The 227,970-nt window shown below is 72.1% G+C and carries 210 protein-coding genes, 1 tRNA gene, 2 pseudogenes and 1 riboswitch (2 of these 214 cut by a window edge); of the genes and pseudogenes, 120 read left to right on the top strand and 93 right to left on the bottom strand.

The features are described from left to right. Positions 1 to 549 carry the 3' portion of a thioesterase II family protein gene (locus M8542_RS11125; protein WP_257919992.1) on the top strand. 159 nt of this gene lie to the left of the window's left edge, so the window shows 549 of its 708 coding nt (coding positions 160-708); its start codon lies off the left edge, out of view; its stop codon occupies positions 547 to 549. A 17-nt stretch (positions 550 to 566) separates the two neighbouring features. After that, positions 567 to 1,703, top strand: coding sequence for an SDR family oxidoreductase (locus M8542_RS11120; RefSeq protein ID WP_257919991.1), 1,137 nt, complete (start codon positions 567 to 569; stop codon positions 1,701 to 1,703). On the opposite strand, the gene M8542_RS11115 is transcribed toward M8542_RS11120, so the two are convergent. From M8542_RS11115 to M8542_RS11095, 5 genes are all read right to left on the bottom strand, one after another. After that, entirely contained in the window at positions 1,694 to 4,000 is a 2,307-nt protein-coding gene (locus M8542_RS11115; RefSeq protein ID WP_257919990.1) for an FdhF/YdeP family oxidoreductase, read from the bottom strand. The two genes, M8542_RS11120 and M8542_RS11115, sit on opposite strands and share 10 nt — an antisense overlap. Positions 4,001 to 4,104: 104 nt before the next feature. Next, positions 4,105 to 5,406: an MFS transporter gene (locus M8542_RS11110; RefSeq protein ID WP_257919989.1), complete on the bottom strand. Its 1,302-nt coding sequence runs from the start codon at positions 5,404 to 5,406 to the stop codon at positions 4,105 to 4,107. A gap of 67 nt (positions 5,407 to 5,473) precedes the next feature. Continuing rightward, positions 5,474 to 5,911: a MarR family winged helix-turn-helix transcriptional regulator gene (locus tag M8542_RS11105; protein WP_257919988.1), complete on the bottom strand. Its 438-nt coding sequence runs from the start codon at positions 5,909 to 5,911 to the stop codon at positions 5,474 to 5,476. Between the two features lie 64 nt (positions 5,912 to 5,975). After that, complete coding sequence (locus tag M8542_RS11100; RefSeq protein ID WP_257919987.1) at positions 5,976 to 6,920, bottom strand: hypothetical protein; 945 nt, start codon at positions 6,918 to 6,920, stop codon at positions 5,976 to 5,978. Between the two features lie 36 nt (positions 6,921 to 6,956). Continuing rightward, entirely contained in the window at positions 6,957 to 7,250 is a 294-nt protein-coding gene (locus M8542_RS11095) for a hypothetical protein (protein ID WP_257919986.1), read from the bottom strand. Positions 7,251 to 7,306: 56 nt separating this feature from the next. Here M8542_RS11095 and M8542_RS11090 point away from each other — a divergent pair, with 56 nt between their 5' ends. Then, complete coding sequence (locus M8542_RS11090; protein WP_257919985.1) at positions 7,307 to 9,928, top strand: valine--tRNA ligase; 2,622 nt, start codon at positions 7,307 to 7,309, stop codon at positions 9,926 to 9,928. 88 nt (positions 9,929 to 10,016) lie between these two features. On the opposite strand, the gene M8542_RS11085 is transcribed toward M8542_RS11090, so the two are convergent. Further along, on the bottom strand, positions 10,017 to 10,238 hold the full coding sequence (locus M8542_RS11085; protein ID WP_257919984.1) for a hypothetical protein: 222 nt from the start codon (positions 10,236 to 10,238) through the stop codon (positions 10,017 to 10,019). A gap of 53 nt (positions 10,239 to 10,291) precedes the next feature. After that, complete coding sequence (locus tag M8542_RS11080) at positions 10,292 to 11,188, bottom strand: LysR family transcriptional regulator (RefSeq protein ID WP_257919983.1); 897 nt, start codon at positions 11,186 to 11,188, stop codon at positions 10,292 to 10,294. Positions 11,189 to 11,262: 74 nt separating this feature from the next. Here M8542_RS11080 and M8542_RS11075 point away from each other — a divergent pair, with 74 nt between their 5' ends. Continuing rightward, on the top strand, positions 11,263 to 12,033 hold the full coding sequence (locus tag M8542_RS11075) for an alpha/beta fold hydrolase (protein WP_257919982.1): 771 nt from the start codon (positions 11,263 to 11,265) through the stop codon (positions 12,031 to 12,033). Positions 12,034 to 12,044: 11 nt separating this feature from the next. Beyond that, positions 12,045 to 12,821 (top strand): alpha/beta fold hydrolase, encoded by a 777-nt coding sequence (locus M8542_RS11070; RefSeq protein WP_257919981.1) that lies wholly within the window; start codon positions 12,045 to 12,047, stop codon positions 12,819 to 12,821. Here the strand turns inward: M8542_RS11070 and M8542_RS11065 are convergent. Then, positions 12,805 to 13,665, bottom strand: coding sequence for an SGNH/GDSL hydrolase family protein (locus tag M8542_RS11065; RefSeq protein ID WP_257919980.1), 861 nt, complete (start codon positions 13,663 to 13,665; stop codon positions 12,805 to 12,807). The genes M8542_RS11070 and M8542_RS11065 overlap by 17 nt on opposite strands. A gap of 72 nt (positions 13,666 to 13,737) precedes the next feature. Then, entirely contained in the window at positions 13,738 to 14,373 is a 636-nt protein-coding gene (locus tag M8542_RS11060) for a class I SAM-dependent methyltransferase (protein WP_257919979.1), read from the bottom strand. 74 nt (positions 14,374 to 14,447) lie between these two features. Here M8542_RS11060 and folC point away from each other — a divergent pair, with 74 nt between their 5' ends. Continuing rightward, positions 14,448 to 16,103 (top strand): bifunctional tetrahydrofolate synthase/dihydrofolate synthase, encoded by a 1,656-nt coding sequence (gene folC / locus M8542_RS11055; protein ID WP_308210251.1) that lies wholly within the window; start codon positions 14,448 to 14,450, stop codon positions 16,101 to 16,103. Between the two features lie 32 nt (positions 16,104 to 16,135). Beyond that, complete coding sequence (locus tag M8542_RS11050; protein ID WP_276586340.1) at positions 16,136 to 16,504, top strand: DUF4233 domain-containing protein; 369 nt, start codon at positions 16,136 to 16,138, stop codon at positions 16,502 to 16,504. Here M8542_RS11050 and M8542_RS11045 read toward each other — a convergent pair. Then, entirely contained in the window at positions 16,492 to 17,388 is an 897-nt protein-coding gene (locus M8542_RS11045) for an SDR family oxidoreductase (RefSeq protein ID WP_257919977.1), read from the bottom strand. The genes M8542_RS11050 and M8542_RS11045 overlap by 13 nt on opposite strands. Before the next feature lie 86 nt (positions 17,389 to 17,474). On the opposite strand from M8542_RS11045, the gene M8542_RS11040 reads away from it, so the two are divergent. Beyond that, positions 17,475 to 18,035 (top strand): TetR/AcrR family transcriptional regulator, encoded by a 561-nt coding sequence (locus M8542_RS11040; RefSeq protein WP_257919976.1) that lies wholly within the window; start codon positions 17,475 to 17,477, stop codon positions 18,033 to 18,035. A gap of 205 nt (positions 18,036 to 18,240) precedes the next feature. Here the strand turns inward: M8542_RS11040 and M8542_RS11035 are convergent, their stop codons facing one another. After that, on the bottom strand, positions 18,241 to 20,595 hold the full coding sequence (locus tag M8542_RS11035) for a penicillin acylase family protein (protein ID WP_257919975.1): 2,355 nt from the start codon (positions 20,593 to 20,595) through the stop codon (positions 18,241 to 18,243). A 123-nt stretch (positions 20,596 to 20,718) separates the two neighbouring features. Here M8542_RS11035 and M8542_RS11030 point away from each other — a divergent pair, with 123 nt between their 5' ends. The 7 genes from M8542_RS11030 to M8542_RS11000 all read left to right on the top strand — a co-directional run bounded on the left by M8542_RS11030 (position 20,719) and on the right by M8542_RS11000 (position 30,077). Beyond that, complete coding sequence (locus M8542_RS11030; RefSeq protein ID WP_257919974.1) at positions 20,719 to 22,266, top strand: alkaline phosphatase D family protein; 1,548 nt, start codon at positions 20,719 to 20,721, stop codon at positions 22,264 to 22,266. Positions 22,267 to 22,325: 59 nt separating this feature from the next. Next, positions 22,326 to 22,736: a nucleoside-diphosphate kinase gene (gene ndk, locus M8542_RS11025; RefSeq protein WP_257919973.1), complete on the top strand. Its 411-nt coding sequence runs from the start codon at positions 22,326 to 22,328 to the stop codon at positions 22,734 to 22,736. Positions 22,737 to 22,760: 24 nt separating this feature from the next. Continuing rightward, positions 22,761 to 23,486, top strand: a complete 726-nt coding sequence (locus M8542_RS11020) for a maleylpyruvate isomerase family mycothiol-dependent enzyme (protein WP_257919972.1) — start codon at positions 22,761 to 22,763, stop codon at positions 23,484 to 23,486. Between the two features lie 94 nt (positions 23,487 to 23,580). Further along, positions 23,581 to 26,886: a phosphodiester glycosidase family protein gene (locus M8542_RS11015; protein WP_257919971.1), complete on the top strand. Its 3,306-nt coding sequence runs from the start codon at positions 23,581 to 23,583 to the stop codon at positions 26,884 to 26,886. A gap of 41 nt (positions 26,887 to 26,927) precedes the next feature. Continuing rightward, positions 26,928 to 27,872 carry an ABC transporter ATP-binding protein gene (locus M8542_RS11010; RefSeq protein WP_257919970.1) on the top strand — a complete coding sequence of 315 codons (945 nt, stop codon included), beginning with the start codon at positions 26,928 to 26,930 and terminating at the stop codon, positions 27,870 to 27,872. Positions 27,873 to 28,440: 568 nt separating this feature from the next. Further along, positions 28,441 to 29,247, top strand: a complete 807-nt coding sequence (locus tag M8542_RS11005) for an ABC transporter permease (RefSeq protein WP_257919969.1) — start codon at positions 28,441 to 28,443, stop codon at positions 29,245 to 29,247. Continuing rightward, the gene (locus M8542_RS11000) at positions 29,247 to 30,077 is read left to right on the top strand and encodes an ABC transporter permease (RefSeq protein ID WP_257919968.1); all 831 of its coding nucleotides are present in this window, start codon (positions 29,247 to 29,249) and stop codon (positions 30,075 to 30,077) included. The genes M8542_RS11005 and M8542_RS11000 overlap by 1 nt, the downstream gene beginning before the upstream one ends. A 138-nt stretch (positions 30,078 to 30,215) precedes the next feature. Here the strand turns inward: M8542_RS11000 and M8542_RS10995 are convergent, their stop codons facing one another. Next, the gene (locus M8542_RS10995; protein ID WP_257919967.1) at positions 30,216 to 31,640 is read right to left on the bottom strand and encodes a S8 family peptidase; all 1,425 of its coding nucleotides are present in this window, start codon (positions 31,638 to 31,640) and stop codon (positions 30,216 to 30,218) included. Between the two features lie 534 nt (positions 31,641 to 32,174). On the opposite strand from M8542_RS10995, the gene M8542_RS10990 reads away from it, so the two are divergent. The 5 genes from M8542_RS10990 to proB all read left to right on the top strand — a co-directional run bounded on the left by M8542_RS10990 (position 32,175) and on the right by proB (position 38,966). Further along, positions 32,175 to 35,516: a translation initiation factor IF-2 N-terminal domain-containing protein gene (locus M8542_RS10990; RefSeq protein ID WP_257919966.1), complete on the top strand. Its 3,342-nt coding sequence runs from the start codon at positions 32,175 to 32,177 to the stop codon at positions 35,514 to 35,516. 178 nt (positions 35,517 to 35,694) lie between these two features. After that, a complete protein-coding gene (rplU, locus tag M8542_RS10985) occupies positions 35,695 to 36,009 on the top strand; it encodes a 50S ribosomal protein L21 (RefSeq protein WP_257920186.1) in 315 nt (104 codons plus the stop codon). 37 nt (positions 36,010 to 36,046) lie between these two features. Further along, positions 36,047 to 36,304 (top strand): 50S ribosomal protein L27, encoded by a 258-nt coding sequence (gene rpmA, locus M8542_RS10980; RefSeq protein ID WP_257919965.1) that lies wholly within the window; start codon positions 36,047 to 36,049, stop codon positions 36,302 to 36,304. Positions 36,305 to 36,408: 104 nt separating this feature from the next. Continuing rightward, positions 36,409 to 37,860, top strand: coding sequence for a GTPase ObgE (gene obgE / locus M8542_RS10975; protein WP_257919964.1), 1,452 nt, complete (start codon positions 36,409 to 36,411; stop codon positions 37,858 to 37,860). Beyond that, positions 37,857 to 38,966: a glutamate 5-kinase gene (gene proB, locus M8542_RS10970; RefSeq protein WP_257919963.1), complete on the top strand. Its 1,110-nt coding sequence runs from the start codon at positions 37,857 to 37,859 to the stop codon at positions 38,964 to 38,966. Before obgE ends, proB begins: the two co-directional genes overlap by 4 nt. A 195-nt stretch (positions 38,967 to 39,161) precedes the next feature. Here proB and M8542_RS10965 read toward each other — a convergent pair whose 3' ends face one another. Next, on the bottom strand, positions 39,162 to 39,875 hold the full coding sequence (locus tag M8542_RS10965; protein ID WP_257919962.1) for an SDR family oxidoreductase: 714 nt from the start codon (positions 39,873 to 39,875) through the stop codon (positions 39,162 to 39,164). 60 nt (positions 39,876 to 39,935) lie between these two features. On the opposite strand from M8542_RS10965, the gene M8542_RS10960 reads away from it, so the two are divergent. After that, positions 39,936 to 40,535 (top strand): TetR/AcrR family transcriptional regulator, encoded by a 600-nt coding sequence (locus M8542_RS10960; RefSeq protein WP_257919961.1) that lies wholly within the window; start codon positions 39,936 to 39,938, stop codon positions 40,533 to 40,535. On the opposite strand, the gene M8542_RS10955 is transcribed toward M8542_RS10960, so the two are convergent. From M8542_RS10955 to M8542_RS10935, 5 genes are all read right to left on the bottom strand, one after another. Further along, positions 40,505 to 40,789 (bottom strand): putative quinol monooxygenase, encoded by a 285-nt coding sequence (locus M8542_RS10955; protein ID WP_257919960.1) that lies wholly within the window; start codon positions 40,787 to 40,789, stop codon positions 40,505 to 40,507. The genes M8542_RS10960 and M8542_RS10955 overlap by 31 nt on opposite strands. Beyond that, entirely contained in the window at positions 40,786 to 41,172 is a 387-nt protein-coding gene (locus M8542_RS10950) for a PPOX class F420-dependent oxidoreductase (protein WP_257919959.1), read from the bottom strand. Before M8542_RS10950 ends, M8542_RS10955 begins: the two co-directional genes overlap by 4 nt. 11 nt (positions 41,173 to 41,183) lie before the next feature. Next, entirely contained in the window at positions 41,184 to 42,908 is a 1,725-nt protein-coding gene (gene argS, locus M8542_RS10945; RefSeq protein WP_257919958.1) for an arginine--tRNA ligase, read from the bottom strand. 69 nt (positions 42,909 to 42,977) lie between these two features. Continuing rightward, positions 42,978 to 44,264, bottom strand: coding sequence for an MFS transporter (locus tag M8542_RS10940; protein ID WP_257919957.1), 1,287 nt, complete (start codon positions 44,262 to 44,264; stop codon positions 42,978 to 42,980). An 85-nt stretch (positions 44,265 to 44,349) separates the two neighbouring features. Next, positions 44,350 to 46,461: a RecQ family ATP-dependent DNA helicase gene (locus M8542_RS10935; RefSeq protein WP_257919956.1), complete on the bottom strand. Its 2,112-nt coding sequence runs from the start codon at positions 46,459 to 46,461 to the stop codon at positions 44,350 to 44,352. A 173-nt stretch (positions 46,462 to 46,634) separates the two neighbouring features. On the opposite strand from M8542_RS10935, the gene nadD reads away from it, so the two are divergent. From nadD to M8542_RS10900, 7 genes are all read left to right on the top strand, one after another. Continuing rightward, positions 46,635 to 47,228, top strand: coding sequence for a nicotinate-nucleotide adenylyltransferase (gene nadD, locus M8542_RS10930; RefSeq protein ID WP_257919955.1), 594 nt, complete (start codon positions 46,635 to 46,637; stop codon positions 47,226 to 47,228). Between the two features lie 59 nt (positions 47,229 to 47,287). Beyond that, positions 47,288 to 47,680 (top strand): ribosome silencing factor, encoded by a 393-nt coding sequence (gene rsfS, locus M8542_RS10925; protein ID WP_257919954.1) that lies wholly within the window; start codon positions 47,288 to 47,290, stop codon positions 47,678 to 47,680. After that, positions 47,677 to 48,291, top strand: a complete 615-nt coding sequence (locus tag M8542_RS10920; protein WP_257919953.1) for a histidine phosphatase family protein — start codon at positions 47,677 to 47,679, stop codon at positions 48,289 to 48,291. Before rsfS ends, M8542_RS10920 begins: the two co-directional genes overlap by 4 nt. A gap of 3 nt (positions 48,292 to 48,294) precedes the next feature. Then, positions 48,295 to 49,023, top strand: a complete 729-nt coding sequence (gene octT, locus M8542_RS10915; RefSeq protein ID WP_257919952.1) for a diglucosylglycerate octanoyltransferase — start codon at positions 48,295 to 48,297, stop codon at positions 49,021 to 49,023. A 4-nt stretch (positions 49,024 to 49,027) separates the two neighbouring features. After that, on the top strand, positions 49,028 to 49,885 hold the full coding sequence (locus M8542_RS10910; RefSeq protein WP_257919951.1) for a DegV family protein: 858 nt from the start codon (positions 49,028 to 49,030) through the stop codon (positions 49,883 to 49,885). A 153-nt stretch (positions 49,886 to 50,038) separates the two neighbouring features. Beyond that, on the top strand, positions 50,039 to 50,755 hold the full coding sequence (locus M8542_RS10905) for a ComEA family DNA-binding protein (protein ID WP_257919950.1): 717 nt from the start codon (positions 50,039 to 50,041) through the stop codon (positions 50,753 to 50,755). Continuing rightward, positions 50,752 to 53,133 (top strand): ComEC/Rec2 family competence protein, encoded by a 2,382-nt coding sequence (locus M8542_RS10900; RefSeq protein ID WP_257919949.1) that lies wholly within the window; start codon positions 50,752 to 50,754, stop codon positions 53,131 to 53,133. The genes M8542_RS10905 and M8542_RS10900 overlap by 4 nt, the downstream gene beginning before the upstream one ends. 338 nt (positions 53,134 to 53,471) lie before the next feature. Here M8542_RS10900 and thrC read toward each other — a convergent pair whose 3' ends face one another. Continuing rightward, the gene (gene thrC, locus M8542_RS10895) at positions 53,472 to 54,737 is read right to left on the bottom strand and encodes a threonine synthase (RefSeq protein ID WP_257919948.1); all 1,266 of its coding nucleotides are present in this window, start codon (positions 54,735 to 54,737) and stop codon (positions 53,472 to 53,474) included. Between the two features lie 13 nt (positions 54,738 to 54,750). After that, positions 54,751 to 54,884: riboswitch (SAM riboswitch) on the bottom strand. A gap of 137 nt (positions 54,885 to 55,021) precedes the next feature. Between thrC and holA the strand changes: the two genes are divergently transcribed. Next, on the top strand, positions 55,022 to 56,002 hold the full coding sequence (gene holA / locus M8542_RS10890) for a DNA polymerase III subunit delta (RefSeq protein ID WP_257919947.1): 981 nt from the start codon (positions 55,022 to 55,024) through the stop codon (positions 56,000 to 56,002). Between the two features lie 58 nt (positions 56,003 to 56,060). On the opposite strand, the gene rpsT is transcribed toward holA, so the two are convergent. Beyond that, positions 56,061 to 56,321: a 30S ribosomal protein S20 gene (rpsT, locus tag M8542_RS10885; RefSeq protein WP_257919946.1), complete on the bottom strand. Its 261-nt coding sequence runs from the start codon at positions 56,319 to 56,321 to the stop codon at positions 56,061 to 56,063. A gap of 342 nt (positions 56,322 to 56,663) precedes the next feature. Between rpsT and M8542_RS10880 the strand changes: the two genes are divergently transcribed. Continuing rightward, positions 56,664 to 57,527 (top strand): EamA family transporter, encoded by an 864-nt coding sequence (locus M8542_RS10880; RefSeq protein WP_257919945.1) that lies wholly within the window; start codon positions 56,664 to 56,666, stop codon positions 57,525 to 57,527. Positions 57,528 to 57,550: 23 nt separating this feature from the next. Continuing rightward, positions 57,551 to 57,925, top strand: a complete 375-nt coding sequence (locus tag M8542_RS10875; RefSeq protein WP_257919944.1) for a VOC family protein — start codon at positions 57,551 to 57,553, stop codon at positions 57,923 to 57,925. On the opposite strand, the gene M8542_RS10870 is transcribed toward M8542_RS10875, so the two are convergent. After that, positions 57,922 to 58,542, bottom strand: coding sequence for a class I SAM-dependent methyltransferase (locus M8542_RS10870; RefSeq protein ID WP_257919943.1), 621 nt, complete (start codon positions 58,540 to 58,542; stop codon positions 57,922 to 57,924). The genes M8542_RS10875 and M8542_RS10870 overlap by 4 nt on opposite strands. A 115-nt stretch (positions 58,543 to 58,657) precedes the next feature. Here M8542_RS10870 and lepA point away from each other — a divergent pair, with 115 nt between their 5' ends. Together lepA and M8542_RS10860 are read left to right on the top strand one after the other, a co-directional pair. Further along, positions 58,658 to 60,508, top strand: a complete 1,851-nt coding sequence (lepA, locus tag M8542_RS10865; protein WP_257919942.1) for a translation elongation factor 4 — start codon at positions 58,658 to 58,660, stop codon at positions 60,506 to 60,508. 132 nt (positions 60,509 to 60,640) lie between these two features. Beyond that, on the top strand, positions 60,641 to 61,210 hold the full coding sequence (locus M8542_RS10860; protein WP_257919941.1) for a Uma2 family endonuclease: 570 nt from the start codon (positions 60,641 to 60,643) through the stop codon (positions 61,208 to 61,210). A gap of 9 nt (positions 61,211 to 61,219) precedes the next feature. On the opposite strand, the gene M8542_RS10855 is transcribed toward M8542_RS10860, so the two are convergent. Then, complete coding sequence (locus tag M8542_RS10855; protein ID WP_257919940.1) at positions 61,220 to 61,795, bottom strand: PH domain-containing protein; 576 nt, start codon at positions 61,793 to 61,795, stop codon at positions 61,220 to 61,222. A gap of 28 nt (positions 61,796 to 61,823) precedes the next feature. After that, on the bottom strand, positions 61,824 to 62,270 hold the full coding sequence (locus M8542_RS10850; protein WP_257919939.1) for a pyridoxamine 5'-phosphate oxidase family protein: 447 nt from the start codon (positions 62,268 to 62,270) through the stop codon (positions 61,824 to 61,826). Between the two features lie 253 nt (positions 62,271 to 62,523). Between M8542_RS10850 and M8542_RS10845 the strand changes: the two genes are divergently transcribed. Then, entirely contained in the window at positions 62,524 to 63,600 is a 1,077-nt protein-coding gene (locus M8542_RS10845; protein ID WP_257919938.1) for a CHAP domain-containing protein, read from the top strand. Positions 63,601 to 63,642: 42 nt separating this feature from the next. Here the strand turns inward: M8542_RS10845 and M8542_RS10840 are convergent, their stop codons facing one another. Continuing rightward, complete coding sequence (locus M8542_RS10840; RefSeq protein WP_257919937.1) at positions 63,643 to 65,415, bottom strand: beta-N-acetylhexosaminidase; 1,773 nt, start codon at positions 65,413 to 65,415, stop codon at positions 63,643 to 63,645. A 107-nt stretch (positions 65,416 to 65,522) separates the two neighbouring features. Here M8542_RS10840 and M8542_RS10835 point away from each other — a divergent pair, with 107 nt between their 5' ends. Genes M8542_RS10835 through M8542_RS10825 form a run of 3 tightly spaced genes read left to right on the top strand, consistent with a single transcriptional unit; the run spans position 65,523 to position 67,513 of the window. After that, positions 65,523 to 66,032, top strand: a complete 510-nt coding sequence (locus M8542_RS10835; RefSeq protein WP_257919936.1) for a MarR family winged helix-turn-helix transcriptional regulator — start codon at positions 65,523 to 65,525, stop codon at positions 66,030 to 66,032. 56 nt (positions 66,033 to 66,088) lie between these two features. Further along, positions 66,089 to 66,445: a nuclear transport factor 2 family protein gene (locus M8542_RS10830; RefSeq protein ID WP_257919935.1), complete on the top strand. Its 357-nt coding sequence runs from the start codon at positions 66,089 to 66,091 to the stop codon at positions 66,443 to 66,445. Positions 66,446 to 66,463: 18 nt separating this feature from the next. Beyond that, positions 66,464 to 67,513: an NAD(P)H-dependent flavin oxidoreductase gene (locus M8542_RS10825; protein WP_257919934.1), complete on the top strand. Its 1,050-nt coding sequence runs from the start codon at positions 66,464 to 66,466 to the stop codon at positions 67,511 to 67,513. Here M8542_RS10825 and M8542_RS10820 read toward each other — a convergent pair. The 3 genes from M8542_RS10820 to M8542_RS10810 all read right to left on the bottom strand — a co-directional run bounded on the left by M8542_RS10820 (position 67,510) and on the right by M8542_RS10810 (position 71,223). Beyond that, a complete protein-coding gene (locus M8542_RS10820) occupies positions 67,510 to 68,946 on the bottom strand; it encodes an amino acid permease (RefSeq protein ID WP_257919933.1) in 1,437 nt (478 codons plus the stop codon). The two genes, M8542_RS10825 and M8542_RS10820, sit on opposite strands and share 4 nt — an antisense overlap. Before the next feature lie 93 nt (positions 68,947 to 69,039). Continuing rightward, complete coding sequence (locus tag M8542_RS10815) at positions 69,040 to 70,122, bottom strand: alpha/beta fold hydrolase (protein ID WP_257919932.1); 1,083 nt, start codon at positions 70,120 to 70,122, stop codon at positions 69,040 to 69,042. Between the two features lie 135 nt (positions 70,123 to 70,257). Then, a complete protein-coding gene (locus M8542_RS10810) occupies positions 70,258 to 71,223 on the bottom strand; it encodes a quinone oxidoreductase family protein (protein ID WP_257919931.1) in 966 nt (321 codons plus the stop codon). Between the two features lie 59 nt (positions 71,224 to 71,282). On the opposite strand from M8542_RS10810, the gene M8542_RS10805 reads away from it, so the two are divergent. Genes M8542_RS10805 through M8542_RS10795 form a run of 3 tightly spaced genes read left to right on the top strand, consistent with a single transcriptional unit; the run spans position 71,283 to position 72,315 of the window. Beyond that, positions 71,283 to 71,486, top strand: a complete 204-nt coding sequence (locus M8542_RS10805) for a hypothetical protein (protein WP_257919930.1) — start codon at positions 71,283 to 71,285, stop codon at positions 71,484 to 71,486. A gap of 11 nt (positions 71,487 to 71,497) precedes the next feature. After that, positions 71,498 to 71,950 carry a guanyl-specific ribonuclease gene (locus M8542_RS10800; protein ID WP_257919929.1) on the top strand — a complete coding sequence of 151 codons (453 nt, stop codon included), beginning with the start codon at positions 71,498 to 71,500 and terminating at the stop codon, positions 71,948 to 71,950. Then, complete coding sequence (locus tag M8542_RS10795; protein ID WP_257919928.1) at positions 71,947 to 72,315, top strand: barstar family protein; 369 nt, start codon at positions 71,947 to 71,949, stop codon at positions 72,313 to 72,315. The genes M8542_RS10800 and M8542_RS10795 overlap by 4 nt, the downstream gene beginning before the upstream one ends. Here the strand turns inward: M8542_RS10795 and M8542_RS10790 are convergent. Next, positions 72,290 to 73,255, bottom strand: coding sequence for an Lrp/AsnC family transcriptional regulator (locus M8542_RS10790; RefSeq protein WP_257919927.1), 966 nt, complete (start codon positions 73,253 to 73,255; stop codon positions 72,290 to 72,292). The two genes, M8542_RS10795 and M8542_RS10790, sit on opposite strands and share 26 nt — an antisense overlap. A 103-nt stretch (positions 73,256 to 73,358) precedes the next feature. Between M8542_RS10790 and M8542_RS10785 the strand changes: the two genes are divergently transcribed. Next, positions 73,359 to 74,633, top strand: a complete 1,275-nt coding sequence (locus M8542_RS10785) for an MFS transporter (RefSeq protein WP_257919926.1) — start codon at positions 73,359 to 73,361, stop codon at positions 74,631 to 74,633. A 91-nt stretch (positions 74,634 to 74,724) separates the two neighbouring features. On the opposite strand, the gene M8542_RS10780 is transcribed toward M8542_RS10785, so the two are convergent. The 11 genes from M8542_RS10780 to M8542_RS10735 all read right to left on the bottom strand — a co-directional run bounded on the left by M8542_RS10780 (position 74,725) and on the right by M8542_RS10735 (position 83,162). Next, a complete protein-coding gene (locus tag M8542_RS10780) occupies positions 74,725 to 75,492 on the bottom strand; it encodes an enoyl-CoA hydratase family protein (RefSeq protein WP_257919925.1) in 768 nt (255 codons plus the stop codon). 37 nt (positions 75,493 to 75,529) lie between these two features. After that, positions 75,530 to 76,033, bottom strand: a complete 504-nt coding sequence (locus M8542_RS10775) for a DUF3291 domain-containing protein (protein WP_257919924.1) — start codon at positions 76,031 to 76,033, stop codon at positions 75,530 to 75,532. 45 nt (positions 76,034 to 76,078) lie between these two features. Continuing rightward, complete coding sequence (locus M8542_RS10770) at positions 76,079 to 76,708, bottom strand: cyclase (RefSeq protein ID WP_257919923.1); 630 nt, start codon at positions 76,706 to 76,708, stop codon at positions 76,079 to 76,081. Between the two features lie 163 nt (positions 76,709 to 76,871). Beyond that, complete coding sequence (locus M8542_RS10765; protein ID WP_257919922.1) at positions 76,872 to 77,609, bottom strand: sirohydrochlorin chelatase; 738 nt, start codon at positions 77,607 to 77,609, stop codon at positions 76,872 to 76,874. Continuing rightward, entirely contained in the window at positions 77,606 to 78,868 is a 1,263-nt protein-coding gene (locus tag M8542_RS10760) for a sulfate adenylyltransferase subunit 1 (RefSeq protein ID WP_257919921.1), read from the bottom strand. Before M8542_RS10760 ends, M8542_RS10765 begins: the two co-directional genes overlap by 4 nt. Then, a complete protein-coding gene (gene cysD, locus M8542_RS10755; RefSeq protein WP_257919920.1) occupies positions 78,868 to 79,788 on the bottom strand; it encodes a sulfate adenylyltransferase subunit CysD in 921 nt (306 codons plus the stop codon). The genes M8542_RS10760 and cysD overlap by 1 nt, the downstream gene beginning before the upstream one ends. Before the next feature lie 12 nt (positions 79,789 to 79,800). Beyond that, a complete protein-coding gene (locus M8542_RS10750; RefSeq protein WP_257919919.1) occupies positions 79,801 to 80,496 on the bottom strand; it encodes a phosphoadenylyl-sulfate reductase in 696 nt (231 codons plus the stop codon). Continuing rightward, positions 80,493 to 80,642 carry an Insertion element protein gene (locus tag M8542_RS10745; protein WP_103348823.1) on the bottom strand — a complete coding sequence of 50 codons (150 nt, stop codon included), beginning with the start codon at positions 80,640 to 80,642 and terminating at the stop codon, positions 80,493 to 80,495. The genes M8542_RS10750 and M8542_RS10745 overlap by 4 nt, the downstream gene beginning before the upstream one ends. Continuing rightward, a complete protein-coding gene (locus tag M8542_RS10740; protein WP_257919918.1) occupies positions 80,639 to 82,333 on the bottom strand; it encodes a nitrite/sulfite reductase in 1,695 nt (564 codons plus the stop codon). The genes M8542_RS10745 and M8542_RS10740 overlap by 4 nt, the downstream gene beginning before the upstream one ends. A 105-nt stretch (positions 82,334 to 82,438) precedes the next feature. Next, positions 82,439 to 82,525: a putative leader peptide gene (locus M8542_RS50620; protein WP_350310667.1), complete on the bottom strand. Its 87-nt coding sequence runs from the start codon at positions 82,523 to 82,525 to the stop codon at positions 82,439 to 82,441. Between the two features lie 61 nt (positions 82,526 to 82,586). Continuing rightward, entirely contained in the window at positions 82,587 to 83,162 is a 576-nt protein-coding gene (locus M8542_RS10735; protein WP_257919917.1) for a TetR/AcrR family transcriptional regulator, read from the bottom strand. A gap of 76 nt (positions 83,163 to 83,238) precedes the next feature. Between M8542_RS10735 and M8542_RS10730 the strand changes: the two genes are divergently transcribed. From M8542_RS10730 to M8542_RS10720, 3 genes are all read left to right on the top strand, one after another. Continuing rightward, on the top strand, positions 83,239 to 83,655 hold the full coding sequence (locus M8542_RS10730) for a VOC family protein (protein ID WP_257919916.1): 417 nt from the start codon (positions 83,239 to 83,241) through the stop codon (positions 83,653 to 83,655). 14 nt (positions 83,656 to 83,669) lie between these two features. Then, positions 83,670 to 84,869, top strand: coding sequence for a radical SAM family heme chaperone HemW (hemW, locus tag M8542_RS10725; protein WP_257919915.1), 1,200 nt, complete (start codon positions 83,670 to 83,672; stop codon positions 84,867 to 84,869). Positions 84,870 to 84,931: 62 nt separating this feature from the next. After that, the gene (locus M8542_RS10720; protein ID WP_257919914.1) at positions 84,932 to 85,852 is read left to right on the top strand and encodes an NADP-dependent oxidoreductase; all 921 of its coding nucleotides are present in this window, start codon (positions 84,932 to 84,934) and stop codon (positions 85,850 to 85,852) included. On the opposite strand, the gene M8542_RS10715 is transcribed toward M8542_RS10720, so the two are convergent. Continuing rightward, positions 85,849 to 86,553 (bottom strand): TetR/AcrR family transcriptional regulator, encoded by a 705-nt coding sequence (locus tag M8542_RS10715; RefSeq protein WP_257919913.1) that lies wholly within the window; start codon positions 86,551 to 86,553, stop codon positions 85,849 to 85,851. The genes M8542_RS10720 and M8542_RS10715 overlap by 4 nt on opposite strands. 82 nt (positions 86,554 to 86,635) lie before the next feature. Here M8542_RS10715 and M8542_RS10710 point away from each other — a divergent pair, with 82 nt between their 5' ends. The 4 genes from M8542_RS10710 to M8542_RS10695 are packed head-to-tail and all read left to right on the top strand — an operon-like array spanning position 86,636 to position 89,502. After that, positions 86,636 to 87,052 (top strand): SgcJ/EcaC family oxidoreductase, encoded by a 417-nt coding sequence (locus M8542_RS10710; RefSeq protein ID WP_257919912.1) that lies wholly within the window; start codon positions 86,636 to 86,638, stop codon positions 87,050 to 87,052. After that, positions 87,049 to 87,408 carry a hypothetical protein gene (locus M8542_RS10705; protein ID WP_257919911.1) on the top strand — a complete coding sequence of 120 codons (360 nt, stop codon included), beginning with the start codon at positions 87,049 to 87,051 and terminating at the stop codon, positions 87,406 to 87,408. Before M8542_RS10710 ends, M8542_RS10705 begins: the two co-directional genes overlap by 4 nt. Before the next feature lie 48 nt (positions 87,409 to 87,456). Then, positions 87,457 to 88,269, top strand: a complete 813-nt coding sequence (locus M8542_RS10700) for a siderophore-interacting protein (RefSeq protein ID WP_257919910.1) — start codon at positions 87,457 to 87,459, stop codon at positions 88,267 to 88,269. A gap of 9 nt (positions 88,270 to 88,278) precedes the next feature. Continuing rightward, positions 88,279 to 89,502, top strand: a complete 1,224-nt coding sequence (locus M8542_RS10695; RefSeq protein WP_257919909.1) for a serine hydrolase domain-containing protein — start codon at positions 88,279 to 88,281, stop codon at positions 89,500 to 89,502. Here M8542_RS10695 and M8542_RS10690 read toward each other — a convergent pair. Then, positions 89,481 to 90,392: a restriction endonuclease gene (locus M8542_RS10690; RefSeq protein WP_257919908.1), complete on the bottom strand. Its 912-nt coding sequence runs from the start codon at positions 90,390 to 90,392 to the stop codon at positions 89,481 to 89,483. The two genes, M8542_RS10695 and M8542_RS10690, sit on opposite strands and share 22 nt — an antisense overlap. A 267-nt stretch (positions 90,393 to 90,659) precedes the next feature. Next, complete coding sequence (locus M8542_RS10685; RefSeq protein WP_257919907.1) at positions 90,660 to 91,235, bottom strand: GNAT family N-acetyltransferase; 576 nt, start codon at positions 91,233 to 91,235, stop codon at positions 90,660 to 90,662. 92 nt (positions 91,236 to 91,327) lie between these two features. Between M8542_RS10685 and M8542_RS10680 the strand changes: the two genes are divergently transcribed. Then, on the top strand, positions 91,328 to 92,590 hold the full coding sequence (locus M8542_RS10680) for a styrene monooxygenase/indole monooxygenase family protein (protein ID WP_257919906.1): 1,263 nt from the start codon (positions 91,328 to 91,330) through the stop codon (positions 92,588 to 92,590). On the opposite strand, the gene M8542_RS10675 is transcribed toward M8542_RS10680, so the two are convergent. The 5 genes from M8542_RS10675 to M8542_RS10655 form a co-directional block, all read right to left on the bottom strand. After that, positions 92,521 to 93,966 (bottom strand): alpha/beta hydrolase, encoded by a 1,446-nt coding sequence (locus tag M8542_RS10675; RefSeq protein ID WP_257919905.1) that lies wholly within the window; start codon positions 93,964 to 93,966, stop codon positions 92,521 to 92,523. The genes M8542_RS10680 and M8542_RS10675 overlap by 70 nt on opposite strands. A 261-nt stretch (positions 93,967 to 94,227) precedes the next feature. After that, positions 94,228 to 95,226, bottom strand: coding sequence for a TIGR03842 family LLM class F420-dependent oxidoreductase (locus M8542_RS10670; RefSeq protein WP_257919904.1), 999 nt, complete (start codon positions 95,224 to 95,226; stop codon positions 94,228 to 94,230). Between the two features lie 7 nt (positions 95,227 to 95,233). Further along, positions 95,234 to 96,616 (bottom strand): dihydropyrimidinase, encoded by a 1,383-nt coding sequence (gene hydA / locus M8542_RS10665; protein ID WP_257919903.1) that lies wholly within the window; start codon positions 96,614 to 96,616, stop codon positions 95,234 to 95,236. After that, positions 96,616 to 97,398, bottom strand: a complete 783-nt coding sequence (locus M8542_RS10660) for a nitrilase-related carbon-nitrogen hydrolase (RefSeq protein WP_257920185.1) — start codon at positions 97,396 to 97,398, stop codon at positions 96,616 to 96,618. Before M8542_RS10660 ends, hydA begins: the two co-directional genes overlap by 1 nt. Before the next feature lie 10 nt (positions 97,399 to 97,408). Beyond that, the gene (locus M8542_RS10655; protein ID WP_257919902.1) at positions 97,409 to 98,962 is read right to left on the bottom strand and encodes an NCS1 family nucleobase:cation symporter-1; all 1,554 of its coding nucleotides are present in this window, start codon (positions 98,960 to 98,962) and stop codon (positions 97,409 to 97,411) included. A 220-nt stretch (positions 98,963 to 99,182) separates the two neighbouring features. Between M8542_RS10655 and M8542_RS10650 the strand changes: the two genes are divergently transcribed. The 3 genes from M8542_RS10650 (at position 99,183) to M8542_RS10640 (ending at position 103,019) form a co-directional block, all read left to right on the top strand. After that, complete coding sequence (locus M8542_RS10650; RefSeq protein WP_257919901.1) at positions 99,183 to 99,878, top strand: response regulator transcription factor; 696 nt, start codon at positions 99,183 to 99,185, stop codon at positions 99,876 to 99,878. Then, positions 99,875 to 100,861, top strand: coding sequence for a HAMP domain-containing sensor histidine kinase (locus M8542_RS10645; protein WP_257919900.1), 987 nt, complete (start codon positions 99,875 to 99,877; stop codon positions 100,859 to 100,861). The genes M8542_RS10650 and M8542_RS10645 overlap by 4 nt, the downstream gene beginning before the upstream one ends. A gap of 772 nt (positions 100,862 to 101,633) precedes the next feature. Beyond that, a complete protein-coding gene (locus M8542_RS10640; protein ID WP_257919899.1) occupies positions 101,634 to 103,019 on the top strand; it encodes a DUF4153 domain-containing protein in 1,386 nt (461 codons plus the stop codon). 93 nt (positions 103,020 to 103,112) lie between these two features. On the opposite strand, the gene M8542_RS10635 is transcribed toward M8542_RS10640, so the two are convergent. Then, the gene (locus M8542_RS10635) at positions 103,113 to 103,475 is read right to left on the bottom strand and encodes an SSI family serine proteinase inhibitor (protein WP_257919898.1); all 363 of its coding nucleotides are present in this window, start codon (positions 103,473 to 103,475) and stop codon (positions 103,113 to 103,115) included. Positions 103,476 to 103,503: 28 nt separating this feature from the next. Beyond that, entirely contained in the window at positions 103,504 to 105,138 is a 1,635-nt protein-coding gene (locus M8542_RS10630; RefSeq protein ID WP_257919897.1) for a PucR family transcriptional regulator, read from the bottom strand. Between the two features lie 141 nt (positions 105,139 to 105,279). Between M8542_RS10630 and M8542_RS10625 the strand changes: the two genes are divergently transcribed. Further along, entirely contained in the window at positions 105,280 to 106,770 is a 1,491-nt protein-coding gene (locus M8542_RS10625; protein ID WP_257919896.1) for a CoA-acylating methylmalonate-semialdehyde dehydrogenase, read from the top strand. Here the strand turns inward: M8542_RS10625 and M8542_RS10620 are convergent. The 4 genes from M8542_RS10620 to M8542_RS10605 are packed head-to-tail and all read right to left on the bottom strand — an operon-like array spanning position 106,767 to position 109,310. Beyond that, positions 106,767 to 107,249 carry a hypothetical protein gene (locus tag M8542_RS10620; protein WP_257919895.1) on the bottom strand — a complete coding sequence of 161 codons (483 nt, stop codon included), beginning with the start codon at positions 107,247 to 107,249 and terminating at the stop codon, positions 106,767 to 106,769. The two genes, M8542_RS10625 and M8542_RS10620, sit on opposite strands and share 4 nt — an antisense overlap. Beyond that, positions 107,246 to 108,430, bottom strand: coding sequence for a hypothetical protein (locus M8542_RS10615; protein ID WP_257919894.1), 1,185 nt, complete (start codon positions 108,428 to 108,430; stop codon positions 107,246 to 107,248). Before M8542_RS10615 ends, M8542_RS10620 begins: the two co-directional genes overlap by 4 nt. Further along, positions 108,427 to 108,753, bottom strand: coding sequence for a type VII secretion target (locus M8542_RS10610; RefSeq protein WP_257919893.1), 327 nt, complete (start codon positions 108,751 to 108,753; stop codon positions 108,427 to 108,429). The genes M8542_RS10615 and M8542_RS10610 overlap by 4 nt, the downstream gene beginning before the upstream one ends. Then, positions 108,753 to 109,310: a YbaB/EbfC family nucleoid-associated protein gene (locus M8542_RS10605; protein ID WP_257919892.1), complete on the bottom strand. Its 558-nt coding sequence runs from the start codon at positions 109,308 to 109,310 to the stop codon at positions 108,753 to 108,755. The genes M8542_RS10610 and M8542_RS10605 overlap by 1 nt, the downstream gene beginning before the upstream one ends. A 140-nt stretch (positions 109,311 to 109,450) precedes the next feature. Between M8542_RS10605 and hrcA the strand changes: the two genes are divergently transcribed. The 19 genes from hrcA to M8542_RS10510 all read left to right on the top strand — a co-directional run bounded on the left by hrcA (position 109,451) and on the right by M8542_RS10510 (position 124,710). Continuing rightward, positions 109,451 to 110,473 carry a heat-inducible transcriptional repressor HrcA gene (gene hrcA, locus M8542_RS10600; RefSeq protein ID WP_257919891.1) on the top strand — a complete coding sequence of 341 codons (1,023 nt, stop codon included), beginning with the start codon at positions 109,451 to 109,453 and terminating at the stop codon, positions 110,471 to 110,473. 31 nt (positions 110,474 to 110,504) lie between these two features. After that, positions 110,505 to 111,668, top strand: a complete 1,164-nt coding sequence (dnaJ, locus tag M8542_RS10595; protein ID WP_257919890.1) for a molecular chaperone DnaJ — start codon at positions 110,505 to 110,507, stop codon at positions 111,666 to 111,668. 2 nt (positions 111,669 to 111,670) lie between these two features. Further along, on the top strand, positions 111,671 to 112,423 hold the full coding sequence (locus M8542_RS10590) for a 16S rRNA (uracil(1498)-N(3))-methyltransferase (RefSeq protein ID WP_257919889.1): 753 nt from the start codon (positions 111,671 to 111,673) through the stop codon (positions 112,421 to 112,423). 358 nt (positions 112,424 to 112,781) lie between these two features. Further along, positions 112,782 to 113,165 (top strand): histidine triad nucleotide-binding protein, encoded by a 384-nt coding sequence (locus tag M8542_RS10585; protein ID WP_257919888.1) that lies wholly within the window; start codon positions 112,782 to 112,784, stop codon positions 113,163 to 113,165. Between the two features lie 86 nt (positions 113,166 to 113,251). Next, positions 113,252 to 114,328, top strand: a complete 1,077-nt coding sequence (locus tag M8542_RS10580) for a PhoH family protein (RefSeq protein ID WP_257919887.1) — start codon at positions 113,252 to 113,254, stop codon at positions 114,326 to 114,328. Then, positions 114,325 to 114,894, top strand: coding sequence for an rRNA maturation RNase YbeY (gene ybeY, locus M8542_RS10575; RefSeq protein WP_257919886.1), 570 nt, complete (start codon positions 114,325 to 114,327; stop codon positions 114,892 to 114,894). Before M8542_RS10580 ends, ybeY begins: the two co-directional genes overlap by 4 nt. A 146-nt stretch (positions 114,895 to 115,040) precedes the next feature. After that, positions 115,041 to 116,387, top strand: a complete 1,347-nt coding sequence (locus M8542_RS10570) for a hemolysin family protein (protein ID WP_257919885.1) — start codon at positions 115,041 to 115,043, stop codon at positions 116,385 to 116,387. Continuing rightward, positions 116,380 to 116,718 (top strand): cytidine deaminase-like protein, encoded by a 339-nt coding sequence (locus M8542_RS10565; RefSeq protein ID WP_257919884.1) that lies wholly within the window; start codon positions 116,380 to 116,382, stop codon positions 116,716 to 116,718. The genes M8542_RS10570 and M8542_RS10565 overlap by 8 nt, the downstream gene beginning before the upstream one ends. Continuing rightward, positions 116,715 to 117,611, top strand: coding sequence for a GTPase Era (gene era, locus M8542_RS10560; RefSeq protein WP_257919883.1), 897 nt, complete (start codon positions 116,715 to 116,717; stop codon positions 117,609 to 117,611). Before M8542_RS10565 ends, era begins: the two co-directional genes overlap by 4 nt. A 189-nt stretch (positions 117,612 to 117,800) precedes the next feature. Then, entirely contained in the window at positions 117,801 to 118,169 is a 369-nt protein-coding gene (locus tag M8542_RS10555) for a CD225/dispanin family protein (RefSeq protein WP_257919882.1), read from the top strand. Between the two features lie 26 nt (positions 118,170 to 118,195). Then, a complete protein-coding gene (locus tag M8542_RS10550) occupies positions 118,196 to 118,549 on the top strand; it encodes a CD225/dispanin family protein (RefSeq protein ID WP_257919881.1) in 354 nt (117 codons plus the stop codon). Then, entirely contained in the window at positions 118,546 to 119,001 is a 456-nt protein-coding gene (locus tag M8542_RS10545) for a DUF2752 domain-containing protein (RefSeq protein WP_257919880.1), read from the top strand. The genes M8542_RS10550 and M8542_RS10545 overlap by 4 nt, the downstream gene beginning before the upstream one ends. Before the next feature lie 199 nt (positions 119,002 to 119,200). Further along, positions 119,201 to 120,259, top strand: a complete 1,059-nt coding sequence (locus M8542_RS10540; protein WP_257919879.1) for an RDD family protein — start codon at positions 119,201 to 119,203, stop codon at positions 120,257 to 120,259. 68 nt (positions 120,260 to 120,327) lie between these two features. Further along, positions 120,328 to 120,780 (top strand): CD225/dispanin family protein, encoded by a 453-nt coding sequence (locus M8542_RS10535; RefSeq protein WP_257919878.1) that lies wholly within the window; start codon positions 120,328 to 120,330, stop codon positions 120,778 to 120,780. 49 nt (positions 120,781 to 120,829) lie between these two features. Beyond that, the gene (gene recO, locus M8542_RS10530; RefSeq protein ID WP_257919877.1) at positions 120,830 to 121,591 is read left to right on the top strand and encodes a DNA repair protein RecO; all 762 of its coding nucleotides are present in this window, start codon (positions 120,830 to 120,832) and stop codon (positions 121,589 to 121,591) included. A gap of 41 nt (positions 121,592 to 121,632) precedes the next feature. Then, positions 121,633 to 122,448 (top strand): isoprenyl transferase, encoded by an 816-nt coding sequence (locus M8542_RS10525; protein ID WP_086858941.1) that lies wholly within the window; start codon positions 121,633 to 121,635, stop codon positions 122,446 to 122,448. After that, on the top strand, positions 122,445 to 122,870 hold the full coding sequence (locus tag M8542_RS10520) for a YbjN domain-containing protein (protein ID WP_257919876.1): 426 nt from the start codon (positions 122,445 to 122,447) through the stop codon (positions 122,868 to 122,870). Before M8542_RS10525 ends, M8542_RS10520 begins: the two co-directional genes overlap by 4 nt. Positions 122,871 to 122,989: 119 nt before the next feature. Then, positions 122,990 to 123,991 carry a permease gene (locus M8542_RS10515; protein ID WP_257919875.1) on the top strand — a complete coding sequence of 334 codons (1,002 nt, stop codon included), beginning with the start codon at positions 122,990 to 122,992 and terminating at the stop codon, positions 123,989 to 123,991. Further along, positions 123,988 to 124,710 carry a TIGR03943 family putative permease subunit gene (locus M8542_RS10510; protein WP_257919874.1) on the top strand — a complete coding sequence of 241 codons (723 nt, stop codon included), beginning with the start codon at positions 123,988 to 123,990 and terminating at the stop codon, positions 124,708 to 124,710. The genes M8542_RS10515 and M8542_RS10510 overlap by 4 nt, the downstream gene beginning before the upstream one ends. 199 nt (positions 124,711 to 124,909) lie before the next feature. Here M8542_RS10510 and M8542_RS10505 read toward each other — a convergent pair whose 3' ends face one another. Together M8542_RS10505 and M8542_RS10500 are read right to left on the bottom strand one after the other, a co-directional pair. After that, on the bottom strand, positions 124,910 to 125,323 hold the full coding sequence (locus tag M8542_RS10505; protein ID WP_257919873.1) for a Fur family transcriptional regulator: 414 nt from the start codon (positions 125,321 to 125,323) through the stop codon (positions 124,910 to 124,912). Continuing rightward, a complete protein-coding gene (locus M8542_RS10500) occupies positions 125,323 to 125,685 on the bottom strand; it encodes an ArsR/SmtB family transcription factor (RefSeq protein WP_257919872.1) in 363 nt (120 codons plus the stop codon). Before M8542_RS10500 ends, M8542_RS10505 begins: the two co-directional genes overlap by 1 nt. A 273-nt stretch (positions 125,686 to 125,958) precedes the next feature. On the opposite strand from M8542_RS10500, the gene M8542_RS10495 reads away from it, so the two are divergent. The 12 genes from M8542_RS10495 to M8542_RS10440 all read left to right on the top strand — a co-directional run bounded on the left by M8542_RS10495 (position 125,959) and on the right by M8542_RS10440 (position 138,658). Continuing rightward, a complete protein-coding gene (locus tag M8542_RS10495; RefSeq protein WP_257919871.1) occupies positions 125,959 to 127,041 on the top strand; it encodes an LPXTG cell wall anchor domain-containing protein in 1,083 nt (360 codons plus the stop codon). Then, entirely contained in the window at positions 127,042 to 127,680 is a 639-nt protein-coding gene (locus M8542_RS10490) for a class F sortase (protein ID WP_257919870.1), read from the top strand. A gap of 79 nt (positions 127,681 to 127,759) precedes the next feature. Further along, positions 127,760 to 128,404, top strand: coding sequence for a class F sortase (locus M8542_RS10485; protein WP_257919869.1), 645 nt, complete (start codon positions 127,760 to 127,762; stop codon positions 128,402 to 128,404). Between the two features lie 83 nt (positions 128,405 to 128,487). Next, complete coding sequence (locus M8542_RS10480) at positions 128,488 to 129,876, top strand: glycine--tRNA ligase (protein ID WP_257919868.1); 1,389 nt, start codon at positions 128,488 to 128,490, stop codon at positions 129,874 to 129,876. A gap of 95 nt (positions 129,877 to 129,971) precedes the next feature. Then, the gene (locus tag M8542_RS10475) at positions 129,972 to 130,904 is read left to right on the top strand and encodes an ABC transporter ATP-binding protein (RefSeq protein ID WP_257919867.1); all 933 of its coding nucleotides are present in this window, start codon (positions 129,972 to 129,974) and stop codon (positions 130,902 to 130,904) included. After that, positions 130,901 to 131,641 carry an ABC transporter permease gene (locus M8542_RS10470; protein WP_257919866.1) on the top strand — a complete coding sequence of 247 codons (741 nt, stop codon included), beginning with the start codon at positions 130,901 to 130,903 and terminating at the stop codon, positions 131,639 to 131,641. Before M8542_RS10475 ends, M8542_RS10470 begins: the two co-directional genes overlap by 4 nt. 24 nt (positions 131,642 to 131,665) lie before the next feature. Then, a complete protein-coding gene (locus M8542_RS10465; protein WP_257919865.1) occupies positions 131,666 to 132,868 on the top strand; it encodes a sensor histidine kinase in 1,203 nt (400 codons plus the stop codon). Then, positions 132,865 to 133,470, top strand: coding sequence for a response regulator transcription factor (locus tag M8542_RS10460; RefSeq protein WP_257919864.1), 606 nt, complete (start codon positions 132,865 to 132,867; stop codon positions 133,468 to 133,470). The genes M8542_RS10465 and M8542_RS10460 overlap by 4 nt, the downstream gene beginning before the upstream one ends. 24 nt (positions 133,471 to 133,494) lie before the next feature. Further along, positions 133,495 to 134,148, top strand: coding sequence for a YdcF family protein (locus M8542_RS10455; protein WP_257919863.1), 654 nt, complete (start codon positions 133,495 to 133,497; stop codon positions 134,146 to 134,148). Between the two features lie 33 nt (positions 134,149 to 134,181). Next, entirely contained in the window at positions 134,182 to 135,459 is a 1,278-nt protein-coding gene (locus tag M8542_RS10450; protein ID WP_257919862.1) for a deoxyguanosinetriphosphate triphosphohydrolase, read from the top strand. A 281-nt stretch (positions 135,460 to 135,740) separates the two neighbouring features. Beyond that, entirely contained in the window at positions 135,741 to 136,835 is a 1,095-nt protein-coding gene (locus M8542_RS10445; protein WP_257919861.1) for a serpin family protein, read from the top strand. Then, entirely contained in the window at positions 136,832 to 138,658 is a 1,827-nt protein-coding gene (locus tag M8542_RS10440; protein ID WP_257919860.1) for a glycosyl transferase, read from the top strand. Before M8542_RS10445 ends, M8542_RS10440 begins: the two co-directional genes overlap by 4 nt. 105 nt (positions 138,659 to 138,763) lie before the next feature. Here the strand turns inward: M8542_RS10440 and M8542_RS10435 are convergent, their stop codons facing one another. After that, complete coding sequence (locus tag M8542_RS10435) at positions 138,764 to 139,444, bottom strand: alpha/beta fold hydrolase (RefSeq protein WP_257919859.1); 681 nt, start codon at positions 139,442 to 139,444, stop codon at positions 138,764 to 138,766. A gap of 50 nt (positions 139,445 to 139,494) precedes the next feature. Between M8542_RS10435 and M8542_RS10430 the strand changes: the two genes are divergently transcribed. Next, positions 139,495 to 140,052 carry a DinB family protein gene (locus M8542_RS10430; protein ID WP_257919858.1) on the top strand — a complete coding sequence of 186 codons (558 nt, stop codon included), beginning with the start codon at positions 139,495 to 139,497 and terminating at the stop codon, positions 140,050 to 140,052. Position 140,053: 1 nt separating this feature from the next. Here M8542_RS10430 and M8542_RS10425 read toward each other — a convergent pair whose 3' ends face one another. The 4 genes from M8542_RS10425 to M8542_RS10410 all read right to left on the bottom strand — a co-directional run bounded on the left by M8542_RS10425 (position 140,054) and on the right by M8542_RS10410 (position 142,890). Further along, positions 140,054 to 141,460, bottom strand: a complete 1,407-nt coding sequence (locus M8542_RS10425; protein WP_257919857.1) for a serine/threonine-protein kinase — start codon at positions 141,458 to 141,460, stop codon at positions 140,054 to 140,056. 72 nt (positions 141,461 to 141,532) lie between these two features. Continuing rightward, positions 141,533 to 141,922, bottom strand: coding sequence for a VOC family protein (locus M8542_RS10420; protein ID WP_257919856.1), 390 nt, complete (start codon positions 141,920 to 141,922; stop codon positions 141,533 to 141,535). Then, entirely contained in the window at positions 141,915 to 142,259 is a 345-nt protein-coding gene (locus M8542_RS10415; protein WP_257919855.1) for a VOC family protein, read from the bottom strand. The genes M8542_RS10420 and M8542_RS10415 overlap by 8 nt, the downstream gene beginning before the upstream one ends. Before the next feature lie 31 nt (positions 142,260 to 142,290). Further along, positions 142,291 to 142,890, bottom strand: a complete 600-nt coding sequence (locus M8542_RS10410) for a TetR/AcrR family transcriptional regulator (RefSeq protein WP_257919854.1) — start codon at positions 142,888 to 142,890, stop codon at positions 142,291 to 142,293. Between the two features lie 101 nt (positions 142,891 to 142,991). Here M8542_RS10410 and M8542_RS10405 point away from each other — a divergent pair, with 101 nt between their 5' ends. Then, positions 142,992 to 143,675, top strand: coding sequence for a carboxymuconolactone decarboxylase family protein (locus M8542_RS10405; RefSeq protein ID WP_257919853.1), 684 nt, complete (start codon positions 142,992 to 142,994; stop codon positions 143,673 to 143,675). On the opposite strand, the gene M8542_RS10400 is transcribed toward M8542_RS10405, so the two are convergent. After that, positions 143,672 to 144,121 (bottom strand): MarR family winged helix-turn-helix transcriptional regulator, encoded by a 450-nt coding sequence (locus M8542_RS10400; protein WP_257919852.1) that lies wholly within the window; start codon positions 144,119 to 144,121, stop codon positions 143,672 to 143,674. The two genes, M8542_RS10405 and M8542_RS10400, sit on opposite strands and share 4 nt — an antisense overlap. Before the next feature lie 24 nt (positions 144,122 to 144,145). Here M8542_RS10400 and M8542_RS10395 point away from each other — a divergent pair, with 24 nt between their 5' ends. The 3 genes from M8542_RS10395 to M8542_RS10385 all read left to right on the top strand — a co-directional run bounded on the left by M8542_RS10395 (position 144,146) and on the right by M8542_RS10385 (position 146,926). Continuing rightward, the gene (locus M8542_RS10395; RefSeq protein ID WP_257919851.1) at positions 144,146 to 145,504 is read left to right on the top strand and encodes an MFS transporter; all 1,359 of its coding nucleotides are present in this window, start codon (positions 144,146 to 144,148) and stop codon (positions 145,502 to 145,504) included. 21 nt (positions 145,505 to 145,525) lie between these two features. Then, the gene (locus M8542_RS10390; protein WP_257919850.1) at positions 145,526 to 146,092 is read left to right on the top strand and encodes a carboxymuconolactone decarboxylase family protein; all 567 of its coding nucleotides are present in this window, start codon (positions 145,526 to 145,528) and stop codon (positions 146,090 to 146,092) included. A 63-nt stretch (positions 146,093 to 146,155) separates the two neighbouring features. Further along, a complete protein-coding gene (locus M8542_RS10385; RefSeq protein WP_257919849.1) occupies positions 146,156 to 146,926 on the top strand; it encodes a hypothetical protein in 771 nt (256 codons plus the stop codon). Here M8542_RS10385 and M8542_RS10380 read toward each other — a convergent pair. After that, the gene (locus M8542_RS10380) at positions 146,898 to 147,851 is read right to left on the bottom strand and encodes a sigma-70 family RNA polymerase sigma factor (protein WP_257919848.1); all 954 of its coding nucleotides are present in this window, start codon (positions 147,849 to 147,851) and stop codon (positions 146,898 to 146,900) included. The genes M8542_RS10385 and M8542_RS10380 overlap by 29 nt on opposite strands. Positions 147,852 to 147,892: 41 nt before the next feature. Between M8542_RS10380 and dnaG the strand changes: the two genes are divergently transcribed. The 3 genes from dnaG to M8542_RS10365 are packed head-to-tail and all read left to right on the top strand — an operon-like array spanning position 147,893 to position 151,133. Further along, on the top strand, positions 147,893 to 149,800 hold the full coding sequence (dnaG, locus tag M8542_RS10375) for a DNA primase (RefSeq protein ID WP_504970525.1): 1,908 nt from the start codon (positions 147,893 to 147,895) through the stop codon (positions 149,798 to 149,800). Position 149,801: 1 nt separating this feature from the next. Then, positions 149,802 to 150,323 carry a hypothetical protein gene (locus M8542_RS10370; RefSeq protein ID WP_257919846.1) on the top strand — a complete coding sequence of 174 codons (522 nt, stop codon included), beginning with the start codon at positions 149,802 to 149,804 and terminating at the stop codon, positions 150,321 to 150,323. Positions 150,324 to 150,371: 48 nt separating this feature from the next. Beyond that, positions 150,372 to 151,133, top strand: a complete 762-nt coding sequence (locus tag M8542_RS10365; RefSeq protein ID WP_257919845.1) for a trans-aconitate 2-methyltransferase — start codon at positions 150,372 to 150,374, stop codon at positions 151,131 to 151,133. Here M8542_RS10365 and M8542_RS10360 read toward each other — a convergent pair. Next, entirely contained in the window at positions 151,123 to 151,293 is a 171-nt protein-coding gene (locus M8542_RS10360; protein ID WP_257919844.1) for a hypothetical protein, read from the bottom strand. The two genes, M8542_RS10365 and M8542_RS10360, sit on opposite strands and share 11 nt — an antisense overlap. A 167-nt stretch (positions 151,294 to 151,460) precedes the next feature. Between M8542_RS10360 and M8542_RS10355 the strand changes: the two genes are divergently transcribed. Then, positions 151,461 to 151,533: transfer RNA gene (locus M8542_RS10355), tRNA-Asn, on the top strand. A gap of 153 nt (positions 151,534 to 151,686) precedes the next feature. Here the strand turns inward: M8542_RS10355 and M8542_RS10350 are convergent. The 4 genes and pseudogenes from M8542_RS10350 to M8542_RS50615 form a co-directional block, all read right to left on the bottom strand. Then, positions 151,687 to 154,251 (bottom strand): tetratricopeptide repeat protein, encoded by a 2,565-nt coding sequence (locus M8542_RS10350; protein WP_257919843.1) that lies wholly within the window; start codon positions 154,249 to 154,251, stop codon positions 151,687 to 151,689. Positions 154,252 to 154,439: 188 nt separating this feature from the next. Then, the gene (locus tag M8542_RS10345; protein WP_257919842.1) at positions 154,440 to 154,985 is read right to left on the bottom strand and encodes a hypothetical protein; all 546 of its coding nucleotides are present in this window, start codon (positions 154,983 to 154,985) and stop codon (positions 154,440 to 154,442) included. Between the two features lie 214 nt (positions 154,986 to 155,199). After that, positions 155,200 to 155,646, bottom strand: coding sequence for a hypothetical protein (locus M8542_RS50320; protein ID WP_257919841.1), 447 nt, complete (start codon positions 155,644 to 155,646; stop codon positions 155,200 to 155,202). A gap of 362 nt (positions 155,647 to 156,008) precedes the next feature. Continuing rightward, positions 156,009 to 156,992: pseudogene (locus M8542_RS50615) on the bottom strand (trypsin-like serine protease); the annotation flags it as partial. Positions 156,993 to 157,830: 838 nt separating this feature from the next. On the opposite strand from M8542_RS50615, the gene M8542_RS10330 reads away from it, so the two are divergent. The 7 genes from M8542_RS10330 (at position 157,831) to M8542_RS10305 (ending at position 165,025) form a co-directional block, all read left to right on the top strand. Beyond that, positions 157,831 to 161,979: a polymorphic toxin-type HINT domain-containing protein gene (locus tag M8542_RS10330; RefSeq protein ID WP_257920184.1), complete on the top strand. Its 4,149-nt coding sequence runs from the start codon at positions 157,831 to 157,833 to the stop codon at positions 161,977 to 161,979. Between the two features lie 13 nt (positions 161,980 to 161,992). After that, positions 161,993 to 162,349, top strand: a complete 357-nt coding sequence (locus M8542_RS10325) for a hypothetical protein (RefSeq protein WP_257919840.1) — start codon at positions 161,993 to 161,995, stop codon at positions 162,347 to 162,349. Between the two features lie 78 nt (positions 162,350 to 162,427). Next, on the top strand, positions 162,428 to 163,048 hold the full coding sequence (locus M8542_RS10320) for a hypothetical protein (protein ID WP_257919839.1): 621 nt from the start codon (positions 162,428 to 162,430) through the stop codon (positions 163,046 to 163,048). 408 nt (positions 163,049 to 163,456) lie between these two features. Next, positions 163,457 to 163,687 (top strand): hypothetical protein, encoded by a 231-nt coding sequence (locus tag M8542_RS10315; RefSeq protein WP_257919838.1) that lies wholly within the window; start codon positions 163,457 to 163,459, stop codon positions 163,685 to 163,687. A 48-nt stretch (positions 163,688 to 163,735) separates the two neighbouring features. Next, positions 163,736 to 164,029: a hypothetical protein gene (locus tag M8542_RS50610; protein WP_372508515.1), complete on the top strand. Its 294-nt coding sequence runs from the start codon at positions 163,736 to 163,738 to the stop codon at positions 164,027 to 164,029. 53 nt (positions 164,030 to 164,082) lie between these two features. After that, complete coding sequence (locus tag M8542_RS10310) at positions 164,083 to 164,559, top strand: hypothetical protein (protein ID WP_257919837.1); 477 nt, start codon at positions 164,083 to 164,085, stop codon at positions 164,557 to 164,559. Positions 164,560 to 164,647: 88 nt separating this feature from the next. Next, positions 164,648 to 165,025 carry a hypothetical protein gene (locus M8542_RS10305; RefSeq protein ID WP_257919836.1) on the top strand — a complete coding sequence of 126 codons (378 nt, stop codon included), beginning with the start codon at positions 164,648 to 164,650 and terminating at the stop codon, positions 165,023 to 165,025. Here M8542_RS10305 and M8542_RS10300 read toward each other — a convergent pair. After that, entirely contained in the window at positions 165,011 to 166,228 is a 1,218-nt protein-coding gene (locus M8542_RS10300; protein WP_257919835.1) for an amidohydrolase family protein, read from the bottom strand. The genes M8542_RS10305 and M8542_RS10300 overlap by 15 nt on opposite strands. Positions 166,229 to 166,317: 89 nt before the next feature. Between M8542_RS10300 and M8542_RS10295 the strand changes: the two genes are divergently transcribed. After that, complete coding sequence (locus M8542_RS10295; protein WP_257919834.1) at positions 166,318 to 166,767, top strand: MarR family winged helix-turn-helix transcriptional regulator; 450 nt, start codon at positions 166,318 to 166,320, stop codon at positions 166,765 to 166,767. A gap of 22 nt (positions 166,768 to 166,789) precedes the next feature. Here the strand turns inward: M8542_RS10295 and M8542_RS10290 are convergent, their stop codons facing one another. The 4 genes from M8542_RS10290 to M8542_RS10275 are packed head-to-tail and all read right to left on the bottom strand — an operon-like array spanning position 166,790 to position 190,759. Beyond that, positions 166,790 to 179,287, bottom strand: a complete 12,498-nt coding sequence (locus tag M8542_RS10290) for a type I polyketide synthase (protein WP_257919833.1) — start codon at positions 179,285 to 179,287, stop codon at positions 166,790 to 166,792. Further along, entirely contained in the window at positions 179,287 to 183,162 is a 3,876-nt protein-coding gene (locus M8542_RS10285) for a type I polyketide synthase (protein WP_257919832.1), read from the bottom strand. The genes M8542_RS10290 and M8542_RS10285 overlap by 1 nt, the downstream gene beginning before the upstream one ends. A gap of 5 nt (positions 183,163 to 183,167) precedes the next feature. Continuing rightward, positions 183,168 to 189,509 (bottom strand): type I polyketide synthase, encoded by a 6,342-nt coding sequence (locus tag M8542_RS10280; protein ID WP_257919831.1) that lies wholly within the window; start codon positions 189,507 to 189,509, stop codon positions 183,168 to 183,170. Positions 189,510 to 189,523: 14 nt separating this feature from the next. Next, complete coding sequence (locus tag M8542_RS10275) at positions 189,524 to 190,759, bottom strand: cytochrome P450 (RefSeq protein ID WP_257919830.1); 1,236 nt, start codon at positions 190,757 to 190,759, stop codon at positions 189,524 to 189,526. Between the two features lie 238 nt (positions 190,760 to 190,997). Between M8542_RS10275 and M8542_RS10270 the strand changes: the two genes are divergently transcribed. The 3 genes from M8542_RS10270 to M8542_RS10260 all read left to right on the top strand — a co-directional run bounded on the left by M8542_RS10270 (position 190,998) and on the right by M8542_RS10260 (position 194,211). Further along, complete coding sequence (locus M8542_RS10270; protein ID WP_257919829.1) at positions 190,998 to 192,575, top strand: ANL family adenylate-forming protein; 1,578 nt, start codon at positions 190,998 to 191,000, stop codon at positions 192,573 to 192,575. Positions 192,576 to 192,728: 153 nt separating this feature from the next. Beyond that, positions 192,729 to 193,550, top strand: coding sequence for a helix-turn-helix domain-containing protein (locus M8542_RS10265; RefSeq protein WP_257920183.1), 822 nt, complete (start codon positions 192,729 to 192,731; stop codon positions 193,548 to 193,550). Between the two features lie 64 nt (positions 193,551 to 193,614). Continuing rightward, positions 193,615 to 194,211: a dihydrofolate reductase family protein gene (locus tag M8542_RS10260; RefSeq protein ID WP_257919828.1), complete on the top strand. Its 597-nt coding sequence runs from the start codon at positions 193,615 to 193,617 to the stop codon at positions 194,209 to 194,211. On the opposite strand, the gene M8542_RS10255 is transcribed toward M8542_RS10260, so the two are convergent. After that, positions 194,189 to 195,043, bottom strand: coding sequence for an alpha/beta hydrolase (locus M8542_RS10255; RefSeq protein WP_257919827.1), 855 nt, complete (start codon positions 195,041 to 195,043; stop codon positions 194,189 to 194,191). The two genes, M8542_RS10260 and M8542_RS10255, sit on opposite strands and share 23 nt — an antisense overlap. 83 nt (positions 195,044 to 195,126) lie before the next feature. On the opposite strand from M8542_RS10255, the gene M8542_RS10250 reads away from it, so the two are divergent. Next, entirely contained in the window at positions 195,127 to 195,708 is a 582-nt protein-coding gene (locus M8542_RS10250) for a TetR/AcrR family transcriptional regulator (RefSeq protein ID WP_257919826.1), read from the top strand. Positions 195,709 to 195,745: 37 nt separating this feature from the next. Here M8542_RS10250 and M8542_RS10245 read toward each other — a convergent pair whose 3' ends face one another. The 3 genes from M8542_RS10245 to M8542_RS10235 are packed head-to-tail and all read right to left on the bottom strand — an operon-like array spanning position 195,746 to position 197,188. Beyond that, positions 195,746 to 196,060, bottom strand: coding sequence for an ANTAR domain-containing protein (locus M8542_RS10245; protein ID WP_308210250.1), 315 nt, complete (start codon positions 196,058 to 196,060; stop codon positions 195,746 to 195,748). Beyond that, the gene (locus M8542_RS10240) at positions 196,039 to 196,449 is read right to left on the bottom strand and encodes a hypothetical protein (protein WP_257919825.1); all 411 of its coding nucleotides are present in this window, start codon (positions 196,447 to 196,449) and stop codon (positions 196,039 to 196,041) included. Before M8542_RS10240 ends, M8542_RS10245 begins: the two co-directional genes overlap by 22 nt. Beyond that, positions 196,439 to 197,188: an ATP-binding protein gene (locus M8542_RS10235; RefSeq protein WP_257919824.1), complete on the bottom strand. Its 750-nt coding sequence runs from the start codon at positions 197,186 to 197,188 to the stop codon at positions 196,439 to 196,441. The genes M8542_RS10240 and M8542_RS10235 overlap by 11 nt, the downstream gene beginning before the upstream one ends. A 289-nt stretch (positions 197,189 to 197,477) precedes the next feature. Between M8542_RS10235 and M8542_RS50605 the strand changes: the two are divergent. The 5 genes and pseudogenes from M8542_RS50605 to M8542_RS10215 form a co-directional block, all read left to right on the top strand. After that, a pseudogene (locus M8542_RS50605) lies at positions 197,478 to 197,690 on the top strand (STAS domain-containing protein); the annotation flags it as partial. A gap of 84 nt (positions 197,691 to 197,774) precedes the next feature. After that, positions 197,775 to 198,155, top strand: coding sequence for an ANTAR domain-containing protein (locus M8542_RS10230; protein WP_372508519.1), 381 nt, complete (start codon positions 197,775 to 197,777; stop codon positions 198,153 to 198,155). Beyond that, entirely contained in the window at positions 198,115 to 198,441 is a 327-nt protein-coding gene (locus M8542_RS10225; protein ID WP_257919822.1) for a hypothetical protein, read from the top strand. Before M8542_RS10230 ends, M8542_RS10225 begins: the two co-directional genes overlap by 41 nt. A gap of 172 nt (positions 198,442 to 198,613) precedes the next feature. Continuing rightward, positions 198,614 to 198,850, top strand: a complete 237-nt coding sequence (locus M8542_RS10220) for a hypothetical protein (RefSeq protein WP_257919821.1) — start codon at positions 198,614 to 198,616, stop codon at positions 198,848 to 198,850. A 15-nt stretch (positions 198,851 to 198,865) separates the two neighbouring features. Further along, positions 198,866 to 199,246 carry an STAS domain-containing protein gene (locus tag M8542_RS10215; RefSeq protein ID WP_257919820.1) on the top strand — a complete coding sequence of 127 codons (381 nt, stop codon included), beginning with the start codon at positions 198,866 to 198,868 and terminating at the stop codon, positions 199,244 to 199,246. Between the two features lie 12 nt (positions 199,247 to 199,258). Here the strand turns inward: M8542_RS10215 and M8542_RS10210 are convergent, their stop codons facing one another. Genes M8542_RS10210 through M8542_RS10185 form a run of 6 tightly spaced genes read right to left on the bottom strand, consistent with a single transcriptional unit; the run spans position 199,259 to position 205,233 of the window. Beyond that, positions 199,259 to 200,827 (bottom strand): fused response regulator/phosphatase, encoded by a 1,569-nt coding sequence (locus tag M8542_RS10210; RefSeq protein WP_257919819.1) that lies wholly within the window; start codon positions 200,825 to 200,827, stop codon positions 199,259 to 199,261. Then, positions 200,828 to 202,576, bottom strand: a complete 1,749-nt coding sequence (locus M8542_RS10205; protein ID WP_257919818.1) for an ATP-binding response regulator — start codon at positions 202,574 to 202,576, stop codon at positions 200,828 to 200,830. After that, on the bottom strand, positions 202,573 to 203,616 hold the full coding sequence (locus tag M8542_RS10200) for an ATP-binding SpoIIE family protein phosphatase (protein WP_257919817.1): 1,044 nt from the start codon (positions 203,614 to 203,616) through the stop codon (positions 202,573 to 202,575). The genes M8542_RS10205 and M8542_RS10200 overlap by 4 nt, the downstream gene beginning before the upstream one ends. Continuing rightward, positions 203,604 to 204,014 carry an anti-sigma regulatory factor gene (locus M8542_RS10195; RefSeq protein ID WP_257919816.1) on the bottom strand — a complete coding sequence of 137 codons (411 nt, stop codon included), beginning with the start codon at positions 204,012 to 204,014 and terminating at the stop codon, positions 203,604 to 203,606. Before M8542_RS10195 ends, M8542_RS10200 begins: the two co-directional genes overlap by 13 nt. Next, positions 204,011 to 204,376 carry an STAS domain-containing protein gene (locus M8542_RS10190; RefSeq protein ID WP_257919815.1) on the bottom strand — a complete coding sequence of 122 codons (366 nt, stop codon included), beginning with the start codon at positions 204,374 to 204,376 and terminating at the stop codon, positions 204,011 to 204,013. Before M8542_RS10190 ends, M8542_RS10195 begins: the two co-directional genes overlap by 4 nt. After that, positions 204,376 to 205,233 (bottom strand): STAS domain-containing protein, encoded by an 858-nt coding sequence (locus tag M8542_RS10185; RefSeq protein WP_257919814.1) that lies wholly within the window; start codon positions 205,231 to 205,233, stop codon positions 204,376 to 204,378. Before M8542_RS10185 ends, M8542_RS10190 begins: the two co-directional genes overlap by 1 nt. Positions 205,234 to 205,346: 113 nt before the next feature. Between M8542_RS10185 and M8542_RS10180 the strand changes: the two genes are divergently transcribed. Both M8542_RS10180 and M8542_RS10175 read left to right on the top strand, forming a co-directional pair. Then, positions 205,347 to 205,718, top strand: a complete 372-nt coding sequence (locus tag M8542_RS10180; protein ID WP_257919813.1) for an STAS domain-containing protein — start codon at positions 205,347 to 205,349, stop codon at positions 205,716 to 205,718. Positions 205,719 to 205,746: 28 nt separating this feature from the next. After that, complete coding sequence (locus M8542_RS10175) at positions 205,747 to 206,175, top strand: ATP-binding protein (protein WP_257919812.1); 429 nt, start codon at positions 205,747 to 205,749, stop codon at positions 206,173 to 206,175. A gap of 3 nt (positions 206,176 to 206,178) precedes the next feature. Here the strand turns inward: M8542_RS10175 and M8542_RS10170 are convergent, their stop codons facing one another. Beyond that, positions 206,179 to 206,763, bottom strand: coding sequence for a TetR/AcrR family transcriptional regulator (locus tag M8542_RS10170; RefSeq protein ID WP_257919811.1), 585 nt, complete (start codon positions 206,761 to 206,763; stop codon positions 206,179 to 206,181). Positions 206,764 to 206,849: 86 nt separating this feature from the next. On the opposite strand from M8542_RS10170, the gene M8542_RS10165 reads away from it, so the two are divergent. Both M8542_RS10165 and M8542_RS10160 read left to right on the top strand, forming a co-directional pair. Continuing rightward, positions 206,850 to 207,731 (top strand): SDR family oxidoreductase, encoded by an 882-nt coding sequence (locus M8542_RS10165; RefSeq protein ID WP_257919810.1) that lies wholly within the window; start codon positions 206,850 to 206,852, stop codon positions 207,729 to 207,731. Positions 207,732 to 207,844: 113 nt separating this feature from the next. Next, complete coding sequence (locus M8542_RS10160; protein WP_257919809.1) at positions 207,845 to 208,165, top strand: STAS domain-containing protein; 321 nt, start codon at positions 207,845 to 207,847, stop codon at positions 208,163 to 208,165. A 69-nt stretch (positions 208,166 to 208,234) separates the two neighbouring features. Here M8542_RS10160 and M8542_RS10155 read toward each other — a convergent pair whose 3' ends face one another. Further along, positions 208,235 to 209,128, bottom strand: a complete 894-nt coding sequence (locus tag M8542_RS10155) for a TIGR03619 family F420-dependent LLM class oxidoreductase (protein WP_257919808.1) — start codon at positions 209,126 to 209,128, stop codon at positions 208,235 to 208,237. Positions 209,129 to 209,244: 116 nt separating this feature from the next. On the opposite strand from M8542_RS10155, the gene M8542_RS10150 reads away from it, so the two are divergent. From M8542_RS10150 to M8542_RS10125, 6 genes are all read left to right on the top strand, one after another. Then, positions 209,245 to 215,592 (top strand): type I polyketide synthase, encoded by a 6,348-nt coding sequence (locus M8542_RS10150; protein WP_257919807.1) that lies wholly within the window; start codon positions 209,245 to 209,247, stop codon positions 215,590 to 215,592. 28 nt (positions 215,593 to 215,620) lie between these two features. Next, positions 215,621 to 216,076, top strand: a complete 456-nt coding sequence (locus tag M8542_RS10145) for a carboxymuconolactone decarboxylase family protein (RefSeq protein ID WP_257919806.1) — start codon at positions 215,621 to 215,623, stop codon at positions 216,074 to 216,076. Between the two features lie 197 nt (positions 216,077 to 216,273). Continuing rightward, complete coding sequence (locus M8542_RS10140) at positions 216,274 to 216,651, top strand: DoxX family protein (protein WP_257919805.1); 378 nt, start codon at positions 216,274 to 216,276, stop codon at positions 216,649 to 216,651. An 18-nt stretch (positions 216,652 to 216,669) separates the two neighbouring features. Continuing rightward, positions 216,670 to 217,554, top strand: a complete 885-nt coding sequence (locus tag M8542_RS10135; protein ID WP_257919804.1) for an RNA polymerase sigma-70 factor — start codon at positions 216,670 to 216,672, stop codon at positions 217,552 to 217,554. A 99-nt stretch (positions 217,555 to 217,653) separates the two neighbouring features. Next, positions 217,654 to 218,106 carry a hypothetical protein gene (locus M8542_RS10130; RefSeq protein ID WP_257919803.1) on the top strand — a complete coding sequence of 151 codons (453 nt, stop codon included), beginning with the start codon at positions 217,654 to 217,656 and terminating at the stop codon, positions 218,104 to 218,106. Positions 218,107 to 218,175: 69 nt separating this feature from the next. Further along, on the top strand, positions 218,176 to 220,470 hold the full coding sequence (locus tag M8542_RS10125) for an ATP-binding protein (protein ID WP_257919802.1): 2,295 nt from the start codon (positions 218,176 to 218,178) through the stop codon (positions 220,468 to 220,470). 24 nt (positions 220,471 to 220,494) lie between these two features. Here the strand turns inward: M8542_RS10125 and M8542_RS10120 are convergent, their stop codons facing one another. The 9 genes from M8542_RS10120 to M8542_RS10080 form a co-directional block, all read right to left on the bottom strand. After that, the gene (locus tag M8542_RS10120; protein ID WP_257919801.1) at positions 220,495 to 221,001 is read right to left on the bottom strand and encodes a hypothetical protein; all 507 of its coding nucleotides are present in this window, start codon (positions 220,999 to 221,001) and stop codon (positions 220,495 to 220,497) included. Between the two features lie 36 nt (positions 221,002 to 221,037). Continuing rightward, positions 221,038 to 222,699: a hypothetical protein gene (locus tag M8542_RS10115; RefSeq protein WP_257919800.1), complete on the bottom strand. Its 1,662-nt coding sequence runs from the start codon at positions 222,697 to 222,699 to the stop codon at positions 221,038 to 221,040. A gap of 142 nt (positions 222,700 to 222,841) precedes the next feature. Then, complete coding sequence (locus M8542_RS10110) at positions 222,842 to 223,663, bottom strand: hypothetical protein (RefSeq protein WP_257919799.1); 822 nt, start codon at positions 223,661 to 223,663, stop codon at positions 222,842 to 222,844. Further along, positions 223,660 to 224,289 (bottom strand): hypothetical protein, encoded by a 630-nt coding sequence (locus tag M8542_RS10105; RefSeq protein ID WP_257919798.1) that lies wholly within the window; start codon positions 224,287 to 224,289, stop codon positions 223,660 to 223,662. The genes M8542_RS10110 and M8542_RS10105 overlap by 4 nt, the downstream gene beginning before the upstream one ends. Before the next feature lie 49 nt (positions 224,290 to 224,338). Further along, positions 224,339 to 225,289 carry a hypothetical protein gene (locus M8542_RS10100; protein ID WP_257919797.1) on the bottom strand — a complete coding sequence of 317 codons (951 nt, stop codon included), beginning with the start codon at positions 225,287 to 225,289 and terminating at the stop codon, positions 224,339 to 224,341. A gap of 297 nt (positions 225,290 to 225,586) precedes the next feature. After that, positions 225,587 to 226,177, bottom strand: coding sequence for a GTP-binding protein (locus M8542_RS10095; protein ID WP_257919796.1), 591 nt, complete (start codon positions 226,175 to 226,177; stop codon positions 225,587 to 225,589). Next, on the bottom strand, positions 226,158 to 226,529 hold the full coding sequence (locus M8542_RS10090) for a DUF742 domain-containing protein (RefSeq protein WP_257919795.1): 372 nt from the start codon (positions 226,527 to 226,529) through the stop codon (positions 226,158 to 226,160). The genes M8542_RS10095 and M8542_RS10090 overlap by 20 nt, the downstream gene beginning before the upstream one ends. Beyond that, positions 226,526 to 226,951, bottom strand: coding sequence for a roadblock/LC7 domain-containing protein (locus M8542_RS10085; protein ID WP_257919794.1), 426 nt, complete (start codon positions 226,949 to 226,951; stop codon positions 226,526 to 226,528). The genes M8542_RS10090 and M8542_RS10085 overlap by 4 nt, the downstream gene beginning before the upstream one ends. Before the next feature lie 52 nt (positions 226,952 to 227,003). Next, positions 227,004 to 227,970, bottom strand: the 3' portion of a protein-coding gene (locus M8542_RS10080) for a sensor histidine kinase (protein WP_257919793.1). The gene runs 1,463 nt beyond the window's last position; only the last 967 of its 2,430 coding nucleotides appear in the window; its start codon lies beyond the right edge, outside the window; the stop codon is at positions 227,004 to 227,006.

Here is a 227,970-nt window from a genome sequence, read left to right as displayed (position 1 = left end):
AACCGCGTCGGCGAAGACCCGGCGACCGACCTGCACGCGCTCGTCGACAGCTTGGTGGACGTCGTCGCGGGGTACGAGCCCTTCGCGCTCTTCGGGCACAGCATGGGCGCGCTCATCGCGTACGAGCTGGCCGGCCGGACCGCGCCCGAGCGGCTGTTCGTCTCCGGGTCCGTCGCGCCGGGCACGCTCACCGGCACCGGGACGACGTACCGGTGGCCCCGGCACGAGGTGATCGCCGAACTGCGGCGCCTCAACGGCACCCCCGCGGCGGTGCTGGACGACGACGACCTGCTGAACCTGTTGCTGCCGCGGCTGCGCGCCGACTGGCAGGTCGCCGACACGTACCGCCCGTCGACCGCGCGGGTGGCGGCGCCGATCAGCGCGTTCGGCGGCACCAGTGATCCGGACGTGCCCTTGGCGGGCCTGCTGGCTTGGCGAAAGCACGCGGAAGACGTGAGGACGCGGGTGCTGCCGGGCGACCACTTCTTCGTCGACCGGCATACGCGGACCTTGGTCGATCTGGTGCGCGCTGACCTGGGTATGTCGTGACACCGCACGAGGATGCGGTGCCGGACGAGTCCGTGACAGCTGCCCGCAGCGCACCCGCCCGACCCGGCCCGCCGGAGCGGATCCTGCTCACCGGCGCCACCGGGTTCCTGGGCGCGTTCCTGCTGCGCGAGCTCCTGGACCGCACCGGCGCCACGGTGTTCTGCCTCGTCCGCGGCGAAGCCGAGCGCGTGCACCGGAACCTGGCGCGCTACGGGCTTGCCCGTGAGGGCGACGAGGGCCGCGTCGCGGTGGTCGGCGGCGCCCTCGACCGGCCCGCGCTGGGCCTGGACCCGCTGACGTCCGGGCTGCTCGCCGAAAGCGTCGACGCGATCGTCCACAATGGATCGCGGGTCAACCTCGCGGAGGGGTACGGGCCGCTGAAAGCCGCGAACGTCGACGGGACCCACGAGATCCTCCGGCTCGCCGCGCGGCACCGCGTCACGCCCGTGCACTACGTGTCGTCGGCGGGTGTCGCGATTCCGCCCCGGCCGGTGCCGGCCATCCGCGAAGACCGGGTGGTGGCGCTGGACGACGTCGCCCCGATCGGGTACCTGCGCACGAAGTGGGTTGCCGAGGCACTGGTGCGCACCGCGGCGGCGCGCGGCATCCCGGCGTCGGTTTACCGCCCGGGCCGGATCGCCGGGCACTCCCGGACCGGCGCCGGCACGGCCGACGACGCGTTCTGGCAGCTCCTGCGCGCTCTGGTCCTCGTCGGCGCCGTCCCGGACACCACCGGCGACGTCCTGATCGACCTCGTTCCCGCCGACCACGTCGCCGCGTCGCTGGTCCGGCTGGTCGGGCAGCCGTCGTCGCTGGGCCGGACCTACCACCTGGCGAACTCCGCCCGGGTCCCGTTCGCCACGGTGCTGGCGGCGTTGCGGAGTGACGGCTACCCGCTGCGGGAGGTGTCCGCGAGCGCGTTCACCGACCTGGTGCGGGCGTCCGCCGACCCGGGTGTGCAGCGGGTCGCGCTCGTCAACGCCCTGGTGCCGAGCGTCCTGGACACCAGCGACCCGGTGTTCGACCAGCGCAACGTCCAGCAGGCGCTGCCGTCGGCCGGGTGCCCGCCGGTCGACGAGGAGCTGATCCTCCGCTACCTGCGGTACCTGGCCGGGACCGGCGGATTCCCGGCCCCGGCGCGGGTTCAGGCCTGAGGTTCCAGCCGCACGACGATCGCCTTCGACACCGGAGTGTTCGACTTCTCGGCCACCGAATCCAGCGGCACCAGGGCGTTGGCCTCGGGGAAGTACGCGGCCGCGCAGCCACGCGCGGTCGGGTAGGCGACGACGCGGAACGCCGGCGCGCGGCGGTCGCCGTCACGCCATTCGGAAACCAGGTCGACCATCGCGCCGTCGGCCAGGCCCAGCCCCGCGAGGTCGTCCGGGTTCACCAGCACCACCCGGCGGGCGTTCTCGATGCCGCGGTAGCGGTCCGAGAGCCCGTAGATCGTGGTGTTGTACTGGTCGTGGCTGCGCATCGTCTGCAGCAGCAGCCGGCCCTCGGGCACCTTCGGGTACTCCAGTTCGGACACCGTGAAGTTGCCCTTGCCGTTGGCGGTCCCGGTGAACTCGCGGGAGTCGCGCGGCGCGTGCGGCAGCACGAACCCGTCCGGCTCGCGGACCCGCCGGTTGTAGTCCTGGCAACCCGGCACGACCCGGGAGATGCGCTCGCGGACCAGGTCGTAGTCGGTCTCGAAGGTCCGCCACGGCACGGCGTGCCCGGCGCCGAACAGCTTTTCCGCCAGCCGGGCGACGATCGCGACCTCCGAGAGCAGGTGCTCGCTCGCCGGCTTGAGCCGGCCGCGGGAGGTGTGCACCTGCGACATCGAGTCCTCGACGGTGACGAACTGCTCGCCGCTCGCCTGGACGTCGCGTTCGGTGCGTCCGAGTGTCGGCAGGATGAGCGCGGTGCGGCCGTGCACGACGTGCGAGCGGTTCAGCTTCGTCGAGACGTGCACGGTGAGCGAGCACGACTCGAGGGCCTTCCCGGTGGCTTCGGTGTCCGGTGTCGCGGAGGCGAAGTTGCCGCCCACGGCGAAGAACACCTTGCCGCGGCCCTCGCGCATCGCGCGGATCGAGTCGACGGTGTCGAGGCCGTGCTCGCGCGGGACGTCGATGCCGAACTCGGCGGCGAGGGCGTCCATGAAGGACTGCGGCATCTTCTCCCAGATGCCCATGGTCCGGTCGCCCTGGACGTTCGAGTGCCCGCGCACCGGGCACAGGCCGGCGCCCGGCTTGCCGATCATGCCGCGCATCAGGGCCAGGTTGGCGATCTCCGAGATCGTCGGCACGGCGTGCTTGTGCTGCGTCAGGCCCATCGCCCAGCAGTAGATGGTGCGTTCCGACGCCGCGATCATCCGCGCGAGCTTTTCGATCTGCTCGCGCGGCAGCCCGGTGGCGTGCTCGACCTCGGGCCAGTCGATCTCCCGCAGGTGCTTCGCGTAGTCGTCGAAGCCTTCGGTGACCCGCTCGACGAAGTCGCGGTCGACGATCGCGCCCGGCGCCTCTTCGTCCCAGGCCAGCAGCAGGTGCCCGACCGCCTGGAACAACGCGAGGTCCCCGCCGAGGCGGATCTGGGCGAACTCGTCGGCCAGCGGCGTCCCCTTGCCGACGACCCCGCGGACGTTCTGCGGGTTCTTGAACCGCATCAGCCCGGCCTCGGGCAGCGGGTTCACGGCGATCACCCGCGCGCCGTTGCCCTTGGCGACCTCGAGCGCCGAGAGCATCCGCGGGTGGTTGGTGCCCGGGTTCTGCCCGACGACGACGATCAGGTCGGCCTGGTGGATGTCGGCGAGGCTGACCGACCCCTTGCCGACGCCGGTGGTGGCCGAGAGGGCCGCGCCGGAGGACTCGTGGCACATGTTCGAGCAGTCCGGCAGGTTGTTGGTGCCGAAGGACCGCACCATCAGCTGGTAGAGGAACGCGGCCTCGTTGCTGGTGCGGCCGGAGGTGTAGAAGAACGCTTCGTTCGGGTCGGTCAGCGCGGTCAGCTCACCGGCGACGAGCTCGAACGCGTCGTCCCAGGAGATCGGCTCGTAATGCGTCGCGCCTTCGCGGAGCACGAACGGCTCGGTGATCCGGCCCTGCTGGCCGAGCCAGTAGTCGGTCTTGCTCCGGAGGTCCTCGATCGGGTGCCGCGCGAAGAACTCGCGGTCCACCCGCCGTTTCGTGGCTTCCTCGGCGACGGCCTTGGCGCCGTTCTCGCAGAACTCGGCCAGCTTCCGCTTCTCGCCGTCGACTTCCCGCGGCTCGGGCCACGCGCAGCCGGGGCAGTCGAAGCCCTCGCGCTGGTTCAGCAGCCGCAGGGCCTTGATCGTCCGCCCGGTGCCCATCTGCTCGACGCTGCGCGCGAGCGACACGGCCACCCCGGGTATCCCGGCCGCCCAGCCCTTCGGCTTGCCCACCTCGAGGCGGGTTTCGTCCACGTCCTGCGCCGGCGCTTCACGGGTCATGTGTTCATCGTGCGCCTCGATGACCATCGACGCGAACAGGGGGTAGGTCACACTTCGGCGGCACGAGGCACGTGACGAGTCCTGGTCCCAGGCGGAACTCGGGCTCACACTTCGGCGGCGCGCAGTCCCCGGTCGGCCAGCGTGACGACGAGCAGCAGTCCGCTGATCACCACCAACGCGATCGCCAGCCGGTGCAGGCCCGCCGAATCCGCGTGCGGGCCGTAGCACAGCGCGATGAGCGTCGAGGCCACGATGGCGCCCAGGTACTGGGCCGTCCGGAACAACCCGCTCGCGGTGCCCATCTGCTCGGCCGGCGCCTCGCGGTAGAGCGTCGTCTGGTTCGCGACGCTCGTCAGGCCCTGCGCCAGGCCGAACAACCCGGCCAGCGCCAGCAGTTCACCGACCGCCGTGCCGTCGTGGACGAGCAGCAGCAGCGCCGACCCGCCGACCAGGGCCACCGCCACCGTGATCAGCCGCGCCCGGATCCCGGACGCGCGCCCCGAAAACGCCGCCGCGCAGACCGCCGTGCCCGACATCGGCAGCAGCATCAGCCCGGCCGCCTCCTCGGACAGCTGCCGCGTGGTCTCCAGCCACTGGACGTAGCCGAACATGATCGCGTAGATGGCCATGAAGCTCAGCGCCTGCCGCAGGTACGTGCGCAGGATCGCGCCGTTGGCCGCGAGCATCCGCAGGTCCAGGAACGGCGCGTCCCGCCGCAGCTCGACCAGGGTGAACGCGACGCCGAACGCGGCGACCACCGCGAGCAGCCAGGCTTCGGCGCCCGGATCCATCAGGAAGAGCAGCAGCGCCAGCAGGGTCGCCGAGAACAGCGCGATGCCCAGGACGTCGATGCGGGTCCGGGTGCGTGCGCCGCGGTCGTCCTTCGGCACCCACAGCAGCGCCAGCACCAGCGACAGCCCGGCCAGCGGGATGTTCACGGCGAAGATCGCGGGCCAGCCGAACAGCCCGATCAGCAGCCCGCCGAGCGTCGGGCCGATCACCATCACCGTCTGCGCGGACATCGACAGCAGCGACAGCACGCGGGCGGGCACGCCCCGGCCGCTCGCCTCGGCGTGGTGGCGCAGCACGGCCATCGCGGCCGGGAACCCGGCACACGTGCCCAGGCCCAGCACCACCCGCACGCCGGTCAGCCACTCCACCGAGATCGGGATCATGCCCGCGATCCCGGCGACGATCACCAGCGCCGCCCCGCCGAGCAGCACGCGCCGGGCGCCGTAGCGGTCCACCAGCAGCCCGACCACCGGCTGCCCGACCGCGGTGGCCAGGTACAACGCCGAAATCAGCCACGCCGTCTGGCCGGGGCCGGCGCCGAAGCTGCGGCCGATCGGCACCAGCGCGACCGCGATGAGCGTCGAGTTGATCGGGTTGAGCACCGCGCCGGCCACCAGGGGGGTGACCAGGCGGGCGCCGAACTTGGCAGGGGCGGTGAGGGTGCTCGTGAGAACTCTCCTTCTAGTGCTCGGCGACGCGCTGCAGCAAGGGCAACGCACGGGTGACGGTCTCGAGCTCGGCGGGGGACAGCGCGTCCGCCAGCGCCTGGGCGAGCCACTCGTCGCGGTGCTGGAGGATGCCGCGCACCGTGTCGGAGCCGGTCTCGGACAGGCCGATGACGACGCGGCGCCGGTCGGCCGGGTCGGGGGTGCGGGTGAGGTAACCCAGCTCGTCGAGGACGCCGAGCGTCGAGGCCATCGACTGCTGCCGGACGTGCTCGGCGGCGGCCAGTTCGCCCTGGGTGGCGGGGCCTTCGCGGTGCAGCCGGTTGAGCACGGCGGACTGCGACGGCGTCAGGATCCCGGCGTTGTCGACGTGCCGCAGCCGCCGGTGCAGCTGCGCGACGACGGCGCGGATCCAGCCGGCGCTTTCGGCCACGTGTGCGGGTACTTCGCCCATACACACAGTCTAACTGTACAGTCCAGGCTGTGCATCTGGCTGTTGTGCGTCTTACTGTGACGTGTCAGGCGGGGCAGCCGTCCAGGGTCGGCACCGGGTACTTCGGGTCGTAGTAGCCGGGCGCGTCCTGGTCGCCGCCGGTGCCCGCGACGGACGGCGGGTTCGCGTAGCCGGGCGCCAGGTAGCCCTCCCTCGCGGCGGCGCAGCCGACCGCCGAGAACGCGCTCGAGCCACCGTCGAGCCAGAGTCCCTGGCTGCCCTTCGTGAAGTTCTTGCCGCTGCGGAGCACGTACGTCTCGTCCACGCGCAGGAAGCTGACGATCTCCGACGGGCTGGTCAGCCCCTCCGGGTGGACGTTGTCGAAGGCGTAGGCGATGACGTACTTCGCGTCGACCGCCAGCTCGCCGGCCTTGGCGCCGGGGTGCGCGGTCAGCGTGCCGAAACTGCGAGGCCCGGCGTCGAGCAGGTGGTAGCCGTCGGCGAGCTCGGTCAGGTACGAGTCCCAGCTCGCCGTGCCCTTCGCGGGCTTGCGGGCGAACACCCCGGTCAGCTGGTCGCGGAAGTCCGGCGCGAGGAGGCCGAGGAACCCTTTCGCGTCGTGCCCGGTCAGCACCGCCGGCTCGAGCCGGGCCGCGGCGATCGCCTGCTTGACCTTGGCGTAGGCGGCGGCCTCGGCGGTTCCGGCCGATGGCGTGGTGATGCCGTCCAGCCCCTTGGGCCAGGCGTCGGCGGGGGTGTTCAGGTAGGGCCGGGCGAGGTCGACGTGGGCGTAGCGCGGCACCGACGTCGGGTTCGGCGGCGCGGCCTCCTTCGCGGGACGGCGGCCGACCAGCACGATCGCCGCCGTCGTCACGCCGAGTATCGCCACGAACACGGCGAAGACCCACCAGCGGCGGCCGGGTTTCCGGGCGCGGCGCTTCTGCTGCTTGCGGAACTGCTTGCGGTCCTGCTTCGAGCCCAGCCAGGCGTGTCGAGCAGGTTTTCGTCGTCCACGTGCTGCTTCCCCCAAGGTCGATGCCTGATCATCGACAGCGGGGGTCGGGCGTTACGACCCGAAGAACAGGAACGGGTCCTCGTTGACGCCGACGCCCTGGATCTGGTGCACGACGACGGCCGCGGCGACCAGGACGACGACCACCAGCAGGGCGAGCACGCCCGGCCAGCGGCTGTGCCCGGGCTGCTGCACCCGGCCCTCGCGCTTGCGGCGCTTTTTGAGGTCCTTCTTCGCGCCCAGCCAGGCGTCCCGCTCGGCGTAGCGCTGCCAGTCGGGGTTCATCAGGTCAGGGTGAGTTTCCAGGCGCCGGTCGTCCGGATCCTGCGGCTGGTGAGGCTGTGCCATCCCGAGTGCCTTCCCCCTGGGTGACCCGCCGTGACGGGTTCGTAGACTTGTCCATTGTGACCGAGAACGCTCCGCAGCAGACCACCGACCTTCCGGGTGCCTGGGACCCGGCCGCCGAGGAAGCACCGATGTACGACCGCTGGGTAGCGGCCGGGTACTTCACGGCCGACGCCTCGTCGGAGAAGCCGCCGTTCTCGATCGTACTGCCGCCGCCGAACGTGACCGGTTCGCTGCACATGGGCCACGCGCTCAACCACACCCTGATGGACGCGATGAGCCGCCGCCGTCGCATGCAGGGCTACGAGGTGCTGTGGCTGCCGGGCATGGACCACGCGGGCATCGCGACGCAGAACGTCGTCGAGCGGCAGCTGGCCGGCGAGGGCCTTTCGCGCCACGACCTGGGCCGCGAGAAGTTCGTCGAGCGCGTCTGGGAGTGGAAGGCCGAGTACGGCGGCAAGATCCTCGACCAGATGAAGCGCCTCGGCGACGGCGTCGACTGGTCGCGTGAGCGCTTCACCATGGACGAGAACCTGTCGAAGGCCGTCCAGACGGTGTTCAAGAACTTCTTCGACGAGGGCCTGATCTACCGGGCCGAGCGGATCATCAACTGGTGCCCGCGCTGCCGGACCGCGCTCTCGGACATCGAGGTCGACCACAGCGACGACGACGGCGAGCTCGTCTCGATCCGCTACGGCGACGGTGCCGACGCGATCGTGGTGGCCACCACCCGCGCGGAGACGATGCTGGGCGACACCGCGGTCGCCGTCCACCCGGACGACGAGCGGTACGCGCACCTGGTCGGCACCACCGTCGAGCTGCCGCTGACCGGCCGCCGCATCCCGATCGTGGCCGACAAGCACGTCGACCCCGAGTTCGGCACCGGCGCGGTCAAGGTGACCCCGGCGCACGACCCGAACGACTTCGAGATCGGCCGCCGGCACGACCTGCCGATGCTCACGGTGATGAACGAGAAGGCCGAGATCACGGTGCCCGGGCCGTTCGAGGGCCTGGACCGGTTCGAGGCGCGGCCCGCGGTGGTCGCGGCGCTGCGCGAGCTGGGCCGGATCGTCGCGGAGAAGCGGCCGTACGTGCACGCGGTCGGGCACTGCTCGCGCTGCGACACGGTGGTCGAGCCGCGGCTGTCGCTGCAGTGGTGGGTCAAGGTCGAGGAGCTGGCCAAGCTGGCGGGCGACGCGGTCCGCGACGGCCGGACGAAGATCCACCCGGCCGAGCTGGGCAAGCGGTACTTCGACTGGGTCGACAACATGCACGACTGGACGATCTCGCGCCAGCTGTGGTGGGGCCACCGCATCCCGGTGTACTACGGCCCGGACGGCGAAGTGGTGTGCGTCGGCCCGGACGAGCAGCCGCCGTCCGGGGAAGGCTGGACGCAGGACCCGGACGTGCTGGACACGTGGTTCTCGTCGGGCCTGTGGCCGATGTCGACGCTGGGCTGGCCTTCTTCCTCCTCGGATTTGGAGAAGTTCTACCCGACCAGCGTTCTTTCGACGGGTTACGACATCCTGTTCTTCTGGGTCGTCCGGATGATGATGTTCGGCGTGCACCAGATGGCCGGGAAGCAGCCGTTCGACCACGTGTACCTGCACGGCCTGATCCGCGACGCGAACGGCAAGAAGATGTCGAAGTCGCGCGGCAACGTGATCGACCCGCTGGAGTGGATGGACGCGTACGGCGCGGACGCCACCCGCTTCACCCTGGCCCGCGGCGCGAACCCGGGCGCGGACATGGCCCTGGCCGACGAGTGGGCGGCGGGCTCCCGCAACTTCTGCACGAAGCTGTGGAACGCGACGAAGTTCGCGATGATGAACGGGGCGTCGGTCGCTGCGCCGCTGCCTTCTGCTTCTTCTTTGACGGAAGCGGATCGGTGGATCCTGGGGCGGCTGAGCGCGCTGGTGTCCGAAGTGGACGGTCTGTTCGAGGACTTCCAGTTCGCGAAGGTGGCGGGCGCGCTCTACCAGTTCACGTGGAACGAGCTGTGCGACTGGTACCTGGAGCTGGCGAAGGTCCAGCTGTACCAAGGGGATGACGCCCGGGTCGCGTCGACTCGCGCGGTGCTCGGGCACGTGCTGGACACGGTGCTGCGGTTGCTGCACCCGTTCATCCCGTTCATCACGGAGAAGCTCTGGACGGCGCTGACCGGCGGCTCGTCGTTGGTGATCGCGGCGTGGCCCGCACCTTTCGACGGCTACGCGGACGCTTCGGCCGACGCCCGGATCGCGGACGTCCAGAAGCTGGTGACGGAGATCCGCCGCTTCCGCGCGGACCAGGGCCTGAAGCCGGGCCAGAAGGTGGCGGCCAGGCTCGCCGGGTACGCGGGCGGCCACGAGGAGGCAATCCGGTCCCTGGTCCGGTTGACCCCGGCCGCCGAAGACTTCGCGGCGAGCGCCTCGCTGGAGGTGGCCCTGGGCGACGGCGTGGTGACGGTGGAGCTGGACCTGTCGGGCACGGTCGACGTGGCGGCGGAGCGCAAGCGCCTGGAGAAGGACCTGGCGGCGGCGCAGAAGGAGCTGACCCAGACGGAGGCGAAGCTCGGCAACGAGGCTTTCATCGCCAAGGCTCCGGAGCACGTGGTGGACAAGATCAAGGTCCGCAAGAAGACGGCGGTGTCGGACATCGAGCGTATTACCGCGCGGCTGGCGGCGCTGCCGGCTTCCTGAGGTTGCTGACCGAGCCGGCACTTTCACGTGAAAGTGCCGCCGGGACCGAGCCCGGCTCCTTCGTGAGGGGCCGGGCTTGGTCATGCGGTCAGGCGGAGCGGGCCGCGTCGTAGCAGCGCCCGCGTTCCTTCTCCCACACGTCCTTGTCGCCGAGATCCGCATACTCCTCGCGCAGCCTCCGCGCGAGGACGTAGAACCCGCTACTCGGCTCGCCGCTGCCCTTCGACACGACGAGCGCGCTCCACAGTGGCTCGTCGCGATCCGCCGCACGGGTCGACACCTGCTCGAGGAAGTGACCCACGCGGTCCATTTCAAAGGTCTCGGGCACGCGCTCTGAGTCGTCCGGCAGGGGCCGGCTGTTACTCAGCCGGCGTCGATGGTGCGTGCTGCTTCGATCAGTGCGGCCAGCTCCGGCGTCAGCCGCCGGTTCGCCGGGGTCGCCAAGTACGTCTGCATCTTCGGCGAAGGATCCAGCGGTCGGAACACCACCCCCGGCACCGGCAGCAAGTTCGCGTGCGCCCGGTAGAACACCGTCCAATGCGGACGCCCGAACCCCAGCGTCCCCAACGTGTCCTGCGCCGTCGTGAAGTCCGGTCCCAGCACCGGCTCGAACCCCGCCGACCGGCAGCACGACACGACCAGCTCGAACAACGGCCGGTTCCGGGACGGCGGGCTCAGCCGCGCGGGAAGCGAAGCCAGCGACGCGAAGGAAACCACGGCGGAAGAAGCCAGCGGATGCGACGAAGGCAGCGCCACGAGCACCTCGTCCATCCACAAAGGAGTGAGGTCCAGGTCGGACGAGGGCCAGGAACCTCGGACGATGGTCGCGTCCAAAGAACCGTCCCGGACCCGCTCGAGACGCTGAGCCGTCGGCGCGTGCACCAGCTCCAAAGCAGCTGAAGGCGCCAGCCGGGCAAAGGCGCCCAGCAGTGAGTCCAGCCGATCACCCAACCCCTCACTCGTCCCCAGCCGCACCAACGAACCCGAAGCCCGGAACTCCGAGACCGAGTCGGCCGCCCGATCCGCCGCCGACAACACCGCCCGCGCGTGCGGCAGGAACCGCTGACCCGCCTCGGTGAGCACCACCGACCGCGTCGTCCGGTCGAACAAACCGACCCCGAGCGATCGCTCCAGCCGCCGCACCTGCTGGCTCACCGCCGGCTGGACGATGTGCAGCCGCTCCGCCGCCCGGCCGAAGTGCAGCTCCTCGGCCACCGTCACGAAGTAGCGCAGCTGACGAAGCTCCACGAAAGACCCCATTCATCATCGATCGTGATCAGTGTACGAGCGACTTGGCCATCGATCACCGGCCGCCGGCGCGGAACGCTCAACGCATGCCTCGGATGACCGTCGAAAACACCGAACTCCACTACGACGACGAAGGAGACGAAGGACAAGGCCCCGCCCTGCTGTTCGTGCACGGCTGGGGGACCAGCGGCCGCGTCTGGCAGTCGTGCCTGCCCGACCTCGTGCGTGACCACCGCGTCGTCACCCTCGACTGGCGCGGCTGCGGCCGCTCGGACCACCCCGCCCGCGGCAACACCATCGCCCGCGTCACCGCCGACCTCGCCGCCGTGATCGAGACGCTGGAGATCAAGCCCACCGTCATCGGGTCCAGCATCGGCGGTGTCTTCGCCACCGAACTCGCCCTGGCCCGGCCCGACCTGGTCGAAGCGGTCGTCGCCGTCGACAGCCCGGGGTACTGGCCGGCCACCGGCATGCTCGACAAGGTGCACGACCTGCGCAAACGGCTGGTCGACGACCGCGTCGGGACCTTCGAGGACTGGGTGCCCAACTGGGTCGCGGGCGCCCGGCCCGGGCTCGTCGCCTGGACGATCCGGCAGCTGCTCGACTCCGGCGCCTACATCGACGAGCTGTTCACCGAATGCACCACCTACGACCCGCGGCCCCGCCTGAAGGACCTTGCCGTCCCGATCACCTACCTGCACGGCGAGCTCGACGCCGAAATCCCGCTCGAAGTGCCGCGCACCTGCGCCGCGGAAACGCCCGGCGCCCGGGTGCACGTCCTCGCCGGCTGCGGCCACGTGCCGCACCAGGAAGACCCCCGCGCCTTCACCGCCGCCCTCCGCACGATCCTCGCCTGAAGGACCGCACCATGCCGAAAGTGACCCTCGGAACCACCGCCGTCCACTACGACCGGACCGGCGACGGCCCCGCGCTGCTCCTGCTGCACGGCACCGCCGCCTCCCGCGCGCAGTGGGGGCCGTTGACCGCACGGGCGGCCGGCTTCACCGTGCTGGCCCCCGACTTCCCCGGCTCCGGCCTGACCACCGACGACGGCGGCCCGATCACCGTCGAAGCCCTCGCCGCCCAGGCCGAAGCCGTCCTCGACCACGCCGGCGTGCACGAAGCCCACGTCGTCGGGCACTCGCTCGGCGCCGTCGTCGCGGCGCAGCTGGCCGGCACCCGCCCGGACCGCGTCCGGACGGCGGTCCTGCACGCCGCCTGGCCCGTCACCGACACGCGCCAGGACGCCGAGTTCCGCTACTGGCTCGACCTGCTCGAAACCGGGACCTTCGCCCGCATGCTCCCGCTGATGGCGTTCGGCCCGCGCTACTGGGCACAGGCCACCGCCGAAAGCAACGAACAGCTGGTCAAGACGCTCGAAACGATGCTCGAGCCCGGCACGGACCGGCAGGTCGAGACCGACCGGAGCGTCGACATCCGGCCGGTCCTCGCCGGGATCACCGCGCCCGTGCTCGTGCTCGGCAGCACGCACGACCGCCTGATCACGGCGGACCAGCAACGAGAGCTGGCCGCCGCGATCGCGGACGCGCGGGCCGCCGAGATCGACGCGGGGCACGGCGCCCCGGTCGAGCTGCCGGACGAGTTCGCCCGGATCGTGCTGGAGTTCGTCAGCGCAGCGCCTTGAGCACGACCGCGGCCACGCCGGCCATCCCCGCCTTGAGCGGGTGGTAGGCGGCCGCCTCGAAGACGTTCTGGTCCTTGCCGTTGATCCACGCCGAGCCGCCGCGCGCGCACGCGTCGTGGCCGCGCGACGGGCCGAACGTGTCGACGAACTCCGCCCGGCCGTCGGCGTCCGCCGCGTCGGACAGCGTCGAGTTCAGCTTTTCCTCGACGCTGTTCAGCCACGCGTAGTCGCCGTCGGCGAAGGGCAGGATGTCCGGGCAGTAGCCCCGGTCCGGCGCGATCCGCGGGTAGCCGACCACCAGCACCCGCGCCCGCGGCGAGCGCTCGTGGATCGCCGCGAGCACCGTCTCGACCCGTGGCCCGATGTTGTCGATCGACGTCGTGACGGAGTCACCGAAGTGGTCCTCGCACGGGCTGCCCGTCGGGTCGCTCGCGCGCAGGCCCGGGCACGTCGAGGTCAGGCTGCCGAACACGCCGTAGTCGTTGCCGCCGATGCCGAGCGTCACCAGGTCGGTGTCGATCCGCAGCGCGCCGAGCTGCGGCGGGTTGGTGCCGTTGAACGGCACGCCCTGCGGCCGGGTCATGTTCGTGGTGTCCGCGCCGGCGCAGCTGACGTCGGTGAACCGCCCGGCGTGCAGTGCCGCGGCCAGCACCGACGGGTAGTTCGCCGTCGACCGGCCGCAGCCGAGCGGGTCGAGCCGCTGGACCGGGATGAAGGGCCCGGACGTGTAGGAGTCGCCGAGGGCGACGTAGCTGCCGATGCTCGCCGCGGATGCGGCGGTGGCCGACGCCGGCAGCAGGATGGCTGCCGAGACGACGGCGGTGAGCAGCCGGGTGATGCGCATGAAGACCCCGTTCTGGTTCGGCGGATCGCTCCTTCCACATCTAGCGAGGCCGCCGCGCCGAGGGGACGGACTTCACCCCGCAGTCGGGTCACCGTCGCCGAGCTCACGGTAAGTGATCAGGGTGCGCCAGAACAGCAACGGCCGGACTGTGCTCCCGGGCAGCTGCCGCACCGCCTCGCGCCGCACTTCGGCGAGCGTCGGGTAGTCGTCGGCGACCGGGGCCCGAGGGCCGTCCTCGACGCCGCCGTTGAGCCGTTCACCCGCGTAGACGACCAGCCGCGCAAGCGCGTTCACCGGCACCGCGGCGGCCGCGCGGGCCCAGTCCGCCGGTGTGCTGGGGCGAGCCAGGCCGAGCACGACGAGCACGCCGCCGGGCACCAGCGCGCGGCGCAGCTTGGTGAGCGTGCCGACCGGCAGGTGGTGCAGGGACGCGAGGCAGGAGATGTAGTCGTAGTGCGCCTCGGGCAGCGGATCGGTGCCGACGTCGGCCTGCCGGTAGACGATCTCGCCCGGCCCGGGCGACCCGAGACCCGCCGCCGCCTCGACCATCGCCGCCGAGACGTCGACCGCCTCCACCGCCATCCCGGTCGCGGCCAGCCGCCGCGCGAACCGGCCGGTGCCGCAGCCGACGTCCAGCGCGATCCCGGGGCCGGGCGGGAGCAGGTCCAGCAGCAGCGGGTGGTAGTGGTCGTTGTGGTTGAACGGCATGCGTCGAGAGTGCCACCTCCGCGCGCACGTAGACTCGGGAAGCAAGTGCGAAACCCCAGGCCGGAGGAGATTCAGTGCCGCAGGATGAGACAGGTCGCAAGCCGGACCTGTCGGATCTGGACAGCTTCGCGGGCATCGACGAGCTGGGGTCGTCGGGCTACGAAGAGTCCGACGACCACGACCCCGAACTCGACGTCCGCGACACCGCGTTCGAGGCCGGCGGTGGCGCGCGCGGCGGGATCGGCGGGGTCGGCCAGCTGGGGGACAACCTGGCCACCGGCCCGGTGCCCGACCTGACCGTGCCCGAGGACGCCGAGCTGCACGAGCTCGACGACCAGGGGGTGGCGGCCGAGTACGGCGACCCGAACGGCGCCGAGGCGCGCCGCGAGCTGATGGCCGTCGAGGCCGAGCTGAACCAGCGCTGGCCGGAGACGAAGATCGAGCCGTCGCTCACCCGCATCTCGGCGCTGACGCAGCTGCTCGGCGAGCCGAACCGCGGCTACCCGGTGCTGCACGTGGCGGGCACCAACGGCAAGGGGTCCACGGCCCGGATGATCGACGCGCTGCTGACCCGGATGGGCCTGCGCGTCGGCCGCTACACGAGCCCGCACCTGCAGCTGGTCACCGAGCGGATCGCGCTCGACGGCGCGCCGATCTCCGCCGCCCGCTACGCCGAACTGTGGCACGACATCGCGCCGTACGTGGCCATGGTGGACGGTGCGAGCGCCGACGGCGTCGCGATGAGCAAGTTCGAGATCCTCACCGGGATGGCGTTCGCGGCGTTCGCCGACGCCCCGGTGGAGGCCGCGGTGCTCGAAGCCGGCCTGGGCGGCGCGTGGGACGCCACGAACGTCGCGGACGCCGACGTCGCGGTGATCACGCCGATCGGCATCGACCACGTCGAGTACCTGGGCCCGGACATCCTCGGCGCGGCCCGCGAAAAGGCCGGCATCATCAAGCCCGGCTCGGTCGCGGTCATCGCGGAGCAGGACCCCGAAGTGCAGAAGGTGCTGCTGGAGCGCGCCGTCGAGGTCGACGCCGCGGTCGCCCGCGCGGGCAGCGAGTTCGGCGTGCTGGAGCGCGAGGTCGCCGTCGGCGGGCAGCTGCTGAAGCTGCAGGGCCTCGGCGGGGTCTACGACGAGGTCTTCCTGCCGCTGCACGGCGCCCACCAGGCCGCGAACGCCGCGCTCGCGCTGGCCGCGGTCGAGGCGTTCTTCGGCGCGGGCAAGGACAAGCAGCTGGTGATCGAGGCCGTGCGCGAAGCGTTCGCCGAGGTCGAGACGCCCGGCCGGCTCGAGCGCGTCCGCGCGGCCCCCGCGGTGATGATCGACGCGGCCCACAACCCGCACGGCGCCCGCGCCCTGGCCGCGACCGTGGCCGAGGAGTTCGCGTTCCGCCGCCTGGTCGCGGTGGTCGGCGTGATGGCCGAGAAGGACGCGCACGGCATCCTCGACGCGCTGGAGCCGGTGGTGTCGGACATCGTCGTCACGCGCAACTCCTCGCCGCGGTCGATGCCGCTCGACGAGCTGAACCAGCTGGCCATCTCGGTCTTCGGCGAAGAGCGCGTGGTCGCCGAAACCGACCTGGAGACGGCGATCGAGACGGCGATCGCGCTGGTGGAGACCAGCGACGACCCGGAGGAGCCCCTGGCGGGCGGTGGCGTTCTGGTCACCGGTTCGGTGGTCACGGTCGGCGAGACCCGGACGCTGTTCGGGAAGGAGCCGGCGTGACCTCGAACGAGACACCCAAGCCCAAGGACCCGATGAAGGGCTTCCGCGGCGTGATGTCGGGGACGCTGATCATGGAGGCGATCACGGTCGCCCTCGCGCTGCCGGTGGTCAACAAGCTCGGCGGCGGGATCAGCACCGGCACCGGCTGGACGGTCATCGCGGTGGCCGCCGTGCTCATCGTGACCTGCGGGTTCGTCAAGCGGCCGTGGGCCGTGCCGCTGATCCTCGGTCTGCAGGTCGTGCTGATCGCGCTGGTGTTCTGGCTGCCGGCGATCGCGGTGCTGGGGGTGCTGTTCCTGGCGGTGTGGCTGTGGCTGCTGTGGCTGCGCAAGGACGTCGCCCGCCGGATGGCGGCCGGCACCCTCGCGAGCCAGCAGCCGGGCGCCGGTCAGCCCAGGTAGTCCCCGTTCGCGACGTCGTCGAGCAGGCCCGGCCCGCTCGGTGCCCAGCCGAGCAGTTCGCGGGTGAACGCGCTGGTCACGGGCGCGTCGAAGCCATAGGCCAGCGCCATGAACGGGCTCACGAAGTGCGTCGCGGCCGCCTCCGGGGTCAGTGAGACCGCCGGCAGGCCGAGGCCCTCGGCGATCGTCTCCGCGATGCGCTTGAAAGCGACGTTCTCGGCCGCGCCGTGCAGCACGCTGCCCGCCGGCGCCTGCTCCAGCGCGAGCCGGAACAGCACCGCCGCGTCGAGCCGGTGCACGGCCGGCCACCGGTTGGCGCCGTCGCCGACGTAGGCGGAGACGCCAGTCTGCCGCGCGGTCGCGACCAGCATGGTGATGAAGCCGTGGTCCTCGGGGCCGTGGACGGTCGGCGCGAGCCGGACGACGCTCGCGCGCACACCCCGGGCGGCGAACGCCAGGCAGGCCCGCTCGCCCGCGATCCGGAAGGTGGCGAGCCCGGCCGCGTCCGGCTCGTCCTTCTCGCTGCTCTCGCGCCCGGCGGGCATGACCAGCGTGCCCGAGGTGCTGACGAGCGGCTTGCCGGTGTTCTCCAGGGCCGTGCCGAGCGTCTCGATCGCGGTCCGGTCGCGTCGCATCATGGCGTCGGGATCGGCGAAGTCGCCGCCGAAGGCCATGTGCAGGACGCCGTCGGCGGCCTCGGCCCCGCGACGCAGGCCGTCGAGGTCGTCCAGTGAACCGCGAAGCGGGGTGGCGCCGAGTGCCGTGAGCCGGGTGGCGGCCGCGTCCGAGCGGGCCAGCCCGGTGACGGTGTGGCCGGCCTCGATCAGCTCGGTGACGACGGTGGGGCCGGTCTGGCCCGAACCGCCGGTGACGAAGACGTGCATGGGACTCTCCGAGGTAGTGACAGTGACTGACGCTAAAAACTCTACCTCTAGGTGTCAGTCACTGTCACTACGGGTAGGCTGACGGCGTGCCACGCAGCGGAGAAGAAGCGCGTCGCCGCCTCCAGCAGGCGGCGTTGGAGCTGTACGTCGAACGCGGTTTCGACCGGACGACGACGGCCGAGATCGCCGCCCGGGCGGGTGTCACCGAGCGCACGTTCTTCCGGCACTTCCCGGACAAGCGCGAAGTGCTCTTCGACGGCGAAGCCGCCCTGCGCGCGGAGCTGACCGAGTCGGTGGCCGACGCCCCCGACGGCCTCCCGCCGCTGGCAGTCCTGGTGCGCGCCTTCCGGAAGTCCGGCCGGATCCTCGAAGGCAACCGGTCGTTCGCCGAACCGCGGCTGGCGGTCATCGCCGCGACCCCGGCACTGCGTGAGCGCGACCTCGCCAAAGCCGCGGCGATGACCGACGCCTTGGCTGCGGCGTTGCGCGGGCGAGGGGTCCCCGACCGGCTCGCCGCGCTAGCCGCCCGCATCGGCTGGGACACCTTCCACCTCGCCGCCGGCGCCTGGATCGAGGAGTCCGCGCGTGGCCTGGACGAGCACGTGACCGAAGCCTTCGCCGACCTGCGCACGCTGACGGCGGGCTAGGCAGGTGGCCGGGTTGTGGGGGTTGTTTTTTGGGGGTTTAAACCCCCCAAAAAAAAAACACAAAAACCGCCCCGAGCCCGTGCCCGACGCCGCCGCCCCCCGGCGCCCGCTGCCGGCGGGCTCGGCTGGTGGCCGGGTTGTCGTGAGTGTTTAGGGCGGTTAGACCCGCCCTAAACACTCACGACAACTGCGGCAGGGCTGGAACTCAGCGCAGGACGACGATCCGCAGCGCCGGCGAGCGCACGATGTCCGCCTCGCAGAAGCGTTCCTTCACCCACTCACCGCGGCTGTAGAGCTTCGTCTGGTCGCTGAAGTACGGCGACTTCGGGTTGGCCGACTGCGAGTAGGTCAGCAGCGTCGAGGAGTCCGGGCACGCGCTGCCGCGGAACCCGACCACCTGGATGTAGCTCGACCCGTGCGCGACCTCGACGTTGCCGCGGGCCGGGTCCCACACCGGCGTCATCACGTTGAGCACGCCGAGGAAGCCCTGGCCGCCGTGGATCGGGATGCGCTCGCCGTTGCGGGTGACCGCCTGGCCGTCCCTGAGGCGAGCGTCCGGGGCGAGCCCGGCCGTGCGCAGCTCCACCAGCGCGTCCCCGAACGCCTTCTGGACGTCCGCGTTGCCGACGTTGAGGGTGTTCGGCGTGGTCAGCGGCGCCTTCGGGTCGAAGGGCACCGAGAAGCGGGCCACGTCGCCCAGCCGCGCGGCGAACCGCTGGAACAGCAGCGATCCCCGCGTGTCGAGCGTGTAGGTGTGGTCCCAGTTCGCCAGCACCCGGCACGCGTTCCCGACCGGCACCGGGCCGGACGAGGACGGCGCCTGCCCACCCGGGAAGGACGCGCACAGCTTGGCCAGGTCCGCCGCCGTCAGGTCGGCGAACAGGCTGTGGTCGGCGAAGAGCATCTTCTTCATCGAGTCCGTCGTGAACCCGCCCTTTTCGGCGGTGAGCAGCGCTTCCCGCGTCCGTGGCGACCGCTCGGTGCCGATGTCCCCGACGATGTGCGGGTACCCGGTGATCGGCGTCTTCGCGTTGGCCAGCCAGGCGCTGTCGTTGGTGTTCAGCTCGTAGTCGCGGCTCTGCTGCCGCGGCAGCCGCGACGGCGCGAAGATGCCCGGTTCGAGCGCGCCGGGGTCGGAACCCCACTGGCACGACGACTTCGATCCGTCCAAAATGGCCAGTCCGACCGCGGGGAAGGTCTGCTGTCCCAGTGCGGTGCTGCACACCTTCGCCTGCTCGTCGGTGATGTGCGGGACGACCTGGATGTCGGCGTAGAGCGCGTTGCCCGCCCGGTCGGTGGCGATCGTGTTGACCCACGGCACACCTTGGGTGCGGCTCAGCGCACCGACGACGTCGGCTGTGCTGCGGGCCTGGTCGAGCTCGAACCACGTGTTGAGCCCGCGCATGTTCGTGCCGTTGGCGTCGCGCACGGTGTAGGCCGACTTCGTCGTCCACGGCAGCGGAATGCCCTGGAAGTCACCCATCACCGGCCCGTACCGGGTCGACCAGAACGTCTGGCGGACCGGCTTCAGCGAGCCGTCGGCCTGGCGCACCTGGACGGTGACTGCGCGGGAGGTCATCTTCTCCGGCTTGCCGTCGACCAGGTACGTCGTCGGGTCGCCCGCCTGCAACGGCACCTCGAACAGGCCGAACGTGACCGGCGTCGACACCGTGTGCGTCCAGGCCGCGTCCGCGGTGTGCCCGATCTGGACGAACGGCATGCCGAGCAGGCTCGCGCCCGCGACGTCGAGCCGGCCCGGGATGGTCAGCTGGCTCTGCCAGAACCGGCGCCCGGCCTGCCACGGGTAGTGCGGGTTGCCGAGCAGCACGCTGCCCTTGCCGGCCGCGGTGGAGTCCGAGCCGATCGCGATGCCGTTGCTGCCCAGCCCGCTGCCGTTCAGCGCCTGTGCCACCTTCGCCGACAGCTGCCCGCCGGTGCCCGCGGCCGGCGTCGGGCCGGCCGGCGGCGCGGTGAACAGGCCTTCGGTGACGACGCCCTGGCCGCCGGTGATCGCGATGGCGTAGTAGTGCCGGTAGAAGTCCTGCTCGGTGATCGGCCGGACCCAGTCCGCGCCGCGGCAGGCCGGGTCGGAGATGCCGGCGCGGCCGGTGCGCGCGAGGTAGGCGTTGAACCCCTTGACGTAGCCCGAAACGACCTCGCGCACTTCGCGGCGCGGACCCAGCGGGGCCGGCTGCGCGACCAGCTTGTCGACGACGTGCGAGTCGTTGATCTGCTGGAAGAACAGGTCGCTGTGCAGGTTGCTCTCCGCCTCGGACAGCGACGGGTAGCCGCCGCCCTCCGGGCCGAAGTACTTCGACCGCTGCCCGCTCACCGTGAGGTAGATGTTCGCGAGCTCGCAGACGTTGTCGGTGGCCGCCGCGAAGCCGTACCCGTAGCCGAGTCCGGCGTAGTCCTTGGCGACGATGTGCGGGATGCCGTGTTCGGTGTAGCGGAGGACGGCTTTCGCGCTGTCTTCGCCCGCTTCCGCGACGGCGGTGAAGAGTGTGGTGAAGGTGAGTGCCGCTGTCAGAACCGCCAGGCTTTTCCTGAATGGTTTCATCTGACCCCCTTGTCGTGATCGCCACGCTACCGAGGGGGATAGGGCCCGGACATGGGGGAAAACCCGGGGATTCGTTCATCCGCGCGCAAACCGGCGTTGGCCGGGGCGGGATAGAAACCGCGCATGACCGAACCGACCCACCACTCCCGCCGCACCCTGTTCAAGGCCGGTCTCACCGGCGCCGCCGCCGCTCTCGTGCTGCCTTCGACGGCGTTCGCCGCGACCCCGCTGGTGCGTCGCGACCGCCCGGTGCTCACCCACGGCGTCCAGTCCGGGGACGTCACGCCCGGCTCGGCGATCGTCTGGTCGCGCGCGGACCGGCCGTCGCGGCTGTGCGTCGAGGTCGCGCGCGACCCGTCGTTCCGGCACGCTCGCCGGGTCCCCGGCCCGCTCGCCGGCCCGGCCACCGGCGGCACCGGGCAGGTGCGCGTCGCCGGCCTTGCCCCCGGCACCGAGTACCACTACCGCGTCACCGCGGAGTCGCTGGACGGGCGCGCCACGAGCGAGCCGCTGACCGGCCGCTTCGCCACCGCGCCGGTGGGCCGCCGCGACACCCGGATCCTGTGGTCGGGCGACGTCGTCGGCCAGAACTGGGGCATCAACCCGGACCTGGGCGGCATGACGATCTTCTCGGCGATGGCCGCCCGCCGCCCGGACCTGTTCCTGCACAGCGGCGACACGGTGTACTCCGACGGCCCGCTGACGGAGACGGTGACGCTGCCCGGCGGCCGCACGTGGCGCAACGTCGTCACGGCGGAGAAGTCGAAGGTCGCCGAGACCCTCGACGAGTACCGCGGCCAGCACGCGTACAACCGCCTCGACGCGAACTTCAAGCGCTTCGCCGCGCAGGTGCCGGTCTACGCCCAGTGGGACGACCACGAGGTCCTGAACAACTGGTACCCGGGCGAGATCCTCGACCTCCCGGCGTACACGGAGAAGCGGCTGGACGTCCTCGCGCCGCGCGCCTACCAGGCGTTCCACGAGTGGCACCCGATCGACTCGCGCCGCGCCGTCGACGGCCGCGTCTACCGCAGCTTCACCTACGGCTCCCGCGTCGAGGTGTTCGTGCTCGACATGCGGACCTACCGCAACGCCAACACCGCGGACCAGACGAAGCCGGGCTACATCCTCGGCGACAAGCAGGCCCGCTGGCTCGCCGACGCTCTCGGCCGCAGCACGGCGACCTGGAAGATCGTCCAGGCGGACATGCCGCTGGGCCTGGTCGTCCCGGACGGCACGGACATCGAAGCGGTGGCGAACGGCCTGCCCGGCGCACCCGGCGGCCGGGAGACGGAGCTGGCCTGGGTGCTGCGGGAGATTCAGCGCCGCCGCGTCCGCAACGTCGTCTGGCTGACCGCGGACGTCCACTACACGGCGGCGCACCACTATTCGCCCGACCGCGCGGCCTTCCAGGACTTCGACCCGTTCTGGGAGTTCGTGTCCGGGCCGCTGAACGCGGGCGCGTTCGGACCCAACGCGCTGGACCCGACGTTCGGCCCGGAAGCGGTGTTCGTGCACGCGCCGCCGGTCGCGAACACGGCCCCGATCGACGGCTTCCAGCACTTCGGGGAGCTGAACGTCGACGGCTTCACCGGCGACCTGACGGTGGACCTGCGGGACGCGACCGGGGCGTCGCTGTGGTCGAAGAAGCTGCACCCGCAGGGCCGCTGAACACGGTCGGCTACGCTCACGCGCACCGACCCCTCACCGCACCAAGGAGAAACACCGTCGTGACTGAACGCACGCTGGTCCTCGTCAAGCCCGATGGCGTCGCGCGCGGCCTCGTCGGCGAGGTCGTCTCGCGCATCGAGCGCAAGGGCCTGAAGCTCGTCGCCCTCGAGCTGCGGACCGTGCCGCAGGCCCTGGCCGAGGAGCACTACGCCGAGCACAAGGAGCGTTCGTTCTTCGGCGACCTGCTCGAGTTCATCACGTCGGGCCCGCTGGTCGCGCTCGCCGTCGAGGGGCCGCGCGCCATCGCCGCGTTCCGCCAGCTCGCCGGCGGCACCGACCCGGTCGAGAAGGCCACCCCGGGCACCATCCGCGGTGACTTCGCGCTGGAGACGCAGTACAACCTGGTGCACGGCTCGGACTCCCCGGAGTCGGCCGAGCGCGAGCTGAAGCTCTGGTTCCCCGACCTGTGACCGGCGCCGGGGCCACGCCCGCGCGTGGCCCCGGTCCTCTTCAGGAGCACCCGTGACGACGATGCCGTTCCCGGCCCGCGACTACCTGCCGGTGCTGCGCGAGCTCACCGGCGCGTTCGCCGAGCGGCTGCGCGCCGCCGACCCGGCCGCGCCGGTGCCCGACTGCGCCGGCTGGCGTGTGAGCGACCTCGGCGCGCACCTCGGGAACGTGCACCGCTGGGCCGCGACCGTCGTCACGACCGGGGAGCCCCAGCGCAGGGGCCCGGCGCCGACCTCGCGTCCTGGTACGCCGAGAGCGCCGAGCTGCTCCTCGACGCCCTCGATGCGGCGGGCCCCGAAGACCGGTGCTGGCACTTCGGCGGCACCGAGAAGACCAAGGCGTTCTGGTACCGCCGCCAGGTGCACGAGACGGCTGTCCACCTCGCCGACTCCGGCAGCGCCCACGTGCTCGACCCGGCCGTCGCCGCGGACGGCGTCGACGAGGTCCTCGGCGCGTTGCTCCCGCGGGTGACGCGCTGGCACGCCGTCCCCGAACTGCCCGGTCCGGTCACCCTGCGCGCCACCGACACCGGCGACGTCTGGACCGTCCACCCCGGCGAGCCGCCCGTGCTGGGTCCGGCCGCCGGCAGCGCGTCCGTCGAAGCTCCCGCCCGCGATCTCCTGCTGCGGCTGTGGAAGCGCACCGGCCCCGACCCGCGCGTCGACGGTGCCGCCGCGACCGCACTGCTCGAAGCGCCCCTCACGCCGTAGACCATTCAGGCGGCGTTCACCGGGAAGTCTTCCCACGGCCGTGCCACTGCGCTGTGCTGGTCCGGTCCACTCTCACTGGCTCCTGGGGTACCTGGTGAAGAAGTCACGACTTGTCCTGCCCGGCGCGCTCATCCCGCTGCTGGCCTCGGTTCTCGTCGCACCCGCCCACGCCGACCCCCTCGAAGCGCCGCTCGGCACCCCGCCGGTCGAGGCCGCGCCCGCCGCGTCGTCGGACGGCCGGGCGCCGACGGCCTTCGCCGCGGCGGACCCCGACGACGGGCTCGTCACCGGCAGCGCGACCACCGAAGTCGCGCCCGGCCTCGACCTCACCCAGTTCGACCGGTTCGACCCGGCCGGCTGGATCCGCGGCGACACCCTCGCCGTCGACCTCGGCAGCAAGGTCCTGAAGCCCACGTACCTGAGCCCGGGCACGGTTTCCGCGCGCACGCCGCTTTCGCAGCAGGTCGCGCGCACCGGCGCGGTGGCCGGGGTGAACGGCGACTTCTTCGACATCAACGCCACCGGCGCGCCGATCGGCGTCGGCATCGACGCCGGGCAGCTGCAGACCGCGCCCGCCGCCGGCCACAACTACACCGCGTCGATCACCGACGAAGGCAAGGCGCGGCTGGCTTCGGTCTTCCTCGAAGCCACCGTGACGCTCCCCGGCGGCACGGTGGAAGCGACCAACTTCAACAGCCCGGTCCTCGGCAAGGACGCGATCGGCGTCTACACGCCGTTGTGGGGCGCCTCCGGGCGCGCGACGTCGGTGGCGGGGGCGTCGCGCGTGCGCGAGGTCGAGCTGCGCGACGGCGTGGTCACTGCCGTGCGCGAGCAGCCCACGGCCGGCCCGATCGCGGCCGGCACCACCTTGCTGCTGGCCCGGGAAGCCGGCGCGGACGCGCTCGCGGCGCTCAAACCGGGCGACGCCGTCGGCGTCGGCTACGCGCCGCGTTCGGACGCCGGGAAGATCGCGGTCGCGGTGGGCGGCAACGAAGTCCTGCTCCGCGACGGCGTCGTCCAGCCGGTCGACGACGTGGCGCTGGCGCCGCGGACCGCGGTCGGCTTCTCCGCCGACGGCAAGCGGCTGTGGCTGGCCACAGTGGACGGTCGTCAGGCCGACAGCCGCGGCCTGACCGAGCTGGAGCTGGCCCGGCACATGAAGAGCCTCGGCGCCGACGACGCCATCAACCTCGACGGCGGCGGCTCCTCGACGCTCCTGGCGCGCAACGAGGGCGAGGCCGCGCCGAGCGTCCGCAACGCGCCGTCCGACGGCGGGGAACGCCTGGTGCCCAACGGCATCGGCTTCACGACCGTGCCGGGCAGCGGCAAGCTCACCGGCTTCGCGCCGGCGCCGGCTGTGGCGACCGACGACGCGAACCGCGTGCTGACCGGCCTGACCCGGCACCTGGTCGCCGACGGCCACGACGAGACCGGCGCCGCGGTGGCCGCCGACCCGCGCTGGAGCACCTCCGCGCCCTGGCGGGCGACCGTGACGCGCGGCGTCGTCACCGGGCACGGCGCGGGCAGCGTCGACGTCGTCGCCCGCGCCGGCCACGCGTCCGGCAAGACGACGCTTTCCGTGCTGGGCAAGGCGGTCCGGCTCGGCACGAGCACCGAGCAGGTCGCACTGTCCGGCGCGGGCGCGAAGAGCACGTTCAAGGTCTACGGCTACGACGCCGACGGCTACGGCACCTGGCTCGAGCCCGACGACGTCAAGCTCGACTACGACCACTCGGTCGTGCGGATCGAACCGTCGGGTGACGGCTACACGGTGACCGCGCTGACCGCGTCCGGCGCTTCGGCGATCACCGCCTCGGCCGCGGGCCTGACCACGCACCTGGCCGCTTCGGTCGGCACGGTGCCGCAGGTGGCGGCGCCGCTGGACGGCCCGGCGGGCTGGACGGCGACGGTGTTCCCGGCGGTCGTCGGGGCGGCGCTGTCGGCGGCGCCCGGCCGGGACGGCGGCGCGGGGCTCGCGCTGGACTACCGCCTCACCGGCACGACGGCCACGCGGGCCGCGTACGTGACGCCCGCGTCGCCACTCGCGGTTCCTTCGGGCACGCAGAAGATCGGGCTGTGGGTCGACGGCGACGGCAAGGGCGCGTGGCTGCGGGCGGAGCTGCGGGACGCCGCGAACGTCGCGTCCATTGTGGACTTGTCGCTGAGCGTGGACTGGACGGGCTGGCGGTACGTCACCGCGGCGGTGCCGGCCGGGCTGCCCGACGGCCAGCGCCTGGCGCGCTTCTACGCCGTCGAGAACGTGCCGGACCAGCAGTACGAAGGTCACCTGGTGTTCGACGACCTCACGTACGAGGTGGCGCCGACCACGGCCGTCCCGGCGGACCCGGCGCCGCACGACCCCGCGCTGGTCACCGACGGCACGCTGGCGGGCGGCCTGCGCGTCGCGGTCGTCAGCGACGCCCAGTTCACCGCGGACGACCCGGCCGGCCCGCTGGTCGCCCAGGCCCGGCGCGCCCTGCGCGAAGCCGTCGCGGCGAAACCGGACCTGGTCCTGATCAACGGCGACTTCGTCGACCGCGGCACCGCGCCCGACTTCGTGCTGGCCCGCCGGGTGATCACCGAGGAGCTGGACGGCAAGGTGCCCTGGTACTACGTGCCGGGCAACCACGAAGCCGAAGGCGGCAACGGGCTCGCCAACTTCCAGGCGGCTTTCGGGGTGACGCACCAGGTCGTCGACGTGCACGGCATCCGGCTGGTGCTGATGGACTCCTCGCGCGGATCGCTGCGCGCGGGCGGGTTCGACCAGGTGCGGATGCTGCGCTCGGCACTCGACTCCGCCGCCACCGACCGGTCGATCCGCGGCGTCGTCGTCGCGATGCACCACCCGGTGAAGGACCCGAGCCCGACCGGGAACTCCCAGCTCGGCGACCGGAAGGAAGCCACCCTGCTGACCCGGTGGCTGACCGGGTTCGAGCAGGCGTCGGGCAAGCCGGCCGCTTCGGTGGCTTCGCACGCGGGCGTGTTCTCGCTGTCCCGGGTGGACGGCGTGCCGTACCTGGTCAACGGCAACTCGGGCAAGGCGCCGGCGGCCGCGCCGGGTGACGGCGGGTTCGTCGGCTGGACGCTGCTGCGCGTCGACCCGGCCGACCGCGCCCAGCCGGTGCGCTTCGAAACGCGGCCCAACGTGGACGCCCTTTCCCTCACGGGCCCGTCGTCGATGGTCCGCGGTGAACGAGCGGTCGTCCGCGCTTCCCTGCGGCAGGGGACGCGCGACGTGCCGGTGTCGTACCCGGTGAGCGCGGACTGGACGGCCTCCTGGGGTGTCGTCGCGTTCGACCCCGCCTCCGGTGTCCTGACGGCGCTGCGGCCGGGTGTCGCGCGGCTGGCGGTGACGGTCAACGGGGTGACGCAGTCGCTGGTCGTGACCGTGCGCGGCTAAACCGTTCGGTTTTTGTCGGTGCCCGCTCGTATGGTCGGGGGGTGGACGATGCGGAGGACCGGGAACCGGCGCTGGTGCAGGCTAAGGCACTGGTGAAGCGCTTCGGCGAGTTCGAGGCCGTGCGCGGGATCGATGTCGAGGTGCGGCGCGGGGAGGCGTTCGGCTTCCTCGGCCCGAACGGCGCGGGCAAGTCGTCGACGATGCGCATGATCGCGTGCGTGTCGCCGCGCACCGACGGTGATCTGCGCGTGCTGGGGCTGGATCCGGAGGTCGCCGGCCCGCGGATCCGCGCGCGCCTGGGGGTGGTGCCGCAGCAGGACAACCTGGACGTCGAGCTGACGGTCCGGGAGAACCTGCTGATCTACGGCCGCTACTTCGGGCTGTCCCGCGCGGCGGCCCGGCGCAAGGCCGACGAGCTGCTGGAGTTCGCGCAGCTGACCGACCGCGCCGACGACAAGGTGGACCCGCTGTCGGGCGGCATGAAACGCCGGCTGACGATCGCCCGTTCCCTGGTCAACGACCCGGAGCTGCTGCTGCTCGACGAGCCGACGACGGGCCTGGACCCGCAGGCGAGGCACCTGCTGTGGGATCGCCTGTTCCGGCTGAAGGCCCAGGGCACGACGCTGATCGTCACCACGCACTACATGGACGAAGCCGAGCAGCTGTGCGACAGGCTGGTGGTGATGGACCACGGCCGCATCGCGGCGGAGGGCTCACCGGCGGACCTGATCAAGCGCTACTCGACGCGCGAAGTGGTGGAGCTGCGCTTCCCGGCGGGCGAGCAGGTGTCGGCGGCCCAGCAGGTGGAGGGGCTGGCGGAGCGGGTCGAGGTCCTGCCGGACCGGGTACTTCTGTACAGCGACAACGGCGAGGACGCGTTGGAGCACGCGCACGCCCGAGGCGTGCGGCCGCTGTCGAGCTTGGTGCGCCGCAGTTCGCTGGAGGACGTGTTCTTGCGGTTGACCGGCCGGACACTGGTGGACTGATGGCCATGTCACTCGCCGGCGGCTCTGGCCGGCTTGATGCGCGGGGTTTGTTGCTGCGGTGCGCGGAGGGCGGTTCCGCCGCGCGTGGGGGCTGCTGGAGCCTCGCGGCGGCTGCTCGCCCTGGGGGCTCGCGGTTCGTTGTGGCGGCTGCCTGCTCTGGCGCCCCGCGCCCCTCTGCGCCGGCTGCTCGCCTTGGCGGCCCGCGGTCTGTCGTGGCGGCTGCCCGTTCTCGTGTCCCGCGCTCCGGCGCGCCGGCTGCTCGCCTTGGCGGCCCGCGGTCTGTCGTGGCGGCTGCCCGCCCTGGCGCCCCGCGCCCCGGCGCGCTGGCTGCCTGCCTTGGCGGCTCGCGGTCCGTCGTGGCGGCTGCCTGCTCTGGCGCCCCGCGCCCCGCTGCGCCGACTCCCCGCCTTAGTGGCTCGCGGTCCGTCGTGGCGGCTACCCGTTCTCGTGTCCCGCGCCCCGTCGCGCCGGCTGCCCGCCCTGCCATCCCGCGCTCCGCCGCGCCCGCCGATCCCAGCGGCCGCGCCGCACCACCTTCGGCCCCCGCCGAGCCCAACCGGAGGCTGCCATGACCACCATCGCCTCCACCGGCCGCGTGGTCGGCAAGTGGCACGGTGCCTGGCTGCAGGTCGAGGGCCGCTGGACCTGGTACCGCCGCCATTGGGTGTCCACTTTGTACTCCACCGGCCTCCAGCCGGTGCTCTTCCTCGCGGCCATGGGGCTCGGCTTCGGCTCGCAGGTCCGGCCGGGCGCGGTCACCGGCGGGCTGTCCTACCTGCAGTACATCGCGCCCGCCATGCTCGCCGCCGGGGCCGCGCAGCAGGCGGTCGGCGAGTCGAGCTACCCCGTGCTCTCCGGCTTCAAGTGGCAGAAGGAGTACCTGGCCGTCACGGCCACCCCGGTGTCGCCGGGCCAGGTGTTCGGCGGCCACCTGATCTGGTCCGCGCTGCGGCTGACCCTCGCGGGCGCGATCTACGCGTTCGTCGCGGTGTTCTTCGGCGCCTGGACCGGGCCCGGCGTGCTGCTGGTCATCCTCGCCGGCACGGTCACCGGCCTCGCCTGCACCGCCCCGATGGCCGCGCTCGCGGCGCACACCTTCGACGAGGGCCAGCGGTTCGGCCTGATCTTCCGCTTCGTCGTGATGCCGATGACGTTGTTCTCCGGCACGTTCTTCCCGATCACCCAGCTGCCGGCCGCGATCCGGTGGCTGGCCTGGCTCTCCCCGCTCTGGCACGGCACGCAGCTGGCCCGCGGCGTGAGCGTCGGCGGGGTCGGCGGCTGGGCGATGCTCGGCCACTTCGCGGTGCTCGCGGCGTTGTTCGCGGCCGGGTGGGCGGTCGCGCACCGGGCCTTCTACCGGAGGCTGGTGGTCTGATGGTGAGCGTCCAGGCACCCCCGGCCCGGGTCGGGCTGCTGCTGCGGATCCTGCCGCCGGGGCTGTACGCGGGCCGCGCCCGCACGCTCGTCGAGCGTTCGGCGATGGTGTACCGCAATAGCTGGCTGATCTTCCTGTCCGGCGCGGCCGAGCCGTTCCTCTACCTGCTCGCGTTCCAGCTCGGGTTCGGCAAGCTGGTCACCGAGGTCGCGGGCCCGGACGGCCGCCCGATGAGCTACGTCGCGTTCGTGGCCCCGGCGCTGCTGGCGACGTCGGCGATGAACGGCGCCATCTACGAGTCGACGTACAACCTCTTCTTCAAGCTGCGCTACGCAAAGCTGTACGACGCGATGCTGGCGACCCCGATCGGCCCGCTCGACGTGGCCCTGGGCGAGATCGGCTGGGCGATGACCCGCGGCGGCGTCTACGCGGTGGCGTTCCTCGCGATCGCGGCGGCGATGGGGCTGCTGGCGTCCTGGTGGGCGCTGCTGATGGTCCCGGCGGCGCTGCTGATCGGGCTGGCCTTCTCGGCGATCGGCATGGCGATGGTGACGTTCGTCCGCTCGACGGCCCAGTTCGACTACATCCAGCTGGTCCTGACCCCGATGTTCCTCTTCGCGACGACGTTCTTCCCGCTGTCGGTCTACCCGGAGCCGCTGCAGTGGGTGGTCCGCTGCCTCCCGCTCTACCACGGCATCGAGCTGATGCGCGGCCTCGCCACCGGCCTGCTGTCCCCGTCGATGCTCGGCAACCTGGCCTACCTCCTGGCCCTGGGCGCCCTCGGCCTCTGGGCCTCGACCCGCCGCATAGCCAAACTTTTGCTGACCTGACCCGTGATGCCCCGCCAATCACACGTGATGCCCCGCCAATCACACGTGATGCCCCGCCAATCACGCGAGATGCCCCGCCAATCACGCGAATGACGCGCTCATCACGCGAGATCCGGCTCCACACACGCGAGCGACGGCTCACCGCGCCGGATCGGGCCGTCCCCGCGGCGCGACGGCCGCCAGCGCGTCCACCATCCCGTGCCCGTAGAAGCCGTTGAACCCCTCGTACCCCGCGCAGTAGGCGTCCTGGGTGCCGTCGCCGGTGAGGTCGTAGTCGGCCGGGCACGCCATCGGCATCGCCTGGTTGTCCAGCGTCCGCCGCAGCTGCCGCGGCCCGGCCTCCTCGTGCGTCGACGCCAGCAGCGCCAGCACCCCGGTCACGTGCGGTGCGGCCATCGACGTCCCGCACAGCGGCGCGTACCCGCCCGGCACCGTCGAGAGCACGCACTCACCCGTCTCGCCACCCGGGGCCGTGACGTCGATCACGCCCAGCCCGTACGAGCTGTACCCGGCCTTCACCCGGTCCGAGCCGACGGCCGACACCGCGACGACGTCCCGCAGCCCGGCCGGCAGCGCCTCGCACCCCGAGCCGGCGCCGGGGGAGCCCGAGCGCGCCGACGGCGTCAGGTCGACGGCCTCGTTGGTCGCCGCGGCGACGTTCAAGGTCCCGGCCGAAGTGCTGTACTCCACCGCGCGCGCCAGCGCTTCGTGCACGACGCCGCGGTCGTTGCCGCGGATGCAGGACAACGTCCACGGGTTGACGAAGAAGCTGCTGTTCGTCAGCCGCATGTGCCGCGAAGCCGCCCACATCAGCCCGCAGACCGCGGCCTCCGGGTCGGCGTACCCGCGGTCGTCGATCACCTTCACCGACGCCACACGCACCCCGGGCGCCACACCCGTCACACCGCGGCCGTCGTCGGCAGCCGCGATGATCCCCGCCACGTGCGTGCCGTGCACCGACGTCGTGGGCGCCCACGACGCCGGTGAGCGGTCGGGCGCGCCGGTGAGGCAGCCCGCCGAGTCTTCGCGGTCGAGCGCGCCGGTCAGGTCCGGGTGGTCCGGGTCGATCCCCGAGTCGAGCACGCCGACGACGACGTCGCGGCTGCCATCCGACCGGCCCGGCACGCGGCCCGCGTTGATCATCCGCATGTCCCACTGCCGCCCGCTCAGATCGGCGGCCGGGACGCGCGCCGGGTCGGTCGCGGGCAGCGTCGCCCGCGCGGGCTGCGGCTTGACGTCGGTGGCGCGCTGCGCGGCCAGCCGCTCGGCCTGGGCGCTGAACGCCCGGTCGAGCCCGAGCCGCCCGCCGAAGCCGGAGTCACCCGAGGTCGCGACCGCGACGGCGATCTGCGGGTAGTAGACGGTGGTGGCGCCGCACGCGCCGGTGACCTGCGCGCGAGCCGAGGACTCGCTGGTGCCGCGGTCGAAGGTGACGACGTAACGGAGGTTCCGGCCGTGCGCGCACGCGGGCTCGTCAGCCGCCGCCGGACCGGCGGTGACGCATCCCGAAAGCACCAGGACGGTGCACACGGCCGCCCGCAGGGGCCGCGCCAGCAGGGACACCGGACCTCCCACCGGATGCAGGAACCGCGGGTGCCGGCGCACGAGATCCCGGTCACCCCGAGCCGCACGGTAGCCACCCGGTGCCCGGTGGACAAGCGCTACGGCCAAGTTCCCCCGGCCGGTGGGGCCCGCGGCGCGCCCGGCGGCGTGGGCGGAGGTACCGAGTACACGTGCGCGGTCACCCGGTGTGGGATACTCGGGGAGGCCACCGGGCCGCGGGGCGCACGTGAGAGGTGCTGCCTGCGGTGTTGTGGCCCGGTGATGTGCACGAAGAGCACGACGCGCGTCGCCGCCCGCGAGCCGGGCGGCTGGACGACGTGGCGGGCGGCCCGGGGGCCGCGAGTGCCGACGCACAACGCCGAGCAGACCTTTGACCGGGTCGCGTCACCGGGTTGCGGTGGTGCGGCGCCCGGTCGTCGGGCAAGGATTCCCGCCGCTGGTGACCACCACGGCGGAACGAACAGAAAGGGGCCCCTGCGCGGCCGCGTCCCTGCCGGTGCAACCGGCAGACGCGCCCGGGGGCGGAGGAGACACATGTCGAACGCGGAAACACCCGCCGAGCACACCGGCGGGAATCCCGCCACACCCCCGAGCGGCCCGCTGGCCGACCTGCCGGCCCGGATCCGGGTGCACGCGCTGGCCAAGCTGCTCGAGTCGCACAGCCGGGACGTCCTCGCCAAGCTCGCCGAGCTGGGCGAAAGCGTGCGGAGCGCCCAGTCGAGCGTGACCAGGGAAGTGGCGCTCAAGGTGGCCGAGGCCTTCGCGCCCGGCAACGCGGCCGAGGCCGCACCCCAGGACGAGGCCCAGGCCGTCGAACAGCCCGCCGCCGGCCAGGGTGGCGCCGCTCAGAGCAGTGCCGGCCAAAGCGCTGCCGGCCAAGGCCGCGCCGCTCAGGGCAGCGCCGGCCAGGACAGTGCCGCTCAGGACATCGCAGGCCGGAGCAGTGCCGACCGCGCCAATGCTGCTCAAGGCAGCGCTGGCCAGCGCAACCCCGGCCAGGGCAGCGTCGGCCAGGACAGCGCCGCTCAGGACAACGCCACCCAGGACAACGCCGACCGCGCCAGTGCTGGCCAAGCCAGCGCTGACCAGCGCAACCCCGGCCAGAGCGGTGCCACCCCGGACACCGCCCGCCAGGACCAGCCCGCCGGCCGCGGCAAGGCCGGCCAGCCCTTCGCCCAGCAGCCCGCGACCGGCGCCGCCGACCAGGGCCAGGCCACCGGCCGCACCGCGAAGCAGGCCCCGCCGGTGCCGGAGGTCCCCGTCGCCGAGGCCGAGAAGCCGCGCCCGCGGCAGAAGACCCGCGCCCACCTGCCGGTGTTCGCCGCGCCGTCGCCGGTCTTCCTGCCGCCGGAGCCCGCCGCGAAGCCGGCCCGCAAGCCCGCCGACCCGTTCGCGGAGCCGGAGGCCCGGCCCGAGCCCCGTCGCGAGCCCGAGGCGGCCGAAGAAGAGACCGAAGACACCACCGCGGCCACCGAGACCGACGAAGACGGTGACGACGCCGGCAGCCGCCGCCGTCGCCGCCGCGGGCGTCGGGGCCGTGGCCGTGGCAAGGGCGCCGACGGCAGCGACGACACCGCCGAGAACGACGACCAGGCCGAGGAGCAGCCGCGCCGGAAGTCCCGCAACGGGGACGAAAAGCCCGAAGCGGACGCCGAAGAGGCCGAGGAAGCCACCACGGAAGCGGACGCCGACTCCGACAGCGACGAAGGCGAGGGCGAGGGCGGCAGCAAGCGCCGTCGCCGCCGTCGTCGCCGCAAGGGCTCCGACGGTGACGACGCCGAGGGCACCGACGACCCGCCCAACACCGTCACCCACGTCCGCCAGGCCAAGGCCGAGCAGGCCGAGCGCCCGGCGCGCGACGAGGTCCGCAGCGTCCGCGGCTCGACCCGCCTGGAGGCCAAGCGCCAGCGCCGCCGCGACGGCCGCGAGGCCGGCCGCCGCCGCGCCCCGATCCTGTCCGAGGCCGAGTTCCTCGCCCGCCGCGAGTCGGTCGAGCGCACGATGGTCGTCGCCGAGAAGGGCGACTCGACGCAGATCGGCGTGCTCGAGGACGGCGTGCTGGTCGAGCACTTCGTGACGCAGTCGGGCTCCGGCTCGATCGTCGGCAACGTCTACCTCGGCCGCGTCCAGAACGTGCTGCCCTCCATGGAGGCCGCGTTCATCGACATCGGCCGCGGCCGCAACGCGGTGCTCTACGCCGGTGAGGTCGACTGGGACGCCGCCGGCCTGGAGGGCAAGGCCCGCAAGATCGAGCAGGCGCTCTCCACCGGTGACTCCGTGCTGGTCCAGGTGACCAAGGACCCGGTCGGGCACAAGGGCGCCCGGCTGACCACGCAGATCTCGCTGCCCGGCCGCTTCCTGGTGTACGTCCCCGCGGGCGGCGCCACCGGCATCTCCCGCAAGCTGCCGGAGAACGAGCGCCGTCGCCTGAAGGACATCCTCAAGCGGATCGTCCCGGAGGACGCGGGTGTCATCATCCGCACCGCCTCCGAGGGCATCGGCGAGGAGGAGCTGGGCCGCGACGTCGACCGCCTGAAGGCGCAGTGGGACGTCATCAAGGAGAAGGCCGCCGCCGGTTCCGGCAAGAAGGGCGGCGCGCCGACCATGCTCTACGAAGAGCCGGACCTGCTGGTCAAGGTCGTGCGTGACCTCTTCACCGAGGACTTCGCCAAGCTGGAGATCCAGGGCAACCGCTCCTGGGAGACCATCAACGGCTACGTCAGCCACGTCGCGCCGGAGCTCACCGAGCGCCTCAAGCGCTACACCGGCACGGGCGACGCGTTCGCCGACCACCGGATCGACGAGCAGATCACCAAGGCGCTCGACCGCAAGGTCTGGCTGCCCAGCGGTGGTTACCTGGTCATCGACCGCACCGAGGCGATGACGGTCATCGACGTCAACACCGGCAAGTTCACCGGTTCGGGTGGCAACCTCGAGGAGACGGTGACCCGCAACAACCTGGAGTCGGCGGAGGAGATCGTCCGCCAGCTCCGGCTGCGGGACATCGGCGGCATCATCGTCATCGACTTCATCGACATGGTGCTCGAGTCCAACCGCGAGCTGGTGCTGCGCCGCCTGACCGAGTGCCTCGGCCGCGACCGCACGCGCCACCAGGTCGCCGAGGTCACCTCGCTCGGCCTGGTGCAGATGACCCGCAAGAAGATCGGCACCGGGCTGCTGGAGGCGTTCTCGACGCCGTGTGAGCACTGCAAGGGCCGGGGCGTGGTCGTCTCGACCGAGCCGCAGCGCTCGGGCGGCGGCGGTGGCTCGCACAGCCACGGCGGCAACGGCAACGGCGGCGGTGGTGGCAACGGCGGCAACGGCGGCGGGGAGAAGAGCTCCCGCCGGTCGCGGGGCCGGGGCAAGGGCGAGGAGGCCGCCAAGGAGCAGCCGGCCGAGCCGGCCAAGGCCGAGGTGCACGCCGTCCCGACGCCGGAGCAGCGCGAGTCGATCGCGTCGGCGGTGGCGGCGATGGCGAACGCCTCGAAGGCCGCCAAGGAGCACGAGCCGGGCGCGCTGAACGGCAACGGGCACGTCCCGGAGCCCGCCACGGAGGTCGCGGACGTGCCGGCCACCACGGAGGCCGACGAGACGCCGGTGGCGGCCGAGCCGGCCGCCGAGCCCGCCCAGGAGGTCGCCGGCACCCCGGTGACCACCGAGGCGGACGAGACGCCGGTGCCGCAGGCCGAGGAGCCCGAGGTCGAGCGGTCGCCGGCGCCGGAGCCGGTCGAAGAGCCGGTCTCGGAGTCTTCGGAGACCGCCGAACCCGAGGTCAGCGTGCCCGAACCGGCCGTGCGCTCCACCCGGCGCCGTCCGCGCCGGGCCGCGTCGCGCCCGGCGGGGCCGCCGGTGCACGCGTCCGACCAGAGCCAGTGAACACAGAGCTGTTGAACAACTAGGGGACCCCGGTGGTAGCGCACCGGGGCACCCCACGTAACCTGTAGTACGGCCTGCCACCAGAGCAGGTCGCCTGCGCGAGTCCAGGACCGCCTTCCCGGAGGTGGGCCGATCGCGCGGAGCCCCCACCCATTGTCGAGTAATGCAGGAGACTTCCGTGTCGGCGTACGCGATCGTCAAGACCGGCGGCAAGCAGTACAAGGTGGCCGTCGGCGACGTCGTCGAGGTCGAGAAGCTCGAGGGCGAGCCGGGCACCGAGCACATTCTCCCCGCCGTGCTGTTCGTGGACGGTGGCGAGATCACCACGGACGCCGACGCGTTGGCGAAGGTCTCGGTCACCGGCAAGGTCGTCGAGCAGACCAAGGGTCCGAAGATCCGGATCCACAAGTTCAAGAACAAGACGGGCTACCACAAGCGCCAGGGTCACCGGCAGAAGCTGACCCGCGTCGAGGTCACCGCCATCTCCAAGTAAGAACTTCCGGATCTTCAGTTAGAAAGAGGATTGGGCTATGGCTCACAAGAAGGGTGCTTCCAGCTCCCGCAACGGTCGTGACTCGAACGCGCAGCGCCTCGGCGTCAAGCGCTTCGGTGGCCAGGAAGTCAACGCCGGCGAGATCCTGATCCGCCAGCGCGGCACCAAGTTCCACCCCGGCGTGAACGTCGGCCGTGGCGGCGACGACACGCTGTTCGCCCTGGCCGCCGGCGCGGTCAAGTTCGGCGAGAAGCGTGGCCGCAAGACGGTCAACATCGTGCCGTCGGAAGCCTGATTCGGCTTCTGTCTAGACCTCTGACGAGGGGTGGGGCCGGAATATCCGGTGCCACCCCTCGTTTCTTTTTGTGTCCGATCTTCCGCAGGTGAAAGAGGCAAGTCATGGCGTCCCGGTTCGTGGACCGTGCGGTGATCCACCTGACCGCAGGTGACGGGGGGAACGGCTGCGCCTCGGTGCACCGCGAGAAGTTCAAGCCGCTCGGCGGCCCGGACGGCGGCAACGGCGGCAACGGCGGCGACGTCCTGCTGGTCGTCGACCCCAACGTGCACACCCTGCTCGACTTCCACTTCCGCCCGCACGCCAAGGCGGGCAGCGGCAAGATGGGCCAGGGCGGCAACCGCGCGGGCGCGGCGGGGGAGACCCTCGTGATGAAGGTGCCCTCGGGCACCGTCGTGTTCACCGAAGACGGCGAGCTGGTCGCCGACCTGATCGGCCCGGGCACCACGTTCGTCGCCGCGCAGGGCGGCCGCGGTGGCCTCGGCAACGCCGCGCTGTCGTCGAAGGCCCGCAAGGCCCCCGGGTTCGCGCTGCTGGGCGAGCCGGGGGAGAGCCGCGACCTGACGCTGGAGCTGCGCTCGGTCGCCGACGTCGGCCTGCTGGGCTTCCCGTCCGCCGGCAAGTCGTCGCTGATCTCGGTGCTGTCCGCGGCCAAGCCGAAGATCGCCGACTACCCGTTCACCACGCTGGTGCCGAACCTCGGCGTCATCACCGGCGGCGAGACGGTGTTCACCATGGCCGACGTGCCCGGCCTGATCCCCGGCGCGTCCGAGGGCAAGGGCCTGGGCCTGGACTTCCTGCGCCACATCGAGCGGTGCGCGGTGCTGGTGCACGTCGTCGACTGCGCCACGCTGGAGCCGGGGCGCGATCCGCTGTCCGATGTGGACGCGCTGGAGGAAGAGCTCGCGAAGTACACGCCGAGCCTGGGCGGGAAGCTCGAGGAGCGGCCGCGCGTGGTCGTCCTCAACAAGATCGACGTCCCCGAGGCCGCCGAGCTCGCCGAGTTCGTCCGGCCGGAGCTGGAGGCCCGCGGCCTGCGGGTCTTCGAGGTCTCCACGGCGTCGCGCAAGGGGCTGCGGGAGCTGACGTTCGCGCTGGCCGCGGTCGTCGAGGAGTACCGCGAGGCGCAGCCGGTGCTGGAGCCGGAGAAGATCGTGCTGCGGCCGATGGCCGTCGACGACTCGGGCTTCACCGTCGAGGTCGACCCCGAGGAAGAGGGCGCGTTCATCGTGCGCGGCACCCGCCCGGAGCGGTGGATCCGCCAGACGAACTTCGCGAACGACGAAGCCGTCGGCTACCTGGCCGACCGGCTCGACCGGCTCGGCGTCGAGGAGAAGCTGGCGAAGCTCGGCGCGGTGCCGGGCAGCCCGGTCACGATCGGCGACGTCCAGTTCGAGTGGGAGCCCTCGACACCTCAGGTGGCGATGCACCTGTCCGGCCGCGGCACGGACGTCCGGCTGGAGCGCAACGACCGCGTCGGCGCGGCCGAGCGCAAGGAAGCCCGCCGGATCCGGCGCGACGGCCCCGACGGGGACGAGCTGGACGACGACGCGTGAGCGGCACCCGGGAGGCCATCGCCGCCGGCCGGCGGCTGGTCGTCAAGGTCGGCTCGTCGGCCCTGACCACCGCGGGCAGCGGGCTCGACGTCGCGCGCCTGGACGCCCTGGTCGACGCGATCGCCGAGCGCGTCGCCCGGGACACGCAGATCGTGCTGGTGTCCTCGGGTGCGATCGGCGCCGGCCTCGCCCCGCTTTCGCTGGGCAAGCGCCCGAAGGACCTCGCGACGCAGCAGGCGGCGGCGAGCGTGGGACAGCTGCAGCTGGCGCACGCGTACGCGGAGTCGTTCGGCCGGTTTTCGCTGACGGTCGGCCAGGTGCTGCTGACCTCCGACGACGTCGTCCGCCGGTCGCACTACCGCAACGCGCAGCGGACGTTCTCGCGGCTGCTGGCGCTCGGCGCGGTGCCGGTGGTCAACGAGAACGACACGGTGGCCACGGAAGAGATCCGCTTCGGCGACAACGACCGCCTGGCGGCGTTGGTGGCTCACCTGATCGGCGCGGACGCGTTGATCCTGCTGTCCGATGTGGACGGCCTGTACGACGGAGACCCCCGCGACGGCGCCACCCGCAAGCTCACCGAAGTCCTCTCGGAGTCCGATGTGGACGGCATCTCGGTCGGCATGTCCAGCTCCGGCCTCGGCACGGGCGGCATGGTGTCGAAGCTGGCGGCCGCCCGCACGGCGGCGGGCGCGGGCATCCCGGTCCTCCTGGCGGCGGCTTCGGAAGCGGCCGCGGCCCTGACCACCGCGTCCCCCGGCACCGCGTTCGCCCCGGCGGACACCCGCCTGTCGGCCCGCCGCTTCTGGCTCGGCTACGCGGCGGACACGACCGGCAAGCTCCGCCTGGACGACGGAGCGGTGACCGCGGTGGTCCGCCGCCGCAGGTCCCTGCTGGCCGCGGGCATCACGGGCGTGGAGGGCGAGTTCCAGGCGGGCGACGTGGTCGACCTGGTGGACACGAAGGACCGCCCGGTGGCCCGCGGAGTGGTGGCCTTCGACGCGACGGAGCTCCCGGACCTGATCGGCCGCTCAACCCCCGAACTCCCGGCCGAACAACGCCGAGAGGTGGTCCACGCCGACGACCTGGTCCCCCTCCGCCGCTGACCCAGCCCGTGCGCAAAGAGGCATCACGCGTGCGGGGAGGGGCATCACGCGTGATTGCCCGGGCGTCTCGCGTGATCAGCCGGGCATCAGCGTGTCGTCCGCCTGATCACGAGTGATGCCCCTCCCATCACACGTGATGCCTCTCCAGACACAGGAGATGCCCCCGCAAGCACGCGTGATGCCCCTTCGCGCACGTCAGCCCAGCGAGACCAGGCGGGCGCCGCCGTCGGCTTCGAGGACTGTGCCGCTCAGGTTGCGGTTCGTTGCCGCCAACGCGACCACCTCCGCCACGTCGTCCGCCGTCGCCACGCGGCGGGACGGGATCGAAGCCGCCGTCTGGGCGAAGAAGCCCTCCCGCATCTCCTCCGGGAAGCCGCTCCACCACGCCGTGTCCACCACGCCCGGCGAAACCGCGTTCACCCGCCGCGGCGCCAGCTCCACCGCGAGTGGCTTGACCAGCGCCTCGACCGCCGCGTTGAGCGCGGCGATGCCCGCCGTCCCCGGCATGGCGGCCCGCGCGCTGATCGCGCCGAGCAGCGTGATCGACCCGTCGGCCGCCAGGTGCGGCAGCACCGCCTGGATCGTCGTCAGGTGCGCCCAGAACTTCGCGTCGAACGCCCGCCGCAGCATCGCGAAGTCCAGCGAATCGATCGGTCCCATGCCTTCGGCCCCGGACAGGCTCACCACCAGCACGTCGACCGTCCCCAACGACGACGCGAGCGCGGCCATCGCCGCGGCGTCACCGCCGTCGGCCTGGTGACCCGTCAGCGAAGGGTCGCTCGACGCGACGTCGTCGAGGCGCTCCTTGCCGCGCCCGGTGACGTGGACGTCGTAGCCCTGCGCGTGCAGCCGCCGCGCGGTCGCCAGGCCGATGCCCGACGTGCCGCCGGCGACGAGAGCGATGCTCATCTTGTTCCCCATTTCGAACCGGTACGTCTCGTTTCGAAATTGACGCTACCATCGGATCCCATGACCGACCAGTCCCGTCCCGGCCGCAAGCGCAGTGAGCAGAGCCGGCTGGCGATCCTCACCGCCACCGTCGAACTGGTCGGGGAGGCGGGGTACGGCGCGCTGACCGTCGAAGGCATCGCCGCGCGCTCGGGCGTCGGCAAGCAGACGATCTACCGCTGGTGGTCGTCGAAGGCGGACGTCCTGCTCGACGCGCTCGCGACGAAGGCGGACCTCTACGTCCCGATCCCCGACGAGGGGTCCTTCCGCGCGGACCTCGCGCACTTCCTGGGCAGCACGTTCGAGCTGGGGGAACAGTCGCAGGTCGCGGACCCGCTGCGCGCGCTGATGGCGCAGGCGCAGATCGACCCGGAGTTCGGCCGCCGCTTCCGCGAAGACTTCCTCAACCGCCGCCGCGAAGCGCTCGGCGTCATCGTCGACCGCGCCCGCGAACGCGGCGAACTGCCCGCGGGCGTCCGGCCCGGCACGGTGATCGACGTCGTGTTCGGCACGCTCTGGTACCGGCTGCTCGCCACGCGAGAGCCGGTCAACCGCGGCCTGGCCGGCGAACTGGTGGAGCTGCTAGCGGGTCACGGCGCCTCGACCGCCGAAATCCGGTAGCGCGCGACCGACGCGTCGAGGATCTGCACCGCCTGCTCGTCCGACGGCCCGGACCCGCGGAAGCGCTCGAGGTCCTCATCGGACTCCCAGCGCTCGTACACGGTGATCCGGCCGGGGTCGAGAAGGTCGGCGCCCAGCGCGTACTCGAGGCAGCCGGGCGCCTCGCGCGCGAGCCGGACGGCCTCGGAGCACCCCGCGAGATACGCGTCGCGCCCTTCCGGAGCGACGGCGAGCCAGCCGGCGATGATGATCACGACGCGATCCGATCCGCTTTGATCGTGAGCAGCAGCCGCGTCTGGTCGCGACCGCCCCACCAGGGGTAGGGCCCGCCGAGGTAGCGCTGCGCCAGCTTCTCGATGTGCTCGACGGCGCCGTCCTCGGTCGCGTCGATGACCTGCCCGCGGATCGCGTAGTAGCGCGAAGGCCGCTCGCGGTCGGCGACGTTGAGCGCCACCCGCGGGTCACGCTCGAGGTTGCGCTGCTTCTGGTGCCCCACCACGGTGTTGACGAGGATGTGCGTGCCGTCGGTGTCCACCCAGGTCTGGGTGAGCTGCGGCGAGCCGTCCGGCATGAGGGTGGACAGGAAGCAGAGGCTGGGCTCGCGCAGCAGCGTGAGCAGGTCGCCGGGTAGTTCCAAGGTGATCTCCGCTAGAGCTGGTCGGGCGCTGCGATGCCGAGCAGCGAGAGCCCGAGCGCGAGCGTGTGCGACGTCAGCGTAGTCAACCTCAGCCGCGACGCGCGCAACGCCGGTGAAGACGCTTTCAGGACCGGACACTCCTCGAAGAACCGGGAAAACGCGACCGCCGTCTCGTACAGGTACGTACAGAGCTTGTGCGGCGCGTACGCGGCCGTCGCGGCCTTCAGCGCTTCGCCGAACCTCAGCAGCTTCAGCGCCAACGCCCGTTCGGCCGGCGCTTCCAACGTGATCTCGGTGCCGTCGGGCAGCCCACCCGCCTTGCGCAGGATCGACTGCGTCCGCGCGTGCGCGTACTGGAGGTACACCGAGGTGTTGCCCTCCTTCGCGAGCATCCGGTCCCACGCGAAGACGTAGTCGCGTTCGCGGTCGCCGGACAGGTCGGCGTACTTGACCGCGCCGATGCCCACGGCCCGGGCGACCTCCGCCTGCCCCGCCGCGTCGAGCTCACTGCGTTCGGCGACGACCGCGGCGGCCTGCGTCACGGCCTCGGTGAGCAGGTCGACCAGCTTCACCGTCGCGCCGGCCCGGGTCCGCATGGTCTTGCCGTCGGCGCCCAGCACCGTGCCGAAGCCGACGTGCTCGGCGTGCGCGCTCAGCCAGCCCGCTTCGCGGCACGCGGCGAACAGCATCGCGAAGTGCTGCGCCTGCGGCGTCCCGACGACGTAGAGCAGGTCGGTGGCGCCGCGCTCGGCGGTCCAGTACCGGACGGTCGCCAGGTCGGTCGCTGCGTACCCGTAACCACCGTCGCGCTTGCGGACGATCAGCGGCAGCCGGTCGCCCTCGCGGTTGCGGAACCCTTCGGGGAACACGCAGACGGCGCCGTCGCTGACCTCGGTGAGGCCCGCCTTTTCGAGCTCGTCGACGACGTCGGCGAGGTATGGGTTGTAGAAGCTTTCGCCGTAGATGTCCTTGTCGGTCAACGAGATCCCGAGGAGCGCGTAGACCTCGTCGAAGTGCCGGGTCGACTCGTCGACGAGCTCCTGCCAGACGGCGAGCGTCGCGGCGTCCCCGCTCTGCAGCAGCACGACGCGCTCGCGTGCGCGAGTCGCGAACGCTTCGTCGCTGTCGAACTTGCGGCGGGCTTCACGGTAGAAGGCGTCGAGGTCGGCGATCGCGCGGTGCCCGGCCGGGAGATCGGCGAGCTGCTCGATGAGCATCCCGAACGGCGTACCCCAGTCGCCGAGGTGGTTGTGCGGCAGCACTTCGTGCCCGGCGAAGCGCAGCAGCCGGACGAGCGCGTCGCCGATCACCGACGAGCGCAGGTGCCCGACGTGCATTTCCTTCGCCACGTTCGGGCTGCTGTAGTCGAGCGCGATCCGCCGCGGCTCGACGGCTTCCGGCACGCCCAGCCGCGGATCGCCGAGCAGCGCGCCGGCGCGCGTCTGGAGCCATTCCTTGCGCAGCGCGAAGTTGAGGAACCCCGGCCCGGCGACTTCGGGAGGATCGGCGATGCCGTCGAGTGCCAGCGCCTCGGCGATGGCCGCGGCGACTTCACGCGGTGGGCGGCCGAGCCGCTTGCCCAGGCTCATCGCGAGATTGCCCTGGTAGTCGACACCTTCGCGGGGCGACGCCTGGATCAGCGCCTGCTCCGGCGTCAGTTCGACGCCCAATGCCGTGCCGGCGGCGGCGACCACGCGGCGCGCCAGCTCCTCGGTAACGTCGGCGGCTTGCTGCACGGTGTCCCTCCTTCGACTCGGTCTCGGAGCACGCAGCGTAGCGAGCGTGACCGGCCGGCGACGAAGGGTTTACCGCAGCTCGCTGCCCTTGGTCTCCGGGAGCGTGAGGATCACGAAGAACGCGATCGCCGCACCCGCGGCGACGTACCAGAAGTAGAGCGTCGGCGAGACCGCGCCGAAGACGGTGATGAGCAGCGGCGCGGTCCCGCCGAACACCGCGACGGTCAGGTTGTACCAGGCCCCGATCCCGAGCCCGCGCAGTTCGGTGGGGAACAGCTCGCTCATGATCGCCGGCGCGATCGACGTCATCGCGGTGTACAACCCGAGCCCGACGCAGAACACCACGAGCAGGCCGCCGAGGTTCGGCCCGATCAAAGTGGACAGTGGCACCACGACCACGGCGGTCGCCCCGGACCAGACGAGCAGCTGCGGCTTCCGCCCGGCTTTGTCCGCCAGCGCGCCCATCGGGTACTGCAGCGCGATGAACAACGCCGTGCCGACCGACAGCGCGAGGAACACGGCGTCCGCGTCGGCGTGCCGGTTCTTCACCGCGAAGGACGTCAGCGCGCTGAAGAACGTGTAGTAGCAAAGGGTCGAGAGCATCGTGAAGCCGACGAGCCTGCCGACGGCCTTGGGGTGGTGGGTCAGCGTCGTCAGCAACGGCCGCTCGAGCTTGCGTGCCTTCGCCTTCGTCTGCTCGAACAGCTCGGTCTCGGCCAGGCTGCGGCGCAGCCACAACCCGACCAGGCCGAACACCCCGCCCAGCAGGAACGGCAGCCGCCAGCCCCACGACGCGAGCTGGGCCTTGTCGAGCGTCCGCGCCAGCACGAAACCGAGGACGGTCGCGACCAGCACGGCCGACCCGGTCGAGATGTAGAAGAACGCCGAGTACCGGCCGCGGCGCTCGCGCGGCGCGATCTCGCCCAGGTACGCCGACGCGTTCGACACCTCGCCGCCGAGTGACAGCCCCTGCGCGACGCGGGCGAGCAGCAGCAGGATCGGGGCCAGCCAGCCGACCTGCGCGAACGTCGGCAGCAGTCCGATCGCGACCGAGCCGCCGGCCATGAGCAGGATGGTGAGGATCATGGCGGGCTTGCGGCCCCGCGTGTCGGCGAAGCGCCCGAGCAGGACGCCGCCGAGCGGCCGGAAGAAGAACGCGAGCGCGTACGTGGCGAAGGTGTTGATCAGTGCGAGGGTGTCGTTCCCCGAGGGGAAGAACGCGCCGGCGAAGTAGATGCTGAACGTCGCGTAGATCGTCCAGTCGAACCACTCCAGCGCATTGCCCGCGCTCGCCGCGAACAGCTTGCGCACCGGCAGCCGGTGCCGCTGGGATGCCTGAACGGTGGACTCGGTCATGGCGGCCTCCACGTCACCCGAAGGTGGAACGGGACTTTGCCACATTCGTTCGCAGTCCGAAAGGTTCTGACCGTCCTCCGTTTCGCTAAGCCGTGCTCGCCAGCGCGAACGGCAGCACCGCGGGCGCGCCGGCCCGCCGCAGCAGCCGCGCGGCCAGCGTCATCGTCCAGCCCGTGTCGATGACGTCGTCGACCAGCAGGATCGGCCCGCCCGGCAGGGTTTCGGCCAGGTCCGCGGGCATGCTCATCCGCCGCCACAGATCGGCCAGCCGTTGCGCGCTGTTCGCCTGCCGCGGAGGCGGCCCCTCGGCGTCGAGCGCGCCGAGGAAGTCCAGCTTGCCGATCTCGGCCAGCCGGGTCGCGAGGCTGTACACGAGCTGTGGCCGCGTCTCCGACGGGACGGCGATCACCGCGACCGGCCGTTGCGCCCACTGCCACCCGGCGAGCACCTGGACGCACGCCTTGAACACCGAGTCCGGCACCTCGACGTCCTTGGCCTGCGGGCCGACGAGCTCGCGCAGCCGGTTGCCCCAGCCGACGTCGGTCAGCCGGCCGAGGACCTGGCCCGGCTCGGCCTGGTCGTCGGCCGAGATCCGGCCCGAGACCGGAACGTCCAAAGAGGACATGCCCGTCGGCCACTGCTTGCGTGGCGCGACCTCGACACCCGGTCGCTGCAACCGCTCCCGGGTCGCTTCGGCGACGTCGTCGGCGATCGTCGTGTCCCAGTGCTGACCGGTGCAGTTGTCACACCGCCCGCACGGCGCCGCCTCGGGATCGTCGAGCTGGCGCCGCAGGTACTCCATCCGGCAGCCGTCGGTCGCGAGGTAGCCGAGCATCGCGTCCTGCTCGCGCTCACGGGCTTCCGCGACCCGCTTGTACCGCCCGCGGTCGTACTCCCACTCCTCGCCCGTGCTCGTCCAGCCGCCCTTGACGCGCCGCACCGCGCCGTCGACGTCCAGCACCTTGAGCACCATTTCCAGCCGTGACCGGGAAAGCTCGACCGACGGCTCGAGCGCGGCCGTCGAAAGGGGACGGTCGGCGTAGGCGAGCGTGTTCAGCACCTGCGTCACCCGCAGCTCGTCGGGGAAGGCGAGCGAGCCGAAGTACGCCCAGATCGCGCGGTCCTCCTCGCCGGGCAGCAGCACGACGTCGGCGCGCTCCACACCACGCCCGGCGCGGCCGACCTGCTGGTAGTAGGCGATCGGGGACGACGGCGCGCCGAGGTGCACGACGAACCCGAGGTCCGGCTTGTCGAACCCCATGCCCAGCGCGGACGTCGCGACCAGGGCCTTGACGCGGTTGCCGAGCAGGTCGTCCTCGGCCGCCTGCCGGTCGGCCGGGTCGGTCTTGCCGGTGTAGGCCGCCACCGGGTAACCGCGGTCCTTCAGCAGCGAAGCGACGTCGTGCGCCGCCGCGACGGTGAGGCAGTAGATGATCCCGGACCCGGGCAGCTCCGCGAGGTGCTCGGCGAGCCAGGCCAGCCGCGCCTGCGACGTCGGCAGCCGGCACACCGACAACCGCAGGCTCTCCCGGTCGAGGGTGCCGCGCAGCACGAGCGTGTCGGTGCCCGTGCCGAGGCCCAGCTGCTCGGCGACGTCGGTGACGACGCGGTCGTTCGCCGTCGCGGTGGTCGCCAGCACCGGCACGCCGTCGGGCAGGTCGCCCAGCAGCGTGCGCAGCCGCCGGTAGTCCGGCCGGAAGTCGTGCCCCCAGTCGGAGATGCAGTGCGCTTCGTCGACCACCAGCAGCCCGGTGCTCGCGGTCAGCTTCGGCAGCACGTTGTCGCGGAAGTCCGGGTTGTTCAGCCGTTCGGGGCTGACCAGCAGGACGTCGACCTCGCCGGCCGCCACGGCGGCCTGGACCTGCTCCCACTCCTGCGGGTTCGCGGAGTTCATGGTGGCCGCGTGGATCCCGGCGCGCGCCGCCGCCGAGATCTGGTTGCGCATCAACGCGAGCAGGGGCGAGACGATGACCGTCGGCCCGCTTCCTTGTTCCCGCAGCAGCGCCGTGGCCAGGAAGTACACCGCCGACTTGCCCCAGCCGGTGCGCTGCACGACGAGCGCGCGACGCCGCTGCGCGACCAGGGCCTCGATGGCGGTCCATTGGTCTTCGCGCAGCTTCGCCGAGTCGCCGGCCAGTGCTCGCAGGAGCGTTTCGGCGCGATCGCGGAGGGCTGAGGTGGTGCCGGTGGTGTCCACGTCCCCACGTCTACCCCATGGCACCGACGATCCGGGAATCGGCGGCGTCGCGAACGGACCGTTCGCGACGAATACGGGCCGTTATGTGACCTAGATCACAAGACTTGCCCGGTCGGGCGAGGTGTCCGGCAGCACAGGACGTCCCGCGCTTCCGATGTATAGGCTCCTTGCTCATGTCACCACGGCGGATCGGGGTCATGGGCGGCACGTTCGACCCCGTGCACCACGGCCACCTCGTCGCGGCCAGCGAGGTCCAGTCCCGGTTCGGGCTCGACGAAGTGATCTTCGTCCCGACCGGCCAGCCCTGGCAGAAGACCAGCCGCCAGGTGACCAAGGCCGAGGACCGCTACCTGATGACGGTCATCGCGACCGCGTCCAACCCGGTCTTCTCGGTCAGCCGCGTCGACATCGACCGCGCGGGCCAGACCTACACCGTCGACACCCTGCGCGACCTGCACGCGGAGTACCCCGAAGACCAGCTCTTCTTCATCACCGGCGCCGACGCCCTCGAGCAGATCCTGACCTGGCACAAGGCCGACGAGCTGTTCGACTTCGCCCACTTCATCGGCGTCACGCGGCCCGGCTACCGGCTCAACTCCCACCACCTGCCCAGCGGCAAGGTGAGCTTGGTCGAGGTCACCGCGATGGCCATTTCGTCCACCGGCTGCCGGGACCGCGTCGAACGCGGGGAGCCGGTCTGGTACCTCGTGCCCGACGGCGTCGTCCGCTACATCGCCAAGAAGGATCTCTACCGGAAGAGCGACTGAAGCGCCGCTGGTCCCGGCGGGTACCCTTCTCCAGCGAACCCGATCTGAGAAGGAGCACCGTGGCAGCCACGTCCGAGGCACGAGAGCTGGCCGTAGCGGCCGCACACGCGGCGGCGGACAAGAAGGCCAGCGACGTAGTCGTGCTGGACGTGTCCGAGCAGCTCGTCATCACCGACGCCTTCGTCATCGCCTCCGCGTCCAACGAGCGCCTGGTCGGCGCGATCGTCGACAACGTCGAGGAGAAACTGCGCGAGAGCGGGCACAAGCCGGTCCGCCGCGAAGGAGCCCGCGAGGGGCGCTGGGTGCTGCTCGACTACGTCGACGTCGTCGTGCACGTCCAGCACGTCGAAGAGCGCTCCTTCTACGGTCTCGAGCGGCTCTGGAAGGACTGCCCGCGCATCGAGGTGGCCGGTCTCGAGGAGTCGCCCGCCGAGGACCCGGACGTCCCGTGAGCCCGCGGCGGCTCGTGCTCTGGCGCCACGGCGAGACGGACTACAACGCCGCCGGGCGGATGCAGGGACACCTGGACTCGGCGCTGACCCCGGTCGGCTGGAACCAGGCCCGCTTCGCGGTGCCGGCGCTGGCCCGGTTCTCACCGGACCTCGTCATCGCCTCCGACCTGCGCCGCGCCACCGACACGGCCACCGTGCTCACCGACGCGATCGGCGTCCCGCTGCGGATCGACAAGCGCCTGCGCGAGACGCACCTCGGCGAATGGCAGGGGCTCACCGGCGCCGAGGTCGACGAGGCCTACCCGGGTGAACGCCGGCGCTGGCGCACCGACGCCACGTGGGCGCCGCCGGGCGGCGAGAACCGCCTCGACGTCGCCGAGCGCGCGGGCGAGGTCGTCACCGACCTGCTGCAGGCCAACTCCGAGGTCGGGGACACCGTGCTGCTGGCCGCGCACGGCGGGCTGATCACCGCGCTCACCGCGCACCTGCTGAGCCTGCCGGTGGAGACCTGGCCGTCGCTGGGCGGGATCTCGAACTGCCACTGGGTCGAGCTGGGCCGGCGTGACGACCGGTGGCGGCTGCACGCCTACAACGCGGGGATGCACGGCTAGCCCATGGGGCCACGCCTGCTGGTGTTCGGCGACTCGCTGAGCTTTCACGGTCCGGAAGGGCCCTGCGCCGCCGACGAACCGCGGCTGTGGCCGAACATCGCGGCCGCCGCGCTCGGCGGCACCGCCGACCTGGTCGCCGGGATCGGCTGGACCGCGCGGGACGTCTGGTGGTCGCTGACCGGCGATCCGCGCGTGTGGGCCGACCTGCACCACGTCGACGCCGTCGTCCTCGCGATCGGCAGCATGGACACGCTGCCTTCGCCATTGCCGACCTACCTGCGCACGGGGCTGAAGTACCTGCGTCCCGACCCGCTGCGGCGGGTGGTGCGCAAGGCTTATCAGGCCGCGCAGCCGCGGCTTTCCGTCGCGTTCCGGGGGCGTCCCGCGGTGCTGCCGGCCAAGCTCACCGTGCAGTACCTCGACACGGCCGTCGGTGCCTTGCACGTCCTGCGGCCCGAGCTGCCGATCTTCGGGTGGCTGCCGTCGGTGCACCGGGCCGCGGCCTACGGCGGCGTCCACACGGCACGTCCCGCCGCGGCGGCCGCGATGGCGGCGTGGGGCGCGCGGGCGCGGGTTCCGTTGCTGGACCTGGAAGCCGTCGTCGGGGCGCACGTGCTCGGCGGCGAGGGCAACCCGGACGGCATGCACTGGGGCTGGAAGGGACACGCCGTCGTCGGCGACGCGATGTCCGTGTTGATGGCGCCGACCTGGGCCCCCGGCCACGTAGGCTGACGGCGTGTCGGTCGCCGTAGTCACGGATTCCACCGCCCACCTGCCGGAGGGCTTCGCCGAACGGCACTCGGTCCGGGTGGTGCCGCTGCACGTCCTGGTCGACGGCGTGGTTTCCCTCGACGGTGTCGAGACCGGCCCCGCCGCCGTCGCCGAGGCGATGAGCCAGCGCAAGATCGTCACGACGTCCCGGCCGACGCCCACCGAGTTCGTCGCGGAGTACCGGGCCGCGCTCGCCGACGGCGCGGACTCGATCGTTTCGGTGCACCTCTCGCGCGAGCTGTCGGGCACCTGGGAAGCAGCGGTGCTGGCCGCGCAGGAAGTCGGGCCGGACCGGGTCCGTGTGGTCGACTCGCGCACCACCGCGATGGGTCTCGGGTTCGCCGCGCTGCACGCCGCTTCGGCCGCTTCCGCCGGGGCCGGCGCGGCCGAAGTCGAAACCGCGGCGGTGACGGCCGCGGGCTGCTCGTCGACGTTGTTCGTCGTGGAAACCCTGGACCACCTGCGCCGCGGCGGCCGGATCGGGCCGGCGGCGGCGCTGCTCGGCACGGCGCTGGCGGTGAAGCCGGTGCTGCACATGTCCGACGGCCGGATCCTGCCGCTGGAGAAGGTCCGCACCATGAACCGGGCGCTCGCGCGGCTGGTCGAGCTCGCCGCGCAGGCCGCGCGCGACGACGACGTCGAGCTGGCCGTCCACCACCTCGCCTCGCCGGAACGGGCGGTCGAGCTGGCGAACCGGCTGGAGGAAGCGGTGCCGCGCTCGGCCGGCTGCGTGGTCTCCGAGCTGGGCGCGGTGATCGGGGCGCACACCGGGCCCGGCGTGCTCGGGGTGGTCGTCCAGCGCACCGTGCCGTCCTCCGGCTAGCGGCGCGCCGAACCCTCGAGCATGCCACCCGGGTACGACGGAAACGGTCGTTCCCGGGCTGGGCCGAGGGCAGCTGTCCACATCACCCCGGTTGTCCACAGGACGCGGCGGCACCCCTGTCGGACACTCCCCGCGGGCCCTAACGTCGATCGTGTGTTCGAGCAGCCCGCCCGGGATCCGGGCCTCCCCGTCAACGACCGGCTCTCCTGGCTGGCCGACCAGCTCTCGCCCGACGAGAGCACGGTCGGGCCGGGCGGCCGGCTGGTCCGGCGCTGGCTGCCGGGCGGTCCGGCCGGTGCCGGCCGCCGCCGGTGGGCGTTCGCCGGTGTCTTCGCGGCGGTCGTGGTGATCGTCCTCGGCTCGGTCGCGCTCCTCGGCGGCCGTCCGGCGGCCGAGTCGCCACCCGCGTTGCCGAGCGCCAAACCGGCGGGTGAGGCGCCGGCCCGGGCCTCACCCCAGACCGGTCTCGTCGTCAGCGTGATCGGGCGGGTCCGCGCGCCCGGCCTGGTCACCGTGCCCCAGGGCGCCCGGGTCGCGGACGTGCTGCGGGCGGCCGGCGGGCCCGAACCCGGCGCGGACCTCGGCGCGCTGAACCTCGCCCGCCGGGTGGCCGACGGCGAGCAGCTCGCGGTCGGCATCCCCGCGCCCGCGGCGGCTCCCGGCGCGCCGGCGGGCGGCAAGGTCGACCTCAACGCGGCGAGCGCCGACCAGCTGGACACGCTGCCCGGCGTCGGCGAGGTGATGGCCAAGCGGATCGTCCAGTGGCGCACGGATCACGGCGGCTTCACGAAGATCGAGCAGCTGCGCGACGTTTCGGGTATCGGCGAGAGCAAGTTCGAGTCGCTGAGGGATCAGGTGTCGGTCGGATGAGCGCCCTTCCCCCGACCGACACCCGGCAGGACATGCGGCTGGTCCCGGCCGCGGTGGCGTGCTGGCTCGCCGCGTTGGCGGGCTTGCTGCTCGGCTGGTGGACGGCGCTGGCCGTCGGCCTGGCCTCGGCGATGCTGGCCGGGCTGGTGCTGTGGCGAGCCCGCGGTCGTCCCTGGGCGCTCGGTGCGGCGGCGGCCCTGCTCGTGCTGGGGCTCGTCGCGGCCGGTCCGGTCGCCTGGCGGATCCGCGACGCGGAGCGCGACGACCTCCGCGCGGCGGCGGCCCAAGGGCTGCCCGCGGCGCTGCGGGTCGAAGTCGCCGAACGGCCGAAGCCGGTGCGCGGCGCCGGGTATGCCGACCAGCAGGCCGGTGCCCGGTCGGTGGTGCTGATGGCGGACGTCCGCGCGGCTTCGGTCGACGGCCGGCCGGTGTCGTCGACCGGGCGGGTCTTGTTGCTGGCGCCCGTCGCGCAGTGGGCGTCGCTGCTGCCGGGCCAGGAGCTCACGGTGACGGGACGGCTGATGCCACCGCGCGGCACGGACCTGACGGTCGCGGTGCTCTCGGTCCGCGGTCCGCCCGGCGAGCCCGGTCCCGCGCCCTGGTGGCAGCGGACCGCCGCGGTGTTGCGGGCGGGGCTGCACGACCTGTGCCAGGACCTGCCGGACGAGCCGGCCGGCCTGCTGCCGGGCCTGGTCCTGGGCGACACGAGCGCGTTGTCGCCGCGGGTCGAGCAGGAGTTCGTCACCGCTGGGCTGGCGCACCTGACGGCGGTCAGCGGCGGAAACCTCGCCGTGGCCTGCGGTGCGGTGTTGCTCCTGCTGCGCGTGATGCGGCTCGGGCCCCGGCTGTCGGCGGCGGCCGCGGGGTCGTGCCTCGGTGGGTTCCTCGTCCTGGTCGGCCCGGAGCCGAGCGTGCTGCGGGCCGGGCTGATGGCGGCGGTCGCGCTGCTGGCCCTGGCCCTCGGCCGGCGGGGTTCGGCGCTGCCGGCGCTGGCGTTCGCGGTGTGCGTGCTGATCGTCGCGGATCCGGCGATGGCCACGGACTTCGGGTTCGCGCTGTCGGTGTTCGCGACGGCCGGGCTGGTCCTGCTGGCGCCCCGCTGGGCGGCGGCGCTGGTGCGCCGCGGCGTCCCGCCGGGGTTCGCCGAAGGGCTGGCGGTTCCGTTGGCGGCGTTCCTGGTGACGGCGCCGGTGCTGGCGGGCATGGCGGGTTCGGTGAGCCTGGTTTCGGTGCTGACCAACGTCCTCGCGGCGCCGGTGGTGGCCCCGGCGACAGTGCTCGGCGTGCTGGCGACGGTCACCGGCCCGTGGTGGCCGGGCGCGGGGAAGGTCCTGGTGCACCTGGCCGACCCGGAGGCTCGCTGGCTGATCACGGTGGCCCGCCACGGCGCGCGAACGCCGGGCGCGGTCATCGCCTGGCCGGGCGGCTGGCTGGGCGGCCTGCTGGCGGCCGCGGTCCTGGGCGCGCTGGTGCTGGCCTTCCGGCACCGGCGGGTGCGGCTGGTCCTGGCGGTGCTGGTGGTCGGCGCGTTGCTCGTGTTCGTGCCGGTCCGGGTGATCGCGCCGGCGTGGCCACCCCGGAACTGGGCGATGGTCGAGTGCGACGTCGGCCAGGGCGACGCGGTGGTGCTGGCGACGGCGGACCCCGGACGCGCGGTGGTGGTGGACACCGGCCCCGAGCCGGGCCCGGTCGACGAGTGCCTGCACCGGCTGGCGGTCGACCGGATCCCGCTGCTGGTGCTGAGCCACCTGCACGCCGACCACATCGGCGGCCTCGCCTCGGTCTTCGACGGCCGAGCGGTGGGCGCGGTGGCGGTCGGCGCCGGCCGGGCGCCGGAGTGGGCATGGCGCCAGGTGGCGGCGGAGACCGCCCGGCAGGCGGTGCCGCTGGTGGAGCTGAACCCGGGGGAGCACCTGGAGTGGCCAGGCCTCTCGCTGGACGTGCTCGGCCCGCGCTACGTCCCGGCCCGCGCGGCGGCCACCCAAGACGGCACGACGATCAACAACAGTTCAGTGGTCCTCCGAGCCCGCACACCGGTGGGCCGGGTGTTGCTGACCGGAGACGTGGAGCTGGCAGCCCAGGCGGATCTGCTGGCCGACATCGGTGATCTGAGAGCGGAGGTGCTGAAGGTCCCCCACCACGGCTCGCGCTACTCGCTGCCGACGTTCCTCGCGGCGGTGGCGCCCCGGGTGGCGTTGGTCAGCGTGGGCGCGGGCAACACGTACGGCCACCCCAGCAAGTCCACAGTGGACACGCTGAAGGCGCTGGGAGCACTGGTGACCCGAACGGACATGGACGGAGACACGGCAGTGGTGGGCGACGGATCAGGCCCGGCAATAGCACGCCGGGGCGAGCCCCGGGGCCCGCCCCGCCGCTGAGTCCGGAGGGGCCGGGAGCTGGGCGAGGGAAGCGAGATGTTGCCGGGCGCTTGGCGGCGCGGCGGGAAGCCTTGCGGCTACTGGGATGCGGCCCGCCTCGCGTGCGCCGAGGATTGGCGTGTAGGCCGCGGCGAACCAGTGGCCCTTCGCCGAGTTGGGCGGGCCACCCCGGCCCACCCCGCCGAGCCGGGCTTGGGGGTGCGGGCCGCATCGCGTGGGTGCGCCGAGGATCGGCGTGGTGGCCCGGGGCCAACCCGCGGCTCACCACCGAACCAGGCGCACCGCCCCCACCGAACCGGGGCGGGCGAAAGCGTCGCCCGCCCCGGGGCCGGCGAACCTCAGTAGCCGAGCGCCTCGTTCACCGCGGCAGCCGACGGCGGCACGATCGCCTTGGGGCCCACGTGGTTCTCCACCGCGTCCAGGGTCTTGAGGCCGTCGCCCGTGATCAGGAGGACCGTCTCCGCGTCCGGGTCCAGCTTGCCCGTCTCCACCAGCTTCTTCGCCGTTGCCACGGTGACCCCGCCCGCTGTCTCGGTGAAGACGCCTTCGGTGCGGGCCAGCAGGCGGATGCCTTCGACGACCTCTTCGTCCGTCACGTCCTCGATCGCGCCGCCCGTGCGGTTGACGATGTCGAGCACGTACGGGCCGTCGGCCGGGTTGCCGATCGCCAGGGAGCGGGCGATCGTGTCCGGCTTCACCGGCTGGACCACGTCCTGGCCCGCGCGGAACGCCGCCGACACCGGGGAGCAGCCCGTCGCCTGCGCGCCGAACACCTTGTACGGGCTGGCTTCCACCAGGCCGAGCTGGCCCAGCTCGCGGAAACCCTTGTCCACCTTCGTCAACTGGGAACCGGAGGCGATCGGCACCACGATCTGCGGCGGGATGCGCCAGCCGAGCTGCTCGGCGACCTCGAAGGCCAGCGTCTTCGAACCCTCCGAGTAGTACGGCCGGACGTTCACGTTCACGAACGCCCACTTCGGGTGCTCGCCGGCCAGCTCGGTGGCGAGGCGGTTGACGTCGTCGTAGTTGCCGTCCACGGCGATCAGGTCGCCGTCGTACACCGCCGTCGTGAGGATCTTGGCGCGTTCGAGGGTCTTCGGGATCAGCACGACCGACCGCCAGCCCGCGCGGGCCGCGGCGGCGGCCGTCGCGTTGGCCAGGTTGCCGGTCGACGGACACGCGAGCACCTCGAACCCGAACTCGCGGGCCGCGGCCAGCGCGACGGCGACGACGCGGTCCTTGAACGAGTGCGTCGGGTTGCCGGTGTCGTCCTTGATCCAGACGCTCTTGAGGCCGAGCTCCTTGGCCAGCCGGTCGGCGCGGATCAACCGGGTCGCACCCGGCTCGGTGTTCGGGATCTCTTCGATGTTCGACGGAACCGGGAGGAGCTTCTTGTAGCGCCAGATGTTCTTGGGGCCCGCCTCGATGTCCTCGCGGCGCACACGCCCGAAGTCGTAGGCGACCTCGAGCGGCGAAAAGTCTTCGGCGGAGACGAACTCGGGAGCGAGCGGCTGCCGGTGGCCCTCTTCCTTCGACACCAGCTCGACGGCGGGACCGAGGTCCGGGGTCTTGGTGGTGGAGGTCGTGCCGAGGGTTGCGGTCATCGCGAGGTTCCTTTCCTCATCTGCCCCGCCGAAGCGGGCCGGAATTGGCACCGTGGTCGTCAGCTACCCCGCGATCGCGGGATGACAGGCTGTACGCCGGTTGCCGGGGCTTCGTCGGGCCGTTCCCTCTGCCCCTCTGGATGAGCGGTATTCGATTGTCGGTGCGCGCGGCGAAGGCGCGCTGCCTCGATGACACCGTACGACATGGTGCTCACGCCGTGCCATGCCGGCCGCCCGACGTCACCGGAGAGGGCGCACGCCGGAAGAAGTGAGAGGATCGTCGCGTGACCGCGCAAGCCACCGCCCCGGCCCCGCTGCTCCTGGTGCTCGGGGAGGAAGAACTGCTGATCGAACGGGCCGTCCGCGAGACGCTCGCCGCGGCCCGCGCGCTCGACGCCACGGCCGAGCTCACCCGGGTCCGGGTGTCCGATCTCACAGCGCCCGAGCTGGCCGAACTCGTCAGCCCGTCGCTGTTCAGCGAGGGCCGGGTGATCGTCCTCGAGTCGGCGCAGGACATCTCGCAGGAGCTGGCCGACGCCGTGGCGGCGTACCTGAAGGACCCGGCGGACGGCGTCGTGCTGGTCGTCGTGCACACCGGCGGCGGCCGCAGCAAGGCGGGCAAGTCGCTGCCGGCCGCGCTGAAGAAGGCGGGCGCCGAGATCACCGAGTGCCCGAAGCTGACCAAGCTGGCCGAGCGGGAGCAGTTCGTCCGGCACGAGGTGCGGCGGGCCGGCGGCAAGATCGACCCGGGCGGCGTGGCCGCGCTGATCGACGCCGTCGGCTCCGACCTGCGTGAACTCTCTTCGGCGGCGAGCCAGCTGGTGGCCGACACGGGCGGGACGGTCGACGCCGACGCCGTCCGCCGCTACCACCGCGGCCGCGCCGACGTGACGGGCTTCGCCGTCGCCGAGAAGGCGGTCAGCGGCGACCGGTCGGCGGCCCTGGAGTCACTTCGCTGGGCGATGCAGCTGGGCGTCCCGCACGTCCTGGTGGCCGACGCGCTGGCCGACGCGGTCCGCACGATCGCGCGGGTTTCCGGTGCGGGGCGCGGCAACCCGAACCAGCTGGCCGGCGAGCTGGGCATGCCGCCGTGGAAGATCCGCAAGGCGCAGGGCCAGGTGCGGGGCTGGAACCAGGACGGCCTGGCCGCGGCCATGCGGGTGGTGGCGCGGCTGAACGCCGAGGTCAAGGGCGTGGCGGCCGATCCGGGCTATGCCCTGGAGCGCGCGGTCCTCGAGGTGGCGGCCGCCAAGGGCGACCGCTGAGGTCCGGGCATGAAGAAAGCCCCGGCCGAAGCCGGGGCTCTCCCAGAAATCAACCAGCTCAGAGCGCGTTGACGCGCTTGGCGAGCGCCGACTTCTTGTTGGCGGCCTGGTTGGCGTGGATGACGCCCTTCGCGACGGCCTTGTCCAGCTTCTGGGCGGCGTCGCGCTGCAGCTCGACGGCCTTGGCCTTCTCGCCGGCCTCGGCGGCTTCGCGGACCTTGCGGATCGCGGTCTTCACCGAGGACCGGATCGCCTGGTTGCGCTGACGCGCCTTCTCGTTCGTGGTGATGCGCTTGATCTGCGACTTGATGTTGGCCATAGGGCAACTCCTGCTTCACTCGGTGAGATTCGCCGCCGCGCTGATGTGGCCCCGCGATGCGCGGGTTTCCTCCATGACGGAACGCCGCACGACAACGAGCGTCCACTTTAACAGCCCAGCTCGCGGCCGCTTCCGGCGGGACCTGATCACCAGGAGTACGGTGGAGGCAGGTCAGTGCCTAGGGTTCCGTCGCCGGTCCGCGCAGCTCGTACACGACAACCAGGATCGGCGGGTCTGGTCCGAGCGGCACCATCGGCGGGCCCGGACGGCACGTCGTTCATCTGACGGGGCAAAAGCCTGGAGGACCCGGTTTTCGCGCGCGCGAAAACCCGAAGGGGTCCCGTGAACACCACCGCACTGTCCTTCGTCCTCGTCGCCGCGGTCGTGCACGCCGCGTGGAACCTCGCCGCCAAGCGGATCTCCTCCGGGGGCACCCAGTTCGTCTGGCTCTACTACACGGTTTCCGCGGTCGTGCTGCTGCCGGTCACGGTCGTGCTGCTGGTCGTCGAGACCGACCGTCCACAGTGGAGCTGGCTGCTCGCCGCGGTCGTCACCGCGATCCTGCACATCGCCTACGGCATCGTGCTGCAGCACGGGTACCGCGTCGGCGACCTGTCCGTCGTCTACCCCGTCGCGCGGGGCACCGGGCCGTTGCTGTCGGTGCTGGCGGCCGTCCTGCTGCTCGGCGAACGGCCAGGGTGGCTCGGCCTGCTCGGCGCGTTCCTCGTGGTCGCCGGCGTGCTGGTGATCAGCACCGGCCGCCAGGGCGGCGACCCGGCGAAGGTGAAGGCCGGCATCGGCTACGGCCTGCTGACCGGCGCCACCATCGCCGGCTACACGCTCTGGGACGCGCACTCGGTGACCGGGCTCGGCGTGCCGCCGCTGGTCTACTTCGGCCTCGGCTCGGTGCTGCAGAGCGTCATGCTCGGACCCGGCGCGCTGGCCGGGCGCGCCGAGGTGGCCCGGGTCTGGCGGGAACACCGCCGCGAGGTGCTGCTGGTCGCCGTGCTCTCGCCGATCGCCTACATCCTCGTGCTCTACGCCCTCACCATGGCGCCGGTCAGCCTGGTCGCCCCCGCCCGCGAGCTGAGCATCGTGCTCGGCGGCCTGGCCGCCTGGCTGGTGCTGGGCGAGAGCAACGCGATGCGGCGGCTGGCCGGGTCGGTGGTCGTGCTGGCCGGCATCGCCGCGATTGCGGCCGCCTGAGCGCGTCCGGTAGGGATGGTCGGATGGAAGTCCTGAAGAGCAGGCTGATCGTCCGCCCGCGTGACGCCGTCGCGACGACGGCGTTCTACCGCGACACCCTGGGCCTGGCGGTGGAGCGCGAGTTCCCCGGCGGCACCGTGTTCTTCCTCGGCCACGGCGCCCTGGAGGTCTCCGGCCGGGGCGAGGCGGGCTCGTCGCCCGATCTGGTGCTCTGGCTGCAGGTCAGGGACCTGGCCGGCACCTTGGCCGAGTTGAAGGCGAAAGGGCTCGAGCCGGTGCGGGACGCCCAGCGCGAGCCCTGGGGCCTCGACGAGGCCTGGATCGCCGACCCGGACGGCACGCGGATCGTGCTGGTCGAGGTGCCCGAGGGCCACCCGATCCGCACCGACACCCGCTAGGCGGGCCTGACGGCGCGCAGCTGCGCCGCGAGCGCGGTGAAGCCGGGCGGCTCCCACGTCCAGGTCTGCAGGTCGGCGAAGCCCGCCGCGGCGGCCTCGTCGGCCAGGACGTGCCTGCTCACGGGCAGCCACTTCTCGTGCGCGGACAGCAGCAGCCGCCCGCCGGGCCGCAGCACCCGGCACAGCTCGGCGAACCCGGCCGCGCGGTCGTCCCAGAGCATGACGTTGTTCACCGTCAGCACGACGTCGACGGACTCGCCGGGCTCGCCGGTGTGCGCGGCCGACCCCTCGCGCAGCTCCACCGCGTCGCCGCAGCGCTCGTGGCACAGCGCGAGCATCTCGGGGGAGGGGTCGACGCCGATCGCGCGCCCGGCCAGCCGGGCGGCGGCGGCCAGGCCGACACCGGGCCCGGGACCGACGACGAGGACGGTCTCGTCCGGTTCGATCTTGGCCAGGTCGACGATCCGGTGTTCGGTGGCGGCGTTGCCCCGGGCCATCAGCCGGCCGCCGAGGCGGCCGAGCGGTCCGGAGGGGTGACCGAACGCACGGTCGAGAACGCGGGCGAAGCCGCTGGTCTCCGGCTGGGGAGGGGGTGCCGGCTGGTGCGAAGTGCTCATACTTCGAGGGCACCACGGATCATCGAAACCCGCATCGGGGATGACCCCCACCCGCACCCGGAGGGCCATGGGAACATAGAGGTGGCCATCCCCGACTTTCCGAGGACTCATTCGAGTGACAGCGCTCAACAAGTTCGCCGACACCACCTTCACGCCTCCGGAGCTCATCCGGAACTTCTGCATCATCGCGCACATCGACCACGGCAAGTCCACCCTGGCCGACCGCATGCTGCAGCTCACCGGCGTCGTGGAAGCGCGGGCCATGCGCGCTCAGTACCTCGACCGGATGGACATCGAGCGCGAGCGTGGCATCACGATCAAGGCGCAGAACGTCCGGCTGCCCTGGCGGGTCGACGGGCAGGACCACGTCCTGCACATGATCGACACCCCCGGCCACGTGGACTTCACCTACGAGGTCTCCCGGGCGCTGGAGGCGTGCGAAGGCGCGGTCCTGCTGGTCGACGCCGCGCAGGGGATCGAGGCCCAGACGCTGGCCAACCTCTACCTGGCCCTGGAGAACAACCTCCAGATCATCCCGGTCCTGAACAAGATCGACCTGCCCTCGGCCGACCCCGACAAGTACGCGGGTGAGCTGGCCCACATCATCGGCTGCGAGCCCGACGACGTCCTGCGGGTCTCGGCCAAGACCGGCATGGGTGTCGGCGAGCTGCTGGACGAGGTCGTCAAGCAGGTCCCGGCCCCGCAGGGCGACGCCGACGCGCCGGCCCGCGCGATGATCTTCGACTCGGTGTACGACACCTACCGCGGCGTCGTCACCTACATCCGGGTCGTCGACGGCAAGATCACGCCGCGCGAGAAGATCAAGATGATGTCCACCGGCGCCACGCACGAGCTGCTGGAGGTCGGCATCATCTCGCCGGAGCCGAAGCCCAGCAAGGGGCTCGGGGTCGGCGAGGTCGGCTACCTGATCACCGGCGTGAAGGACGTCCGCCAGTCGAAGGTCGGCGACACCGTGACCTCCGAGCGCCACGGCGCCAAGGAGGCGCTGGCCGGCTACCGCGAGCCGAAGCCGATGGTCTACTCCGGGCTGTATCCGGTGGACGGCTCCGACTACCCCGAGCTGCGCGAGGCGCTGGACAAGCTCCAGCTGAACGACGCGGCGCTCGACTACGAGCCGGAGACGTCGGTGGCGCTGGGCTTCGGCTTCCGCTGCGGCTTCCTCGGCCTGCTGCACCTGGAGATCACGCGCGACCGGCTCGAGCGCGAGTTCGGCCTCGACCTGATTTCGACGGCGCCGAACGTCATCTACCGCGTGGTGCTCGAAGACCGCAGCGAGGTGGTCGTGACGAACCCGTCCGACTGGCCGACCGGGCTGAAGATCGCCGAAGTGCACGAGCCGGTGTCGAAGGTGAGCATCCTGGCGCCGTCGGAGTTCGTCGGCACGATCATGGAGCTGTGCCAGACCAAGCGCGGCACCCTGCTTGGCATGGACTACCTGTCCGAGGACCGCGTCGAACTGCGCTACAACATCCCGCTGGCGGAGATCATCTTCGACTTCTTCGACACGCTGAAGTCGCGCACGCGCGGCTACGCGTCCCTCGACTACGAAGAGGCCGGCGAGCAGGTCGCCGATCTGGTCAAGGTGGACATCCTGCTGCAGGGTGAAACCGTCGACGCGTTTTCGGCGATCGTGCACAAGGACGCGGCGTACGGCTACGGCAACCGGATGGCGACGCGGTTGCGCGAGCTGATCCCGCGCCAGCAGTTCGAGGTCCCGATCCAGGCGGCGGTCGGGTCGCGGATCATCGCCCGCGAAACGATTCGCGCGATCCGCAAGGACGTCCTGGCCAAGTGCTACGGCGGTGACATCTCGCGGAAGCGGAAGCTGCTGGAGAAGCAGAAGGAAGGCAAGAAGCGGATGAAGACCGTCGGCCGGGTCGAGGTTCCGCAGGAGGCCTTCGTCGCCGCACTGTCCACTGAGGACTCGGGGAAGAACAAGAAGTAGCTGTTCCATTGATGTGACACCGGCCCCCATATTCACGCCTCCGCGTGAATATGGGGGCCGAACCCGTGTTCGACGCGGTTTCTGTCGGTGCTCTCTGGTTCGCTCTGGTGCGAAGAGCGAAAGGAGGGCACCATGACTCTCATGACGGACTTCCAGTATCCGACCGGGTCGGGCCCCATGACGGTGCGCGACCTCGAGGGGATGCCGGATGACGGACGAAGATACGAACTCATCGACGGGGCGCTGCTCGTGACCCCGGCTCCCGGGTTCAAGCACCAGAAGATCGTCTACCGCCTCTATGGCGTGCTGGAAGATGCTTGTCCGCCTGAGTTCGACGTTCTCGGAGCCCCCTTTTCGGTGCACCACGGCGACAAGACCGAACTCCAGCCCGACGTCCTGGTCGGGCGGGACGAAGACTTCACCGAGAAGGACCTCCCGGCACCCCCGGTGCTGGCGGTGGAAGTGCTGTCGCCCAGTACGGCGATCTACGACCTGAACCTCAAGAAGGCGGTCTACGAGCGGCTCGGGACCGGGAGTTACTGGGTGATCGACCCGGAGGAACCCGCCCTCACGGTGTTCGAGCTGGACGAGGACGGCCACTATCAGCAGGTGGCCAAAGCAGCGGGTGACGAAGTCTGCGAGGCCGAGCGGCCGTTCCCGGTGCGGATCGTGCCGAAGGAGCTGCTGGGCCGGCTCGGCTGACCGGGGCCGTCAGCGGATGCGGGGTGTGCCGCGGAGCTGGGCTTGCAGCTGCCGGTGCCGCAGCTCCTTCCGGAGCCGGTCGAGCACGGCGTCGAACAGGGCGGGGTCGAGGATCGCCGTCTGCTCGAACTGCCGGCGGCCGGGCGGCGCGGGCGCGAGCCGGCCGCGGGGCGCGTAGCGCTGCACCGAGGTCTCGAGGCCACCGCCGGTGACCAGGTCGACCCAGAGGGCGTCACGCAGGAAGCCGTCGCCGAAGCGGGCCGAGCGCCGCGGGGAGATGTCGGCGATCTGCGACCACGGGATCACCCGCGTGCTGAGGGTGCCCGCGGGCACGCGGAGACCCTCGTCGCCGACGGTGAGGTCCTGCAGGCTCGCGTAGCCGCGCTTGAGCGTGCGGGCGCGAGAGACGCGGAAGGCCACGACGGCGAGAACCACGGTCGCCGCGTAGGCGCCGCCGACCAGCCATGGCGAGAGATTGCGCACCAGGCCGGCGGCGAGGGCCGCGCCGAAGCCGGCGTCGGCGACGAGGAGCACGCCGATCAGGATCTTGACCGGCACGGTGACGCGGTGCGGGGACTCGGACAACGGATCGACTCCTGGGGCCGGGCGGGGGTCAGGGGTTGCCGATGATCCGGTCGGCCGTGACGAAGACCGCGACCCGGCGCTCTTCGGCCATCACGCGGTCGTACTCGGCCCAGTCGTCGTGGGTGCCGGTGGCGGCGATGAAGACGTCACGCAGCAACTTCGGCAGGCCGGCGGCGTCGAAGGCGGGATCGGGGTCGTCGGGGCCGACGAGGTGGGTGGCGCCGGTGACGGAGACCCAGTTCCAGCCGCGCCGGAAGGTCACGGTGGCATGCCCGGCCCGCCGCAGCAGGGCAAGCTTGTGCGCCCGCCCGACAGCGACGTACGCGACACCGGGGGCGCCGGTCACCGGATCGGCGAAGACACCGGCGTTGACGACGGAGGAGTGAACGGTGCCATCACCCCGCGTGGTGGCCACGGTGGCCAGGCCGTTCTCCTGCAGCGACAGCGTGCGAACCTGCTCCAGATCAACGCTCATGCCCCAACCTAACCCGCCGGACGAATCACGTGTTCCGGATTCACCGGGTGAAGTCCGGCGATCACCGTCCGGCACACGTCTCAGGTCTGCTCCGCCGAACGACTGATTTCCCGGGGCGCTGTCACATTCCGCCCCGCCCAGGGCGATACAGGCCCGGTCGAATCGACCGCAAGGAGTCTGATGAGGGACAGGAAAGCCAGCCGGAACGGATGATTACCCCCTTCAATGGCGCAGCGCCGGGCAGGACGCGCTCTTGGATTCGTGGGGCTACTACAACCGCGAGTGCGCGAGCTTCGTCGCCTGGCGCCTCCACGCGCGGAACGGCTTCGAGATGCCGCGGGCGATCGGGAACGCCGGAACGTGGGGTGCGTGGTTCGCGCCACGCGGCTACGCGGTGGACAGTTCTCCGGCGGTCGGCGCGATCGCCGAATCCTCGGGCCACGTCGCCTGGGTGGAAGCGGTGAACGGCGACGGAACCGTCACGGTGGAGGAGTACAACCAGAACTTCCAGGGCGCCTACGGCGAACGGACGGTCGCGGCTTCGACCTTCCACTACATCCACGCGAAGGACATCACCGCTGCACCGGGTGGCGGGAGCGTCGGGACGAGCGAGTACTCGGGACGCGACTACCTCGGGCCCGACCAGCGCCTGTACCCCAACCAGTACCTCACCTCGACCGACGGCCGCCACGTCCTGATCCTGCAGGGCGACGGCAACCTCGTGTTGTACGGACCCGGCTACCACGCACTCTGGTCCACCGGTACCAGCGGCCGATCGGTGCACTCGTTGCTGATGCAGGGTGACGGGAACCTGGTCCTGTACGGCACGGGTGGTCAAGGTGCGTTGTGGGCCAGCAACACCGCCGGCCGGGGCAGTTCGACGGTGCGGCTCCAGGACGACGGGAACACCGTGCTGTACGCGGGTGGTGGTGCCGGCTGGAGCACCGGGACCGCGAGTGGGGCGGCGGGGTTGACCGGCGTGCAGACCGATCGCCTCGCCGCCGACGCGAGGTTGTACCCGGGGCAGTTCCTGCGTTCCTCCGACGGTCGCTACCGCCTCGCCCTGCAGAGCGACGGGAACCTCGTGCTCTACTCCCCGGGCTACCGGGTGCTGTGGGCCTCCGGGACGGCCGGCCGGTCGGCGCACTCGTTGCTGATGCAGGCCGACGCGAACCTGGTGTTGTACGGCACGGGCAGCCAGGGCGCGCTGTGGTCGTCCAACCGAACCGGGGCCGGCACCTTCGCGTTCACGTTGCAGAGCGACGGCAACGGCGTCGTCTACGGTTCCTCGGGTGCCGTGTGGGCCACGGGAACCGGCGGACTCACCTGAGCTGGCACGGCCGGGCCCGCGAGCGCGGGCCCGGCCGTCACCTCAGCAAGCCCCGTTGTCCGTCCACACTCCCCACTGGCCCGTCGTCCCCGGCTCCTCGCCCTGGGTCCACCACTTCGCCGTCCACTTGTGGCCGTTGTGGGACACCACGTTCCCGCCCGTGTACACCTGCGACGCGCTCCACGCCGGGTCCGCGCACGTCCCCGGCTGGGTCGTCCCGCCCGTGTCCCACGCGACCTGCGACGACCGGTAGAAGTTGATCGACTGTGCCACCCAGCGCGGCGCCTGCGCTCCCAGCCGGGTGCGGAACGCCGTCCAGTCGTGGGTCGACCACGGGGACCAGCCCAGCTCCGCGTGGGCCGCCAGCCTGGGGAACGCCAGGTAGTCGATGTCCGACGGGGTCACCACCGTCTCCGCCCACAGCGGGGACTCCACGCCGCGGACCGCGGACTCGCCGACGCCCGACAGGTACGCCCCCGGGTTCCAGCCGTAGGCGTCCTGGACCTCGATGTAGCCCGCCCACGACAGGCCGATCGGGGTCGAGCTGTTGTACTTCATGTCCAGGTACGCCTTGTTCGCCGGCGACAGGATCACCTTGCTGCCACGGGAAACCGCCGCCGACACCCCGGCGTCCGACGTCGTCGTCCCCCAGAACTGCGGGGACGCCGAAGCCGGCAACGTCGCCTTCGCGATGTCGTGCCAGCCCACCACCGACTTGCCCGTCGCCGCCACCAGGGGGAGGACCTTGTTCACGAACGTCAGGTAGTCCGCCGCCGACGTCGAGGATGCTTCGTCGCCGCCGATGTGGATGTACTGGCCCGGGGTCAGGGCCGCCAGCTCGCGCAGGACGTCCGCCACGAACGTGTAGGTGATGTCCTTCGAGATGCACAGCGAGCTGTAGCCGACCGCCGTGTCCGTGCGCAGGGCCGGTGCGACGCCGTTGCAGTTCAGCTCGGCGTACGACGCCAGCGCCGCGTTCACGTGTCCCGGCATGTCAATCTCCGGGATGATCGTGATGTGCCGCGACGCCGCGTAGTTCACGATCTCCGTGTACTGCGCCTTCGTGTAGTAGCCGCCCGTGCCGCCGCCGACCTGCGTGCTGCCGCCGTACGTCGTCAAGCGGGGCCAGCTGTCGATCTGGATGCGCCAGCCCTGGTCGTCCGCCAGGTGCAGGTGCAGGTTGTTGATCTTGTACTGGGCGAGCTGGTCGAGGTACCGCTTCACCGTCGACACCGGGTGGAAGTGCCGCGCGACGTCGAGCATCGCGCCGCGGTAACCGAACCGCGGGTAGTCGACGATCGTCGCGCCCGGGACGCTCCACGGTCCCGGCTGCGCCGAAGGGCTCTCGACGCTGCCGGGCAGCATTTGCCGCAGTGTCTGGACGCCGGCGAAGAGCCCGTCGGTGGTCGATGCCCGCAGCGTGACCGAAGACGCCGTCGACACCAGCTGGTAGCCCTGCGCGCCCACGGAGGCCGGCGCGCCGCTCAGCAGCAACGCGATGCTGTCGGCCGGCACGGCCGCCGGCGCGTCGGACACCGGCAGCGCGTACCCGGTCGAGGGCCGCAGGACCCCGGCCAGGTAGTCGCCGACCTGCTTGGCCGGCGCCGAGCCGGCTTCGGTGACGATCTTCGTCGTCGAGACCAGCGGGAACGAGACCCCGGCCGCCGGGGTCACCGACACCGGGACCGGGACGATCGACTGCAACGCCGGGGTGGCCGCCGCGGCCGGGATGAGCTGGGTGGCTGTCGCGCTGGCGCCGACCAGGGCCAGCACCGCGAGAGCGCGGCCGGCGCGCCGCGCTAGAGGGGTCTTCACCGGGGACCTCCTGGCGGGAAGGGCGCGACATCGCCGTCGCACCTGCCCGGATCGTCGCATTTTCGCCGGTTGTGGTCTAGACCAAACCGGGTGGTTAAGCTCGCGCGATGCCGCAGGAGTTCGCGCCGGGCTCGCCGTTCGCGCTGCTTACGGGCGCCGAGACGGCCGCTTGGTACGCCTACATGAAGGTGCACCTGAGGCTGGAGTACGAGCTGAACCGGCAGCTGCGTGCCGACAGCGGCATCTCGCTCGCCGACTACCACGTGCTGGTCGCCCTGACGAGCGCGGCCGGCGGCCGGATGCGGGTCACCGACCTGGCGATCCGCATCGGCTGGGAACGCAGCAGGCTGTCGCACCACCTGAAACGGATGCGCGAGCGCGGGCTGGTCGAGACCGGGCCCGATCCCGACGATCGCCGCGCCACCGGGGTGGTGTTGTCCGAGGCCGGTTGGCGGGTGCTGCGCGAGGCCGCGCCGGACCACGTCGGGTTCGTGCGCCGGGCCTTCCTCGACGCCCTCGAACCCGGCGAGCTGGCCCAGCTGACGACGTCGCTCGAACGGGTCTACGACACGCTGGTCGAGCACGGCACCCTGCCGCGGCCGGACGACCACCCCTGACAATTACGTGACATGTCACGTAATATGGCGGCCGTCCCCGGAACGAGGAGAGTGCGATGGCGACGGTGGCCGAGCTGATGGAGGCCAACCTCCTGCGGGTCTTCAACGAGCGCGACGACGAGCGGCGCGCGAAGGCGATCGCGGTGACCTACGCCGCCGACGTGGTGTTCGCCGACCCCGAAGGCGTCGCGACCGGCCGCGACGCCCTGAACGCCAAGGCGAAGGGACTGCTGGCGCAGTCGCCGGGCTTCGTGTTCGCGCCCGCCGGCCCGGTGCTCGTCAACCACGACCTGGGCCACCTCGCGTGGGAGCTGGGCCCGGAGGGGGCGCCGCCGGTCGTCCGGGGGATCGACGTCGCGCTCGTCGAGGACGGCGTCATCGTGAAGCTTTACACGATGCTGCTGCCCGACTGAGGACCTACGCTCGGTGGCATGTTCGAAGAGCTGACGTTCCCGGTCGTCGCCGCCCCGATGGCGGGCGGTCCGACCACGCCCGAGCTGGTCGCCGCGGTCTCCGAGGCCGGTGGCTTCGGCTTCCTGTCCGCCGGCATGCTCACCCCCGCGGCGCTGGCGGCGCAGATCGACCGCACCCGCGAGCTGACCGGCCACGGGTTCGGCGTCAACCTCTTCGTCCCGCAGCCGGACACCGGCGCCGACGTCTCCGGGCACCGTGAGCGGCTCGAGGCCTTCGCGCGCGAGTACGACGTCGAACTCGGCGAGCCGAAGTGGGACGACGACGCGTACCCGGCGAAGCTGGACGTCGTGCTCGAGAAGCGCGTTCCCGTCGTGTCGTTCACCTTCGGGCCGCCGTCGCCGTCGGAGGTCACGCGGCTCCACGAGGCCGGCAGCGAGGTCGTCGTCACCGTGACCACGCCGGAGGCCGCCCACCGCGCCGCGGACCTCGGCGCCGACGCGCTCGTCCTGCAGGGCTTCGAGGCCGGCGGGCACCGCAGCCTGTTCACCGACGACGCGACCCGGCCCGGCGGTGGCGCGGAGTACGGCGTGCTCGCGCTGCTGCGGCTCGTCGCCGCGCGCGTCGACCTCCCGCTGGTCGCCGCCGGCGGTCTGGTCCACGGCGCGGACGTCGCGGCCGTGCTCGCCGCCGGAGCCGTCGCCGCTCAGCTGGGCACCGTCTTCCTGCGGGCCGACGAGGCCGGGACGTCGGAGGCGCACCGCAAGGCGCTGGCGCTGGCCGAACGCGAGACGGCGTTCACCCGCGCCTTCAGCGGACGTCCGGCACGCGGGCTGGTCAACAAGTTCATGGACGCGCTGTCCGAAGGCGCGCCCGCGGCCTACCCGCAGCTGAACAGCCTCGCCGGGCCGGTGCGCAAGGCCGCCGCGAAGGCCGGTGACCCCGAAGCGATCTCCCTCTGGGCGGGCCAGACCTACCCGCTCGCCTACGACGCGTCGGCGGCGGTGATCCTCGAGCGGCTGAAGGTCGAGGCACGCGACGCCGCCGCGCGCCTCGACCGGATCCGTTAGCCCTTGCGGTTCAGCAGCGAGTGCCGCTTGCTGTAGGCGAAGTAGATCACCAGGCCGATGACGAACCAGACGGCGAACCGCAGCCAGGTCGCCGGCTGCAGGAACGTGATCAGCCAGATCGAGAACACGATCCCGATCGCGGGGACCACCGGCATACCCGGCGTCTTGAACGTCCGCGGCAGGTCGGGCTGCTTGTAGCGCAGCACGATCACCGCGACGCAGACCACGACGAACGCGAGCAGGATGCCGATGTTCGTCAGCTCCGCGGCCTCGCCGATCGGCAGCACGCCGGCGATGACCGCGGACGCGCCGCCGAGGATCCAGGTCATCCGGCTCGGCACCTGGCGCTTGGCGTTGGTCTTGCCCAGCCACGGCGGCAGCAGGCCGTCGCGGCTCATCGAGTAGCCGACGCGGGTGGCGCCCATCATGAACGTGAACAGCACGGTGAGGATGCCGATGATCGCGCCGATCGCGATCACCGTGGCCAGCCCGGACAGCCCGACCGACTTGAACGCCGTCGAGAAGCCGCTCTTCGGGTCGATCTCGGTGTACTTCTGCATGCCGGTCAGCACCAGGCAGGCCAGCACGTAGAGCACCATCGAGATGGCCAGCGAGTAGATGATCGCCTTCGGCATGTGCCGCTGCGCGTCCTTGGACTCCTCCGCGGCGGTGCTCATGGCGTCATATCCGAAGACGGCGAAGAACACCGTCGCGGCGCCGGTCACCGCGCCGCCGAAGCCGGCCGGGGCGAACGGCGTGTAGTTGCCGGTCTTGACGTAGAAGAAGCCGACCAGGATGACCACCAGCACGATGAGGACCTTGATCCCGACCATCGCCGTCTCGAACCGGGCGGCGCTGCGGATGCCGCGGTTGAGCAGGTACGCGATCAGCAGGCACAGCAGCGCGGCGAAGAGGTCGACCTTGTGGCCCGGGCCGGTGCCGGGCGCGCCGAGCATCCACGCGGGCAGGTCGAGGCCGAGCTGGCCGAGCAGGAAGCTGAAGTAGCCGGAGATGCCGATCGCGACGACCGACACGATCGCGGTGTACTCCAGCAGCAGGTCCCAGCCGATGAACCAGCCGACGACCTCGCCGAGCACCGCGTAGCCGTAGGTGTAGGCCGAACCGGCCTTGGGGATCAGGCCGGCGAACTCGGCGTAGGAGAACGCCGCGGCGGCGCTCGCGACGCCGGCGATGAGGAACGAGATCAGCACGGCCGGGCCGACACCGGGGATGCCCGCCGAGTCGTCGCCGTGCGCGACACTGCCGGCGAGGGCGAAGATCCCCGCGCCGATGATGCCGCCGATGCCGATGGCGGTCAGCTGCCACAACCCCAGGGTGCGGTTGAGGCCGCCGCTTTCGCCGGCATCCTGGATCTGGTCGATCGGCTTGCGCCGGAAGATGCCGGAGCTGGAGCCCAGGCTTGGAGCGGACATCTTCGTCTCCCGAACGTCGCGGTGGACGGGCCCGGATCACGGACCCAACGCCGGAACCTACCGCGATCCCGGTGTGAAGACAGCGTGAGCCGCTCAGCCCGCCGCGGTGTCTTCGCTCACGGCCTCCGTCGCCGCCACCACGGCGCGCTTGGCCTGGGTGGTCCGGACCGCGCTCGCCGCGAAGTAGGCCAGCAGCTCCGCGATCTCGACCGGGTCGTCCAGCTGCGGGCAGTGCCCCCAGTCCTCGCGGACCAGCAGCCTGCTGTGCGGCACCAGCGTGTGCAGCTGCCGCCCGGACGCCGCGGTGACGAGCTTGTCCTTGCCGCACGCGACGACCAGCAGCGGGACCTTCACCGAGTCGAGCCGGTAGGCGTCGGCGAGCTCCGCGACGAGCTGGCGGGCCTCCTCCAGCCGGCTCTTGGTCGCCCGGTAGTCCGGGAAGAGCGCGGTGAACCGCTGGACCTGCGTGGCGTCCGCCGCACCCGAGTTCGCGTAGAGCAGCCGCGGGACGACCTGCTCGGCGACCTTGCGCACCAGGAAGCCCGGCACCGGGACCGGCAGCGACGAGTACAGCCGCAGCGGCAGCGGATAGCGCGCCACCGTGCGGATCAGCCACGAGTCGACGAACCCCGGCGCGGCGATGGACACGACGCCCGAGATCGGCAGTCTGCCCTTCGAGGCACTCTTCTCCGCCGAGAAGGAATCCACCGCAGTCTGTGCCGCGCGCAGGCTCATCGTGCCGCCCAGGGAGTTGCCGGCCAGCACGACCGAGCCGAGCACGGCCTGTTCGCGGACGACGGCGGTGGTGAACGCGTCGAGCTGGGGCAGCATCGGGCCGGGCCGCAGCGGCTGCGCGTCGCCGAAGCCGGGCAGATCGACCGCGACCGCCGGGATCCCGGCGGCCGCGAGCTGCTCCAGGGCGGGGCGCCAGGTGTCGGCGCTGTCGCAGTAACCGTGCAGCAGCACCAGGCGCGGCGCCGTGGGCTTCAGGTGTCCCGCGGCCGAGCGCCGGCGCAGTGACCGGCGGGGGAGCTCCGGCTCCGGTGTGGCTTCCCCGACCTCGAGGACACGGGTGCGGACACCGGCGTAGCGCCGGAAGGAGACCCGGATCGGGTCCGGGTCGCTGCTGGGCCGGCCGCCCGGTCCAGCCGAGTCGGGCCGCTGCGTCGCGGTCATGACTACAGATTACCTTGCGACCATTGGGTTTTGGTCGAATTTCGGTGCTAACGACCAGATCTCGAACTGAGTACGTTAAAGATTCACCATGTGCTGAGCCGGGCGGAACAAGCGGATCCGCCCAGCTCAGCGGGGTCAGCGGGTGAAGACGATCTTGCCGGCGGTGTCGCCGTCGAGCATCGCCTGGAACCCCTTGGCTGCCTCTTCGAACGGCAGTTCCTGCCCGATCTGCGGCCGGACACCGGTCAGGTCGAGGTAGCCGAGCAGGTCCGCGAGCTCGTCCCGGGTGCCCATGGTGGAGCCGGAGACGCGCAGCTGGAGGAAGAAGACGCGCTGGAGCTCGGCGCCGGCGTCCGGGCCGCTGGTCGAACCGGAGACGACGATGATGCCGCCCGGCTTGAGCGACTTCACCGAGTGTGACCAGGTGGCCTTGCCGACCGTCTCGAACACCGCGTCGACGCGCTCGGGCAGCCGCGCGCCCGACTCGAACGTCTGGTGCGCGCCGAGGCTCGAAGCGAGCGCGCGCTTCTCCTCGGTGCGGCCGGTCACCCAGACCCGGAACCCGGCCGCGCGGCCCAGCTGCACCAGCGCCGTCGAGACGCCGCCGGAGGCGCCCTGCACGAGCATCGTCTGGCCCGGCCGCAGCCCGGACTTGACGAAGAGCATCCGGTAGGCGGTCAGCCAGGCCGTGCCCATCGTGGCGGCTTCGGCGAAGGTGAGCCCGGCGGGCTTCGGGACGACGTTGCGGGCCGGGACGATCACCTGGTCGGCGAAGGTGCCCTGGTGCTTCTCGGTGAGCAGGGTGCGCTTCGGGTCGAGGGTGTCGTCACCCTGCCAGCCCGGCGCGTTGATCACGGAGTGGAGCACGACCTCGGAGCCGTCGTCGAGGGTCCCGGCGCCGTCGCAGCCGAGGATCATCGGGAACTGCTCGGGCTTGATCCCGACCCCGCGCAGCGTCCAGAGGTCGTGCATGTTGAGGCTGGCCGCCTTGACGTGCACGCGGACCCAGCCGTCCGGCACGTCGGGTTCGGGTCGCTCGCCCACGACGAGCGAGTCCAGCGGGCTTTCGGCGTTGGGTTCCTGCGCGTACACGGCGAACATGAGTGGCAACGTACCTCCCCGGAAGCGCGGGGGCAGTAGAGCGCGCGTAGGCTCACACTGTGTTCAACGGGCTTGCCGACTGGTGGGACGGGGTCGAGCTGTGGCTCGCCCAGGCGTGGTTCCCGGTCCAGTTCGTGCTGGTCATGGTGGTCGTCGTGCCACTGTGCCTGGCCGCCGCGTGGGTGCTCGACAAGCTCGTGGGCCTCTTCGCCCGCCGGCTCACTCCGGGGCGTGACGACGACCGCTCCGACACCCCGTCCTAGGCTGGCGCACCATGTTCAACCGAAGGCGGATCACCGCCGCGCTGATCGGGCTCCTCGTGCTGGTGCTGGGGGGCTGGCTGGTCAAGGACGTCGTCAGCGACGGCTCGACGACCGCGCCGAGCACCTCCGCCGGCGCACCCGCCCAGGGCGGCGCGGCCGTGCCGGGCGCCGACTCGGGTCTGCCGCTGAAGGCGTTGTCCGCGTTGCCCACGCAGGCCGCCGACACGTGGAAGCTGATCCAGCAGGGCGGGCCGTACCCGTACCCGCGCAACGACGACGTCGTGTTCCAGAACCGCGAGAAACTCTTGCCCGGCAAGAAGACCGGCTACTACCACGAGTACACCGTGAAGACCCCGGGCAGCGCCGACCGCGGCGCGCGCCGGCTGATCACGGGCTCGTCGCACGAGGTGTACTACACCGGCGACCACTACGCGTCGTTCGTCGTCGTGGACCCGGCCCGATGAGCGCCTCGGAGCAGGCGAAGGCCGCCGCGGAAGAGGCCTTCGCGAGGGGCGCGTACCCGCACCTGGTGAACTCGCGGCCCACCGTGGACAAGGCCAGCACGCTCGGCGCGTTCGCCGACGCACTGTCCTTTCCGGACTACTTCGGGCACAACCTCGACGCGCTCTACGACTGCCTGACCGACCTTTCCTGGCTGCCGCGGGGGGAGCACGTGCTGATCTGGCCCGGCTCGGAGGCGCTGCGCAAGGCCGAACCCAAGACGTACCTGGCGATCCGCAGCGTGTTGTCCGACGCGCAGCGCGCGCTGGGGCCGAGCGGGCGCAGCGCCGGCTCGTGGCGGCTCACGGTCGTCCTGCCGGACGCGTGAGGCGCTTGACGGTCCGGATCACGGGTGCGCTCTCGAGCGTCTGCACCCCGCGGATCCCGGCCACGCGGTCGGTGAGGTAGCGGTAGAAGTCGCGTGCGTCGCGGCAGTTCACCATCGCCGTGAGGTTCGTCGGGCCGGTCGTCGCGACGGCGAACGACGTCTCCGCGTGGCTCGCCAGCGCTTCGCCCGCCGCGGCCAGGTGCGCCGGTGACACCGTCAGCCACAGCCGCGTCTCCGAGTGGAAACCGAGCCCGGCCGGCGAGAGGTCGAGGTGGTAGGTCAGCGTGCCGTGGCGGCGCAGCACCTCCATCCGGCGCCGCACCGTCGAGTCGGCCCAGCCGGTGACCTTGGCCAGGGTGGTGTAGCTCGCGCGCCCGTCGTGGGCGAGTGCGTCGAGCAGGGGGCGGTCGGCCGGCTCCGGCGGGACACCGGCGCCCTCGGGTGGCGGCGGGCGCAGCCGCTCGATCTGGCCGGGGGACAGGCAGTGCAGCCCGCCCCAGCCGTCCGGGAGCGCGAACGTGTGCAGCAGTTCGTGCGCCGAAACAGCGGTTACGCGGCTCGCACGCGGCAGCTTGCGCAGCAGGAGGTCGTCCCGCCCGGCCGAGCCGGGTGCGTGCACGGTGCAGGAGATCTCGGTGCCGCCGGAGAGCAGGTGCACCCACGAGACGTCGGCGCGGCCGGCCAGCGCGTCCGCGACGGCGGCCCCGGCGTCCGGGGTCGTGCGCAGGCGCAGGGTCCAGCTCGTGTAGCCGGCTTCGCCGCCGTTGACCGCGCCGGTGACGCGCAGGACACCGGCGGTCCGCAGCCGCTGGTAGCGCCGGGCGACGGTGTTCTCCGAGACGCCGAGCACCTGCCCGAGGGTCCGCATCGGCGCCCGGCCGTCGAGCTGCAGGGCGTGGACCAGGCCGCGGTCGACGTCGTCGAGCGTGACGGTTTCCATGCTTCAACGCTAGCTCATGACGGTATCCGGCGGATTTATCGACTTGTCTGGTGGCGATCGGCGTCGCGATCGCACTCTTCGGGGCAACCGAAGGGAGATTTCGATGCGCAAGTGGTGGCCGCTGCTCGCGGTCTGCGCGGGCTCGTTCCTGTTCCTGCTGGACACCACGGTCGTGACGGTGGCCTTGCCCGCCATCGGGGCCGGGTTCTCGGCGTCGATGGCGCAGCTGCAGTGGGTGCCGGACGTCTACACGCTGGTCCTGGCCGTGCTGATGCTCGCGATGGGCTCGCTCGCCGACCGCTGGGGCCTGCGGCGGGTCTACCTCGCCGGGCTGGCGGTGTTCGGGCTGGCGTCGCTGGGCTGTGGGCTGGCGCCGGACATCGGCACGCTGATCGCCGCGCGCGGGGTGCAGGCCGCCGGCGGCTCGGCGTTGGCGGTGACGGGGTTCGCGTTGCTCGCCGCCTGCTACGAGGGTCGCGCACGGGCGACGGCGATCAGTGTGTTCTTCGCGGTGAACGGCCTCGGCGCGGCTTTGGGGCCGGTGGCCGGCGGGGTGCTGACCGAGTACTTCGGCTGGGCGGCGATCTTCTTCGTCAACGTGCCGCCGGCGGTGCTGACGGCGTTGTTCGCACTGCGGGTGCTGCGGCCGGATCCGCCGGGCGTGCCCGGCCGGTTCGACCTCGCGGGCGCGGTGTGGTTCGCGATCGGCGCGGCGAGCCTGGTGCACGGGCTGACGTCCGGGTGGTGGCCGGCGCTGGTGGTTTCGGTGGTCGCGTTCGGCGTCTTCTTCGTGGTGGAACGGCGGCGCCCGGTGCCGTTGCTGGAGCTGAAGTTGTTCCGGGACCGCGGGTTCACGACGGTGGTGGCGTGTGCGGCCGCGTCGACGTCGACGTTCGCCGCGCTGGTGTACGTGTCGTTGTGGCTGGGGCTTTCGCGGTCGCCGGTCGCGGCCGGGCTCGTGCTGGCGCCGCTCGCGGTGGCGTCGTTCCTGACGTCGACGTTCGCCGGCAGGGTGCTGCGCCGGTTCCCGCCGCGGGTGCTGCTCGGCGCGGGGGTGCTGGTGGGCGGGCTCGGGTGCGTGCTGCTGCTGGGTTTCCCGGTGCCGGCCGGGTTGGCGGTGACGGGCGTCGGCGTGGGGATCGCGGGACCGGCCATGGGGGCGGCGATCGCCGCCGCGGCCCCGCCGGGACGGGCGGGGATGGCCGCGGGCATCCTCACCACGACCCGCCAGTTCGGGCAGACGCTCGGGGTCGCGGTGCTCGGAATCGCTTACCAGGCCGGGGGTTTGGCGCCGGTGTACCTCGTGGCCGCGGCGTGTGGCGGGATCACCGGCCTGCTCGCGCTGGTCCCCGGCAAGCAGGCCCGCGTCCGGGTGTGACCCAAGCGCCCCAATGTGGCGTTGGGTGCGCTGGACGCACCGAACGCCACATTGGGTGCGCTGGACGCACCCAATGTGGCATTGGGGCGCTTCAGTCCTCGGGGACCCAGTTCGGCTTGCGCTTCTGGGCGAACGCCAGGATGCCCTCCTGGCCTTCTTCGCTCGCGAAGAACTTCGCCGACAGGCCGAGCATCTCCTCGAACCCTTCCGACGGCGTCGCCGGGCGGGGGCGGCTCAGCAGGGCCTTCGTCTCCGCTAGGGCCGTCGGGCCGCCCGCCGCCAGTGCCTTCACGAACCGGGCCACCTCGGCGTCCAGGTCGGACGTCGCCGAGTTGAGGAGGCCGATCTCCACCGCGCGGCGGGCGTCGAAGGTGTCGCCCGTCAGGAACAGCTCGTGCGCCGCGCGGGGGTTCAGCCTCGGCAGGACCGTCAGGGAGATCACCGCCGGGACCACGCCGATGCGGACCTCGGAGAAGGCGAACGTCGCTTCCGGCACCGCCACCGCGATGTCGCACGCCGCCACCATGCCGATGCCGCCGGCGCGGGCGGGGCCGGCCAGGCGGGCGACCACCGGCTTGGGGCTGGTCCACAGCTGCTCGAGGATCTTCGGGAACTCGTTCACGCCCTGGTCGCCCGCACCGGCGCCGCGAGCCTCCTTGAGATCCATCCCCGCGCAGAACACCGGACCCGTGTGGGTCAGCACGATCACGCGGACGGCGTCGTCGGCGGCCGCCTTGGCCAGCGAGCCCGACAGCTCCCGGCGAAGCTGCGCCGAGAGCGCGTTGCGGTTGTGCGGGGAGTCCAGGGTGATCGTGGCGGTGCCGCCCACCACGTCGTAGTGCACCAGTTCGTCAGCCATGCCGACACCCTTGCACACTCCCCGCGCGGCACCGGTGTTACGCGGGGCACAGCCAGCCGGGGTCACCCTCGCGGGCTTCCGCGACCGGCGAGAAGTGCTGCTTCAGCGTGAACGCCTGGGGTGTCGGCCCGTGGACGCGCAGGTGCTTGATCTTCTCCTCGGCCTCCGCGGTGGCCGGCCGGTGCCCGGCGGGGACCCACCACAGCACGGTCATCGCTTCGCGGACGTGGTGGAACCACTCGCGGCGGCGTTTCATGATCGCCACGTGCCCGGCGGAGTAGACGAAGGCGGCCAACGTCTCCACCGACGTCCACACGGACATGTTGACCAGGATCCCGGACGTGCCGCGGACATCCCATTCGAAGGCGCGGACCGACGTCGCGTCGCCGTCCTCGGTCTGTAGGCGCCAGACGAACCCCGGAGCGGCGTCCGCGAGGGCGTTGACGGGCTCGAGGTTGTCGACGAAGTCGCGGAAGGACTCGTCGTCCAGCGGCGTCTTCATCCGGCTGATGTTGACCTGAGCGAGTTCGAAGTTCCCCATGCGGCCACCCTACGGGCGGAACCCCGCCCGCAGGGTGGCTCGCGGTCAGCCGATGGTCGTCGTGGTGAAGACCGGGCTGGGGTTGGGGAAGCAGGCCGTCGGCGCGGTGACGTCGCCGATGATGCTGCTCGCCACGGCCTTGAACGTCAGGCCGGGGTCGCTGTAGCTGGTGCCGGACAGCTTCGTCTCGATGGTGCCCGACTGGCCCGCGGTCAGGTGGGCGGTGATGGTGGGCAGCTCGAACGTCGCGCCCCCGGCGATCGGGCCGGGGAAGCTCAGCGTCGCGACGCCGTTCGCGACCGCGATGGTCGGCGCGGTCGAGCCGAGCCCGGACCCGCCGGCGAGGTCCGCGCCGACGTAGGTGGAGTTGGCGGGGATCGGGAACTTCAGCGCGAAGGTGTTGATGTTCTTGACCTTGTTCCCGCTGACGTCACCCGGCACGGTGTTCGGCGCCGGATCGATGACGACGTCGAACGCGCCGCCGGGGGCGACCGTCGCGGGCGCGGTGACGTCGGCGTCCTGGTTGAGCGACACCTGCTGCGGTCCGACGATGGGGGCGTCGGCCTGGCAGTCGAAGGCAATGGTCGTGGCCGCCGAAGCGGGGGCGGCGAGGGCGATCGGAAGGGCCGCGGCCGCGACCAGAACGCCGAGCTTGGAAAGGTGAAGAGCTTTCATCTGTATCCACCTACCTGCGGTTTCAAGAGGGGAGGGAGAAAGCTGCGCAGCGCTTAGATAGTTACCGGCAAGTTAACTAGCGCGTCAAGGATTTACCGTTGCCATGCGCGCGGAGTGACGACAAATGTGAATAAGACTCGCCTTTTGGCGGTGTTGCCGGTGCTCAGGCGTACTGGCGGAGCAGCCCGCTCATCGCGGAGGCGTACCGGCTGATCACGACGTCGGCGACCCGCGGGTCATCGGCCAGGGGTGCCGCGACGAACACGCGTGGGTCCTCGTCGCGGGCCAGTGCCGCGATGCGGTCCGGCAGCAGACCCGGCGCGAGGAACCACGACGCCACGACCAGGTGCCGCACGCCGCGGGAACGCAGCCGGGCGGCCGCCGCGGGGATGGCCGGCTGGGTGGCGGACGCGAACGCCTCGCTCACCGGGATCCCCAGCCGCTCTTCCCAGCGCGCGGCGAGCGAAGCCACGACCGCGTTCGCCGACGCGTTGGACGAACCCACCGCGCTGAGCAGCACGCCCGTGCCGCGGCGGCGGGGTGCGGCCGCCAGCCGGTCCAGGGCCACCGCCTCCAGGGCCGGGTCCGCGCCGAGGACGTCCGACACCTCGACGCGGAAACCCGGGCACTCGGAACCGACCGAGGCGATCAGCGCCGGCAGGTCCACCCGGGCGTGGAACGCGCTGCCCAGCAGCAGCGGCACCACGACCGCGCTCCGGTGGCCCTCGGAGTACAGGCCACGGAGCACGTCCGTCACGTTCGGCGTGGACAGGTCCAAAAAGGACTCGTGCACCGGAGCTCCCGGCGCCCGGTCGCGCACGACGTCGACGAGGGCCCGCACGGTCGCCGCCGAGCGGGGGTCACGACTGCCGTGCGCGACGGCGACCAGGGGTGGCGTCACGAGAAGCGCTCACCGACCAGGCCCGCGGCGAGGGTGTCGCCGTCCTTCGGGTCGATCACCAGGAACGCGCCGGTGCGCGGGCTGACGCCGTAGTCGTCGACGCCCAGCTCTTCGGCCAGCCGCAGGGAAACGCGGCCGATGTCGTTCAGCTCCAAGGAAGCCGGTGCGTCCACACTGGACAGCGTCTGCTCGTCGAAGCGCGCGTGCAGCTCGCCGACCAGCGCCTGGACCGTGCGGGTGCCGTGCTTGACGAGCACCCGCGCGCCGGCCTTCAGCGGCTTCGACGACAGCCAGCACAGCGTGCCGGTGATCTCGTCGGTGACCCGCGGTGGCGCGTCGGCGGCCGCGATCAGGTCGCCGCGGGAGATGTCGATCTCGTCGGCCAGCACCAGTGTCACCGACGTGCCGGCGCCGGCCTCCTCGAGCGGGCCGTCGGCGGTGTCGATGCGCTCGACGCGGCTGCGGATGCCCTGCGGCACCACGACGATCTCGTCGCCGGGACGCACCGTGCCCGCGGCGATCTGGCCCGCGTAGCCGCGGTAGTCCGGGTACTCGGGCGTGCGCGGGCGGATCACGTACTGCACCGGGAACCGCAGTGCCGAGTCGTGCGGGTCGGGCGCGACCGGAACGTCCTCCAGGTGCTCCAGCAGGCTGGGGCCGGAGTACCACGGCGTCCGCTCGGACCGCGTCGCGACGTTGTCGCCTTCCAGCGCCGACACGGGGATCGCGAGCACCGAACCCCGCGCGTAGCCGAGCGTTTCGGCGTGCGAAGCGAACTCCTTGGCGATCACGGTGAACGTCGCCTCGTCGTAGCCGACCAGGTCGATCTTGTTCACCGCCAGCACCAGCTGCGGCACACCCAGCAGGGCCAGCACGGCCGCGTGCCGCCGGGTCTGCTCGATGACGCCCTTGCGCGCGTCGACCAGCAGCACGGCCAGCTGCGCGGTCGACGCGCCGGTGACGGTGTTGCGCGTGTACTGCACGTGCCCCGGCGTGTCGGCCAGCACGAACGACCGCTTGGGCGTGGCGAAGTACCGGTACGCGACGTCGATGGTGATGCCCTGCTCGCGCTCCGAGCGCAGGCCGTCGACGAGCAGCGACAGGTCCGGAGTGGACAGTCCCTTGTCGACGGACGCGCGGGTGACGGCGTCGAGCTGGTCGGCGAGCACCGACTTCGTGTCGTAGAGCAGCCGGCCGACCAGGGTGGACTTCCCGTCGTCCACGCTCCCGGCGGTGGCCAGGCGAAGCAGCGAGCTCATCAGAAGTACCCCTCACGCTTGCGGTCTTCCATGGCCGCTTCGGACATGCGGTCGTCGGCGCGGCTGGAGCCGCGTTCGGTCAGCCGCGACGCCGAAACCTCGGCGATGACGTCTTCGACGGTGGCGGCGGTGGACTCGATCGCCCCGGTGCACGAGCCGTCGCCGACGGTGCGGTAGCGGACCGTCCGCTCGCGGATCTCCTCGCCCGGGCGCGGGCCGCCCCACGGGCCTTCGGCCAGCAGCATCCCGTCGCGCAGGTACACCTCGCGCTGGTGCGCGTAGTAGATCGACGGCAGCTCGACCTGCTCGCGGGCGATGTAGTTCCAGACGTCGGCCTCGGTCCAGTTGGACAGCGGGAAGACACGGACCTGCTCACCCGGGCGGTGCCGGCCGTTGTAGAGGTTCCACAGCTCGGGCCGCTGCCGCCGCGGCTCCCACTGGCCGAAAGCGTTGCGGAGGCTGAAGATCCGCTCCTTCGCCCGGGCGCGCTCCTCGTCGCGGCGGCCGCCGCCGAACACGGCGTCGAACTTGTTCTCCGCGATCGTGTCCAGCAACGGCGTGGTCTGCAGCGGGTTGCGCATCCCGTCGGCGCGCTCCTCCAGGCGGCCGTCGTCGATCCAGTCCTGGACCTTCGCCACGACCAGCCGCAGCCCGTGCTGCTCGACGACGCGGTCGCGGAACTCGATGACCTCGTCGAAGTTGTGCCCGGTGTCCACGTGCAGCAGCGGGAACGGCACCGGCGCCGGCCAGAAGGCCTTGATCGCCAGGTGCAGCAGCAACGTCGAGTCCTTGCCGCCGGAGAAGAGGATCACCGGCCGGTCGAACTCACCCGCCACTTCGCGGAAGATGTGGATGGCTTCGGACTCCAAAGCCGCGAGATTGTCCTGCGCCGCATCGGTAGCGGGCTCCAAGGTCGTCATGCGTCCCTTTCCTCAGCCGTGCAGTCCGCACTCGGTCTTGCTCTGCCCGGCCCACCGGCCGCTGCGCGGGTCCTGGCCCGGCTCCACGCGAGCGGTGCAGGGTGCGCAGCCGATCGACAGGAACCCGATGGACACCAGCGGGTTCTCGAGGATCCCGTGGTCCTGGATGTAGCCGTTGAACTCGTCGTCGGTCCACGCCGCGATCGGGTTGATCTTCACCAGGCCGTTGCGGTCGTCCCAGGTGACGATCGGGGTGTTCGCGCGGGTCGGCGCGTCGACGCGGCGGACGCCGGTGATCCATGCCGAGTAGTTCGCCAGGGTCTTGCGCAGCGGCACGACCTTGCGCAGGTTGCAGCACAGCGTCGGGTCGCGGTCGTGCAGCTTCTCGCCGTACTCCGCGTCCTGTTCGGCGACGCTCTGCTCGGCCTGCGCGTTGACGATCTTCACGTCCGGGTAGACCGTCTGCACGGCGTCGCGCGTGCCGATCGTCTCCGGGAAGTGGTAGCCGGTCTCGAGGAACAGGATGTCCACATCGGACTTCACCTTCGTGGCGAGGTCGATCAGGACGGCGTCCTGCATGTTGGACGCGACGATGAAGTCGTCGCCGAACGTGTCGACGGTCCAGCGGATCGCTTCGTCCGCGGTGGCTTCGGCGAGTTCTTTCGACGCGCGCTCGGCGAGCGTCTTGTAGTCGGCAGTGGCGGTCATCGGGACACCTCCGGAAGGGACAGTCCGAGGAACTTGACCGAGAAAACCCGGCGACAGGCCGAACAAAGCCAGCCGCCGTTCTCTTCCGGCCGCAGATCCTCGTCGCCGCAATAGGGGCAGTAGAACGGCGTCGCGCGCTCGGTCACTGGAGGGCACTCTCCTCGGCCCGAGCGGCCCACTGCGCGAAGCGCTCACCGGGCTCACGTCCGGCCACGTACGCCCGCACGACGCGCTCGACGTACCCGGTCAGCTCCGCCGCGGTCACCTTGTGGCCACGCAGCTTCCGGCCGAACCCGGCGTCGAGGCCGAGGCCGCCGCCGAGGTGCACCTGGAAGCCCTCGACCTGGTTGCCGTCGGCGTCGGTGACGATCTGGCCCTTGAGCCCGATGTCCGCGGTCTGGATCCGCGCGCAGGAGTTGGGGCAGCCGTTGAGGTGCACGGTCACCGGCGTGTCGAGGCCGTCCTGGATGTCCGCGAGGGACTTCTCGAGGTCCGCGACCAGCTGCTGCGCGCGGGCCTTCGTCTCGACGATCGCGAGCTTGCAGAACTCCAGCCCGGTGCACGCCATCACGTTGCGCCGCCACGGCGAGGGCTTCGTCTCCAGCCCCAGCTCGGCCAGCTCGGCCTGGAGCCCGGCGACCTGATCCGGCAGGACGTCCAGCACGACGAGCTTCTGCTGCGGGGTGAGCCGGACCCGCGCGGACCCGGCCCGCTCGGCCGCCTTGGCCACCGCGACCAGCGTGCCGCCGGAGACGCGCCCGGCGATCGGCGCCGCGCCCACGTAGGACTTGCCGTCGACCTGAGGGTGCACGCCGACGTGGTCGATCGGCACGGCCGGGTCGACCGGCGGCGGGCCGTCGATCAGCTCCCGCTTGAGGTACTCGTCCTGCAGGATCTGCCGGAACTTCTCGGCGCCCCAGTCCTTGACCAGGAACTTGATCCGGGCCCGCGAGCGCAGCCGGCGGTAGCCGTAGTCGCGGAAGATCGAGATGACGCCTTCCCAGACGTCGGGCACCTCGTCGAGCGGCACCCAGGCGCCGAGGCGCTGGCCGAGCATCGGGTTGGTGGACAGGCCACCGCCGACCCAGACGTCGAAGCCGGGGCCGTGCTCCGGGTGGTTCACGCCGACGAAGGCGACGTCGTGGATCTCGTGCGCGACGTCGGGCTGGCCGGAGATGGCGGTCTTGAACTTGCGCGGCAGGTTGGCGAACTCGGGCTTGCCGATGTAGCGGCGCTTGATCTCCTCCAGCGCCGGGGTGCCGTCGATGATCTCGTCGGCGGAGATGCCGGCGACCGGCGAGCCGAGCATGACGCGCGGGCTGTCGCCGCAGGCCTCCATCGTGGTCATGCCGGCGTTCTCGAGCTTCGCCCAGATCGTCGGCACGTCCTCGATCCGGATCCAGTGGTACTGGATGTTCTGCCGGTCGGTGATGTCGGCGGTGTCGCGCGCGTACGCCTGCGAGATCTCGCCGAGGACCGTGAGCTGGTCGGTGCTGAGCACCCCGCCGTCGAGCCGGACCCGCAGCATGAAGTAGCGGTCGTCGAGCTCTTCGGGCTCCAGCGTCGCGGTGCGGCCGCCGTCGATCCCCGGCTTGCGCTGGGTGTAGAGGCCGAACCAGCGGAACCGGCCGCGCAGGTCACCCGGGTCGATCGCGTCGAACCCGCGGTGGGCGTAGATGTTCTCGATCCGGGCCCGCACGTTGAGCGGGTGGTCGTCCTTCTTGGACCGCTCGTTCGGGTTCAGCGGCTCCCGGTAACCGAGCGCCCACTGCCCCTCACCGCGCTTCTGCTTGGCGCGCGCGGGGCGGGCGGGTGTCTGACGCGTGGGCGTGGCCATGACGGCGTCCTCCGAGAGGCTTTTCGTGGCGGCGGAGGACCACCGGCTCGCGGGTTTCCTCCGGCGCCGGCTGTCCAGATTCGTGGCAGGTGGTGGCGACGGCAATCAGCGAACGGGTACGCAGAGGGCGCTCGCGACCCGCAGGAGGTCGACGTGGCGGCGGGCCACGAGGAGAACACCGGCATGAGTCACGGCGCCAGCGTGTCACGTGCCCACAATGTGGTCCAGGTCTGCCCGGATGGTGGGAGCAGGGTCACTCGCCTGGGAGAATGCGGTCGACCAGCAGGCCCACGACCTGCGCGTCCGTGTACCCGGCGAGGGCTTCGGGCAATGTCAACCGCTCGACGGTGAGGCCGGTCAGGGCCAGATAGAGCAGCAGGACCTCGTCCCGGCCGCCGGGCAGTCCGGCGGCTTCGTGGAAGCCGACGCTGATCTCGAAGCTCTCCTTCATCGTCGCGGTCAGGGCCGCCGCCAGCTCGGGACGCCGGTTCGCCTCCAGGCGCAGTTCGAGCAGGGCGAGGTAGGAGCTGCGGCGGGTGGTCAGCCGCGTCATCAGGTCGCCGAGCAGGGCGGTGACCCGGCCGGTCGACGGCTCTTCCGCCCGCGGGTCGGCCAGCACCTCCGCCGGCGCGGACAGCCTGATGTGGACCCGTTCGCCGGCTTCGGCCAGCAACTGGTCGCGGTCGCGGAAGTAGTTCGACGTCGTCCCCGGCGGCACGCCGGCCTCGGTGTCCACCGCGCGGTAGGTGAGCCCGCGCGCGCCGTCCCGGGCGAGGACCTCGATGGCCGCGTCCGTCAGCGCGGTCCGGCGCTCGGTGTTCTGCCGCACGAAATCCTCCTTGCCCGATTCAAACCACTACGGTTAGAGTACTACGGACATAGTGGTTTGAGGAGAGGAACTGGGGATGCAGGTCAAGGGTTTCGGGGCGGGGTACCTGGTCGACGACGTCGCCGCGACCACCCGCTTCTACAAGGACGTGGTCGGCCTGCCGGTCACGGTCGAGCTGGACTGGTTCGCGAGCATCAACGCGGGCGCGCCCGGCTACGAGATCAGCTTCGTCCAGCGGGGCCACGAGTCGGTCCCCGAAGGCTTCCGCGCGCAGCCGACCTCGGGGGTGTCGTTCGGGCTCGTCGTCGAGGACGCCGCCGCCGAGGCGAAGCGGCTGGCCGACGCGGGCGTGGAGCTCGTCACACCGGTCGTCGACGAGGTCTACGGGCAGCGGCACTTCTACTTCGCCGATCCGAACGGCGTGCTGCTCGACGTCATCGAGATGATCGCGCCGGACCCCGAGTGGGTGGCGGCGAACCTCCCGGCTTCGTAAGGGACAATCGGGGTATGCCCGATTCCCCGACCGACCTCACGCTGCCCGAAAGCGCCCTCGAGGGCGTCGGCAGCCGGCCGTTCGGGGTGTACGTGCACGTCCCGTTCTGCGCGACGCGCTGCGGCTACTGCGACTTCAACACCTACACCGCGGGCGAGCTCGACTCGGGTTCGTCGCCGCAGTCCTGGCTCGAAGGGCTGCGGCGCGAGCTGGAGCTGGCCGCGCGCGTGCTCGTCGTGCCGCCCGCCGTCGACACCGTGTTCGTCGGCGGCGGCACGCCGTCGCTGCTCGGCGCGGCCGGCCTCGGCTCGGTGCTCGACGCCGTCCGCGACGTCTTCGGGCTGGCCCCGGGCGCCGAGGTGACGACCGAGTCGAACCCGGAGTCGACGTCGCCGGAGTTCTTCGCCGGCATCCGCGAGGCCGGCTACACGCGTGTCTCGCTCGGCATGCAGTCGGCCGCGCCGCACGTGCTGAAGATCCTCGACCGCGTGCACACCCCGGGCCGGCCGGGCCAGGCCGCCGCGGAGGCGCGGGCGGCCGGCTTCGAGCACGTGAACCTGGACGTGATCTACGGCACGCCGGGGGAGCGACCGGACGACCTGCTCGCGACGCTCGACGCCGTCCTGGCCGCGGGCGTCGACCACGTGTCGGCGTACGCGCTGATCGTCGAGGAGGGCACGGCGCTGGCCCGCCGGGTCCGCCGCGGCGAGCTGCCCGCGCCGGACGACGACGTGCTCGCCGCGGACTACGAAATGATCGACGCGACGCTGTCGGCGGCCGGGCTGCGCTGGTACGAGGTGTCGAACTGGGCCGCGGACGACGCCGCGCGCTGCCGCCACAACCTCGGCTACTGGCGCGGCGACGACTGGTGGGGCGCCGGTCCGGGCGCGCACAGCCACGTCGGCGGGGTGCGCTGGTGGAACGTCAAGCACCCGGCGCGCTACGCGGCGCTGCTCGCCGCCGGTGACTCGCCCGCGGGCGGACGCGAGGTGCTCACCGACGACGACCAGCACCTCGAACGGATCATGCTCGAACTGCGCGTCGCCGAAGGGCTGCCGCTCGATGTCCTGGACGAGCCGGGGCTGGCCGAAGCGCGGGCCGCGGCCGCCGAAGGCCTGCTCGATCCGTCCGCTTTGGACACCCGGGGCCGCGCGGTGCTCACCGACCGCGGCCGCCTGCTGGCCGACGGCGTGGTCCGGCGCCTGGCGGGCTGACGGGATTAAATCGCGGCACCCGGTCGTTGCTTGTATCGAGCAACGACTTAGAGGAGGCCTCCATGGCGCGCGCGATCAGGTTCGACCAGTACGGCGACGTGGATGTCCTGCGCGTCGAGGACGTCGCCCTGCCCGTCGCGGGGCCGGGTCAGGTGCTCGTCGAAGTCCAGGCCGCCGGGATCAACCCCGGTGAGGCCGCCATCCGCCGGGGCTTCCTGCACGAGCGGTTCCCCGCGACCTTCCCGTCCGGTCAGGGCAGCGACTTCGCCGGCGTCGTCGCCGAGCTCGGCGAGGGCGTCGAGGAGATCGCGGTCGGCGACGAGGTGATCGGCTTCGTCGAGACGCGCTCCAGCCACGCCGACTTCGTCGTGGCGGAGGCCGCGAACCTCACGCCGCGGCCGGACGGGGTGTCCTGGGAGGCGGCGGGCGCGCTGTTCGTCGCCGGGACCACGGCCTACGCGGCGGTGCGCGCGGTCTGCGCCCGCGAAGGCGAGACGGTCGTCGTGTCCGGCGCCGCGGGCGGCGTGGGCTCGCTCGCCGTGCAGCTGGCCCAGCTGACCGGCGCGAAGGTGATCGGCCTGGCCGGCGAAGCCAACCACGAATGGCTGCGCTCGCTGGGCGTCGTCCCGGTCTCCTACGGCGAGGGCGTCCTCGAGCGAATTCGCGAGGCGGCGCCGGAGGGTGTCCACGCGTTCGTCGACACGTTCGGCTCCGGGTACGTCGAACTGGCCCTGCACCTGGGCATCCACCCCGGGCGGATCGACACGGTCATCGACTTCGAGGCCGCGGCGAAGTACAACGTCAAGACCGACGGCAACGCGGCGGCGTCGTCGGCCGAGGTGCTGCGCGAGCTGAGCCTGCTGATCGGCAAGGGGCTGCTGGAGGTGCCGATCGCGCGGGTCTACCCGCTGGCCGAGGTCCACGACGCCTACCGCGAGCTGGAGCGGCGGCACACCCGCGGCAAGATCGTCCTGGCGCCCTAGTTCTTCGCCGCCACGACCTTCAGCCCCGCGAGGTAGACGTCGAGGGCGAACTCGAGGCGTTCGGTCGCCGTTTCGGCGGAGAAGAACTCGCCGATGCGCAGCATGTTCGGGAACGCGTCGGCGGGCAGTGAGCGCATGTACGCGACCATCTGCTCGCCGCGCTTCGCCGTCTCCGCTTCGTCGATGTCGCCCCAGGTCCAGCCGCTCGCTTCGTAGGCGTACGCCTTGGCGTACAACGACAGCGCGTCACCCGCGAAGGTCGCCTGCCTGAGCGTCAGGCCGCCCGCGCGCAGCACGGCCAGCATCGCTTCGCCCTGCCGCAGGGAGCTCGGCGTGACCGGCACGGCGATGTCCCACGCCACGCGCGCGATCCCGGGGTGCGCGACCATCACCCGGATCTGGCCGCGGACCAGCTCCTTCACCTGCTCGTCCCAGCGGGCCGGGTCCGGCTCCGGGACCGGCGCTTCGGCCAGCACGGCGTCGAGCATCAGCTCCGCCAGCTCGTCCTTGTTGGACACGTGCGCGTAGAGCGACGCCGGCCCCGTCTCGAGCTCCTGGGCGACCCGCCGCATCGTGACGGCGTCGAGGCCCTCCTTCGCCAGGATCTCCAGGGCCGTCTTGACGATCAGGTCCTGGGACAGCGCGGGTTTCGCGGCGCGACGACGAGGGGTGCTGCGCCACGGCGGAGGGGGAACGGTCACGCGAACACTGTACTTGACGCGAACGCCGTTCGTAAGTAGAACTGTGTTCGTCGAACGAACGACGTTCGCGAAAGGGGATCTCATGACCACCACCACCGCCGAAGCCGACGTCCGCGCCGTGCTCGGCCGGCTCACCGACGCCTGGAACTCCGCCGACGCCACCGCCTACGGCCGGCTCTTCACCGAGGACGCGGACTACGTCACGTTCTTCGGGATGAACTTCCCGGGCCGGGAGGCGATCGAAAGCTCACACCGCGCCCTGTTCGAGGGGCCGCTGAAAGGGTCGAAGCTGACCGGCGGGCTCGACGCGAGGGCCAAGGTCCGGTTCGTCCGCCCGGACGTCGCCGTGGTCGTCGTGGGCGGGGGCTCGTCGCTCACCGGCGCGGACACCACCGACGAGGGACGCGAATCGACGGTGAGCTTCGTGCTCGTCCAGGAGGGCGGCGAGTGGCTGATCACCGCGTTCCAGAACACGCGCGTCTCGGATCCGCGCGGGTGAAAACGCTTGCGGAGGTGTCGGGGGTCGTCGCGCGGCCGCCCGCGGAAGTGTTCGAGGAGGTCCTGCGGCGGGTGACCGGGGGGCCGTACCCGATGCGGACGGAGGTCGACCGCGAGCGGGGGTTCCTCGCGGTGCAGGGCGGCTGGTGGTACCGCGGCGAATACCGCGTCACGGCCGACCCGGCGGGGGCGCGCGTCGAGCACCGCGTGGTCAACGCCGCGTCCTGGGGCCGCTGGGGTGTCCCGCCGGCCAACCGCTTCTTCATCGGCTTCCGGGCGCGGACGGCTGTCGCTTTTGCCCGGCTGCTCGAGGAACTAGTCACGTGCGGGAAGGAGGGCGGTGGCGTCGGCGCGTAGGCTGAGTTAGGTAAGGCTTAGTGCGTGGAATCTGCGTTGGAGTTGTCGATGGCTGAAGCACCCCGTCGGTCCGGGCGTCCCGCGGTGCGGCTGCGGGTGCTGCGCACCGAGCGGCTCACCCCGCACATGATCCGGATCGTCGCGGGCGGCGACGGCATCGCCGATTTCACGCCCAACGCGTTCACCGACGCGTACGTCAAGGTGCTGTTCAAGGTGCCGGGCGTCGAGTACCCGGAGCCGTTCGACGTCCAGGAGTGCCGGGCCACGCTGCCGCGCGAGCACTGGCCGCGGATGCGCTCCTACACCGTCCGGGCGTTCGACCCGCAGGCCGGCGAGCTGACCTTCGACTTCGTCCACCACGGCGACGAGGGCATCGCCGGCCCGTGGGCCGCGTCCGCTCAGCCGGGCGACGAGCTGCTGCTGTCGGGGCCGGGCGGTGCCTACGCGCCCGGCGCCGAGGCGGACTGGCACCTGCTGGCCGGGGACGAAAGCGCGTTGCCGGCCATCGCGGCGTCGCTCGAAGCGCTGCCGGCGGGTGTCCCGGCGCAGGCCGTGATCCTGGTCGAGAACGCCGACGAGGAACAGGCCCTGGTGACGAAGGCCGACGCGCAGATCACGTGGCTGCACCGGTCGGCGGGCGGCGACGTCGCTGCGGCGGTGCGCGCGCTGGAGTGGCGCGACGGCGTGGTCCAGGCGTTCGTGCACGGGGAAGCGGGGTTCGTCCGCGACGTGCGGCGGTACCTGCTCGACGAGCGCGGGATGCGCCGCGACCTGCTGTCGATTTCGGGGTACTGGCGCGTCGGGAAGAACGACGAGGCCTGGCGCGAGGAGAAAGCGGCCGAACGGGCGCGCGAAAAGTAACCTCGCGGGATGGCAGAACTGAAGGTGGACGTCGACCCGGCCGAAGCCGGCTTCGACGCGGACCGGCTCGCCCGGCTGGACACCCATTTCGACCGGTACGTCGAGGACGGCCGGTTGCCGGGCTGGCTGGCGGTGGTGAGCAGGCACGGCCGGATCGTGCACGTCGGCCGCGGCGGGCACCGCGACGTCGAAGCCGGGCTCCCGGTGGAGACCGACACGCTGTGGCGGATCTTCTCGATGACGAAGCCGATCACGTCGGTCGCGGCGATGATGCTGGCCGAAGAGGGCCTGCTGGAGCTGGACGACCCGATCTCGCGGTGGCTGCCGGAGTTCGCAGCGCCGCGGGTGTTCGTCAAGGGGTCGGCCCTGGCGCCGCTGACCGAGCCGGCCCGCGCACCGATTCGCGTGTGGCACCTGCTGACCCACACGGCGGGCCTGACCTACGGCTTCCACCACGGCCACCCGGTGGACGCGATGTACCGCGCGGCCGGCCACGAGTGGGGCACACCGCCGGGCCTGGACCTGGCCGGGTGCTGCGAGCAGTGGGCTTCGCTGCCGCTGCTGTTCCAGCCGGGAGCGGAGTGGAACTATTCGGTGGCGACGGACGTCCTCGGCCGGCTCGTCGAGGTCGTGTCGGGGCTGCCGCTGGACGAGTTCCTGTCGTCGCGGATCTTCACGCCGCTGGGCATGACGGACACGGGCTTCGTGGCTTCTTCCCTTTCGCGCCTGGCTGCGTTGTACGTGGCGTCTTCCGGTCGCGCGGTCCGCAACGACGCGTTCGGCAAGCTGGGCACATCCCGCCCGGACTGCTTCCTGGGCGGCGGCGGCCTGGTGTCGTCGGCCTCGGACTACTGGCGGTTCACGGAGATGCTGGTGCGGGGCGGAGAACTCGACGGCGTGCGGTTGCTGTCCCCGCGCACGGTGGCGCTGATGGCGAGCAACCACCTGCCGGGCCACGTGGACCTGGAGGCCTTCGGCCGCCCGTTGTTCGCGGAGATGCCGTTCGACGGGCACGGGTTCGGGCTGGGCTTCTCGGTGCTGGAGGACCCGGTGAAGGCACGGACGCTGTCTTCGGCGGGAGAGTTCGCCTGGGGCGGGGCGGCTTCCACCGCTTTTTGGGTGGATCCGGATGAGGATCTGACCGTCGGGTTCTACACGCAGCTGTTGCCGTCGAGTACTTATCGGCTGAGGCCGCAGCTGAGGCAGCTGGTCTACCAGGCGCTGGTGGACTGAGCGGGGCTCAGGTACCTCGCCACCGTGGCCCGCAGGTGCCCGGCGTGCTGGTAGATGTCCTCGACACTCGTGATCGGCAGCCGGGTTTCGGCTTTGTTCTCGTCGAACACGCCGAGGTACTTCTTCGACCGGTTGAACCACAACCGCGCGATCGGCTTGCGGTTGTTGTCGTCGAGGAGGACACCGAAGTAGGTCTGGGTGTCCCGGGCCGCGACCCGGGCGGCCGGCACGTCGGCGCAGACGATCGCGCGGACGATCCGGTAGCCCTCGAGCTCCTCCTCGGTCGTGACGACGCGCTCGCCTTCGGGGACTTCGGCGGTTTCGGCGGCAGGCTGCGGCTGCTCGGGTTGCGGCGTGCCGGCCGACACGCTGACGTAGGAGTCGGGCCCGCCGAGCGCGCTCTTCAGCCGGTCGTTGACCTGCTCGTTCAGGAACTGGCTCGTCGCCTTGGCCACCAGCGGGCCGAACTGCTCCCGGACCCGCTGGGTGAACGCGCCCTCGTAGACCCGCGTCGTCAGGAACTTCACCCATTCGTCCTCGGGTTCTTTGAACTGCGCCGCGAGGATGCGCTTGAGCTGGCCGATGTACTTGAGCTCGCCGGCGGCGCTGATGACCGAGTCGAGGTCGAAGGACTCCTTGGTGAGCTTGGCGAGTTCGGGCAGGAGAGTGTCGTCGATGTCGGCGAAGTCCAGGACCAGGAACGGCTTGGCGTCCATCCGGTTCGGCGCCTCGAGGTCGGTGTAGAACTCGTACACCTGGCCGTTGGTCAGGATCGCGATCCGGGCGTTCGTGACGGCGAAGTAGCGGAAGAGCTGCGACGCGTGCTCGAGGCGGAGCGGGTCGTTGATCTTCTTGGCCTCGACCAGCACCTGCACCTGGCCGTCGTGCACGATCGCGTAGTCGATCTTCTCGCCTCGCCCACGTCCGCGGTGAACTCGGGGATCACCTCGGCCGGGTTGAACACGTCGTACCCGAGAACGGTGCTGATGAACGGCATCACGAAGGCGTTCTTCGTCGCCTCTTCGGTCTCGATGCCGTCCTTGTGCTTGCGGATCTTCAGGGCGAGTGCCTGGGCGCGCTCCGCGATGTCCATACCGGTGCCGTTCTGTTGCGGGGAACGAGGTGCCCGGCCTGGATCGGTGCGCTCGCCCGCGTTGTTACGGACTCCGCTGAAAAAACGAAAAAGCCGGCTCCGAGACGACCACGGGCGGCGCCTCCGGGTGGTCCCGCAGCCGGACCTCCGCCTCCGCCACCCCCTCCGCGATCACCTTGCGCCCACGCGCGTAGTCCATCAGCTCCGCCACCGGACGGTTGTCCGCCGAATACACCGCCGTGAAGCGGTCGAAGCCTCGCTCCAGTGCCGCCAGCCCCAGCATGTGCAGCAGGGCCGACGCCAGCCCTACCCGGCGCCAGCCCGGGGCCACCGCGATCGCCACCTCCGCCATGCGCCGGCCCGTTGCCTCGTAGCGGGCCACCGCCACCCCCGGGCCCTCCAGGGCACGGGCCACCAGGGCGAACCGGCGCTCGTAGTCCAGCACCGTCAGGCGTTCCAGCAACTTCGGCGTCACCCTGGGGGCCGAGCCGCAGAACCGTCTGCGCAGCGTCTCCGGGTCCGCGTTGCGGATCGCTTCGCCCAGCTCCGGGGCGTCGGCCGGGGTGAGGGGGCGGACCCGGACCCGGCGGCCGTCGCGGAGGAGGAGTGTGCGGTCGAATCCCTTCGGTGGTTCCGTCACCGGCCCACCCTAGCGGCCGCCCGATCGGGCGGTGCCCGTTTGCCGAAAACGAGTACGTTGGCAGCAAAGGGTTTTCCGGGGGAGGGGCGGCCATGCGGCGGATCGGGATCGTCGGAGCGGGGCAAGCGGGGCTCGTCCTCGGCATCGGGCTGCGGCAACTCGGTTACGACGTCACCGTCTTCGCCGAGCGTGCCGCCGAAGACGTGCGGGGCGGCCGGCTCGTCTCCAACCAGTGCGTCTTCCAGCCCGCCCTCCAGCGGGAACGCGAGCTCGGCATCGACTTCTGGGCGGCCCCGCCCATCGGTGAGGTCGACTTCGCCGCCGCCGGTGAAGGCGTGGCGCCCGCCATCGCCTGGCGCGCCGCCCTCGACCGGCCCGCGCAGTCCGTCGACCAGCGGGTCAAGGTCGCCGACTGGATGGCGGAGTTCGATCGCCTGGGTGGTGACACCTGGATTGGCCGTGTCACTCCGGCCGATCTCGACGAACACGCTCGCGAGGTCGACCTGCTCATCGTCGCCGCCGGGCGCGGGCCGCAGTTCGACGCGCTCTTCCCGCGCGACGACGACCGCTCGCCCTACCGCGAACCGCAGCGCGCCATCGGCATCCTCTACGTCGCCGGCACGCTCGACGCCGTGCCCGGCCTCACCTTCGGCATGGCCCCGGCCGGCGAGTTCTTCCTGCTGCCCGTGCTCTCGGTCCACGGCCCCGTGCACGGCATCGGCTTCTTCGGCCACCCGGGCGGCCCGACCGACGTCTGGGACGGCGTCACCGACGTCGACCAGCACTACGAGACCGCCCGCGAGCTCCTGCGCACGCACTACCCGTGGCAGGCCGCACTGCTCGACAACGCCCACCCGGCGGCGCCGACCGAACTGCTGCACGGCCGGATCACGCCGGTCGTGCGCCACCCGGTCGGCACCCTGCCGTCCGGGGCGAAGGTCCTCGCGATGGGCGACACCGCGGTGACCAACGACCCGGTCGGCGGCCAGGGCGCCAACATGGCCGCCCGCGCGGCCCGGGCCTACCAGGACGCCATCGTCGAGCGCGCCGACCGGCCGTTCGACGAAGAGTTCATGCACGCCGCCTTCGCCCGCTACTGGCAGCACGCCCGGCACGCCACGCGCTTCACCAACGACCTCCTGGCCCCGCCGCCGGACCACGTGCTGGCCACTTTGGACACCGCGCAACGCGTTCCCGAAGTGGCCCACCGGTTCGCGCACCTCTTCGAGAACCCGGCCGACTACGAAGGCTGGCTCGGGGATCCCGAAGCGGCGATGGCCTACCTTCAGTCGAAGGGGCCCCGGTCCGGTGCGCAGACCGTGCCCCGGGCCGGCACCGAACCGGCCGCGAAGTAGCGGTCGAGCCAGGCGTCGACGCACGCGCTCTTGCCCCGCGAACCGTGGCCGTACGTGTCGAGGGTGAGCAGGCGGGCGTTGCCGAGCAGCTTTTCGGTCCGCTGCGCCCCGGCATACGGTGTTTCCAAGTCACCCTGGCGGTTGGCGAGCAGCAGCACCGGCGCGGTCGGCCGGTTCCACGGACCCGCGTACCGGCCGGTGTCGGCGACGTCCCAGGTCGCACACGGCAGCGTCTTGTAGACGTCGTACCGGCCGAAGCCGCGGCCGACCTGGTCCGCGCGCCGGGCGTAGTCCCACCACACGGCCGGATCACGCGGGTTCGCCGCGTCCGAGCAGAGCGTGGCGCCGCCGCCCAGCAGGGAGTCGACGTCCGGCAGGCCACCCGCGGACACCGGCGCTCGGGACGCGGGGTCCGCCAGTGCCTGGAGGAACGCCGCCAGCTGTGGCGCGGCCTGGGCGTCGGTCAGGTAGTCGTGGATCTGCGCGATCGCGCTCTGGTAGGTGACGACGACCTGCTGGCCCGCGGTGTCCGTCACCGTGATCGGGCCGGCTTCGAGGCGGTCGAGGATCGCGTTGTAGTCGAAGGGGCAGCGCGCCGCGCAGGCGTCCAAAAAGGACTGGATGGCACGCGGGCCGTCTTCGTAGCCGCGCAGGCGGTAGCTCATCGGGCCGGTGCCGCTCGCCCAGCGCATCGGGTCGTCGACGGCGTCGAGCGCCAGCGAGCCGACGCGGCCGGGGAACAGGTTGGCGTAGGTCTCACCGAGGTAAGTGCCGTACGACTTCCCGTAGTACCGCAGCTTCTGTTCGCCGAACGCCGCCCGCAGCCGGTCGAGATCGCGGGCGATGGTGCCGGTCGATAAGTGGTTCGCGAGCGGTCCTCCGTTCTGCTCGCAGAGGTCGGTGACGGTCTTCGTGTCCGCGATCTGCTGTTGTTCGGCCGCGCGCGTCAACGGGAAAGTGCCGAGCGCCCGTTGCAGCACCTCGAGTTGCGAAGGATCGGTGAAGCAGTGGATCTTCGAGCTGGCGCCGACACCGCGCGGGTCGAACCCGACGATGTCGTAACGCTCGTGCAGGAAAGGTGTCAACGCGGGCGCGAGGCGGCCGGACGAGCCGGGTCCGCCGGGGTTGTAGAAGATGGTGCCCAGCTTGTGGGCCTGGTCGGTGGCGGGCAGCCGGCCGACGGCGATCGACACGGTGCCGGCGGAAGGGTCCTGATAGGACATCGGGACGTCGAGGTGGCCACACTGGTATCCGGTGGCGCACGCGGATTCCCAGACGATTCCGGCGGAGCCCGCCTCTGCTGCGGGCGCGCTCAACGCCACCACACCCGCGGCGGCCCCCAGAGCCAGCGCAGCACGGAGTTTCGGAAAGTTCATGCTCCGATGGTCCCGCCGCCGGGACCGGGGGCGCGCTGGTGCGCACCCCCGGAACCGGGGTAGGGCGAACCTCACCGCGGGCCCCATGCGCCCCAATGTGGCGTGGGGGGGGGGGGGGGCCCCCCCCCCCCCCCGGGGGGGGGGGGGGGCCCCCCCCCCCCCCCCCGGGGGGGGGGGGGGGGGCCGACCCCCCCCCCCCCCCCACGCCACATTGGGTGCGCTGGACGCACCCAACGCCACATTGGGGCGTTTGGGCGGGCCCTACGCGGTGAGCTTCGGGATGATCTGCGCGCCGTAGGACGCCAGGGTCGCCTCGCGGTCGTCGTGCATCAGGTACAGCGAGAACTGGTCCACGCCCAGCTCCGCCAGCTCCTGCAGCCGTTCGACGTGCGCCGAAGGCGGGCCCAGCAGGCAGAAGCGGTCGACGATCTCGTCGGGGACGAACTCCGTCGACGGGTTGCCCGCCTTGCCGTGGTGGCTGTAGTCGTAGCCCTCCCGCTCGCGGATGTAGTCGGTCAGCTCGCGCGGCACCGCGCCCGACGAGCCGTAGCGCGCCACCAGGTCCGCGACGTGGTTGCCGACCATCCCGCCGAACCAGCGCAGCTGTTCGCGCTGGTGCGGCAGGTCTTCGCCGACGTACGCCGGGGCCGCGACGCAGATCGTGATGCCACCCGGGTCGCGGCCCGCCGCCCGGGCCGCGTCGCGGACCGCGCCGATCGTCCAGCGTGCGATCGCCGGGTCCGCGCACTGGAGGATGAAGCCGTCGGCGTGCTCTCCGACCGTCTTCAGCGCCTTCGGCCCGTAGCCGGCCATCCACATCTCGAGGTGGCCGTTGCGGATCCACGGGATCTGCACGGTGGTCTCGTTCATCTCCACCGCGCGGCCTTCGGCGAGGTCCTTCACCACCCGCATGCAGTCGCGGACCGTGGCCAAAGTGGACGGTGGCTTCCCGACCACGCGGTGCGCGGAGTCGCCGCGGCCGATGCCGCAGACCGTGCGGTTGCCGTACATGTCGTTGAGCGTGGCGAACGTCGACGCCATCACCGACCAGTCGCGCGTGCCGGGGCTGGTCACCATCGGCCCCACCACGAGGGACGACGTGGCCGCGAGGATCGCCGAGTAGATGACGAACGGCTCCTGCCACAGAACGCAGGAGTCGAACGTCCAGCCGTAGCGGAACCCGGCGTCCTCGGCGTCCTTCATCAGCCGCACGACGTCCCGGGCGGGCGGATCCGTCTGCAGCACGATCCCGAAGTCCATGGCGTCCTCAGTTCAGGTACTGGTTCAGCGAGCGGGACAGGAACTTGCCGTGCGACGTCGACCCGGTGAACCCGTCCGGCGACACGACCACGCGCCCGCGGGACAGCACGGTGTGCACCCGGCCGGTCAGCTCGAACCCTTCGTACGCCGAGTAGTCCACGTTCATGTGGTGCGTTTCCGCGGACAGCGTCTGCTTGGCCGTGGGGTCGTAGATCACGATGTCCGCGTCCGATCCCGCCGCGATGACACCCTTGCGCGGGTACAGCCCGAACATCCGCGCGGGTGTCGCCGAGCACGTCTCGACCCAGCGGCCGAGCGTCAGCTCGCCGGCGACGACGCCCTGGTGCAGCAGGTCCATCCGGTGCTCGACACCCGGCATCCCGTTCGGGATGGCCCGGAAGTCGCCACGCCCCAGCTCCTTCTGGTCCTTGAAGCAGAAGGGGCAGTGGTCGGTGGACACCACGGACAGGTCGTTGGTCCGCAGCCCGCGCCACAGGTCGGCCTGGTGCGACTTCTCCCGCAGCGGTGGCGAAGCGACGTACTTCGCGCCCTCGAAGCCGGGCTTCGCCAAGTCCTCAATGGACAAGTAGAGGTACTGCGGGCACGTCTCCGCGAAGACGTTTTGACCGTCGTTACGCGCTTCCGCCACCGCCGCCAGCGCTTGCGACGCCGACAGGTGCACGATGTACAACGGCGAGCCGGTGACCTTCGCGAGCTGGATCGCCCGCGATGTCGCTTCTCCTTCCAGTTCCGGTGGCCGGGTCAGACCGTGCTGCACCGGGTCGGTGTTCCCGTCCGCCACAGCCTGCGCCGCCAGCTGATCGATCGCGATGCCGTTTTCCGCGTGCATCATGATCGTAGCGCCGATTTCGCGGGCTTTCTGCATCGCGAGCAGGATTTCCCCGTCCGTGGAGTAGAACACCCCGGGGTACGCCATGAACATCTTGAAGCTGCCGACGCCGGCGTCGACGCAGGCTTCCATCTCCTTCAGCGACTGGTCGTTGACGTCGCTGACGATCATGTGGAAGCCGTAGTCGATGGCGCAGTTGCCGTCGGCCTTGGTGTGCCACTTGTCCATGGTGGACAGCAGCGAGGTGCCCTTGGCCTGCACGGCGAAGTCGATGATCGTGGTCGTGCCACCCCACGCCGCCGCCGTGGTGCCGGTGGAGAACGTGTCGACCGAGTGCGTGCCGCCGAACGGCATCTCCATGTGCGTGTGCGCGTCGATGCCGCCGGGCAGCACGTACTTGCCGGTGGCGTCGATCGTTTCGTCGCCGGACAGCGTGCCGGGCGCCCCGACGGCGGCGATGGTCTCGCCGTCGACGAGGACGTCCGCCAAAAGCGCACCCGACGGCGAGACGACCTGGCCGCCCGTGATGAGCGTGGTCATCAGGCCTCCGTGAGGGGGCCGTAGGTGTCGGGCCGGCGGTCGCGGTAGAACGCCCACAGGTCCCGGACCTCGTCGAGCAGCGTCATGTCGAGGTCGCGGATGACGACCTCGTCGTCGGTGTCGGACGCGGCGTCGCCGATCAGCTGCCCGCGCGGGTCGGCGAAGTACGTCTGGCCGTAGAAGTCGTTGTCGCCCAGCGGTTCCACGCCGACGCGGTTGATCGCGCCGACGAAGTACTCGTTGGCCACCGCGGCCGCCGGCTGCTCCAGCCGCCACAAGTACTGCGACAGGCCGCGGCTGGTCGCCGACGGGTTGAACACGATCTTCGCCCCGGCCAGGCCCAGCGCGCGCCAGCCCTCCGGGAAGTGCCGCTCGTAGCAGATGTAGACGCCGATGCGGCCCACGGCGGTGTCGAACACCGGGTAGCCCATGTTGCCGGGGCGGAAGTAGAACTTCTCCCAGAAGCCCTTGACCTGCGGGATGTGGTTCTTGCGGTGCTTGCCGAGGTAGGTGCCGTCGGCGTCGATCACCGCGGCGGTGTTGTAGTACACGCCGGGCTGCTCGACCTCGTACATCGGCACGACCAGCACGACGCCGTGGCGCTCGGCCACCTCCTGCATGAGCTTCGTGGTGGGCCCGTCCGGGATGCCCTCGGTGTAGGAGTAGTAGTCGGTGTCCTGCACCTGGCAGAAGTACGGCCCGTAGAACAGCTCCTGCAGGCACACGACCTGCGCGCCCTGCGAGGCGGCGGTGGCGATGTGGTCGAGGGCCGCCTTGATCATGGACTCCTTGTCACCCGTCCACCGCTGCTGGATCAATCCGGCTCGGACGACGCTCACTTGCTTCCTCCTTGTTAGCGGATACCGACAGGGCGGCGAAGACGACGAACGCGCCGACGAAGCCGACCACCCAGTTGTAGTCGTAAAGGGGCTTGAGGAACGGGATCAGGCCGCTGTCGGGGAAGGGGCCACCATAGGCACCACCGACGGCGAGAACGGCTCCGACCAGCGTCGCGACCAACGCGCGCCAGTTCCAGCCGCCACTGAACCAATACACCCCATCGGGTGTGTAGAGGTCCTTGAGACGCAGCTTCGTGCGGGCGATCACCCAGTAGCCCGCGACGAGCACCCCGGCGACCGCGCCGAGCAGGCCGCCGTAGAAGCCGAGCCAGGCGAAGATGTAGATGTTCGGGTCGGAGTACAGCCGCCACGGCTGGATGAGGATGCCGATGACGCCGGTGATCCCGCCGCCGACCGCGAACGTGATCTTCTTCGGGAAGGCGTTCGAGAAGTCGTAGGACGGGCTGACGACGTTGGCCGCGAGGTTCGCCGAGATCGTGGCCAGCACCAGCGCGACCAGCGCGACGACGACCACGACCGGGCTGGTGAACTTGTCGGCCAGCTGCGCCGGGTCCCAGATGTCCTCGCCGTAGAGGACGTGCCCGCCCGACGTCGTCAGGATGGCCACGATCGCGATGAACGTCATCGTGGTGGGCAGGCCGAGGATCTGGCCGCGGACCTGCTTGCGCTGGCTGCCGCCGAAGCGCGTGAAGTCCGGCATGTTCAGCGAGAGCGTCGACCAGAACGCGATCATCGCCATCAGCGACGGCGCGAACACCTTCCAGAAGTCCGGGCCCCAGCCGAGCTTGCCGCCGTCGGACAGGATCGGACCGAGCCCGCCCGCCTTGACCAGCACGTACCCGAGCATGATCAGGAAGCCGACCGACACCAGCGGCGCCGTCCAGTTCTCGAACCGGCGGACCGCCTCCATGCCGCGCCAGATGATCAGCATCTGCCCGATCCAGAAGACCACGAAGGACAGCCACAGTGTCCAGTGCTGCCCGGCGATCACCGACGAGTCACGCCACCACGAGCCGAGCAGCCGGCCGAGGATGACGTAGATGGCCTCACCGCCGACCCACGTCTGGATGCCGAACCAGCCGCACGCGATGAACGCGCGCAGCAGCGCGGCCAGGTTGGCGCCGCGCAGGCCGTAGAACGCGCGGGCGAACACCGGGAACGGGATGCCGTACTTCGTGCCGGCGTGGCTGTTGAGCAGCATCGGCGCCAGCACGATCAGGTTGCCGATGGTGATCGTGATCAGTGCCTGCACCCAGTTCATGCCGAGCGCGATCAGTGACGCGGCCAGGGCGTAGCTGGGGATGTTGTGCGCCATCCCCATCCAGAGCGCGAAGTAGTTGTAAGTGGTCCAGGTCCGCTTTTCGACGGGGACGGGTGCCAGTTCGGAGTTGAAGAACCGGCTGCCTTCGAGAGACGGGACGTCGGCGGGGTCGAGCTCGACCCGGCCGTCGTCGTGCACGCGCTGGTCTGCGGGTGTCGGCGCCATTGCGGAATCCTGCGCGCCCGGTTGTGACCGGGGCAACGGCAGACTGTTCACTCTTCGCTGATCAGGAGTGCAGTCTGTCGATTGCGCGAACCGGCGCCGGAGTGCATGACCTGCGTCACACCACCGATCGTCATGAACCGGCAAAGCGGCTGAAACGTCTCCACAGGATCTTCACACTTCGCGCGAACCGTCTCCACCGGGGGTGCATAGGGTCGTGGCCATGGAACTGGGTGGGCGGCGGGTGCTGGTCGTCGAGGACGACGTCACGATCGCCGCGTCGATCGCGGCCCGGCTGCGGGCCGAGGGGTTCAGTGTGGACGTCGCCCACGACGGGCCGGCGGCGGTCTCGGCCGAGGCGTCCGGGGAGCCGGACCTCGTCGTGCTGGACGTCATGCTGCCGGGGTTCGACGGGCTCGAGGTCTGCCGCCGGATCCAGGGCCGGCGGCCGGTGCCGGTGCTGATGCTGACCGCGCGGGCCGACGAGACGGACATGCTGGTCGGGCTGGGGGTCGGCGCCGACGACTACCTCACGAAGCCGTTCTCGATGCGGGTGCTCACCGCGCGGGTGCACGCGCTGCTGCGGCGGGTGGAGCGGTCTTCGGCCGGTGCTTCGGGGGCCCGGATCGTGCTGGGCGACCTCGAGATCGACGTCGACCAGCGGCGGGTCGCCCGGGCGGGCGTCGCGGCGCAGCTGACGCCGATCGAGTTCGACCTGCTGGTGCACTTCGCGCGGCGGCCGCGGGTGGTGCAGCCGCGGGAACGGCTGCTGTCGGAGGTGTGGGACTGGGACGTCCACGGCACGTCCGCGGGCACCCGGGCGGTGGACAGCCACATCAAGGCGCTGCGGCGGAAGCTCGGGGCGGACCTGATCCGGACCGTGCACGGCGTCGGGTACGCGTTGGAGGCGGGAGCGTGAACCTCGTGCCGCGGCCGCTGGACCGGATCCGGTCGATCAAGCTGAAGCTGGCGATCCTCATGGTGGCGTCCGGTGGGGTCGCGTTCGCGTTCTTCAACTGGCAGATCGGCTGGCTGCCGCCGAAGACGACGATCACGGCGATGGTGCTGGCGCTGGTGTTGTCGCAGGTGCTGGCGCACGGGATGACGCGGCCGCTGCGCGAGATGACGGCGGCGGCGCGGGCGATGGCGAAGGGCGACTACACGCGCCGGATCCGCGCGACCACCCGCGACGAGGTGGGATCGCTGGCGCGGGCGTTCAACCAGATGGCGGGGGACCTGGGGGACGCGGACCGGCAGCGCCGCGAGCTGATCGCGAACGTGTCGCACGAGCTGCGGACGCCGATCACGGCGTTGAACGGGGTGCTGGAGAACCTGGTCGACGGCGTCGAGGACGCCGATCCCGCGACGTTGAAGACGGCGTTGCAGCAGACCGAGCGGCTGGCGACGCTGGTGGACGAGCTGCTCGACCTGTCGCGGCTCGACGCCGGGGCGATCCCGCTGCACAAGACGTCGTTTTCGCTGTCTTCGCTGCTTTCCTCGGCCGTCTCCGAGGCGGCTTTGGTGCGCGGCGTGACGTTCTCGGTGTCGGTTTCGCCGCCGGACGTGGTCGTGGTGGCGGATCGCGGGCGGCTGTTCCAGGTGGTGGCGAACCTGCTGGAGAACGCGGTCCGCCACGGCCCGGCGGGTGGTTCGGTGCGGGTGCTGGCGGAGGCGCGCCCGGGCGAGGTGCGGATCGACGTGTGCGACGAGGGCCCGGGCATCTCCCCGGCCGATCGCGAGCGCGTGTTCGAGCGGTTCACGCGGGGCGAGCGGCCGTCGGGCGGGGGCACGGGGCTCGGGCTGGCGATCGCCCGGTGGGCGGTGGAGCTGCACGGCGGGACGATCGAGGTCGTGTCCGCCGGGCCGGGCAGCCGGATCAGGGTGACGCTGCCGACGGGCTGAGGTCTTTTCCGGCGGCGAGCGGTCCGCTCGCCGCCGGGTATTTGCGAACGCGAACTCGCGCGGCTCGGCGGGGCTTCGCGCGGAGAAAGCAGGCGAGATGCCGAAGAACAGGATCGGGGATGCGGGGCTGGTGCCGCGGGGTAAGCGGTCGAGCGCTGCGGCCGGGGCGGCCTACCGGGGCGGCTCTGCGGGTGAGGTGGTCGAGGAGGAAGGCGGCGGGGTGGGGCGTGCCGGCGCCGTGGCCGGGGCGGATCGGCGTGGCTCGGCGGGTGAGGTGGTCGGGGAGGAAGGCGGCGCGGTGGGTGGTCGCTCGCGGGCGGGTGGCTCTGCGGGAGGTGCGGTCGGGAGGAGAGGTGGCGGGGTAGGGCGTGCCGGCGCCGTGGCCGGGGCGGCCGATCGGCGTGGCTCGGCCGGTGAGGTGGTCGGGGAGGAAGGCGGCGCGGTGGGTGGTCGCCCGCGGGCGGGTGGCTCTGCGGGAGATGTGGTCGGGGAGAGAGGCGGCGGCGTGGGGCGTGCCGGCGCCGTGGCCGGGGTGGACCGGCGTGGCTCGGCGGGTGATGTGGTCGGGGAGAGCGCCGGCGCGGTGGGTCGGGCCGGCGCTGCGGTGGGCGGTCGCTCGCGGGCGGGTGGCGCGGGGGCGAGCGCGCGAGCGGCTGCGGGTGGCGATGCCGTGCCGGTGAGCCCGGCCGGTGGCGTTGCCGTGGCCGCGCCACCTGTCCTCATGCGCCCTCTCCCGCCGCCCAAGTCCGCCGTTGTTCCGCTTCCTCCCGCCGTGCTGCCCGCCGCCACCCTGGCCGGCGTTGCCGGTGCGCTCCTGCTGCCCGTCGACCGGCCCGGGGCCGGGTGGTTCCTCTCCGGGCTGGCCGTCGTCGTCGCTGTCTTCGTCGCCGATCGGCGGTCGCGGGGCGATGGCGGCGACAGTCCCTTCACCTGGGTCAACGCCACCTGGGCGGGGCTCACCCTCGCGCTCCTCGCGATGGGCGCCGTCCGGGCGTCGGAGTGGCTGTTCGTCCTCTGCGTGCTCGGCGCCTTCGGCACCGGGTCGCTCGCCGTCGTCGGGGCGCGGACCGTCCACTCCGTCCTCTACGACGTGCTCGCCGTCCCGCTCGAAGCCCTGCGCGCCATCCCCTGGGCGGGCCGCGGGGTGGGCCGCTTCACCGCCCGCCGCGACGGGGTCGCGCGGCGGATCGCGCTCGCCGTGCTGGCCGCCGCCGCGCTCGTCGCCGTCTTCGTGCCCCTGCTCGCCAGCGCCGACGCCGCCTTCGCCGCCGTCGTCAACGCCATGATCCCCGATCTCAGCTTCGCTACCCTCGCGCGGTGGCTCGGGGTGTTCGCCGTCGTCGCGTTGCTCGTCGCCGGGGCGTGTTACTTCCTCGCCGCGCCACCGCACCGCGCGTCCGCCGAACGTCCGCACCGGGACAAGTACGGTCTGGAGTGGACAGTCCCGCTCGGTGTCCTCGTGCTGCTGTTCAGCGTGTTCGTCGGCGTCCGGCTGGTCGTGCTGTTCGGTGGCACCGAGTACGTCCTGCGCACCAGCGGCCTGACGTCGGCGGAGTACGCCCGCAGCGGCTTCTGGCAGCTGTGCGCCGTCACCGTGCTGACCCTCGCGATCGTCGGCGCGGCCCTGCGCTGGGCGCCGGACGTGACCAAGGCCGACCGGCTTCGCCAGCGCGTCCTGCTCGGGGCGCTCAGCGTGCTGAGCCTGGTGCTCGTCGGCTCCGCGTTGAGTCGCATGTGGACCTACCAGGAAGCGTACGGCTTCACCGTGCTGCGCCTGCTCGTCGAGGTCTGCGAACTCTGGTTCGGCGGGGTGTTCGTGCTCGTCTGCGCGTCGCTGGTGAAGCTGCGCTCGGCGTGGCTGCCCCGCGCGGCGATCGGCACGGCCGCCGCGGCGCTGCTCGTGCTCGCCGTCCTGGATCCCGAACGGCTGATCGCCGACGCCAACCTCGACCGCGCCGCCGCCGGAAAACCCCTGGACCACCGGTACCTCGCCGGGTTCTCCGCCGACGTCGTCCCGGTGGTTTCGGCGCGGCTGCCGGAACCCCTGCGCACGTGCGTGCTGCGCCAGGTCCTCGACGGCGACCCGGCGGACGGCTGGCCCGCCTGGAACCTGAGCCGGTCAGCGGCGCGTGACGTACCTCTCGGCAGCTGTCACTGAACCGAACCGCGTCGCTGTGCGTAGTTAAGAACGTCGCGCGGTAGCCACCGGGTCGTCGTGGGGGCGGCCCGGCGGCTGCCGCGTGTCCGGACGTCAGAAGGCGAAGACGTCGTCCGAGTCGCGGTCGGCCGCGCAGCGGTTCGGGTACGTCGTGTGGAACGACACCGGCTTGCCGCGCCAGGTGCCGACCGCCGTGACGTCGACCGGGGCGTAGATCAGCGTGCACGCCTGGTGCCGCGCGTTGATCCGGGAAAAGTCGCCGCCGGCGCTCGACAGCACCGCGCACGCCTTGTCGTGCTTCGGGTGCGTGCCGCCCGCCGGCTCGCAGGTGAGGACGACCGAGCCGATGCGGTTGGCGGTGTCGTGGCTGGTCAGCTGCAGGGTCGACGCCGGGGGTTGCGCCGGCGCGAGGCAGCTCAGGCTCAGCACGCAGGCAGCAAGGGGGAGGAGGGCCATATCGGTTCCATCGGCAGCCCGGGGCCGATCACTGTGTTCCTCGTCCGGGTGAGTCTTCTTCGCTCGTCCGAGTGAGGTCCAAGGCCAGCAACGCGACGTAGAGCGAGAGCATCGACTCCGGGTCCTCCAGCCGGACGCCGAGGACCTGCTCGATCCGGGCGAGCTGCTGGTAGTACGCCGTCCGCGAAGTGTGGGCCGCCGCGGCCGCCGCCGACTTGTTGCCGCCGTGCTCGCAGTAGTGCCGCAGCGCCTGGAGGAGCCGGCTCCCGGCCGCGGCGTCGCGCTGCAGCAGCGGACCCAGCTCGCGCTGGGCGAACGCCGTCACGCGCTCGTCGCCCGACAACAGGTGCAGCAGGCCGCGCAGCCGGACGTCGGACAGCCGGTGCAGCACGCGCTCGACGCCCGCGCCGAGCGCCGCCGCCGCGACCTGGCCGGCCTCGTGCAGCGTCCGGCCCGCTTCGGCCGGCGACGTCACCGTCGTGCCGACCGCGAGCACGCCCGGCGCGCTGCCCCGGGCCTCGCGGACGTCGCCGGCGAGCCGGTGCAGCACGGTGTCGGCGTTCGCCTCCGGGGACAGCGCGATCAGCGCCCGCACCCCGAGCTCGTCGGTCGCCACCAGCGCCGCCACCTTCGCCCGGCGCGCGGCCAGTACCGTCGCCTCGGCCAGCTCACGCACCACCGGCGGGGTGGAAAGCGCCGGCCGGTGGCCGATCAGCTTGGGCCGCACCGCCAGCCCGACCAGCTGCCGCCCGGTGAGCGGCACGGCCAGCGCCGAAGCCCGCGCCAGCAGCTCCGCCGACGGCGCCGGCGACGCGAGCAGCTCGGTGAGCACCGCGCGGTGGGCCTGCCGCTCGAGCCCGTCGGAATCCTTGGCGACCAGCCGGTGCACGGCCAGCGCGGACGCGGCCCGCTCGGCGACCACCCGGTGGCGGTGCGGCGGCGGGTCGGCGCAGACGACGACCAGCCGCCCCCAGTCGTGCCCGCGCGCGCCGACCACGGTGACCAGCCAGCCCGAACCGGGGTGGTAGCCGGTCCGCTCGCCGAGCTGGACCACGCGGGAGCGAGCGGGCCAGCCGGTGAGCAGCTCGCCGGGGTCGGCGCCGGCCGCGTCGTAGGCCAGGACCTCGTGCGACAGCGTCTCCAGCACCACCGGCTGCTCGGTCAGCCGGGCGACCTCGCCCAGCACGACGCCGGGTTCGGCACCGGCGACGGTCAGCGCGGTGAACGTCTCGTGCACCCGCTCGGCGGCCCGCAGCTCGGCGACCTGGGCGTCGACGATCTGGCCGTTCACCGCCTCGGTGACGCTCACGTACCGCGTCTCGCGCGAGAGCGTGACCAGCGGCAGGCCGTGCGCCTCGGCCGCCTCGACCAGCGCGGCGGGCAGCTTGTCGCTCCAGTGCCGGACCAGCTCGATCACCAGGCCGGCGGCGCCGACCCCGGCCAGGTCGGCGACGTACCGGGCGAGCGCCGCGCCGTCGTCGGGCAGCGCGACGCCGGTGGTCAGCACCAGCTCGCCACCGCGCAGCAGGTGCGCGATGTCGGCCACCTCGGCCACGTGCGCCCAGCGCACCGGCGCGTCGAGCCCGGCCGAGCCCGCGACGACGTGGGGACGGCCCTGGCGCAGCACGGGCAGCGCGAGCACCTCGGCGACGGTCGGGTACATGGCTCCTCGGGTCTGAGGGTCTGATCGGCAGGGACAGACTGTACGGCCGGGAGCCGACTGACGTACACGTTGTCGATGGCGTTGGCGTGGCGGGTGCCCGGAGACTCGCAGGGGAAGTCCCCGAGCGAAGGAGCGCGTGCCGTGACCGACCGCATCAGCCACTGGATCGACGGCAAGCCGTTCACCGGGACCGCCGCGCGGTCGGGCGAGGTGTTCGACCCCGCCACCGGGCAGGTCCGGGCCCACGTCGACTTCGCCGGTGACGCCGAGGTCGAAGCCGCCGTCGCCGCGGCCAAGGCGGCGCTGCCGGGCTGGCGCGGGACGTCGCTGGCCGGCCGGACGCGGGTGCTGTTCGCCTTCCGCGAGCTGCTCGCCGCCCGCAAGCACGAGCTCGCCAAGATCGTCACGAGCGAGCACGGCAAGGTCGAGTCCGACGCCGCCGGCGAGGTCGCCCGCGCGATCGAGAACGTCGAGTACGCCTGCGGCGCGGCCCAGCTGCTCAAGGGCGGGTTCAGCGAGAACGCCTCCACCGGCGTCGACGTCTACTCGATCGCCCAGCCCCTCGGCGTGGTCGGCGTGATCTCGCCGTTCAACTTCCCGGCCATGGTGCCGCTCTGGTTCGTCCCGAACGCGCTGGCCTGCGGCAACACCGTCGTGCTCAAGCCGAGCGAGAAGGACCCGTCGGCCGCGGTGTTCATGGCCGAGCTGTTCGCCGAAGCCGGGCTGCCGGCGGGCGTGCTGAACGTGCTGCACGGCGACAAGGCGGCGGTCGACGGGCTGCTCACCCACGACGACGTCAAGGCGATCTCGTTCGTCGGGTCGACGCCGATCGCCCGCTACGTCTACGAAACCGGCACTCGGCACGGAAAGCGCGTCCAGGCGCTCGGCGGCGCGAAGAACCACATGGTCGTCCTGCCCGACGCCGACCTCGACCTGGCCGCGGACGCCGCGGTGTCGGCCGGCTTCGGCTCGGCGGGCGAACGCTGCATGGCGGTCTCGGTGGTGGTCGCGGTCGACCCGGTCGGCGACGAGCTGGTCGCGAAGATCACCGAGCGGATGTCCCGGCTGCGCGTCGGCGACGGCCGCGACCCCGAGTCGGAGATGGGCCCGCTGGTGACGGCGGCGCACCACGAGCGGGTTTCGTCCTATGTGGACGCCGGCGTTTCCTCGGGCGCGTCGCTCGTCGTGGACGGGCGCGGGATCGAGGTCCCGGGCGACGGCTTCTGGCTCGGCCCGACGCTGTTCGACCACGTCCGCCCGGAGATGTCGATCTACACCGACGAGATCTTCGGCCCGGTGCTGGCGGTCGCCCGCGCCACCTCCTACGACGACGCGCTGGACCTGATCAACGCGAACCCCTACGGCAACGGCACGGCGATCTTCACCGGCGACGGCGCGGCGGCCCGGCGGTTCCAGAACGAGGTCGAGGTCGGCATGGTCGGCGTGAACGTCCCGATCCCGGTCCCGGTGGGCTACTACTCCTTCGGCGGCTGGAAGGACTCGCTGTTCGGGGACAGCCACGCCTACGGGCCCGAGGGGTTCCACTTCTTCACGCGGACGAAGGTCGTGACGTCGCGGTGGCCGAACCGCTCGCACGCCGGGGTGAACCTGGGCTTCCCGCGCAACTCCTAAGCCGGGAGGACGTTGACGAGCAGCTTCGTGCGCGGAGTCAGGTAGACGGCGTTCGTCCGCTCCGCCTGGATCCGCGCACGCAGCTCGCGGTCGTCGAGCCGGAAGCTGCGGCCCTCGACCACCAGGTAGGTGAACCACATCCGGTCCATGACGGTGTAGAGGTAGATCGGGTACTGCCCGGGCTCGGGCCGCTTGCCGTGCACCTTGCCGAAGTCGTGCGTCCAGCCGGTGACCACGACCAGCCGCCCGCTGCCGGCCTCCGCCAGGCGCCGGCCGCAGACGAAGGCGAACCACGCCGTCACCAGGAGGATCGGGACGGTGGCGGCCGCGACGCCGTCGGCGATCGCGAGCGAGGTGAGCACGAGCCCGGCGAGCACCAGCACCGCCGCCGTCCAGAAGGTGCCGTCGAGCAGCTTCCCGCGCTGCGAAGGGTGGAGCCGGCCTTCGCGGTTGGCCAGCTCCACGTCGGCGACCGTCACTCGGGGTGCTCCTTTTCGTACGCCTCCTGGGTTTCGTGGTAGCGGTCGCGCTGTTCGTTCTCCTGGCGGCGGCCTTCGGTCACCACACCCGTGGTGTCCGCGGTGTTCCAGCCCGGGAACCCACCGGACTCCTGCCACGCGCCCGGCTTGAGCGTGCTGCGGCCGTCCTCGGAGAACTTCTCGCCGAGGCCTTCGACCTTGTCCCGCCCGGGCACCTTGTCCGCCCAGGCGTCCTTCCAGCCGTCGGCCGTCTCCTCGGCGGACTTCGCCTCCCGGCCCGCCTGCTTGAGCTCGTTGGCCTTGCGCTCGATGCCCGCGGCCGTGTCGACGCTCTTGTCCACGATCTTGTCGACGCCCTTGCCGACCTTCTTCAGCGCGTTTGCCGCGCCTTCCAGGGCCGCCTTCGACTTGCCCGCGCCCTTCGCGAGGCTCTCCAGCTTCTCGACGACCTTCGCGATCCGCGTGCTGATCTTCTCCGCCAGCACGCCGCCCTCGACGACGGTGTCGGCGATGAACGCCGCGATCGTGCCGCCGAAGGTGCACCACGACGCGGCCAGCGCGGCCAGCGCCTTCACGATCAGCTCTCCGACGAACGACGAGATCATGTCGCGGATCAGCCCGCGCTCGGTGCCGACGAGCGCGGCGCCGACGTTCATGGCCGTCGACGCGTCCCCGGCGTGCGACGCGGCTCCGCGCAGGACGCTGACGTAGCTTTCGGCCGTCTTCTGGTAGGCCTCGGCCGAGCCGCAGTCGCTGAAGGACTGCTGGACCTTCTTGGCCTGCTGCTCGTAGCTTTCGGCCGTCTCGGTGAGCGACTTCTGGATGTTCGACCAGGTCACGGCCTTGGCGGTGACGGCCTCGGGCTTCCCGGCCAGCTTGTCGAGGCCGTCCTTGAGGAAGCTGATGTGCTCGATGAGCCAGCCGACACCGGCGCTGGCCAGCGTGCCGAGCGGGTCCATCGCCGCGCCGAGCAGGTCGAGGGCGTCGGTGCCGACGTCCATCGCGAGGTTGCCCCAGTCGCCGTTCCGGGCGTCGGTGAGCGTCGACGCGGCGTCGCTGAAGATGCCGGCGCCGCCGGTCTGGGCGTTGAGGTTGTCCAGCTCGCCCTTCGAGCCGTCGCCCATGCCGCTCCAGAAGCCGCCGGGCGACTCGGAGGTGGCGACCAGCGCGTTCTCGGTCATGCGGGAAGCTCCTTGCCGATGCCCTCGATCAGGCACTTCGTGGTCTGTTCGTGCTCGCGGAACGCCGTGTGCGCGGTCTTCACGCGGTCCGCGACGTCGTGGCCGGCCTCGACGGCCGCGTTCAGGAAGCCGTCGGCGGTGTCGACCCACGCCTGGATCGGCACCGCGAACACCTGCCCGACCAGCCCGAACGCGTCGAAGTCGAGCGCGCCCGCGGTGCCCGCGGCCTCGACCGCCTCCTGCACGCGCCCGGCGATCTCCCGGATCTCGTCCTCGTGCCCGCCGAGGGCGTCGAAGTCCACTTTCATCGCTTCGCCCGCCATCAGAGCCCCCGGCGCAGGATCGGGCCGCCGAAGTCTTCGTCGTCGTCCGGGCGAGGCCGGGCCGGGCGCACCGGCGGCGGGGGCGGCGGCGGTGTTTCCCGCGGCGTTTCGGTGAATTCCCAGCGCGGTGGGGTGACCTGTTCTTCTTCGGGCAGTTCGGGCGTCGGGATCTGTTCCCGGAGGAAATGCATCGCGTCGCTGTCGGCGCCGATCACCGGCGCCATGACGGCGGCCAGCTGCTGGGCGGCGTCGACCTGCGCGCGCTTGGCGGCGGCGAGGACGGCCTGCGCGAGCCGGGCGCGGGGCAGCTCGTCCGCCCGCGGGCCGAACGTGAGTTCCTGCAGCGCACCGCTGGTGTTGACGGTGACCGTGACGGCCCCGTCGGCGCTCGACGCGGTCGCCGAGACCCGCTCGAGCCGGGCTTTCGCCTCGGCCGCGCGCCGGGCGATATCGGGCATTCCGGCCGAAGGGGGCTCGGGTGGGTTCACGGCGACCTCGGAATCGGGGGAGGGCATGCGGATCAGAGGCAGCAAACCGCTTTTCGGTTCCCGCTTCAAGCCGGGAATTCATTTCGAGAAGAATGCATGGGAGTTCGTTTGTATGCTCTTTACCCGGCGCGAACCCCCGGGGTTGAGCACGACCGGCTCAGGCTTCCGTAAACTCGGGGTGAGCAGCGAGCGAGGTAGGTGAGGAACCGGTGGCCAACGCGGACGAGCGCCGCTTCGACGTGCTGCGCGCGATCGTCGCCGACTACGTGTCCAACCAGGAACCGGTCGGCTCGAAGGCGATCGTCGAGCGGCACAACCTGGGGGTCTCCAGCGCCACCGTGCGCAACGACATGGCGACCCTCGAAGAAGAGGGCTACATCACCCAGCCGCACACCAGCGCCGGGCGCGTCCCGACCGACAAGGGCTACCGCCTCTTCGTCGACCGGCTCTCCGAGATCAAGCCGCTGAGCACCGCCGAGCGCAAGGCCATCACCACCTTCCTCGACAGCGGCACCGACCTCGACGACGTCCTGCGCCGGTCGGTCCGGCTGCTCGCGCAGCTGACCCGGCAGGTGGCCGTCGTCCAGTACCCGATGCTGACCAACGCCAAGGTGCGCCACCTCGAAGTGGTGCCGCTCACCCCGGCCCGGCTCATGCTGGTGCTGATCGCCGACAACGGGCGCGTCGACCAGCGCACGGTCGACCTCGGCGACGTCGTCTCCGAAGCCGACGTGACCCGGTTGCGCACGGTGCTCAACACGGCCATGTCCGGCCGGCGGCTCAACGAGGCCGCCGCGCGCGTGGCCGAGCTGCCCGACCAGGCCCCCGGGGAGCTGCGCGACGCGCTCATCCGCGTCACCACGGTCCTGGTCGAGTCGCTCGCCGAACACCCCGAGGAACGCCTGGTCCTCGGCGGCACCGCCAACCTGACCCGCAACGTCGCCGACTTCCCCGGCTCGCTGCGCCAGGTCCTCGAAGCACTCGAGGAGCAGGTCGTCGTGCTCAAGCTCCTCGCGGCCGCGCGCAACCCCGGTGCGATCACCGTGCGCATCGGTGAGGAAAATGAGGACGAGCAGATGCGCAGCACCTCGGTCGTTTCGATCGGTTACGGCCAGGACATGGTGCTCGGCGGCATGGGGGTGGTCGGCCCGACCCGGATGGACTACCCCGGCACGATCGCCGCGGTGCGCGCGGTCGCCAACTACGTGGGGCAGATCCTGCACGGCCGCTGAGCCGGGCAGAGCAGAAGGAGAAGCAGAGACGGTGGCGAGGGACTACTACGGCATCCTCGGGGTGGCCAAGAACGCGAGCGATCAGGACATCAAGCGCGCGTACCGGAAGCTGGCCAGGGAGCTGCACCCCGACGTCAACCCGTCGGAAGACGCGCAGCACAAGTTCGGCGAGGTCACGACGGCCTACGAGGTGCTGTCCGACCCGCAGAAGCGCAAGATCGTCGACCTCGGCGGCGACCCGATGGACGGCGGCGCGCGCGGCGGGGGCGGCGGCGACCCGTTCGCCGGGTTCGGCGGCCTCGGCGACATCATGGACGCCTTCTTCGGCGCGGCCGGCGGGGGTGGCGGCCGCGGGCGGGGCCCGCGCAGCCGCGTCCAGCCCGGCTCCGACGCCCTGATCCGGCTCGGCCTGTCCCTCGAGGAGTGCGCCACCGGGGTCGACAAGGAGATCGCCGTCGACACGGCGATCGTCTGCGACCTCTGCCGCGGCGCGGGCACCGCCGAGGGCACCGGCGTCAAGACGTGCGACACCTGCGGTGGCGCCGGCGAGGTCCAGTCCGTCCAGCGCTCGTTCCTCGGCCAGGTCGTCACCGCCCGCCCCTGCCCGGTCTGCCGCGGCTTCGGCGAGGTCATCCCGGACCCGTGCCGCCAGTGCGGCGGCGACGGCCGCATCCGCGCCCGCCGCAACGTCACGGCGAAGATCCCGCCGGGCGTCGGCGACGGCATGCGCATCCGGCTTTCCGGCCAGGGCGAGGTCGGCCCCGGCGGCGGCCCGGCCGGCGACCTGTACGTCGAGATCGACGAGACCCCGCACGAGGTCTTCGTCCGCCAGGGCCACGACCTGCACTGCAACTTCCGCATCCCGATGACCACCGCCGCCCTCGGCGCCACGGTGCCGATCGCGACGCTGGTCGACGGCGACTACGAGCTCGACGTCGAACCGGGCACCCAGCCCAACGCCGAGCTCGTCCTCACCGGCAAGGGCATGCCCCGGCTGCGGTCCTCCGGCCGCGTCGACGGCCGCGGCGACCTGCACGTCCACATCGACGTCCAGGTGCCGACCAAGCTCGACGAAGCCCAGCGCGAACTGCTGGTCGAGCTGGCCCAGCAGCGCGGCGAGGAGGCCCCGAGCCTCTCGGCCAACGGCAAGCACGGCGGCCTGTTCTCGAAGCTGCGCGCCAAGAACCACCGCTGACCGTGCCCGACACGACCCTGCCGGTCTTCCTCGCCGCGGCCGTGCCCACCGCGGGCACCGCGGTCCTCGACGGCGAGGAAGCCCGGCACGCGGCGACCGTCCGCCGCCTCCGCGCGGGGGAGCGGCTGGTGCTGTCCGACGGCGCGGGCACGATGGCCCGCTGCGTCGTCGAGGCCGTCCAGGCCGGCCGGGACGCCGCGGTCACCCTCACGGTCGAGGAGAGCTGGACGGAGGAGCCACCCGCGCTGCGCGTCGTGCTCGCCCAGGCCCTGGCCAAAGGCGACCGCGGTGAGCTCGCCGTCGAGCTGGCCACCGAAGCGGGCATCGACGCGATCGTGCCCTGGCGGGCCGCCCGCAGCGTCGCCAAGTGGGAGGACGGAGCGCGGGGCGACAAGGCCCTCGGCCGCTGGCGGGCGACTGCCCGGGCCGCCGCCAAGCAGGCTCGGCGGGCGCACGTGCCCGAGGTCGCCGAGCCGGTGACGACCGGCGAGCTGGCCGGGCTGGCTGCCACGATGTCGCTGGTCGTCGTGCTCGAGTCCGATGTTCCGGAGCGGCTCACCGATGTTTCGCTGCCCGACACCGGGGATCTGCTGCTGGTCGTGGGGCCCGAGGGTGGCATCACGGATCAGGAACTCGAGGCTTTGGTCGCGGCGGGGGCGCGGGCTGTGCGTCTCGGCACGACGGTCCTGCGCACCTCCACCGCGGCCGCGGTGGCGCTCGGTGCGCTCGGGGCTCTGACCAGCCGCTGGGCGTGAAAAGATCACCCACTGAAAAAATTTGCGCCGAGTTATGGCGCGATCACACTCTGACCGGTTACTCTCGTTTACTAGCGCGCCACACAAAGTTTCGGCGCGCCACTGGGAAGAATCAAGGACCCCGCCGGGCACCTCCCCCCTCGGTCCGGCGGAGCCGCGGCTGCGGTAGATCGACCCCCAGGGTCTACCGCGCCGCGGCGTTTTCTCTCGCTTCGCTCCTTCAAACGCCGCTTGCGTTCGTTGTGTTCTCTGGGGGTCAAACCCCCAGACCCCCAGCCGGGGGCAAGCCCCCGGACCCCCCGCGAGTTGCGTTGTGGGTTGGGTGGGTGCCGCGGGGGCGTTCAGTAGGGTGCTTCGCATGAGCCACGCTGACGCTGACGGTGACGCTGCCGACACTCTCTTCGAGAAGATCATTGCCGGGGAGATTCCTGCTGACGTCGTCTATCAGGACGCCAGCACCTTTGCCTTTCGGGATATTCGGCCTCAGGCGAAGGTTCACGTGCTTGTTGTGCCCAAGACGCGGTATCGGAACGTCGGGGAGCTGGCTGCTGCCGATCCGCAGCTTCTCAGTGAAGTTGTTGCCACTGCTCGTAAGGTTGCCGAGCTCGAGGGCATCGTCGAGAGCGGGTACCGGGTGGTCTTCAACACCGACTCCGATGCCGGGCAGACCGTCTTCCACGTGCACGCCCACGTGCTCGGCGGGGAGCCGCTCGGGTTGTTCGGGGCGCCGGACGAGGACTAGCGAAACCGGCCTGCGTCTTGTCGGTGGGTGCCAGTAGCATCGGTGGGGTCAGTAGTCCCTCACCGAGAAAGCAGGGCCGAGGCCACGTGGCCGGAACCGTACCGGGTGGAGCCGCCCGACCCGACGTCCCCGGGGACGCCGCCAAGACCGAGGACGCCGCCGCCCAGGCTGCGCAGTCCCGCTTCCCCATTCCCGACGCCGCCGCCCTCAGCCTGCTCGGCTCCCGCGACGAGAACCTGCGCGTCGCCGAGGAGCTCCTCGCCGCCGACGTGCACGTGCGCGGCAACGAGGTCACCCTGACCGGCGCCCCCGCCGATGTCGCGTTCGCCGAGCGCGTCTTCGCCGACCTCGTCACCCTCGCCACCGGCGGGCAGCAGGTCGGCCCGGACACCGTCCGCCGCACCATCGGGATGCTCTCCACCGGCGACGCGTCGCCGGCCGAGGTGCTCAGCCTCAACATCGTCTCCCGCCGCGGCAAGACCATCCGGCCCAAGACGCTCAACCAGAAGCGCTACGTCGACGCCATCGACAAGCACACCGTCGTCTTCGGCATCGGCCCGGCCGGCACCGGCAAGACCTACCTCGCCATGGCCAAGGCCGTCCAGGCCCTGCAGGCCAAGCAGGTCACCCGCATCGTGCTGACCCGCCCGGCCGTCGAAGCCGGCGAGCGCCTCGGCTACCTGCCCGGCACGCTCAACGAGAAGATCGACCCCTACCTGCGGCCGCTTTACGACGCGCTGCACGACATGGTCGAACCCGACTCGATCCCGCGGCTCATGCAGGCCGGCACCATCGAGATCGCGCCGCTGGCCTACATGCGCGGCCGTACCCTCAATGACGCCTTCATCATCCTCGACGAGGCCCAGAACACCACGCCCGAGCAGATGAAGATGTTCCTCACCCGCCTGGGCTTCGGCTCCAAGATCGTCGTCACCGGCGACATCACGCAGGTCGACCTGCCCAACGGGCAGCGCAGCGGCCTGCGCGTCGTGCGCGACATCCTCGGCTCGGTCGAAGGGCTGCACTTCTCCGAACTGACCAGCCAGGACGTCGTCCGGCACAAGCTCGTCGGCGACATCGTCGACGCCTACGAGAAGTGGCAGGCCGTGCAGGACGCCCAGGACCAGCAGCAGGGCAACGGCTGGAAGGGCAACCGTCGGTGAGCATCGAGATCGCCAACGAGTCCGGTGTCGACGTCGACGAGACGTCCATCGTCTCGGCCGCCCGCTACGCCCTCGACAAGATGGAGGTCAGCCCGCTCGCCGAGCTGTCCATCCTGCTGGTCACCCTCGACGTCATGGAAGACCTGCACGAGCGCTGGATGGACCTGCCAGGGCCCACCGACGTGATGGCCTTCCCGATGGACGAGCTCGACTCCTCCCGCCGCCCGGACGCGCCCGACGCGTCGCCGGCGCTGCTCGGCGACATCGTGCTCTGCCCGGCGTTCGCCAAGGACCAGGCCAAGACCGCGGGCCACGCCCTGATCGACGAGCTGCACCTGCTCACCGTGCACGGCTGCCTGCACCTGCTCGGCTACGACCACGCCGAGCCGGCCGAGGAGCGCGAGATGTTCGCCCTCCAGAAGCGGATCCTCGGCGAGTACCAGGACGCCGTCGCCGCGCTGGAGAAGCGCGACGCCCAGCGCAACACCGACGACCGAGTCCTCGGCATCGCCGGGCTCGACGCCGGCGCCCCGGCCACCGAGCCGCCCGCCGCGGAAACGCCCTAGTGCCCGCCCGCCCGAGCGCCCCAATGTGGCCTTCGGTGCGTCAGACGCACCGAAGGCCACATTGGGTGCGTCTGACGCAACCAAGGCCACATTGGGGCGCTCGGTCCGGCCGGCGGGCTTCGGGCGCGAGGTTCTAGGCGCCCGTCATGGTCCAGCTTCTCTTCGCGATCGCGCTCGTGCTCCTCGCGGGCGTGTTCGCGGCGGCCGACGCCGCCATCAGCACCGTCTCGCAAGCCCGGGCCGACGGCCTCGCCCGGCTCGGGCTGCCCGGCGCCCGGCAGCTCGCCGCCGTCGTCGGGGAACGGCGCCGGCACATCAACCTGCTGCTCCTGCTGCGCCTGGGCTGCGAGCTCACCGCCACCGTGCTCGTCACGGTGTTCGTCGGCACCCGGCTGGCGCCGCTCGGGCTCGCGGTCCTCGTCGCCGCGGTCGTCATGGTCGTGGTCAGCTACGTCCTCATCGGCGTCGGCCCGCGCACTCTCGGCCGCCAGCACCCGTACCGCATCGGCCGCTACGTCGCCGGGCCCGTCCGCGTCCTCGGCTCGGTCCTCGGGCCGCTGTCCCGGCTGCTGATCCTCATCGGTAACGCCATCACGCCCGGCCAGGGCTTCCGCGAAGGCCCGTTCACCTCCGAAGTCGAGCTGCGCGAGCTCGTCGACCTCGCCCAGGAACGCGGCGTGGTCGAGGACTCCGAGCGCGAGATGATCCACTCGGTGTTCGAGCTCGGCGACACCGTCGCGCGCGAGGTCATGGTGCCGCGCACCGAGATCGTCTGGATCGAGCGCGCGAAGACGGTCCGCCAGGCCCTCGCCCTCGCCCTGCGCACCGGCTTCACGCGGCTGCCGGTGATCGACGAGTCCGTCGACGACATCGTCGGCGTCGTCAACATCAAGGACCTGATGGCCGCGTACATGGACCCGGACGGCGCGAGCACCGTCGTCGGCACGCTGATGAACGAGGCCTCCTTCGTCCCCGACTCCAAGCGGCTCGACGAGCTGCTCAAGGAGATGCAGCGCTCGCACAACCACATGGCGATCGCCGTCGACGAGTACGGGGGCACCGCCGGGCTGCTCACCATCGAGGACGTCCTCGAGGAGATCGTCGGCGAGATCACCGACGAGTCCGACGCCGACGAGCGCCCCGAGGTCGAGGAGCTCGACGGCGGCGCGGTCCGCGTCTCGTCCCGGATGAGCGTCGACGACCTGGGCGAACTGTTCGGCATCGACCTCGAAGACCACGACGTGGAGACCGTGGGCGGGCTGCTCGCGGAACGACTGGGTAGGGTCCCGCTACCGGGGGCCGAAGCCGAGGTCGCCGGCCTTCGGCTGTTCGCCGAAGGGGGCAAGGACCGGCGCGGCCGCATGCGGATCACCTCGGTGGTCGTGCACCCGGCCGACGCCGACGCGATGACGGACCCGGCCGACCGCAGCGCCCGGCGCCGCACGCGCCTGCCCCACCCCGACGAACGCGACAGGAGCGTCGAACATGCCTGACCTCGAGGCGGAGGACCAGAAGCTGGTCGTCCTGGCCCGGTCCTCGCGCGCCCGCACCCAGGCCCCCGAGGGCGCCGCGGTCCGCGACACCGACGGCCGCACCTACGCCGCGGGCACGGTCGACCAGCCGTCGTTCAAGCTCACCGCGCTCCAGGCCGCGGTCGCCGCCGCGCTCTCCAGCGGCGCGGAAGGCATCGAAGCCGCCGCCGTCGTCAGCGAAGAGGGGCTGCTCAAGGGCGCGTCCGTGCACGCGGTCCGCGACATCGCGAAGTACGCGCCGATCATCCTCGCCGCCCCGGACGGCACCGTGCTCGAGGTGCTGAAGCGATGACGGAGCACCGGTCCGGCTTCGCCTGCTTCGTCGGCCGGCCCAACGCGGGCAAGTCGACGCTGACCAACGCCCTCGTCGGCACCAAGGTCGCGATCACCTCGAGCAAGCCGCAGACGACGCGCCACGCGATCCGCGGCATCGTGCACCGCGACGACGCCCAGCTCGTCCTCATCGACACCCCGGGCCTGCACCGGCCCCGGACGCTGCTCGGCGAGCGGCTCAACGACATCGTGCACACCACGTGGTCCGAAGTGGACGTCGTCGGCTTCTGCGTGCCGGCCAACGAAAAGATCGGGCCCGGCGACAAGTTCATCGCCGCGGAGCTGCAGAAGATCGCGAGGCGGACGCCGGTCATCGGGATCGTCACGAAGACCGACCTCGTCCAGCCACAGCAGGTGGCGGAACAGTTGCTTGCGCTGCAGCAAGTGATGGAGTTCGCCGAGCTGATCCCGGTGTCCGCAGTGGACGGTTTCCAGGTCGGCGCGCTCGCCGACCTGCTGGTCGGGAAGCTGCCCGAGGGCCCGCAGCTCTACCCCGGCGGCGAGCTCACCGACGAACCCGAGCAGACGCTGGTCGCCGAGCTCATCCGCGAGTCGGCGCTGGAAGGCGTCCGCGACGAGCTGCCGCACTCGATCGCCGTCACCGTCGAGGAGATGCTGCCCCGCGAGGGCCGCGACGACCTCATCGACGTGCACGCGTTCCTCTACGTCGAACGCCCCAGCCAGAAGGGGATCATCCTGGGGCACAAGGGGGAGCGGCTGCGCGAGGTCGGCGCCACCGCCCGCAAGAACATCGAGGCGCTGCTCGGCTCGAAGGTCTACCTCGACCTGCACGTCAAGGTGGCCAAGGAGTGGCAGCGGGACCCCCGCCAGCTGCGCCGGCTGGGCTTCTGACCGGCGCGTTCCCCGGCCGGGGGGTGATCAGCGGAATTCCTGGTCTCGATTCGGTCGCGGCGGGAGCAATCACCACGTGCACGAGCGCCGGGACCCTTACAGTCGCGGCTTCGACCACACCGCAGCCGGTCGGGGCGGCGGCGGACCGGGTGGTCGGCCATGGAGCACGACGAAGGGGAACGACCGAAAATGACCGACAGCCAGGGCATGCCCAACTACCCCGGTGACCAGCCGAACCAGCCGGGCGGGCAGCCCAACTACCCCGGCGGCCCGGGTGGCTACCAGCCGGGCCCGCCGCCGAGCAACAACCTGGTGTGGGCCATCCTCACCACGATCTTCTGCTGCCTCCCGTTCGGCATCGTGTCGATCGTGCAGGCCGCGAAGGTGAACAGCCTGTGGGCGCAGGGCCAGACGGCCGCCGCGCAGGAGGCCGCGAACGCCGCCAAGAAGTGGGCGATCATCTCGGCGATCGTCGGCGTCGTGCTGAGCGTGCTGTACATCATCCTGGTCGTCGCCGGGGCCTTCACCTTCGGCAGCTTCAACACGACGTCATACTGACGTAGCCGAACAGCAGGAGGACCCCGGTGACCGACCAGTACCCGCCGCCGTACCCGCCCCCGGGCGGGCCGCCACCCGGTTACGGCTACGGCTACCCGCCGCCGAACTACGGGCCGCCGCCGGACAACAACATGGTGTGGGCGATCCTGAGCACCGTGCTGTGCTGCCTGCCCCTGGGTGTCGTCTCGATCGTGAAGTCCAGCCAGGTGAGCTCATTGTGGTTCCAGGGCTACCACGCAGAGGCGCAGAAGGCGGCCGCCGACGCCCGCAAGTGGGCGATGTGGTCGGCCATCACCACCGGGATCCTCCTGCTGCTCTACGTCATCTTCATCATCGTCATGATCGCCATCGGTGTGTCGGCGGAAAGCTGGGCACCGTGACCGCGACGACCGTCTACACGGGATTCCCCGCCCAGGGCGCGAAGGCCAAGCTCCGCGCACTGGGCGCGCCGCTCGCGCTCGTGGCCGGGCTGGGCGCCTGCTGCGCGGTCGTCTGGGCGGGCGACCCGACGACCCCGGGCGGCTTCCTGCCGGTGTGCCCGACCAAGCTGCTGCTCGGCATCGACTGCCCGGGCTGCGGCGGCCTGCGGATGGCCTACAGCCTGATGCACGGGGACATCCCGGCGGCCGTGCACTACAACGCCGTGTCGTTCGTCGTGGTGCTGCTGTTCGTGTGGAGCACCGTCGCCTGGACGGTCGGGAGGCTGCGCGGGCGCGCGGTGGCGAGCTGGCTGCACTGGCGCTGGACGCCGCTGGCGTTTTCCGTCGTGTTCGTCGTCTGGTTCGTCATCCGCAACCTGCCGTTCGCGCCGTTCACCGGATTGCGCGTCTGAACGGACACGCAGGGGAACCGTCCGCGCGGCAGCCGCGTCGGAACGGCGTGGTGGTCACCCGGGCAGTGGATGCCTGGGAGGCGCGACCGTCACCGGAGCGAGTACGCTCCCGCGGACCGGACCGTGCCGCGGGTGTGTGGCCGGGCCGATCCCGCACGTGGTTCCGTGCGGGGGAAGACCAGCGAGGGGGAGAGATCCAATGACCGATCCCTACGGTCAGCAGTCCTTCGGGCAGCAGCCCGGGGGCCAGCAGCCGTTCGGACAGCAACCGGGGCAGGCGCCGCCGCCGTACGGGCAGCAGGCGCCGTACGGGCAGCCCGCGCCGTTCGGCCAGCAGGGCACGCCCTTCGGAGCGCCGCGGAACTACGCGAGCTGGGGCCAGCGGGCGCTGGGGTGGCTGGTGGACTTCGGTCCCGCCGTGCTGCTGTACCTGGTGGTCGCCATCATCGGCATCGCTTTCCACTGGGGTTTCATCTTCTCGATCGTGGCCTTCATCGCGTTCGTCGGCTGGATCGTCTGGTGCGTGTTCAACCGCTGGATCCAGCAGGGCAACACCGGCCAGTCGATGGGCAAGCGCGTCGCGAAGATCAAGCTCGTCCGCGAGGACACCGGGCAGCCGGTCGGCCCGGGCATGGCGTTCCTGCGCGACCTCGCGCACTTCATCGACAACTTCCTCTGCTACGTCGGCTGGCTGTGGCCGCTGTGGGACGACAAGTCCCAGACGCTGTCGGACAAGATCGTCGGCACGGTCGTCGTCCAGGCCGACGACACCGCGGCCCCGAACCCGTTCGCGCAGCCGGGCGCGTTCGCCGCGGGACAGCCGCCGCAGCAGCCCGGCCAGTTCGGCCAACCGGCTTCCGGCGGGTTCCCGCAGCAGCCGCAGTCCGGGGGCTTCGGCCAGCCGGCGCCGGGCGGGTTCCCGCAGCAGCCGGCTTCGGGTGGCTTCCCGCAGCAGCCCGCGCCGGGTGGGTTCGCCCAGCCGCCGGCCTCCGGTGGGTTCCCGCAGCAGCCGCAGCCGGGGTTCGGCCAGCAGCCGGGCCAGCCGCTCGCGCCGCCGCCGGGCGGGTCCGCTTTCGACGAGGACGAGCGCACCCAGATGCTCCGCCCGGACAACGCCGGGGGCGGGTCCGCCTTCGACGAGCAGGCGGAGCGCACGCAGATGCTGCGTCCGGAGACCCACGGCGAGGCCGGGGAGACCCAGAAGATCGACCCCGGTCAGTTCGGGCAGCCGCCGAAGGACCAGCCGCCACACCAGTGACACACCGTCCGCACGACTTTCCACACCGCCGCCCGGCGGAAGCACACGAGTAGTTGGGGTAGAAGTTCATGACCAATCCCTACGGCCAGCCGCAGCAGCCCTACGGTCAGCAGCCGCAGCAGCCGGGCTACGGCCCGCCGTCCGGCGGCATGCCCGCGCCCTACGGCCAGCCCGCGCCGTACGGCCAGCCGCCCTCCGGCGGGTTCGGCGCCCCCGGCTACGGCATGCCCGGCGGTGGCGGCGACATCAACGCCATCAAGGACTACAAGGGCTGGGCGATCGGCTGCATCTTCCTCTGCTGGATCCTCGCGATCTTCGCGATCATGAAGTCCAACGAGGTCCAGACGTACAAGATGCAGGGCAACTACATGATGGCGGAGCAGGCGTCGAAGACGACCAAGACGCTCTGCCTGATCGCCTCCATCATCGGCGGCCTCGGCTGCCTCTTCGCGATCGCGTGGATCATCATCGCGATCGTCGCGGCCTCCAGCGTCAGCTACTGCTCCGGCTACTACTGCTGAACCCGGGTCGGTCCACCCCGGCATCACCCCGAAGTGGGACGATGTCGGGGTGGTGAACCTCTACCGCGACACCGGGGTGGTGTTGCGCACGCACAAGCTGGGTGAGGCCGACCGGATCGTCACCCTGCTGACCCGCCGGCACGGCAAGGTCCGCGCCGTGGCGAAGGGCGTGCGGCGGACGTCGTCGCGGTTCGGGGCGCGGCTGGAGCCGTTCGGCCACGTGGACGTGCAGTTCTACACCGGCCGCACGCTCGACGTGATCACCCAGGTCGAGACCGTGGACGCGTTCCAGCTGCCGCTGGTCGCCGACTACCAGCGCTACACCGCGGCCAGCGCGATCGCCGAAACCGCCGACCGGCTCTCGGCCGAAGAGGGCGAGCCGGTGCTCAAGCTCTACCTTCTCGTCTGCGGCGCGCTGCGCTCGCTCGCCGCCGGGGAGCGCGACGCGTCCCTCGTGCTCGACGCGTTCTTCCTCCGCGCGATGTCCTACGCCGGCTGGGCGCCGGCGCTCACCGAGTGCGCCCGCTGCGGCCTGCCGGGCCCGCACGTCGCGTTCAGCGTCGCGGCCGGCGGCTCGATGTGCCAGGACTGCCGCGTCCCCGGGTCCGTGCACCCCGCACCCGAGGTCCTGGACCTGCTCACCGCCCTGCTCCACGGCGAGTGGACGATGGCCGAGGCGACCCTGCCCGGCACCCGCCGCGACGCGAGCGGCCTGGTCGCGGCCCACCTGCAGTGGCATCTGGAGCGTCAGCTCCGGTCCCTTCCTCTGGTCGAGCGACGCGCCCGGGAGAGTGTGCGACCCGGGCAGTAGGGTCGGGCCTGATCGGTTTCACCCATCCAGGGAGGCTCGCAGTGCTGCGCAGGGGACGCGAGAACAAGGCGTCGCGGTACGAGCTGCGGGCCCCGGATCCGCACCCGTCCGGCGCGAAGCCGCCGGAAATCCCGCGTGAGCTGGTCCCGAAGCACGTCGCGCTGGTCATGGACGGCAACGGCCGCTGGGCCAACCAGCGCGGGCTGCCGCGGATCGAAGGCCACAAGCGCGGGGAAGCGGTGATGATCGACGTCGCCGCCGGCGCCGTCGAGATCGGCGTCAAGTGGCTCTCGGTGTACGCCTTCTCGACGGAGAACTGGAAGCGCAGCCCCGAAGAGGTGCGGTTCCTGATGGGCTTCAACCGCGACACCATCCGCCGCCAGGTCGACTACCTCGGCTCGATCGGCGTGCGCATCCGCTGGGCCGGGCGCCGGCCGAAGCTGTGGGCGTCGGTGATCAAGGAGCTGCAGGCGGCCGAGGAGAAGACCAAGCACAACACGGCGCTGAACATGACGATGTGCGTCAACTACGGCGGCCGGGCCGAGCTGGGTGACGCGATGCAGCGGATCGCGCGGGACGTCGCCGACGGCAAGCTGGATCCCGGCAAGGTCACCGAGAAGACCATCGGCAAGTACCTGTACCAGCCGGAGATGCCGGACGTGGACCTGTTCCTGCGGCCTTCGGGCGAGCAGCGGACGTCGAACTTCCTGCTGTGGCAGTCGGCCTACGCCGAGATGGTCTACCAGGACACGCTGTTCCCGGACTTCGACCGGACGCACCTGTGGCGCGCCTGCCTGGAGTTCGCCAAGCGGGACCGCCGCTTCGGCGGCGCGGTCGACCAGGCGGCTTCGTCGTGAGCGCGACCGAAGCGGCCGAGACCGCGGAACTGCTGACGCAGGCGAAGGATTCTCTCGAGCGGTACCTCGAGGTGCGTGTCGACGACGACGGCGCGCTGACGTTCTCCCACGGCGACGTCCCCTGCGTGATCCAGGCGACCCGGCTCGGCGAGGGGCTCACCGTGCTCTCGCTGACCTGCGTGGTCGGCTGGGACCTGCCCGACCGCCCCGACCTTTCGGTCGCGGTCGCCGAGCGGGCGGGCCAAGGGCTCTTCGGCACGCTCGGGGTCGGGCACTCGGACAACGGCCTCGACGTGACGCTGCGGTACGCGTTCCCGGCCGCCGGGCTGGACGAGGTGGCGCTCGGGACGTTGCTGATGCTGGTCGTGTCGACGGCGTCGCAGCTGCGGACCGATTTGCCGGGAATCGTCCCCGGGGAGTAACCCACACGGACTGTCATCCGGGCCGCGAACGGCGAATTCCGGCCGGAATCCGGCACTTTTCGACCGTTCGCGGCTGTGCGGTGCTCTCGCTGTCGGACCTGGCTGGCATCATCGCCGTCGTGAACATCGTTTCCGACAACGCGCGGCGGACCCGCCGGTTCCGGGTCAGCTCGGTCGAAGTGCTGTGCGCGATCCTGCTCGTCGCGATCCTCGCCCAGGGCTGGCTGCAGCAGGTGTTCGACGTGCCCGCGCTGCGCACCGGCTCGACCGTGTTCGTCGCCGTCTGCGTGCAGGCGCTGCCGTTCCTCGTGCTGGGTGTGCTGATCAGCGGGGCGATCGCGGCGTTCGTGCCGGCCCGGGTGCTGGAGAAGGTGCTGCCCCGGCGGGCCGGGGCGGCGGTCGGCGTGGCCGGGCTCGCGGGGGTCGCGCTGCCGGGGTGTGAATGCGCTTCGGTGCCGGTGGCCCGCCGGCTGATGGGGCAGGGTGTCGCGCCGGCGGCGGCGTTGACGTTCCTGCTGGCGGCGCCGGCGGTGAACCCGGTGGTGCTGGTGGCCACGGCGGTCGCGTTCCCGGGCAAGCCGGAGATGGTGCTGGCGCGGTTCGCCGGGTCGCTGGCCACGGCGATGGTGATGGGCTGGCTGTGGGCCCGCTGGGGCAAGCTCGAGTGGATCACCGAACGCGCGTTGCGGCGCCTGCCCGACGTCGCGGGCGGGCAGCGGTGGCGGGTGTTCGCGGAGACGGCCCGCACGGACCTGGTCGAGGCGGGCGGCTTCCTGGTGCTGGGCGCGCTGATCTCGTCGGCGCTGAACGTGCTGGTGCCGGCCCGCTGGTTCGGTGTCCTGGGTGATCAGCTGGTGCTCGGCATCGTGGTGATGGCGGTGCTCGCGGTGGTGCTGGCGCTGTGCAGCGAGGCGGACGCGTTCGTCGCGGCCTCGCTGACGGCGTTGCCGCTGCTGCCGAAGCTGGTGTTCCTGGTGGTCGGGCCGGCGGTGGACGTGAAGCTGTTCGCGTTGCAGGCGGGCACGTTCGGCAAGTCGTTCGCGGTGCGGTTCGCGCCGGTGACGTTCGTGGTGGCGGCGGCCTGCGCGGTCGCGGCCGGGCTCGTGGTGGGGCTGGCATGAGGCGCGAAACGCAGAACATCCTGCTGATCCTGCTCGGCGGCGCGCTGGTGAAGATCGCGGTCAACGGCGACTACCTGAGGTACGTGAAGCCGGCCCAGCAACCGTGGATCATCGCGGGCGGCGCGGTGATGGTGCTGCTGGGCGCGGTGGCGATCGTCCGCGACCTCCTGGCGGCTCGTGCCGCCGCGGCGGCGGACCACGACCACGGTCACTCGCACTCCGCTCGGCCGGCCTGGTTGCTGCTCGTCCCGGTGCTCGCGGTTTTCTTGGTCGCCCCACCCGCACTGGGCGCCGACTCGGTGATCCGCACCGAAGCGCGTGTCCCGGCCAGTGCGGCGGCCGCCAACGCCGCGGCTTTCCCACCGTTGCCGGCGGGGAACGTGGTGCCGCTGTCGGTGAACGAGTTCGTCTCGCGAGCGGGCTGGGACACCTCGGGCACGCTCAACGGGCGCGCGATCTCCCTCACCGGCTTCGTGGTGCACACCGGCGGCACCACGTTGCTGGCCCGCCTGGTGATCAGCTGCTGCGCGGCCGACGCGTTCCCGGTGACGGTCCGCATCCGCGGCGGCGAAGCCGACCACCTCGCGGCCGACGCGTGGATCCGCGTGACCGGGCAGGTCGTCCCCGGCACGGCGACGAAGGACAACAACTACACACCGGACTTCACCACGGCGTCGATCGACACCGTGCCGGCGCCGAAGGATCCTTACGAGTACTAGTTTGTGCTGTCCGGGGAGGGTGGTCAGCCGGGTGACCTGCCGCCGGAAGTGGCGTATGCCCGCCAGGCTGCGGTGGAAGCGTTCGGCCTTGCCGTTGGTTCGTGGCCGGTTCGCAGCGGCGCAGTGGTTCGCCGGTGACCCGGTCGACAGGGACAGGCTGCTGCGGTCGGTCATCCCGGCTGCGCGGTCGCGGTCGGCCCTAGTGCTCGGCGCAGGTGCCGGTGATCTCCACCGTGTGGGAGATCTCCGAGAACCCGTGCTCGGCCGCGATCTTCTCCGCCCAGCGCTCCACCGCCGGCCCCTCGACCTCCACCGTGCGGCCGCACAGGCGGCAGACCAGGTGATGGTGGTGGTGCGCGGAACACCGGCGGTAGATCGCCTCGCCGGAGTCGGTGCGCAGGACGTCGATCTCGCCCGCCTCCGAAAGGGACTGCAGGGTGCGGTAGACCGTCGTCAGGCCGATGCCGTCGCCGCGTTTGCGCAGCTCGTCGTGCAGCTCCTGAGCCGAGCGGAAGTCGTCGATGGTGCTCAGCAGCTCGACCACCGCGGCCCGCTGCCGGGTCGACCGGCGCCCGGGCACCGGCGCCTGGCCCCGTTGTGCGGCGTGCGTCATCACTTTCCTTCCTGCACGTGGGCGACGGCGTCGACGACGATGTGCGCCAGGTGGTCGTCGGCGAGCCGATAGACGACCTCGCGGCCGCGGCGCTCGCCCTGGACGACCCCCGCCGTCTTCAGCACCCGCAGGTGCTGGCTGATCAGCGGCTGCGCGACGTCGAGCGCGTCCACCAGCTCGTGCACGCACCGGTCGGCCGCGCGCAGCTGCAGCACGATCGCGATCCGGACCGGCGCGGCCAGCGCGCGCAGCAGGTCGCCCGCGTCGCTCAGCACCGCCGCCGCCGGGCGCGCCGGCGCCGACACCGCCGGGGCGCAGTCCGCGAGGTCCGGCTCGGCACCACTCCCGGTCACCGTCGCCATACCCGCCTCCACGCTGCTCGTCGCCGTCCGGACCATGATTTCGGTAGTCATTGCCGATAACGGCCCTGCCCATCCTAGTGTTCCCGCCGGGCGCCTCCCGCTCCGTCACCGCCGCTTGCGGACTACGGCCGGTCGTAGTACTCCATTCGGGTGAGTTCGTGGGATATTGGCTCTTCGGCTTCGCATGTCGTGGCCGACGGTGCAAGGTGGTCGCGGAGCGTTTCGTCGCTTCTCGTACGCTGACGGCCCGCCCGAGCAGAGCAGTGGGGAGACATGACCCGTTTCGTGACGAAGGCAGCCGCGCTGACGGCCGCCGTGTTCCCGCTGGTCAGCACCGGGGTGGCCGGCGCGCAGAGCCAGGCCGTCGACGAGAAGACCGGGCCGGTCTCCTTCGCGAACATCGCCTCGGTCCGGATCTCGACCCAGGGTCAGCCCGGGGGCGCCCTGATCACCGAGACCCAGCGCTCGCCGCTGCTGCCCGGCCAGTCCAAGCTCGGCTCGGACCGCGTCTCGGTCCCGAAGGACGACGGCGAGCGGAAGACCTTCGGCGGGCACTACCAGATCGACCTCGGCCGATACAGCAACGGCAACCCGTACCCGTCGGGCGTGGCGAGCCGGGACCACAACGTCGTCGCCGCGCTGCAGGCGACCACCGTGCCCACCGCCGTCGCGGAGACGAACTACGCGCTGCGGGACACCTGGCAGGGCGGGGCGAAGGCGATCGACAGCACCGTGCTCGTGCTCGAAGGCGCGAAGACGTCCGTCGACTGCACCGGCCCGGGCAAGCTCACCGGCACGTCCACGCTGTCGCGGCTGTGGGTGCGCCAGGGCGGCTCGCTCGGGATCGTCCCGATGCCCGCCGGCAACGCCGGCCTTCAGCTGAAGAACCTGCGCCTCGGCCCGCCCGGGGACATCACGAACGCGAGCAAGGAGACCACCCTCTCCGACCTGAAGCTGACCCGCGTCGGCGCGTTCGACCAGCTGATCCGCCAGGACGGCTGGCGGGGCGGCGACTTCACCGCCGTCGCCGGCTGGCGGGCCGAGATCACCACCCACGTCAAGGACGCTTCCGGCGCCGCGCTGCAGGACGTGCAGACGAGCATCGTGCTCGGCGGCGTCAGCTGCTCGGTCCCGAAGGGCTTCGTCGCGAAGGCCGGCAACCAGGCGGGCGGCGCGAACGCCTCCCAGGCGCCGGTGCCGACGCAGGTCCCGGCCGGGTACCTCGGCGCGGCCGCGCCCGACACCGGCAGTGACGGCTCCCGCGTCCCGCTCAGCATCGGCCTGCTCTTCGGCGGGGTGTTCTTCGGGGCGGTCGCGCTGCTGCTGGGCAGGCGGCGCAAGTCCGGGACGGACTAGGTGCTGCGCACCGGGCTGGCCGCCGTCTCGGCGGCGCTGGCCGTGGCCGCGTTCGCGGCCGGTGTCATCCTGCTGACCTGGCTGCCGCCGACGGCCACCCAGGCCGCGGGCCCGGCGCCCGGCTCCCTGCCCGGCGAGGCCGCGGCCCCGGCTGTGCTGCCCGCCGACAGCGAGTCCGCCGCCCAGCAGCGGCCCGGCACGGTCCGGCTCCCGGACGGCGCGACCGCGCGGCTGGTCCGCACCGAGCTCACCGACACCGGCGTGCTGCCGATCCCGCGCGGCCTGGGCGACGCGGCCTGGTGGGGCGCCAAGCTGGGCGCGGCCCAGGGCGCGGCGCTGCTGTCGGGGCACGTGAACTGGGAGGGCGAGAAGGGGCCGTTCGACGAGCTCTGGCGTATGAAGGGCGGCGACCACGTGAGCGTGGTCGACGCCCGCGGCGGCCGCTGGGTCTACCGGGTCGACACGGTGGTGACGCTGACGAAGGAGACCCTGCCGGCCCAGGCGGGGAAGTGGTTCGGCCAGGACGGCCCCCACCGCCTGGTCCTGGTGACCTGCGGCGGCGACTACGTCGGGGGCACCGAGGGCTACGACGAGAACCGCCTGGTCACCGCGAAGCTGGTGGCCCGCCCGACCGGCTGATCGATCCGGTGCAACCCCGGCGGCTCCGCACCGCATGTGAACCTTCGCAACGGCACGACCAGCGAAGGAGCACAGGCGCATGCAGGAGCAGAACCCGGCGGAACGGAAGAAGGGCTCGGGCCGCTGGTGGATCGTCGGCGTGGCCGGCGCGTTCGTGGTCGCGGCGCTCGTCGCCACGTTGCTCATCTTCACCGGAAAGGATGAACCCGCCGTCGCGAACGGCACGGCGAGCAGCACGCCCGTCGCCGCCGGCCAGCCCGCGAAGCAGGACATCGGGCAGGCGCCGTCGCAGCTGGCCCTCCCCGGGGGTGGCACCGCGAAGCTCGTCCAGGAGGACCTCGACGACCAGGGCGCCCTCAAGATCCCCGAAGGTCTCGACGAAGCCGCCTGGTGGGGCGCGAAGCTGGGTGCCGACCACGGCGTCGCGCTGCTGTCCGGGCACGTGAACTGGAAGGGCAAGAAAGGCCCGTTCACCGAGCTCTGGCAGGTCAAGCAGGGGCAGGAGGTCAAGCTGACCGACGCCGCGGGCGGGGCGTGGACCTACCGGGTCGACGCGACCGAGACCATCCACAAGTCCGAGCTGGCCGGCCGCTCCGAACAGCTCTTCGACCCGGACGGCCCGCACAAGCTGCTGCTGGTCACCTGCGGTGGCGAGTACGTCGGCGGCACCGAGGGCTACGAGGACAACCGCGTCGTGACGGCGTCGCTGGTCTCGCGGCCGTAGCCTGCGCGAAAAGCGGTGGGCCCCGGCGGATACCCTTGACGTTCTAGTCCGATAACCGTCCCCGCATGCTTCCGGAGCGTGGAGTGCCCACGAACACCATCGATACCGTCGTCAGCCTGTGCAAGCGCCGTGGTTTCGTCTTCCCCAGCGGAGAGATCTACGGCGGTACCCGCTCGGCGTGGGACTACGGACCGCTCGGGGTCGAGCTCAAGGACAACATCAAGCGCCAGTGGTGGAAGACCGTCGTGCAGGGCCGCGACGACGTCGTCGGCCTCGACTCGTCGGTGATCCTGCCGCGCCAGGTGTGGGTGGCCTCCGGCCACGTCAACGTGTTCACCGACCCGTTGATCGAGTGCCTTTCGTGCCACAAGCGGTTCCGCGCCGACCAGCTCGCCGAGGAGTACGAGGCGCGCAGCGGCAAGCAGACCACCGAGGACGACCTGTCCGACGTGCCCTGCCCGAACTGCGGCACGCGCGGCAAGTACACCGAGCCGCGGGACTTCAACATGATGCTGAAGACCTACCTCGGCCCGGTGGAGTCCGAAGAGGGCCTGGCCTACCTCCGCCCGGAGACAGCGCAGGGCATCTTCGTGAACTTCTCCAACGTCCAGCAGACGACGCGGAAGAAGCCGCCGTTCGGCATCGGCCAGATCGGCAAGTCCTTCCGCAACGAGATCACGCCGGGCAACTTCATCTTCCGGACGCGTGAGTTCGAGCAGATGGAGATGGAGTTCTTCGTCGAGCCGGGCGAAGACGAGCGCTGGCACCAGTACTGGATCGACGAGCGCACGAACTGGTACAAGGACCTCGGCATCAAGGCCGACAACCTGCGCCACTTCGAGCACCCGAAGGAAAAGCTGTCGCACTACGCGAAGCGCACGGTCGACATCGAGTACCGCTTCGCGTTCAACGCCGGCCAGGAGTGGGGTGAGCTCGAAGGCATCGCCAACCGCACCGACTTCGACCTGACCACGCACTCGAACCACTCGGGTCAGGACCTGTCGTTCTTCGACCAGGCCTCGGGCCAGCGGTACCGGCCGTTCGTCATCGAGCCGGCGGCCGGTGTCGGCCGGTCGATGATGGCGTTCCTGGTCGACGCGTACCACGAGGAAGAGGTGCCGAACGCCAAGGGCGGCACCGACACCCGCGTGGTGCTGAAGCTCGACCCGCGGCTTTCGCCGTTCAAGGTCGCGGTGCTGCCGCTCTCGCGCAACGCCGACCTGACCCCGAAGGCGAAGGAGGTGGCCGCGACCCTGCGCAAGCACTGGAACGTCGACTTCGACGACGCCCAGGCGATCGGCCGCCGCTACCGCCGCCAGGACGAGATCGGCACGCCGTACTGCGTCACGATCGACTTCGACTCGCTCGAGGACCAGGCCGTGACCGTGCGCGAGCGCGACACGATGTCGCAGGAGCGCATCGCGATCGACAAGCTGGAGTCCTACCTGGCGGCCCGCCTCATCGGCTGCTGAACCCCGCCCGGGCCCGGGCACCCCTGACACCTGTCACGGTGAGGTCGTGACGCACGGTCTGGGGACCCGGGCCCGCCGGGCGGCAGCCTGGGGGCATGCGAGAAACAGACTCCCAGGCGGTGGCGGCGGGGGCCGCGGTCCACCTCACCGGCCTGCGCAAGCACTACGGTGACGTGCACGCGGTCGACGGCGTCGACCTGACGATCGCCCCGGGCGAGGTGGTCGCCCTGCTCGGCCCCAACGGCGCCGGCAAGTCCACCACCGTCGACATGATCCTCGGGCTGACCAGGCCCGGCCACGGCGAGGTCCGCGTGTTCGGCCGCAAGCCGATCGACGCCGTCCGCGCCGGCCTGATCGGCGCGATGCTCCAGGGCGGGGCCCTGATGGACGACCTCACCGTCGGCGAGACCGTCGGCATGGTCGCGGCCCTGCACCGCAAGCCGATGCCGGTCGCCGAAGCCCTGCGTGCCGCCGGCATCGAAGAGCTGGCCGGCCGCCGCGCGAACAAGCTCTCCGGCGGGCAGAAGCAGCGGGTGCGCTTCGCCGTCGCCCTGGTCAGCGACCCGGACCTGCTGCTGCTCGACGAGCCGACCGCCGCGATGGACGTCGGCACGCGGCGGGAGTTCTGGCAGTCGATGTACTCCTTCACCGAGTCCGGCCGCACCGTCCTGTTCGCCACGCACTACCTCGAAGAGGCCGAAGAGTTCGCCGACCGGGTGGTGCTGATGCGCCGCGGCCGCGTGGTGGCCGACGGGAGCGTCGCCGAGGTCCGCGCGCTGGCCGGCGGGCGCACCCTGCGGGCCGCCGTCCCGGGCGCCACCGAAGCCGCGATCGCGGCCCTGCCCGGCGTCAAGGAGTTCGAGCTGCGCGGCGACCGCGTCGCCATCTCCAGCGGCGACTCCGACGCCACGCTGTGGGCGCTCAAGGCCGCCGTGCCGGGCGTGCACGACGTCGAAATCAGCGCCGTCGGCCTCGAAGGCGCCTTCCTCTCCCTGACCGCCGACGAGACCCCGGAGTCCGTGCGATGAACGCCGCCTACCTGCTCACCGAGATCCGCCGGAACTTCCGGGCGCCGCGGTTCCTGATGTTCGTCATCGCGTTCCCGGTGCTGATGTTCCTGTTGCAGGCCAGTGTCTTCGTCAAGGGAAGCGATCCGGACCACGCCGCGTTCGCGGCGGTGGTGATGATCAACATGATGACGTTCGGGACGTTCGCCGCCGCCAACACCAGCGGCGCCCGGCTCGCGCTGGAGCGGGCGCTCGGCTGGCAGCGCCAGCTGCGGCTGACCCCGCTGACCGGCGTCGGCTACCTCGGCGGCAAGGCGGTGTCCGGGATGCTCGTCGGGCTGCCCGCCCTGATCCTCGTGCCGCTGCTGGCCGTGACGGTCGAGGGCGTGCACCTCGACGCCGCCGGCTGGGTCCGGATCCTCGCCGGGATCTTCCTCGGCACGATCCCGCTGGTCCTGCTCGGCCTGCTGATCGGGCAGTTCGGCACCCCGGACTCCATGCAGCCGATCAGCATGCTGGTCACCCTCGGCATGGGCTTCCTCGGCGGGCTGTGGATCCCGATCGAGACGATGCCCGGCTGGATGCACGACGTCGCGCAGATCATGCCGACCTACTGGGTGCTGCAGGTGGCGCGGCCCGCGGTGACCAGCGACATGGTGGTCTCGCTGCCGAACGCCGCCGGCGTGCTCGCGGCGTGGACCGTTGTGCTGGGGGCGCTGGTGATCAGGCGTTACCGTAAGGACAGCGCCCGGGTCTGAGGGCCGGGGACAGGGGAACGGGTCATGGGCAAGGACGAAGCGAACCAGCACGGGCTGAGCAACCACGACACGTGGTGGGAGGACCCGCCACCCAACCGCGGCCGCAGCGGGCCGGACAAGCTCCGGTGGCCGGTCCTGTCGATCGTGTTTACCCTGCCCTACCTCATCCCGGTGACGAAGTCGCTGCTGGCGGTGGACCGGGTGACGCCCGGGGTCGTGGCGCTGTGGGTGCTCGTCTACGGCGTCGCCGTGTCCTACGCGCTCTTCCCGATCGCGTTCGACCGCGCCCGCCCGTTCCGCTTCGCCTACAGCGTGTGGATGCTCGTCCTCGGCCTGGCCGTGGTCGCCACGACGCACACCAACCCGTTCGTCCTGCTCTACGGCACCGCCGCGCTGGTGTTCCTGCTGCCGCTCGCGTGGGTGGTGCTCCTCGACGGCGCGGCACTGCTGGTCGCGGCCGGGATCCTGCTGGTGAACGGGCGGTTCGCCGACAACTGGGGCGACCTGGTCACCGTCGCGTCGGTGACGATGGCGATGTTCTTCATGTCCAGCCTGGTCCGCGCGGTGCGGCGGCTGCAGCAGGCCAACGAGGAGATCGCCACGCTCGCGGTGGCGAACGAACGCGAGCGGGTCGCCCGTGACCTGCACGACCTGCTCGGGCACAGCCTCACCACGATCACCGTCAAGGCGGGGCTGGCCCGGCGGGTGCTGGAGAGCTCGGGCGACATCCCGCGCGCGGTGGAGGAGATCCGCGAGGTCGAGAGCCTGACGCGCAGCGCGCTCTCCGACGTCCGCGCGACCGTGTCGGAGTACCGCGAGGTCTCGCTGTCGGCGGAGCTCGTCGGGGCCCGCGCGGCGCTGCGGGCCGCCGAAATCGACGCCGACCTGCCGCACGCCGTCGACAACGTCCGGCCGGAGTTCCAGACCACCTTCGGGTACGTGCTGCGCGAGGCCGTCACGAACGTGCTGCGCCACTCCGGCGCCAAGCTGGTCAAGGTGAAGCTCGGCGACCGGTGGCTGGAGATCGAGGACGACGGCACGGCCACCGGGGTCGTCCCGGGCAACGGCCTGCGCGGGCTCACCGAGCGCCTCGACGCGGTCGGGGGCACCCTGGCGGCGTCGGCCCGGCCCGGGGGAGGATTGCTGGTGCGGGCGGAGATCCCGCTGCCGGAACCCCACGCGGCCGCGCCGGCCGTGCGGGCCGAACCCGCGGGAGGACTCGCTTGATCCGGGTGTTGCTGGCCGACGACCAGGCCATGGTGCGCGGCGCACTGGCCACTGTGCTCGGCCTCGAGAACGACATCGAGGTGGTCGGGCAGGTCGGCTCCGGCGACGAGGTGGTGGCCGCCGCGCGCGAGACCAAGCCGGACGTCGCCCTGCTCGACGTGCAGATGCCGGGCAAGGACGGCCTCGAAGCGGCCGCCGACCTGCGGGCGGCGCTGCCCTCGTGCCGGGTGATCATCTGCACGACGTTCGGCAGGCCCGGCTACCTGGCCCGCGCGATGGCGGCCGGCGCGGCCGGGTTCGTCGTCAAGGACGCGCCGCCCGAGCAGCTCGTCGAAGCCGTCCGCCGGGTCCACAGTGGACTCCGGGTGGTGGACCCGGCGCTGGCCGCCGAGTCGCTCGCCACCGGCGCCAGCCCGCTCACCGGGCGGGAGCGGGATGTGTTGCGGGAGGCCAAGGACGGCGCCACGGTGGCCGACGTCGCCCGCGCGCTGCACCTGTCGGAAGGGACCGTGCGCAACCACCTGTCCGCCGCGATCGGCAAGACCGGCGCCCGGACGCGGGCCGAAGCGGTGCGCGTCTCCGAGGAGCGCGGCTGGCTCTGACCGGCCTCTGACAGAATGGGCCGCGTGGGTACCGCTGAACGCACCAAGCCGACGCGCGCGAGCTGGGCGCGCCGGATCGCCTTCGGCACGGTGCTCATGCTGCTCGCGCTCGTCGGCGGCACGGCGTTCCGCGTCTGGCAGGTCGCGCGCGAGAACGACCGGACACCCGCCGACGTCATCGTGGTGCTGGGCGCGGCCCAGTACAACGGGAAGCCGTCGGACATCTACGCCGCGCGGCTGGTCAAGGCGAAGCAGCTCTACGACTCGGGTGTCGCGAAGACGATCGTCACCGCGGGCGGCAAGAAGGCCGAGGACAACTTCACCGAAGCCCGGGCCGGCCAGCTGTGGCTGACCCGCCACGGCGTGCCGTCGTCGGCGACGCTGGCGGTCGGCGAGGGCAGTGACACGCTGCGCAGCCTCCGGGCGGTCGCGGACCAGGTCCAGGGGCGCGGCTGGCACACGGCGGTGCTGGTCAGCGACCCGTGGCACTCCTTCCGGGCCCGGACCATGGCCGACGACCTGGGGCTGGACGCCTGGACCGCGCCGACGCACAGCGGGCCGATCGTGCAGGAACGCGTCACCCAGGTGCGCTACATCGTCCGCGAGACGGGGGCGCTGCTGTACTACCGGCTGACCAAGACCCCGGCCGACGACCTGTTCGCCACCTTCCTGGGCTGAGTTTTTGTCGGTGGCCGCGTTTAGGCTGGCCGGGTGGACTACACCGAGCACGACACCGCCCGCCTCCGGCCGGAGCCGGCGAAGGGCGGGGCGCTGGCCGGCACGAGGGCGGACGGGCGCAGCGCGTTCTCCCGCGACCGCGCCCGCGTGCTGCATTCGGCCGCGCTGCGGCGGCTGGCGGGCAAGACCCAGGTGGTCGGGCCGGGGGAGGGCGCCGAGGTCACCGGCGTGCCGCGCACCCGGCTGACGCACTCGCTGGAGGTCGCCCAGATCGGCCGGGGCATCGCCGAGGAGCTGGGCGCCGACCCGGACCTGGTCGACACCGCGGGCCTGGCGCACGACATCGGGCACCCGCCGTTCGGCCACAACGGCGAGCGGGCGCTCGACTCGGTGGCGGCCACGTGCGGCGGGTTCGAGGGCAACGCGCAGACGTTGCGCATCCTCACCCGGCTGGAGCCGAAGCTCCTCGGCGAGGAGGGCGCGACGGGCGGGCTCAACCTGACCCGCGCGTGCCTCGACGCCACCACGAAGTACCCGTGGGCCCGCAAGCCCGGCCAGGTGAAGTACGGCGTCTACCCCGACGACGTCCCGGTGTTCGAGTGGTTCCGCGCGGGGGCGCCGGCGGAGCGGACCTGCCTGGAAGCCCAGATCATGGACTGGGCGGACGACGTCGCGTACTCGGTGCACGACGTCGAGGACGGCGTGCTGGCCGGCCGGATCAAGCTGCGCGTGCTCGCCCACCCGGACGAGCGCGCGGCCGTCGCCGAGGCCGCGGCCAAGCACTTCTCGCACCAGTCGGTGTCCACTTTGGAGGATGCGGCGGCGGAGCTGCTGGCACTGCCGGTGGTGGCCGCGCTGGCCTCGGCGGAGCCGGACGGCTCGCCGGGCGCGCAGGTGGCGTTGAAGCGGCTCACGAGCGAGCTGGTCGGCCGGTTCACGACGGCGGCGGTCACCGGCACCCGGAAGGAGTTCGGCGAGGGGCCGCTGGGCCGGTACCGGGCGCGGCTGTGCGTCCCGGAGCAGGTCGCGGCGGAGGTGGCGCTGCTGAAGGCGCTGGCGCTGCGGTACGTGATGAGCGACCGCCGCCGGCTCGCGATGCAGGAGGGCCAGCGCGAGCTGCTGGTGGAGCTGGTGCACGCGCTGGCCCGCCGCGCCCCGGAGTCCCTCGACCCGCTGTTCGTCCCGGCCTGGCAAACGGCCCCGGACGACGCGGGCCTGCTCCGCGTGGTCATCGACCAGGTCGCCTCCCTCACCGACGCCCAGGCCCACGTCTGGTACTCCTGGCACGTAACCCGCCTCCACCACGGCTGACCCGCGCGCCGTGATCAAAGAGTCAACTCGCGTGATTGAAGGGTCGACACGCGTGATTGAAGGGTCGACACGGCATCGAGCCCGGCCTGCGCCGTGTCGACCTCCCGATCACGCGAGTTGACCCCCCAATCACGCGAGTTGGCTTTCTGATCACGGGCGGACCTGTGGGCGAAGTGGTATCTGGCACTTGGCGGGTGCCGGGCGGTGGGGGATTTGTCACCTGTGGGCGGAGTTCCGCGTGGCCGCCCGGTGGGGTGAACCGTTCCGGTACGCTCGCCCGCATGGCCACGGACAGCCACCTCCGGTTCGCCCTCGCCGTCCACGCGACCCTCGGCGCCGGGGGTGAGAACTCCTGTTTTTCGCCGTATTCGGTGGCCAGCGCGTTGACCCTGGCCGCGCGGGCCGCCGGGGGCGTCACGCGCGAGGAGCTCGTCGCGCTCGTCGGTGACCCGGCCGAGCAGACCGCGCTGCTGCGGGCGGCCACGGAGCTGGCCGAAGAAGGCCGGGGTGGTGAGCAGCCCGTGCTGACCGTCGCCAACACGCTGTGGGCCGACGACCGGCTGCCGCTGGAAGACTCCTTCAAGGCCGAGCTGGCCGAGTGGCCCGGCGCCGCCGTCGCGAGCGCGCCCTTCGAGAAGGCGCCCGAAGACGCCCGCGCCCTGATCAACGACGACGTCGGCCGCACCACCCGCGGCCTGATCCCGCAGCTGCTGCCACCCGGCTCGATCGACGCCGACATCGCGGCCGTGCTGGTCAACGCGCTGTACCTGAAGGCCGCGTGGAAGCTGCCGTTCCGCGAGGCGAACACGTCCGACGCGCCGTTCCACGCGCCGTCGGGCACCCGCGACGTCCCGACGATGTGGCTGAGCGAGAGCGTCGGCTACGCGCACACCGGCGGCTGGCAGGTGGTGCAGCTGGTCGCGGCGGGTGGCCTGCAGGCCGTCGTGCTGCTGCCCGACGGCGACCTCGCCGACGCCGAAGCCGCCCTCGACCAGGCGAAGCTGACGAGCCTGCTCGGCGCCGTCCGGTCGAAGCGCGTGGAGCTCTCGCTGCCGAAGATCTCGCTCGACGTCGCCAGCCCGCTGACCCGCGTGCTGCAGGGCCTCGGCGTGCGCACGATGTTCACCGACGACGCCGACCTCAGCGGGCTCTCCCCGGACCCGCGGCTGACCGTGTCCGAGGTGCTGCACCAGGCCGTGCTGCGGGTGGACGAACAAGGTTTCGAGGGGGCCGCGGCGACCGCGCTGACGATGCGCCTCACCTCGATGATGATCGACGACCCGGTCGCCTTGGCGGTCGACCGGCCGTTCCTGCTGCTGGTCCGGCACGCCGGCGCCGGAGCCCTCCACTTCTTCGCCAGGGTGGTCGAACCGTGAGCTTGAAGTCCGAAGCCGTCCCCGAACTCGTGCCACCCGCTCCCGAACCACCCGAAGGCCCGAAACGCTGGGCGTGGCAGGACTCCGCGATCGCCGGGGGATTCCTGCTCTTCACGATCCTGCTCTACAACGGGCTGTGGTTCGACCTCAAGCGCGGCTACCTCTGGAACGGCGCCGCCGACCAGAGCCAGTGGGAGTGGTACTCGACGGTCGTCGCGAAGGCCGTGCTGCACTTCCAGAACCCGTTCACCACGGACCTGCAGAACTACCCGCTCGGCGTGAACATGGCGGCCAACGCGGCGATGTTCGGCCTGAACATCCCGCTCGCGCCGCTGACGCTGACCTTCGGCGCGACGCTGACCTGGGCGATCGTGCTCACCGCCGGGCTCGCCGGCACCGCGATCGGCTGGTACTGGGTCTTCTCCCGGCACCTGGTGCCCAACCGCACCGCGGCCGCGATCGGCGGCGCGTTCTGCGGCTTCGCCCCGCCGATGATCTCCCACGGCAACGCGCACCCGAACTTCGTGGTGCTGTTCGTGCTGCCGTTCATCGCGCTCAAGACGATCCAGATCGCCCACGGCGAACGCCCGGTGCGCAACGGGATCGTGCTCGGCCTGCTCGTCGCGTGGCAGATCCTGCTCGGCGAAGAACCGCTGATGATCTTCGCGCTCACGTTCGTCGTGTTCGCGATCGCCTACCTGATCCCGCACCGCGCGCAGATCCGCGGCATGCTGGCCCCGCTGGGCAAGGGGATCGGCATCGGCGCGGTGGTCGCGCTGCTCATCGCCGGCTTCCCGTTGTACTGGCAGTTCTTCGGCCCGCAGAGCTTCCATTCGCTGCTGCACGGCTCGGCGGGCAACGACACGGCGGCGTTCACCCGGTTCGCGACGCAGTCGATCGCCGGCGCGCCGGAAGCGGCCGCGGACGTGTCGATGAACCGCACCGAGGAGAACGCGTTCTTCGGCTGGCCGCTCATCGTGCTCATGGTGATGCTGACCATCTGGCTGTGGCGCGACGTCGTTTCCCGGGCGCTCGCGATCACCATGTACGTGATGGCGATCCTTTCGCTGGGCATCGAGATCACGGTGGCGCACAAGGACACCGGCTTCCCCGGGCCGTGGAAGTGGCTCGGTCAGCTGCCGCTGCTGGACTCACTCCTCGAATCCCGGCTGGCGATGGGCTGCATCCCGGTGGTCGGCGGGCTCCTGGCGATCGCGACGCACCGCGTCTGGACGGCGGCCGCCGACCAGGCCCGGCTCATCAAGGACACGCCTCTCGAGGACAAGCCCCGGTTCCCGCTGCGGATGATCTGGATCGGCGCGGTGGTGGCCGTGCTGCTCCCGATCGCGCCGACCGAGCTGGTGACCTACGAGCGCCCGCTCTCGCCGTCGTTCTTCGCCGACGGGACCTGGCGTCAGTACATCGCGCCCGGCGGCTCGCTCGTGCCGGTGCCGCTGCCGAGCACCGGCGAGGCGGAGCCACTGCACTGGCAGGTCGACGCAGGCCTCGGCTACCCGATGCCCGAGGGCTACTTCGTCGGCCCGACGTCACCGGACGACCGCCGCGGCCGGTACGGCGCGGTGCCGCGCCCGACTTCGGACCTGTTCGCCGAAGTCGAGCGCACCGGCCAGGCCGCGGACGTCACCGAAGCTGACCGCACCGCGGCACTGGCCGACCTCCGCTACTGGAAGGCCGACGTGCTCGTGGTCGGCCCGCGGCAGAACCAGGAAGCCCTCAAGTCCACTGTGGAGCTACTGCTGCGCAAGCCGGCGGAGTTCGTGGGCGGCGTGTGGATCTGGGACGTGCGCGCGTTGACGCCGTGATCGTTCGGCTGGGCTGCCGGAGGAGTCTGGGCCGGTTGTGAGGTCCGCAGGCTCCGGTGTCGGCGGGGTGTGGGTTTGGGACGTGCGCGTTGACGCCGTGATCGCTCAACCGGCCGCCAGCAGGACTCGGGCCAGCTCGGCCGGTTGCGAGAACATCGGCCAGTGGCCGGTGTTCAGCTCCACCAGCTCCCAGCGGTCGCTCTCGAGCAGCGCCACCACGTCCGGGCTCGGGGTGTCGCCGTCGAGCAGGCACTTGAGGTAGGTGGCCGGCAGCTCGGCTAGCGAGCCGGCCAGCACCGCCGGCTCGGTGAGCGACGCCGCCGGGTGCGGGGTCGAGCCGTCGACGATCCGGGTGATCTGGTCGGCCGAAAGCCCCTGTCCCGCATAGTCTTCCGCTGTCAGCGGTGGCCAGTAGCCGCTCTCGGTGAGCTCGGCCACCCGCTCCGCGCTCCAGCGCGAAGTGAACGACTCGCCGTTCGACGGCACGTTGGAGTCGACGAACACCACGCGGCGCAGCCGGCTGCCGATCCGCTCGGCCGCCTGCCCCACCGGGATGCCGGAGTAGCTGTGCCCCACCACCACGACGTCCCGCAGGTCGGCCCGCTCGACGACGTCGACGATGTCCTGGACGTGTGCCTGCTGCCCACCGGGCTCGCCGGCTCGCTCGGCGACGCCGGACAGCGTCACCGGGTGGACGCCGTGGCCCGCCGTGCTCAGCTCGCCCACCACGTCGTCCCAAGCCCACGCGCCGAGCCAGGCCCCGGCCACCAGTACGTATTCGGTCATGATCGCCAAGCTAGCGGAGGGGTCCGACAATTTCGGTAGAGTCGGCGCCCGTGACCTCTGTGGACGAGCAGGACGAGCTGGACGAGCAGGGCCGGCCCGAGCCGCCCGTCGACGGCGACGAAGCCGCGACGCTCCTCGGTTTCCTCGACTTCCACCGCGCGACGCTGGCGTGGAAGTGCGCCGGCCTCGACGCGGCGGGCCTGCGCGCGACGCACCCGCCGTCGACCATGACGCTCGGCGGGCTGCTCAAGCACCTGGCCTACGTGGAGGACAACTGGTTCTCCCGCGTGCTGTGCGCTCGCGAGCCGAGGCCGCCGTTCGACGCGGTCGACTGGGCGGAAACCCCGGACTGGGACTGGGATTCCGCCGCGGACGACACGCCGGAGGAGCTGCTGGCGTTGTGGGAAGACGCCGTCGCCCGCTCCCGCGAACTCACCGCGGAGGCGCTCGAAAACGGCGGCTTGTCCCGGCGGGCCGAGCGCGCGCTGCGCGACGGCACGACGCCGAGCCTGCGCTGGATCCTGGTCCACATGGTCGAGGAGTACTCCCGCCACAACGGCCACGCCGACCTGATCCGCGAGTCGATCGACGGCGCCACGGGGGAGTAGCTCAGCGGCTCTTGGTCACCGAGTCGGCGTCGACGCACAGCTCGCCGTCCCGCAGCGCGATGCCGAGGACGTGGGTTTCGGTGACGTCCGGACGGCCGTCGCGGTAGTGCAACCGGATCCGAGCGGTCACCGTGCTGCCTTCGGCCGTGGGTGTCCCGACCACCTCGGCGCCGCTGAACTTGCTCCAGAACTTGTCGTAGCTGTCGCGGGTCCGCAACCGCAGGTTCGGGCCGATCAGCGCCCAACCGGCGTCGGTGTCCGGCATCAGCCCGTAGTAGTGGACGACGAAGCCGGTGAGGTCCCGCGGCGCGGGCCGGCTCGCACTGGCCGTCGTCACCGCGACGGGCACGGTGGACTGGGTCGTGCGAACCGGGACCGGGACCGGCGCGGCCGGCGCCGCCGACGTCGGGGCCGCGACCGGGGCACCCGGCAGCAGCGCGGGCAACGCGACCAGCGTGCCCACCCCGCCCAGCAGGACCAGCAGCACGAGCGTCATGGCGACGGCGAACGCGGTCTTGCGCCGCCGCGGCGGAACGTCCGGTTCGACCTGGGTGAAGGCCCGGGTGTCCAGGGGCGGGGCGGTGAAGTCCCCCGGCGGGCGAACCGCGTTCCGCGCGCCGGCCGCGAGGGCCTCGGCGGTGGGGTAGCGGTCGTCGGGGCTCTTCGCCATGCCCCGCGCCACCACGCCGTCGAGCGCCGTGGGCACGCCCGGGCGCAGCAGGCTCGGGCGCGGTGGCGGCTGGTTCAGGTGGGCGTGCAGCAGGGACGCCGCCGTCGTCGCGGCGAACGGCTTGGTGGCGGTCAGGCACTGGTGCAGGACGCACGCCAGCGCGTAGACGTCGACGCGCTGGTCGGGCCGGGCGCCGGTGAACCGCTCGGGCGCCATGTAGTCGAGCGTGCCGATGGCCGCGCCCGCGCCGGTCAGCCCGCTCGTCGCCTCCTGGGACCGCGCGATCCCGAAGTCCACCAGGTAGGCGAACCCGTTGTGGTTCAAGAGGATGTTCGACGGCTTGACGTCCCGGTGGACCAGCCCTTCGGCGTGCGCGGCGGTGAGGGCCTGGGCGATCTGGCCGACCACGTCGACGGCTTCGGCCGGGTCCATCGGCCCGCGTGTGCTCAGCCGGGTCCCGAGGTCTTCGCCTTCGACGAGCTGCATGTCGAGGTAGAGGCGGCCGTCGATTTCGCCGAACCCGTGGATCGGCACGATGTGCGGCTCGCGCAGCCGGGCCGCCGCGTGCGCCTCGCGCCGGAAGCGCTCGCGGAACTCCTGGTCGGCGGCGAGGTGGGGCGGCAGCACCTTCAACGCCACGACCCGGTCGAGCCGGGTGTCGCGGGCGCGCAGGACTTCGCCCATGCCGCCGCGCGCGATCGGCCGTTCGATCCGGTACGGCCCGAATTCCGGGTTCACGTGGCTCCTTCGCAGGCGGATTACCCTCCGAAGTCGCCGCGGCGCCGGTGGCGCGTTACGGGTCCGGCGAAATCAGCCGACGAAGAGGCAGAACGGGTGACCCGCCGGATCGGCGTAGACGCGCAGCGGCTCCTCCGGGTCGTCCGCGTGGTCTGCCAGCAGCCGCGCGCCCAGGGCGAGGGCCCGGTCGTGCTGCTCGTCCAGCTCGGCGCGGGTCTCCACCGTCAGGTCCAGGTGCAGCATCTGGGGCCGCGGACCGGACGGCCACGTCGGCGGGGGCAGCTCCGGCACCTCTTGGAACGCCAGCCGGGGCACGCCCGACGCGTCACGCAGGACCACCCACTCGGGTGGGTCGCCCGGCCGGACCGAGAACCCCAGCAGCCGCCGGTAGAACTCCGCGAGCGCGCGGGCGTCGGTCGCGTCGAGGACGACCTGGCGCAGGCGGGGGACACCCTCAGCCACGGCGGTGCGCGATCTGGAAGACGTTGCCGAACGGGTCGCGGACCATCGCGCGGCGGTCGCCGTAGGGCGTGTTCGCCGGGGCTTCGAGGCTAGTCGCGCCGCAGTCGATCGCCCGGTGGTAGGTCGCGTCCGCGTCCTGGACGTACACGTACAAGAACGCCGGGAACAGCTCTCGCTCGCCTTCGGCCGACACCATCACGAGCGAGTCGCCGATGCGGATCTCGGCCGGGCGGCCGCTTTCGACCTCGCCGGTGGCGCCGAAGACCGAGCGCAGGAACGCGACGGCGGCGACGAGGTCGCGCACCACCATCCGGGGGACCACCGTCTGGAGGGGCATACCCGCCCACCCAAGCCGGTTCCCGGCGTGATCACAAGTCCAGGCCGACCAGCTTCACCAGGAACCGGTCGACCTGGTCGAGCGCGGGCGGCCAGGGCAGGTCGGGCTCGTTGATCCGCTGCGCCAGCATGCCGTTGACGGCGGTCCGCAGGTCGATCGCGACGGTCGTCGCGTCGTCGGCCGGGGCCAGGCCCGCGTCCATGCACGCCTGGACCGCGTCGACCGTGCGCGCGACCATGACCTCCTTGAACGGCATGCCGAGCCGGCGGTGGACCTTGCTTTCGTGCAGCACCTTGTAGAGCCCGGGGTGCTCCCGGGCCCACGCCGCCTGCGCCAGGATCCGGGCACGCAACGCGGCCGCGGCGTCCGGCGCGGCCGCGGCGGCTTCGTCGCCGGCCCGCACCAGCTCTTCGTGACAACGCTGCATCGCGGCCAGCACCAGCGCGTCGCGGTCCGGGAAGTGCAGGTAGACCGACGTCGCCGCGATCGCGACTTCGCGCGCGACCGCCCGCAGCGACAGCGCTTCGTCGTCGGCCAGCTCGTCGAGCATCCGCACGGCGGCCGTGACGATCTCTTCGCGCAGCAGCTCGCCCTGGCCGCGGGCGTTGGGACGGCGACGGGTCTCGGTCATGGTCGGCCCAGTGTAGCTGGACACCCATCGCGCTACAGGTGTAGCGTCATTCGCACTACAGCTGTAGCGCTACGAACGTTCACGCACTGAGGGAGCACATCGTGACCACGACCGAAACCAGCCTCGACCGGCTGGCCGCGCTCGACCCGGCGTTCGCCCGGATGGTCGGCGCCACCGCGAAGCACGTCCGGGCGATCCCGGAGCTGACCGACCGGGAGAAGACGTTCCTGTGCGTCACGGCCGATGTCTGTCAGGCGAGCCTGGGGCTGGCCTTCACCGCGCACGTCCGGGCCGGGCTGGCCGCCGGAGTGTCCACATCGGACGTCAGAGAGCTGCTGCGGTTCGTTTCGTACGACTGCGGCTACCACGCGGCGACCGCGGGCATCGAGCGGATCGCCGAGCTGGAGCGGGAACTCGGCCTCGACCCGGAGCCGGTGGTCCCCGAACCGGTGCCGGCCGGGCCCAGTCCGCTGCCGGCCGAGGTGCGCGCTCGGCTGACCGAGCTGGATCCGCAGTTCACCGCGTACTTCGACCTGCAGTCGCGGATGCGCGCCGGCCACGGCCCCGGCACGCTCAGCGAACGCGAGCGCGGCCTGGTCAGCCTCAGCGTCGACCTGCACTACCAGACCCTCGCCGACACGTTCCGCATCCACGTCGGCCGCGCGCTCCGGGGTGGCGCGACGCCGGAAGACGTGCGCGCGGCATTGCGGTTCAACGCCCAGTTCGGCGTCACGCGGGCGTGGCACGCCTGGGAAGCGCTGAACGCGATCCTCGCGGAAAGCTAGCCGAGGACCTCGGCCGCGAGCCGGTTCAGGTAGCCGGCGAACCGCTCCTGGTCTTCGCGGGGCCAATGGCCCACCAGCCCGTCGAACGCCTGGCGCTGGTGGGCCTGCGAAGCCGACAGGAACTCCTCCGCCGCGTCGGTGAGCGTCAGCACCGCGCGGCGGGCGTCCCGGGTCGACGTCGAGCGGACGACGAAGCCCGCCCGGCTCGCCTCGCCGACCATCCGGCTGGCCACCGAGCGGTCGATGCCCAGCTGGCGGGCCACGTCGGCGACCGTCACCTCCGCGCCCGCCGCGCCGTCGATCGCCTGGATGACGAACAGGTTCGGCACGGTCCACGCGGGCGGCGCGCCGTCGTCGAACCGCTGGACGACGTCCGGGGCCCACTGGCGGGCCCAGTGCCGGACCAGGCGGAAGAGGGCCGGGCCGCCGGGGCTTGATGTGTGCATAAGGCACGTTATAACGTGTGCTTTATGCACGCATCTCGGAACCTCGCGTTCGCGGGCCTCCTGCTCGGCATGGCCATGGCCCAGCTCGACGGCCTGATCGTCACCGCGGCCCTGCCCGCCATCGGCGCCGACCTGCACGCCCGCACCGGGCTCGTCGCCGTGACCGCCGCCGGCCTGCTGACCCTCACCGTCGCGACACCGCTGCACGGGCGGCTCGGCGACCTCCACGGCCGCCGCGTCACCTTCGCCGGGTCGGTCCTCGTCTTCGCCGCGGCCTCCGCGTGGTGCGCCGCCGCGCCCGACCTCGGCTCGCTGATCGCCGCCCGGGCCCTGCAAGGCGTGGGCGGGAGCGGCCTGATCGTCGCGGCGATGAGCGCGCTCGGCGAGCTGTTCGACCGCGACGAGCTGCTGCGGCGCCAAGGCTGGCAGACTGCGGTCTTCGCGGCCGCGACCCTCGGCGGCCCGCCGCTCGGCGGGCTGCTCGCGGCCGGGCCGGGCTGGCGCTGGATCTTCCTCGTCAACCTGCCCCTGTGTGTGCCGGCGCTGGTGCTCGGCCTGCGTGGGCTGCCCGCGAAACGCCGTCGTGACAAGGAGAAGTTCGACGTCGGGAGCAGTCTCCTGCTGGTGGTCGCCGGGGCCGCGGTCGTCGCGCTCGGCACCGTCGACGCGCTCGCCCGGGGTCCACTGTGGACGTCGGGCCTGGTCGGTGTGGCCGGCGTCGCGGGGTTCCTGTTCGTGCGGCGGCAGCGCCGCGCGACGAGCCCGTTGATCGCGCCGAAGGTGTTCGCCGACGCCGTCCTCAAGCGCGCAGTCGTGGTCAACGGCCTGGCGGGCGCCGCGCTCTACGGCACCTTCACCTACGTCGCGCTCGTTGCCGCGCTGAGCGCCGGCGCGGCCGGGACCGGCGTGCTGCTCGTCGCGATGACCGCCGGACAGCTCGCGCTCTCGGCGTCGTTCGCCGCGCTGGCCCGCCGGCACCCGGAAATGCCGGCGTGGGGCCGGTTCGGCTGCCTGCTTGGCACCGCCGGGCTCGCCGTGATCGCGATCGCGGCCGCGTTCGACGGCACACCCTGGCTGCTCGCGCCGGGCCTCTTCGCGATCGGCGCGGCCTTCGCGGTCTGCACGTCCGCGTACACCGTTCTGGGCCAGACGCGGGCCGCGCGCGACCTGATGGGTGTCACGATGGGCGCGCTGACCTTCGCGCGGCAGGCCGGCGGGCTGGCCGGCGCGGCGGTGTTCGGCTGGCTCGCGCTGGCCACCACCGGCGGGCTCGCCGCCCCGGGGCTGACCGTCGCGTTCGCCGCGGCGGCGGTGACGATGCTCGTGGCGTGGCTCACCGCGCCGGCTGTCACGTCCGCCGAAGCCGTCTCGTCCCCTTCGTGACCGCGAACGAAGGAGCTCAGCATGCCTCGCATCCCCGCGAAGAAGACGGCCGAAGCCGGCCCGTTCCTCAAGCTCGTCTACCGGATCGCCGGGCGGCGCTACGGCGCGGTGCCCGAGCCGATGGCCGTCGCCGCGCACCACCCGGGCCTGCTGCGGACGTACCTGGTGCACGAACTGCTGGCCGAGCGGGCGTCGAAGAAGCTGCCGGCGAACGTGCGCGAGCTCGCCGTCTACCGGGTCGCCACCCGGATCGGCTGCTCGTGGTGCGTCGACTTCGGCACCATGCTGCAGAAGCACGACGGCCTCGACATCGAGCGGCTGAAGAAGATCGACGACTACGCGACCTCACCCGCGTTCAGCGACCAGGAGCGGCTCGCGATCGCCTACGCCGACGCGATGTCCGGCGAGCAGGTCACCGTGACCGACGCGCAGGTCGCCGAGCTCGAGCGCGAGTTCGGCCGCGCCGGCGCCCTCGAGCTGACCTACCAGATCGCGCTGGAGAACTCCCGCGCCCGGATGAACAGCGCGCTCGGCATCGTCGACCAGGGCTTCACCTCGGGCGACGCCTGCCGCGTCCCGCTCCCGTAGGACACCGGGGATCGGACCTCGGGGGGACGCGCTCGCGGGGTCCGCCGCGGGACCGTTCCCGGCATGCACCTCATCGCCAGTGAGCGGATCAAGCTCTTCAGCATCGCGACGCCGTGGGCGTGCGGTGGCCTCACGATCGCCGCGCTCGTCGTCCCGGCGTCGCTGACCGCGCTGAGCGCCACCGAGTCGCGGCTGCCGCCGACCGTGGCGAGCACCCAGTTCGGCTACCAGCTCGGCCTGGTCCTCGTGCTGGTGCTCGCGGCGCTCTCGGTGACGAGCGACTACCGCGCCGGCACGATCCGCACCACCTTCCAGGCGGTGCCGGCCCGGACACCCGCGCTGGCCGCGAAAGCCGCGGTCGTCGCCGGGTACGCCTTCCTGCTCGGCGAGCTCGCCGCGGGCACGGCGTGGCTGGTGGCGCGCCTCCTCGCCCCGGCGGCCGACCTCGCCCTGGACAGCTTCGCGGACTGGCGGATCGTCGCCGGGACCGGACCGGTGTTCGCCTTGGCCGCCGCCTGCGGGGTCGGCGTGGGCCTGCTGGTGCGCCACACCGCCGGCGCGGTCGCGCTGCTGGTGGTCTACCCGCTGCTGGCGGAGAACGCCGTGCAGCTGCTGCCGCGCGTGGGCGACGCGATCCACCGGTGGCTGCCGCTGAACGCCGCCACGAGGTTCCTCGGCGGCTACGGCGAAGCGAACGCCGGGCGCGACGGCGGCACCGGCACCGTGCTGTCCGACTCGCCGCTGGGCCCGGGCTGGGCGTTGGCCTACTTCGCCGGGTTCGCCGTGCTGGTGCTGGCCATCGGTGTCACGGCTGCCCGGCGCCGGGACGCGTGATGCGGGTCAGCTTGTCCGGGTTGACCACGTCGTAGATCGCCACGATCTTCCCGTCGCGGATGCTGACCGACTGCACGTGCTCGTCGAGGGCGAGGAAGCCGTCGCGGCCCGGCATCGGCGCCAGGTACATCCCGAGGTCGCCGTTGACCAGCACCGGCGCGCCGCGTTCGACCATGCCCGGCGCGTACTTGCGCACGAGGCCGAGGAAGAAGCGGGCGATCTTGTCCGGGCCGAGGATGAGCTGGCGCGTGGTGCGGCCCTTGCCGTTCGAGTCGCCGATGAGCACGACGTCCGGCGCGAGCAGCTCGGTCATCGCCTGGATGTCGCCCTGCTGCAGGGCGGTGACGAACTTCTCGAGGATCTTCGCCTGGTCCTCCAGCGGGACGCGCGGGGCCGGGTCGGCGTCGGCGAGTGCCTTGCGGCCCCGCGAGGCGTGCTGGCGCGCGGCCTCGACCGAGACGCCGAGCGCGTCGGCGATCTCCGAGAACGGCACCGAGAAGGCGTCGTGCAGCACGAACGCCACCCGCTGCTCCGGGGTCAGCTTGTCGAGCACGACCAGCGCGGCCATCCGCAGGCCGTCGTCGCGGACCGCGACGTCGAGGGGGTCTTCGCTCACCGGCTGCCCGAACGGGGTGACGACCGGCTCCGGCAGCCACTGCCCGACGTAGCGTTCGCGCTGCGCGGCGGCCGACTTGAGCCGGTCGAGGCAGATCCGCCCGACGACCGTGGTCAGCCAGCCCCGCAGGTCGCGGATCGCCGCGCGGCCGGCGTCGTCGAGCCCGGCCAGCCGCAGCCAGGACTCCTGGACGGCGTCCTCGGCGTCGGCGCGCGTGCCGGTCAGCCGGTAGGCCACCCCGATCAGGTGGCTCCGGTGCGCGGCGAACTCGGCGGCCAGTGTGTCCTGGGCGGTGGGCGTGGTGGCCATGCCCCGAGTGTGCCGCAAACGGCACGACTAGAGTGGTTGACGTGGCAGGACGGATTCGGGAGAGCGACATCGCGGAGGTTCGCGAGCGGAACCGGATCGACGAGGTCGTCGGGGAGTACGTGGCGCTGCGCCGCGCCGGTGGGGGCAGCCTGAAGGGCCTCTGCCCGTTCCACAACGAGAAGACCCCGTCTTTCAACGTCCGCCCGACGCACGGCACCTTCCACTGCTTCGGCTGTGGCGAGGGCGGCGACGTCATCAAGTTCATCCAGAAGATCGACCTCATCACCTTCGTGGAAGCCGTCGAGCGGCTGGCCGACCGGGTCGGCATCCGGCTCACCTACGAAGGCGGCGGCGCGACGATCCAGCGTGACCGCGGCAGCCGCAGCCGGCTGATCGAGGCCCACCGCGCCGCCCAGGAGTTCTACGCCGAGCAGCTGGTCACCGACGAGGCGCGCGCCGCGCGGGACTTCCTGTCCGAGCGCGGGTTCGACGCCGCCGCGGCCAAGACGTTCGGCTGCGGCTTCGCCCCCGGCGGCTGGGACAAGCTGACCAAGCACCTGCTCAACCGCGGGTTCGAGGTCAAGGAGCTGCTGACGGCGGGGCTGTCCAAGGAGGGCCAGCGCGGCCCGATGGACCGCTTCCACCGGCGCCTGGTCTGGCCGATCCGCGACGTCGGCAACGAGGTCGTCGGCTTCGGCGCGCGGCGGCTGTTCGACGACGACCGGATCTCGGCGAAGTACCTCAACACCGCCGAGTCGCCGATCTACAAGAAGTCCCAGGTCATGTTCGGCCTCGACCTGGCCAAGCGCGAGATCGCGAAGCGGCACCAGGTCGTCGTGGTCGAGGGCTACACCGACGTGATGGCGATGCACGCGTCCGGCGTGCCGACCGCGGTCGCGTCGTCCGGCACGGCGTTCGGCGAAGACCACATGAAGGTGCTTCGCCGGCTGATGATGGACGACGACGCCTTCCGCGGCGAAGTCATCTTCACCTTCGACGGTGACGAAGCCGGCCAGAAGGCCGCGCTGAAGGCGTTCGAAGGCGACCAGACGTTCGCCGGGCAGACCTACATCGCGGTCGCGCCGGACGGCATGGACCCCTGCGAGCTGCGCCTGGCCAAGGGCGACAGCGCGGTGAAGGACCTGGTCGCGCGGCGCACCCCGCTGTTCGAGTTCGTCATCCGCAGCACGCTCAAGAACTACGACCTCGACTCGGTCGACGGCCAGGTCGCGGCGCTGCAGAAGACCGTGCCGATGGTCGCGTCGATCAAGGACCGCGCGGCCCGCGACGGCTACGCGTCGAAGCTCGCCTGGTGGGTGGGCTGGCAGGACGTCGCGCAGGTGGTCAACCGGGTCCGCGGCAGCGCGGGCGCGACCGACAAGCGCGGCGGCGCGCCGTTGCGCCAGCCGGCGCGCGCCCAGCAGGAGGCCCCGGCGGCGCCGTCCCAGGACGTGGCCCGGCCGGCGCCCAAGGACCCGCGGTTCGCCGTCCAGCGCGAGGCGCTCAAGGCGGCGCTGCAGCAGCCCGCGATCGCCGGGCCGGAGTACGACGCGCTGCCGCTGGAGGCGTTCACGCACCCGGTGTACGTGGCGGTGCACGAGGCGGTGCTGAAGGCCGGCGGCGCGGGTTCGGGCCTGACCGGCCCGGCGCTGCTGGACGCGGCGGCCCCGCACTGTCCGGAAGGGACGGTCCGGCGCGTGCTGTCCGAGCTGGCCGTGGAACCGTTGCAGGCCAAGGACGAAGTCGACTCGCGGTACATCTCCTCGATCCTCGCGCGGCTGCAGGAGGGGCTCGTCGGCCGGCAGATCGCGGAGATCAAGGGCAAGCTGCAGCGGCTCTCGCCGGTCGAAGCGCCCGACGACTACCGCGCGTTGTTCGGCGACCTCGTCGCGCTGGAGCAGTACAAGAAGTCGCTGGGCGAGCAGGCGGCCGCCAGCACGTGGAGCTGAGATGAGTTTCCTGCGCCGGTTGCTGGGCGACCGCACGCCGCCGGACTTCGCGGGCACGCTTTCGCCGGGCGAAGACGTCGTCGAGAGTGCCCCGGTCGAGGGCGGCGGCCACCTGGTGGTGACACCGCTCGGGCTGTGGATCCCGGCCGACGGCGGCGCGCGGCGCGTCGGCTGGCACCTCGTCGCCAAGGCGGCCTGGTCGGACGGGGTGTTCACGCTGACGGAGTCTTCGGAGGCGGGCACCGCGGGCGCGGCCGTCGTGCTGGCGGACCTGCCGCCGGTGCGGTTCCGGCTGCCGGCGCCGGGCAAAGTGCCGCGGGAGGCCTACCAGCGCGTCGAGGGTTCGATCCGGTCGCGGCACCGGCAGGAGATCGGGTCCGGCGGAGCGTGGTTCGTGCAGCGCAAGATCCCCGGGCGCGACGGCAGCGTCCTGCAGGTCCGGCCCGATCCCGGCACCGACGTCGCGCTGGTCGAGGCCATCGCCGAGCAGGTCGCCGCGAAGCTGGTCAACCCCGCCGAATAGCAGTACGCTCGTACTCAGTACAGGCGTACTGTTTATCGGGAGGCTGCCGTGTGGGATCCGGACAAGTACCTCGACTACGCCGACCTGCGGGCCCGGCCGTTCCACGACCTGGTCTCGCGGATCGGCGCGACGACGCCTCGCCGCGTCGTCGACCTCGGCTGCGGCCCGGGCAACCTGACGCTGTCCCTGCGGTCACGGTGGCCATCGGCGGTGCTGGAGTGCGGCGACAGTTCACCCGAAATGGTGGCCGCGGCCCGCGCCCGAGGCCTCGACGCGGCGCTGCTGGACGTCCGTGACTGGGAGCCGGCGCCGGACACCGACGTCGTGGTGTCGAACGCGGTTCTGCAGTGGGTGCCGGACCACTCGGCGCTGCTCGGTCGCTGGGTTGCCGCGCTACCTTCAGGCGCCTACCTGGCGATCCAGGTGCCGGGCAACTTCAACGCGCCGTCACACGCGCTGACCCGGCAGCTGGCGGCATCCCCGGCCTGGTCGTCCCGGCTGGCGGAGGTGGTCCTGCGCGAGGACGACGCGGTGTCGAGCTCGCTGGAGTACGCGAACCTCCTGGCGGACGCGGGCTGCGGAGTGGACGCCTGGGAGACGACGTACGTCCAGCCGTTGCGCGGAGCGTCCCCGGTGCTGGAGTGGATCACGGGAACGGCACTGCGCCCGATCCGGGCAGCCCTGGCCGACGCCGAGTGGGCCCAGTTCCGGGCGGAACTGGCCCCACTGCTGGCTTCGGCGTACCCGACCAGGCCCGACGGCACCACGTGGTTCGAGTTCCGCCGGGTGTTCTTCGTGGCTACCGTTTGACCTTCTCGCTGATCTTGGCCCGCGCAACCCCGGCGGCCCCTTGCACCATGGGGTGGTCGACGACCCGGCGATAGGTGCGCACGAGCTGCTCGTACCGCCCCCGGCCTGCCTTGGCGCCCAGCACGTACCCCAGGCCTGCCCCCAGCAGGAACTTCTTCATCCGTGTCCACGCCTCTCATCGGTAGGTCGTCCGACTGTCCATTGTCCAGGAAAACAGCGAGCAGGGGGGCGGTTGCGCCAAGTGGGGGGTGGCTGCGGAGCGCGTCGGAGGATGGGCTAAGGTTTCTCATGTCGGTCGGAGAGACCGGCACCGGAAGTGAGCAACATTCCCCTGTAGCTCAACTGGCAGAGCATTCGGCTGTTAACCGGAGGGTTCTTGGTTCGAGTCCAAGCGGGGGAGCAAAGCCCAGGTCAATGACCTGGGCTTTTTTGCTGCCCAGGGGTCGGGGCGATTCAGCGTCTACTCTGACCATCGTCCAACCGGCGCTCGACATCCCGCCGGACGTCCCAGTGTTCGGCGACGACCAGCTCCCTGAACGAGATGGGCAGCCGCTCAGCTCGGTTGGCTCTCGGACAATCGAGCTCGCCAGTAGGCGAGGTTGCGGCGGGTGGTCAAGGTCTCGGGATGGTCGGGGCCCAGCACCCGCATGCGGTCGGTGAGCAACTGTTCGAATGCGGCCGCGGCGGCGGCCGGATCACCCGCGACCCCTCGCCAGTGGGCGAGGCTGTGACGGGTGGTCAACGTGTGGGGGTGGTCCGGGCCCAGCACTCGCAGGCGGTCGGTGAGCAATTGCCCGGCGGCGGCTGCGGCGGCGGCCGGATCACCCGCCTCACCCCGCCAACGGACGAGGTTGCTGCGGGCGGTCAAGGTGTCGGGATGGTCGGGACCCTGCACCCGCATGCGGTCGGTGAGCAATTGTTCGAATGCGGCCGCGGCGGCGGCCGGGTCACCCGCTCGACCCTGCGAACCGGCGAGGCCGTGACGGGTGGTCAAGGTCTGGGGGTGGTCCGGGCCCAGCACTCGCAGGCGATCAGTGAGCAATTGTTCGAATGCGGCTACCGCGGCGGCCGGATCGCCCGCTGCGCCCTGCCAGTGGGCGAGGTTGTGACGGGTGGTCAAGGTGTTGGGGTGGTCCGGGCCCAGCACTCGCAGGCGGTCGGCGAGCAACTGCTCGGTGGCGGCTACGGCGCCGGCCGGATCACCCGCTGCTCCCCGCCAACGGGCGAGGTTGTTGCGGGCGGCCAAGGTATTGCGATGGTCTCGGCCCAGCACTCGTACGAGGTCGTCGAGTAGCTGCTCGGTGGCGGCCGCGGCGCCTGCCGGATCACCCGCCTCGCCTCGAAGGTGGGCGGCGTTGGCGCGGGCGGTCAGGGTCTCGAGATGGTCTCGGCCCAGCACCCGTACGAGGTCTTCGAGCAAGCGCTCCAACGCGGCCACTGATCCGGCCGGATCACCAGCCACACCTCGCCACCGGGCAAGGTCGTGACGGGCGGCCAATGTGTCGCGATGCTCTGGGCCCAGTACCCGCAGGCGATCGGCGAGCACCTGCTCGGTTTCCGCCGCGGCGCCGGCCGGATCACCCGCTTCGGCCCGCCAACGGGCGAGGCGGCTGCGGGTGGTCAAGGTCTGAGGGTGGTCCGGGCCCAGCTGCTTTGTGGCGGTCGTGTGGAGCCGGAGGAAGTAGCACCTGGCCTCGGCGGCCAGTCCCCGACCGCCAAGGCTGTTGCCCACCCGGAACAACACCGGATGGGCGTGGGGCTTCCACAGATGCTCGCCGGCCGCCGCGGCCAACACCTCGGTGTTGGCACACAGGACCTGTCCCAGCGCGGTGTCGCGTTCCGGGTTCGGCCAGATGGCCAGCAGTGCCTCAGCTGCCGCGTCGGTCAGCGAGGCATAGTGGTGGCTGGGCAAGGCCTCACGGGTGGCGCGTTGCACCAAAGCGTGCACCCGCACCGTTCTGGTGTCCGAATGCGGGTCCAAGGTGATCAGGTTCAACCGGTGCAGGCACCCCAGCCCATCGCGGGCTTGCTCGGCATCGATCTCACCTCCGGTACGGCGGGCGAGCAGCTCGGTGATCGCGGAGGTGGTGAACAGCGCGGCGGGGATGCCGTTGGGATCCAGGACGCCGGCCACCTCCAGCAAGGTGCCCGCGATCCCCGCCGGCTCCAGCCGGTTCGCCTGCTCCACCGACAACGACCACGTCGCAGCCACGGTCGCACGATGTTCGTCCGGCAGCCCGTCGGGCTCCGGCAGAAGCGACGCCAGGCTCCGCCGTCGACTGTTCCACCGCTCGCGGTAGCCGGTACAAGCGAGACTGCGGTCCAGCATGTACGCGGCGGCTTGCGCCAATGCCAACGGTAAATACCCCAGCTCGGCCGCCAGCTCGGCCGCACCGTCGGCCAGGAGCGGCTGGTGTGCCAACGCCGCCCGCAAGTAGCCCTCGGCCTCGACAGGGGTGAACACGCCGACCTCGACCAGGCATCGGCCGTGTCCACGCAGGGCAGCGTCCCGCCGTCGGGTGGTCACCACCACCCGCCCGTCGGGGACGGCGGGCGGCCAGAGGCCTCGCAGGTCGGCCGGGTTCTGCAGGTCGTCAAGCACGATCAGCCACCGCGCGGAACCAGTGGCCAACCACTCCAGCAGCCTGCGCGCACCCAGCTCAGGGTCGCTGTCTTCCACACCGGTCAGGTCGGCGGCCAGGCGGGCGTAGCCGGAAACAATCGCCTCTCGCGACCCCGCCGTTATCCACAGCCACACATCCACCTCGCCGGCGGCCCAGACCCGCTGGGCGTAGTCCAGCGCAACCTGAGTTTTGCCCACCCCGCCCAATCCCGACACCACACCGGTGTGCACCCCGTGCTGCCCCGTGAGTACCGAGGCGTTCCCGCTCGCCAACGCCTGCACGAGCAAGTGTGTGGTCCCGGCCCGTTCCTGGAACGCTGCTGCCGGCTGCGGAGCGACTCCGGCCCGGTACGGCAGAGCCACCACACGGCGCGGCTGCGGGTGAAAGTGGAAGTTGCCGTTGACGACGCCGGCTTGGACCAGACTCCCGGACACGTCACCGGCCACGTGGTTGGCGGTGCCGCCCTCCGGCGGCACCTCAGGGCGGTGACTCACAGACCCAGTATCCCGACATCACCTCGCGCAGCGCGCATCAGCCGACATGCTGACCCAGATGGCGGAGTACCGACTGCGACGGTGTTCCGATCGAAGATCGATGCCCGGTCGGCGCCGCTCCGGCGCGAGATCATCCGCTCTTCGGCATGTGAGTGCGTCCCCTCGTCAGGCCCGGACCTCGTGTGCGATCAGTGACCGTGATGCCCGTGAGGGGGCTGAACCGCGGGGAGAGTTGAACGTAGTGACTGCGCGAGTGCCTGCACGGCGGGTCCCGGTAGCCCCAGCGTCGGCATCGACTGCAGTTCCGCCTCGAAACCAAGGTCGTCCTCACCGCAACCGCAGTCCAGGTACTCCTCCGCAGTGAAGCATCGACTGGCTAGGTTCGCCTCGAAGTCCGGGGGTGCGAGCCTGGCCAGCAGGCGGATCATCGGCCCGGTCACGCCGGCCGGCCGGGCACGTAGGTCGTCCGCGATCAACCGGGCGACGAGGTCCACTGCCGTTTCCTTGTCGGGCACCGAGATCCTGTGTCGGTCGTACGCGGCGGCTACCAGTGGGTCAGTGTCCCAGCCGCTGGCTCGTCGGCTCAGGCCGGCCAGCTCGGCGATCTCGGGATCGTCGTTGCCTTCCATCAGCAGGCTGACTGCGACGTCCGGCCAGTCGCCCGGCTCGAGGCAACCGCAGGATTCGGCCGCCCTCGCCACCAGGAACGTCGTCCGCAGTGAAGCATCGTCCACCAAACGACTCTAACGCCCTCTCGTCGGCATGAGCGCACGATTTGGCCGTTTGATGCCGTAGACCTGTCGTGGGCCGGGGGGGGCGGGCCCCGGGGCCCGCCGCGCCCCAAGCAGGAGATTTGCCGGGAACCCGTGGCATTGAGCGACCTTTTTGGCCGTTTGATGCCGTAGACCTGTCGTGCCCCGGGGACTCAGTCCCCGGGGCACGACGCGTCTACATGATCTCGATTGCCCGTGGCAGCGGTACTTCGCCGTTGACGCTGAAGTAGTCATGCCAGACAGTGCCCGTGCCGAATTTGGTGCCGTCGGAGGACGCGGCGAGCACGTCTACTGTGGTGCCGCGTTTGAAGAGGCCGATGTCGTCTTTGCCGTCGCCGGTGAAGTCGCCGATGCCGGGGATCTCGTCGTTGACGCCGAAGTAGTCCTGCCACAGTGTTCCGGTGCCGAACTTGGTGCCGTCCGAGAGTGCCACCAGGACGTCGCCGCTCGTGCCGCGTTTGAAGAGCCCGATGTCGTCCTTGCCATCGCCGTCGAAGTCGCCGACCGCTGGAACTTCGTCGCCGACACCGAAGTACTCGTGCCACTTCGTGCTGGTGCTGACGAACTTCGCCCCGTCGGACAAGGCGACGAGAACGTCGCCGGCGGTGCCGCGGGTGAACACGGCGATGTCGTCCTTGCCGTCACCGTTGAAGTCCCCGACGTAGGGGAGTTCGTTGCCGATGCCGAAGTAGTCGTGCCAGAGGGTGCCGGTGCCGAACTTGGTGCCGTCGGAGAGTGCGACGAGGACGTCGCCGCTGGTGCCGCGTTTGAAGAGGCCGATGTCGTCCTTGCCGTCGCCGTTGAGTCGCCGACCACTGGCAGCTCGTCGTTGATGCCGAAGTAGTCGTGCCACAGCGTTGCGGTGCCGAACTTGGTGCCGTCGGACAGTGCGACGAGGACGTCGCCGGTGGTGCCGCGTTTGAAGACGATGACGTCGGCTTTGCCGTCGCCGTTGAAGTCGCCGCTGAGGGGGAGTTCGGTGGCGATCCCGAAGTACTCGTGCCACTTGTCCGGGGTGCCTTGGAATTTGGTGCCGTCGGATGCGGCGACGATGACGTCTCCGGTGGTGCCTCGGGTGAAGGTCGCGATGTCGGCCTTGCCGTCCCCGGTGAAGTCGGTCAGCGACCGCGCCCTGGTTGTCGCCGTGAACTGCGGGCTGGCTCCGCCGTTGGATGCGGTCACGAGGTAGGACCAGGTTTTCCGGGCGGTGGCGGTGTGCAGGAACGTGGTCGCCTTGGTCGTGGCGATCAGCTGCGCTGGGGTGGTGGTCGCGGGGCCGGCGGAGTTGGCGTAGACGGAGTAGGTCACGTCGTCGGACGTAGCCATCGGTGTCCAGGACAGGGTGACGCCGTGGCCGATGGCCTTCGCCGTGCCGACGATCGCCTGACCGCGGACCCAGGGGCCGAGGTCATCGACCCGGGCGGCGGTTGTTCCCTGCCGGGTTTCGGATTCGGAGAGACAGCCGTGCTGCCACGATCCGCTGATCACCCCGGCGGCGACCGGCTTGCCGGCGGCGTCCTGGCGGATGACGGGTGCGCCGTTGTCACCCTTGCACGCGTCCCGCCCGTTCGCGCTCGTGAGGGACAAGCTGGTCGGCGTGCTGGTCGGTGCCGTGAACTGGACGGTGTGCGCCTGGTTCGGAACCCAGGTCTCCGGCGTCCGCCCCCAGCCGGCGACCGAGAGGGTGTCCGTCGTGCCGGGCGCTCCCACGGCGGTTGCCAGAGGCAGCGTTGTGACGTCGGTGATCGCCGCGTCGAGGCGCACCAGCGCGGCGTCGCGGTCGGGGCGGGTGATCAGGCCGGTCGCCTTGGTCACGTGGCCGCCGGTCCCGGAGAGATCGCTGCGGCCGACGATGACGGTGGTCTGCTTGGCCGGCGCGCCGCCTTGAGGGTTCTCCGGGAAGCAGCTGGCCGCGGTGAGGACGAGCGTGGGTTCGACGAGTGCCCCGCTGCAGGCGCGGCCGTCCATGGTGATCTTCGCGGCGAAGCCGTAACCAACCGCGGGGCTGTCTCCGGGATCCGTCGGTGCCGTGGAGCCGGGTAGGACGCCGTTGACGGTGAGTTGCAGCAGGGTGGTCGGTTGGTTGGTGGGGCCGGCTCCGACGCCGACAGGGGTGTTTCCGCTTGGGTTCACCGGCACGGTGGTGTGCTGTCCGGTGTCGGTTGTCAGGTCCGCCGTCGCCTGGTGTCCCGCGCCCGAGACTTGGCCGTCGCCGCGGATTTCGAAGACCGCGGGCACTTTCAGCGAAAGCTGCGCGGTGTTCGCGAGGGCTTTGAAGCAGATGACTTTGTTCGGCGTGCCGACCGAGTTATCGGTTGTGCGTACGCGGATCAGACCGATGTTTCCGTCGGGCGGGGTTGTGCAGTCCGCGAAACCAGGTGGCCATCGCCCGATATCAGGGTGACTCCGTAGTCCGTCTGAATGTCGGCCGCTCCGGGGTAGGTGAAGTCTTCCACCGGTGGGGTCTGCTGGTCCGCTGCCGTGGCCCCCGCGGCGGCAGGAGCTACCGTGCCGATCAGTGTTGTGGCCACGAGCGTGGCGATGATGCCCGGCAAGGTCTTGATAGACGTTCTCATCGGTGTCCGATCTGTCCGGTAAGGGCGTATCTCCCCGGTACGCACCGCGAGGCATATCGGAAAAAGCGAAGCGTTCTTTACCGAAAATAATAGTGATCTACGTCATATTCTGCGCCTGGTAGCCGGATGGATAGCGTGTATGCACAACCGTCTCGCAAGCGGTTTCGTTGGGGGTTTGCCTACGCCATTCGGCGGAATGTGTGCTGGTTCGAATGAGGGGGAACTGGGTGATGTTCGCGCGCCGAGAATCCGGCCGGGCGGCCTTCGGGCTGCTTCTGTTGGTCGTCGCATTATTCGCGGGAATGCTGACCGCGCCGGCCGCGCTCGCTGATACCGGCCCGCCGGACACCCCGGCCCTGCCGATGACCGACCGGGATCGTGTCGTGCAGCTGTGGCGGCTGGGCGGCTCCACGGTGAAAGCCGACGCGGCCGCGGCGCTGGTCGGAACCGACGCCGACATCACGGCATTCCTGAACGTCAAGCTGCCGCAGGACCGCAAGGTCGACGACCGGATCAGCGTGAACCGGATCCTCGCCTCGGGCGGCCCGACCGTCAAGACCGCCGCTCAGCAGGCTCTCGACGCGACCGACGACGCGGCGATCTCCACGTTCCTGGCCTCGGGCTGGAAATTGCCCTCGAGCCAGGACCGGCGGATCCGGGTCGATCAGATGCTCGCCGTCGGCGGACCTGAAATGCAGAAGGCCGCGCAGGCGGCGTTGGACGCCGACACTGACGACGCGCTGCAGGACTTCCTCGACACCGGGTGGAAACAACCCTATGCACTCGATCAGCGGATCCGGGTGGATCAGGCTCTGGCCACCGGGGGACCCGAGACTCGCGCGGCGGCGCAGCGCGCTCTCGATGCCGACACGACCGAGGCCTACGCCCAGTTCCTCAACCACGACCGTGAGATCGCCGAAGCACGCGACCTCGAAACCTCGACCATCGCCCAGCTAGCCGGAGCAGCCAAGGACGCCGGCGAAGAAGCGGCACGGGAAACCCAGGCGTCCAAGGACGCCTCGGCACGGGCGGTGACAGAGGCGCAGCTGGCCAAGCAGGCCGCCGAAGCCGCGGCGACCGCGAGCGCGAACGCGCACAACGACGCGAACGCCGCCACCGCCGCAGCGGTGGCGGCCGCTGACGCCGCGGACAAGGCCGCCTCGGCCGCTCGGGAAGCGGTCGGCGCCGCGAACGCCGCCAGCGTCGCCGCCCGCGTCGCCTCCGGTGCCGCCACCCGCGCCGCGACCGCGGCGACCAAGGCGGGACAGGCCGCGTCCCAGGCCTACAACTCCGCCTCCGCCGCAGCAACCGACGCGAAGAACGCCGACACCGCCCGCCAGGCCGCTGAAACCGCGCGAGACGCCGCGCAAGGCGCGCGTGACGCAGCCGCTGCCGCCCGATCCGCCGGCGACGCCGTCATCGCGGCCAAGAACGCGATCTCCGCGGCCGGTTCGGCCGGCACCAACGCCGCCGCCGCGGCCCGCGCCGCCGAAGCTGCCAGCAAGAACTCCTCGGTCGCGAGGGCCGAGGCCACCAAGGCACGCCAGGCCGCGGCCAGCGCAGCTGCGAACGCCGCCCGCGCGACCCGCGCCGCCCAGGCCGCGAGCGCGTTCGCCGACACTGCCGCCACTGCCGCCTACGCCGCCCAGGCCGCCGCGGAACGAGCCGCCCGCGACGCCGACGCCGCCGCGGCAGCCGCACTCGACGCCGCCAACCACGCCCACAACGCCACCGAGGCCGCCACCCTCGCCACCACTCACGCCAACGCGGCGACCCAGGCAGCCCAAGCCGCGATCAACGCCGCCACCCAGGCCAAGACCGTCTACGACGCCGCCCGCACCGCTGATGCTGCTCGCCTGGCCGCCGAAACCGAACGTGACGACGAACTTGCCCTGCATCTCGGCGCCGCAGCCGACCAGGTGTCCGTCGCCGACCGCTGGAACAAGACCCAGAACGATCTCCGCACCGCCGAGACCAACCGGCTGATCACCGAAGCCACCGCCGCCGGCACCGACCCCGCCCTCGCGCTGGCCGACGCGCGCAAGGCCGCCCTGGCCCTGGCTACCAGCGGCGGCCCGTGGACCCAGGCTGCCGCCCAGACAGCGCTCGCCAGCCCCGACGTCGTCGCGATCGACTTCATCCGCACCGGCCTCGCCCTCGCCGCCGGCCAGGACGACCGCGTCACCCTGGCCAACCTCGCCCGGACCGGGACCGACGGATTCAAGGCTGCCGCCGATGCAGCGCTCGCCGGCAGCGACGCCGACGTCCAAGCCTTCCTGCACAGCCAGGACTACCCCAACCGTGAACTCGACGACCGGATCGCCGTCGACCGCATCCTCGCCGACGCACAGCAGGCAGGGAACTTCGCGACCCAGGCCGCAGCACAGCGGGCACTGGACGCCGACACCGACCAAGCCCTGCGCCAGTTCCTCGACGCCGACAAGACCACCTCCGCGATCCTGGACGACCGGATCAAGGCCAACCAGATTCTCGCCGCCGACACCAGCGGACCACAGCTGAAGGCCGCGGCACAGATCGCGCTCGACGGCACCCCGGCCATGGTCCGCGACTTCCTCGTCTCCGGGCAGTACTCGGCAGCGCAGCAGGACCAGGACAGCGCCGCTCACGACGCTCAGGTCTCCGGCTACCTCGCCCAAGCAATGCAGACTGCCCAGAGCGCAGCCCAGAGCGCAGACTTGGCCCAGAAGGTCGCCGCCACCGCACGCGGCGCCGCCGCCGAGGCCGCCGGCTACGCACAGCAAGCCGAAACCGACCGGCAGCAAGCTGCGGCCAGCGCCCAGCAGGCACACGAGTCCGCCTTGGCAGCCCAGGATGCCGCCACCCGGGCGGCGCGTTCGGCAGCGACCGCCAACACCGCCGCCGTAAACGCTCAGAAGTCATCGCGCAGTGCCGCGATGTCGGCAGCTTGGGCGAACTCGTCGGCGAACTTCGCCGCACGCATGGCCTCGGATGCCTACGGCTCCGCCCGCGACGCGTTCAAGAGCGCCCTGGCAGCTGGGGACAGCGTTGAGAAGGCGAAGACGGCGGCGAACGACGCGGTGTCTGCAGCGCTGGCCACGGTCAAGCGTAAGCAGGAGGAAGCGAACGGGATCCTGCTGCTGCACTGCAAGAGCCTGCCCGGCGGCATCGGTTATGACGAGTGTATCCAGTTCGCGCAGATGTCCGACGCCGACAAGGCGATGCGCGTCCTGAGCAACGACTGGCTCTGCCGGCACACCGAGAACATGGGACGCGGGTTCCAGCAGCAATGCTTTGCCGCCGAGACGAGCCCCACCTTCGCCACCGACCTGGCTTTCACGGCGGCCGCGCAGGCGCTCAACGAACTCGGCGCAATCTATGGCGCACTGGCGACGACGGAGACCGCGTTGCTCGCCGGCACGCTGTGCGCGGCGTTCGAACCCTGTGGGCTCCTGGCTGCGTCGATCGTCCCGGAAGGGACGGCATTCACCTCGTGGATGGCCATCGCCACCGGAGATGCCCTCGTCGCCAGCAGAGTCGGCGGACTCCTCGAGAATGAACTGGTCGAGCAGCGGGCTTCGGGGCCGAACTTCCTCAACGAGTTCGGCAAACCCTTCACCGCATGTACGCCGAATAGCTTCACCGGCGACACCCCGGTACTTCTCGCCGGTGGCGGGACGAAACCGATCAAGAACGTCGTTGTCGGCGACTGGGTGCTGGCGGCGGATGCGCACGACGGTCGGCCGGTGCCCGAGCCGGTCACTCGGCTGATCACAGGCGAGGGGCAGAAGAGCCTCGTCAACGTCGTAGTGAGAGCGCGAGACTCGGTAACGCGGATCGAGGCGACGTCGAACCACCCGTTCTGGGTTCAGAACCTTGTCAGATGGGTCGAAGCAAAGGACCTCCGGCGTGGGGATCACTTGCGAACACCGACCGGCGAGGCCGTTGTCGGTTCTGATGTCCATGAACACGAAGAACAAACCAAAGTCTACAATCTCACGGTCGCCAACCTTCATACGTACTTCGTCGGCTCCAAGATGGATTCCGCGCTCGTTCACAACGCCGACTGTGTAATCGACCCGCGAAAGCTCGACTACCTGTTCAACGTGAACATCAAAGCGGATGACCATAATTCCGCGCGCGCCCAGCAAAACATGATGGAACTGCTCAAGATCGGAATCAAGGATACATCCGAGATGCGAGCCTATATTGCCGAGGAGCTCCGAGCGGCCCCGGCTCGCGGATTCGACCATACGTACACCAACGAGTTCGGCGAATTCGGTGTTGCTTATTCCGTGCTCTACGGACCCTACGGGATACGCAGCGTCGAAAGCTCCTGGCAGATCCTGCCCGACGGAACCTACCGGTTCTCATCTGCTATCTTCAGGCATCGAAAGTAGTGAAGGGTGGGATATGACGTTTCGCGAGCTTGTGGTGCCGAGTGCGCTAGAGGTACTTGAGATCATCGGAGTGGAGCCCTTGGTGCCCGAGTCGGGCTCTAGTGTGCAGGTGCTCGTTTTCGATGTCGACGACGATAATTCGGTCAGCTTCTCCTATGATGTGGTCGGGAGATCGGTAAGGATTCTCTGGAAATCTGGAAAAAGGGTCGCTCTCGAATTGTTTCGAGAGGGTGCTGTTCTCATTAGGTTCCATCAGGGCGAGGATGCAACTTCAATCGAAGTCGATTTTGAAACGGACTCCCTGGCTGGAACGATGGAGCTGAAGGTGCTCCCTGAAGTGCAAATCAAGGACAAATTGCTCTTCGTCTAGATCGATGACATCTGAGCTTGTGGTTCACGCGGATCGGCGTCGACCCCATGGACGGAAGATCAAACTGAGGGGGGAACCATGGTTGCACCAGAACACGATCCCGAGCTCTTCGACGAGCTGATGCAAGCGGAACTCCGTAGTCAACCGGTGAGCCGCTACGCGATCGCGACGCTCGTGACGGGTTTACTCGGCGGGCTGATCGCCCCGGTGTTCGCCGCCGTGGCGGTGGTCCGGATTCGGAAGCAGCGGCAGCGCGGCTGGGTCTTGGTGATCTGCGGCTTGGTGGCTTTCGCGGGGTGGATGGGCGTCATCGGGTACAAGATCGGCACCGGGACGGCGTGGTGGCAGCAGCAAGCACGTCAGGAACAGTTGCCGGAGGGGGTAGCTCACGGCCTCGACCTCGCCGTGGGCGATTGTTTCTGGTCCCCGGCGGTTTCGAGCGGCGGGGACGTGCTGCGAGCACCGTGCGCCACTCGGCACACCGCCGAGGCGTTCGAAGTGCTCCCGCTGGCCGAGGGCTCGATGCCGGACATCGGCGAGTCCTACCAGCACACCCTGTCCCGGTGCGAGGCCGACGCCCGCCAGATACCCGGTGCCCGCGTGCAGGTCGTGACACCGACGTCGGCGAGCTGGAACGAGGGCAAGCACCGTGCAGTCTGCTATTACCGCTTCGCGAGTGAGAAGACCGGGCCCGCGTGATGAACAGGTCCAGACACGGAACTCCGAGCCAACAGCACGAGCCTGTCCGGTACTACTGGAGGCGTGGACGTTACCCGGTGCGGAGACTTTGGTGACAGCATCACGGTGACGAGCATGCGCCATCTTCTTGACTTCGACATGATCAGCCGCAGCGAGTCCGGCGCTTGCGGCCCGTTGCATGTTCGACCTTCATTGTGACCAGCAGTGATGCGACTGGGTCGGCTCGAGTTGAAGCGCCGGCACGGTCGCTCGCTCACAGCGGCTGCCCGCCAGCGTCATCGGCGCGGCTTTCTCATGGCATGCGTCTCGCCGAGCGCCGCGCGCAGAGTGGCTGAAAAGAGGTCTGCCCAGCTCGAAGTAGCGGTGCCCTCCTCGCTGACATCGTCTCGTTGAGGCGAGGAGAACTGCATGCCCGTGATTATCGGGATGGAACCGCATAAGCGTTCGGCGACAGTCGAGGTGATCACCGATCTCGGTGAGGTGGTCACGCTCGGGAAATTCGGCGCTGACAAGAAGACCAAGGCGGCGGACAAAGATCTCCGCGAGATGGTGATCGCCCGCCGAAGCACTCTGCTCGACCTGCATGGCATCGGACCGTCTGGCGTCGCGCGGCTGCTGGCTGACGTCGGCGACATCTAACGGTTCAGCACCCGGGGTCGACTCGCCTCCTGGAACGGCACCGCGCAGTTGGACGCGTCGTCCGGTGAACAGCAATGGCACCTCCCGTCCCACGCCGGTAATCGCGGAATCAACCGGACACTGCACATCATGGGAGTCGTCCAATTCCGTAACCCCACCGCTGGCCGCATGGATTTCGACTCGAAGAAAGCGGCGGGCAAGGAGGCGGCAGGCCTGGGAGGGCATTCCGGGACGACTCTGCAATCCAGCGTGACCGGTCTGATCCCGGACACCGGCTCTTCGGAGAAGTCACAACCCGAACCTGCCACCAGGTGGCCTGCCGCTGCCAGAGCCACCTCTTGACATAAAGGGGAGTCATGAGAGTGCGTTTGTGGAAGGTGGGGTTTACTCTTCCGGTGGCCGGAACTTCGTTCAGCGTCTTGACGCCGAGCCCCGCCGAGCGTGCGGAGCGGGTGGTGATCGCGGAGATGGCAGCCGAAGGCATGATCCGCAACGCGGCCGATCCGCGGTACTGGCACTCCGCTGACCGACTTCCCTACGGCTACTCCCTCTACCAGCCCGACCACGAAATCGACCCGGCAGAGGTCGGGCTCGTCGAGCAGGTGGCCGGCACGACCATGCGCTGCGACATCGGACTGCACGTCTTCGTCAGCGATCCGGCGGGCCGGCCCGTGCTGGGCCGGTTGGCGCAGCGGGTCGCCGAGCGAACGGATGGCTGGGTGTTCGTCGAATTCCGTACGCGCCCTTCTGCGGACCTGCTCGACGGCCTGGAAAGAACCGGCCGCTGCATCCGCGTCGGGGACTACGTCTACCTCGACGCCTCGGCGATGGCGACGTGGTGCGCCCGCCCGGCGTTCCACGTCGTCAAGTAGACGTCCGTACCCCGCCACGCGAACACGGTGCGCATGGCTGGGCGGCGCGGGGGTGTCGGGTGTCCGAGGCGCTCCCCGGAAGGACCTGATGACGAGCTTCAACCGTCCCGCCCGCCTCAACCGCTTCCTGCTCGGCCTGTTCGGGCTCGCGCTGCTGGCGGCCGGGGCGTTCGCGGTGGCGACGCACTTCGGCCTGCTGCGGCTGGTCGACCCGGACGCGCCGCTGGTGCCGGGCACGGACCTGCCTCCCACCTGGGTGCGGTACGCGGCCGCGCCGACGCTCGTCCTGGTCGTCACCGTCGGTCAGGACGGTGATCCGGCGGCGATCCGGGAACGGCTGGACACCCAGGGCCTGCCCCGGCTGCGCGAAGCCCTCGAGGAAATCCCGGTCCGGGTCGAGTTCCGCTTCAGCGCCGCGACCGCGCCGCCGGCGCGCTGGCGGCCGCCGCGGTCAGGACTCCGCTAGCCGGGTGCCGCGCCGCCAGATTGCCCGTGTGTTGAGCGTGTCGCCGATGTTCTCGGTGGGGTCGCCGTCGACTAGCAGCAGGTCGGCGCGGAGGCCTTCGGCGATTCGGCCCCGGTCGCCTAGGCCGAAGCGGCGGGCGGTGGTCGCCGTCGCGGCTCGTAGTGCTCGGCTCGGTGTCAGGCCCGCGGCGACGAGGTACTGCAGCTCGTGGTGCAGGCTGGCGCCGTGGGCCAGGCCGCCGAAGAACGTTTCCGGCAGGGAAGCGTCGGTGCCGGCCAGCACGTCGACACCCGCCTCGGCCAGTGCCCGCACCGTTTCGAGGACGTCGTCGAGCTTGCCTTGCGGGTAGCGGTCGTAGCTGGACCGCAGGGTCTTCTCCCACCGGTCGTCGAGGCGGCGGGCGACCCGGGGGTCGTCGGCGAGGACGTCGCCGGTGATGCCCATCATCGACGCGTCGAGGCAGACGCACGGGACGACGAACATGTCCGCCTCGGCGATCACGTCCACGATTTCCGTGGTGTGTGGCCGGTCCATGAACACGTGGACGACGCCGTCGACGCCGGCCTCGGCGGCCATCCGGGTCGCCTCGAGGGTCAGGGTGTGCGCGACCGTGAGGGCGCCGTGCTTCCGGGCTTCGGCCACTCCCGCGTCGAGGGTGGCCTGGTCGAGCACGGGCAGCCCGGGGTGCCCTTCGACGCTCCCGTCGTCGATCATGAACTTGATGTAGTCGGAGCCGCGCGCCAGCAACCGGGGAACGTGGGCGGCCACCTCTTCCGGACTGGTGGAGAACGGCATCAGGGGCATGACCGCGGGCAGGTCGCCGGCCGGCCGGAAGCCTTCGGGCATGAGCTCGCTGGGATGACCGCCGGGTGGCGTGATGGCGAAGCCGGACGACCGGACGTCGGCGACCGTGTCGTCCTCGGTGATGTGACCCCGGTTTTCGCGGGTGTTCATGCCCTGCATCTCCAGTTCGGTGGTGACGCCGAACCGGAGAGCCAGCGCCAGGGTGCCGGGACCGGAGTGGACGTGCGCGTCGATCAGTCCGGGCAGCAGGGTCGCACCGCGGCCGTCGACGAGATCGGCGCCCTCGGGCGCTTCGCCGCCGATCCGGCGGATCTTCCGCCCGTCGAGGACGACGGTCTGCACCCCCAGCGGCTTCTCCCCGTCGAAGACCCGGGCGCCGGTGATGGCGGTGGTGGCCATGGCGGCCTCGCTTTCTCTCGCAGTTACATACCTAATGCTATGCACTTTACAGTTGGTATGCAAATGCGCGGGGTACTACGATCCGCGGGGTGAACAGCTCCGCCGACGATCGCCTGCTGGACCAGATCGGCCCGGCTCTGTCCCGGTTGCGCCGGCGCACCCCGGCGTCGAGCCGCGATGTGTCCCGCAACCTCGTGCTGAACGTCGTCGCGGACGCGCCGGGCGAGATGACCGTCGGGGGGCTCGCCGCGGAAATGGGCGTGGCGCAGCCGGTGGCCAGCCGCACGGTTGCGGCGTGCATCGCCGACGGCCTGCTGCGGCGCGCGGCGTCCCAGGCCGACGGCCGCCGGACCGTGCTGGAGCTCACCGAGCGGGGCGAAGCCGAGCGGGCGCGGTTCGCCGCCGAGCAGCGCGAGGCGTTCGAGGACATCACGGCCGCGTGGTCGCCGGAGGAGCGCGTCCGGTTCGCGCGGCTCCTGGTCAGGTACACCTCCGACGCCGGCGACTGGTCGCGGCGGCAGGCGTCGAAGGAGCGGTGACCAGCGCGGGGAGCCTCGACCCTCAGGCGTGCTCGTCGGCGGCTCCCAGCACGGCGTCGATGAGTCCGTACATCTCCTCATCGGAAGCGACGGCGAGATCAGCGGAGAGTCCTCCGGTGCCGCGGAAGCGGTGAAGCAATCCCTCCAACGCCGCCGTTATCTCCTCGCGCGCTTCCGTGGTCGTGCTCAGGACTTCCTCCAGATCGCGCAACCGGTCGAGGACCGGACGACTGGACGGCGCCCGCAAGCCCTCCGCCAAATGATCGGCCAGCTCGGCCGGTGAAGGATGGTCGTAGACGACCGTTGCCGGGAGGCGCAGGCCGGTGTCCGCGCTCAACCGGTTGCGCAACTGGATCGTGGCCAGGGAATCCAGGCCCAGCTGCTTCACCGGCTCGTCCGGTGGGACCTCCGCCGCCGGGTGGCCGGAGACCGCCGCGATGTGGGTTACCACCCGGTCGAGCAGGAACTCCCGGAGGTCCTCGGCCGGTAGGGCGAGTACCTCCGGTGGCAGGAACTCGGGGTCCTCGCCTGCTGTCAGGTCGGCGAGCAGGCCGTGGGGACGTCGAGGGAAGCCGTGCCAGTCGATCTCCGCTATTGCCGTGCAGCCCGGTTCGCAGCGCTCCAACGCTTCCAGTGCCACCCGGGGCGCCATTGCCGCGAGTGGGGATCGGTCCGCCACCGACGCGAACATACCGGGACCTGCCCACGGGCCCCACGCCACCGACGTGGCGGGCAGGCCCAGGTCGCGCCGGTGCCGGGCGAGGGCGTCCAAGGCTGCGTTGGCGGCAGCGTAGGCAGCCTGGCCGGCCGAGCCGACCACCCCGGCCAGCGACGAGAACAACACGAAATGCTCGAGTGGCAGGGAGCGGGTCAGCTCGTGCAGGTGCCAAGCGGCACCGGCCTTGGGCGCCCAGACATCTGCCATCCGCGAAGGCGTAAGTGCCGAAGCGGGAGCGTCGTCGAGGACGCCCGCCGCGTGCACCACCGCGGTCAGTGGGGTGGGCGCCGAAGCCAGTAGGCGGGCCAGGGCCTCCCGGTCGGCGACGTCGCAGGCGGCGATCCGGACGTCCACGCCCTGGGCGGTCAGCTCGGCGTGCAGCTCCGCCGCGCCCGGCGTGTCTGCGCCGCGGCGGCCGGCGAGCAGCAAGTGGCTCGCGCCGCGATGGGCCAGCCAGCGGGCGACCTGGGCGCCCAGACCGCCCAGACCGCCGGTCACCAGGACGGTCCCGCGTGGGCGCCACGGCTGTGGTGGCCGGGCCGGTGCGTGGCGCAGGCGCGGGACCAGGACGTCGTCGCCGCGGATGGCCAGCTCGTTTTCGCCACCAGGGGCCAGCAGCACGTCGGCCACCTTGGCCCAGCACTCCTGCTCGGGTAGGTCGAGCAGGCCGCCCCAGATGTGCGGGGTCTCCAGTGCGATCGTGCGGCCCAGTCCCCACACCGCCGCCTGTGCGGGGCGGTGGATCGCGTCGGTGGGGCCGGTCGAGACCGCGCCCCGGGTCAGGGTCCAGACCGGTGCGTCCAGGCCCGCGGCGTCGACCGTGTTGAGGAGGTCGAGGGTGGCGGTCGCCGCCTGGGGCAGCCCGCCCTCGGTGCGGTCGTCCAGTGCGCGCAGCGAGACGATTCCGGCCGGTGTTCCTTCGTACTCCCGCGGATCGGTGCAGTGCCGCACCTTCGCGCCGCGGGCGGTCAGGGCCTCGTGCAGACCGGCGGCGTCGGCTTCGGCGACGATCAACCAGGTCCCGCCGGACGCCGTTCCGTCCGGGACGGGGTGCCGCTGCCAGGCGACGTCGTAGCGCACCGGGTCCAGCGGTGGCTGCTCGACATCGCGCAACCAGTAGCGCTCGCGCTGGAAGGCGTATGGCGGCAGGTCGACCAGGGTGCCGCCGGCGGTCAGCGGGGACCAGTCGACCGGAACGCCGCGGACGTGCAGGCGCGCCAACGCCGTCAGGAAGCCGTCCGGCTCCGTGTCGCGCAGGCAGGGGATCGGCTCGTCGGCCTCCGGCAGGGCCGCGGACACCAGCGTCGACAGCGTGTGTCCCGGCCCGGCTTCGACGAACGTGCGGACCCCGGCCCGCACGAGCCGGCTCAGCACGTCGCCGAACCGGACCGTGTCACGGGCTTGCCGGATCCAGTACTCCGGCGTGCCCAGCTGCCCGGCGGCGAGTTCCCCGGTGACCGCGGAGACGATCGGCGTGGTGGGCGGGGAGAACGTCAAGCCGGTCAGCACCTCGTGGAACGGCTCGAGGATCTCGTCCAGGTGGTGCGAATGGAACGCGCGGTCGGTGCGCAGCACGGTGCCCCGCAGCCCCCGCGCGCAGTCGTGGACCGCGTGCTCGTCGCCGGAGAGCACCACGGCGGCGGGCCCGTTCACGGCCGCGATCGTCACCTCGTGCTCGCGACCCCGGATCAGCTCCCGCGCCGCCGCTTCGGGGATCGGCAGCGCGATCATCGCCCCGGCGCGTTCGACCCGGCGCATCAACCTGCCCCGGGCGACGACCAGCGCGCAGGCGTCGGCCATCGAGAAGACGCCCGCGGCGTACGCGGCGGTGATCTCCCCGACCGAGTGGCCGGCGAGGAAGTCCGCGCGCACGCCGAAACTCGTCAGCAGGCGGTACAGCGCCGCCTCGACCGCGAAGATCGCGGGCTGCGCGTAGTCGGTGCGGCCGAGCAGTTCGGGTTCCAGGCCGGTGAGCGAGCGGCCGAGCAGGGGCGCCAGCTCGGCGTCGAGTTCGTCGAACGCCCGCGCGTACTCCGGCATGGTTTCGTGGAGCCGTCGGTCCATGGCGGGCCACGCCGTGCCCTGACCGGGGAAGAGGAACGCGGTCGCGACGTCGCCGGAGGTCTGCCCGGTGACGGTGACGTCGCCGAGCAGAACGCCGCGGTGGGCGTGATGAGCGCGCCGGGACAGCGTGTACGCCACGTCCACCGGGTGGGGTGCGCCGGCGACGTGGTCGCGCACCCGGGCGGTCTGCGCGGCCAGCGCGGCGGGCGTCGTCCCCGACACCAGGAGCGGCACGACCGTCGTGGCCGGGCGTTCGGCGGGCTCGGCGGGTTCGGGTTCTTCCAGGATCAGGTGCGCGTTGGTGCCGCTGATCCCGAACGCGCTGACCGCGGCCCGCCGCGGCCGGCCGTTCCGGGGCCAGGGCGTGGGCGCGGTGAGCAAGGTCAGCGGCGTGCCGGCCCAGTCGACGTGCGGGGTGGGGGAGCCCAGGCCGGGTTGCGCCGGGAGCTCGCCGTGGCGCATCGCCAGGATCATCTTCACGATGCCGGTGACCCCCGCGGCGGCCTGGGTGTGCCCGAGGTTGGCCTTGACCGAACCGAGGTAGCAGGGGCGATCCCGCCCGGCGCCGTACGTCGCGGCCAGCGCCTGCGCCTCGATCGGGTCGCCGAGCACGGTGCCCGTGCCGTGCGCCTCGACCGCGTCGACGTCGTCGGCGCTCAGCCCGGCTCCGGCGAGCGTCGACCGGATCAGCCGCTCCTGGGCGTCGCGGCTGGGTGCGGTGAGCCCGTTGGAGGGCCCGTCCTGGTTGACGCCGGTGCCGCGGACGACGGCGAGCACCCGGTGGCCGTGCTCGCGGGCCCGCGACAGCGTCTCGAGGACGACGACGGCCGCGCCCTCGCCCCACGCGGTGCCGTCGGCGTCGGCGGAGAACGGTTTGGCGTGCCCGTCGGGGGCCAGCCCGTGCTGCTGGGAGAACTCGACGAACCGGGTGGGCGTGGCCAGCACGGTCGCCCCCGCCACGATCGCGAGGCCGCTCTCGCGCTCACGCAGCGACCGGGCGGCCAGGTGCAGTGCGACCAGCGAGGACGAGCACGCGGTGTCGATGGTCATCGCCGGGCCGTGCAGGCCGAGCAGGTAGGCCAGCCGCCCGGAGGCGACGCTCGGCGTGTTGGCGATCGAGGCCTGCCCGGCCAGGTCGGCGGGGACGTCGTCGACCAGCGAGGTGTAGTCGCCGGCGATCAGCCCGGTGAAGACGCCGGTGTCGGAGCCGCGCAGCGCGTGCGGGTCCAGTCCGGCGTCCTCCAGCGCGTGCCAGGTCGTCTCCAGCAGCACCCGGTGCTGCGGGTCCATGATGAGCGCGTCACGCGGTGAGATGCCGAAGAAGGCCGGGTCGAACGCGGTCGCGTCGCCGAGGAACCCGCCCCGGCGCACGTAGGTCTTCCCCGGTGCCGGGGAAGGCGCGTAGAGCGCTTCGGTGGCCCAGCCGCGGTCGGCGGGGAAGTCGGTGATCACGTCGCGGCCCTCGGCGAGCAGGCGCCACAGCTCGGCGGGGGAGCCGATGCCGGGGTAGCGGCAGGCCATGCCGACGATCACGACCGGGTCATCGGCGTCCGCGACGGGCGGGGCGGCGGGCTCGGCGTCGGCGGGCACCCGGCCGGCCAGGAAGGCGATCAGCGCGGCCGGGGTGGGCCGGTCGAAGACCAGGGTGGCGGGCAGCCGCAGGCCGGTGGCCGCGCTCAGCCGGTTGCGCAGTTCGAGGCCGGTCAGCGAGTCGAAGCCGAGGTCGCGGAAGGCCCGGTCCTCGTCGACGTCGTCGGCCGAGCCGTGGCCGAGCACCGCGGCCACGGTCGAACGGACCAGCTCGGTCAGCGTCCGCGGATCGGGTGCGGTGGCGGCCGGCGCTGTGGCCGTGGGTCCGGCCGCCGGGGCCCGGCCGGTGAACGCGGCCGGGTCGAGCCGGGCCGGGATCAGGTGCGCGACGTCGCGGGCGAGGGCCAGGTCGAACGCCGCGAGGCCCTCTTCGCGGCCGAGCGGGGACAGGCCGCGGCGCGCCAGCCGGGCCCGGCCGGCGGCGCCGAGGTGGCCGGTCATGCCGGTGTCGAGGTCCCAGAGTCCCCAGGACAGCGAGGTCGCCGTCAGCCCGCGGTCCCGGCGGTGCTGGGCGAGGGCGTCGAGGAACGTGTTCGCGGCCGCGTAGTTGGCCTGCCCGGGCGTGCCGATGGTGCCGGCGACCGAGGAGAAGAGCACGAACGCGTCGAGGTCGAGGTGCTCGGTGAGCCGGTGCAGGTGCCACGCGCCGTCGGCCTTGGGGCGCAGCACGGTGTCGAGCCGGGTCGCGTCCAGGGCGTCGAGGGTGCCGTCGTCGAGGACGCCGGCGGCGTGGACGACGGCGGTCAGCGGCCGGTCGAGGGAGCCGAGCAGCGCGGCGACGGCGTCGTGGTCGGCGACGTCGCAGGCGGCGACGCGCACCTGGGCGCCGAGTGCGGTCAGTTCGGCCGCGACCTCGGCGCCGCGACCGCTTCGCCCGGTCAGGACCAGGTGGCGGACGCCGTGCTCGGTGACCAGGTGACGGGCGACGAGCGCGCCGAGGGTGCCGGTGCCGCCGGTGATCAGCACGGTGCCGCCGGGCCGCCACGCCCGGTCTTGCGGGGCAGGGCCGGCGGCCCGGGTCAGGCGCGGGACGAGCAGCCGCGAGCCGCGCAGGGCGACCTCGCGCTCGCCGATGCCGGCCGCGGCGCGCAGTTCCGCCGGCTCGGCGGGGTGGTCGGTGTCGACGAGGACGATCCGGCCGGGGTGCTCGGTTTGCGCGGAACGGACCAGGCCGCGGACTGCCGACTGGGCGAGATCGTCGTGCCGGGTGACTACGACCAGGGTTTTGTCTGCGTGGGCCGGGTTGGCCAAGGTGTGGTGCAGCCAGTCGAGGACGCCGCTGGTTGCCGCGCGGATCGCGGTGGGGATGTCGTGGGTGGTCGCGGGGGTGGTGGGGACGCCGTGGGTGGTGGTGGGGACATCGCGGGTGGTTGCGTGGGTGGTGGTGGGGACACCGTTGGTGGTCGCGTGGGTGGTGGGGACGCCGCGGGCGGTCGTGTGGGTGGCGGTGGGCACACCGTGGGCCGTCGCGCGGGTGGGAGTGGGGATGTCGTTGGTGGTCGTGTGGGTGGCGGGGACATCGCGGGTCGTCGCGGGGGTGGTGGCGGGGACACCGCCAGCCGCCTCGCGCACCGCGACGGCCGGAAAGCTGTCCGGGCAGACGTGCGTGACGATCTCGGCCGGTTCGCCGGCCGGCACCTCCGACCACTCCACCCGCCAGAGCAGCCGCTCGGCCGAGCCGCGCCGCACCGGGCGCAGCGTGAGTGCGTCGACCGAAATCACCGGGCGGCCACCGAAGTCGTTGGCGTGCAAGCTGATCACGCCGTTGCCCGCGTCGGCGAGGTGTACCCGCAAGCCCGTCGCGCCGGTGGCGTGCAGCGAAACCCCGCCCCACGAGTAGGGCAGGCGGATCTCGTCGTAGCCGGCCACCACGAGCAGCGGGTGCAGCGCCGCGTCGAGCAGTGCGGGGTGCAGCCCGTGCTCGGTGGCGTCGGCGGGCAGCGGCTCCGGGAGGACGACCTCGGCGTACAGGTCGCCGCCCGATCGCCAGAGTGCCCGCAGGCCTCGGAAAGCGGGGCCGTACGCGTAGCCGGTTTCGGCCAGGCGCTCGTAGGCGCCGCCGAGGTCGACCGGCTCGGCGTCCGCTGGCGGCCACGCGAACGGTGCGGCCGGGGCCGCCCCGCCGGTCAGCCAGCCACTCGCGTGCCGGACCCAGGTGCCGTTGTCCTCGGCGTACACAGCGACCGGGCGGCGCGGCTCGGCCGCGGTCCCGCCGACGCTGACCTGGATCCGCGGGTCGACGCCCTCGGCCAGGACCAGCGGCTCGTGCAGCACCAGCTCCTCGAGCCGCGGCACGCCGGCCTGCTGCCCGGCGTGCCGGGCCAGCTCCACGAACGTCGTCCCGGAAAGCAGCACGTCACCGCCGACGCCGTGGTCGGCCAGCCACGGCCTACCGGCCGCCGACAGGACGCCGGTGAGCAGGAGACCCTCGTCGTCGGCCCGCGGTAGCCGGGCCGCGAGCATCGGGTGTTCGCCGGGAAGCAGGCCGAGGGCGCGGGCGCCGGCCGCCGCGGTGTCGGGCCGCAGCCAGAAGCGCTCGGTCTGGAAGGCGTAGGTCGGCAACGCGATCCGCCCGCGGGTGCCCGGCGCGAGGGCCGGTTCCCAACGCACGCCGACGCCGTTCACGAACGCCTCGGCGACCGAGGTGAGCAGCCGGCCGAGGCCGCCGTCGTCGCGGCGCAGCGTGCCGAGCGCGGTGCCGGGCCGGTCGCTCTCGTCGAGGATCTCCTGGACGTCCACGGTCAGCACCGCGCGCGGGCTCACCTCGACGAACGTCCGGTGGCCGGCGGCGTGCAGGGCCCGGATCGCGCCCTCGAACTCGACGGTGTGCCGCAGGTTCCGGAACCAGTACCCGGCGTCGAGACCGGCGGTGTCGACGACCTCGCCAGTGAGCGTCGAGTGGAACGGCACGTCGGACGTGCGTGGCCGGATCCCGGCCAGCTCGGTGCGCAGGGTTTCGCGCAGGCTGTCCACCTGAGCCGAGTGCGACGCGTAGTCCACCGGCAGCCTCGACTGCCGCACGCCTTCGGCCGCGAGCTGCTCGCCGAGCGCGTCGAGGGCGTCCGGGTCGCCGGAGACCACCGTCGAGCGGGGACCGTTGACGGCGGCGACCGAGAGCCGTCCCCGCCACGGCCTCAGGCGCTGCTCGGCGTCGGCGCGGGGGAGTTGGACCGACAGCATGCCGCCGCGACCGGCCAGCGCGCGGATGGCCTTGGCCCGCAGGCAGACCACTCGTGCGCCGTCCGCGAGCGACAGCGCCCCGGCGGCGCACGCCGCCGCGATCTCGCCCTGCGAATGCCCCACCACCGCGGCCGGTTCGACGCCGAAGGAACGCCACACCGCGGCCAGCGACACCATCACCGCCCACAACGCCGGCTGCACGACGTCGACCCGGCGCAGCGCGGCCGCGTCGGCCAGCACGTCCGGCAGCGACCAGTCCACGAACGGCGCCAGCGCCTCCTCGCACTCCCGCATCGACGCCGCGAACACCGGTGAGGACTTCAGCAGCGCCACGGCCATGCCGGGCCACTGGGTCCCCTGGCCGGGGAAGACCAGGACCGGCCGGTGCGACGCCCGCGCGTGTCCAGTGCTCACCCCCGGCGCCGGCTGCCCGCCGGCGAGAGCGTCGAGACTCCGCAGGAGTTCGTCGCGACCGGAGCCGACGACGACCGCGCGGTGCTCGTGTGCCTGGCGGTGCGTCACCAGGGCGCCGGCCAGGTCGGCGAGATCGAGGTCCGGGTCGTCGGCCAGCAGGTCGCGCAGCCGGGCGGCCTGCGCCCGCAGCGCCCGCGGGGAGCGTCCGGACACCACCCAGGGCAGCGCGGCGGGCGGTTCGGGGCGGGGCGCGGGTGGCGGTTCCGGCGCCGGCTCCTCCAGCAGGACGTGCGCGTTGGTGCCGCTGATGCCGAAGGCGGAGACACCCGCGCGGCGCGGCCGGCCGGTCCGCGGCCACGCCGTGGCGGCGTCGAGCAGGCGGACGCCCGAGCCGGCCCAGTCGACGTGCCCGGTCGGGTGGTCCAGGTTCGGCAGCCCCGGCAGGACGCCGTGCCGCAGGGCCTGCACCATCTTGATCACGCCGCCGACGCCGGCCGCCGCCTGCGCGTGGCCGAGGTTCGCCTTGAGCGAGCCGAGCAGCAGCGGTTGCTCGCGGCGCCGGTCCCGCCCGTACGCGGCGATCAGCGAGCGCGCCTCGATGGGGTCGCCGAGCGGGGTGCCCGTGCCGTGCGCCTCGACCGCGTCGACGTCGCCGGGCGCCAGGCCCGCGTCGGTGAGCGCCGCCCGGACGACGTCTTCCTGGGCCGGGCCGCTGGGTGCGGAGAGACCGTTGGAAGCGCCGTCGGAGTTCACCGCGCTGCCACGCACGACCGCCCACACCCGGTGGCCGTGGCGGCGGGCGTCGGAGAGGCGTTCGAGCACGAGCAGGCCGGCGCCTTCGGCCCAGGCGGTGCCGTCCGCCCCGGCGTCGAAGGACTTGCACCGCCCGTCGGGGGCGAGCCCGCGCAGCCGGGAGAACTCCACGAACATCTCCGGCGTGGACATCACCGAGACGCCGCCGGCCAGCGCGAGCGCGCATTCGCCGCGGCGCAGCGACTGGACGGCGAGGTGCAGGGCGACCAGCGAAGACGAGCAGGCCGTGTCCACGGTGACGGCGGGACCACGCAAGCCGAACACGTACGCCAGGCGGCCGGACACGACGGAAGCGGTGTTGCCCGTGACGAGGTGGCCTTCGAGCCCGGCGGGGACGGTGTGCACCCGGGGCGCGTAGTCGTGGTGCATGACGCCCGCGAAGACGGCGGTGCGGCTCTCGCGCACGGTCGCCGGGACGATGCCGGCGTGCTCGAACGCCTCCCAGGCGGTGGTCAGCAGCAGCCGCTGCTGCGGGTCGGTGGTGAGCGCCTCGCGCGGTGAGATGCCGAAGAACCCGGCGTCGAACTCGGCGGCGTCGTGGAGGAAACCGCCCTGGCGGGTCACCGACGAGCCGGGCCGGTCGGGGCTGCCGCCGAACAGGGTGTCGAGGTCCCAGCCACGGTCGGTGGGGAACTCGCCGATCGCGTCGCCGCCCGATTCGGCCAGCCGCCACAGGTCATCGGGTCCGGTGACGCCGCCGGGGAAGCGGCAGGCCATGCCCACGATGACGACCGGATCGTCGGTGTCGGCCGCGGCGAACGGTTCGAGCGCGGTCGCGGGGCTGGCGGCCAGGTGCCGCGCCAGGGCGGCGGGGGTGGGGTGGTCGAAGACTGCGGTGCTGGGCAGGGCGGTGCCGGTGCGGGTGCCGAGGCGGTCCAGCAGTTCCGCGGCCATGAGCGAGTCGAGGCCGAGGTCGGTGAAGGTGCGGTCGGGGTCGACGGCGGTGAGATCGGCGTGGCCGAGCACCTCGGCGACCAGTTCCGCGACGGTGGTTGTGGTCGGGGGTGAGGTCGGTTGGTGGGTCTGTGGTTTGGTGGTCGTGGTTTCCGGCGGCGAGGCGGGTTGGTGGGCTCGCGGTTCGGTGGTTTCTGGGGGTGAGGTCGGTTGATGGGCTTGCGGTTTGACGGTTTCTGGGGGCGAGGCCGGCCGGTCAATCCGCGCTCCCGCCGTGGTCGCTTCTCCCGGAACCGGCGGAGCGGTCAGCCAATGGCGCGAGCGCTGAAAGGGATACGTGGGCAGCCGCGGCCCGGCTCTGCCGCCGAGCACCTCCGGCCACTCCACCGGCACACCGTGCGCGTGCACCGTGCCGAGCGCTCCCAGCAGCGTCTCCGGTTCGGGGCGGCCGGGGCGCAGCACGGCCGTCACCGCCGCGGTCCGGCCGTCGGCGGCCAGGCACTCCCTGGCCGCCGCGGCCAAGCCCGCTCCCGGGCCGACCTCGACGAAGACCTGGGCCTCCAACGTCCGCATCGCGGCCAGGAACCGCACCGGCTCCCGCGCCTGGCGCACCCAGTAACCCGGGTCCGTCAGCTCGGTGCCGACCAGCGCGCCGGTCAGCGTCGACACGATCGGCACCCGCGGCGGGTGCAAGGTGACCGAGGCCAGCACCTCGGCGTAGCGCTCCAGCACCGGGTCCAGGTCTCGCGAGTGCAGGGCACGGCCCACCCGCAACGCCGTGGTCTTGCGGCCCCGCCGGCCGAACTCCTCGGCCGCGTGGGCGAGCGCGTCGGCGTCGCCGGTGAGCACCGTCGCCGCCGGGGCGTTGACCGCGGCCAGGCCGAGCCGGCCGTCGTAGCCGACCAGCAGCTCGACGACCTCCTCCTCCGACGCGCGCACGGCCAGCATCGCGCCGGTCGACGGCAGCGTGTGCATGAGGCGGCCCCGCTCGGCCACCACCGCCGCCGCGTCGGGCAGGTCGAAGACGCCGGCGACGGTCGCGGCGGCCAGCTCGCCGATCGAGTGCCCGGCGAGCGCGGTCGGCGTCACGCCGTAGGCCGTCAGCAAGCGGTGGAGCGCCACTTCCAGCGCGAACAACGCGGGCTGGGTGTACCGCGTCTCGTCCAGCAGCGTCCGGGCGGACACGACCTCGTGCAGCGGCACGTCCAGATGGCCGTCCAGGTGCCGGGCGACCTCGTCGAAAGCGTCCCGGAACACCGCGTGCTCGCGGTACAGCGCCCGGCCCATCCCCGGCCGCTGCCCGCCCTGCCCGGAAAACAGGAACGCCGCCCTGGCCCCAGGCTTGGCGACGCCCCGGGAGATCGCCGGGCCGCCGCGACCGGCCGCGATCCGGTCCAGCCCGGCCAGCAGGTCCGCTTCGCCGGACGCCGTGAGCACCACCCGGTCCTCGAAGGAGGTCCGGCCACCGGCCAGCGCGCGGGCCACCGCGGCCACGTCGGCGCCGGGGCGGTCGGTCAGGTACGCCCGCAGCCGCCTGGCTTGCGCCGCCGTCGCGGCGCCGCTTCGGCCGGAGAGCAGGAAAGCGAGCGCGGCAGGGTGTCCACTGTGGACAGTTGGTGCGACGGGGTGTTCGGCCAGCACCACATGGCAGTTCGTGCCGCCCATCCCGAACGAGCTGACCCCGGCGATCCGCGGCCCCGGCCAGGACGCCGTCTCGGTCACGACCCGCAGGCCCAGCTCGGCGAGGGGGATCCGGGGGTGCGGCGTGGTGAAGTGCAGGGTGGCGGGCAGCTCGCGGTGCGCGATCGCCAGCACCGTCTTGACCAGGCCGCAGACGCCGGCCGCGGCCTCCAGGTGCCCGAGGTTCGTCTTGACCGAGCCGACCGGGAGCGGCCGGGCGCGCCCGGCGCCCAGCACCGCGCCGAGCGCGGCGGCCTCGACCGGGTCGCCGACGGGGGTGCCGGTGCCGTGCAGCTCGACGTAGCCCACGCTCGCCGGGTCGGTTCCGGCGTCGCGGTAGGCGTCGTGCAGCAGCTGGGCTTGGGCTGCTTCGCTGGGCACGGTCAGGCCCGCGCCGCCGCCGTCGTTGTTCAGCGCCGAGCCCTTGACGACGCAGTACACCGGGTCGCCGTCGCGCAGCGCCGCAGCCAGGGGCTTGAGCACGACGACGCCGCCGCCCTCGCCGCGCACGAAACCGTCGGCGCCGGCGTCGAAGGTGCGGCAGCGGCCACCGGGGGACAGGCCGCCGAAGCGGGCCGCGTCCTCGTCGCCCGCCGCGAGGAGGTTGAGGTTCACGCCCCCGGCGAGCGCGACGTCGGACTCGCCCGAACGCAGGCTGCGGCAGGCCAGGTGCACGGCGGCGAGCGAGGCCGACTGTCCGGTGTCGACGGTCAGGCTCGGGCCGCGCAGGCCGAGCGCGTAGGAGACCCGGTTGGCGATCAGGCTGCGCTGCAGGCCGGTGAACGAGTGCTGGGTGGCCGCGCCGAGGTGCTGGGCCAGCCGGGCGTAGTCGTCGCGCATCGCCCCGACGAACACCCCGGTCCGGCCGCCGCGCAGGCTCGCCGGGACGATCCCGGCGTCCTCCAGGGCCTCCCAGCTCAGCTCCAGGGCGAGCCGCTGCTGCGGGTCCATGACCGCCGCTTCCCGCGGAGAAATCCCGAAGAACGCGGCGTCGAAGCCGTCGACCGTGGGCAGGAACGAGCCGAAGCGCGGCCCTCCGGCCCCGCGGTCCGGCGGCGCTTCGGTGACGGCGTCCACCCCGTCGCGCAGCAGCCGCCAGAACTGCTCGGGTCCGTCGGCGCGGGCGAACCGGCAGGCCAGCCCGACGATCGCGATGTCCTCGGGCATCACCGGACCTCGGCCAGCCAGCCGTGGACCGCCCGGGCGGCGGCCTCGGCCTGCTCGGACAGCATGTTCAGGTGGTTGCCGGGCAGCGTCACCACGCGGTCGCAGGGCGGGGCGAACCGGGTCCGCGGCGCGGGCGCGGGCCGGCCGGGCAGCGCGTCGGCCGCGGCGACGTGCAGGATCGGCGTGGCCAGCTCGCCGGGCCGCCAATCGGCGAACAGGCCTTGGTACGCGCCCATCGCGCCGAGCTGGGTGTCCAGGGCGCGGTCGGCGCCCTCCGCGGCGGCGGGCCAGCGGCGGACCTGCTCGCGCATGAACTCGCCGCGGAGCTCGTCGGCACCCGAGGCGTACGGGTAGTAGTCGAAGAGCACGAGCGCGGCGACCGGGGTCCCGGTGGCCTCCAGGTGCGCGGCGAGCTCGTGCGCGAGCCACCCACCCGACGAGTACCCCACCAGCACGACGCGGTCCGGCTCATGGTGCTCCAGCAGGGCACGCACTTGCGCTCGCACCAAGGCTGCCCGGCTGTCCGGCAGCCGCTCGCCCGGCGCGAAGCCCGGCGGCCGCATCATCCACAGTGGACGCGGCTGCGGCAGCGCGGCGGCGAAGAACCCGTACGCGACATCGGTCATCGGGGCGACCGGCGCCGTCGTGCAGACCAAGGCGAGGCCGGTGCCCTCCGCCAGCCGGTACATCGGCGCGGCCGGTTCGGTCGCGAAAGTCGGGCGCAGGCTGCCCGCCACGCGGATCAGCTCCGCGGCCGCGGCGGTGCGGCCCTCGCGGACTCCGGCGAGGTAGAGCGCGGTGAGCGTGTCACCGCCCGCCGGGGCCGCCACGGGCGCGGCGACGGGACCCGCCTCGGCCAGCCGGGTGCCGAGGTACTCGGCGAGGTCGAGGACGGTGGGGTAGTTGAGGACGTCGGCCAGCTGCAGCTCGAGGCCGGTCGCGGCGCTCAGCCGGTTGCGCAGGTCGACCGCGTTGAGCGACTCGAAACCCAGGTCGCGGAAGGTGTCCTCGCGCGGGACGGCCGCGGGCGAGGAGTACCGCAGCACCACCGCGACGTGCCCGGCGATCAGGTCGGCGAGGGCGTCGTCGCGTTCGCCCGGCGCCAGTGAAGCCAAGCGGCGCACCAGATCCGCGGCGGTCTCGGCTGAGGGTTCTTCGCCTGCCTGGCGGCCGTCCATCCGGGGCAGCGCCGAGTTCAGCCAGTACCGGTCGCGTTGGAACGCGTAGCCCGGCAGGTCGATCCGCCGCCCGCCGGCGCCCTCGAGCACGGCCGGCCAGTCGAGCGCGACACCCGAAACGTGGGCCTCGGCCAGTGCGGTCAGCCACCGCACGGGATCGCCTTCGTCACGGCGCAGCGTGCCCAGCGTCGCCACGGAAACCCCGGCCGCGTCGGCCGTTTCGCGGATGGCCGGCAGCAGCACCGGGTGCGGGCTGATCTCGATCAGCTTGTGGTGCCCACCGTCCAGCAGCGTGCTGACCACCCGGTCGAAGCGGACCGGTTCGCGCAGGTTGCGGTACCAGTAGGCGGCGTCCGCGGGGGCGTGCCAGTCGCCGGTGACCCCGGAGACGCAGGGCAGCGCCGCGGCCCCGGCGCGGAGCCCGGACAGACCGTCGAGGAACCGGTCGCGGATCGCCTCCACCTGGGCGGAGTGACCGGCGCAGTCGATCGGGAGCCGCCGGGCCCGCACGCCGCGGCGCTCGCATTCCGCGAGGAGCGCGGTCAGCTCCCCGAGGTCACCGGAGACCACTGTGGACAGTGGGCCGTTGACGGCGGCGACTTCCAGGTTGCGCGACAACAGGTCCCGGGTTTCGTCGGGGGACAGGCGCACCGACGCCATCCCGCCGCGGCCGGCCAGCTCGGTGAACAGCCGGCCGCGCAGTGCGGACACCCGCACGGCGTCGGGCAGCGGCAGCGCGCCGGCCAGCCACGCCGCCGCGATCTCCCCCTGCGAGTGCCCCGCGACGGCGTCGGGCCGCACCCCGCAGGACCGCCACAGCTCGGCCAGCCCCGCCATCATCGCGAACAACGCCGGCTGCACCACGTCGGGCCGCCGCAGCGACGGTGCGCCGTCGTCGCCGCGCAGCACCGCGGCCAGGGACCAACCGGCCACTTCGGACAGTGCGTCGTCGCACGCCGCGATCGTCTCCCGGAACACCCGCGAGGTGCGCAGCAGCTCCCGGCCCATCCCCGGCCACTCACTGCCCTGTCCGGGGAAGACGAACGCGACCCCGCCGGGCGCCCCGGCCTGCCCGGTGACGACCCGCGGCAACGGCGTTCCGCCGGCCAAGGCGTCGAGGGCGGCGAAACCGTCCCCGGGCCCGGTCAGCACGACGGCCCGGTGCGAGTGGTGGGTGCGCCGGGCGAGGACGTGGGCGACGTCGGCCTCGGCCGCCTTCGCACTGTCGAGGTGCTCGCGCAGGCTCCGCGCCTGGGCGGCCAGCGCCGCCGCGCTGGGGGCCGACAGCGTGAGAGGGAGCACCGCCGCGCTGCCGTCCGGCTCGGGCAGGTCGGCTTCGCCGGGGGTGGGCGGCTCCTCCAGGATCAGGTGCGCGTTGGTGCCGCTCATGCCGAACGCGCTGACCGCCATGCGCCGGGGCCGGTCCCCGGTCTCCGGCCAGGGCGTGACGTCGGTGAGGGGACGCAGGCCCGAGCCGGCCCAGTCGACGTGCGGGGTGGGCCGGGAGAACCCGGCGATCGGCGGCAGCAGACCGTGTCGCAGCGCCAGGACCGCCGACACGACGCCGGTGATGCCGGCCGCCGCCTGCGTGTGCCCGAGGCTGCCCTTGGCGGACCCGAGGTACAGCGGTCCTTCGCGGCGGGCGCCGTAGGTCGCCGCGAGCGCCTGGGCTTCGATCGGGTCGCCGAGCGTGGTGCCGGTGCCGTGCGCCTCCACGGCGTCGACACTGTCCGCGGTGAGCCCGGCCCGCTCGAGCGTGTCCCGGATGAGCTGCTCCTGGGCGTGCCGGTTCGGTGCGGTGAGCCCGTTCGACGGCCCGTCGTGGTTGATCCCCGACCCGCGCAGCACGGCCAGCACCCGGTGCCCCCGCTCGCGGGCCCGCGACAGCTTCTCCAAGACGACGACCGCCGCGCCCTCGCCCCACGCCGTGCCGTCGGCGTCGGCGGAGAACGGCTTGACCAGTCCGTCCGGCGCCAGCGCGCGCTGCTGGGAGAACTCGACGAACCGGACCGGGGTGGCGGTGACCGACGCCCCGCCGGCGAGGGCGAGCCCGCACTCGCCGCGGTGCAGGGACTGGATCGCCAGGTGCACGGCGACCAGTGAGGACGAGCAGGCGGTGTCGACGCTCAACGCCGGCCCGTGGACACCGAGCAGGTACGCGATGCGGCCCGAGGCGACGCCGAGCGCGTTGTTGATCGAGATCTGGCCGACCAGGTCGGGCGGGAGCTCGGTCAGGTTGGTCGTGTAGTCGCCGGCCGACACCCCGGCGAACACCCCGGTTTCGGTGCCGCGCAGTGCCGCCGGGTCGATCCCGGCGTCCTCGAGGGCGTGCCAGGCGGTTTCGAGCAGGATCCGGTGCTGCGGGTCCATCACCGTCGCCTCGCGCGGGGCGATCCCGAAGAAGCCCGCGTCGAACCCGGTCGCGGTGTCGAGGAACCCGCCGACGCGGACCGTGCCGGGCGCCGGGCTTTCCCAGCCGCGATCGGCCGGGAACTCGGTCATCACGTGCTTGCCCTGCGAGAGCAGCTCCCACAGCGCGCCGGGGGTGTCGACGCCGCCGGGGTAGCGGCAGGCCAGCCCGACGACCACGACCGGGTCGGCGTCGGGCCGCAGGGCCTCGCGCAGCCGGGCCCGGGTGTCGTACAGCTCGGTGGTGACCCGCTTGAGGTATTCGGCGAGCTTCGTTTCCTGGGACATGCGGGCTACGCCTCTCCGCCGAATTCACGGTCCACGAAGTCGAACAGGTCTTCCACGGTGGTCGCCGACCGCAGCGCCGCCGCGCCGTCGGCCGCGTCGTCGCCGGGGGCCAGCACGTCCAGCAAGGCACGCAGCCGGGCCCGGACCTCGCCGCGCGACTCGTCGTCCAGCCCGGCGGCAGCCGCCTCCAAGGTGGCCAGGCCGTCGAAGACCGAGAGATCGGCTGCCGGCTCGGCGGTCCGGGAGAGCTCGGCGTCGAGGTGCTCGATGAGGGCGAGCGGTGTCGGCTGGTCGAAGGCGAGGGTGGTGGGCAGCTGCAGACCCGTCGCGCCGGCGAGCCGGTTGCGCAGCTCCACCGAGGTCAGCGAGTCGAAGCCCAGGTCGTGGAAGGGCAGGTCGACGGTGACTTCGGCGGCCGAGGCGTAGCCGAGCACCGCGGCCACGTGCACGCGGACCAGCTCCTCCAGCCGCCCGCGCCGCCGCGCCGGGTCGAGGGCGGCCAGCGCGTCGGGCGACTCCGCCGGCGTGGTGGCGGGCCGGTTCGCCGGACGCCGCCCGGACCGCTCGGCGAGCTCGCGCAGCATGGCCGGGACGTCGTGTTCGCCGAGTGCGGCGAGCGCCGCTCGGTCGAGCCGCATCGGGGCGAGCAGCACGCGGTCGGCCGCGCGCGCCGCGTCCCAGAGGTCGAGTCCCTGCTCCGTGGTCAGGCCGAGCATGCCGCCGCGCCCCAGCCGCGCCCAGTCGGCGGCGCCGAGCCCACCAGCCATGCCCGCGGCGTCTTCGTCGGGTGCCCACAGTCCCCAGGCCAGCGCCGTCGCGGGCAACCCGGCGGCACGTCGCTCGGTCATGAGCGCGTCGAGGAACGCGTTGGCCGCGGCGTATGCGCCCTGCCCGGCCGCGCCGAGCACGCCGGCCGCGGAGGAGAAGCACACGAACTCGGCCGGTGGCGCGTCGCGGGTCAGCTCGTGCAGGTGCCAGGCGCCGTCGGCCTTGGGGCGCAGCACCCGATCCAGCCGCGCGCCGGTGATCGAGCCGAGCATGCCGTCGGCCAGCACGCCCGCGGCGTGCACGACGGCGCCCAGCGGGTGCTTCGGCGGGACCGAGTCCAGCACGCGCCGGACGTCCTCGCGCGCGCCGACGTCGGCGGCGACCACCGACACCGCGACCCCGGCCGCGGTCAGCTCGGCGACCAGCGCGCCGGCGCCGGGTGCGTCGGGCCCGCGCCGGCTGACCAGCAGCAGCCGCCGGGCGCCGCGCTGGGCCAGGTGCCGGGCCACGGCGCGGCCGAGCCGGCCGGAGGCGCCGGTGATCAGGACGGTGTCGTCGGGCCGGGCCCGCCGCGGGATGGTGAGCACGACCTTGCCGACGTGCCGGGCCTGGCTGACGAAGCGCAACGCCTCGGGCGCCCGCCGGATGTCCCAGTCGCGGCGCGGCGGCAGTTTCAGCACTCCCTGGGCGAAGAGGGCGGTCAGGTCGGCGCTCAGCTCGGCGATCCGGTCCGGCCCGGCCGATTCGACCAGGTCGAACGCCTGGTAGGCGATGCCCCGGCGAGCAAGCTCCGTCGGGTCTCGCGGGTCGGCCTTGCCGATCTCGACGAACCGCCCGCCGGGCGCGAGCAGCCGCAGCGAGGCGTCCAGGAACTCGCCGGTGAGCGAGTTCAGCACGACGTCCACGCCGCGTCCCGCGGTGCTCGTGCGGAAGTGCCGCTCGAAGTCGGTGGTGCGGCTCGAGGCGAGGTGGTCGTCGTCGAGGCCGAGGTCACGCAGCAGCGGCCACTTGCCGGGGCTCGCGGTGGCGAACACCTCGGCGCCCAGGTGCCGGGCCAGCTGGATCGCCGCGATGCCGACGCCGCCGGCCCCGGAGTGGACGAGCACGGTCTCGCCGGGCCGCACGCGGGCCAGGTCGGCGAGCCCGTGGTAGGCGGTGAGCCAGGCGATCGGCAGGCCGGCGGCGTCCGCGAAGGACCAGCCCGGCGGGATCGGCGTGACGAGCCGTTCGTCGGTGACCGCGACCGGCCCGAACGCGCCGCCGAACACGCCGGTCACCCGGTCGCCGGGGCGCACCCGCGTGACGTCGGCGCCGGTTTCCCGCACCACGCCCGCGGCTTCGGCGCCCGGGACCGCGGGCCCCGGGTACATGCCCAGGGTGATGAGGACGTCGCGGAAGTTCACCCCGGCGGCCCGCACCTCGACGCGGACCTCGCGGGCGCCGAGCGGCGCGAGGGCCTCGGGGAACGGGACGAGCGCGAGGTCGTCGAGGGTGCCGGAGCCGGCCGCGGCGAGCCGCCAGGCCGGCTCCTCGGGAACGGGCAGCAGGCCGTCGGCGTCCGCCGGGCGCAGCACGGGCACGAGCGCCCGCCCGGCCCGCACCGCGACCTGCGGGGCGCCGGTGGCCAGCGCCACGGCGACCGCGGTGTCCTCCGGGGTGTGCTCGTCGACGTCGATCAGCACGACGCGGCCGGGGTGCTCGGCTTGCGCGGCACGCGCGAGGCCCAGGGCGGCGGCTGAGACCGGCGCGGCTGTCTCACCCGGCTCGGTGGCGACCGCGCCGCGGGTGAGCACCGCCAGGCGTGACTCGGCGTGGTGGTCGTCGATGAGCCACGCGGTGAGGTCGCTGGTTGTCCGCTCGACGGTGGTGCGGACCGCGGTGGGGATGTCGGTGTTGTCGTCGGCCGTGACGCGGTAGACCTCGGCCTTCGCGTCGACCGACCCGGTGGCCTCCACCCAGTCGAGGCCGAGCAGGTGCTGATCGCCGCGGTGCCCCGAGGGCGCCGCCAAGCGGGCCGGGATCGGCCGCCAGACCAGGTTTCGCACCGTCGCCACCGGAGCGCCGGCTTCGTCGGTGAGCCTCAGCTCCACCTGGCCGTCCGTGCCGCGCACCCGGACCCGGACCTTCGCCGCGCCGGGGCGGTGCACCGTGACTTCCGCCCAGGTGAACGGCATGACGCCGGTGCCGGTGTCGACCGGCCGCAGGTACGGGCCGAGCCCGGCCGTCTGCAACGCCGCGTCCAGCAGTGCCGGGTGGAGGCGGTACCGGCCGGCTTCGCGCTCGTGCTCGGCCGGCAGCGCGACCTCACCGGACACCTCGGTGCCGCCGCCGGGCAGCTCGCGCCGCCAGACCCGGCCCATGCCGCGGAACGCGCCGGTGTAGTCCCAGCCGCCGGCCAGGTCGGGCCGCTCGTAGATGCCGCCGCCGATCGTCGGGACCGCGCCGGGCGGCGGCCACGGGGCGGAATCCCGCTCGCCGGGGGACCCGTCGCCGGGGGCGAGCACGCCCGTCGCGTGCTGCTGCCACGGATTGTCGTCGTCGGCGCGGGAGTACAGGCGGACGGTCCGGGTGCCCGCGGTGTCGGGGGCGCCGACCTGGATCTGGATCCGGACCCCACCGTCCTCGGGTGGCAGCAGCGGCGCCTGCAGGGTCAGCTCGCGCAGCACTTCGCACCCGGTCAGCTCACCGGCGTGCAGGGCCAGCTCGACGAACACGGTCGCCGGCAGGACCAGCGTGTCGTGCACGCGGTGTCCCGCCAGCCACGGGTGCGCGGCCAGGGAAAGCCGCCCGGTCAGGACACGGCCGTCGCCATCGGCGAGATCGACCACCGCACCCAGGAACGGGTGCGTCGGGCGCTCGAGCCCGGCGGCGGCGACGTCGGTGGCGCCGGCCGGCGCGGGCAGCCAGTAGTGCTCGTGCTGGAACGGGTAAGTCGGCAGCGCGACGGCGCGGGGTGCGGCCGGGGCGTACACCGCGTGCCAGTCCACGGTGGCCCCGTGCGCCCACGCGGTCGCGGCCGCGCGCAGCACCGCCTCGACGTCGTCGTGGCCCTTGCGCAGGGTGGGCACGGCGACCGCCGCCTCGATCAGCGGGCTCAGCACGGCGTCGGGCCCCAGTTCGAGCAGGACGTCGACGCCCTTGGCGCGCACGGCGCCGAGCCCGTCGTGGAAGCGGACCGGCCGGCGGATCTGCTCCGCCCAGTACGCCGGCGAGGTGAGCTGCCCGGCGGTGGCGAGGTGGCCGGTCACGCCGGAGACGACCGGGATCCGGGGCTCGTGCGCGGTCAGGCCCGCCACGACGGCCTCGAACTCCGCGAGCATCGGCGCCATGAGCGGCGAATGGAAGGCGTGGCTGACCCGCAGCCGCCGGGTGCGCCGTCCCTCGGCGGCCCAGCGGCGCTCCAAGCGGTCGATCTCGGCGAGCTCACCGGACACCACGACGGCGTCGGCCGCGTTGACGGCCGCGATCGCGACCCGGTCGTCGAGCCCTTCGAGCGCGGCGAGGACCTCGTGTTCGGGTGCGCGGACCGACAGCATGGCGCCGCCTTCGGGCAGCGCGGCCATCAGCCGGCCCCGGGCCGCGACGAGCCGGCAGGCGTCGGGCAGCGACCACACACCGGCGACGTGGGCCGCCGCGATCTCGCCGATCGAGTGCCCGAGCAGCACGCGCGGGCGCAGTCCCCAGCCCTCGTAGATCCGGAACAACGCGACCTCGACCGCGAACAGGGCGGCCTGGGCGTGGTCCGTGCGGTCGAGCAGATCGCCGTCGGACGCCTTGAGAACTTCACGCAGCGGGGTTTCCCGGTGCCGGTCCAGCTCCGCGCAGATTTCGTCGAAGACCGGGTACTGCGCGGCCAGCGCGAGAGCCATGCCCGGGCGCTGGGAGCCCTGGCCGGAGAACAACATCCCGACGCGCCCGGCCGTGGCGACCCCGGTCACGACGTCGGGGTCCACGGCGCCGTCGGCCAGGCCGCGCAGCCCGGCCAGCAGGGTGCCGCGGTCGCGGCCCAGCAGGACCGACCGGTGCCGGAACGCCGACCTGGTGGTGGCCAGCGAGAAACCGAGGTCGGCCGGGCCGGTGCGCCCGGCGACGTCGAGCAGCCCGGCGGCCTGCGCGGGCAGCGCCCGTTCGGTCTTGGCCGAGACCGGCCAGGCGAGCACCGGCAAGGTCCCGGTGGCCGCCGGTCCGGGTTCGTCCTCGGGGGCTTCCTCGAGGATCAGGTGGGCGTTGGTGCCGCTGATCCCGAACGACGACACCGCGGCCCGGCGCGGCCCGTGCCCGCGCTCCCACTCGAGCGGCTCGGTGAGCAGCTCGACCGAGCCCTGCCAGTCGACCTTCGCGGTGGGCTCGTCCACGTGCAGAGTCCGCGGCAAGTGCCGGTGCCGCATCGCCATGATCACCTTGAGGACGCCGGCCACACCGGCGGCGGCCTGGCTGTGCCCGATGTTCGACTTCACCGAGCCGAGGCGCAGGGGCCGCCGCGGCGGCCGGTCGCGGCCGTAGGTGGCCACCAGCGCGCCGCCCTCGATCGGGTCGCCCAGCGCGGTGCCCGTGCCGTGCGCCTCCACCGCGTCGACGTCGCGCGGCGACAATCCGGCGTCGGCCAGGGCCGCGTCGATCACCCGGCGTTGCGCTTCGCCGTTGGGCGCCGAGAGACCGTTGCTGCGGCCGTCCTGGTTGACCGCCGAGCCACGCAGCACCGCGAGCACCCGGTGCCCGTTGCGGCGCGCGTCGGAGAGGCGTTCCAGCAATACGACCCCGGCGCCCTCGGCCCAGATCGTGCCGTCCGCCCCGGCCGCGAACGACCGGCAGCGGGCGGTCTTCGAGATGACGCCCTGCCCGCAGAACTCCACGAAACTGCGTGAGGTGCTCAGGATCGTCACGCCGGCCGCCACCGCCAGCGCGCATTCGCGGTCGCGCAGGGCCCGCACCGCCTGGTGGATCGCGACCAGCGAAGACGAGCACGCGGTGTCCACGGTGACCGACGGGCCGGTGAAGTCGAAGGTGTAGGACACCCGGCCCGACACCACGCTGGCGATGTTGCCGATGATGCCGTGCGGCGAGTAGGGCGCGGCCTTCCACAAGGTGTCGTAGTCGTGCCCGGTCACCCCGCAGAAGACGCCGGTGTCGCTGTCGCGCAGCGTCTCGGGGTCGATGCCGGCGTCCTCCAGAGCCTCCCAGACGACCTCCAGGAGGACGCGCTGCTGCGGGTCCATCACCAGCGCCTCGCGCGGCGAGATGCCGAAGAAGCCCGCGTCGAACGCGCCGGCGTCGACGAAACCGCCCTCGCGAACGTAGGAGCGCCCCTCCTGCCCGGCTTGCGGGTCCGGGTCGTACAGCGCGTCGACGTCCCAGTGGCGGTCGCGGGGGAACTCGCCGATCGCGTCGCGGCCCGCGTCGACCAGGTCCCACAGGTCCTCGGCCGAACGCACCCCGCCGGGGAACCGGCACCCGGTGCCGACCACGACGACCGGGTCGTCGGCGCGAGCCTCGGCCTCGCGCAGCTTTTCCTTGGTGGCCAAGAGATCGGCGGTGACGCGCTTGAGGTACTGCCGCATCTTTTCGTCGTCGACGGACACGTCGCTTCCTTCCCTCAGGGCCGCAGGGTGAGGGGCAGGGTCCGCAGCCCGCGCACCACGACGTGTCGCCGGTAGTCGAGCGCGTCCTCGTCGGCCTCGAACTCCGACGGCCGGGTCGCCAGCGCGGACAGCGCGATCGACGCCTCCTGCTTCGCCAGCGCGGCGCCGATGCAGTAGTGGGGGCCGGCGCCGAAGGACAGTTGCAGGTTCTTCGGCTTCCGGTCGGCTTCGAACCGGTCGGCGCCGGGGAACGCGGCCTCGTCCCGGTTGCCCGCGGCCAGCAGCAGCACCACCATCGTGCCGGGCTCGACTTTCAGTTCGCCGACCGTCGCGGGCCGCAGCGCGACCCGGGCGGTGAGCTGCACCGGGGCGTCGTAGCGCAGCACTTCGCCGACGAGCAGCGGCGCGATCTCCGGCTGCGCGCGCAGCAGGGCCAGCTGGTCGCGGTTGCGGTGCAACGCCAGCACTCCGCTCGAAATCACGTTGGTCACCGACTCGTGCGCGGCGGCGAAGAGGTTGAGCAAGACGTTGGTGATTTCGGCGCGGGTCAACGCTTCGCCGCCGTCGCGGACCTCGATGAGACTGGAGATCAGGTCTTCACCCGGCCGGCGGCGTCGCTTGTGGATCAGGTCGGCGAAGTACGCGTGGATCTCGAAGGACGTCTTCGCGAAGCTGCTCACTTCCTCCTCGCTGAACAGTTCCCGGCTGCGGAAGGCGGCCGACAGCGTCGGCACTTCCGTGGCCAGAGCGAGTTCGTCCGACCAGTCCTTCAGCACGGCGACGTCGTCGTCGGGGATGGCCATCAGCTCGCAGATCACGCCCAGCGAGACGCGGGTGGCGTAGTCGACGACGTCGAACGACCCGCGCTCGGCCAGCTCGGCGTAGACCCGGTCGACGACGCCGTGGATCATCGGCTCGTACCGGCCGGTGATCCGCGGGGTGAACGACTTGGAGATCAGGCTGCGCTGCCGGCCGTGCTCGGGCGGGTCCATGAAGAACAGCGACTCGAGCACCATCAGCGAGTCCGACCGCGGCAGCACCTCGGCGATGCTCGGGTGGCCGAGGGTGTCGTTGCCCATCGCCGGGTCGCGCAGCACCGCCATGCAGGTGGCGTGGTCGCCGACGACGACCAGGTCGCCGGCGCGCAGCGGGCTGGCGGCCCGCAGCCCGGCGAGGATCGGGTACGGGTCGCGGCGCACGGCGTGGTCGAGGAGCGGGAAGAGCGGATTGGTGCCCAGAGAACCGGTCACGGTGCGATCTCCTGACGACGACGGCGCGTGGGGTCACCCGCCGCGGCCGATGCTAAGTTCGGGTCGCGCGTTCGCGCCGCTGTCAACGTGAGTAGTTCGGCCCGCGGCTCCGGGCCCGCGGGCCGAGTGCCGTCAACGTGGGGGATGGGGACCGCGGCGTCCGCGGATTAGCTTGCGGGGTACCGCATTCGGCCACGGGTAACCGCGTTTTTCCCGGCCAGGAAGGCGAAACCGGGTGATGAGCACTACTCACGTGCATTACGTCCAGCAGTTGCTGACCCACTTCGACGCCGATCCGCGTCGGGTGACGCTGGTCGACGGGGACGCTTTCCTGACCACGGGGGAGCTCGCCGCCGCCGTTCGCCGGGCCGCGGCGGTGCTGGGCCGGCACGGCGTCACCCGCGGCGACGTCGTCGCCGTCCTGACGGAACCGAACACCGCCGCCACGCTGATCCTGCGGTGGGCGGCCAACCTGGTGGGCGCGACCGCCGCGCACGTGCGTGGGGTGAACGCCGCCGTGCCCGGCGACGAGCTGCGCGTGGAGCGGCAGCGCGCGGTCGTCGCGGCCGCCGGCGCGCGGGTGCTGGCGGTCGACCCGGGCAACGAAGACCGGGCCCGTGACCTGCTGGCGGACGTGGCCGACCGGCCGGTCCTGGCCGTGCTGGGCGCCGGGGGACCGGGCACGGTGGACCTGACCGCCGGTTCCGCCACCGAAGTGGTCGCGTGCGCGGAGGTCGAGGACGACGACATCGCGGTGATCACCCACACCAGCGGGTCGAGCGGCTCGCCGAAGGGCGTCTGCTGGACGTTCGGGGTCAAGAACGACATGGTCGCGGCGGCGCCGTGGCTGCCGCCCGCGGCCGGGTCCGCCGGTGGCCGGACGCACTTCCTGATCACCGCGCCGCTGACCCACTCCAGCGGGTTCGGCGCGGACGACACGCTCGCCAGCGGCGGTCTCGTCGTGCTGCACAAGGGTTTCGACGCCGGTGCGGTGCTGCGAGCGGTCGCCGGGCACCGGATCACCCGGCTCATGATCGGCACCCCGCAGCTCTCCGCGCTCGCCGAGCACCCGGACCGCGCGGCCACCGACACCTCCAGCGTGACCGAGCTGTTCTACATGGGCAGCCCCGGAGCGCCCCGCCGGCTGCGCGAAGCCCGGCAGGTCTTCGGGCCGGTGCTGATCCAGGGCTACGGCACCAGCGAGTGCGGCGGCGCGATCACCGTGCTCGCCCCGGCCGACCACGACGACCCGCGCAAGTGCGCCACCGCCGGCCGGCCGCTGGACCCCGCCGGGTTCAGCATCCGCCACCCGGAAACCGGCGCGGAGCTGCCCGACGGTGAGGTCGGCGAGGTCTGCGCGAAGCCACGCTGGCCGGCCGCCGGCTACTGGCGCGAGCCGGAGCTGACCGAGCGGCTGGTCCGCGACGGCTGGGTCCGCACGGGCGACCTCGGGCACGTCGACGCGGGCGGTTACCTGCACCTGAGCGGCCGGCTTTCGGACGTCATGAAGGTCAAGGGCCTCCGCATTCACCCCACGGCGGTGGAGAAGGTGCTGGCCGAAGCCCCGGGAGTGTCCCGCGCGGCGGTGTACGGCGTCGAGGACGCCGACCGGGTCGAGCACATCCACGCCGCGGTCGTGGCGGAGCCCGGTGCTGTCGTGGACGTCGGGGAGCTGCGTCGCCGGGTCGCCGAGGCGTTGTCCGAGAGCCACGTGCCCGCCGTGATCGACGTCCGCCGGGAACTGCCGGTGCTGGGGATGGGCAAACCGGACCGGGTGCGGTTGCGGGCCGAGGCTCGGGCGGCGTTGGTGGGGTGATGGTGCCGCCGCGTCCGGCGGGTGCATCGGCGATGCTGGGGATGGGTGAGCCGGACCGGGTCCGGTTGCGTGCGTTGTGACCCGGTGGGGTGAGGGTGCCGCCGCACCCAAGAGAGCATCAGCGATGCTGGGGGCGTGGAGTACGTGTCCCGAGTGCCGCGGCCGCCGCTGGACGGGCTGATCGACGACCTCTACTACCTGGCGGGCACCCCGCCCTACGCCGGGCTCACGCTGCCGGCGAGTCCCGCGGCGCTGCTCATCGTCAACCTCGGCGCGCCGTTCCGCATCCGCGGCGGCGCCGATGCCGAGGCGGCCGAGTACGCCGACGGGTGCGTCATCACCACGCCCACCCGTGCGTTCGAGTTCCGCTACCCGCTCCCCACCCGGTCGGTCGGTGTGCACTTCAAGCCGTGGGGGCCGGCGCCTTTCCTGGCGATGCCCGCGGCCGAGCTGTGTGACCGGCCGGTGGCGGTCGAGCAGGTCTGGGGCCGGCGCGCCGTCGCCGAGCTGCGGGATCGGCTGGCCACCGCGGACGACCCGCACGAGATGCTGACGTTGCTCGAAGACGAGCTGATGCGGCGGCTCGGCGAGACCGCCGGCCTGGGGCTGGTCCGCGAGACGAGCCGCGTCATCGCGGCGGCCGGCGGGGCGGTGGCCGTCGGCGGCCTCAGCGCCGCGGCCGGGGTCAGCGGCACGCACCTGGCCCGGCGGTTCAAGGAGCTCGTCGGCGTCACGCCGAAGCGGCTGGCCCGCAGCTATCGCTTCACCGCCGTCGTGTTCGCCATCGACCCCGCCGGCCCGATCGACTGGAGTGACCTCGCCGGTCGCGCCGGCTACTTCGACCAAGCCCACTTCGGCCACGAGTTCCGGGAGTTCACCGGGCTCACGCCGACGCGGTACGTCGAAATCCGGCGACGGTTCCTCCGCGAACACCCCGGCCACGTGCTGGACGGCTGGCCGCTGCCCGCCGATTGATTTCTTACAAGAGCCGCCGCGCCCGACGCGCTAATTTGGGGCACCCCAAGCAAAGGAGGGCCTCGTGGGCACGGTGGTCATGTACGGTTCGGTGTCGGTGGACGGCTTCGTCGCGGACGAGCACGACCAGCCAGGGCCGCTGTTCGACTGGCTGTCCGGCGGGGACGTCCCGCTGGACGACAGCGGCGCGGTGAAGGTGTCGCAGACGTCCTACGACTACACCCGGCCGTACTGGGACCGGATCGGGGCGACGATCGTCGGACGCCACGTCTTCGACCTGACCGACGGCTGGGACGGGAAGCCGCCGGGCGGGGTCGACCACGTGGTCGTCGTGACGCACCGGCCGGCGCCCGCGGGCTGGGACCCCGAGGCGCCGTTCCACTTCGTCGACGGCGTCGAGGCGGCCGTGGCCAAGGCACGGGAGCTGGCGGGTGACCGGGTGGTCGAGGTCGCCGCCGGCGACGTCGGTGGGCAGGTGCTCGCCGCGGGCCTGGTCGACGAGGTGCGCATGGACGTCGTGCCCGTCGTGTTCGGGGCCGGCAAGCGCTACTTCGGGCCGGTCCGCGCGCAGCACCTGCTGGCCGATCCGGACGTCGTGATCCGGGCCGGCCGGGTGCTGCACCTGAGCTACCGGGTGCTCACTCCGACCGGCAGGTCCTGAGGTAGCTGAGGAACGAGGCCGGCAGGCCGGTCACGTGCGTGTCGCGCAGCACCGCGCTGGTGACGGTTCCGTCGCGGGGGGCGAGGCGGTGCAGGAAGGTGGCCGTGTTCTTCGTGAGGTTCTGGTAGATGGCCAGGTCGCCGAGGAGCTCCTGGTCGTTGAAGGTCACGTGCAGCCGGGTGGCGGGCCGGCCCTCGCCCAGTTCTCGCAGCCGCGCGAAGATCCGGCTGTCCGCGCCGGCGATGCCCGGGCTGCCCGCGCCGATGCTCTCGAACAGCGTGCCGCCGGCGAGCCAGGCGTAGAGGGCGAACAGCCCGCCGTAGGAGTAGCCGAAGAGGCCGTGGCCGGTCGTGGCGGTGCCGTAGTCGCGCTCGATCCGGGGGTGCAGTTCCGTGGTGAGGAAGCTCAGGAACGCGTCGGCCCGCGTGTCGCGCAGTTCGGCGAGGTAGGCGTCGGCCTGCTCGCGCGTCATCGAGCCCGCCTGGATGCCGAACTCCACGGCGTCGACGAGCTCCTGGGCGATGGGCTCGCCCGGCGGCACGAGATCGCGGTTGCGCAGCCGCGCCCAGTGCTCCGCCTCCTCACCCGCGTAGCCCACGCTGACCTGGAGGTACGGCCGGATCGGGTGCATGGGGTCCCGCTGGGTGACGATGAGCGGAGCCGTCATGCCCACGGCCCAGTTGCCGTCGAGCACGTACACCGCGGGTACTTGCGTCGTCGCCGGGTCGTAGCCCGGTGGGGTGGTGACCCAGACGCCGTAGTCGTGCCCGCCACCGGAACGCAGCTCGAAGTAGTCCGTGTCGGCGAGGCATCCCTGCCACATCGCGCTCATGCTGGTCCTCCGCGGGGGTTCGCCGGCTGCGACGATGGGCGCAGCGACACCGGTCGTTCTTTTCCAATGGATAAACCGTGGGAGTGATCTTGTCAAGCACGGAACGCAAGGGCGACGCGCGCGAGCGTCTCCTGGCCCGGCTCCTGGACGTCTTCGGCGAGGCCCTGCCCACGCCGGAGGTGTCGCTCCGCGAGATCGCCGCCCGGACCGAAACCAGCCACGCGCTCCTGCGCTACCACTTCGGGTCGCTCCCGGGGGTGCTGGCGGCCATGCTGGGGGCGCAGCGGTCCCGGGACAACGAGGCGTTGTTCGAGGCCACCCGCCACGGCACCTTCGACGACCTCGTCATGGCGATCTGGCGGTCCTACACCCGGCCGGAGCAGCTGTCGCGGACCCGCGGGTTCTTCCACGTCGTGGCGCTGGCCGCGTACCGCCCGGAGGACTTCGGCGAGTTCATCGGCTCGCTGGACGACCTGACCAAGATGCTGGCCTCGCTCGCCGAACGCGAAGGGCTCGACGCCGAGGAGGCGCTGACCACGGCCACCGTCACCGTCGCGGCGATCCGCGGCCTGCTGCTGCAGGAGGTGCTGGCGCCCGCGGTCAGCTCGGAGGACGCGGTCGCCCTGATCCTGCGGATGCGCGCGGGGCCTCACCCCGCGAAGTGAGCCCCGCGGCGGTTGACCGGGCTCGACGTCGGCGCGGTCAGCTGTCGTCGGTGGGCCGCAGGGCGGTGTGGTTGCCGACCAGGCCCGCCGCGATGTCGGCCAGCTTGACGTTCAGGTCCTGCGAAGTCCGCCGCAGCAGGTCGAACGCCGCTTCGGCGTCCAGGCCCTGGCGGGCCATCAGGATGCCTTTCGCCTGCCCGATCACGTCGCGGGAGGCGATCGCGCGGTGCAGGTTGGCTCGCTCCAGCTCTGCGACTTCCGTGCCGCGGGCCTGGTTCAGGGCCAGCGACGCGTGCGTGGCCAGCAGCAGCGCGGTCGAGAGCACCGCGCTCAGACCGTGCGCGGCCGCCACGGCCGCGAACTGCGGCCACGCCGAGGCTTGGGCAAGGTCCTGCTCGAGGGCGTAGGCGGGCCCGTCCGGGGTGGCCGCGCCCAGGCATCGATCGGAGTGAAGAAGCGGCCACCCGGGTCGCGCAGGGTGATGCCGACCAGCCGCGCGTGCGGGACGATCACCGTCGTCGCCGCCACGACCCGGGCGAGAGCCTGGCCGACGCCGGCGGCGGACAGCAGTTCGAGCCCCCGGAGATCCAGCACGTTGAGCGACGGCGGCGGCAGCACCACCGTCGCGTCGGCGAGCTTGCCGGCCGCGCGTTCGGCCGTGCCGGCGGTGAGCGACCCGGACAGCTGGAGCACGAAGGCCTGCTCGGCGGTCACCGGCACGACTTCGATGTCACTGGTCATGAGTTCCGCCCGCCCGCCGGACCAGCACCGCCCAGACGACCTTGCCGCCCAGCCAGGACCGGCTGCAGCCCCAGCTGCGCGCCGTCTGCGCGACCAGCTCCAGGCCCAGCCCCGGTTCGGTCCAGCTCAGCCGTTCGTGCAGCACCGCCTGGTGCGGGTCGTCGTCGCCCACGGCCACCCGGAACAACCCGCTCCGCAGTTCCAGCCGCAGCCGGGCTGGTGACGTCGTGTGCTGGACGGTGTTCTCGACCAGCTCGGTGGCGATGATCTGCGCGTCGCCGGTGAACTCCGGGACCGCCCAGCGGCCGCAGATCTCCTCGACGAACCGCCGGGCCCGCGCCGAGGCGAACGTCGACGGCGCGAACTCCCGGACGGCCCGTTCGCGGGGAGCCCGGTCCTTCGCCCCCTCGGCCGTGGCCACGTCCGGGTGCACCGCGACGAACTGGTCGATGGACCGGGCACGCAGACCGGCCAGGTGGTCGGGGCGGTCCGACACCACGCCGAACGACACTCCCGGCCACTCGTCGATCCGGTTGGCGATCACGGAGAACACGCCGAAGAGGCGATCGTGCTCGACGGTGAGGTCGCGGATGTCGGCGATCACGCAGTCCGGCGCGTCGGTGGCGAACTTGAGCAACTCGTCCCGCAGCCGCGACGCGGTCGCCGGAGTGAGCGTGCCGGTGGCGGTCACCACGGTGGACCCGGCGCGCTGGGTCAGTTCGAGGTGGACAGCAGTCATCCGAAACCACCTCCGGTGCCTGTCTCCTTGTGCCGAGAGGGCAAAGATCTCACCTCGCCACACCGTAGACCCCATGCGGCTACCCGGGCGGGAGCTGGTCAAACACCGCCGGTGCGGCTGGCCGACGTTTGCCGCCCGGGGCGCCGGGAAACCGACTGGTGAACGGGGGTGAGCACACTGGACGGCGACCCGGCGCCGACCGAGACGGCGTGGTCGATCAGGCCGGCGCTGCACGCCGGCGGGCTGGTCATCGTGGTGACCGGCGACGTCGACGCCGTCGCACACCCAACGGCTGCTCTCCCTCGCCGCCGAGGACCCGCAACCGGTCGTCGACCTCACCGGTGTCCGGCTGCTCGGCGCGACGGGAGTCCGGGCTCTGCTCGCGCTGGGGGAGACGCTCGCCGCGAGCGGTGGCCAGCTGCGTGTCGTGACCGGCACCGGGGTCGTGCGCCAGGCTCTGCAAGCGGTGCGGGCGCCGGACGTCGTCGAGACCTACGCGAGCTTGGGTGCCGCGATCGGCGCCCGGCGGGCCACCACCGTCTCCGGGGACGACCAGGACGCGCTGATCGGGCGGCTGCGCGAAGAAGTGCGTGTGCTGCGGGGAAAACTGGCTTACCGGCCGAAGATCGCCCGCGCCCTCGGGGTGGTGCAGGAGCGTTACCGGCTGCCCGACGAAGAAGCGGCGTTCCGGCTGCTGAGGTCGGCTTCACAGGTGCACAACGTGAAGGTCCACCGGCTGGCGGAGGTGCTCGTCGACCTGCCGCACCCCGGTCGAGCTGACCCGGTGCCTCCTCGACGTCGCACTGCACCACGCCGGGAGCCGGGCCGGGTTCGTCCAGCTCGCCGACGGCGACCGGCTGCGGCCGGCCGCGCACCGGGGGCTCGCCGCGGACCTGTCCTGCCTGGACCGCGACGGGACGACCGCCGTGCTCGCGCTGAACTGGTTCCTCGCGGTGCCGAGCGGTGACGTCGCCGCCGATCCCGTGTTCGACGGGACGGCGACCCGCGATCTCCTGCTCGGCGCGGGGATGCGCGCCGCGCTGAGCCTGCCCCTGCCGGCGCCGCACGAGCAGTGCGAAGGCGTGCTGACCGTGCTGCACGAGCGACCCGGTCACCAGCTCACCGGGCCGGCCCGCGACCGGTTGGACGCGCTCACCCGCAGCGCCGGTTGGTGGCTGCACACCCACCGCGAGGACCGGGTGCTGGCGGCCTTGGCCGACCTGCACCGGCGCGGCGTCGCGGCGACGGCGTGACCCCGGCCGTCCGTCGACTGTCCTTTCCGGACGCTCGGCGGCGGCTCGCTTGCCGCGGCCACCCCACGATCCGGGGATTGTCCCGGCCGGGCGGAGGTTCTACGCTCGGAACCTCGGTCGAGCAGTGTGCCGCTGTCCTTTTCGTCCTGCTCCCGGAAAGTGGGTGTGGCCCGTGGACCCACGCTTCGGAGAACCCGAGCGGTCCCGGCTGACCGTGTCGTCCTCGTGCGGTGACCCACTCGTGCTCGACCTCGCCGGGCTGACTTTCCTTTCCGCACGAGCGCTGCGCGCGGCCGGCGCGTCCGCCGTGCTCGACGGCTACGCCGACCGCGGGGCGGCGGTGCGGGCTTCGGACCGGGAAACGTTCCTCGAACTGGCTTACGGGAGCTGGAACGGCGAACGGCGGTAGGACTACCTTGGTGGCATGTCGGACTCACCCGCCAGGGGTGTGCGGATCAGCGTCAGCACCAGGCCGGACGCGGTCGTGGTGGCGGTGGCCGGCGAACTGGACATGGGGAGCGCGTCGTCGCTGCGCGTGGAGCTCGCCGACCGGCTGCGGCTGAAGCCGGACGGTCTCGTCCTCGATTTCGGGAACGTCGCGTTCTGCGCGTCGGCCGGGCTGCAGGTGCTCGCCGAAGCCGCGCGGACGGCGTCGGACTCCGGGGTGCCGTTCGTCGTCGCCTCGGCGCCGCCCCCGGTCGTGCGGACGTTCGAAATCAGCCGCCTCACCGCGGCCGTCACGCTGACGCGGGACGTCGACGAAGCGTTGAGCTGGGTGCGCGACCGGCGTTCTCCGCGCAGCTGAGGAGCCGGGCCGTCAACCCTCGCGTCTGAAGGCCAGCAACGCGATGTCGTCCTGGGCGTCGCGGCCGAACTGGTCCAACAGGCGGTCGCACAACGCTTCCAGGTCCGCGTCGTGGCTCACGTTCTCCGCCAGCGTTTCCATCGCCGCGTCGATGTCGGCTCCCGAGCGCTCGATCAGGCCGTCCGTGATCAGCAGCACCAGCGTGCCCGCCGGGAGGTCCAGCCGCGTCGCCGGTGGGCGGGGGAGGCCGACACCCAGCAGGGGGCCTCGGATGGCCAGGTAGCGGGTGCCGGTTTCGTCGGCGAGCAACGGCGGGATGTGGCCCGCGCAAGCCACTTCCGCCGCGCCCGTCGCCGGGTCGAGCAGGATGAGGCACGCCGTGGTGAGGCCCTCCGGGTGGAAGCGGCTCACGACGACGTCCAGCCGGTCGAGGATCGCCACCAGGCCGTGGCCCTCGGCCGCGTACGCGCGCAACGCGTGCCGCACTTCGCCCATCACCAGCGCCGCTTCGAGGGAGTGGCCGGAGACGTCGCCCACCGCGATGAGCAGGCGGCCGTCCAGCTCGGTCACCTCGTAGAAGTCGCCGCCGATCTCCGCGTGGCGGGACGCCGGGAGGTAGCGGGCCGCCATCGGCAGGTCGGGGCGAGCCGGGATCCGGCGGGGCAGAAAGCTGCGCTGCAACGAGACCGCCAGCTCGTGCTCGCGGGTCAGCGTCCGCAGCGCGTCGACGGCCAGCGCGCTCACCTGGCCGAGCTGGATCAGCACGTCGCGGTCCTGCTCGGTGGCCGCGACCTCGTCGTCGATCGCGATGCACACCACGCCGGCGCCCGGCTTCGCGCGGGACAGGGCGATCGTGGAGCGGCGGCCGGGCCGCCAGCCGAGCTCGTGCCCGCCGCTCACGGCCGTGCGCAGGTGCGGCGGGAGCAGGGCCGCGGTCAGGTCGTCGAGCACCGCCGGCTCGGTGCCGCCGGAGTGCAGGTGGTCCGCGCTGTCGGCCGCGATGCGCACTTCGCCCTGCATCGTCGTCGCCAGCGCGGTCGCCGGGGCCTCGAAGATGGCCGACGCGCCCGCGGCCACCGCGACGAGGAAGTCTTCGAACGAGCCGGCGGAGTTGATGGTGAGGGTGGCCTCGGTGAGCTTCGTGAGCCGCCGCGCCAACTGCTCGGCGACCGACCGCGCCCGGGAGTACCGCAGCGCCGACTCGACGATGGCCACCAGCTCGGCCGGGTCCACCGGCTCCACGAGGTAGCCGTCGGCGCCGCGGTTGAGCCCGTGCGTGCGGTCGTCCGGCTCGATGGCGGTGGCCGACATGTGGATCACCGGCACGGCGGCCGTCACCGGGTCGGCCTTGAGCCGCTCGCAGACCTCGATCCCGCTGATGTCGGGCAGGTTGACGTCCAGCAGCACGAGATCCGGCCGCCGGTGGGCAACCGCTTCCAGCGCCGCGCCACCGGTGCCCGCCTCGACGACGCGGTAACCGTTGCGGCGCAACCAGCTCCCGGCCAGGTAGCGGCTGGCCTCCGTGTCGTCGACGACCAGGATGGTCGCGGCCGGGCCGACGCCGGCTGCCGGGTTCGACATTCACGTCCTCCGCACTACAGCGAACGCTTCTCCGACCGCGAGCCGGACGGTTTCGGCGGAGATCTGCGACTTGAGCAGCAAGCCGGCGCGCAACCCGCTCGCGGTGAGGTCCAGCCCGTCGGGCACGGCCGAGGTGACCACGACGACGGGCAGGTCGCACAGCTCGGGCTTCGCGCGCAGCACGGCCAGCACCTCGCGGCCGTTCATGTCGCCCATGGCCAGGTCGAGGAACACGAGGTCGGGCCGGGACCCGGACAGCGTCTCGAGTGCTTCCCGGCCGTCGGACGCGGTCCGGACCTCGCCGGTCAGCTCGGCCAGCCGGCGGGTGAACTCCGCGCGGAACGCCGGGTCGTCGTCGACCACCAGGACGCTGCCGAGCTCGGTGATGTCACCGCCGGGCGGGCGGGCGGGCAGCCGCAGCGTCGCCGTGGTGCCCTGGTCGATCTCGCTCGTCAGCGTGAGGTCGCCGCCGAGGATCTCCGCGAGCTTCCGGGCGTAGGACAGCCCGAGCCCGGTCCCGGACGTCTTGGCCTGCAACCGGTTGCGGACCTGGTGGAACTCTTCGAAGACGCGGCCGAGCTGGTCGGCGGGGATGCCGATGCCGGTGTCGGTGATGGTGAAGACCACGTGCTCGTCGTCGGGCGTGGTGACCGCCAGCGCGACCGAGCCGCGCTCGGTGAACTTGAGCGCGTTCGAGAGCAGGTTGCGCAGGATCCGCACGAGCATGGTCTCGTCGGTGACGACGGTGCCGGTCTCCGGCTCGCCCACGCGGAGCTCGACACCGTCCGGGACGGTCGAGCGCAGGACCCCGCGCAGGTGCAGCAGCAGCGCGCGGACGTCGACCGGCGCCGGCTGCGGCACCAGCCGTCCCGACTCGGCCTTCGCGGTGTCGAGCAGCTCGTTGACGAGGGCGAGCAGGGTCTCCCCGGAGTCGTTGATCAGCCGGACCTGGCGCCGCTGTTCTTCGGACAGCGGCTCGTCTTCCGCGGCGCCGAGCATGCGGGCGAGGCCGACGACCGAGTTCACCGGGGTCCGCAGCTCGTGGCTGATGTTCGACCAGAAGCGGGTCTTGGCCTCGTTGACGGCGGCCAGCTGCGTCGACTTCTCGTTGATCTCGGCGTAGAGCGCCACCACGCCGCGGTTGGTTTCTTCGAGCTCTTCGGAAAGTTCCTTGTACAGCGCGACGACGCCCTGGTTGGTCTCTTCGAGCTCTTCGTTGAGCCGCAACAGTTCCTGTTGCTTGCGCTCCAGGTCGCCGAGCGCGGTGAGCAGCTCCTGGTTCTGGGCGCGCAGCTCGTCGAGCGGGCTGAGGTCGTGCCCTTCCGAAAGCTGTTCACGCAGGGCCTCGACGGAGACGGCCATGGGCGGTGAACCTCCCGTCGTCCCCTTCGACATGGTCAACGAGCCGCGGCCGGCGTCGTGGGTGGCGCCGACCTCGTCCATGAGCCGGACCATGGTGGCACGGCTGACGTCCAGGACCTCGGCGGCGGGCGGGCCCGGCCAGGTGAACTCGATCGCCAGGCCCACGGGCGGGCCGGCGCGGAGCACGAAGGTCACCGACGCCTCGACCCCGGCGCGGACCAGGTCGCGGCCGACGTCGCTGAGCGCGGTGGCCACCCGCACCTGGTCCTGGTGGTCGAGGCCGATCGCCCGGGCCGCTTCCCGGCCGTACTGCCGCATGGCGAACACGCCGGACTCGGCGGACAACGTCATCCGCAGGAGCTGGTTGGCGCTCAGCCGGGGCGTCATGGCCGCGGCTTGCCGACGAGGACGCCCGCGTCGTCGTTGCGGATCCCGGCGTCGCGCAGCAACGCGGCCGCGATGACGAGCGGGGTGCTGGCGAACAACGCGGTCCACTGACCCGGGTGCCACTTCTCGGTGAGGCCGTCGCTGTGCAGGACGACCGCGGCGCCGGCGGGCAGCACGTGGTCGAACGCGCGGATGGTCCGGGCCTGGAAGCCGGCGATGCCGGGCACCGAGATCATGCCCTGCTTGCGGTCGCCGGCCACGATGGTCGCGGCGATGTTTCCCAAGCCCGCGAAGCGGACCCGCCCTTCGGCGAGGTCGAGGTCGGCCACCGCGACGGCGCCGCCCCGGCCGCTGCGCAGGGCCGTGTGGATCGCCGCGAGCACCTGCTCCGGCGGTTCTTCGGCCGGCCGGGCGCAGAAGACCCGGACGGCTTCCCGGGAAGCGCTGGCGGCGAGCGGCCCGTGCCCGGACCCGTCGCACATCATCAGCCGCAGGTGGCCGGGCGCCCGCATCACGGCGTAGGCGTCCCCGCAGACCTCTTCGCCGGTGATCGGCCGGGTGATCCCGGCCGCGTCGTCGGCGGTCAGCTCCGCCGGGGTGGGGCCGGCCGGCTGGAACCGGGCGGTGATGATCGTGCCGCCGCCCGGCTGGGAAAACGCCGTCACCGAGTCCGAAAGCCGGTGCACGGCCCCGAGCCCGACGCCGAGCGTGCCGGTGGTGGAGCGGCCGTCCTCGATCGCCGCGGCGAGGTCGGCGATGCCGGGACCGCGGTCGGCGGCGACGACCTCGACCGCGGCGTCGGTGGTCGCGCGGACCGACCGGATGAGCAGCGTGCCGTGGCGGGCGTGGCGGTCGAGGTTGGTTGCCAGCTCGGTGACCACGATCCCGATCTCGGCCACCCGGTTCTCGGCGAAGCCGAGCCGTTCGGCGAGCCCGGTGGCCACGCGGCGGGCTCGGCCGGGCGCCGTCCGGTCCTCGACGGCCAGCCACGCGACGTCCTCGGTCACCGGCAGGCAGTGCGCGGCGGTCACCGCGACCACTTGACCACGGTGACTTCGGTGCCCCGGCCCACTTCGGTGTCCAGGGTGAACTCGTCGACGAGCCGGCGCGCGCCGCTCAGCCCGAGTCCCAGGCCCTTGCCGCTGCTCCAGCCGTCGGCCAGCGCCAGGTCGGTGTCGGGGATGCCCGGGCCGTCGTCGTGGAAGACGGCCTTGACGCCGCTGCGGCGCCCGTCGCCGACGAGTTCGATCCGGGCGAGCCCGCCGCGGCCGTACACGAGCGTGTTGCGGGCGAGCTCGCTGGTCGCGGTCACGAGCTTGGTCTGGTCGACGAGCGAGAGCTTGATCTGCTGGGCGAGGGACCGGACGGACTGGCGGACACGGACGACGTCGGAGTCCGTGACGATCGGGATCTCCTCCACCACGCCGGTGGAGGTCATCTCCCGGCCGCCCGGAGCCCGCTCAGGATTGCCATGCCCTTGTCGAGGTTCAGCGCCGTGCGCACGTCGCCGAGCGTCAGGCCGAGCTCGACGAGGGTGATCGCGACCGCCGGGCGCATGCCGACCACGACGGTGTCCGCGTCGAACAGCCGCGACAGCGACGCGATCGTCGCGAACATCCGGCCGATGAACGAGTCGACGATCTCCACCGCGGAGATGTCGATCACCACCCCGGTCGCGCCGGTCGCGCTGATCTGCTCCGCGAGGTCTTCCTGCAGCGCGAGGACACTCTGGTCCTCGAGGTCGATCTGGATGGAGACGAGCAGGACGTCGCCGATCTTGAGAATCGGGATCCGCTCCATCAGGACCGCCCCTTCTCGCCGCGAACCAGCTCCACGCCTTCGAAGCGCAGCGCGTGGCGCAGCGCGTCGGCCAGCGTCGCCTTGGTCGTGATGTCCCCGAACTCGATCCCCAGCGCGACGATCGTCTGGGCGATCTGGGGCCGGATGCCCGAGATGGTGCACTCCGCGCCCATCAGCCGCGCCGCGACGACCGTCTTGAGCAGGTGCTGCGCCACCTGCGTGTCGACGGCGAGGACGCCGGTGATGTCGATGATCGCGTGCTGGGAGCTGGTCTCGACCAGGGATTCGAGCAGCTTCTCCATCACGACCTGGGTGCGCGCCGAGTCGAGCGTGCCGACCAGGGGCACCGCGAGCACGCCCTCCCACAGCTTCACGACCGGCGTGGTCAGCTCGAGCAGCTGCTCGGACTGCTCCTTGATGATCTCCTCGCGCGCGGCCGCGTACGTCTCGAACGTCCACAGGCCGAGCGCGTCCAGCAGGCCGGAGAACACCATCAGCCGGCGGAACACCTCGGGGTCGTCGTTGCTCTCGGTCAGCTCGAACACCGCGCGCTTGAGCGCGAACACGCCGGCGGCCGTCTCGGACGGGCTGAACCCCTGCCGCGCCCGGTTGCGGGACAGGTCGGCCAGCAGCGCGCGCAGCTCGGCGTCCAGGTCGCCGCCCAGGGCGTCGGCGGTCTCGTCCGCGACCGGCAGCAGGGTGGTGAACAGCTCGGTGAGGTCGCGCTGCAGCTCGGTCGTCGTCACGCGCCCGCGCAGTTCGCCGCCGGCCAGCTCGACCCAGCGCGCGATCAGGCTGTCGGCGTGCTCACGCAACAGATCCGACAGTCGCTGTGCCTCCACGTGCCCCGCAGTCATCCGAGCCTCCTGGCCGTCTCGATACCTGCGGTGACCTTAGCCTGGGAGTGCCGGGTGCCCGCGGCCCGATACGCTGACCGACGCCTACGAGACAGCGGAAAGGAGCCGACGCCGTGGACGATGCCGCACCGGCCGGGGCGCCACCCCTGCGCATCTCGCACCGGCGGGCCGGAACGGCCCACGTGGTGACGGTCGCCGGGGAGATCGACGCCGGCACGGCCCGCGAGCTCCGGCGCGAGCTCGCGCCGGAAACCGTGACCGCGTCGGCGCCCGAGCTCGTCGTGGTCGACCTGAGCGAGGTCGGGTTCATCGACTCCGCGGGGCTGACCGCGCTCGCCGGGCTCCACCGGAACAGCCTGGAACGCGGCGTCCGCCTGACCGTCGTGGCCGGCACGCGGCCCGTGAAGCGGGCCTTCGCCATCACCGGCCTCGACGAGCTGATCACCGTCGTCCCCACCCTGGACGACGCCATCCACCCGGAATGAGCCGGGTCTGCACCCCGTCGGAGGCGCGGTGGCACCGAACGACGGCGATCGGCCGGCGTCCGTCGACCTGCACGGCACGGATTCGACCCACCTCGCGAGCCTGCGCCGGTGGGCGGCCGGGCTGCTGAGCGACCTCGGCGAGCCGCACCGGGAAGACGTGCTGCTGGTGCTGACGGAGATCGCGCAGAACGCCTACCAGCACGGCGGCGGGGCGCGGTGGCTCCGGCTGACCCGGCTGCCCGAGCCGTGCGAGGTGCGGATCGACGTCGAGGACAACTCGGTGGTCCCACCCCGCATCCGCCCACCGGGCGGAACCGCGTTCGGCGGCCGCGGGCTGCACCTGGTCGACACGCTGACCACGGCTTGGGGGTCGCGGGAGGACGCGCCGTCGAACGGTAAGACGGTGTGGGCGCGGGTCGGGTGCGAGTTGTCGCACCAGGAGGCGTGCCGGCGCTGAGCTTCAGCCGGGCCGGCCCAGCGCCGACGTCGCGTTGTGCAACTCGGCCAAAGCGGCCAACGCGTGCGGGGCCAGGCCTCCGGTGTCGTCGCCGCCTTCGGACCATTCGGCGTAACCACGCTTGAACGCGAGGACGCCCAGCTCGGCGGCGAGGTGCGCGACCGGGTCCGGCACCCCGCGGGCGGTCAATGCCGCCGTCATCGCCGCGGCGAGGCCCACGCTCTTGAGCGCGTCGCGCTCCTGGAGCTCCGTGCTGGCCGCCACGGCCGCCTTGATCCGGGGGCCGAGCTCCCGGTTGGCCGGTCCCATCGCGCCGGACGCGCGTTCGAGCCCGGCCGCGACCGCTTGCAGCGGGCCGGCCCCGGCGGGCGCGTCGGCGATCCCTTCGGCCAGCAGCGTGCTCAGCGTCTCCTGACCCGCCACCAGGACTTCGCGCTTGTCGGCGAAGTGGCGGAAGAACGTGCTGCGGGTGACGCCGGCCCGCTCGGCGATCTCGGCCACCGTCGTCGCGTCGTAGCCCTGCTCGGTGAACAGGTCGACCGCCGCGACGACCAGCCGCTCCCGCGCCCCCGGTTCCCATCGAGCCATACCCGCCATCCTAGGTGATGCGACACTTGTCGCATCACTCGTGTACGGTGATGGGACAAGTGTCGCATCACTGCGAGGAGAAACTCATGCACGTGTTCGTCACCGGGGGCACCGGCACCATCGGCTCCGCCGTCGTCTCCGAACTGCTCGGGGCCGGCCACACCGTGCTCGCGCTCGCCCGCTCGGCCGGGTCGGAGCGGGCCCTGAAGGAGGCCGGCGCCGAGGTGCTGCGCGGGGAGCTGGCGGACCTCGACGTCCTACGGGCCGGCGCCGAGCGGGCCGACGGCGTGATCAGCCTGGCCTTCGGCCGCGACTACAGCAGCCAGGAGGCACTCGCGGCGGGCATCGCCGAAGAAAGCGCCGCACTGAAGACGCTAGGCGAGGCGCTGATCGGCGGCGACCGCCCGATCGTCACCGTCTCCGGGACGCCGTGGGCGCCCGGTCGCGCGTCGACCGAAGCCGACCCGGTGCCGACCGACGGTCCGGTCGGACAGCGCGGCCGCTCGGTGAACGCCTTGCTGGCGCTGGCTTCCCGCGGGGTCTGCGCGACCTCGGTCCGGATGCCGCGCACGGTGCACAACCGTGGCGAGGGCGGCTTCGCGGGCCTGCTGGCCGCCGCGGCCCGCAGGTCCGGGATCGCCGGCTACCCCGGCGACGGCACGCAACGCTGGCCGGCGGTGCACGCCCTCGACGCCGCGGTGCTGTTCCGCCTCGCCCTGGAGTCGGCGCCGGCGGGCACCGCGTGGCACGCGGTCGCCGACGAAGGCGACGCGGTGCGCGACATCGCGGAGGTCGTCGGCCGGCGGCTCGGCCTGCCCGTCGAGACGGTGCCCGAGGAGACGTTCGGCCCGTTCGGCCCGATCTTCGCCATGGATCAGCCCGCGTCGAGCGCCCACACCCGCGAGACCCTCGGCTGGCAGCCGAAGCACCCCAGCCTCCTCGAGGATCTGGAGAACCTCCGTCCGTGACGTTTCGCCGTCGCCGGTGCGGGGTAAAGGGCGCGCAGAGATCGTTAGAACGAAGCCGGAGGTAGCCCGTGACCGCCGATGGTGGTCGAGTCCGACCCCAGGATCTGCTGCGCGTGACCGAGCTCCGGCCCACCGCTGCCGCCGAGGTGCTGGCGGTGGCGGGCGAAGTCGACCTGCTGAGCGCGTCGACCCTCGAAGACGCGATCGCGGCGGCGCTCGCCCGCGAGCCGGCGTTGCTGGTGATCGACCTGACCGAAGTCTCGTTCCTCGCTTCGGTCGGCATGACGGTGCTGCTCAAGGCCCGCCGTGCCGAGGCCACGCGCCTGCGCGTCGTGGCCCCGGCGGACGGCGCGGTCGGGCGGGCACTGGAGCTGATGGGGCTGCGGGAGGTGCTGGCCATCGCCACCACCCGCGCCGACGCGCTTTCGGAGTGACCCGCGCCGCCGTCAGTGGGCGCGAATTCCGCCGCACAGCGGGAAAGCCGGGCTTCCGCGGGTGGCGGATCAGCCCTTGGCGGTCAGCTCCAGCAGGCGCCCGGTGAGGTCGAGGTGCTCGTCCACGCTGGTGGTCAGGTAGGTGAGGTCGACGAAGGTGTGGTCCGGCTCCAGGATGCCGACGATCTTCGTCACCGACTCGGCGATCTGCTCCGCTTTCGTGCCCGGAGCGGCGTTCACGCGCAGCGCGACACCGAGTGCTTGCGGGTCGCGGCCCGCCTTTTCGGCGCCGGCCCGCAGCTGACCCAGCGTCGTGGTCAGCACGTCGGCGGGGAACTGCTCGGGCACCGACCAGACCGGCAGCCAGCCGTCGGCGCGCCGGGCGATGCGCTGCAAGGCTTTCTCGCCGAAGCCGGCCAGGTGCACCGGCGGCTTGCGCACCGGCTTGAGGTCGACGTGGCTCTCCGGGATCGTGTAGCCGACACCCTCGTGCGACACGGTGTCCTTGGTCCACCAGGTTTCGAGCAGGTCCAGCAGGTCGTCGAGCCGCTTGCCGCGCTCCGACATCGGGACGCCGACGGCGCCGTACTCGTCGGGGGACCAGCCGATGCCGAGGCCCGGCAGCAGCCGCCCGTTGCTGGCGACGTCGATGCTGGTCAACAGCCGCGCGAAGTTGGCGGGGTGGTACTGCGTCGCGTTGATGGTGCTGGAGCCCAGGATCGCGGTCTCGGTCACCGCGGCGGCGACCGCCAGCGCGGTGAACGGGTCCTGGGCGGTGTGGAACTCCTCGGGCATGGTGTCGTAGCCCGGGTACGAGACGACCGGGGCCACCGGCGACAGCAGCCGGTCACCGACCCAGAGACTGGCCGCCCCGGCCTGTTCGGCGGCGCGCGCGTACCGCGCGATCCCGCCGGGCGTGGCGGCCGCCTTGCCGAAGACCGGAAGGCTGAAACCAAGGTTCATGATGCTCCCCTGAAGTGCGAACGGACCGTATCGGTCCCGTCTCCACTAGTACTCCCATCTAATTGCCCGTTCAAGTATCTTGGTCGCGAGCCGCGAGCTGCGGTATACCCGAAGTGGTGGAAGACATCCGGGCCGGGCTCGTTCGGCCGCTCGCCGCCGCGCTTTCCGCCCATCCCGCCGATCGGCCGGCCTACACCGACGACACGCGGACCACCACCTACGGCGAACTGTCCCGCCGCAGCGCGGAAATCGCCGGCGGACTCGGCGTCGAGCGGGGAGACCGGGTGCTCGTCCACGTCGGCGGCCGGGTCGAGTTCGCCGAGCACCTCCTGGCTGTCGTGCGCGCGGCCGCCGTCGGGGTGCCGGTGAGCACGCGGTCGACCGAAGCCGAGCTCGCCCACGTCCTCGACGACTCCGGGGCGGCGGTGCTCATCACGGAAACGCGGCACGCGACGCTGGCCGAACGCCTCCGCGTGCGACGACCGGGGCTGCGCGTGCAGTTCGTCGAGGAGCCGCCGGCCGGGACGGGCGAGCCGAGGGACGACCTCGCGCTGGACGAGCCGGCCTGGCTGGTCTACACCTCCGGCACGACCGGGCTGCCCAAGGGAGTGCTGCTTTCGCAGCGGGCAATGCTGTGGTCGACGGCCGCCTGCTACGTCCCGATGCTCGGCCTGTCCGCCGAAGACACCATCCTGTGGCCGCTGCCGGCGCACCACGCGTACGCGCTTTCGCTGGCGTTCGTCGCGAACCTCGCCGTCGGCGCGCACACCCGGTTCGCCGACGGCTGCCCGCCGGACCTGCTCGCCCGCCACCCCGGCTGCGTGCTCGCCGGCGTCCCGGCCACTTACCTGCGGCTGCGCCAAGAACACGACGGCCCGCTGGCCGCCCCTCGCCTGTGCCTGACGGCGGGAGCGCCGTGCACCCCGGCGACCCGGGCCGCCGCCCGCGACCTGTTCGGCGTCGAGCTGGTCGACGGCTACGGCAGCACCGAAACCGGCGGCAAGGTCGCCGTGGGGGCGCACGGGCTGACGCCGGTCCCCGGCGTCGAACTCCGGCTCGACGCGGGCGAAGTGCTCGTCCGCGGGCCGGGGCTGATGCTCGGCTACCACGGGCAGGCCGGCTCGCCGTTCGACGACGGCTGGTACCGCACCGGCGACGCGGGCCGGTTCGAAGCCGGCCGGCTGGTGCTCGAGGGCCGGGTGGACGATGTCATCGTCTGCGGCGGCCAGAACGTGCACCCCACCGAAGTCGAGGCGGTGCTGGAAACCGCGCCCTCGGTGCGGGACGTCCTGGTGACCGGCCGGCCCGACGACGTCGTCGGGCAGGTGCCGGTCGCGTACGTGGTTCCCGGGCCCGGCGGGTTCGACCCGGAAGAGCTGCGAAGACTGTGCCTGAGCCGGCTTTCGCTGCACAAGGTGCCGGTGGCCTACCTCGAAACCGAGGCGATCCCGCGGACGGCGTCGGGCAAGCCGCGGCGCACTGTCCTGGCCGGCCCGCCGGACCTGGCGGCCGTGGTCCGCGCCGAGCTGGTGACGCTGTGCGGGCACGACGGCGGCGACGGCTGGCGCGACCGGCCGTTCACCGACCTCGGGCTGTCTTCGCTGGCCGGGGTGCAGTTCCGGCACCGGCTCACCGCGCTGACCGGCGTGCCCGTCCCACCCTCGCTGATCTACGACTTCCCGACGCCGGGTGCGGTGATCGCCGAGCTGACGCGGCTGCGCTCGGGCGGGGAGACCGTGGTGGCCCAACCGGAACCGACGTCGTCCGCGGAGCCGATCGCGATCGTCGCGATGGCCTGCCGCTTCCCCGGCGGGGTGCGCTCGGCCGACGACCTGTGGCAGCTCGTCGTGAACGAGGTCGACGCGACGAGCGAGTTCCCCGCCGACCGCGGCTGGGAGGTGGCCCACGACCCGGACCCCGACCGCATCGGCGCGTCGGTCACCCGCCGCGGCGGGTTCCTCGACGGCGCCGCGGAGTTCGACGCCGACCTGTTCGGCATCTCGCCGCGGGAGGCGCTGGCGACCGACCCGCAGCAGCGGCTGTTGCTGGAGACCTCGTGGGAGGCGTTCGAGCGGGCCGGCATCGACGTCGCGACACTGCGCGGCAGCGCCACGGGGGTGTTCGTCGGCGTGATGAACGAGGACTACGCGAGCCGGTTCACCAGCCACGAACTCGAAGCGTGGCTGGGCATCGGCTCGTCGCACGCGGTCGCGTCGGGCCGGATTTCCTACACCTTCGGGCTGACCGGGCCGGCGCTCACGGTCGACACGGCCTGTTCGTCGTCGCTCGTCGCGTTGCACTTGGCGGCGAAGGCGTTGCGGGCCGGGGAATGTTCGCTCGCGCTCGCCGGGGGCGCGACGGTGATGGCGACCCCGCGGACGTTCCTCGCGTTCAGCCGCCAGCGCGGGCTGTCCCCGGACGGGCGGTGCCGGTCCTACGCCGCGGGCGCGGACGGCACGGCGTGGTCCGAGGGGGCCGGGGTGGTCCTGCTGGAACGGCTGTCCGACGCGCGCCGGCACGGCCACCCGGTGCTCGCCGTCCTGCGGGGAACGGCGGTGAACGCCGACGGCGCGTCGAACGGGCTGACCGCGCCGAGCGGACGCGCGCAGCAGGCGCTGATCGCGACGGCGCTCGCGGACGCCGGGCTGCGCGCCGAAGACGTCGACGCCGTCGAAGGGCACGGAACCGGGACGGCACTGGGGGATCCGATCGAGGCGGAGGCGCTGATCGCGGCGTACGGCCGCGACCGCGCCGGCGACCCGCTGTGGCTCGGTTCGGTGAAGGCCAACCTCGGCCACACCCAGGCCGCCGCCGGGATCGCCGGGGTGCTCAAGATGGTGGCGGCGTTGCGGCACGAGCAGCTGCCGCCGTCGTTGTACGCGAGCGAGCCGACCCCGCACGTCGGGTGGCAGGGCAGCGGGGTGGCGCTGCTGGCCGAGGCCCGGCCGTGGCCGCGCGGGGACCGGGTGCGGCGGGCGGGAGTGTCGGCGTTCGGGATCGGCGGCACGAACGCGCACGTGCTCGTCGAAGAGGCGCCGGCCCCGGAAGTCCCGGCACGGCAGGGGTTTCCGGCGGCGCCGTGGCTGCTCAGCGCCACCGACGGTGCGTCGCTGCGGCGGGTCGCGGCCGGCTTGGTCGAGGTGCCGGACAGCATCGACGTCGCTTACACGCTCGCCTCGCGGACGCCGCTGGCGCACCGGGTGCTGGTGCCGGACCACGCCGGCCTGCGGGCCGTCGCGGAAGGCCGGCTGCCGGGCCGGACCGTGCGGGGTGCGCCGCGGCTCGCGTTGTTGTTCAGTGGGCAGGGGGCGCAGCGGGCCGGGATGGGGCGCGAGCTTGCCGCCCGGTTCCCGGTGTTCGCCTCCGCTTTCGACGAGGCGTGCGCCGCGCTGGGCCGGCCCGTCGCTTTCGACGACGCGCCGCTGCTCGACCGCACCGATCACGCGCAAGCCGCGTTGTTCGCGTTCCAGGTCGCGCAGTTCCGGTTGCTCGAGTCGTGGGGGCTGCGGCCGGACGTGCTGCTCGGGCACTCGGTCGGCGAGCTCGCGGCGGCGCACGTCGCCGGGGTGCTGTCCCTGACCGACGCGGCGACGCTCGTCGCGGCCCGGGGCCGGCTGATGGCCGCGCTCCCGGCCGGTGGGGTGATGATCGCCGTGGCGGCCGCCGAAGCCGAGGTGGCTCCGCTGGTGGGCGGGCCGGTGGCGATCGCGGCGGTCAACGGCCCGCGGTCGGTGGTGCTCTCGGGGGCGGAGGCCGAGACGACCGCGCTCGCGGCACGCTTCGGCGGCGGGACCCGGCTGCGGGTCAGCCACGCGTTCCATTCGCCGTTGATGGCACCGATGCTCGACGAGTTCGCCGAGGTGGCGGCAGGTTTGAAGCACCACCGGCCGGAAGTGCCGCTCGTGTCGTGCGTGACCGGGCGGCCGGTCACGGAGTTCGAGCCGGAGTATTGGGTGCGGCACGCGCGCTCGACCGTGCGGTTCGCCGACGCGGTGGTCGCCGCGGGCGCGGGGTTCGCGCTGGAGATCGGCCCGGCGCCGGTGCTGACCCGGTTGGTGGCCGACGAGATCCGGCTGTCCACACTCGACACCGCGGCGGGAACCATGTCCGCCGCCGGCCTGCTCGCCGCCGCCGGGGCCGCGCACACCGCCGGCGTCCGCGTCGACTGGCGGGCCGTTTTCCGCGGCAGCGGCGCCCGGCTCACCCCCTTGCCCACCTACCCCTTCACCCGCACCCGGTACTGGCTCGACCCGCAACCGCCGGAGCCGGCCGGCGGTGACCACCCGATGCTCGGCCCCGCCCTGGTCGCGCCCGACTCGCCGCGGGTGGTGCACGGTGGGTCGCTCGGCGTGCGGCGGCACCGGTGGCTGGCCGGGCACGTCGTCGGCGGGTCGGTGCTCGCGCCCGGCTCCGCGTTGGTCGACCTCGCCCTGCACGCCGGCGGCAGCGCTCTCGAAGAGCTGGCCGTCGAAGCGCCGCTGCGGCTCGACGCGGCCGAGGACGTCCACCTCCAGGTCGTCGTCGACGGACCACGCGTCGACGTCTACGCCCGCCGGCCGGCCGACGAGCGCTGGCGGAAGCACGCCGCCGGGCGGCTTCGCCCGAGTGGCCCCGTGCCGCCGCGGTGGACCGGTGCGTGGCCGCCCGACGCGCCGGAAGCCGACGTCGCCGAGGCCTACCGCGCGCACGCCTACGGGCCCGCTTTCCAAGCCGTGCAACGGTTGTGGGTGCGAGACGACGAGTTCTTCGCGGAGGTGGCGCTCCCGCCGGACGTCGGCGGCCGGTTCGCGCTGCACCCCGTCCTGCTCGACGCCGCCGTGCACGCGACCGCGCTCACCGAGGGGCTCCGAGCCGAGCCGAGGGTGCCGTTCCTCTGGCGCGGGGTGGAGGTCCACGCACCCGGCGCGCGGCGGGCGCGGGTGCACGGCGTGCGCCTCGACGCCGGCACCGTGCGCGTCGAGCTGTTCGACGACACCGGGCATCCGGTCGCCCGGGTCGCCTCGCTGACCACCCGGCCGATGGCCGTCCGGGACACGATGCTTTACCGTCCACAGTGGACTCCGATGGCGCCGGCGCCGGGGCCGGCCCGCGTGGCCGAGATCGGCGGCGACCTGCGCTCGGCGACCCGGCGGGCGCTCGCCGTCCTCCACGACTGGCAGGACCGCGGCGACCGGCTCGTCCTCGTCACCCGCAACGCCACCGGCCCGGACCCGGACCTCGCCGCCGCGGCGGTCTGGGGGCTGGGGTGCGCGGCCGCGGCGGAGTACCCGGGCCGGCTCAGCCTGGTCGACCTCGAACCCGGGACGCCGGTGGCTCGCGTGCCCGGCTGGGCCGGCGGGAGCGCCGAACCGCAGATCGCCGTCCGCGACGGCGTGCCGCACGTCCTGCGGATCACGCGGGCGGCCCCGGCCGGGACGCGGCCGATCGACCCGGCCGGGACGGTGCTGATCACCGGCGGGACGGGCGCGCTCGGCCGGCTGGTGGCCCGCCACCTCGTCACCGCGCACGACGTCCGGCACCTGCTGCTGGTGAGCCGGCGCGGCCCGGCCGCCGAGGGGGCGGAGCAGCTGCGGGCGGAGCTGGGCGAGCTCGGCGCGGTCGTGCGGATCGTCGCGGCCGACGTCGCGGACCGGGCGGTGGTCGCGGAGCTCGTCGACCGCTGCGACCCGCCGCTGACGGCCGTCGTGCACAGCGCGGCCGTGGTCGACGACGGTGTGCTGGCCGCGCAGACACCGGAGCGCCTGGACACCGTGCTGCGCCCGAAAGCCGACGCGGCGCTGGTGCTCGACGAGGTCACCCGGGACCTGCCGCTGACGGCGTTCGTCCTGTTCTCGTCGATCGCCGGGGTGTTCGGCAAGGCCGGGCAGGCCAACTACGCGGCGGCCAACCGGATGCTGGACGCGCTGGCCTGCCGCCGTCGCGCCGCCGGGCGGCCCGCGGTGTCGCTCGCCTGGGGACTGTGGGAGCTCGGTGACGGCCTCGGCGACCGGATCTCGGCGACGGCGAGGCGGCGGATCCACGCCTCAGGCGTCGAGGGGCTCACGGCCGAGCAGGGCCTCGCCCTGTTCGACGCCGCCCTCGGCTCACCCGAGCCGGTGCTGGTGCCCGCGCGCTTCGACCCCACGGCCGCCGCGGCGCCGCCGGCCTCGGGCACCGCGGTGCCCGCGACGCCGTCCCGGCCGTGGCCGGCGAACCCGGACGAGCCCGCGCTGCGCGAGCTGCTGCGCGTGGAGGTCGCGGCGGTGCTGGGCCACCCGGACCCGGCGGTGATCGCCGACGACCGGCCGTTCCCGGAGCTCGGGTTCGACTCGCTCACCGTGGTCGAGCTCCGCACCCGGCTCGCCGGCCGATCGGGGATCGACCTGCCGGCCACGGTGCTGTTCGACGAGCCGACCGTCGCGCGGCTGGCCCGGTATCTGCGCGAGGCGGTCACAACGGCGCGCCAGGAGCCGTCAGGGAGGTGAGAACCGACCCGACACACACGGAGGAACCGTGCGGATACCCGAGATCAACCAGCTCGTCCCCGAATTCCCGGAGGTGGCCGGCGCCCTGCTGAAAGCCACCGCGAACGGCTCGCTGCCGAGGACCACGATCAGCCTCGTCCACCTGCGTGCCGGCCAGCTCGTCGGCAACACCTACCAGGTGCTGCGGCACACCGCGGACCTGCGCAAGGCGGGGGAGACCGAAGACCGGATCGCCACGGTGGCGAGCTGGTGGGACGCGCCGGGCTTCACCGGCGCGGAGCGGGCGGCGCTGGCCCTGACCGAAGCGGTGTTCCGGCCGAACACGCGTGGCGCGGAACGCGTTTCCGACGAGCTGTTCGCCGAAGCCGCCGAGCACCTCGACGAGAAGGCACTCGCCACGCTCACGGTGGTGCTGGCTTCGGCCGGCTTCTGGATGAACGTCGCCCTCGTCCTCAAGCCGCCGCCGCTCGGCCAGGCCGCCTGAGGGGCGCAGGCCGGCGCCCACCCGGGCGCCGGCCTGCCGCCGCGGTCCACACGCGACAGCGAACCGACCCGCCAGGCACGCGAGCCGACCCTCCAGGCACGCGAGCCGACCCTCCCGGTGTGACCTGGCTCATGCGTTGTCACACGCCGGCCACTCCCGGTGTCTTGAGGCCGACTTCCCCCGACATCGGAGACCTCATGAACCTCGCACTCTGGATCGCCGCCGGCTTGCTCGCCGTGGTCGCGCTGACCGGTGGCTTCAGCAAGACCTTCGTGCCCAAGGAAAAACTCGCCGCCGCGCCGGGTGGGGACTGGACCGCCGCGGCCGGCACCGGGTTCGTCAAGACGCTCGGCGTGCTCGAGCTCCTCGCCGCCGCCGGGCTGGTCCTGCCCGCCGTCACCGGCGTCGCCCCGGTGCTGGTGCCCGTGACCGCGACCTGCTGGGTGCTGCTCATGATCGGGGCTATGCTGACCCACCTCCGCCACGGGGACGCGCGGTTCGTGCTGCTGAACCTCGCCTACCTCGCGGTCGCGGCCTTCATCGCGTGGGGCCGCTTCGGCCCCGAGTCCTTCTGAGCCAGGGAGGAGAGGGACATGACCGACCCGGCGACCGACGTCTTCGTCGCGCACCGCAACCTGCTCTTCACCGTCGCCTACGAGATGCTCGGCTCGGCCGCCGACGCCGAGGACGTCCTGCAGGAAACCTGGCTGCGGTGGGTCGAGGTCGACCTCGCACAGGTCCGCGACGAGCGTGCCTACCTGGTCCGGATCACCACCCGGCAAGCGCTCAACCGGCTGCGCACGATGAAGCGCCGCAAGGAGGCCTACGTCGGCCCGTGGCTGCCCGAACCGCTGCTCACCGCGCCGGACGTCGCCGAGAACGTCGAGCTCGCCGAGAGCGTGTCCATGGCGCTCATGCTCGTGCTCGAGACGCTGTCGCCGACCGAACGCGCCGTCTTCGTGCTGCGCGAGGTCTTCGAGCTCGGCTACGACGAGATCGCCGACGCCGTCGGGAAGACCCCGGCGGCGGTCCGGCAGATCGCGCACCGCGCGCGCCGGCACGTCGACGCCCGGCGGCCGCGGGAGACGGTGTCCGCGAGCCGGGCCCGCGAGGTCCTGGCGTCGTTCCAGCACGCGCTCGAAGGGCGTGACCTGCAGGGGCTGCTCGACCTGCTCGCCCCCGACGTCGTCCTGATGAGCGACGGCGGCGGTGTCAAGCAGGCGGCGCTGCGGCCGATCACCGGGGCGGGGAAGATCGTCCGGTTCATCGGCGGCGGCATCGGGCGGACCGAACAGGCCCTCACCGCCGCCCCGACCGTGGTCAACGGCAACCCGGGCCTCGTCCTGCGCCTCGACGGCGAGCTCGACGGCGTCATGGCCGTCCGCGTCGAGGGCGGGCGCATCACCGGCCTCTACTACGTCCGCAACCCGGAGAAGCTCACCCGCGTCGAGGCCGAGACGACGCTCACCCTCCGGTGACGGGTTCAGGTATGGAGTCAGGTACTTGTACGGGTGCGGCACCGGACGGCGCCGGGGGAGGCTGAACCGGCCGTCGATGACCGTGGGAGGTCGGAACACATGCCAGGCCGGTCGCGCCCCCTCCTCCGGGTCGTATCCCCCGAGGACTTCCCGGAGCCGCGACCGGCCGCTCTCGGTTCGGGTGACCGCTACGCCGACCTCCCCGACCGGCGGCTGGCCGCGATCCTGGCCGCCGAGGACACCGCCGAAGAGCACGGGCTCAGCCCGCACACCCGCAGCACCTGCTACGTCCACCGGTGCTGGGTCCACCAGTGCGTCGCCGAGCCGCTGCACGTCCTCATCGCGACCGGGCACCGCTGGTGCCGCCGCTGCGAGTGCCCGGTCGACGTCGCCGTCGACGAGACGCCGCCCGGCGCGGTGCACCTGTTCTGCCCGCGCTGCGGCCAGGCCGGCTCGGCCGCCAACCGCGAGGTCCGCCAGGCCTGCCGGACGAGCCTGTCCGCGATGCACGGCGGCGACGCGCCGACGCTGTACCGCATCCCGGACGCCTGATTGCTTCATCCGAGGGACGACGGCCCGGTCGCATTGACCAGTCCGTGCGGGCCTCCTTACGGTGCTCGCGTGGGTAAGGCCGGCGTGGCGTGCGGAAGGGGAAACCTGCCTGCGGACACCACGAGCTTCGTGGGCCGCAAGGAGGACGTCGCCGAGGTCAAGCACCTCCTGGCGCGGGCGCGGCTGGTCACGCTGACCGGCGTCGGCGGGGTCGGCAAGACGCGCCTGGCCGTGCAGACCGCGGCCGGGCTGGCGCGGGCGTTCCCCGACGGCGTCTGGCTGGTCGAGCTCGACGGTCTCCAGGACCCGGCGCTGGTCGCGCACACCGTGCTGGAGGCGCTGGGAGTGCCGGACGAGACCGGCCGCGGTGCGGCGGCGGTGCTCGCCGACCACCTGCGCGAGCGGCGGCTCCTGATCGTCCTGGACAACTGCGAGCACCTCCTGGACGCCTGCGCCGCGCTGGCGCACGACCTGCTGCGCGCCGCGGCCGGCCTCCGCCTGCTGGCGACCAGCCGGGAGCGGCTCGCGCTGGCGGGGGAGCACCTGTGGCCGGTGTCGCCGCTGCCGCTGCCGGACCCCGGGCGGCCGCTGCCCGCCGGCGCCTGGCTGCGCTACCCGGCGATGACGTTGTTCGCCGAACGCGCGGCCGCGGTCGACCCGGCGTTCGCCGTCACGGAGGAGAACCAGGAGCGCGTCGCCGCGGTGTGCCGCCTGCTGGCCGGCATTCCGCTCGCGCTCGAGCTCGCGGCCGGGCGGCTGCGGGTGCTGACGCTGGCGGAGCTGGAGACGGGGCTGGCGGACTGCTTCCGGCTGCCCGGCACGGCGAAGCGCGGCGGGGAGCCGCGGCACCAGACTCTGCTGGCGGCCGTCGACTGGAGCTTCGCGTTGTGCGGCCCGGCCGAACAGCGGTTGTGGGCCCGGGCGTCGGTGTTCGCCGGCAGCTTCGACCTGGCGGCGGCCGAGCGCGTCTGTGCCGGCGACGACGTCCGGGACCTGCTCGCCGCGCTGGTGGAGAAGTCGGTGCTGGTCCGCGAGGGGCAGCGGTTCCGGTTGCTGGAGCCGTTGCGGCAGTTCGGGCGGGACAAGCTGGCCGAGTCCGGCGAGGCGGCCGAGACGCGGCGGCGGATGCGCGACCACTACCTCGACCTGGCCGAGTGCAGTGAGCGCGGCTGGTTCGGGCCCGAGCAGACGGAGATCTTCCGGCGGACCCGCCTCGAGCACGCCAACCTGCGCGCGGTGCTGGACCGCAGCCTGACCGAGCCGGGCGAGCTCGACGCGGGACTCCGGCTCGCCTCGACCCTCTGGTACTACTGGGCCGGCTGCGGGGTGTTCGGCGAAGGCCGGCACTGGCTCGACCGCGCGCTCGCCCTCGCCCGCGAACCGGGCGCGTCGCGGGCGAAAGCGTTGTGGGTCAACGGGTACGTCGCGACCCTGCAGGGCGACCACGACGGCGCGATCACGATGCTGGAGGAGTGCCGCACGTACGCCCGCCGGGCGGGCGACGACGTCGCGCTGGCGTACGCGACGCACCGGCTCGGCTGCAACCTGCTGGTCGGCGACGACGTCGGCGACGCGAAGACGCTCTTCGAGGAGGCGCGCACGCGGTACCGGCAGCTGGGCGAGCTCAACAGCAACGTGATGCTGGCCGACATCGAGCTGGCGGTGGCGTCGATCTTCCTCGGCGACCTCGACCGCGCGGGCGAGCTGTGCGAAGAGGCGTGCGCGACCGGCGACGCCTACGGCGAGCAGTGGGCGCACGCGTACGCGATCTACGTCCAGGCGCTGGTCGCTTTGGGCCGCGGCGACTTCGCGGGCGCGGGCGAGCACGGCCGGCACTGCCTGCGCGTCAAGCGCGAGTTCGACGACCTGCTGGGCATCGCGCTGGCGATCGAAGTGCTGGCGTGGAACGAAGCGGCGCAGGGGCACTGGGAGCCGGCGGCGACGATGCTCGGGTCGGCCCAGCCGATCTGGCAGGCGGTCGGGTTCCCGATGTTCGGCTCCCGCTACTTCGGCGCCCCCCACGGCGAATGCGAGTCACGCACCCGGGAGGCATTGGGCGACGCCCCGTTCGACGCCGCGTTCCGCCGGGGCCGCGAATACGGCCTGGCGGAAGCGATCACGTACGCCCTGGGGGACACGACGCCGTCACCGGCGCCCGGCCCGATGCGGGCGACACCGCTGACGGACCGCGAGCAGGAGGTGGCGATCCTGATCGCGGACGGCCGGTCCAACCAGGAGATCGCGGACAAGCTGGTGATCTCCCGCCGCACGGCGGAGGGCCACGTGAACCGCATCCTGCGCAAGCTCGGGTTCGACTCGCGAGCCCAGGTCGCCGCCTGGGCCGCGCAGGTCGTCCGCCTTTAGCCGAGCCGCTGCCGCCGGCCGGACTCAGCGCGCTTTGAAGATCCGGCCCACTCCGACGGCGAGGCACAACGCCAGCCCCCAGCCCGCCACGGTGAACCCCGCGGCGAGCCAGCTCGCCCAGCCGTCGGGGATCCAGAAGTCACGCTGCTTCAAGCTCACCACCGGCAGGAGCAGGTCCAGGGTGTAGAGGAACGCGTTGAAGCCCGGCGCTTCCTTGCGGGCGATGAGCTGGTGATCGGAGTAGAGGGCGAGGAAGGACAGCGTTCCCGCGGCTTCCAACGCGAGCAACCACCACAGGACCCGCAGCGGCCGGTATCCGTAGAGGACGGTCCACTTCAACAGGAACCCCGCCACCCGGGCGGCCCGGCCGGCCAGACCGGGCAAGGAGCTGCGACGCGCGTGCTCCCCGGCGACGGACACCTTCGTCGCTTCGTCGTCGAACCCCGCGGTCTGGTAGACCGCGGCGAGCTGGGCGTAGATCTGGGGGACGTAGCGCTTGTTCAGCTTCAGCCACGCGAGCCGCTGCGCCACGCTGGGCGCGTTGGGCTTGTCCAGCGGAAGGCTCCGTTAGACGAAGTCGTGGAGGAGCACCCGGCTCGGCCACTTCGCCTTGTGATCGTCGAGTTGCCCGGCCTCCGCGCCGGACAGGTCGATCTCACCGGTGGGTCGTTCCTTGAAGCTGAGGGTCAGCGTGCGCGTGACTGTCACCCCGGACAGGGCCAGCGCCGGTCCGTTCGAACCCGCGGCCAGCTCCGAGTCGGTGAAGTCGAGGTCACCGGTGATCTTCGCGCCACGCATGGACACGGTCCCGTCGGCGTGGAAACCCTTGCCGAACTCGGCCGACTGGGCGACGGTGATCCGGTCCCCGATGAGCGCGAGGCCACGCTTTTCGAACCGGCCGCCGGTGCCGCTGAGCTTGCCACCGACCGTGGCGTCGGTCAGGTCCACTTCGCCGTCGGCCACGAAGTCGCCGCAGAACAGGACGTCGCGAGTGACGGCGAGCGCCTTCGCCGTCAGCACGACACCGCCGGGGTTGGTGAAGGTGCCGCCGGTGCAGCGCAGGCAACCGCCGATCGTCGCGTCGCTGAACACGACCTTGCCCGTCGCGCGGAAGCCTTCTCCGGTGGTCTCACGGCACAGCGCGACGTCCCGGCGGACGGTCACACCGGTCGCGTCGATGACCACGTCGGCGCCGTTGCCGAAACTGCCGCCCTCGCACCAGAGGTTGCCGTCGATCTCCGCGCCGGCGAGCAGGAGCTTGCCCGAGAGCTCGAACCCGCTGCGGCAGATCATGTTCTGCGCCAGCTTGGCGCGGGCGAGATCCAGCGCGGTCCCACCCTGGTTGTGGAAGGTCCCGCCGGAGAGGTCGAGCTTCCCGCTGATGCGGCAGCCGGTGAGGTCCGCGCCGCCGTCCACGTGGGAGCCGCCGGTGAAGATCACGTCCTGGTCGACGACCAGACCGCCGAAGTCGAGCGCGCCACCGCCGCGGTTGCGGAAGCGGCCGCCGGCACAGTTGAGCTCCCCTTCGATGCGGGCGCCGAACAGCCGGACCTGGCCGACCGAACGGAACCCCGCGTCGAAGTAGACGTTCTCCCGCACGAGCAGGTCGCACGCTTCGAGCGAAACGTCGCCGGGGTTGGCGAATTCGGCGTCGCCGCACTGGAACCGGCCGCCGATGTGCGCTCCCACCAGGCGGACCAGGCCCCGCGCGCGGAACCTCCCGGAGCAGTGGACGTCCTGGTCCACGGCGAGGCCGTCCGCGCGCAGGACGATCCCACCGGGGTTGTGCAGCCGGCTCCCGCTGAAGTCCAGCCGGCCGCGGACGTGCCCACCGGTCAGGCTGATCTCGCCGGTGCACCGGCAGTCCCGGACCGTGAAGCCGAACTCGGTCCGCACCTGGTCGGCGCGGATCCCGGTGAGCTCGCAGCCGACGAACGAGAGGATCGAAGCGCGGGTCTGCTGCAGGTTGACCGGGTTGGGGAACCGGCATCGGGCGAACTCGACCGGGAGGCCCAGCACCCCGGCTTCGAGGTCGAGGGTGCCCGTGATTTCGGCGTTGCGGATCACCAGGGCCCGGCAGCCGGGAGAACCACCGGCCCGCAGGAGCACCTGGCGGACGAGGTCGGCCCGGAGCACCTTCTTGCCGGCGTCGAAGTCGACGCGGTCTCCCCGCTTGACCGCATCCCACAGGCCGCCTTCGGCGGTGGTGCACTGGCGCCGTTCCAGCATGGTTGCCTCCGACTCCCGAAGTGATGGAGCCCTTCCGGAATCGGTGGCGCACCCGCGATGTTATTGAGGCTCGGCGACGTTCACCCGAATGCCGCAGTACGGCGGCTTTTCGACGCCGTTCGGCAACGTGCCCGAGATGTTCCTAGCCGAGCCGCTGCCGCCAGTCCTCGAAGGCCGCGACCAGATCGGCCGGCGCGTCGATCTCCTTCAGCTGCCGCAGCTGGTCCTCGATGTAGTAGCGGTACAACGGAACCAGGCCCGCCGAAAGCTCCGGGCCGAGCTCCGCCTCGTCCAGCGGATGCCCCTCCCGGACCCGCAACGCCAAGCGCACCAACGATCCCGCCGGGGCGTCCGGCTGGGCCAGGTACCACTCGGCCGCCTCGTCGTTGTTCGCCGCGCGGCCGGTCGGCGTCGTTCCCGAATAGAGGAAGCGGACCGGGAACAGCACCGCCTTCGTGAACCACACCGTGTCCACCAGCAGGCGCTTCGGCTCGTGGAACTCCGCGGTCACCTCGGGCGCCGCCAGGACCGCGATCGCGAAGCGGGCGCTTTCCAGCAGCAGCTCCGACGCCGCCGGGCGGGCCACCTCCGCGAGGACGTCCGTGCCGAGCAGGAGGCGGCCGAAGTCGGCCAGCTGCAGGCGGTCCATCGCCGGGAAGCGGCCGTCTTCGCGGCCTTCGCGCAACGCCGGCAACGAGGCCCAGAACACCGAAAGCTTGCGGTGCAAGGGGCTTCGCTCCTGCAGTGCCGCCGTCGTCGCCGCGACCGACTCGCGGTCGCCTTCGCCGACCTCGGACACCACGAGGGCCAGGTCGATGTCGCTGGCCGCCGGGGCGTAGCCGCCGTAGGAGAGACTGCCCAGCACGTACGCGCTGAGCAGCCGCTCGCCGAAGATCTCTTGGTACTCCTCCGCGGCTTCGGCGGCGACTGCGCGCGCGGCGGTGGCGGGGTCCGTCTTGGTCACGCCGCCACCGTATCGCGGCGCGCGCACTCGGCGATACGGTCGGAAACCACCCCGATCACCTGCCACGCGCGGTCCAGCACCTCGACGACACCGTCGACCGTCCAGTCCTGACGCCGGCGCAGCAGTTCGTACCCCATCTCGAGGTGCTCGACGTCGGCTTCGTCGTGGAGGTCGAAGTACTCGTCCTCGGGGAAGGCCTTCGTGCCCGCCTGGCTGAACACCAGGCTGCCGGCTTCGAGGGCGAGGTGCGCGAGCACCGCGCGCTGGACCCCGGGCAGGATCCCGAACTGGTCGACGAACCACGACGCGCCCGCTTCGATCACCGGGTCCCAGACCAGCTGCCGGTCATCGGCGCGGCTGCGCGCCAGGATCTTGTCGTGGCCGATCTCCTCCTCCTGGTGCTCGAGGGCGAGCGCCCGCAGTTCGGGGTCGCTCTCGAAGGTGACGCGCGCGCTGATCATCCGCTGGAAGGCGTTCGACCACGGCTGGAGGTAGGTGAGCACCGCCTTCTTCGTCTCGGCCGTCGTGCTTTCGGCGGTCAGCAGGCGGATCAGCTCCGACGACTCGTACTCCCGTTGGCGCTGCTCGTTGTGACGGGCGACGCGTTCGACGTCCTGCTGGGTCACGATCGGCTCCTTTCCGTGGTGCGCGGCGGTGATCATCTTTCCCGGTGGGCTAGCCAAGATCAACAGGCGAGAGGGCGCGGTGGTAGACGGGGAACCGGAAGTACGTGGTGACGTCGCCGCGCCGGCCCGCCGCGCGGTAGCTGACCAGCTCCAGGATGCGGCTCTCGGTCAGCGGTCCCGGCGCCAGCGCGGCGGTGAGCAGCCGGAACCGCCCGGGGTCCACGCCTTCGCGGTGCAGCAGCGCGGCCGTGCGCTCGACGGCTTCCTGGTCACTGGAAGTCAGATCCGGCAACCGCAGGTACGTCGTGGCTTCGGCGGCGCGGGCCAGTCCGGACCGGAAAGCCAAGCAGCTCAAGGCCGCTTCGCCGGCGTCCGCCCGCTCGCCGGCCAAGGTCCGGTAGGCCGCACGCGCCCCTTCGGCGTCGTGGCGCAGGGTCACCGCGGCGATCCGGTCCACTTCGGCGAGATCGGCGCCGTGGTTGCGGTAGTAGATCTTCACCCGGGCCTCGGCCTCGTCCGCGAGGTCCACCGCGAAGAATTCGATTTCCCGTTCGCCTTCGACGGCTTCGACGCGACGGCGGGTGTCGTCCCACGCCTCGGCCATGTCCAGCCGGGCCATGGCTTCGGCCACGGCCGCTTCGCGGTGGGCGTGCGGCCACGGGTAAAGGCCGTAGTAGGTCTTGTGGACGATCGCCGACGGCGGCCGCCAGGCGATCGAGTGCCACACCGGTGCGGGCGAGGGGCGGCCGCCGCGCGGGGTGAACGTCTCACGGACGCGATCCGACCGGCGGGTGGTGAAACCGTTGTCAGCGGGGGAAACCACGTCGTGGCCGAGGTTGTCGAACAGCACCCGCAGCTCCGGGTGGCGCCCCGACCAGTTCACCGACATCTCGGCCGGGAACCCGTCGTCCGCCACATAGGACGGCTCGGCGGGCGCGGCCCCGATCCGCTCGTGCGCCCACGGCGGCAGCACCGCGCGCAGCAACCGGGTGGCGCGCACGGACTGTTCCACCGGGACCTCGAGCGCCTCACACGCGGTAGCCCAGAGCCCGCACAGAAAGTCACCGAAGAGACGACCCTGTGCCGGGTAGTTTTCCCTTGTATATTCAGGAAACTCCGGCACGTGAATCGTCACGTGCGGATGCTATCAGTTGAGTGCTTGCTCAACTAAAAAGCTGCACCCGGGTGGTCCAACCAATTGGGCCATGTGGGTTGGGCAGTGTCCGGTGCGGACACGGAGGGACACAACGGACGCCGCCGTGTCCGGACCGGACACCGAGTGGACAAACCGCAGGTCTCAGACCCGCACCGGCGCCACCGTCATCGCGTGCTTGACGAGCCGGATGAGCGCGAGCTTGCTGGAGTCCCTGTCACGCGCGTCACACATGACGATCGGCACGCGATCCGGGACGACGAGGGCCTCGCGGATCTCGTCGGCGGTGTAGCGCGGCGCGTTGTCGAAGCAGTTGACCGCGACGACGAACGGGATCTTCCGGCGCTCGAAGAAGTCGATCGCGGCGAAGCTCGTCTCGAGGCGGCGGGTGTCGACGAGCACGATCGTCCCGATCGCGCCGCGCGCCAGGTCGTCCCACATGAACCAGAACCGCGCCTGGCCCGGCGTCCCGAACAGGTACAGCACGTGCCGCGGCGAGATGGTGATCCGGCCGAAGTCGAGCGCGACGGTCGTCGTGGTCTTGCGCTCCACGCCGGACAGGTCGTCCACCCCGGCGCTCGCCTCGGTCAGCACCTCTTCGGTGGTCAGCGGCGGGATCTCGCTGACCGAGCCGACCATGGTGGTCTTGCCGGCGCCGAAACCGCCGGCGACGATGATCTTGACCGGCGTGGGGACCAGGTCGGCCCCCGAGCCGTCAGTACTTGATGAGGCCATCGAGAACCGCCTGGAGAGTTTCGAGGTCCGGCGCCTGCGCCGGGTTGTGGGCAGGGGAGCGCGTGATCACGAGACCGCGTTCGATCAGGTCGCCGACGAGCACGCGCACGACGCCCAGCGGGATCTTCACGTAGACGGCGATCTCGGCGATCGACACGGGGTGCCGGCACAGCTTCACGATCGCCTGGTGCTCCGGGCCCAGCCCGGCCGGCTCCTGCTCCGAGCGCAGCGTCATCACCTGCGTCGAGAGGTCGAGGCGGGCCGACTCGGCCGGCGTGCGGCCGCTGGTGATCGTGTAGGGCCGGACCAGCGGCCCGGCGGCCTCGTCGTACCAGCCTTCGTCGCCGCTCACGTGGCCTCCCGCAGGATCTGCGCCGCCTCGCGCGGCGCCGACACCATGTAGTCGCCGACCCGCTTGACCAGGCGGCTCATCTCGTAGGCGATCATTTCGACGTCGACGTTGTCGGCGGCCAGCACCGCGAGGCACGCGCCCGCGCCGGCGGCGGAGACGAACAGGTAACCGCGTTCCATCTCGATCATGTTCTGCAGCACCGGGCCGCGGTTGAACTGCTTGCTCACCCCCTTCGCGAGGCTCTGCAGGCTGGAGGCGATGGCCGAGAGCTGGTCGGAGTCGTCCTTGCTCATGCCGGCCGACTTGCCGATCAGCAGCCCGTCGGCGGACAGCACGATGGCGTTCTGCGCGCCGACCACGCGGTTCACCACGTCGTCGAGCAGCCAGTTGAGATCGGGTTTGGGGTTCCCGTACTCGTTCATGCGTCAGAGACCTTGACTTTCCTCTGTGGACTTTCCTGTGTGCTGTCGCGGACTACGCATCGCCCGACCCGTCCCGTCCCCGCCGCGTGCCCTTGTGGAACGCGGCGAGCGTGCGCGCGGTCCCCTCACCGGGCGCGACGACGTCGTCGCTGTCGTCGGGTTCGTCTTCGAGCTGGGCGACGAGGTTCTGCTGCGGCTCGCGGCGGGGGAGCCGGGGCCGGTTGTCGGCCGGCGCGTCGGCCGGCGTCTCGCCCGCCGGTTCGGGCGCGGGCGCCGGCTCGGTGACCGCCGGCGGCGCGACCGGCACGGCCGGCAGCACGTCGGGCGGGGAGTCGGGCGGGGTGAGGGCGCGCGCCGGGTACGGCCGGGGCTTGACGTCTCGCTTCATCGGGATCTGGCCGGTGAACGAGCTGGGCGAGTCCATGGAACCGAACGGGCTTTCTGCGACCTGCGGCGCCGGAGCGCCCACGGGGGCGAGGACCGCGGTGGTCTCCGCCGGAGAGGATTCGGGTTCTTCGGCCGGCGCGTCCGACCGGCCGGCCAGGTGCTGGGCCGGGATGAGCACGGTGGCCCGGAGGCCGCCGTAGCGCGACGGGTCGAAGGTGACGGTCATGCCGAGCTTCGCGGCCAGGCGCGCGACCACGAACAGGCCGAGGCTGGAGTCGGCCCGCAGCGCCATCGCGTCGAACTCGGGCGCCTCGGCCATCATCGAGTTGGCCCACTCGCGGACGCCGTCCTTCATGCCGAGGCCCTGGTCCGACACGTCGACGACGACCCCGCGGGCGACCAGGCGGCTGGTCACCTCGACCGGCGAGCCGGGCGGCGAGAACGACGTCGCGTTGTCGACCAGCTCGGCGACGAGGTGGATGGTGTCGGCGACGGCGGCGCCGAGGACGGCGACGTCGGGCACCTGCTCGACCTGGACCCGCGCGTACTGCTCGGTTTCCGAGACGGCCGCGCGCAGGACCTCCATCAGCGCCACCGGCTTGCGCCAGCGGCGGCCCGGCTGCTTGCCGCCG

Source organism: Amycolatopsis iheyensis (assembly GCF_024703995.1).
In the GTDB taxonomy this organism is placed as follows: domain Bacteria; phylum Actinomycetota; class Actinomycetes; order Mycobacteriales; family Pseudonocardiaceae; genus Amycolatopsis; species Amycolatopsis iheyensis.
This window is presented reverse-complemented; position numbering and strand designations above follow the sequence as displayed.

What these genes read in the sequence shown, in the direction of transcription:
- M8542_RS11115 (WP_257919990.1), bottom strand. Translation starts at nt 4,000, where the DNA reads ATGACCCGTGAAGCGCCGGCGCAGGACGTGGACGAAACCCGCCTCGAG.
- M8542_RS11105 (WP_257919988.1), bottom strand. Translation starts at nt 5,911, where the DNA reads ATGGGCGAAGTACCCGCACACGTGGCCGAAAGCGCCGGCTGGATCCGC.
- M8542_RS11095 (WP_257919986.1), bottom strand. Translation starts at nt 7,250, where the DNA reads ATGGCACAGCCTCACCAGCCGCAGGATCCGGACGACCGGCGCCTGGAA.
- M8542_RS11085 (WP_257919984.1), bottom strand. Translation starts at nt 10,238, where the DNA reads ATGGACCGCGTGGGTCACTTCCTCGAGCAGGTGTCGACCCGTGCGGCG.
- M8542_RS11080 (WP_257919983.1), bottom strand. Translation starts at nt 11,188, where the DNA reads ATGGGGTCTTTCGTGGAGCTTCGTCAGCTGCGCTACTTCGTGACGGTG.
- M8542_RS11075 (WP_257919982.1), top strand. Translation starts at nt 11,263, where the DNA reads ATGCCTCGGATGACCGTCGAAAACACCGAACTCCACTACGACGACGAA.
- M8542_RS11070 (WP_257919981.1), top strand. Translation starts at nt 12,045, where the DNA reads ATGCCGAAAGTGACCCTCGGAACCACCGCCGTCCACTACGACCGGACC.
- M8542_RS11065 (WP_257919980.1), bottom strand. Translation starts at nt 13,665, where the DNA reads ATGCGCATCACCCGGCTGCTCACCGCCGTCGTCTCGGCAGCCATCCTG.
- M8542_RS11060 (WP_257919979.1), bottom strand. Translation starts at nt 14,373, where the DNA reads ATGCCGTTCAACCACAACGACCACTACCACCCGCTGCTGCTGGACCTG.
- M8542_RS11050 (WP_276586340.1), top strand. Translation starts at nt 16,136, where the DNA reads ATGAAGGGCTTCCGCGGCGTGATGTCGGGGACGCTGATCATGGAGGCG.
- M8542_RS11045 (WP_257919977.1), bottom strand. Translation starts at nt 17,388, where the DNA reads ATGCACGTCTTCGTCACCGGCGGTTCGGGCCAGACCGGCCCCACCGTC.
- M8542_RS11035 (WP_257919975.1), bottom strand. Translation starts at nt 20,595, where the DNA reads ATGAAACCATTCAGGAAAAGCCTGGCGGTTCTGACAGCGGCACTCACC.
- M8542_RS11030 (WP_257919974.1), top strand. Translation starts at nt 20,719, where the DNA reads ATGACCGAACCGACCCACCACTCCCGCCGCACCCTGTTCAAGGCCGGT.
- M8542_RS11005 (WP_257919969.1), top strand. Translation starts at nt 28,441, where the DNA reads ATGACCACCATCGCCTCCACCGGCCGCGTGGTCGGCAAGTGGCACGGT.
- M8542_RS11000 (WP_257919968.1), top strand. Translation starts at nt 29,247, where the DNA reads ATGGTGAGCGTCCAGGCACCCCCGGCCCGGGTCGGGCTGCTGCTGCGG.
- M8542_RS10990 (WP_257919966.1), top strand. Translation starts at nt 32,175, where the DNA reads ATGTCGAACGCGGAAACACCCGCCGAGCACACCGGCGGGAATCCCGCC.
- rpmA (WP_257919965.1), top strand. Translation starts at nt 36,047, where the DNA reads ATGGCTCACAAGAAGGGTGCTTCCAGCTCCCGCAACGGTCGTGACTCG.
- obgE (WP_257919964.1), top strand. Translation starts at nt 36,409, where the DNA reads ATGGCGTCCCGGTTCGTGGACCGTGCGGTGATCCACCTGACCGCAGGT.
- M8542_RS10965 (WP_257919962.1), bottom strand. Translation starts at nt 39,875, where the DNA reads ATGAGCATCGCTCTCGTCGCCGGCGGCACGTCGGGCATCGGCCTGGCG.
- M8542_RS10960 (WP_257919961.1), top strand. Translation starts at nt 39,936, where the DNA reads ATGACCGACCAGTCCCGTCCCGGCCGCAAGCGCAGTGAGCAGAGCCGG.
- M8542_RS10940 (WP_257919957.1), bottom strand. Translation starts at nt 44,264, where the DNA reads ATGACCGAGTCCACCGTTCAGGCATCCCAGCGGCACCGGCTGCCGGTG.
- nadD (WP_257919955.1), top strand. Translation starts at nt 46,635, where the DNA reads ATGTCACCACGGCGGATCGGGGTCATGGGCGGCACGTTCGACCCCGTG.
- octT (WP_257919952.1), top strand. Translation starts at nt 48,295, where the DNA reads ATGGGGCCACGCCTGCTGGTGTTCGGCGACTCGCTGAGCTTTCACGGT.
- M8542_RS10900 (WP_257919949.1), top strand. Translation starts at nt 50,752, where the DNA reads ATGAGCGCCCTTCCCCCGACCGACACCCGGCAGGACATGCGGCTGGTC.
- thrC (WP_257919948.1), bottom strand. Translation starts at nt 54,737, where the DNA reads ATGACCGCAACCCTCGGCACGACCTCCACCACCAAGACCCCGGACCTC.
- rpsT (WP_257919946.1), bottom strand. Translation starts at nt 56,321, where the DNA reads ATGGCCAACATCAAGTCGCAGATCAAGCGCATCACCACGAACGAGAAG.
- M8542_RS10875 (WP_257919944.1), top strand. Translation starts at nt 57,551, where the DNA reads ATGGAAGTCCTGAAGAGCAGGCTGATCGTCCGCCCGCGTGACGCCGTC.
- M8542_RS10870 (WP_257919943.1), bottom strand. Translation starts at nt 58,542, where the DNA reads ATGAGCACTTCGCACCAGCCGGCACCCCCTCCCCAGCCGGAGACCAGC.
- M8542_RS10860 (WP_257919941.1), top strand. Translation starts at nt 60,641, where the DNA reads ATGACTCTCATGACGGACTTCCAGTATCCGACCGGGTCGGGCCCCATG.
- M8542_RS10850 (WP_257919939.1), bottom strand. Translation starts at nt 62,270, where the DNA reads ATGAGCGTTGATCTGGAGCAGGTTCGCACGCTGTCGCTGCAGGAGAAC.
- M8542_RS10835 (WP_257919936.1), top strand. Translation starts at nt 65,523, where the DNA reads ATGCCGCAGGAGTTCGCGCCGGGCTCGCCGTTCGCGCTGCTTACGGGC.
- M8542_RS10830 (WP_257919935.1), top strand. Translation starts at nt 66,089, where the DNA reads ATGGCGACGGTGGCCGAGCTGATGGAGGCCAACCTCCTGCGGGTCTTC.
- M8542_RS10825 (WP_257919934.1), top strand. Translation starts at nt 66,464, where the DNA reads ATGTTCGAAGAGCTGACGTTCCCGGTCGTCGCCGCCCCGATGGCGGGC.
- M8542_RS10820 (WP_257919933.1), bottom strand. Translation starts at nt 68,946, where the DNA reads ATGTCCGCTCCAAGCCTGGGCTCCAGCTCCGGCATCTTCCGGCGCAAG.
- M8542_RS10815 (WP_257919932.1), bottom strand. Translation starts at nt 70,122, where the DNA reads ATGACCGCGACGCAGCGGCCCGACTCGGCTGGACCGGGCGGCCGGCCC.
- M8542_RS10810 (WP_257919931.1), bottom strand. Translation starts at nt 71,223, where the DNA reads ATGTTCGCCGTGTACGCGCAGGAACCCAACGCCGAAAGCCCGCTGGAC.
- M8542_RS10800 (WP_257919929.1), top strand. Translation starts at nt 71,498, where the DNA reads ATGTTCAACCGAAGGCGGATCACCGCCGCGCTGATCGGGCTCCTCGTG.
- M8542_RS10795 (WP_257919928.1), top strand. Translation starts at nt 71,947, where the DNA reads ATGAGCGCCTCGGAGCAGGCGAAGGCCGCCGCGGAAGAGGCCTTCGCG.
- M8542_RS10790 (WP_257919927.1), bottom strand. Translation starts at nt 73,255, where the DNA reads ATGGAAACCGTCACGCTCGACGACGTCGACCGCGGCCTGGTCCACGCC.
- M8542_RS10785 (WP_257919926.1), top strand. Translation starts at nt 73,359, where the DNA reads ATGCGCAAGTGGTGGCCGCTGCTCGCGGTCTGCGCGGGCTCGTTCCTG.
- M8542_RS10780 (WP_257919925.1), bottom strand. Translation starts at nt 75,492, where the DNA reads ATGGCTGACGAACTGGTGCACTACGACGTGGTGGGCGGCACCGCCACG.
- M8542_RS10775 (WP_257919924.1), bottom strand. Translation starts at nt 76,033, where the DNA reads ATGGGGAACTTCGAACTCGCTCAGGTCAACATCAGCCGGATGAAGACG.
- M8542_RS10770 (WP_257919923.1), bottom strand. Translation starts at nt 76,708, where the DNA reads ATGAAAGCTCTTCACCTTTCCAAGCTCGGCGTTCTGGTCGCGGCCGCG.
- M8542_RS10760 (WP_257919921.1), bottom strand. Translation starts at nt 78,868, where the DNA reads ATGAGCTCGCTGCTTCGCCTGGCCACCGCCGGGAGCGTGGACGACGGG.
- cysD (WP_257919920.1), bottom strand. Translation starts at nt 79,788, where the DNA reads ATGACGACCTTGGAGCCCGCTACCGATGCGGCGCAGGACAATCTCGCG.
- M8542_RS10750 (WP_257919919.1), bottom strand. Translation starts at nt 80,496, where the DNA reads ATGACCGCCACTGCCGACTACAAGACGCTCGCCGAGCGCGCGTCGAAA.
- M8542_RS10740 (WP_257919918.1), bottom strand. Translation starts at nt 82,333, where the DNA reads ATGGCCACGCCCACGCGTCAGACACCCGCCCGCCCCGCGCGCGCCAAG.
- M8542_RS10730 (WP_257919916.1), top strand. Translation starts at nt 83,239, where the DNA reads ATGCAGGTCAAGGGTTTCGGGGCGGGGTACCTGGTCGACGACGTCGCC.
- hemW (WP_257919915.1), top strand. Translation starts at nt 83,670, where the DNA reads ATGCCCGATTCCCCGACCGACCTCACGCTGCCCGAAAGCGCCCTCGAG.
- M8542_RS10720 (WP_257919914.1), top strand. Translation starts at nt 84,932, where the DNA reads ATGGCGCGCGCGATCAGGTTCGACCAGTACGGCGACGTGGATGTCCTG.
- M8542_RS10710 (WP_257919912.1), top strand. Translation starts at nt 86,636, where the DNA reads ATGACCACCACCACCGCCGAAGCCGACGTCCGCGCCGTGCTCGGCCGG.
- M8542_RS10700 (WP_257919910.1), top strand. Translation starts at nt 87,457, where the DNA reads ATGGCTGAAGCACCCCGTCGGTCCGGGCGTCCCGCGGTGCGGCTGCGG.
- M8542_RS10695 (WP_257919909.1), top strand. Translation starts at nt 88,279, where the DNA reads ATGGCAGAACTGAAGGTGGACGTCGACCCGGCCGAAGCCGGCTTCGAC.
- M8542_RS10680 (WP_257919906.1), top strand. Translation starts at nt 91,328, where the DNA reads ATGCGGCGGATCGGGATCGTCGGAGCGGGGCAAGCGGGGCTCGTCCTC.
- M8542_RS10675 (WP_257919905.1), bottom strand. Translation starts at nt 93,966, where the DNA reads ATGAACTTTCCGAAACTCCGTGCTGCGCTGGCTCTGGGGGCCGCCGCG.
- M8542_RS10670 (WP_257919904.1), bottom strand. Translation starts at nt 95,226, where the DNA reads ATGGACTTCGGGATCGTGCTGCAGACGGATCCGCCCGCCCGGGACGTC.
- hydA (WP_257919903.1), bottom strand. Translation starts at nt 96,616, where the DNA reads ATGACCACGCTCATCACGGGCGGCCAGGTCGTCTCGCCGTCGGGTGCG.
- M8542_RS10660 (WP_257920185.1), bottom strand. Translation starts at nt 97,398, where the DNA reads ATGATCAAGGCGGCCCTCGACCACATCGCCACCGCCGCCTCGCAGGGC.
- M8542_RS10655 (WP_257919902.1), bottom strand. Translation starts at nt 98,962, where the DNA reads ATGGCGCCGACACCCGCAGACCAGCGCGTGCACGACGACGGCCGGGTC.
- M8542_RS10650 (WP_257919901.1), top strand. Translation starts at nt 99,183, where the DNA reads ATGGAACTGGGTGGGCGGCGGGTGCTGGTCGTCGAGGACGACGTCACG.
- M8542_RS10635 (WP_257919898.1), bottom strand. Translation starts at nt 103,475, where the DNA reads ATGGCCCTCCTCCCCCTTGCTGCCTGCGTGCTGAGCCTGAGCTGCCTC.
- M8542_RS10630 (WP_257919897.1), bottom strand. Translation starts at nt 105,138, where the DNA reads ATGTACCCGACCGTCGCCGAGGTGCTCGCGCTGCCCGTGCTGCGCCAG.
- M8542_RS10615 (WP_257919894.1), bottom strand. Translation starts at nt 108,430, where the DNA reads ATGACCGAGAACGCGCTGGTCGCCACCTCCGAGTCGCCCGGCGGCTTC.
- M8542_RS10610 (WP_257919893.1), bottom strand. Translation starts at nt 108,753, where the DNA reads ATGGCGGGCGAAGCGATGAAAGTGGACTTCGACGCCCTCGGCGGGCAC.
- M8542_RS10585 (WP_257919888.1), top strand. Translation starts at nt 112,782, where the DNA reads ATGAGCCACGCTGACGCTGACGGTGACGCTGCCGACACTCTCTTCGAG.
- M8542_RS10570 (WP_257919885.1), top strand. Translation starts at nt 115,041, where the DNA reads ATGGTCCAGCTTCTCTTCGCGATCGCGCTCGTGCTCCTCGCGGGCGTG.
- M8542_RS10565 (WP_257919884.1), top strand. Translation starts at nt 116,380, where the DNA reads ATGCCTGACCTCGAGGCGGAGGACCAGAAGCTGGTCGTCCTGGCCCGG.
- era (WP_257919883.1), top strand. Translation starts at nt 116,715, where the DNA reads ATGACGGAGCACCGGTCCGGCTTCGCCTGCTTCGTCGGCCGGCCCAAC.
- M8542_RS10555 (WP_257919882.1), top strand. Translation starts at nt 117,801, where the DNA reads ATGACCGACAGCCAGGGCATGCCCAACTACCCCGGTGACCAGCCGAAC.
- M8542_RS10540 (WP_257919879.1), top strand. Translation starts at nt 119,201, where the DNA reads ATGACCGATCCCTACGGTCAGCAGTCCTTCGGGCAGCAGCCCGGGGGC.
- M8542_RS10535 (WP_257919878.1), top strand. Translation starts at nt 120,328, where the DNA reads ATGACCAATCCCTACGGCCAGCCGCAGCAGCCCTACGGTCAGCAGCCG.
- M8542_RS10510 (WP_257919874.1), top strand. Translation starts at nt 123,988, where the DNA reads ATGAGGCGCGAAACGCAGAACATCCTGCTGATCCTGCTCGGCGGCGCG.
- M8542_RS10505 (WP_257919873.1), bottom strand. Translation starts at nt 125,323, where the DNA reads ATGACGCACGCCGCACAACGGGGCCAGGCGCCGGTGCCCGGGCGCCGG.
- M8542_RS10500 (WP_257919872.1), bottom strand. Translation starts at nt 125,685, where the DNA reads ATGGCGACGGTGACCGGGAGTGGTGCCGAGCCGGACCTCGCGGACTGC.
- M8542_RS10495 (WP_257919871.1), top strand. Translation starts at nt 125,959, where the DNA reads ATGACCCGTTTCGTGACGAAGGCAGCCGCGCTGACGGCCGCCGTGTTC.
- M8542_RS10485 (WP_257919869.1), top strand. Translation starts at nt 127,760, where the DNA reads ATGCAGGAGCAGAACCCGGCGGAACGGAAGAAGGGCTCGGGCCGCTGG.
- M8542_RS10475 (WP_257919867.1), top strand. Translation starts at nt 129,972, where the DNA reads ATGCGAGAAACAGACTCCCAGGCGGTGGCGGCGGGGGCCGCGGTCCAC.
- M8542_RS10470 (WP_257919866.1), top strand. Translation starts at nt 130,901, where the DNA reads ATGAACGCCGCCTACCTGCTCACCGAGATCCGCCGGAACTTCCGGGCG.
- M8542_RS10465 (WP_257919865.1), top strand. Translation starts at nt 131,666, where the DNA reads ATGGGCAAGGACGAAGCGAACCAGCACGGGCTGAGCAACCACGACACG.
- M8542_RS10445 (WP_257919861.1), top strand. Translation starts at nt 135,741, where the DNA reads ATGGCCACGGACAGCCACCTCCGGTTCGCCCTCGCCGTCCACGCGACC.
- M8542_RS10435 (WP_257919859.1), bottom strand. Translation starts at nt 139,444, where the DNA reads ATGACCGAATACGTACTGGTGGCCGGGGCCTGGCTCGGCGCGTGGGCT.
- M8542_RS10415 (WP_257919855.1), bottom strand. Translation starts at nt 142,259, where the DNA reads ATGCCCCTCCAGACGGTGGTCCCCCGGATGGTGGTGCGCGACCTCGTC.
- M8542_RS10410 (WP_257919854.1), bottom strand. Translation starts at nt 142,890, where the DNA reads ATGACCGAGACCCGTCGCCGTCCCAACGCCCGCGGCCAGGGCGAGCTG.
- M8542_RS10400 (WP_257919852.1), bottom strand. Translation starts at nt 144,121, where the DNA reads ATGCACACATCAAGCCCCGGCGGCCCGGCCCTCTTCCGCCTGGTCCGG.
- M8542_RS10395 (WP_257919851.1), top strand. Translation starts at nt 144,146, where the DNA reads ATGCACGCATCTCGGAACCTCGCGTTCGCGGGCCTCCTGCTCGGCATG.
- M8542_RS10390 (WP_257919850.1), top strand. Translation starts at nt 145,526, where the DNA reads ATGCCTCGCATCCCCGCGAAGAAGACGGCCGAAGCCGGCCCGTTCCTC.
- M8542_RS10385 (WP_257919849.1), top strand. Translation starts at nt 146,156, where the DNA reads ATGCACCTCATCGCCAGTGAGCGGATCAAGCTCTTCAGCATCGCGACG.
- M8542_RS10380 (WP_257919848.1), bottom strand. Translation starts at nt 147,851, where the DNA reads ATGGCCACCACGCCCACCGCCCAGGACACACTGGCCGCCGAGTTCGCC.
- M8542_RS10370 (WP_257919846.1), top strand. Translation starts at nt 149,802, where the DNA reads ATGAGTTTCCTGCGCCGGTTGCTGGGCGACCGCACGCCGCCGGACTTC.
- M8542_RS10360 (WP_257919844.1), bottom strand. Translation starts at nt 151,293, where the DNA reads ATGAAGAAGTTCCTGCTGGGGGCAGGCCTGGGGTACGTGCTGGGCGCC.
- M8542_RS10330 (WP_257920184.1), top strand. Translation starts at nt 157,831, where the DNA reads ATGTTCGCGCGCCGAGAATCCGGCCGGGCGGCCTTCGGGCTGCTTCTG.
- M8542_RS10325 (WP_257919840.1), top strand. Translation starts at nt 161,993, where the DNA reads ATGACGTTTCGCGAGCTTGTGGTGCCGAGTGCGCTAGAGGTACTTGAG.
- M8542_RS10320 (WP_257919839.1), top strand. Translation starts at nt 162,428, where the DNA reads ATGGTTGCACCAGAACACGATCCCGAGCTCTTCGACGAGCTGATGCAA.
- M8542_RS10315 (WP_257919838.1), top strand. Translation starts at nt 163,457, where the DNA reads ATGCCCGTGATTATCGGGATGGAACCGCATAAGCGTTCGGCGACAGTC.
- M8542_RS10305 (WP_257919836.1), top strand. Translation starts at nt 164,648, where the DNA reads ATGACGAGCTTCAACCGTCCCGCCCGCCTCAACCGCTTCCTGCTCGGC.
- M8542_RS10300 (WP_257919835.1), bottom strand. Translation starts at nt 166,228, where the DNA reads ATGGCCACCACCGCCATCACCGGCGCCCGGGTCTTCGACGGGGAGAAG.
- M8542_RS10290 (WP_257919833.1), bottom strand. Translation starts at nt 179,287, where the DNA reads ATGCCCGAGGACATCGCGATCGTCGGGCTGGCCTGCCGGTTCGCCCGC.
- M8542_RS10285 (WP_257919832.1), bottom strand. Translation starts at nt 183,162, where the DNA reads ATGTCCCAGGAAACGAAGCTCGCCGAATACCTCAAGCGGGTCACCACC.
- M8542_RS10270 (WP_257919829.1), top strand. Translation starts at nt 190,998, where the DNA reads ATGAGCACTACTCACGTGCATTACGTCCAGCAGTTGCTGACCCACTTC.
- M8542_RS10255 (WP_257919827.1), bottom strand. Translation starts at nt 195,043, where the DNA reads ATGAGCGCGATGTGGCAGGGATGCCTCGCCGACACGGACTACTTCGAG.
- M8542_RS10240 (WP_257919825.1), bottom strand. Translation starts at nt 196,449, where the DNA reads ATGACCAGTGACATCGAAGTCGTGCCGGTGACCGCCGAGCAGGCCTTC.
- M8542_RS10235 (WP_257919824.1), bottom strand. Translation starts at nt 197,188, where the DNA reads ATGACTGCTGTCCACCTCGAACTGACCCAGCGCGCCGGGTCCACCGTG.
- M8542_RS10215 (WP_257919820.1), top strand. Translation starts at nt 198,866, where the DNA reads ATGTCGGACTCACCCGCCAGGGGTGTGCGGATCAGCGTCAGCACCAGG.
- M8542_RS10210 (WP_257919819.1), bottom strand. Translation starts at nt 200,827, where the DNA reads ATGTCGAACCCGGCAGCCGGCGTCGGCCCGGCCGCGACCATCCTGGTC.
- M8542_RS10205 (WP_257919818.1), bottom strand. Translation starts at nt 202,576, where the DNA reads ATGACGCCCCGGCTGAGCGCCAACCAGCTCCTGCGGATGACGTTGTCC.
- M8542_RS10195 (WP_257919816.1), bottom strand. Translation starts at nt 204,014, where the DNA reads ATGACCTCCACCGGCGTGGTGGAGGAGATCCCGATCGTCACGGACTCC.
- M8542_RS10190 (WP_257919815.1), bottom strand. Translation starts at nt 204,376, where the DNA reads ATGGAGCGGATCCCGATTCTCAAGATCGGCGACGTCCTGCTCGTCTCC.
- M8542_RS10185 (WP_257919814.1), bottom strand. Translation starts at nt 205,233, where the DNA reads ATGACTGCGGGGCACGTGGAGGCACAGCGACTGTCGGATCTGTTGCGT.
- M8542_RS10170 (WP_257919811.1), bottom strand. Translation starts at nt 206,763, where the DNA reads ATGGCTCGATGGGAACCGGGGGCGCGGGAGCGGCTGGTCGTCGCGGCG.
- M8542_RS10165 (WP_257919810.1), top strand. Translation starts at nt 206,850, where the DNA reads ATGCACGTGTTCGTCACCGGGGGCACCGGCACCATCGGCTCCGCCGTC.
- M8542_RS10155 (WP_257919808.1), bottom strand. Translation starts at nt 209,128, where the DNA reads ATGAACCTTGGTTTCAGCCTTCCGGTCTTCGGCAAGGCGGCCGCCACG.
- M8542_RS10140 (WP_257919805.1), top strand. Translation starts at nt 216,274, where the DNA reads ATGAACCTCGCACTCTGGATCGCCGCCGGCTTGCTCGCCGTGGTCGCG.
- M8542_RS10135 (WP_257919804.1), top strand. Translation starts at nt 216,670, where the DNA reads ATGACCGACCCGGCGACCGACGTCTTCGTCGCGCACCGCAACCTGCTC.
- M8542_RS10130 (WP_257919803.1), top strand. Translation starts at nt 217,654, where the DNA reads ATGCCAGGCCGGTCGCGCCCCCTCCTCCGGGTCGTATCCCCCGAGGAC.
- M8542_RS10115 (WP_257919800.1), bottom strand. Translation starts at nt 222,699, where the DNA reads ATGCTGGAACGGCGCCAGTGCACCACCGCCGAAGGCGGCCTGTGGGAT.
- M8542_RS10095 (WP_257919796.1), bottom strand. Translation starts at nt 226,177, where the DNA reads ATGGCCTCATCAAGTACTGACGGCTCGGGGGCCGACCTGGTCCCCACG.
- M8542_RS10085 (WP_257919794.1), bottom strand. Translation starts at nt 226,951, where the DNA reads ATGAACGAGTACGGGAACCCCAAACCCGATCTCAACTGGCTGCTCGAC.